Raw genomic sequence first — 226357 nt, forward strand, 5'->3', positions numbered from 1 at the left:
CGTCGAGGTGCGGGAACAGCGAGTACGCCTGGAATACCATGCCGAGGTCGCGGTGGTTGGTGGGTACCCGCGAGACATCCGTCCCCCCGATGCGCACCGTGCCGCCGTCGGCGCGCTCGAGCCCGGCGAGCACCCGCAGCGCCGTGGTCTTGCCGCAGCCCGACGGGCCGAGGAGCGAGACGAACTCGCCCGGCTCGATCACGAGGTCGACGCCGTGCAGCACGCGGGTGGCGCCGTAGTCCTTCACGACGCCCTCGAACGAGACGGCGGTGCCGTCGCCGCGCGCGGCGAGGATCGAGTTGTCGGCGGTGGCGAGCGTGGCGGAGTCGGCGGTCACGAGCGGCCTTCCTTCCTGGAGCGGTGAGCGGCGCGGCCGGGTGTTCGGCGGCCCGCGCGGCCGATGGCGACGAGCAGCACGAACGCGAAGGCGAGCGCGAGGAGCGAGAGGATCACGGACGCGTACGGGTCCTGCTTGCCCACGACGACGAGCGCGGTCTGCAGGTTCTGGCGGTTCAGGAGCGATGCGATCGTGAACTCCCCGAGCACCACCGCGACCGAGATGAGGGATGCCGCGATGAGCCCGGTTCGCAGGTTGGGGGCGAGCACGCGCAGCAGCACGGTCGGCCAGCTCGCGCCGAGCGAGCGCGCCGCCTCCGAGAGCGTGCGCACGTCGGTCGCATCCATCGACGCCTGGATCGACCGGTACGCGAACGGCAGCACGGTGATGCCGTACGCGAACGCGAGTGCCCAGACGCCCGTGCCGAACGTGCGCCCGATCACGAGGTAGATCGGGGCGAGGCCGACCACGAGCACGATCGCCGGGATCGTGATGGGCAGCAGCACCAGGAACTCGAAAGGGCGGCGGAGCCGCGGGAAGCGGAGCGCCACGAGCACCATGGTGGGTGCGAGCAGGAGCAGCACGATCGCGACGGTGACGAGCGCGAGCACCAGCGAGTTGCCGAGGCCGATCCAGATCGGCCGGTACTTCGCGGCGTTCGCCGGATCGACGAGGGCCGCCCAGTGCACGAGCGAGTGTCCGTCGACATCGCGCAGCGTGTACTCGGCCATCGAGACGATGGGGATGGCGAAGAGGCCCACGATCACGAGGCCGATGACCCAGCGGGTGAGCGGATGCGGAGCCAACCCCTGCCCGTTCATCGCTGCCACCTGGCCGCACGACGCTGCACGACCGAGTAGAGCCACATGGTCGCGGCCATGACGAGGATCATGCCGAGTGCGAGCGCACCCGCCAGGTTCTCGCGCCCGAGCATGGTCTCGCTCGTGAGCGCCGTGCGGATCTGGAGCGGCACGATCTGCGACCCCTGGCTCGCGAGCGCGGCCGCGGTGGCGTACGACGAGAACGCATTCGCGAACAGCAGCAGCAGGCTCGCGAAGAACGAGGGAGCGAGCACGGGCAGGCCGACGTGCAGCCAGAACCCCCGCCGGGTCCCGCCGAGCGTGAGGTTCGCCTCGGCCCACTGCGGCTTCAGCGCGCCCATCGCCGGCATGAACGTGATGATCATGAGCGGCACCTGGAAGTAGATGTAGGGCAGGATCAGCCCGGGCAGCCCGTAGATCCACGCGCCCTCGGCGAAGATGTCGATGCCGAACGTGTCGCGCAGCCACAGGGTGACGAGGCCCTGGAGTCCGATCGTGGCGATGAAGGCGAACGCGAGCATGACGCCGCCGAACTGGGCGAGCACGCCGCTCGCCGCGTCGACGAGGCTGCGCACCCGGCCGTGCTCGAGGCCGATGAGGGCGTAGCAGGCGAGCGCGCCGATCACGGCGCCGATCACGGCGGTGAGCGCCGAGAGCCACGCCGAGTTCGCGAAGGTCTGCAGGATGACGGGGTCGCCGAGCGCGGCGACGTTCGCGAGCGTGAACGAGCCGTCGTCGTCGAAGAACCCGCTCGCGACGGCCAGGAGCGTGGGCAGGGCGAGGAAGCACAGCACGTACGCGGCGAACGGCACGAGGCCGAGCGCCGCGGGAATGCCGGGGCGGCCGCCCGACCGCCGGGACGGGGTCGGGGCATCCGACTCCGTCCCGGCGGCGGCAGGCGCCGCCGGAGCGACGACGGTCATCAACCGACCGCCGCGGCCCACTTCTCGCCGAGCAGCGTGCCGGCGTTCGTGCTCTGCTCCTCGGTGGGAACGACCGTGTCGTCGGGCGCGGCCGGGAGGTTCGAGAAGAGTTCCTCGTCGATCGTGCCGGCCTCGGCCATGGCGTCGGCGCGCACCGGGCGCGCGCCGCCCTTCAGCCACAGGTTCTGCGCCTCGTCGCTGTAGAGGAACTCCTGCCACAGGCGAGCGGCGGCCGGGTGCGGGGCATCCTTGTTGATGGCCTGGTTGTAGTAGCCGGCGTAGCCGGTGCCGGGGAGGATGACGACCTCCCAGTCGGGGTTGGCCTCGCGGTGCCCCGCGTTGAGGTAGTCCCAGTCGAAGACGACGGGGGTCTCGCCCGAGGTGACGGTTGCGGTGGTGACGTCGACCTTCAGCAGGTTGCCGGCCGCGTTCAGGTCGGCGAAGAAGTCGATGCCGGCCTGGAAGTCGTCGAGCGTGCCGCCCGACTGCACCGTCGCGAGGCCCACCGCGGCGAACGCCGCGCCCGCCTGCGTCGGGTCGCCGTTGATCGCGACCGAGCCCTTGTAGTCGGCGCCGAGCAGGTCCTCGAGCGATTCGGGGGCCGGGAACTTCGACGAGTCGTAGCCGACCGACATGTACCCGCCGTAGTCGCCGACGAAGAGGCCGCTCGGCTCCTTCAGTGCGTCGGGGATCTCGTCCCACGTCGCCACCTGGTAGGGCGCGAAGCGGTCGGTGTTCTGCAGGGCGACCGTGAGGCCGAGGTCGAACACGTCGGGGGCGGTGTCGAGGCCCTCGTTCGTCTCGGCGGCCTGGATCTCCTCGGCGCTCGACGCGTCGGGCGAGGCCTCGTTGATGGTGATCTCGGGATACTTCTCGGCGAACAGGTCGAGGACCTCGCCGTAGTTCGCCCAGTCGCGCGGCAGCGCGATGACGTTGAGCTGGCCCTCCGCCTTCGCCGCCTCCTCGAGCGCCGCGAGGTCGCCGAAGTCGGCGAGGCTCGTCGCGGTCGCGGCGTCCGTGCCCCCTTCGCCTGCGTCGGCAGCGCCCGCGCACCCGGTGAGCCCGAGCGCGACGGCGGTCGACAGCCCGACCGCGGCGAGCGTGAATCGCTTCTTCAACACATGTCCTCCGTTTGGCGTCACCCGGCCGCCCGCGCTGTGGGGCGGGCGTTTCGAACCGGGGAGCCGGGGACACGTTAGGTCGGGCATTCGTCGGCATGGGGCCGGCGGGGTGAACCGCGGATGAACCGCCGTCGACCGTTCGGATTCCGCGCACGGAAAAGCGGGCGGTGGCCCATTCCTGGTCCACCGCCCGCCGGTGAGGAGGTCGGCCCATCCCCCGATAGGGCGATCATCGACTCACACTGTGATGCCTGAAGTTTCGGGCTCCATTGCACCGATATCATGCTCGCACCTCGCAAGGGGCGATTCCGGGTCTTTGGTCCTACGGATTCGAGATTCTCTCGAATCCCCCGTCGACGAGCGAGCGGATGCCGCGGACGGTCGCCGTGCTCGCGACGTCGGCGGCCTTCGCTCGCGGTGGCGGCCCGAACTCGGCCCGCCACCGCGAGGATGCGCCGCCGAGCTCAGCCGTGCACGCGGAGGTCGACCCACACGAGCCGGTGGTCGCTCGACGGGAACGGGAACACCCCGGTGAGCGCCGACAGCGGGTCGCCCAGCACGGGCCAGAACACCCCGGCGTCGGTGACCCGGAGGTCGCGCGAGGGCAGCACGTAGTCGGCACGGAGGTTGCCCGGCGCCGGGTTGTCGTTGAAGTCGGCCGTGTCGTACGCCGGGTCGCCCTCGTGCGCGAGGTTGGCTCCGCCCTGCAGCACGGATGCCTCGACGGCGCCCTCGGAGGTCGGCAGCGGGTCGGTGATGCGCGGGTGGTCGAGGAACTGCAGGATCGCGTCGGCGGTGGAGTCGCCGTCGAGCGGGTCGGCGTTCTGGTCGCCCAGGATCACGAACGATTCGCCGGGCTTCAGGCCGCCCGTCTCGCCGGCATCGTCGGAGATGTACCTGGAGGCCATACCGGGCGTGACGTAGTCGGCCCAGAACCGGATCTCGTCGTGGTTGCGCGTGCCGTTGCGGTCCTCGGCGCCGTCGAACGTCGGCGGGGTCGGGTGCGAGGCGAGCACGTGCACGGTGTGGCCGCCGACCTCGACGGGAACGTCCCAGTGCGACTTGCTCGAGAGCCGGAACACCTCGAGCTCCTCGGCCGAGTACCAGTCGGCCGGCTCGGGCGTCGCCGGGTCGTCGGGCAGCAGCGCGCCCGGCATGTCCTTCCAGAGGAAGTGCTGGAAGGTGCGCACGTCGTCGGTGGCGATCGGGTACTTGGAGAGCACCGCCATGCCGTACTGGCCTTCGAAGAGGCCGAAGCCGAAGGCGTCGTCGCCTCCGCCGATCACGCCGTTGTTGTTGAGGTCGAATCCGCTCGGCACGCCCGTGTTCGAGGGAGCGACGAAGGCGTAGGGGTACTCGGCCGGGTCGGCGCCGTTCTGCGAGACCTCGAGGTAGTTGTCGCGGAAGAGGTCGACGGCGACGCCGCCCTCGACGTAGTCGAACTCGTTGAGCAGCACGATGTCGGGGTTCGCGCGCTGGATGATCTCGGCGACCGTCTTGGCCTGCGCGTTCGTGCCTGTCGTGAGGTCGTCGACGAGCTGGCCGGGGGCGTTGCGGTTGAGCGAGAGGTTGTAGGTCGCGACGCGGAGGTCGACGGGAGCGTTCGCCCACTCGGGCGGTGATGCGGCGGCCGGGCCGGTGGCCAGGGTCGTGGCCGCGAGCGCCCCGAGGGCGGTGGCGGCGAGGGTTGCGGTCAGGCGACGTCGCGTGGACATGCGCACTCCTTCATCGGCGGTCATCGGCGGTGCTTGCGGATGCGTCCACGTTAGGCCCGTCGGGTGACGACCGGAAGAACCGGAGGTGACGGATGTCCCCGCACGGTACGGGCAGCGACGGCAGCCGGTCGGCCGTTCGCGGCGCGCAGGTATCGCTCGGCGAAGGTCCGCAGGATCTGGCGGAGCTCGGCGGGCGACTCGACGGTGAAGTCCATTCCGAGCATGCCGATGTACGCCGCGATCGTGTCGAGGCTGTCGGCACCGGTGACGAGCACCGATTCGTCCTCCGAGATCGACTCCACGACGCCCACGGTCGGGTTGATCCGCTCGAGCACGGCGTCGGCCGGAGCCGCGATGCGGAGCCTGGCATGCACGTTCCAGCCGCTCGCGGCGATCGAGCGCATCGCGAAGGCGGTGTAATCGCCGTCAGGGAGGGGTGTGGGGGAGAAGCGGCGGCGCGTCGGCATGCGCGGCTCGATCCAGTCGACTCGGAAGACGCCCCAGTCGCCCGTCGCGGGGTCGCGGCCGACGAGATACCAGCGACGCTGCCAGCTGAGCAGGCGGTACGGCTCCACGAGCCGCGGCGTGCCGCGGTCGTCGAAGCGGAACCACTCGACGTCGCGGATGGCGGCGGCGATCGCGGCGAGCACGGCCGGATCCACTTCGGGATCGGGGGCATCCGTTCCCGTGTTCTCGGGCGCCCGATCGACGACCGACGAGACCGCCGCCACCATGGGTCGCAGTCGCGACGGCAGCACCTGCTCGAGCTTCGTCAGGGCGCGGGCGCTCGACTCGGCGATCCCTGCGATCCCGGTCGCGGCACGCAGCCCGACGGCGACGGCCACCGCCTCCTCGTCGTCGAGGAGCAGGGGCGGCAGCTTGCCGCCGGCGCCGAGCCGGTAGCCGCCCGCGGCGCCCCGCGTCGCATCCACGGGGTAGTCGAGTTCGCGGAGGCGGTCGATGTCGTTGCGCACCGTCCGCGTCGACACGCCGAGGCGCGACGCGAGCTCGGTGCCGTTCCATTCGGGCCTGGTCTGGAGCAGCGAGAGGAGCGCGAGCAACCGCGCGGCGGTGTCGGACATGTCTCGACCTTCGTCGACTATTAGGAACGAAATGTGCCTATATGCACCGTACCGTCGGAGACATGAACACCACCACCTCCACCATCGACATCCGCCCCTTCCGCGTCGAGGTCTCGCAGGCCGAGCTCGACGACCTCATGGAGCGCCTCGCGCGCACCCGCCTCCCGCAGCCCGCTCCCGTCGACGACTGGGACGCCGGTACGCCCAACTCGTACCTGCGCGAGGCGATCGACGCGTGGCGCACCACGTTCGACTGGCGCGCAGAGGAAGCGCGCATCAACGCGTTCCCGCACTTCACGACCGAGATCGACGGCCAGGCGATCCACTTCATCCACGTACGCTCGCCGCACGCGGACGCGACGCCGCTCCTGCTCGCGCACACCTACCCCGGGTCATCCGTCGACTACCTCGACCTGATCGACGAGCTCGTGGACCCGGTCGCCCACGGCGGCCGCGCCGAGGACGCGTTCGATGTCGTGATCCCGGATGCCCCGGGCTACGGCTTCTCGAACCCCGTCGTCGAGTCGGGCTGGACCACGGCGCGCGTCGCCCGGGCCTACGACACGCTCATGCGCGGCCTCGGCTACGAGCGGTACGGCATCCACGGCTCCGACAACGGTGCCCTCGTCGCCCGCGAGCTGGGTCTCCTCAACCCCGAGGGGTTCCTCGGCCTGCACGTGCTGCAGCTCTTCTCGTTCCCGTCGGGCGACCCCGCGGAGTTCGAGCGCCTGGAGCCGCAGGACTACGCCGGCCTCGAGCACATGCAGTGGTTCCAGTCCGTGGGCGGCTACAACACGATGAACGCGAGCCGCCCGCAGACGATCGCGGCCGGACTCAGCGACTCGCCCGTGGGCCTGCTCGCCTACAGCGAGCTGTTCAACTCCTTCGGCAACGGCACCTCGCTCGTGCCGCTCGAGAAGATCCTCACCGAGGTCACGGTCAACTGGTTCGCGAACGCCGCGGCCGGGATGAGCCGCAGCTACCTCGAGAACGCGCGAGCGGATGCCGCGGGCGCCGAGCCGCGGGTGAACGCCGCGCGCACCGGGGTCGCCGTCTTCAAGGACGACTTCCAGACCATCCGCGTCTTCGCCGAGCGCGACAACTCGAACATCGTGCACTGGAGCCGGTTCGACGAGGGCGGCCACTTCGCGGCGCTCGAGGTGCCCTCGGTCGTCGTGGGCGACATCCGGGCGTTCTTCGCACCGGTGCGCGACTGAGCGTCACCCGGATGCCGCGGCCGCGGCAGATCGGTCGCCCCCTCGTCCGCTCAGGCCGGCGCGGGGGCGGTTGCCGCGTCCGGGGACGTTCCAGACCGGTCGCGCCACACCACGACCATGACGAGCACCACCACTGCCAGCGCCGCCGTCGTGGACGCGAGCAGCAGCCAGTCGACGGGCCCCGTGCCCCCGGCGAACGAGACGCCCACGACCACGGTCGAGCCGATGCAACCGAGCGACCGCGCGGTCTGGAACAGTCCGGCCGCCTCGCCGACCTGGTCGGGCGGCGCGGCGACGTAGAGCGACTGCGTGATCGAGATGAGTACCACCACGTAGGGGATGCCGATGGCGGCCGCCACGAGGAGCACGACCCACGGGGCGGTCGAGGCGGCGAGCAGCAGCAGTGCGAGGGTCGCCACCGCGAGCCCCGAGGTGCCGAGCACCAGGGTCGACCGGAGCCCGCGACGGTCGATCAGACGTTCCACCACCGGGGTGATGAACACGTTGAACGCCGCGAGCGGGATGAGCAGCGCGCCGACCGTCGCGGTGTGGAAGCCCGCGTGGTCCTCGAGGTACTGGGGAATGCCGAAGAGGGCGCTGTAGAACACGAGGGTCGCCAGGATGAACGTCACGTAGACCCGGATGAGCGGCAGGTTCGAGCCGAGCATCCGCAGGTCGACGAAGGGCTTCGCGCAGCGGAGCTCGCGCCAGGCGAACAGCGCGGCCCCGCCGACGGCCGCGGCGAGGAGCAGCCAGTTCGGGTCGCTCGTCAGGTCGAGCAGGAAGATGAGGAGCGCCACGACGGTGGCGCTGAACGCGAGGATGCCCGGGAGATCGGAATCGGCGATCGTCGTGCGGAGCGGCACGTGGTCGCGCGGCTCGTCGCGCGGCGCCAGCAGCAGCGCGGCGACGAACGCGATGGCGGCGAGCGGGATGTTGATCCAGAAGACCGCCTCCCAGCCCGCGAGCGCGAGCAGCGCGCCGCCGACCACCGGTCCGATCGCCGCGGTGCTCGTGTCGATGAGCTGGATGCGGGCGATGAGCTTCTTCGGGGAGCCGCCGGACACTGCCGAGATGGACCGGACCATGGCCGCGGCGGCCGGGAAGGCCGTGGCCGTGCCGACGGCGAGGAGGACCCGCACGGCGCAGAGCCACGCCAGCGACGGCGCGAACGGCCCGAGCGCGCCGGCGAGCATGATGACGATCATGCCGGTCGTGAAGACGCGCCGCGGACCGTACCGATCGGCGAAGCGGCCCATGAGCGGCTGCAGCACGGCGGACGTGAGGTAGAAGACCGAGATCACCCAGGTCACGGTGGCGACGTCCACCGCGAACTCGCGTCGCAGGGTGCTGAGCGACACCGCGATCATGCCGGAGTTCAGCGCGCTCAGGACCGTGCCGGTGCAGAGCGCCGCGATCGTCCAGTTCTCCCGGGCTCGGGATGCCCGCGCGGCCGCGGGGCCCTCCTGCCGCGGCATCCGGTGCCTCCCCTCGCGAGGTTCGCGGTGACGGGCGTCTCGGAGCGAGCATCGCGCCGACGACCCGAGGTGTCAAGCGTCGTCGGTCGGAGGCACGCCGTCGCTCAGCCCTGCCGGCGCGCCTCGCTCAGCTCATCTGCGATGAGCTGCCGGATGTCGATCGGCTGCGTGATCGGAAGATCGATCGCCCTCTGATCGAGCTGCGATGAACCGTCTGGGAGATCCATGATCTCCTCCTCTCATTCGTCGGCTCGTGCCGGACGAGGTGATGCGGGGGTGGGTGGCTGTGCCGAAGCCCGATGTGCTTCGTCGACGTCGAGGCTGCAGTGCACCGCGCCGCCGTCCGATGCGGCGGCCGGCTCGAGTTCCCCCGATCGAGCCGGCGACCCACCGGGATGCAAGGATCCTTCACGTTCCTGCATCGAACCCCAAGATCGCAGTCCGAGCCCGCCGCCATCGGGCCATAGGTCCCTTCGGCATGATCGTGCACCCACCGATCGGCGGCTCTCGTCAAGTCCGCCGAAGAGGGGACTGGCGGTGCCGACTCGTTTCAGGCGAGGATCGATCCGAAATCGAGGACGGTGGCATTGCACCGCCGCCGTCCTCGTCCAATGCTTCCGGACCCGACCGGCTACTTCTTGCGGTGCGTGGCGTCGGTGACGTCGTTGCCCGCGCGGTTCGCGACCTTCGCCTTCTTGTCGGCGCGCTTCTCCTTGAGCGACTTCGCAGCGGGGGTCTTGCCGGACGACTTCTTCGGTGACTTATCTGACACGGTGACGTCCTCTGATCGGGAGCCCGGACGGCCCCGTGGTGGCAACCCTAGTGCCGCCCGCCGTGAATCGATCGGGTCGCCCCGTTGCGAGTGGACTTCGCGCTCCCGGCCACCGGCGATATCGTCGAGGCATCCGCAATCCACCGCTGCGGCCGTCGAGTGCCTCCCGCGCCGTCGGTCGGACGGATGCCCCGGCCCGCCGCCGGAGAAGGAATCGCCTCCGAGATGACCGTGACCTCGCCGAAGTCCGCTCGCGCCGCCGAATGGTGGAGGGCGAAGCGCAAGCAGGTGCTCTGGACCACCGTCATCGCGGTCGTGGTGGTCGTGCTCGGCGTGCTCGTGGCGCGCTGGCTGCGCGGGATGCCCGCGGTGGCGGACTTCGTCGAGGCGTATCCCGGCATCGTGCCGCCGCCCGAGGGCACCCCGGTCGGGATCCCGGCGTGGCTCGGCTGGCAGCACTTCCTCAACTCGCTCTTCCTGCTGCTCCTCGTGCGCACGGGCTACCAGCTCCACTCGAAGAAGCGTCCGCCCGGGTTCTGGACGCGCGACAACACGCGGTGGCCGCGCACGAAGCGGGCGCCGCGGCGCATGGGCATCCACCTCTGGTTCCACCTCTGGCTCGACGTGCTGTGGATCGCCAACGGCGTGGTGTACGTCGTCGTGCTGTTCGCCACCGGCCAGTGGCTGCGCCTCGTGCCGACCGACTGGGCCGTGATGCCGAACGCCCTGTCGGCCGCGCTGCAGTACGCCTCGCTCGACTGGCCGACCGAGGACTCCTGGGTCGTGTACAACTCGCTGCAACAGCTCACGTACTTCGCGATCGTGTTCGTCGCCGCCCCGCTCGCAATCCTCTCGGGGCTGCGGCTCTCGTCGGTGTGGCCGCTGGAGGGGCCGCTCGTCCGCGTCATCCCCGAGAAGCTCGCCCGCGCGGTGCACTATCCCGTGATGCTGGTGTTCCTCGTCTTCACGTTCGTGCACGTGGTGCTCGTGTTCACGACCGGGATGCTCCGAAAGCTCAACCAGATGTACGCGTCCCGCGACGCCGACGACTGGGTGGGCTTCGCCGTGTTCGCGGCATCCGTCGTGGTCATGGCCGTCGTCTGGGTGCTCGCGAAGCCGCCGCTCCTCAAGCGCATCGCCGCGACATCCGGACGCGTGCAGGGCTGACGTCGGCGCGAAGGCGCGCTAGCGTGCGAGGGTGACCGTGCCGCCCATCCCGCTCATCGACGACGACGAGCTCGACGACCTCGAGCGCGAGTTCGTCGCGCGGGTGCGCGGACGGGTGCTCGAGATCGGTGCGGGCGACGGCGAGAACTTCGGCGCCTTCGATCCCGGGGTGGAGTGGGTCGGCCTCGAACCCCACGCGCCGCGCCGCGCCGAACTCGCGACCCGCGCCCGGGAGTGGCGGCACGCCGCCGAGCCGCTCGACGCGGTCGCGGAGTCGATTCCGCTGCCGGATGCCTCGGTCGACGCGGTCGTGGGAACGTACGTGCTCTGCTCCGTCACCGATCCGTCCGCTGCGCTCGCCGAGATCCGGCGCGTGCTCGTGCCCGGCGGCCGCGTGGTCTTCGTCGATCACGTCCTGGCCCCGCCGCGCTCGCTGAAGCGGGCGGTGCAGCGGGTCGCGACCCCCTTCTCGAAGCGGTTCTGCCACGGCTGCCACTGGGACCGCGACACCGAGGCGGCCCTCGTCGCGGCGGGCTTCGTGGGCACCGACGTGCGGCGGCTGCGGGTGCGGTCCATGCCGTTCGGTCCCGTGCCGATGCTGCTCTTCGACGGACGCGCCCCGAGCGCCTGACCGTCAGGGCCGGACGGCGGGCGGCGTCGGGCCCGGGGTGGTGACGGCGGCGCCGGCGCTCGCGGCCGCCGCGGCCGCGTCCAGCGCCGACCGCGCGAGCAGCGTCGACCCGGCCACCGCGGCCGGCATCGCGAACACCGCGCCGAAGGGGATCATGAAGCACAGTTGGGTCGCGACGCCGAAGCCGAGCAGCTGGGCCCGGTGCCCGCGCAGGATCGCGCGGCGGGCGGAACCGGCGATGCCCCGCGCCTCGAACGCCCGGGAGCTCAGCTCCATCGCGAGCAGCCGACCCGACAGGATCACGCCGAGGGTGGGAGCGAGCACGGCGCCGACGACGGGCACGAAGCCCGAGAGGGCCACCGCGATCGCGGCGACCAGCCCGAGGCCGATGAGCTTCAGCGAGTCGCGCACCGATCGCCAGAAGCCGAGGCCGTGATCGGGCACCGAGCCGCCGACCTCGAGTTCGACCGCGTGCCAGATCCGCTCGTAGAACGGGTCGCCCACCGCGAGCGTGAGCGCCGTGAAGGTGACCGCGGCCAGCACGATGGCCGCAGCGAACAGGATCGCGCCCACGGCGGCGCGGAGGATGCCCGGCCACGGGTCGTCCCACCCGTCGGCGAACGGCGTGAGCCAGTCGGTCAGGGTCGGCATGCCGAACCCGAGGGCCACGAGGGCGCCGACGATGACGGCGAACACGATCGCCGCCGGGATGAGGCCGAGCAGCATGATGCCCGGCCGCCTCGCCCAGAAGCCGAAGCCGCGCAGCAGCATGCCGACGCCGGTGAAGAACCGGCCCAGCACCCCGGCCACGCGTGTCACCCGCCCAGCCTAGAGTGGGCAGCGCGGCGGAGGATCGGGCTTGACGACGGGAGACCGGACATGGTGGACGCGCGCGACGTGAGACTCGAGAATGGCCGGGTGCTGCGGGCCTACGACACGGGGACGCACTCCGGGCCGGGGGCCGCGTCGAGCCTCACGCTCGTCTGGCACCACGGGTCGCCGCAGACCGGCGCCCCGCTCGAGCCGGTGCTCGCCGCGGCGGCGGCTCGCGGCATCCGTCTCATCTCCTATGCCCGCCCGAGCTACGGTGGCTCCTCGCCGCGGCCGGGACGTGATGTGGCGTCCGCGGCGGCGGATGTCGCGGCGGTCGCCGACGCCTTCGGGGTCGAGCGGTTCGCCGCCATGGGCGCCTCGGGCGGCGCGCCCCATGCGCTGGCGGGTGCGGCGCTCGAGCCGCGCCGGGTGACGGCGGTCGTCTCGATCGCGGGCATCGCGCCGTACACCGAGGCGTTCGACTGGTTCGCCGGCATGCGTTCGCCGGGTGCGCTCCGCGCAGCGCTCGACGGACGCGAGGCCCGTGCGCGTTTCGCCGAGACGGACGAGTTCGACCCCGAGCAGTTCCTCCCGGCCGACTACGCCGCGCTCGAGGGGGAGTGGGCATCGCTCGGCGCCGACGTCGGCCGTTCCGACGCGTTCGGCCCCGACGGCCTCATCGACGACGACGTCGCCTTCGCCTCGCCGTGGGGCTTCGAGCTCGAGCAGGTCGCCGCGCCCGTGCTGCTCGTACAGGGCGAGGGCGACCGGGTCGTGCCACGCACGCACGCGGCGTGGATGCTGAGCCGGCTGCCGAACGCGCAGCTCTGGATGCGCCTCGACGACGGGCACGTCTCGGTGCTCGGCACGGTGCCCGACGCGATGGACTGGTTGCTCGAACGGGCACGGTGACGGGTCGGCCTCCTCGAGGGCCGTTCGGTCGCGGAGCTCAGGCGAGCGAGTCGAGGGCGGTCACGAGATCCCGGTGCAGGTCGTCGACGTGCTCGAGCCCGACCGAGAGGCGCACGAGGCCCTCGGGGATCGTCGGCGCCTCCGCGGGCCACCGGCGACGACGCTCGAACGTCGACTCGACCCCGCCGAGGCTCGTGGCGTGCACCCACAGCGATGTGCGCTCGACGAGGGCGTCGGCGGGGTCGGCGCCCCCGCGCACGACGATCGACACGATGGCGCCGAACCCCGGGTAGCGCACCTCCTCGAGCGCCGGGTGGCCGGTGAGGCGGCGCACGAGCTCCTGCGCGTTCGACTGCGCACGCTCGAGGCGCACGGGCAGCGTGCGCAGGCCCCGCAGGGCCAGGAACACCTCGAGCGGGCCGGGGATCGCCCCGAACAGCGAGCGGTGCCGCACGATGGCGGCGGCCAGGTCGTCGGATGCCGCGATCACGGCGCCCATGACCACGTCGCTGTGACCCGAGATGTACTTGGTGGCCGAGTGCACGACCAGGTCGGCGCCGTGCCCGAGCGGACGTTGCAGCAGCGGTGTCGCGAAGGTGTTGTCCACCGCCACGAGAGCACCGTGCTCGTGTGCGCCGCGCGTGATCGCGGGCAGGTCGGCGACCTCGAGCGCGGGGTTCGTGGGCGACTCGAACCACAGCATCGCGGCACCCGCGCAGGCGTCCGTCACCGCCGCCGCCGTGTCGGTGATGTCGACGAACACCGCGCGAAGGCGGCCCTTCGACTCGAGCTCCCCGAGCAGTCCCACGGTGCCCGTGTACGAGTGGCGCGGCGCCACGACGGTGCCGCCGGGCTCCACCAGGTCGATGACGGCGGCGATGGCGGCGATCCCCGAGGCGAAGGCGACGCACCGCCCACCTTCGAGCGCGCCGAGGGCGTGCTCGAAGGCGGTCCACGAGGGGTTGCCGTACCGCCCGTACTCGAGGTCGCCGCCCGCGCCGTAGGTCGAGGTGAGGTGCACGGGCACGTTCATCGGCGCGTCCACGCCATGCGGCGGGCGGCCTGCGGTGATGGCCAACGTCTCGGGGTGCAGCACGTCGGTTCCTGTCGTGTTCGCGTCGTGCACGTCGTACCTCCGTCGAGTCGAGGGTGAGCGGATGTCGCGGCCGCGGCGGCGCGCCATCGCCAGCGTATCGCCGGCGGTCGTCCGACTCAGTCCGCGCGAGCGTCGTCGCCCCCGACGCGTGCACCCGCACCGTCCCGGAAGTATCGCTCGGCTGCGGCATCCTGCGGGGAGAACAGCTCGACCCGGAGCTCGTCGAGCGTGACCTCGCTGACCAGATCGAAGCGGGCCACCATGGCGATGGTGCGCACCACGGCGTCGTCGATGCGGAACCAGGGACACACGGCCGCGGCGGCCGGTCGCGCGCCCGAGAGGCCGGGGATCCCGGTGACGGCGAGCTCGGCCTCGGCGAGGAGCGCCGCGAGCTCGCCGTCGAACGGAGCGCGGTCGCTCTCGTGGCGCAGCCGGTCGAGGGTGGCACCCGCGACGTCGGGCCGGTTGACGATCGAGGTCCTGGCCGTGGTGCCGAGCACGAAGCGCCGCACCACGTTGCTGCCGACCGCATCCGCGCCGAACAGCCGAACGGCGCCGTCGTTGGCCGAGACGACGTTCCAGTGCGAGTCCACGAGCAGGGCGGGATACGGCTCGTGTGCGCGCATCAGGCGCTGCGCCAGGCGCGGAGGCGCTCGCCGAAGGCGCTCGACGCGGTGGCCGTCTCGGACATGGCCGAAGTCTCGCACGCCGGGGGCGTGGTTTCCATTCCCTGATCGGGAATCGATTCGGCTCCTTCCGGACCGTGGCGTCGTTGCCCATGAACGCCAGCCTGCCGGCGCATCGCGCCCGCCTCTCAACCCTCGCCGTCGACCGCGGCCGCATCGCCTACCTCCACCTCGGCCCGCGCGACGGCCAGCCGGTCGTGCTCGTGCACGGCATGCCGACCTCCTCGTATCTCTACCGACGCATCGCCGATCGGCTCGCCGACGCCGGGCTTCGCGTGATCGTTCCCGACCTGCTCGGGTTCGGCGCGAGCGACAAGCCGCGCGATACGGCGGCCCACACGGCCGAGGCCCAGTCCCACCGCATCACGGCGCTCCTCGACCACCCTGGGCGTCGAGCGGGCGACCTTCGTGGCGCTCGACCCGACCTCGGCGGTCCCTGGGTGTTCGAGATCGCCGACCGGGAACCGCAACGCGTCGCAGCGCTCGTCGTGCTCAACACCTCGGCCTACGCCGAACTCATGACGCCGCCGCGCGAGGCGCTGCTCGTGGACGGACCAATCGGCGCACCGCTCGCACGACTCATGGGTTCGCGGCTGGGGCGGCGGATGATCGCGGACTTTCTCGGCAGGTTCACGCACGCCGGTCGAGGATTGGCCCCCGAGGTGGTCGAGGCGCAGTGGACACCCCTGCACGAGGGCAGTTGGCGGGCGTTCCGCGCCTTCGCGGCCGGGCTCGATGCCGCGATGGCGGAGTTCTCCCGGTACGCCGCCGCGCTGCGTCGACTCGAGGTTCCGGCAACCGTGATCTGGGGCGGCGAGGACTCCGTGCTCGACGCGGCGCGCCTGGTGCCGGCGTTCGTCGCGGACCTCGGCGTCGACCCGGCCGACGTGCATGTGCTCGACGCCGCGAGCCACTTCCTGCAGGAGGATCGGCCCGACGACCTCGCGGCGATCATCGCCGCGTTCGTGCGGCGCTGACGGCCCTGCCGGCGCTGACGGCCCTGCCGGCGCTGATGACCCCGCCGGCGCTGATGACCCTGCCGGCGCTGATGGCGCTGCCGGCTCGGTGGCGCGGCCGGCGCTGATGGCGCTGCGGGCTCGGCCGGCTCGCGGCATCCGTCGTCGATCTCGGCTCACCCGGTGGGGAGGACGGATGGCCTCGTCGGCTAGCCTCGAGGTATGAGCCGTACCGTCTGGACCGTCATCGGCGTGATCGCCGCCGTGCTCATCGCGTGGTTCATCGTCGATGTGGTCTTCAGCGTGCTGTGGTTCATCGTCAAGCTCGCGATCGTCGCGGTGGTCGCCGTCGTGGTGTTCTTCGTGCTGCGCGCACTCTTCCGCTCGTCGGATTGAGATCGATCGAACCTGCATTTGGAAGTTCGGCCATCGAGTTTCCCACAGGACTCGAATACATGTTCGAGTTCCGGTAGGATCGGGACATGCCCAATCGGAGTTCGAATGGCTGGTCAGCCAAGAGTTCCGAGCGCTTCGACCTGCCGTCCGGTGAGGTCCGTTCGCCGTATGCGATGGCGCAAGACGGTCTGGCCGAGCTGATCGACGCGGCCGTGCAGGCGCAACGGGTCGAGGCGATGAACGCGGCGATGCGGGTCGACCTGATCTTCCTCGCCGTGAGCTATGCGCTGCGCAGCGAGGAGGCGTTCGTGGCGCCGACGCTGTCGCCGCAGCGTCGGCACGAGCTCGCTCGGCGCAGCGTGACCGCCGAGCTCGCGACGGCGCTGCGAGTGCCCGAACGCACGATGGAACGCCAGATCGCCGAGGCGTGGGCGCTGTCCACGGGCCTGCCGGCCACGCTCGGCGCGATGCGCGAGGGCTTCATCAGTGCCCGGCATGCGGCGGTGATCGTCGAGGAGACCGCCGACCTCGGCGGTGAGCCGGCACTGCGCACCCGGCTCGACGAGCGACTCGCCGTCGTCGCCGCGAGCACGACGGCGGCAACGCTGCGCCGCCGGGCCCGGGCCCTGCGGGAGGAACTCCTGTCCGAGTCGATCGCCGAGCGGCACCGCGCGGCACGCGCGGAACGCCGCGTGGAGCTCGAGCCCGCCCCTGAGGGCATGGCCTGGCTGCACGCCCTGCTGCCCGCGGCCGACGCGATGTCGATCAAGGATCGGCTCGATCGCGTCGCCCGCGCCGTCGGCGGCGGCGGAGGCCGCTCCGACCCGAGGCTCGTCGACCAGGTGCGGGCCGACGCGGCGCGCGACCTGCTGCTCCACGGCAGGTTGCCGGCCGACTCCGAGTTCGCCGAGGCGGCCGCGACGGTCCGTCCGACGGTACACGTGACCGTGCCGGTGATGACGCTCCTCGGTGCGTCCGCGGAGCCGGCAACGCTCGGCGGGTACGGGCCGATCGACGCAGACACCGCTCGCCGGCTCGCTGCGCACGCGCCGTCGTTCATCCGGCTGCTCACCCATCCGGTCTCCGGCACGGTGCTCGATGTCGACCGAACCAGCTACCGACCGCCGGCGGACCTGAAGCGGTGGCTCGAGGTTCGCGACGAAACGTGCCGATTCCCCGGCTGCAACCGTCGTGCGGTCCGATGCGACGTCGACCACACCGACGATTGGGACCACGGCGGCTGCACCGCGTTCGACAACCTCGCGCACCTGTGTCCGCTCCACCACCACCTCAAACACGAGACCTCCTGGTCGGTGCGGCACCTGGCCGGGGGCGTGCTCGAGTGGACGTCGCCGGCCGGCCGCCGCCACATCACCCACCCACGACGCCGCATCCCGAGCGGTGCCGACACCACCGGGCCGCCGGAGCGGCGAGAGCCAGAGCATCGGCTGCGACATGCGACGACGGCTGACGAGTCGCCACCGTTCTGAGCGGTGATCGACCGATACGTTCACGACCCTCGCCGTTCGGGGCTGCGCTCGCGAGCGCTGCGGGGCCGTGGGGGCCGAGTGACCGCGAGCGCCGAGTGGCGTTATCACTGCGCCCGAGACGAGGATGGTGCCCATGGCGAACGAGACCGGCGAGCTCGTCCTGAGCATGCAGGAGCTCCGTGAGGTCGCACGGTACGCCGCCGAGAGCGCACAGGGAGTCCTCGGGATCTTCGAACGCGAACACCCGGCCGACTCCCGTCCTCGCGCCGCGATCGACGCCGCATGGGCCTTCGCTCGAGGCGGGGAACGCGGCAAGACACTACGCGACACCGCCTGGGCTGCGCTCAAGGCGGCCCGTGTTGCGGGCACCACGGCCGCAGGCGACGCCGCACGGGCAGCGATGGCCGCGGCGGGCGCCGCGTACCTGCATCCGCTGGCCGACGCACACCAGGTGAAGCACATCCTGGGGGCCGCGGCCCACGCCGCGCGAGCGGCCGAACTGATGGCGGGCGGTGACCACGCCGTCGGCGCCGATCACCTCGAGCAGGCGCGCCGGCGCGCGACGCCGATCATCATCGACGTGCTCGGGCGCTACCCCACAGCGCCGCCCGGTGGAGGGCGCGTCGGTCAACTGCTTCGGGAACTGGACGACGCCCTTCGCGCCGCGACCTGATGCCGCGGTCGACGTGCTGCTCAGCGCGATCGCCGCACCCGCCCCCACGGCTTGAACACCGAGAGCGTCATCGCGACGATCACGACCGTCGACGACACGACGGGAGGGAACACGAGCGTTGCGCCGACCACGGGCGTATCGCCCGACTCGAGTGCCGCACGCCCGGCCTCCCCGATCGCGGTCATGCCGGGCCAGAGCACGAGCACCACGAGCGTGACGAGTACCAGGTTGATGGCGAGCTTCGCGAGCACCCACCAGTAGCGCACGAGTCCGTACTTGCTGCCGAGTCCGAGCAGCACCCCCGAGACGAGCGTCACGACGCCCACGATCACGAGCGGCCACGTCGCCACCGCGGCGAGGCTCGCGGCGGCGGCGGCGGCAGCGGTCGGGTCGGCGCCGAGCGCCGTCAGCACGAGGATGCCGAGCACCAGGTCGAGCCCGAGCCAGACGCCCGCCGCAGCGAGATGCACGAGCAGGACGAGCTTGCGCACCCGGGCCGGAAGGTGCAGCCGGATGACGCGGGCATCGGCCGGTGCGCGGCCGGCCGCGATCGTGGGGGTGGTCGTGGTGACGTTCATGACGTCCACGATGCCGACGGCGCGTGGCGGCGGCATCCGCTCGTCGGAGTCATCCCGGATACGTCCGCCGGCGTACCCGTGGAGCCGTGCGCACACGGTTCAATGGAGGCATGCGACTCGTCGTGCTCACCGGTGCCGGGATCTCCGCCGAGAGCGGCGTGCCCACCTTCCGCGACGCGGGCGGGCTCTGGGAGGGGCACCGCGTCGAGGACGTGGCGACGCCCGAGGCGTTCGAGCGCGACCCCGACACCGTGCACCGCTTCTACGACTCGCGCCGCCACGCCGTCGCGCAGGTCGAGCCGAATCCCGCGCACGACGCGCTCGCCCGCCTCGAGCGCGAGCTCGGCGACGACCTGCTCGTGGTCACCCAGAACGTCGACGACCTGCACGAGCGCGCCGGGTCGCGCCGGGTGCTGCACATGCACGGCGACCTGCTCACGGCGCGCTGCACGGCGTGCGAGTCGCGCTCGCCGATCGTCGCCGACCTCATCGGGCGGCCCTCGTGCCCGGAATGCGGCGAGCGGATGCTCCGCCCCGACGTCGTGTGGTTCGGCGAGATGCCGTACCGTCTCGACGAGATCGACGAGGCGCTCCTCGCGTGCGACGTGTTCGCCGCGATCGGCACCTCGGGCGCGGTCTACCCGGCCGCCGGCTTCGTGATGACGGCGGCCGAGTTCGGCGCCCGAACGATCGAGCTGAATCTCGCCGCGAGCGAGATCACGCCGCTGTTCGAGGAGGTGCGGCACGGGCCCGCGAGCGTCGTGGTGCCGACGTGGGTCGACGAGGTGCTCGCGGCTCGCGACTGAGCGCGGGCCTCGGGGCGTGCGCGGCCCCCGGGGCCTGCGCGTGCCCCGGGCCCCATCCCTGTCTTACGGCTCGACGTCGACCCCGCCATTGCGGAGCGCGCCACGCAACCCGTGGAGATCCGTGTAGTGATGCGTCGGCATGCCGAGCGCCGCCGCTCCCACGAGCTTCGCGGGGGAGTCGTCGGTGAAGAACACGTGCCGTCCGGTCACGCCGAGGGCGTCGAGCACGTGCCGGAACGCCCGCTCGTCCGGCTTCGCGTATCCGATCGTCGCCGAGTTGAAGATGTCGTCGAAGTGGGCGTGGAGGCCGAGTGCCTTCGCCTCGGCGGGAATGGTGTCGGTGCCGTTGGTGAGGATCGCCGTCATGAGTCCCATCGCGCGGAGCTCATCTGCGAGCGCGAGAACGCCGAGGTCCGCACGAAAGGGTTGGCGACCCCACTCCTCGGCAGCGTCGCGATTGCCGACGAGGTCGCCGACCTGCGCGATCCAATCCCGGCGGGTCATGCGTCCCGTGGTGACCATCTCGATCATCGGGCTGCTGAACGCGAAGCCCTCGATCGTGCCCGGCGCGATGCCGTGCCGGACCTCGATGGCGGCGACGTTCCGCTGGTCGAAATGACGCACGACCCCGTCGAGGTCGAAGAGGACGGCACGGATCACTCCTCGACTCTACCGAGCACGCGCTCGAGGACCTTCCGGGAGCCGGTTCCACGGACCCCACCGTGCGGTCGCGGGACCCTAACGGATCGGCGGCGCGCCCGCGAGGGGGCGCACGACCGGCCCGAAGATTCGTAGTGTGGCGGCATGCGGATGCCACGACGACGCGAGAAGCCCTCCGCCGAGCGGCCGGGCGCATCACGATCACCGTCCGGCGAGGTCGGCGACGCGCCACGGAGTTCCAACCTCGGCTCGATCTGGAACGACCGCCTCGGCCGCTGGGCCATCCGGAGCCTCCAGGTGCTCATCGTCGTGGCGCTCGCCGCGCTCGCGATCTGGGCGCTCGTGCAGGTCAAGGTGCTCCTCATCGCCGTCCTCGTCGCGCTCATCCTCGCCGCGGCGGCGGCGCCGCTGGTCGGATGGCTCCGGCGGCACCGGGTCTCGCCCATGCTCGCCGCGTGGATCACGCTGCTCGGCGGCATCCTCGTGCTCGGCGGCATCATCACCGCCATCGTGTTCGCCGTGCGAAGCCAATGGGCGGACCTCGCGGACTCGGCCGCGCAGGGCTTCGAGGATCTGCTCGATTGGATTCAGACGCTGCCGATCCCGATCGACCAGCAGCAGATCGATGACGCGCGCGACGCGATCGTCGACTTCGTGACGAGCGCCGAGTTCAGCCAGGGCGCACTCCTGGGCGTCTCGCGGGCGACCGAGTTCATCACCGGGCTGCTGCTCATGGTCGTCGTGCTCTTCTTCTTCCTCAAGGACGGCGACCGCATCTGGGCGTTCTTCATGCGACCGCTCGACGGGGTGCGCCTCGAGCGCGGGCGCCGCATCGGCGTCACGGGCGTCAAGGTGCTGGGCGGCTATGTCCGGGGCACCGCGATCGTGGCGTTCGTCGACGCGTTCTTCATCGGTCTGGGCCTCGCGATCCTCCAGGTGCCGCTCGCATTGCCGCTGGCGGTGATCGTGTTCCTCACGGCGTTCATCCCGCTCGTCGGAGCCACCGTCGCGGGCATCCTCGCTGCACTCGTCGCGCTGGTCGCGAACGGACCGATCGTCGCCCTCATCGTCGTCGCGATCGTCATCCTGGTGAACCAGCTCGAGGGCGACCTCCTGCAGCCGGTCGTGATGGCGCAGTCGCTCAAGCTGCATCCGCTCGTCATACTGATCGCCCTGACCGCGGGCACCATCCTCGGCGGCATCGCGGGCGCCGTGCTGGCGGTGCCGCTCACCGCGGTCGGCTGGGCGATCGTCAAGGTCTGGGACGCGCCCGACCCCTCTCTCGACGAACGCAGGACGTACCATCTCAGGCGGCGTCGGCGCCCCGACGCCGGCGCGTCGCCCGCGCGCGGATGATGCGCAGGTAGCGGAACGGCGGCAGCTCACGCGGCCAGTGCTTCACGAACGTGTGCACCGCCATCGCGACGTACCGCCGGAGCTTCGCCGCGTCGCGGAACGGACGCGAGGAGACCCCGACCGACAGGTGCCGGTCGCGGATCACGCGCGTGCCCGGCGGCAGGTGCACGCTGAGGTCGAGGTCGTCGTGCACCCGCTGGTCGCCGCGACAGAACCGCGTCCGGGCCACGCTCCAGACGTGTCGGCGGACGAGCATCGACGATCCCCACAGCGGGCGATGGCCGAGCCCGATGCCCGCAGCCAGCGTGTATCCGCCGAGGTAGGCGGCGACGCCGAGCCGCGACACGCGGCGCGGGGCGTTCGGCATCCATGCCCAGCCCGTGACCGCCTCGACCGCGGGATCGGCGAACCGTTCCCGCGCGGCGTGCACCCACCGCGGCGGCAGCACCGAGTCGGCATCGATGCGCGCGAGCACCTCGGCGGATGCCGCGTCGAAGCCGGTCGCCGTCGCCGCCGGGATGCCGACCACGGGCTCCGCCACGATGCGGAACCGGAAGCGCGCGGCGAGCTCGCCCAGGTCGCCGTTCTCGCCGTTGTCGACGATGATGAGCTCGTCGGGCGGCACCGATTGCGCCTCGATCGAACGGAGGCATCGTGCGAGGTAGCCGCGGTCGTTCCGCACCGGGATGACGATCGCGACGGTGGGCCAGCCGGCGCTCGGCGCACGGATGGACGCCGCCGGCGTGCGTGCACGGTCGTCGTCGTTCGCGCGATCGTCCCCACCGCCTGCGCTGCTCACGTCGCCCACGCTAGGGCGGGGTCGCCGCTGCGGGCCAGGGGTTGCGCGGCGTGCGCGGGCGGTGCGCGTCGGCGGTGCGCGCGGCGGTGCGTCACATCTCGAGGACGACCTTGGCGCCCGCGAGCCCCCGGTCGACGCGCTCGTGCGCCGCGCGGGCGTCGGCGAACGGCACGAGCTCGACGGACGGCGCCCGGAGCTCGCCGCTCGCGACGCGATCGAGTTCGCCGGCGAGGAGCGATCGCGCGCGGGCCGGGCGGGTCGCGACGAAGGCGGGCACCGACACCAGTCGCTCACGCGGTCGAGCGGCTGCCCGCGACAACGTCGCGAGGCTCCCCGTGACGGTGTCACGTCGTTCCCGGCCGGGTCGGCCGACGAACGACAGGCGCACCACGGTGCCGCCGGATGCCACGGCCGCACGCACCCCGTTCGAGCCGGTGTGGTCGACGGCCGCGGCGATGCCCCCCGTCGTCGCTGTTCGCACGCGTGCCACCAGCTCGGGGTCGCGGTAGTCGAGCCAGGTGGCGCCGAGCGCCTCGACGGTGCGGCGATTGGCCGCCGATGCCGTGCCGAGGACCGGATGGCCCGCCGCGACGGCCCGCTGCGTGATGAGGGAGCCGACCGCCCCGCTCGCGCCCTGCACGAGGAGGCGATCACCGGGGCGGAGGCGTGCGAGTCGGAGGGCGAGTTCCGCGGAGAGGGCGTCGAGGGGGAGTGCGGCTGCGATCTCGGACGGCAGGGCGTCGGGCACGGGCACGAGCAGTCGTGGCGGCACGAGGATCGACGTGGCATGCGAACCCATGCGCGGCAGGCACGCCGCGACCCGGGTGCCGACGGCGAGCCCGCGGGCCGCGGCATCCGACGTCGTCGTCTCGAGCACTCCGACGAAGTCGTAGCCGGGCGTGAAGCCGGGGAAGGGCTGCAGCAGGTAGCGGCCGCGACGGGCGAGCACGTCGGTCGATCCGACCGAGGCGTGCGTCACCCGGACGCGCACGCGGCCCCGGCCCGCCACCCGGGCGGAGGCGGGCACGAGGTCGATCACCTCGGGCCCGCCGAATCGGTTCACGAGGATGCGTTCCATGGGCTGCTCGATTCTGTGACATGTCACGTAATTGATGTCGTCTAAGATACATGACATGTCACAGGCTGCAAGCCCCTCGTCCGCCGCGATCGAATTCGCCTACGAGGTGAAGGCGCTCGTGCCGGCGCTCAACGCCGCCCTGGCGGAGGCGTTCCACCCGATCGGGCTGTCGTGCGTGCAGGCGGACGCGCTCATGGCGCTCGAGGAGCGCCAGCCTGTGACGCTGAGCGGGCTCGCGCAACATCTCGTGGCGGAGTCGGGGCATCCGAGCCGGCTGGTCTCGCGATTGGAGGCCATGGGGCTCGTGCGCCGCGAGAGCTCGCCGCACGATGGTCGAGCGTCGCTCCTCACCCTCACCGACGACGGAGCGGCGAAGGCCGCCGCCGCGCGTCGGGCGCGGGAGCCGCTCGCGAGCGGCCTGGCCGCACGGCACGGCGAGGCGCTCCGGCGCATCACCGCCGAGCTGCGGCAGCTTCGCGAAGAGCTGGACGGGTCGCGCGAGGCGCGACCCCCGGTCAGCGCGGCGCCTTGATCAGGGACCAGAGTGCAGCCAGTCCCAGTACGCCGACGACGACGGCGGTCACGCCGAGGATCGACCAGATGACGGCTTCGATGGTCATCGTGCACCTCCAGGGGTCTTGGGCCCATTCTGGCCTGCGCGGCGGCGCGCCCTCTAGTGCTGATCGGCGAGGCGCTCGCTCGGGTACCGAGCGGGCCACCGAGTCGGCCGCCGAGTCAAGCCGCCGAGTCAAGCCGTTGACGGATGCCGCAGTCCCGCCGGACGCTCGTGGGAGAAGCCGCGAGTGAGGAGCATCCGATGAGCGATCCCGATCAGCCGGGCCCCGACCGCCCCGACCGGCAGCAGGGCTCCGGCGAGCCCGACGACACGGGTGTCGGGCTCGCCGCCGAGGCCGAGACGACGCCGCACGCCGAGACGACGCCGCACGCCGAGAAGACGCCGCACGCCGAGAAGACGCCGCACAAGGGGCCCGACGTCAACGACCTCCAAGCCGACAACGCGGTCGAGGAGGAGACGATCGAGTCGGTCGACCCCGACAACGCCCCGGCGTAGGGCCCGGCGAGCGCCTACGCGGCCTGCGCGAGCGAAGCGGCCTCGCGCACCGAGCGAAGGGCGGCGGCCCACGGCACGAGCTGGTCGAGCTGGGCGGCGAGCATGCCCGCGTGATACCCGGCCGGCGTGAACCTCGTGTAGGCCTCGAAGTCGGTCGCCAGCGAGAACGAGACCTGTTGGCGCACGTCGGCGACCTGCAGCTCGCCGAGGATGAGACGGAGGTGCTCCGCTGCTCGCGTGCCGCCGGCGCCGCCGTAGCTCACGAGCCCCGCGGCCTTGTTGTTCCACTCGGCGTAGACGAAGTCGATCGCGTTCTTCAGCGCCCCCGAAGTGGAGTGGTTGTACTCGGGCGTCACGAAGATGTAGCCGTCGAACGAACCGACCTTGGCGGCCCACGCCTTGGTGTGGTCGTTGGCGTACTGCCCGAGGGCCGCCGGCGCCGCCTCGTCGAGATGCGGGAGGGCGAAGTCGGCGAGGTCGACGAGCTCGAACTCTGCGTCGCTGCGTGCCGCGGCGTGTTCGAGCACCCAGCGCGCGACCTGGTCGCCGACCCGGCCGGGGCGGGTGCTGCCGATGATGACGCCGATCCTGACTGCGGACATTGAATTCCTTTCGAGAAGTAGTTGACGTGTCATCATAACCCGGGAAGATGACGTGTCAACAACTTAGGGATATGATCGGATCATGTCCGAGGTGTCCGAGATCGACGCGGCCGAGTGGGCCATGTGGGCCGACTTCGTGCGCGTCCAGCACGAACTCGCCCGCGAGCTCGATCGGCGCCTCCAGCGCGACGCCGGCATCTCGCAGGGCGACTACGGCGTGATGCTCGCGCTGTTCCAGGCGCCCGAGCGCCGGCTTCGCCCGAGCGCGCTCGGCGACGCGATCGGCTGGGAGAAGAGCCGACTCTCGCACCAGCTCACCCGCATGGTCGCCCGCGGCCTCGTCGAACGCGAGGAGTGCGACACCGACGGGCGTGGTTCCTGGGTCGTGCTCACGCGCGAGGGCCGGCGGGCGCTGCTGCGTGCGATGCGCGATCACGCCCGCGACATCCGCTCGCTCTTCCTCGATCTGCTCGAGCCCGATGAGAAGCGGGCCATCGCGGAGGCCTCGACGCGCGTGCTCGCCCGGCTCGTCGCTCCGTCGGAGTCCGGCGCCGACTGACCGCACCCGCGCCGCGCACGTCGCACGGGCCTCGTCGCGCCCGCGCGTGGCCGTCGCGATCGCGCTCGTGTCAGCGCGACGACAGCACGAGCAGGGAGCTCGACGCCGTCGCGACGAGATTGCCCTCGGCGTCGACGACCCCGCCCTCGGCGAAGACCACGCGTCGGCCCTCCTTCACGACGGTTCCCGTGGCGGTGAGGGAGCCGGTGTCGAGCGTGACCGGCCGGAGATAGCTGACCTTGAGCTCGATCGACGTGTAGCCGGTGCCCTGCTCGAGGGTCGTGTGCGTCGCGCATCCGATGACCGTGTCGAGCAGCGTGCAGAGCAGCCCGCCGTGCACGATGCCGAGCGGGTTGTAGTGCTCCTCACCGGGTGCGCAGGTCATCACGACGCGGCCGTGCTCGGCCTCTACCATCTCGAGGCTCATCAGCACGCCCATGGGCGGCCACGGGGCGGTGCCGTCGCGGACCGCGTGCATGTACTCCAGGCCGCTCATGCCCATCACCTGGTCGGCCGTCGCAAGCGGGTCCACCCACTCGAAGGTCTTGCTCCTGCGCGCCGTGACGTCGGTCATGTCACCGCTCCCTCCGGACCGGGGCGGATCGCCCGTTCGTTCGTCCACCCCAGCGTGCTCCCACCGAGGTGTCGCCGTAAAGAGCGGATTCTGCTCTGAGCGGATCGCCCTGTCGACGGCCGCGATGGGCGATTAGCCTCTCGACATGGGCAGCGTCATCGAGTTCACGCGAGGTACCGGATCGCACGCGCCGAAGCCGCTCTGGAGGCACGTGCTCGGCGAGGTGCTGCGCGGCGAGCGGCTCGACCAGGAGCGGATCCTCACCGAGGTCGCCGCGACCGCGGGCGTCTCGCCGCAGTACCTCTCCGAGATCGAGCGCGGACGCAAGGAGCCGTCGAGCGAGATCCTCGGGTCCGTCGCCGATGCGCTCGGGCTGGAACTGTTCGACGTCGTGCGCCGCGTGGGCGACCGGCTCGGTGCCCGACTCGACGAGGAGCGGCGCGAGGCGGAGCGGCGCGAGAGGCTGCTCCTCGAGGCGTCGCTGGCATTCCGGGCCGACGCGCTGCCGGGGCATCCGCCCAGCGCAGTCGCCGACGTGTTCCTGCTCGCGGCCTGACGCACCTCGCGGGTCGGTGCGCCGCTCCGCCAGCCGCCCCGCCGGCCGCGCCTGGCGGGGCGCGTCAGCCCGCGAGCACGCGGTCGGCGAGCCCGTAGTCGACGGCGGCCTGCGCGGGCAGGATGAGGTCGCGGTCGGTGTCGTGACGCAGCTTCGCGACATCCTGGCCGGTGTCGGCCGCGAGCGCCGTCTCCAGGTCGGCCCGCACCCGCAGTACCTCGTCGGCATGCAGGATCAGGTCGGGCACCGTCCCCCGCCCCTGCGACGCGGGCTGGTGCAGCGTCACCTTGCCGTGCGGGAGGATCGCCCGCAGGCCCTTCGCGCCACCCGCGAGGAGCACCGCCGCGGGCCCGCCCGCCTGGCCGACGCACGTCGTCGCGACATCCGGCCGGATGTGCTGCATGGTGTCGTAGACCGCGAGCGCCGCGCCCGGCGAGCCGCCCGGCGAGTTGAGGTAGAGGCTGATCGGCGTCTCGCTCGACTCCGACGCGAGGTGCAGCAGCTGTGCGATGAGCACGTTCGCGACGCCGTCGTCGATCTCGGTGCCGAGGTAGACGATGCGTTCCGACAGCAGGCGGCTGTAGACGTCGAGCGAGCGCTCCGTGTTGCCGCGCTTCTCGATGACGTAGGGGATCGTGTAGGTACTCATGCCGACACCCCCAAGCCGGTCATCACGCCCCGGCCGGGGATCGGCATCAGCTCCTCGACCTCGTGGGCGACGCGGTCGATGAAGCCGTAGTCGACTGCCTGGTCGGCCGTGAACCACCGGTCGCGCAGCGAGTCCTGCGCGATGCGCTCGATCGGCTGGCCGGTGAGCTCGGCGGTGATGCCGAGCACGGTGTCGCGCGTGTAGCGGAGGTCCTCGGCCTGCAGCTCGATGTCGACCGCGGTGCCGCCGATGCCGGCCGACCCCTGGTGCATGAGGATGCGCGCGTGCGGCAGCGCGAACCGCTTTCCCGGGGTGCCCGCCGTGAGCAGGAACTGTCCGGCGCTCGCCGCCCAGCCGACGGCGATGGTCGCGACGTCGTTCGGGATGGCGCGCATCACGTCCATGATGGCGAGCATCGCCGGCACCGAGCCGCCGGGGGAGTTGATCCAGAACCGGATGTCGCGGCGAGGGTCGTCGGCCGACAGGGTGAGCAACTGGGCGATGAGGCGGTTGCCGCCCGCCTGGTCGAGCTCCTCGCCGAGGACGATGATGCGCTCGTGGTAGAGCCGCCGCGTGAGTTCGGCGTCGATCGGCTGGATGGGTGTGGACTGGTCTTCGCTCATGCGTCCAGCGTGCGTCGTGAACGGATGCCGCGGGGCGGGTGCTGCCCACGGCAGTGCTGCCGTGGGCAGTGCTGCCCACGGCAGCGGCGCGGTCGGCGGCAGCGGCGCGGTCGGCGGCGCAAAGGTCGCAGTCGTGCAGGCTTCGGAGCCGCGGAGGTCGCACGACTGCGACTTCGATCGCGCGACCCGGAGCCGCGTCAGCCCGCGCGCGCGACCGCCGGGCCCTCGCTGAACTGGCACGACGTGGCCGTGAGCCGCCCGTCGGGATCGAGCCGCGCGAGCACCGCGCCCGCGATCGCGTAGAGCTGCTCGAGCTGCTCGGGCGTGAGCACGTCGAGCACGCTGGCGCGCACCGTCTCGACATGGCCCGGCGCGGCATCGGCGATGAGCTGCAGACCGGCTTCGGTGATCGTCGCGTTCGTGGCGCGCCGGTCGGTCGGGCACGGGAACCGGCGGATCAGCCCGCGCTCCTCGAGGCGGCGCGCGACGTGCGAGAGGCGGGGGAGCGTGGCGTTGGTGCGAGAGGCGAGTTCGGTCATGCGCATCGTGCGGTCGGGTGCCTCCGCGAGTGCCATGAGCGCGACGTACTCGAAGTGCGTGAGCCCCGCGTCTCGCAGCAGCTGCGCGTCGAGCGCGCCGGGGAGCAATTCGGCGAGCGCGACGAGGCGCACCCAGGCCGCGGATTCCTCGGTGCTCAACCATCTCGTGTCGGCGCTCATGTCGCCAGTCTATCGCATTGGTTGACGCGACAACTGAATTGGGGTTATGGTGTTTGTTGTACCCACAAGTAATCGCGCCGGACGGCGCGGAGAGGACGACATGACCACCGTCAGCATCATCGGAAACGGCAACATGGGCAGCGCCATCGGCGGCGTCGTCGCGGCAGGCGGCAACACCGTCGAGTACGTCACGCGCGACACCGACACCATCACGGGCGACATCGTGGTGCTCGCCGTGCCGCACACCGCGCTCGACGACATCGTCGCCCGGCGCGGCGCCCAGCTCGCGGGCAGGATCGTCGTCGACATCACGAACCCGCTGGACTTCGAGACCTTCGACTCGCTCGTCGTCCCCGCCGACAGCTCGCGGGCCGCCCAGCTCGCCGAGGCCCTGCCCGCGTCGACCGTGCTCAAGGCGTTCAACACGAACTTCGCCGCGACGCTCGCGTCGAAGACCGTCGGCGGCCGGCCGACCACCGTGCTCATCGCGGGTGACGACGCCGACGCCAAGCAGGCGCTCTCCGACGTCGTGCGCGCCGGCGACCTCGACGCCGTCGACGCAGGCAGCCTCAAGCGGGCCCGCGAGCTCGAGGCCATCGGCTTCCTGCAGATCACGCTCGCCGCCGCCGAGAAGATCAACTGGACGGGCGGCCTCGCCGTCGCGGCGTGACGCCTACGCGGTGCCCCTGAGGTACCGCAGCTGCGCTCGAACGGATGCCTCGGCTGCACCTCGCACCGAGGCATCCGTGTCGGCGTACACGAGATCGGTCACCTGCTCGGCCGATGCGTCGGCACCGAGCCGGTCGAGGGCGGCGCGGATCTGGTCGAGCCGCTCGGTGCGATGCGCGAGGTACGCGTCGCAGACCGCCGCGAGATCGGGGAGCACCGGCCCGTGACCCGGCAGCACGGTCACGTCCCCGGTCGCGCCGAGTGCTCGGAGCCGCCCCAGCGAGTTCAGGTACGGCCCGAGCGCACCATCGGGGTCGGCGATGATCGTCGTGCCGCGGCCGAGCACCGTGTCGCCCGTGAGCACCGCGCCGTGCGCGCCGTCGTCGGGGAGCACGAAGCACACCGAGTCGGCCGTGTGGCCGGGGGTCGCGATCACGTGCAGCGCGAGTCCCGCCGCCTCGATGCGTTCGCTGTCGACGAGCGGATCGGCGCCGATGCAGAACGCCGGATCGATCGCGCGCGCCGGGGCATCCGCCATGGCCGCGAACTCCGCGAGCGCCTCGCTGTGGTCGACGTGGTGGTGCGTGAGCAGCACCAGTTCGACGCGGCCCGCATCGGCGAGGCGGCGCAGGTGCGCGGCATCCGACGGCCCTGGATCGACCACGACCACTCCCTGCGAGCCCGGTGCGCGCAGCACGTACGAGTTCGTGCCGTCGAGCGTCATGGGTCCGGGGTTGGGCGCCCGAACGAGCGTCGCGAATCGGGAGACGGCGTCGCCGCCGACGGATGCCTCAGCCATGTCGGCAGTGTAGCCGCGCCGTTTCGCCGCGGGCGCGCCGTACCCGTGCGCGAGTGGCTCGACGCGCCTAGTCTGAGTCCATGGACAGCGACCTTGAATCACTCACCAACGACGAGGTTCCTGGCTCGGCCGCGACCGTCGTGATGCTTCGCGACGGGGAACGCGGCCTCGAAGTGCTCCTCGCCGAGCGACCGCGCGACCGCGGCTCGTTCGCCGGGGCGTGGGTCTTCCCCGGCGGCGCCGTCGACGAGGAGGACGCCGCGGGCGGCCCGGTCGACACCGAGGAGGCCGCGCGCCGCGCGGCCGTACGCGAGACGCGCGAGGAGCTCGGACTCGAGCTCGACGCCGACGAGCTCGTGGCGTTCTCGCGGTGGACACCGCCGCCGACCACCACCCAGAAGCGACTCAGCACCACGTTCTTCGCCGTACGCGTGCCCGACGGCGAGATCCGTCCCGATCCCGACGAGGTGATGGCCGTCGAGTGGATCCGGCCCATCGACGCCATCGATCGCCACAGCGCCGGCTCGATGTCGCTGTGGCCGCCGACGTGGGTGACGCTGCACGGGCTGAAGGACGCGGCATCCGTCGACGAGGCCCTCGCGGAGCTGCGCTCGGGCGACGTCCGCCCGTACGTCTCGCGATTCAGCGACGACGGCACCATGATCCTCTGGCAGGAGGACGACGAGTACGAGGCCGAACGGGAACGGCAGGAGCTCGACCCCGACGTGCCCGACGACGCTCCCGACGCCGAGGGCAACCGCCACCGGCTCATGATGGACCGCCTGCCGTGGGTCTACCTGAACTCCTTCTGAGCCGGGCCCTGATCGCGTGATCGACGTCACGGTCGTGGGGAGCGGGCCCAACGGGCTCGTCGCCGCGGTCGTGGCCGCGCGCGCGGGACTCTCGGTGCGCGTGCTCGAGGGCGCCCCGACGATCGGCGGCGGGGTGCGAACGGCCGAACTCACCCTGCCCGGGTTCCGGCACGACGTGTGCTCGGCGGTGCATCCGGCGGCGCTCGCCTCGCCCGTGTTCCGGCGGCTCGGCCTCCTCGACCGGATCGACTGGATCGTGCCCGAGGTCTCGTACGCGCATCCGCTCGACGGTGGTCGTGCTGGAGTGGCCTGGCGAGACCTCGACCGCACGGTCGACGCCCTGGGTGCCGACGGCCCGGCGTGGCGCCGGCTCATCGGCCCCCTCCTCGCGCGGCGGCGGGGCGTCGTGTCGTTCACGGGGTCGCAGCTGCTGCGCGTGCCGCGCGACCCGATCGCCGCGGTGCGCTTCGGCCTGCGCGCGCTCGAGCAGGGTACGTCGGCGTGGAACCTTCGGTTCGATGGGGATGTCGCGCCCGCGCTCTTCACCGGGGTCGTCGCACATGCCGCCGGCGGCATGCCCTCGCTGCCGTCGGCAGGCGCCGGACTCCTCCTCGCGATGCACGCGCACGGCGCAGGTTGGGGATTCCCCGCCGGTGGATCGCAAGCCATCGCCGACGCGCTCGCCGACGAATTGCGCGCGCTGGGCGGGGAGATCGTGACGGATGCCCCGGTGTCGCGCCTCTCGGAGGTGTCCGATTCCCGGGCTGTCCTGCTCGACACCGCACCCGACCTGCTGTTCACGGCCGACCTGCCGGCGCGGTACGCCCGGGCGCTGCGCCGCTACCGATACGGGTCCGGCGTCGCGAAGGTCGACTTCGCGCTCGATGGGCCGGTGCCCTGGGCGAATCCCGACGTGCGACTCGCGCCGACCGTGCACGTCGGCGGATCGCGGGCCGAGATGGCGGCGGCCGAGAACGCCGTGCGGCGTGGCTACCAACCCGGAGCGGACGGCGCGCCGGCGCGGCATCCGTACGTGCTCGTGACGCAGCCGAGCGTCGCCGACCCGACCCGGGCGCCGGCGGGCAAGCACGTGCTGTGGGCGTACACGCACGTGCCGGCGGGCTCGACGCTCGATGCCACCGAGCTGATCACGGCGGAGATCGAGCGGTTCGCGCCCGGGTTCCGGGACACGATCCTCGCGTCGGCGTCGAGCACGGCGACCCAGATCGCCGAGCACAACCCCAACTACGTCGGCGGTGACATCTACGCCGGTGAACTGACGATGGCGCAGCTCGTGAAACGGCCCGTGGTGTCGCCCGCGCCGTGGCGCACGCCGGTGCCCGGCGTCTACCTCTGCTCGAGCGCGACCCCGCCCGGGCCGGCCGTGCACGGCATGAACGGCTGGTGGGCGGCGCGCCTCGCGCTGCGCGAGCGGTTCGGGATCGGCTTCCCGGGGTAGGCCGCGGACGCGCCTCCTCAAACTGCGGGGTTCGCGGTAGCGTGAGGGCGTGGACTGGCTCGACTGGTTCGACGCGCATGACTACGAGATCGCCCGCCAGGTGCTGCAGCGAGGGGTCGCGGCGCTCGCGTTCGTCGCGTTCCTCTCCACGCTGAACCAGTTCCGTCCCCTCCTCGGCGAGCACGGACTGCTGCCGGTGCCCGAGCTCCTCCGGATCGCGTCGAGACTCCGAGGCCCGAGCCTGTTCCGCTGGGGCTACACCGACCGCCGCCTCGTCGCGGTCGCCGTCACCGGGCTCGTGCTCGCGGCATCCGTCGTCGTGGGACTCCCGCAGCTGGGGCCGCCATGGGTGCCCATGCTCGTGTTCGGTGCGCTCTGGATCCTCTACCTCTCGATCGTGAACGTCGGCCAGACGTTCTACGGCTTCGGTTGGGAGATGCTCCTCTGCGAGGCGCTGTTCATCATGGCGTTCCTCGGCTCGAACGACCAGCCGCCGTCGATCCTGATCCTCGTCGCGGTGTGGTGGCTCGTCTTCCGGCTCGAGTTCGGAGCCGGCATGATCAAGATCCGCGGCGGCAGCGAATGGCGCGACCTCACGGCGCTCATGTACCACCACGAGACGCAGCCGATGCCCGGCCCACTGAGCCGACAGGCGCACCTGCTGCCGACGTGGTTCCACAAGGGCGAGGTGCTCGGCAACCACTTCGCGCAGCTCGTCGTGCCGTTCCTCCTCTTCGTGCCCGGGCCGATCGGCTCCGCCGCGGCCGCGGTCATCGTGCTCACCCAGCTCTGGCTCATCGTGACCGGCAACTTCGCGTGGCTGAACTGGATCACGGTGGTGCTCGGGGCATCCGCCATCTCGGACTCGGTGTGGCACTGGCTGATCCCTGCGATCCCGACCGACCTGGGCACGGATGCCGCGACCACGCCGCTGTGGTGGTTCATCATCGTCGCCGCGGTGACCGTGCTGCTCCTCGTGCTCAGCGTGAGACCCGTGCAGAACCTGCTCTCGCGGCGGCAACTGATGAACGCGAGCTTCAACCGCTGGATGCTCGTGAACGCCTACGGCGCGTTCGGCACCGTGACGAAGCGGCGCATCGAGTTCATCGTCGAGGGCACGCTCGCCGACGCGCCCGATGAGGACTCGGAGTGGCGCGAATACCACTTCAAGGGCAAGCCCGGCGACGTGCGCGCCATCCCGCGGCAGTGGGCGCCGTACCACCTGCGGCTCGACTGGCTCATGTGGTTCCTGCCGCTCGGGCGCATGTGGGAGCCCTGGTTCGAGATGTTCCTCGCGCGCCTGCTCGAAGCGGATGCCCCGACGCTGCGCCTGCTCGCGGTCGATCCGTTCGACGGGGCGCCGCCGCGGTGGGTGCGGGCGCGCGCCTACCACTACCGGTTCTCGACGCGGGCGGAGTTCCGCGAGACGGGCGACCGGTGGGTGCGCACGTTCGAGCGCGAGGTCATCGGGCCCGCTGGGCTGCGCTGAGCGGGGCTCGGGAACCGTTCTCCGTTTCGACCCCGAGTGGTCGTCGGTCGCACGCCGAGTGTTCACCCGCGCTGGCCAGCGTGACATCCGGGAGCGCCCTGCCGCGACGGCGGGGCTCGGACGACAGCAGGAGGGTCACCGGCATGCGCTGGAGGAACGAACGAGGCGGCGGCGGCGAGCCGGTCGCCGGGATGCTCGCGGTGGCGGTCACCGCGGTGCTCGGACTGGGGTTGGCGGTCGCGCCCGTGCAGACGGCCTCCGCGGCATCCCTCGCCGGTCCGCTGCCGGCGACGAAGCCGACGCCCGCCGAGCTCGTGCCGCCGCTCGTCGTCCCGGCCGACGGCAGCTGGCTCGAGGGCACGACGACCATCGCGGCGACTCCCGTGGTGGCCGACGATGACGTCACATCGCTCACGCTCGACGGCGCGGAGCTCGACGCGACGCCGACCGTCGGCGTCTCGCACCTGCGCTTCGACGTGGGCACGAACTCCATCGAGCAGCGCTACGGCAACCACGTGCTCGTCAACGGCGAGCACCGCATCGACCTCGGCGACCTGGTGAACGAGCGCGTCGATCTCGAGGTGCCGAACGAGGTGCTCGTGCAGGGCGAGAACACCATCACCTTCGTCACCGGCACCATCAACACGTCCTGCGGAGTGAACCACGACGACTTCGTGGTCTCGAACGTCGGCCTCGAACTGCTCGGCGAGGTCGCCGACGGCGAGGAGAACGAGTACAGCTTCAACCTCGGCGACGGCAACTGCGGTTCGAACAGTTCGAAGCTCCTCGACGCCGAGCTGTCGTTCTTCGTCCTCGGCGATCCGCAGCGCACGACCGGGCTCTCGACCGACCTCGACACGACGACGGTAGCCAACGGCTCGCACACGATCGTGGCCACCACCGCGTCGGGCGCGACCGCCACCCGCACGGTCACCGTGAAGAACGCCCCGGTCGGGGCACCGTACGTCACGCCGGCCGACGGCACCATCGCCACGGGCGTGCAGCCGGTCTTCGCCACCCAGCGGGTCGACGCCGACGGTGGCGTCGCCTCGCTCTCCGTCGACGGCGCGGACGCCGGCGCGGCTCCCGTGCTCGGGGCGGGCGATGCGGTGCTGAGCTTCAACGTCGCGTCGAACTCCATCGAGGCGAGGTACCACAGCTACGTGGTCGTGAACGGCATGGAGCTCGACCTCGGCGGCGACCATGCGAACCGGCGCGTCGACGTGGTGTTCCCGAACGAGTGGCTGCGCCCCGGTTCGAACACCATCGACTTCGTCACCGGCACCTTCCAGACCTCGTGCGGCGCCAACCGCGACGACTACGTCGTCTCGGCGTTCGCGCTCACGCCGGCCGCCGGCACCGCCGTCGGCGTGGGCCTCGCCGGCTCCTACCGCATGGGCGACGGCAACTGCGGCAGCAACGCCACCCTGCTGCGCGAGGCGAGGCTGGAGTTCACGGTCGAGGCACCCGCACAGGGCCTGCGAGCCGATGTCGACACCACCGTGCTCGCCGACGGCGAGCACGAGATCGCCGCCGCCTCGACCACGGGCGAGGTCGCCACGCGCCTGCTCATCACCGACAACTCGGGCCCGGCCGTGGCCTCGAGCGTGCCGGCGGCGGGCGCGGTCATCACGCAGGCCGTGCCGCTCGACCTGCAGTTGGAGGATGCCTCGGGCATCCTCTCGGGCCCCGAGATCACCCTCGACGGGCAGACCGTCGCGCCGGGCGACCTCGTCGGCCCGGGTCTTGGCGCGGGTGAGCACACGATCGCCGTGACGGCCGTCGACGGCCTCGGCAACGGTGCGACCCGCGAGATCGTGTTCACGTCGGCGGGCATCCCCGACGTGCCCGCCGAGCTCGCACCGGCATCCGGCTCGACGGATGTCACCGACCCGGCCCTGCTCGCGGCGAGGGTCGCAGAGCCCGACGGTGGCGACGTGACGGCGACGTTCTCGCAGGCCGAGATCCTCACGCCCAACCAGGTCTGGCAGGGCACGTCGCAGGGCATCCCCACCACCCTGCGCGTGGAGGGTGAGCAGGTCGTGGCCGGTGCGCCGGCGCTTCTGCCAGGTGACGGCATCACGCTCGACACCGACGCGTCCCGTGACGTCGCGTTCCAGCGCTTCGACGTGATGGTCAAGGGCCACGTGCAGGCACCCGTGCTCCGCTGGGCGGGCACGATCGACCCCGACCGCGTCGCCACCCTTCGTGCCTGGAACCTCGAGACCTCCACGTGGGACGCGCTCGCCAGCAGCCGCGGTGCGGCCGAAGGACCGACCGAGCTCACGGCCGAGGTGGACGACCGCTATCTCGACCAGCAGCAGGTGCACGTCATGGTGACCGGCGAGGATCCCTTCGCCGACGACCTGCAGGCGGAGGCCGGCGACGGGTTCGCCGACCCAGCCGAGTACGACTTCTCCATCGCGCACTTCACCGACACCCAGTACCTCTCGGAAGGTGCCGTCGAACAGGAGACGCCCGAGGAGCGTGCGATCTGGGAGTCGGCGTACGCCGGCGTCACCGAGTGGATCGCGGCGAACGCCGAGTCCCGCAGGATCGCCTACGTCGCGCACACGGGCGACCTCATCGAGAACAACATCCGGACGCCCGCCAGCGACGCGATGCAGGAGCAGGTCGTCGGCGAGTTCGAGGTGTCCTCCGACGCGCACGCGACCCTCGACGACGCCGGCGTGCCGAACGGCGTGATCGCGGGCAACCACGACAACCGGTCGGGCACCGAGAACGGACCGGAGGCGATCTACAACCGCTACTTCGGACCCGACCGCTACCGGGCGGCCGCGGGAGCGTGGCAGCAGGCGGAGTACGGCGGCTCGTGGCGGGAGGGCGACAATCAGAACCACTACGACCTGTTCTCGGCAGGCGGGCTGGACTTCGTCGTGGTCGGCCTCTCGTACGGTGTGACGCGCGAGGAGGCCGAGTGGGCCGACGGCGTGTTCAAGCAGTTCTCCGACCGCAACGGCATCCTGCTCTCGCACGACTACCTCGCGCCGAGCACGCAGCCCGACGGCCGGAACGCGCGGTTCACCGCACCCGACGGGGCGATGCTCTACGACCGGGTGGTCGCCGACAACCCCAACGTGTTCCTGATCCTCGCGGGCCACGAGCACGGCGTGGGCACCAACGTGAAGCCGAACGTCGGTGAGATCGACCACGGCGTGGTCGAGCTCCTCGCGGACTACCAGTTCTACACGGTGTCGGCCGACCGCCTCGGCCTGACGGAGATCGGCGGGTACGCGCCCGATGCCCAGCTGCGGTTCGGTGCGAGCTTCTTCCGGATGCTGCAGATCGACGTCGAACGGTCGATCATGCACGTCGACACGTACTCGCCGCTCCTCGACGAGTTCGGGGCGACCGAGTACGACGACCGGCACCGCTACGACGGCAGCGAGGACGACCTGGTGCTGCCGATCGACCTCACCAGCCGCATGACGAGCTTCAGCACCGACGCCGTGGCGCTCTACGTGCCGACCGCCGTCATCGGCGAGGCGACCGTCGCGTCGGGCGAGGTCGCCTCCGTCGAGTGGACGAAGCTGAAGGCCGGCACCGCGTATGCCTGGATCGTCACAGCCCGGTCGGTCGGCGGCGGCACGAGCACGTCGGAGCCGTCGGTCCTCATTACGAGGGATGCCGCGGGCCGGCCCGGCACGCCGGACGCGGGTTCCGAGCTCCTGCCGTTCTTCGGGCAGGACGCGGCCGGCACCCGGTGATCGTCGCGAGACCCCGCCGCCGCGGTCCGGTGCTCCGGGCCGCGGCGGCGTTCGCCGTCGTGCTGGGTTCGCTGCTGCTGCCTGCCGCGCCGGCGTGGGGACACGACTCCACCTCCGACGCCTACGCCACCGTCGAACGCGACGACACTCGCGTCACGGTCGAGCTCGAGCTGGAGTACGACCTGCTGATGAAGTCGGCGTGGCTCTACGCCGAGGCGTACGAGGCGACCGATCGGGTCGAGCAGCTGCGCCAGCTCGCCCTGAACGCCGAGGCCGTCGACACCTACGTCGGCGACCGGTTCGCGCTCGACGCGGAGGGGGAGCGATGCACTCCGCACCGGGTCGGAGCCTGGGACATCCGCGATCGCAACGATCGGGCCTTCGCCCTGGTGCACTACGCCTTCGACTGCCGGGGGCTCGAGTCGGGTGCCCTCTCGGTGTCGAGCGCGCTCTTCCCCGACGCCGAGGGGTTCGTGCACAGCACCGAGACCATCGTGCAGTGGGATCTCGACGGCGGCGTGCAGGGCAGCGCGGTGCTCGTCGCCGCGGCGCCGACGGTCGTGCTCGACGACCACGGGCTCGCGTTCGGCGAGTTCTTACTGCTGGGGGCCGAGCATCTGCTCCTCGGCCTCGACCACGTACTCTTCCTCGTTGCGATCCTCCTCGGCGCGCGCACCCTGCGCGGCATCGTGATCACGGCGACGACCTTCACGGTCGCGCACAGTGTCACGTTCCTCCTCGCCGGCATGGGCCTCGTGCACCTTCCGGCAGCGATCGTCGAACCGGTCATCGCGCTGTCGATCGTCGCCGCGGCCGCCGCCGCGCTCTCGCGCCGCGAACCGTCGGCGCGCTGGCGCCTGCCCGTCGTCTTCGCCTTCGGGCTGCTGCACGGTCTCGGTTTCGCCGGCGCGCTCGGCATCGACGGGGAATGGTCGTGGGGTCTGCTGTGGTCGCTCCTCGCCTTCAACCTCGGCATCGAGGTCGTGCAGCTCGCCCTCATCGCCGTGGCGTTCCCGCTGCTGGTGCTGCTCCGGCGTACGGCGGGCGGACGTCCCGCGACGCTCGTGGCGGGAGCCGCCGTGGGCGCGGCCGGGCTGTTCTGGTTCGTCGAGCGCTTGATCGCGGGCGCGGGCTGAGGGGCCGCCTTGTCGCGGCGCGGAAGGTTCGTCAGCCGGCGACGTTGCCGTCGGCGGTGGCGCCGTCTGCGGTCGAATCACCGGGGGTGGCGTCGCCGAGCGGGCGATGCTCGATGTCGTCCACGTGGCTCCGCGGCATCGCGAGGGCGCCGATGACCGTCGCCGCCGCCGCGATCAGGACGCCCGTGAACACAGCGGTGGACGCCGCCTGGATCGCCGCCGGCGAGTGCTCGCCGAGTCCCGACCCGGCGATCACGCCGTTCGCCACGGCGCCGAAGATCGCGACGCCGACCGCGCTGCCCATGGAGCGGAGGAACATGTTGGCCCCCGTCACGACGCCCCGCTCGGTCCACGGCACCGACGACTGCGCCGCGATCAGCGCGGGCGACGCGACGAGGCCGAGACCGAGGCCCACGACGAAGCACGCGAGGGCGGTCGTCCACGGATTCGGTGCCGCCGTCGCGGCGACGAGCCCGGCAGCCCCGAGCACGAGGACGACGAGTCCGATGAGCGCCGTCGCGCGGAAGCCGATGCGAAGGTACAGGCGGCCCGACTGCGAGGCGGACAGCGGCCACCCCAGCGTGAGCGCGGCGACCGCGAGGCCGGAGACGAGCGGCGTCGCACCGGCCGTGACCTCGAGGAACGTCGGCACGTACGACGTGAGGCCGATGAGGACCGCACCGATGCCGAACGACATGAGCGAGGTGGTGAGGATGAGGCGCCGCGAGAAGATGCCGAGCGGCAGCACGGGTTCCGCCGCACGCCGCTCGATCAGCACGAACGCGACGAACAGTGCGGCGGCGAGGCCGAACGAGCCGAGGCTCTGCCACGACAGCCAGGCCCACCCCTGGCCGCCCTCGAGCACCGCGAGGATCAGGAGGCTGAGCCCCACCGTGAGCACGAGAGCACCCGCGACGTCGATGCGGTGGCGCCGGCGTTCCACGGTCTCGTGGTAGTTCCTGACGAGCATCCACACGGCGACGGCGCCGAGCGGGAGGTTCACGAAGAAGATCCACCGCCAGCTGAGGAACTCCGCGAACAGGCCTCCGAGCGAGGGTCCGATGACGGATGACGCGGCCCAGACGCTCGCGATGTAGCCCTGCACGCGCGCCCGCTCGCGTATCGAGTAGAGGTCGCCCGTGATGGTGACCGCGAGGGGGAGCACGGCGCCCGCGCCGAGCCCCTGGACCGCCCGGAACACGATGAGCGAGGTCATGTCCCACGCCAGGCCGCCGAGGACCGACCCGAGGAGGAAGAACCCGATCCCGGTGAGGATGATGGGCTTGCGACCCACGGTGTCGGCGAGCTTCGAGTACACGGGCACCGAGACGGCCTGGGCGAGCAGGAAGATCGAGAAGAGCCACGGGAACTGGGCGAAGCCGCCGATGTCGGCCACGATGGTGGGCACCGCCGTCGCCAGGATGGTCGCCTCGATGGCGACGAGCCCCGTCGAGAGCATGAGGGCGATGAGGATCGGCCCGCGCTCGGAACGGAAGCCCACCGCGGCGGCGTCGGACATGCTGCTCCTCGGATCCGGGCGTGAACTGACGGCCCCCACCCATCATGGGGCACGGCGCGGATCACCGAGACATGGCCGGTGGAGGCATCCGGGAGCCGATCTGTCAAGGCCCTTGGTGCGATGCGGTGCGTGGATAGCCTTGAGGTACACATGGGATGAGTCTCAGGCTTGCGCCACGCGCTCGAGACGTACGGAAAGCAGGGAGCAGACCATGACCGACCCACATGTGGCGGCAAGCCCGCCCGGGCATCCGCCGCGGCTCCGCTACGAGTTCCGTGAGCACCTCGGGTCGGGCGGCATGGCCGACGTATACCTCGCGCGTGACACCGAACTCGGTCGCGATGTCGCCATCAAGGTGTTTCGCGACGACACCGGCACGGTCGCAGACCTCACCCGCCGCGAGCGAGAGATCAACCTGCTCAGCGGGATGAGTCACCCCGGCCTCGTCGGCGTCCACGATGCCGGCACGCTCCTGCACGACGGCACCCCGCGCCGCTACGTCGTCATGGAACTCGTCGAGGGCCGGTCGCTGGCGCACCGGCTCGCCAGCGGTCCGCTGACCGAACGGCAGGCCGCCGACCTCGGTGCGCAGATGGCCGATGCGCTGAGCTACGTACACGGTCGAGCGGTCGTGCATCGCGACGTGAAGCCCGAGAACATCCTCCTTGCCGAGACACCCGCGCTCGGCTACACGTTCGTCGCGAAGCTCGCCGACTTCGGTGTCGCGCAATTCGTCGACGGCGCCCGGATGACGAGCGACGGTGCCATCATGGGCACCGCGGCCTACATCTCGCCCGAGCAGGCGCGAGGCGAGGAGGTCGGACCGCCGAGCGACGTCTACTCGCTCGGCCTCGTGCTGCTCGAGGGCCTGCGCGGGGAACGAGAATACACGGGCTCGGCGATCGAGGCCGCCCTCGCCCGCCTGCACCGACCGCCCGCCATCCCCGAGGAGCTCTCCGAGGAGTGGCGCGCCCTGCTGGCCGCGATGACGCACGACGATCCCGCGCAGCGCCCCACGGCGCACGATGTCGCGGCCACCCTTCGCGACGTGATCCGCTCCATGATCCATGAGGGGCGCGGCAAGCGCGGCCGCGGGTGCTCGCGCGGACGTACCGCGCCGCGCGCCCGCGAGAACGGGGCCGGCGTTCGCGCGGCGGCCGCGGTGAGCTCGGTCGTCGGCGCGAGCGTCGTCGCCACCGTCGCGGTCGTGACGGTGCTCACCGGTGGAGGATTCTGAACCGCGTCGGTGCCCGAGCCGGGCTCGGCGCGGCGCGCGCGTCGGTCGTCGTGAGCGCGTAGCGTCACTCGCATGTGGACATGGAGACGACGTGTCGCGCCCCTCGACGGGCCTCCGGCGACCGAGGTCACGGGAAACGCCGAGTCACGCGGGCCGGAGATCCGGATCCGCGCGTTCCGGATCGGATTCGTCGGTGCGCTCGGCGTGCTCGTCGCGCTGCTGCTCGGCGGCATCGTCGGGCAACTCGGCACCGTCATCCTGTACGTGGCGCTGGCGCTCTTCCTCGCGCTCGGACTCGACCCGGTGGTGAGCTGGCTGCAGCGTCGTGACCTGCCGCGCTGGCTCGCCATCCTGCTCGTCGTCGTAGTCGTCATCGGCCTGTTCGTCGGTCTCGTCGCCACGCTCGTGCCGATCGTGATCGAGCAGACGAAGATCCTCATCGAGGACTGGGACGCCATCGTCGAAGGCGTCAGGGACAGCGACCTGGTCGGCTGGTTGAACTCGCTCGTGGGTGGCGACGCCATCCAGCAGGCGATCACCGCGGGCGGCGACTGGCTCGCCGATCCCGACAACCTCGGCAGCCTCACGGGCGGGCTGCTCGCCGTGGGCGCCGGCATCCTCGGCGGCTTCACCGGCGCAACGATCGTGCTGATCCTCATGCTCTATTTCCTCGCGTCGCTCGCTTCGATGAAGCGATACGCGGCGCGCTTCGTGCCGGCGAGCTCGCGGCCCGGCTTCCGCTCGGTCTCCGAGGAGATCACGGGTTCCGTCGGGCGCTACGTCATCGGGCAGCTGAGCCTCGGCGGGCTGAACGGCGTGCTCAGCCTCATCTACCTGTCGATCATCGGCGCGCCGGCCCCGATCCTGCTCGCGTTCATCGCGTTCCTCGCCTCGCTCGTGCCGCTCGTGGGCACGCTCACGGGCGCGATCATCATCACCCTCGTGTGCCTCGCCGCGTCGCCCGCGACCGCCCTCGCCGCGGCGATCTACTACCTCGTCTACATGCAGGTCGAGGCCTATGTGCTGAGCCCTCGCATCATGAGCCGCGCCGTCGCCGTGCCGGGAGCGCTCGTGGTGATCGCCGCGATCGCCGGCGGAACGCTCGGCGGAGTGCTCGGCGCGCTCGTCGCGATTCCCGTTGCGGCGTCGCTCATCATCATCGTGGAGAAGGTGGTGTTCCCCCGCCAGGACGTGCTGTGAGTCGAGGTTCGAGGCGCGCGGCGGATTCCAGCATCACGCCGACGACAGTTCCTTCGAACAGGAGGCGGCACCGCGGCACCGCGGCACTCCGGCACTTCGGCACTCCGGCCCTCCGGTACCGCGGCACTTCGGCACCGCGGCACTTCGGCACCTAGGTACCGCGGCACTTCGGCACTTCGGGACTTCGGGACTTCGGCACCGCGGCACCGCGGCACTTCGGTACCGCGGCACTTCGGCACCTAGGTACCGCGGCACTTCGGCACCGCGGCACTTCGGCACCGCGGCACTTCGGCACCTAGGTACCGCGGCACTTCGGGACTTCCGGACTTCGGCAGTTCGGGACTTCGGGACTTCGGGACTTCGGGACTTCGGGACTTCGGCACCACCCTGTCGGAGGGAACAGTGCCTCCGACGCGGACCGCGCGCCGCCCGGCACGCCGAACATGGCACGCTGTCAGGTCCGAAGGATCGAGCCGCCCGCGCGAACCCGGGACACCGCGTCCACGGTCGCCGCGAGGATGAGGACGCCGCCCGTGACCACGAGGTTGACGCCCGCAGGGAGGTTGAGCAGCCCGAGGCCGTTCGTGATCACGGCGATCACGAGGGCGCCGATCGCCGCGTGCAGGAGGCGGCCTCGTCCACCGAAGAGGCTCACGCCGCCGACGACCGCGGCCGCGACGCCCGAGAGCACGATCTCGCGACCCGCCGCCGCGTCGACCGCGCCGACCTTGCTGATCGAGAACAGGCCCGAGACGACCGCGAGCGACGAGCAGACGATGAACGCACTCCACCGCACCAGCATCACCTTGACGCCCGAGCGGCGTGCCGCCTCGGCGTTGCCGCCGATCGCGTAGAGGTACCGGCCGAACTTGGTCCGGTCGAGCACGAACGTGCCGATCCAGAGGATCACGAGCACGATCGGGACGACGATCGGCACGCCCTCGACGGCGCCGACCGACTGGCCGCGGTTGCGGCTCAGGATGGCGACGACGGCGCCGCCGATGACCGCGATGACGCCGAGCTTGATCCAGACGAGCGCGATCGTGCGGTTCGGCACGCCGGCGCGCCTGCGTCGTGACCGGTCCCAGAAGGAGGTCGCGGCCGAGACGGCGAGGATGACGCCGAGCATCACCCAACCCGCCCAGACCGGCATGTTCGAGTTCTGGATGGCCCTGATCTCGGGGATCTGCACCCGGTAGAGCCCGCCGGCGCCGATGATCATGAGGGTCAGGCCCTGGTACCCGAGGAACAGGCCGAGGGTCACGACGAACGACGGGATGCCGACTCTCGCGACGAAGAAGCCGATGAACGTGCCGGTGAGGATGCCGGCGGCGAAGGCGATGACCAGCGCGAGCATCCAGTTCACGGCGTGCACGTTGACGAGCACGATGAACAGCGCCATCGTCATGCCGCTCGTCACGCCGGCCGAGAGGTCGATCTCGCCGAGGAGCAGCACGAACACGAGCGCCATGCCGAGCATGACGAGCGTGGCAGCCTGGGTGAGGAGGTTGGCGAAGTTCCGCTCGGTGAGGAAGAACGGACTGAGGAAGCTGAACAGGATGGTCAGCACCACGAAACCGCCGACCGCCGGCAGGGCGCCCATGTCGCCGCTTCGCAGGCGTTGCAGGTACGCGCGGACCTGATCGGCGATCGTGCCCTCCTGGCCGCTGCCGATGAGGTCCGACGCGACGTCGGTGACCGAGGTGTCGGGCGCGACCGTGCCCGGGGCCGGTGTCTGCGAGGTCATGCGGTGGCTCCCTGCTGCACCTTCGTGCCCGTGATGTAGCCGACGACGTCGTCGCGGGAGGTCTCGGCCGCCTCGAGCGAGGCGACCATCTGCCCGAGGTAGAGCACGCTGATGTGATCGGCGACCGCGAAGACGTCGGCGAGGTTGTGGCTGATGATGATGACCGCGACGCCCTGTTCGGCGAGGCGCTTCACGAGGTGCAGCACCTGCTCGGTCTGCGCGACGCCCAGCGCGGCGGTCGGCTCGTCGAGGATGACGACGCGGGCCTTCTTCAGCACCGCGCGGGCGATCGCGACCGTCTGCCGCTGACCGCCCGAGAGGCTGGCGACCTTCTGCCGCACCGACTTCACGGTGCGCACCGAGAGCGAACGGAGGGTGTCGGATGCCTCGCGCTCCATACGTCCCTCGTCGAACGTGCCGAACTCGGTCTCCTCTCGGCCGAGGAACATGTTCTGCACGATGTCGAGGTTGTCGCAGAGGGCGAGGTCCTGGTACACGACCTCGATGCCGAGGCGCGCGGCATCGCGCGGCGTGTGCAGCTCGACCTCCTGGCCGTCGAAACGCACCGAGCCCGCGTCGTAGGGCTGCACGCCCGCGAGGCCCTTGATGAGGGTCGACTTGCCGGCCCCGTTGTCGCCGACCAGTGCGGTGACCTTGCCGGGGTATGCCCTGAGGTCCACCCCCTTGAGCACGCTCACGGGGCCGAAGCTCTTGACGACCCCCTGCAGTTCGATGATCGGCGCGCCCGCGTTCAGGCTCGCATCCATGCCGGTTCCTTTCGACGACGCTGTCTCGGCTCTCAGTGTGGCACCCGGCGGCCGAGGCCGGGAGGTGGGATCGGGGCCCCGGGGCGGCGCGTCGCGCGCCCCGGGGCCCCTTCGATCGTGCGACTACTCGATGCCGTACTCAGCGCACTTGGCCTGCACCTCGCCCTGGCAGAGCTCGGCGGGGTCGGCGTCGCCGGCCTCGACGACCTGCACGACCTCCTCGGGACCGACGAGGATCGGCGTGACCGCGATGTACGGCGTGCCGTCTTCGAGCTCCTGGTCGGCCGTGGGGGTCTCGCCCTCGAGGAGCGCGACGGCGAGCTCGACCGCGGCATCCGCCTCGAGCTTGATCGGCTTGTAGACCGTGGCGGTCTGCTTGCCGAGCAGCACGTTCTGCAGGCCCGCGATCGACGCGTCCTGGCCGGAGACCGGCACGGTCAGGCCGTTCTTGTCGAGGATCGTGATGACGCCGGCCGCGTTCGTGTCGTTGGCCACCCAGACCGCGTCGACCTGGCCGCCGAGCGACGTGAGCGCCTGTTCGAAGTTCGTCGCGGACTTCTCGCCATCCCACACGCCAGGGGGCTCGGCGGCCGGCGAGATTCCGGCGGCCTCCATGACCTCGACGGCACCGTCGTGGAACATCTTCGCGTTGCCATCGGCCGGGTCGCCGCCCATGTAGACGACCGTCGCGGTGGCGGGGTCCTTGCCCGCGGCCTCGAGGCCCTCGACGACCGATTGGCCCTCGAGGCGCCCGACCTCGAGGTTGTCGAACGAGACGTAGTAGTCGGCGCCCTCGATGGGGCGGTCGTAGGCGATCACGGGGATGCCCTCGGCCTTCGCCTTCTCGGCGACCGCGGCACCCGCACCGTTGTAGTCGACGAGCAGCATCACGCCGCAGCCCTTGCTGAGCTGCTGGTCGGCGATCGTGGCGTACTTGTTCGTGTCGCCCTGGGCATTCTGGATGTCCGTCTCGAACCCCGCGGCTTCGAGGCCGTCTTCGAGGTACGGACGGTCGTTGTTCTCCCAACGCGGCGATGACGCGGCGTCGGGAAGGATGACGCAGGCGCGCGTCGCTGCCGCGTCGCCCCCGCCGTCTCCGTCTCCGGCGCCGCCCGAACAACCTGCCAGCAGCAGCGCGGATACTCCCGCGAGTGCGACGGCAGAGACCAATGAAGCTGACTTCATTGCGCTCTCCTTCTGTGACGTGAGGTCGACCCCTCGTGGTGCCGTCGTCGTCCTCGGCGGCGGCACAGGCCATGATGCCGCAATTGTGGACGGGCCGAACAAATCGGTTGATAACACTTGGGTAACCTCACCGACCGGTCGGTCGGCGGATACCCGAAGTCCGGCAGGCTGCCCGGGGAGCGCTCTCACGATGACCCCCGAAAGGGGGCGATTTCCGACGTCGAGACCGACCCGGGATCCTCAGAACCAGATGCTGAGGTGGGGCGTGCGTTCGGCCGCGAACATGCGGTCGGCGAGCGTGAGCGAGCCCGCCGGGGCCGTGATCCGCGTGGCGCGCGCGAGCACCGACGGTCGAACGCCGCCGAGGTAGATCGCGCCGAGCTCCTGCACGCCGAGCTTCAGGGCATGCCGCGCCGGTGCCGCCGTGTCGGCGAGGCGTTCCACCTCGGCCCGGCCGCGTTCGCCGACGACGAGCCGGAATCGGCCGTTCGCGTACTGCAGCGGGTCGTCGATCTCGAGGTCGAGCGTTCCCGCGATTCCGTACCGGCGGGCGGTGAGCGCTTCGACGGGATCGAGGATGCGCACCCACAGGTGGTCGACGACGTCGGTCAGCGTGACGGCTCGCGGATCCTCGAGGAGCCAGGGCAACGGCTCGTCGACCGAACGCAGCCGGCCGCGGACCCCCGTGACGAAGTCCTGTTCGACGAGGAAGCGCCAGAGCGCCCGTTCGGCGTCGTCGGTCGCGGCGACGAGGAAGTCGAACTCGACGAAGCCGGGCTCGTTCGGCTCGCGCGTGATGTGGTAGGTGACGAAGCCCTGGGCCTGGCCGTGCTCGTCGTCGTAGCGCACGGCACGCAGGCGCCTGGCGGCGTCTCCGTCGGGGTCGACGAGGCCGAGTGCCCGATCGAGGAGGCCCGGCCACCGGTCGACCTCGCCGGGCGTGCGTGCGACGGCGCGGCGGGTGATCGCGGCCGCGGTGTCGCGGAGGGCGGTGGGCTCGACGAAGTGCACGCGGCCCGGAGCATCCGGCCCGATCCAGTGCGTGCGTCGACGATCGACCGTGACCGTCGCGGCCTTCGCCGCCGGGGCGTAGCCGTAACGCCCGTAGATCGTGGCCTCGGTGACGGTGAGCATGGCGACGGCGGCGCCGGCGTTGCGGGCGTTGGCGAGCTCGCCCTCCATGAGCGCCCGGGCGATACCCCGCCGGCGGTGCGTCGCCGCGACCGTGACAGCGCTCACGGCCCAGGCGTCGACGCTGCGCCCGCCCGGCACGCTCAGGCCCGTCGGCCAGCCGTCGACCGTGGCGACGGGCACGGCCGGGTCGGCGGCCTGCGGATCGTAGACGCCGTGCACGCGGCGCTCGGTGGCCACCGCGAGCGCGAAGTCACGATCGAGGTCGCGCAGCCGAGCGTGGTGGAAGCCGCGATGCTCGGCATCGATCCAGGCGCGCATCGCGTCGTGGTCGTCGGGATCGAGCAGTCGGTATTCGAGTCCGCGGCGGGCAAGCGCCGCCGAAGCGGCGGGGTCGACCGGGATGCTGCGCGGATCGAACGACATCGAACCAGCGTAGCGAGCGAGCCTGAGTGGAGCGCCGGTGGACTCCATCACGTCAGGCGCTCAGCCGCACTCGCGGGCTCCCGCCGCCGCGTCTCGCTCGAACGGCGGCGCGCCCGCTAGCCTGTGAGCAGTGCCCGGCGCACCGACCGATGCCGGGACCGGGGGAGGGGTCGCATGGATTGGACCGAGCGTCATCTGGTCGACGCGTACGTGTTCGGCTATCCGCTCGTGTACAACGTGTCGTCGTTGCAGGCGATCGCCGAGCACGGCATGGGGGCGCTGCCCGCGGCCGGGTTCAACGCGTTCGCGCACAGCCCGTCGCTTGCGACACCCGACGAGCCGTTCGTGAGCGTCAACAACGACACGATCTACTCGATCGCGCAGCTCGACCTGTCGGGCGGGCCGCTCCTGCTGCACGTGCCCGACACGGGCGGTGCGTACTCCGTGCTGCAGTTCGTCGACGCGTGGACGAACAACTTCGCCTACGTCGGACGGCGCGCCACCGGCACGGCGGAGGCCGCCTTCCTCATCACGCCGCCCGGATGGTCGGGTGACGTGCCCGAGGGCGCGCGGGTGATCGAATCGCCCACCGACATCGCGACGATCGTGGGTCGCCTCGCCGTCGACGGCGATGGCGACATGCCGCGCGTGCGTTCCCTGCAGGAGCAGTTGACGCTCACCCCGATGGACGGCAACGGTCCGTTGCGCGGCATCCCGCACGCGGCATCCGGCATCACCGAGCACCTGCGCTTCTGGGACCTGCTGCGGCGGTGGAGCCAGGCGTTCCCGCCGTCGGCGGCCGATCGCGACTACCTCGCGAGGTTCGCGCAGTACGGTCTCACCGACCCCGGCAACCCGTACGGCGTCGTGTCCCGTGAACTCGACGAGCACCTCGAGCACGCCTTCGCGGCGGGCCGCAGCCGAGTCGAGGAGCTCGCGCGCGAGAGCGCCGGTGACGTCGTGAACGGATGGCAGGGCATGCCGCACGCCTTCGACTACAACATCGACCACCTCGGGCTCGGCACGATCGACGCGCCCGAGTGGAAGATCGGCGACCGCGAGACCGGCTACCAGGTGCGCGCCGCCTCGGCGCGCAACGGGCTCTGGGGCAACCACGGCTACGAGGCGTACTACGCGGGCGTCTACGTCGACGCCGACGGCGAGCAGCTGGGCGGATCGCGCGCCTACGAGCTGCGGCTCGCCGAACTGCCGCCCGCCGACGCGTTCTGGTCGATCACCATGTACTCGATGCCCGAGTACCACCTCGTCGCGAACCCCATCGCCCGGTACTCGATCGGCGACCGCACCCCCGGCCTCGTCACCGGCGACGACGGCTCGCTCGTCATCCGGATGCAGCACGAGCGCCCCGACGACGAGGCCGCCGCCGCGAACTGGCTGCCGACGCCCGAGGGCGACTTCCGGCCGATGCTGCGCGTGTACCAGCCTCGCGACGCGATGCTCGACGGCTCCTACGTCATGCCGCCCATCACGCGCGTCGCCTGAGGCCGCGCCCGCGCGCGAGGGCCTGCGATCAGGCGGTGACGGATGCCGCGAGGTGCGGGCCGACCGCGGCGTCGAACGCCTCGGCGGTGCGGGCCACCACCTCGGGCCACGGGGCATCCCAGATCTCCTGGTTGAAGATCTCCACCTCGATGTCGCCCGTGTACCCGGCCGCCTCGACGGCGCGGGTGAGCGCCGCGATGTCGATGATGCCGTCGCCCGGCTGGTGCCGGCCGAGCAGCACGTCGGCGGGCAGCGGCGTCTTCCAGTCGCACACCTGATAGGTCGCGATGCGGCCGGATGCCCCGGCGCGCTCGATCTGCGGCAGCACCTCGGGATCCCACCAGACGTGGAACGTGTCGACCGCGACGCCGACGACCGCGGGGTCGAACGGCTCGGCGAGGTCGAGTGCCTGCTTCAGCGTGGACACCACCGCACGATCTGACGCGTACATCGGGTGCAGCGGCTCGATCGCGAGGGTCACTCCGGCCGACCGAGCCTCTGGCGCCAGTTCCGCGATGGCATCGGCGGTGCGGGTGCGCGCGCCGACCAGGTCGGTGGTGCCCTCGGGGATGCCGCCCGCCACGAGCACGAACACGGCCCGCGAGCCGGGCGCGCCTGCCGCGGCGAGGGTCGCCGTCTCCTCGATCGCGCGGCGGTTGTCGTCCATCGCGGCGCGACGCTCGCGGCCCTCGGGCATCGTGAAGAAGCCGCCGCGGCACAGGGTCGAAAGGCGCAGACCCGAATCGCCGAACCGGCGCGCCGCCTCGGCGAGGCCGACCTCCTGCACGGGCTCGCGCCACAGCCCGATGGACTCGTAGCCTCCGGCTCGCACCAGCCGCAGGGCGTCGTCGAGCGAGGCGGTCCTGATGGTCGCCTGGTTCATCGACAGGCGCGGGTTGGTCCCTGAGCTGGTCGAAGGGGCGGTCATGCGAGTACCTCCATGTCGTCGTCGGCCGGATCGGATGAGGCGGATGTCGCGGCCGGGGATGCCGCGCCCGGGGCGTCGGCGGACGCGGGTGCCGCGGCCAGGCGGCCCGTCACGTCGATGCCGTTGATGGTGAGCAGCGAGTGCCAGCGGGCGGCGGCGAGCTCGGGACGCTCGAGCGCACCCGACGCGTTCGCGAGCTCGACGATGCGCGAGAGGTGCGGCAGGCTGCGCGCGGCATGCAGGCCGCTCACCATCTGGAACGCGGGCTGATGTCCGTTCAGCCATGCCAGGAACGCGACGCCCGTCTTGTAGTAGTAGGTCGGCGCGGCGAACACCTGCTGCGAGAGCGCTTCGGTGGGACCGAGGATGTCGCGGTAGGCGGCCGTGTCGTCGCGGTCGAGGGCCTGGATCGCCGCCGACGCATTCGGCGCGAGCGCCGCGAACGCGCCGAGCAGCGCATCGGAGTGGCCGAGCCCGTCGCCCTCGATGAGGCCGACGTAGTGGTAGTCGTCGCCCGTGAACATGCGTGCCGACTCTGGCAGCTTCCGGCGCACGGCGATCTCGGCATCGGCGTCGAGCAGGCTCATCTTCACGCCCTGTACCGCGTCGCGGTTGTACTCGATGATCTGCAGCAGGGTCGCCGCCGCGGCATCCGTGTCGTGCGAGCCGAAGTACCCGGCGAGCGCCGGATCGAACGCCGGGCCGAGCCAGTGCAGGATGACCGGCGCCCCGGCCGCCGCGAGCACCTCGCGGTACACGCGTCGGTAGTCGTCGGCCGTTCGCGCGGCACGGGCCAGGTGCCGGCTCGCCATGAGCACGACGCCGGCGCCGGCGTCCTCGGCGTGGTGCAGCTGCTCCTTGTAGGCATCGACGACCTGCTCGAGCGAGATGGTCTCGTCGTCGACATGGTCGGTGTTCACCCCGACGACGAGGTTCGCGCCCGCGGACGCCGCCTCGGCGGCACTGCGGGCGATGAGCTCGCGCGTCGCCGGGGCGTCGAGGCCCATGTTGCGCTGCGCCGTGTCCATCGCGTCGGCGACACCGAGCCCCCACGACCACACGTGGTGGCGGAACGCGAGCGTCGCGTCCCAGTCGATGTCGGCCGGCTGTCCCGGCGTGTTGTCGGCGTGCGCCCTGGGCACGACGTGCGCGGCCGCGTACGCGACGCGACTGGTGAGCGGATGCCGCGGCTTCGCGAACGCCGGCGGCTCGTGGAGCTGCATCGAGCGCACGGCGCCGGCCGCGTCGATGAGGGTGAGGTCGGTCATGTCAGCGGGCCCCGGTCAGCTCGGAGGAGGTCTCGGCTGCGGCATCCGTGGTGCTCGCGGCATCCGTTGCCAGGGTGACCTCGGGCAGGTCGATGCGGCGACCCTCGCGGCTGGACGCGAGTCCCAGCTCGGCGAGGAGCACGCCGCGGGCGCCGGCGAGGAAGTCGTAGCGGTTCGGGGCGTCCTCGACGACGTGTCGGATGAACTCCTCCCACTGCGTCTTGAAGCCGTTCTCGAAGTCGCGGTTGCCGGGAGACTCGATCCAGTCGCCCTCGTAGTCGTGCTCGTCGGCGAGGTCGGGGTTCCAGACCGGCTTCGGCGTGGCGTTGCGCGGCTGGATCTTGCAGCCGAACAGGCCCACGACGGCCGAGCCGTGCGTGCCGTCGACCTGGAACTCGACGAGCTCGTCGCGGTTCACGCGCGTGGTCCAGCTCGAGTTGAGCTGGGCGACGATGCCGCCCTCGAGCTCGAAGATCGCGTAGGCGGCGTCGTCGGCGGTGGCCGCGAACGCGCGACCCTGCTCGTCGACCCGCTCGGGGATCTCGGTCACCGCCCTCGCGTACACCGACTCGACGCGGCCGAAGAGGTTCTCGAGCACGTAGTTCCAGTGCGGGAACATGTCGACGATGATGCCGCCGCCGTCCTCGGCGCGGTAGTTCCAGCTCGGGCGCTGGGCGGGCTGCCAGTCGCCCTCGAAGACCCAGTAGCCGAACTCGCCGCGCACGCTCAGGATGCGGCCGAAGAAGCCCGAGTCGATGAGGCGCTTCAGCTTCTGGAGGCCCGGCAGGTACAGCTTGTCGTGCACGACACCGTTCTTCACGCCCGCCTCGCTCGCGAGGCGTGCGAGTTCGAGCGCCTCCTCGAAGCTCTCGGCCGTCGGCTTCTCGGTGTAGATCGCCTTGCCGGCCGCGATGGCCCTGCGGATCGCGGCGGCCCGTGCCTTCGTCACGAGGAAGTCGGCGTAGACCTGCCAGCGATCGTCGGCGAGCGCCTCGTCGAGGTTCGTCGTGTAGTGCTCGAGGCCGTGCTTCGCGGCGAGCTCGGCGAGCTTCTGCTCGTTGCGGCCGACGAGGATCGGCTCGACCTGCACGCGCGTGCCGTCGGAGAGCTCGACGCCGCCCTGCTCGCGGATCGTGAGGATCGAGCGCACCAGGTGCTGCCGATATCCCATGCGCCCGGAGACGCCGTTCATGATGATGCCGATGGTCTTCGGTGTCGTCGCGTCTGCCACGTGATGTTCCTCTTCGAGCATGGGGCGTGCGACGGGCTGAGCGGCCGTCGCACGACTATGGGAAAGCGTTTACCCGAGTGTAGGACACGGGGATGCCTCGCGCAACCGGCCGCGAGGCATCTGCTTGTCGGCCGGCCAGCCGTCCATTTCGGCGGATATACGATCGGGCGCGCCGGCCCGGGCGAGGATCTCGCGGCGCGGCGGATCGTATATCCGCAGGATCGTGCAGGAAATGGTTGGGCGGATGCCGCGGGGGCGGGTTTCGGGGGTGCCGCGGGCGGCCTCTCAACCCGCGGATTGGCGGATGCCGCGAGGGCGGCCCCGCCCCGCGGTGCGGCTCAGCGCGAGATGCCGGGCGTGGACTCGCGCAGCACGACCTCGGTCTGCACAGGCCCCTCGGCGTCGGCGTCCGTGTCCGCCAGCGCGAGGCGCAGCGCCCGGTGCCCGAGCTCCTCGAGCGGCACGCGCACGGTCGTGAGCGCCGGCGTGATGTCGCGCACCGTGGGGATGTCGTCGAATCCCGCGACCGCGACATCCGTTCCGGGCGCGAGACCGGAATCCCGGATCGCCGAGAGCGCACCGACGGCCATGACGTCGTTGGCGGCGAAGACGAGCTCGACGCCCTCGAGGCCGCGTTCGAGGAGCGCGCGCATGCCGCTGTAGCCGCCGTCGCGCGTGAACGCGTCGCGGATCACGTCTGCGTCGCGCAACTCGCCCCCGGTCGCGGCGAGCCCGTCGCGGAATCCGTCGACGCGATCGGCGGCCGTCCGCAGGCCCTCGGCGCCCGTGATGACGGCGAACCGACGATAACCGATGCCGACCAGCTCCCGGGCGAGCGCCTCGGCTCCGCGCCGGTTGTCGACCAGCACCGTGCGCAGGGCGAGCTCGTTGCGGCTGATCAGCACGACGCGACCGCCGGAGCGTTCGTACGCGCGAAGTTCCTCGACGAGTGCACCGCCGGTGGGGTCGGTCGTCGGCCGGGAGCCCGCGAGGATCATGACGCGAGGCCGCTGTCCGCGGAGGGTGCGCACCAGCTCGAGCTCTCGCTCGGGGTCGCGTTCGGTCGCGGCCATCGTGACGATGAGGTGCGCCGTGTCGGCCTCGGCGACGACGCCGGCCGCGATCGACGAGAAGTACGGGTCGGCGATGTCGGCCACCAGCAATGCGACCGTGGTGGTCGTGCCGCGCGCGACGGCCTGGGCCGAGAGGTTGGGGGAGTAGTCGAGACGCGCCGCGGCCTCCAGCACGCGCTTGCGATACTCGTCCTTCACCCGTCGTGTGCTGCCGTTCAGCGTGCGGGACGCGGTCGCGAGCGACACGCCGGCCTCGCGCGCGACGTCGTGCAGGGTCGCCGGCGCGTTCCGGCTCGTGTCGATGTCGATGTCGATGCCGATGCCGCTGTCGGTCATCCGTCCTCCTGCGTTCCACGCCGCTCGGGCCGCATCCACGCCGCCCCCGGGCGCCTCGACTCTAGCGCGCGCGTCGCCGTTCGACCTGAGAGGTTTGGCCGTGGGCCCATCGTGCTGGTAGAAATGAGTCCGATCCGAGATAGCGCTTTCTCAGTCGATTCCCGACCAGTCTCGCACATTGCGAGCAAGTTGTGGGAAGCGCTTTCTCGACGACGACGAACACGAGTGGAGCAACGCGATGGCGCAGCAGGAACGATACGGACTCATCGGCACGGGCAGTCGTGCCGGCATGTACGTGGAGGCGTTGTCGGGCCCGCACGCGGACGTCGCGCAGCTCGTGGCATGGAGCGACGTCAACCCGGGACGCCTCGACGTGTACGAGCGGGACGTGGTCGTGGCGGGGCATCCGGTGCCCGTGCGCTACCTCCCGGAGGACCTCGAGCGCATGATCGCCGAGCAGCGCCTCGACCGCGTGATCGTGACGACCCCCGACTTCACGCACGCCGACTTCGTCGTGCGGTCGCTGCGGGCGGGCGCCGACGTCGTCGTCGAGAAGCCGCTCACGATCGACGCCGAGAGCGTGCGTCGTATCGGCGAGGCCGTCGCCGAGACCGGTCGCGAGGTCATCACCACGTTCAATTACCGGTACAGCCCGCGCAACTCGACGCTCCGCCGGGTCATCGCCGAGGGCCGCATCGGCACGATCACGAGCGTGCACTTCGAGTGGGCGCTCGACACGGTGCACGGCGCGGACTACTTCCGCCGGTGGCACCGCGACAAGTCGAAGTCGGGGGGCCTGTTCATCCACAAGGCGTCGCACCACTTCGACCTGGTGAACTGGTGGATCCAGGCGACCCCCGTGCGGGTGTTCGCGAGCGGCGGCCTGCGCTTCTACGGGGCCGAGAACGCCGCGGCGCGGGGTCTCGGAGCGCGCCCCGAGCGCGGCACCGGGGCCGTCGGCGACCCGTTCGCCCTCGACCTGGCCGCGGAGCCGCGCATGAAGGAGCTCTACCTCGACCAGGAGCACCACGACGGGTACCTGCGCGACCGCGACGTGTTCGACCCGGGCATCACGATCGAGGACAACCTCGCCGCGCTCGTCGACTACGACACGGGCGTCACCATGAGCTACTCGCTCAACGCGCACGCGCCGTGGGAGGGCTACCGCGTCACGATCAACGGCACCGAGGGCCGCGCCGAGCTCGAGGTCGTCGAGCGCGGCGCCGTGCTCATCGGCGACGACGGGCGCGTCGTGGTCGACCCGAGCATGCACCCCGATCACTCGCCCGTCGACGAGGTGCGGCCCGACTCCGAGCGGCTCGTGCTGCAGCGGCACTGGGAGGGTGCGCAGGTCGTCGAGATACCCGACGGCATCGGCAGCCACGGCGGCGGCGACGCGTACCTGATCGAGCACCTCTTCCACCGGGTGACGGATGACGCGCCGCTCGACCGCGTGGCCGGCTACGCCGACGGCGTGAAGGCCGTGGCGGTGGGCATCGCGGGCAACCGGTCGCTCGAGACCGGCCTCCCGGTGCTCATCGCCGACCTCGAGCTCGGCATCTGAGGGCGGCCCGGGTCGCCGCAGCATCCGCACACGCTGTGCTCGCGGCATCCCGCGCGTGCTCGCAATAGCGGAGATACGATCCGCCTCGCCGGGCGCTCACCACGAGCGCCGGCGTGTCGGATCGTATATCCGCAGGAATGGGCGTGAGTGGATGCCGCGACGCGCGCGGTGCTCAACGGCCGCGGGCTCCGTCGACCGCGGTGTCACCCGGTACCGGAGCGCACCGGGATCACGGAACGGTCAGCACGCCGTCGATGCGACGCGGGATGCCGAGCACGTTCTCGTCGCGGAGTTCGGGCGGCAGCGCGGCATCCGGTGCGTCCTGGTAGGCCACCGGCCGTAGGAACCGGCGCATCGCCGTGACGCCGACGGACGTGTGGATCGAGGTGGTCGACGGCCATGGCCCGCCGTGCTGCTGCGCCCAGCTCACGGCGACGCCCGTGGGCCATCCCGCGAAGAGCACGCGCCCCGCGACCTCGGTGAGCACGGCGACGATGTCGCCGAGCTCCTCGCCGGGTTCGGCGTGCACGGTGGCGGTGAGGCTGCCGCCGACGGCGCGCACGGCGGCGAGGGCCGACTCGACGTCGGCGTACTCGACGATGAGGGTCGACGGGCCGAAGCACTCGGCCAGGAGCGCCGACGGGTCGGCGATGACGGCGTCGGTCGTGGTGGCGAGCACGACCGCCGAGCCCGTGCCCGGTTGCTGCGTGGTCTCGCCCGCGACGACCGTGACGCCGTCGTGGGCGGTAAGTCCCGCGAGCCCCTCCGCGAAGGCGGCGGCGATGCCGTCGGTGAGCATGGGTACGGGCGCCGACGAGCCCACTGCGGCCGCGACACGCTCGGCGAAGTCCACACCGGCGGGCACGAGCACGACGCCGGGGTTGGTGCAGAACTGGCCGGCGCCGAGCGTGAACGAGCCGGCGAGTCCTGCGGCGAGCTCGTCGGCGCGCGCGTCGAGCGCCGCCCGAGTGATGAGCACGGGGTTCACGGCGCTGAGCTCGCCGTAGAACGGGATCGGGTCGGGTCGACCCTGGGCGAGGTCGAACAGGGCACGGCCGCCGTGCAGCGATCCCGTGAAGCCCACGGCGCGGATCTCGGGATGCTGCACGAGCGCCACGCCCCGCTCCCGGCCGGTCACGTGCCCGAAGACGCCCTCGGGTGCGCCGGCCCCGGCGAGGGCCGTGGCTACGACCTCGGCCGTGCGCGCCGAGAGGCGCGGATGCGCCGAGTGCCCCTTCACGATCACGGGGCAGCCGGCCGCGAGCGCCGATGCGGTGTCGCCGCCCGCGACCGAGAACGCGAACGGGAAGTTCGAGGCGCTGAACACGGCGACGGGGCCGAGGGGCCGGAGCATCCGTCGCAGGTCGGGCCGGGGCGGCGTGGCCTGCGGGTCGGGGTGGTCGATGGTCGCCTCGAGGTGGGAGCCCTCGACCACGGCCGACGCGAAGAGCCGCAGCTGCGCGGTCGTGCGGGCGAGCTCGCCCGTGAGGCGCGGGGTGCCGAGGCGGGTCTCGTCGTCGGCGAGCGCGATGAGTTCCGTGGCACTCGCGTCGAGCGCGTCGGCGACGGCGCCGAGCCAGGTCGCGCGCTCGGCCGCGGTGGACGCGACCGTGACCGCGAAGGCGCGGCGCGCGGCGGCCGCGACCGCCGCGACGGCGTCGAGGTCCGTGCGGGCGACGGCGGTGCGGTTCTCGGTGTCGATGGCGGTCATGATTCCTCCGTGTGGATGACGGATGCCGCGGCATCCGTTCGGTCGTCGGCGAAGCGGATGCCGAGCCCGGGCTGTCCGGTCGTGCGCACGCGGGCAGCGTCGACGGCGACGGGCGACGGTGCGGCGAGCGCCCCGAGCGCCTCGAACGACGCGTCCTCGACGGCCTCGACGAGGTGATGTCCAGGCAGGGTCAGCGCGAGTTGCGCCGAGAGCTCGAGCAGCAGGTGCGGGGCGATGTCGATGCCGCGCTCGGCGGCGAGGCCCGCGATGGCGCGGAACGGCGTGATGCCGCCGACGCGCACGATGTTGGGCTGCACGAGGTCGACGGCGCCGGCGTCGATGAACTCGGCGAAGCGGTAGCGCGTGTACAGGTTCTCGCCGAGGGCGATGGGCACCTCGATGCGGCGGCGGAGTTCGGCGTGACCGGCGAGGTCGTCGGCGCGCAGCGGCTCCTCGATCCAGGCGAGGTCGAACGGCGCCAGCTCGCCGATGGCGCGCTCGGCCTGCTCGAGGCTCCAGCGCTGGTTCGCGTCGACCATGAGCCGGCGGTCGGGCCCGATGACGCGCCGCACGGCGGCGATGCGCTCGACGTCGCGCGCGACATCCTGGCTGCCGACCTTCACCTTCACCGCGTCGAAGCCCGCGGCGACCCAGCGCTCGGCCTGCGCCACGAGCTCGGCGAGCGGGTAGTGCAGGTTCACGCCGCTGCCGTAGACCTCGGCGGTCTCGTGCGCGCGCCCGAGGTGGTCGGTGATGCCGACGCCGGCACGCCGGGCGGCGAGGTCCCAGAGCGCGAGGTCGAGGCCCGCCATCGCGATGGTCGTGATGCCGCCGCCGCCGCCCTCGTGCAGGTGCTCCCACAGCGGCTGCCAGAGGGCGGATGCCTCGGCCGCGCGTCCGACGGCGAACGCGCGGATGTCGTGGTCGAGGTGCGCGCGCACCGCGGCGGCGCCGATCTGCGGCGTCCACGAGAAGCCGTACCCCGTGGCGCCCTCGGAGTCCTCGACCACGACCTCGACGAGCGACAGGTCGCGCACGTCGGGGCCCCACGGCCGGCGCAGCGGCACGCGGATGCCGCGCGTCGCGAGGCGCCGGATCGTCGGGGTGGTCGTCATCGTGCCGTCGCGTCCGCTGCGGCTGCCGGCGCGAGCCGCTCGGCCAGCGCGAGCCCGGTCTCGAGGATCGCCCCGAGCCGCGACTCCTGCTCGGGCGTGGGGTCGACGAGGGGTGGCCGCACCGATCCGACGTCGAGGCCGCGCAGCCGCAGGCCCGCCTTGATGAGCGAGACGCCGAAGCCCGGGGTCTCGTCGCGGAGCCGCACGAGCGGCGTGTAGAACTCGCGCAGGAGCGACATCCGCGTGGCCTCGTCGCCGTCGACGTAGGCGCGGTAATGCAGGGCCGCGAGCTCGGGGATCATCGCGAACGCCGCCGACGAGTACAGCGGGATGCCGATGCCGCGGTAGGCGCCCTGGCTCAGCTCGGCGGTGAGCAGGCCGTTGAAGAACTGCAGGTCGCGGCCCGTCGCCTCGGCGGCGAGCACGATCTCCTGCGCGAGGCCGATGTCGCCCGTGCCGTCCTTGAAGCCGACGACCTTCGGGTTCTCGGCGAGGCGCGTGACGGCGTCGGCCGTGTATCGCGCCGTGCCGCGGTGGTAGACGATGACGGGCAGGTCGGATGCCGCGGCCACGGCCTCGACCCACGCGACGAGCCCCGCCGGGGTGCCCGACACGAGGTAGGGCGGCAGGAGCAGGAGGCCGTCGGCGCCGGCCTCGGACGCGCCGCGGGCCAGCTCGACCGCGTGGCCGAGCGGCCCGCCGGCACCGGCGATCACCGGGACCCGGCCGTCGACGGCCTGCACCGTGGTGCGCACCACGTCGAGCGCCTCGCCCGCCGAGAGCGCATGGAACTCGCCCGTTCCGCACGCCGGGAACACCCCGCCGGGCGCGAACGGCAGGCGGCTCGCGACGTGTTCGGCGAGCACGTCGAGGTGCACGGCGCCGCCCACGGTGAACGGCGTGACGGGAAAGAAGAGCACGCCGTCGAAGGCGGGTGCGGATGTCGTCATGGGAGCCTCGATTCGGTGGCGGCGGGTCGGGGTCGTTCGGCGTCGGCGGGGATGGCGGCGGCCGCAGCGGCGAGCTCGGTGCGCCAGGTTCGCTCCGGGCGCCAGCCGAGGCGCGCGGCGGCCTTGTCGGTGGAGAAGACCGGCTCCGTTCCGATGAGCCGGTCGGCGTCCGGGCCGAGGCCGGGCGCCAGCTCGCGCCAGAGCTCGGCGACCGGCCGGCGTGCGAGTGCGTCGGCGGCCCCGACGAAGAACCCCTCCCCGTCGACGACGTCGGCCGGAGCGGCGAGCCAGGCGTCGGCGAATGCGGCGGCGTCGCGGGCGTCGACGTAGTTGAACAGGCTCACGGCCGCGAGTGCCGGATCGTCGAGACGCTCGAGCATGGTGTGCCCCTGCTGGGTGGGCGCGCCCGCCCACTCCTCGGGGGAGACGACGTAGCAGGGCCGGAAGTATCCGTACGCCCCGGCGGCGGTGCGCGAGAACGTGCGCACCGTCTCCTCGATCAGGAGCTTCGAGAGCGCGTAGGCGTTCGACGGCTCGCGGGGGTGCGTCTCGTCGATCGGCACCGTGCTCGCGCGCCAGCCCGGCGTGCCGTAGCCGATGACGGTCGGGCTGCTCGCCGCGAGCACGCGTCCGACGCCGGCGCCCGCGGCCGCCGCGAGCACCGAGTGCGCGAGCGAGGCGTTGGTCACGAGGATCTGCAGCTCGGGGGCGCTGAACGGCACGGCGATGCCGGCCAGGTGCACGACCGCGTCGGGGCGCACGTCGTCGATGAGCAGCTGGGCCGCCCGCTCGTCGAGCAGGTCGACCTCGCGCTCCGCCACGCCCGGCAGGCCGACCGCCGCACGGTCGGCGCCGACGACGGTGTGCCCGGATGCCGCGAGCCCCATGCTCAGGGTGCGGCCGAGCCGGCCCGACGACCCCGTGACGACGACCCGCATCCATGCTCCTTGCCTGCCGGTGGCGCTTGCCTCGCGCGGCACTCATCCGCGAACGGGTGAGAAACCGCTTTCTCGGATGCAGCCTAGGCGATGCCCGAGGTCGCGGGCAACTCGGCGGCTAGACTGAGGAACCGGTTTCCCGATCGCACGGAGAACGCCGGCATCCGAACCGGCACGACGACCGGCCGCCAACGATGGCGGCGGAGAGGGGTTGGCATGGGGGAGCGCAGTCGCGGCGTGACCATCGCCGACGTCGCCGCGCACGCGGGGGTCTCGCAGGCGTCGGTGTCGCGCGTCCTGAACGGCAAGCAGACCGTCGACCCCGGCATCGTGCGCCGCGTGCAGGCGTCCATCGCGGCCCTCGGCTACGCCCCGAGTGCGGCCGCGCGCAGCCTCGTGCATGGTCGCAACGACACCATTGCCATGGTGGTGCCCGATCTCGGGAACCCGCTCTTCCAAGGCATCCTGCAGGGCCTCAGCCTCGCGGCGGCCGCCGACGGCTACCGCGTGCTCGTCGCCGACACGGCGGAACGCGTCGACGAGGAGGAGGCGACCGCCCTCGAGGCGCGCCACCGGTGCGACGCCCTCGTGCTCTGCGCACCGCGCATGCCCGAGACACGGCTGCGGCGCGTGGTCGACCGCGTCGCGCCCGTGGTGGTCGTGAACCGGCACCTGCCCGGCGCCGACGTGCCCATCGTCGGGGTCGACTACGTTCGCGGCATCCGCGACCTCGTCGAGCACCTGCACGGTCTCGGACATCGGCACCTCGCCTACCTCGGCGGGCCGCCCTCGAGCGCGTCCAACGCCGAACGGCTGCGCGGTGTCGAGGAGGCCGTCGCCGCGCATCCCGAGATGCGGATCGACGTGCATCCCGGCGGGTCGCGGCTCGACGACGGCTACGAGGCCGCCGAGACCGTGCTCGGCGCGCGCGAACGCGGCGTCACGGCGGTCATGGCGTACAACGACCTCGTCGCGCTCGGCCTCATGACCCGCCTCCGCGAGCTCGGCGTCGACGTGCCCGGCGACCTTTCGGTGGCGGGATTCGACGACGTGCCCATGGCCCGGTTCGCGCTGCCGCGGCTCACGAGTCTCTCGGTGCCGCGCGGCGAGCTCGGTGCCCAGGTGTGGGCGCGCCTGCGCACGCTCATCGCTGGTGGTCCCGTCGAGCACACCGTGCTCTACCGTCCGCGGCTCGAACCTCGGGAGAGCACCGCTCCGCCGCCCGCCACCGCCACCGCTGCCGCCGCAGGGAAGGACCGCGCATGACGCCGACCGCCTCCGAGTCGACGGCCGTGCCGGGGCCGGTCGCGGCCGATCGCGCCGTCAAGCGCGAACGGATGCTCGAGCTCCTCGGCCGCTTCGGCGCCGAGTCCATCGTGCTCCGCTCGCACACCGCCGTCGCGTGGTACCTCGACGGGGCGCGCACGCACGTCTCGCTCGCGGCCGACCCGGTCGCCGCGGTCGTGGTGCGCCGTGACCGTGACGAGGTGCGCGTGTTCGCGAACGAGGCCGAGCGCCTCCTCGCCGAGGAGCTCGGCGAGGCATCCGGATTCGATCTCGTGCAGGTGCCGTGGCACGACCCGCTCACGCCGCCGGGCCTCGCCGAACTCGACGAGGCGGATGCCGCGGCCGACCTGCGCGCGGCACGCGCCTCGTTGCTCCCCGGCGAACTCGCACGCTACCGGGCGCTCTGCCGCGAGGTCGCCGAGGTGCTGACGGATGCCGCGACCTCAGCCGATCCGCACGACTCCGAGCGCGACGTGGCGGCACGCATCGCGGCCGACCTCGTGGCGCGGGGCATCGACCCGCTGGTGACGCTCGTCGCCGGACGATCGAGGCTCGGCTTCCGACATCCGCTGCCGACCGGCGCCGCGCTCGGCGACCGCGCCATGCTCGTGGCGTGCGGGCGTCGGCACGGCCTCATCGCCAACGCCACGAGGTGGGTGCGGTGGGGCGGCGACGTCGACCGCGAGGCGGAGCGACGCATCCACCAGGTCGAGGCGGAGTTCTTCGCGGGCACGCGCATCGGCGGCACCATCGGCGAGGCGTTCGCCGCCGGCATCGGCGGCTACGGCGCGCACGGCTTCGATCCCGAGGAATGGCGACGGCATCACCAGGGCGGCGCGGCGGGCTACGCGGGACGCGACCCGCGCGGCACCGCGCAGGTCGCCGACCGCGTGCAGGCCGACCAGGCATTCGCGTGGAATCCCACGGCGCCCGGCGTCAAGGTCGAGGACACGGTGCTCGTGCGCACGTCGGGCATCGAGGTGCTGACGGTGGATCGGCGCTGGCCGACGGCGCAGGTGAACGGGATCGATCGACCGATCGAGCTCCACCGTGTAGGCTCGGGATAACGCTTTCCCATGTTCCACGCGGGTCGAGGGGGCCGCTCAGCGGCCTTCGCGAAGCCCCGCTGCGCAGAGATCCGAGGAGCCCGCGATGGCAGCGATCCGCTTCGACGAACAGGGCGACCGGTTGCGCATCCGGGTGGACGAGCTCGTGCTCGCCGAGTACGTGCACCGGCCCGCCGACGCGCGGCTCGAGTCACCCCGCCCCTACTTCGACCCGGTCCGCACACTCGGCGGCGAGCTCGTGTCGCTGTTCCGCCCGCACGACCACGTGTGGCACAAGGGCATCTCCTGGTCGCTGCCCGTGGTCGGCGACGAGAACTTCTGGGGCGGCCCCACGTTCGTGCGCGGCGAGGGCTACGTGCAACTGCCGAACAACGGCGAGCAGCGGCACGTGTCGTTCGAGACGACGGATGCCGCGGCGCCGGGCACGGCCGGGGTCGTCGAGATGCTCGACTGGGTCACCGAGGCGGGCGAGGCGATCTTCGACGAGCAGCGCACGATCGCGGCATCCGTCATCGCCGACGACGCGTGGCTCCTCGTGTTCGAGACCCGCATGCGGAACGTGTCGGTTCGCGAGATCGCCATCGGGTCGCCCACCACGCGGGGCCGGGAGAACGCCGGCTACGGGGGGCTCTTCTGGCGCGGGCCGCGCTCGTTCACGGGCGGCCGCGTGCTCGCGCCTGGCGTGACGGGCGGTGACGAACTGCGCGGCATCCGGGCGCCGTGGATGGGCTTCAGCGGCCGCCACGACGGCGGCGGCGGGGCATCCACCGTCGTCGTGGTCGACGACCCGGGCAACCTGCAGCACCCGCCGCGGTGGTTCGCGCGCACCGAGGAGTTCGCGTGCCTCTGCCCGGCACCATTCTTCAGCGAGGAGCACACGGTCTCCCCGGGCGCCACCCTCGCGCTGCGCTACGGCGTCGTGATCGCCGACGGCGCGAGCGATCCCGCGCGCGCCTGGCGCTTGGCCGACGCCGGCGCCGCACGGCTCGCGTCGCCGGCGGTGGCGTCGTGAGCGCGGCACCCGTCTTCCCCGGCGCCACCTCGGTCATCGACGCGTTCGACGCCGGCCGCGACCCGGGACTCGCGGCCGCGCGCGTCGCCGCCGTCTCCGCCGCGCCCGACTTCGGCATGTGCGGGCGCCTCCACCGCTACGACACGAGGGCGGTCGCCGCGACCGCCACCGAGGGAGACGAATGACCGAGACCGCTCCGCTCCGCGCCGCCATCGTGGGCACCGGTGCGATCGCGCACGCGCACGCGCACGGCATCGCGACCAGCCGCGATGCCGAGCTGGTCGCCGTCGTCGACCGCGACGCCGGCCACGCCCGCGCATTCGCCGGGCACTGGCACGTGCCGAACGTCGCGGAATCGCTCGAGGTGCTCCTCGCGAGCGGCGCGATCGACGTGCTGCATGTCTGCACGCCCCCTGGCGTGCACGCCGGACAGGCGATCGCCGCGCTCGACGCGGGCGTGCACGTGGTCTGCGAGAAGCCGGCGGCGCTCTCGCTCGACGAGCTCGATGCGATGACCGATGCCGCGACTCGCAACGATCGCCGGCTCGCGGTCGTCTTCCAGCAGCGCACCGGCTCGGCCGCCGCGCACGTCCGCCGCCTCCTCGAGTCGGGTGCGCTCGGACGACCCCTCGTCGCCACCTGCCAGACCCTCTGGTACCGCGACCCCGAATACTTCGCCGTGCCGTGGCGCGGCAAGTGGGCCACCGAGGGCGGCGGGCCGACGCTCGGCCACGGCATCCACCAGATCGACCTGCTCGCCTGGCTCCTCGGTGACTGGGCGACCGTGCAGGGGCAGCTCTGGCGCCTCGGGCGGGAGACCGAGACGGAGGATGCCTCGACGGCGGTCGTGACCTTCGCGGGCGGCGCCGTGGCATCTGTCATCACCAGTGCGCTCTCGCCGCGCGAGACGAGCTCGATCCGCATCGACACCGAACTGGCGACCGTGACGGTCGACCATCTCTACGGGCACGGCCACGAGCACTGGCGCATCACCCCGGCGCCGAACGTCGATGCCGGCGTGGTCGCGAGCTGGGCGCTGCCCGAGGTGGAGGAGTCGAGCGGGCACGATCCGCTCATCCGCGACATCTACGCCGCGCTCCGATCGGGCGAACCGCTGCCGTCGACGGCGGCGGATGCCGCGCGCTCGTTCGAGATCGTCACGGCCATCTACTCGTCGGCCGCGACCGGCAGGGTGGTGACGCCCGACACGCTCCGGGAGGACGTGGACCGGCGACGGAGCCTGGCGAGCCCCGTCACCGACCTGCGCCGGAGTTGACGGGAACCGGTCGCCCACGCGCGACGACGCGAGGGCACGCGCCCGGCATCGGAGGCGACTTCGCGCTCCGGCGGCCCGAGGCATCCCAGCACGGATTGAAACGATTTTTCCGCACTGGTTGACCGTTTCAATACGCTCCATTACATTGGGGTAAACGCTTTCCCACGCGTGATCCAGCACCGAGCAGACACAGACGTTCCGGGAGGACAACGATGTTCGACTTTCGCAGGCGCCGCATGGCGATCGCCGCTGCGGCGCTCACCGCGAGCGCAGCCCTCGCACTCACGGGATGCGCCGGCGGCGGAGACGCCGATGCAGAGACCTACGACCCCGACGAGGAGGTCACGCTGAACCTCGCGTTCTGGGGCAACGACGTGCGGGCGGCCCTCTACGACGAGGCCATCGCCGCATTCAACGAGGAGTACCCGAACATCACGGTGAACTCGTCGTTCCTCGGCTTCCCCGAGTTCTGGGAGAAGCGCCAGACCGAGGCCGCGGGCGGCGGCCTCCCCGACGTCATGCAGTTCGACTACTCGTACCTGCGCCAGTATTCGGAGAACGGCCTGCTCCTCGATCTCGAGCCCTACCTCGGCAGCATCATCGACACCGAGCCGCTCAGCGACAACATCCTGCAGATCGGCGTCGTCGACGGCGAGACCACCGGCATCCCGACCTCCACCAATGCGTGGGGGTTGTTCACGAACCCCAAGCTGCTCGACCAGGTCGGCGTGGCGGAGTTCGAGGGCGGCAGCTGGGAGGACTACTCCGACTGGATCGGCGAGGTCACCGCCGCCGGCGCCGGCGCGATCTGGGGCGGCACCGACTACACCGGCCGCATCCAGAACTTCGAGATCCAGCAGCGTGCCACGGGCAAGGACCTCTTCACCGACGACGGCGAGCCGAACTTCACCGAGGAGGACCTCGCCGCGTTCTGGGAGCAGGGCGACGAGGTTCGCGTCGTCACCATCCCGCAGCAGCGACTCGAGGAGATCTACCCGGTCTCGGGCTTCGACGCTGCGCTCACCGCGAGCGAGCTGACCTGGGACAACTTCGGTGCCGGCTACCTCGGCAACCTCGGCGAGGAGTACACCGAGCTGGGCCTGATCGCCCCGCCGGTCACCGAAGAGGGCGCGAAGGACCTCTACCTGAAGCCGTCGATGCTGCACTCGATCGCGGCGTCGACCGACCACCCCGAGGCGGCGGCGACGCTCGTGAACTTCCTCGTGAACAGCCCCGAGGCCGGCGCGATCTTCGGCACCAATCGCGGCCTCCCCGCGTCGGAGACCATGCTCGAGGGGGCCGAGCTCGACCCTCTCGGCCAGCAGATCCGCGACTACGAGGCATCCATCGCCGACCGGCTCGGCGACGCCCCGCCCGTGCCGATCGTCGGCTACGGCACCCTCGAGGAGAAGTTCCGCCAGCTCGGCCAGGAGCTCGGCTTCGGCACCATCACCGTCGACGAGGCGGTGGAGCAGTTCTTCAACGAGATGGACGTCGTCCTCGACCAGTAGGGCCGCGCAGTCACCCCGGGCCCGGTGCACCCTGCCGGGCGCGGGTACTGTACTCGCAGGAAACCGGAGAACCAGGTGAGCACGGAAACCGAATCGATCGTGACGGCCGAGGCCCGATCGAGCAGCGTACGGCGGATGTCGCGTCGGCTGCGACGCGACGAGAGCCCCGACCCGGTGCCGACCAGCCCGGGCAAGCGCGCGGCGAACCGCCGCGAGACGCTGGCAGGCTACGGCTTCCTGGTGCCGTGGCTGATCGGGTTCGTCGGGCTCACCGTGGGACCGATGATCTACTCCCTGTACCTCGCGTTCACGAAGTACAACCTCTTCAAAGAGCCCGAGTGGATCGGGCTCGACAACTTCGTGCGCATGTTCACGCAGGATCCGAACTACCTGCAGTCGGTGCAGATCACCCTCGTCTACGTGCTCGTCGGCACCCCGATCAAGCTCGCCGCCGCGCTCGCCGTGGCGATGCTCCTCAACTACCGCAACCGCGGCAGCGGCTTCTTCCGCTCATCGTTCTACGCCCCTTCGCTCATCGGCGCCTCGGTGTCGGTTGCGATCGTGTGGCGCGCGATGTTCTCGACCGATGGCCCGGTCGACACCACACTGAGAGTCTTCGGTATCGAGGTCGGCGGCTGGGTGGGAAATGTGCAACTCGTCATCCCCATGATGATCCTGCTGGCGGTGTGGCAATTCGGCGCCCCGATGGTGATCTTCCTCGCGGGGCTCAAGCAGATCCCGCAGGAGCTCTACGAGGCGGCCGAGGTCGACGGTGCAGGACCGGTGCGGAAGTTCCGATCGGTGACGATCCCGATGCTCTCGAGCGTCATCTTCTTCAACCTGCTGCTCGAGACCATCAACGCCTTCCAGGTGTTCGCCTCGGCCTACATCATCTCCAACGGCTCGGGCGGCCCGGCCGGCATGACGAACTTCTACACCGTCTACCTCTACAAGCGCGGATTCGCCGACCTCCAGATGGGCTACGCCTCGGCCATGGCCTGGGTGCTCGTCATCGTGGTGGCGCTGATCGCCTTCGTGCTGTTCAAGACCCAGAAGTCCTGGGTGCACTACGCGGGAGAGAACCGATGAGCACCGCCACGATCGAGACGCCGCGCCCCGAGTTCCTCGAGGTCGAGCTCCAGCCCGCCCCGCCCCGGCGGCGCCGTCGCATGAAGCGCAAGACCGTCAACACGATCATCTGGTTCGTGGCGCTCCTCGCGCTCACGGCCGTCGTGCTGTACCCGCTGGTCTGGCTGGTGTTCTCGACGTTCAAGCCGTCGAGCGAGTTCGGGCAGAACCCCGGCCTCATCCCCGCCAACCCCACGATCGACAACTACGTGAAGGTCGTGGAGGGCATCGGCGGCACGCCGCTCTGGCGCTTCTTCGCGAACAGCCTCTTCATCGCCGTGATGGCCGTGATCGGCACGCTGGTCTCGTCGGCGCTCGCCGCGTACGCGTTCGCGCGCATCCGGTTCCGCGGCGCGGCCGTGCTGTTCGCGGCGATGATCGGCACGCTGCTCCTGCCGTTCCACGTGATCATCATCCCGCAGTACATCATCTTCAACAGGCTCGAACTGGTCGACACGTACTGGCCGCTCATCCTGCCGAAGTTCCTCGCCACCGAGGCGTTCTTCGTCTTCCTCATCGTGCAGTTCATCCGCAACATTCCCCGCGACATGGACGAGGCGGCGCGCATCGACGGGGCCGGGCACCTTCGCATCTTCGTCTCGATCATCCTGCCGCTCATCAAGCCGGCCCTCATCACGAGTGCGATCTTCACGTTCATCTGGACCTGGAACGACTTCCTCGGCCCGCTGCTGTACGTGAACAGTCCCGAGAAGTACCCGCTGCCGATCGCCCTGCGCCTCTACAACGACGCGACCTCGACCTCCGACTACGGGGCCACCGTCGCGGTGTCGTTCCTCGCGCTGCTGCCGATCCTCATCTTCTTCATCGTGTTCCAGAGGTTCCTCGTCGACGGGGTCGCGACCCAGGGACTGAAGGGCTAGGTCCCGGATGTCCCGCGCCGCCGATCGATCCGCCCGCCGCGTCGCCCGTCGCGCCGCCCTCTCGGGAAGCGGCCCGACCGGCGACGACGCTGACTCGGTCGCGCGCTTCCCTGGGGCGCGCAGCGGCTTCGGCCTCCTCGGCGAGGTGCTGCTCGTCGGGATCCTCGTGAGCCTCGTGTCGCTGCCGGTGATCACGCTTCCCGCCGCGCTCGCGGCCGGCGTGCGTCACCTCCGCAGGTACCTGAGGGCCGAGGACTCGGCGCTCGGCTGGTTCTGGCGCGACGTGCGGGCGTCGCTCGTCGGCGGGATCGCTGTCGGTGCGGCATCCCCCCTGCTCGCGGCCGTGCTGGTGCTCGACATCGACCTCGCGTCGACAGGCGTGCTGCCGGGCGGACCGGTGGTCGCCGTCGTCGGCTGCGCCGGACTCGCGGCGCTCGTGCTCGTGCTGTTCACGGCCGCCGGCCTGTGGACGCCGCACCTCGGCTGGGTCGGTGCACTGCGCGGGGCGCCGCGGGCGATCCGCGACGATCCCGTCGGTGCCGCCTACCTGCTCGCGACGGGCGTCTTCGCGGTCGTGGTGACCTGGCAGCTCGCGCCGCTCGTGGTGCCCGCGCTCGGCTGCGTGGCGCTCGCCATCGTCGCTGCTCCCGAGCGGCCGCGCCGGGGGTCGTAGCCGACGCCTGCCCGCGGTCACGCGTCGGCGGCATCCGCGCCATCCGCGCCATCCCACGCGACGGCGCCGTCGCTTCGCAGGCGCGCCCCGTCCGCCGGCTCGTGCGGCCGCAGCCGACCGTCGTGCATGAGGTGCTCGACCGGCTCGCCCAGCTGCAGCACGACCACGTCGGCGACCAGTCGCCGGTGACAGCGCCACCAGACGCTCTCGCTGCACATCATCGCGGTGCGCGTGAGCGCGGCCTGCCGCATGAGCTCGGCGAGCGCCACCTGGAACTCGGCGGTGCGGGTGTGGGCCGCGTAGGCGGCGAACTGCTCCACCTGCCACCAGGGATCGTCTCGAGGATCCCCGGGTGCGAGGCGACGGCGCCCGCCGAGACGCGGCTCCGAGCGATACGCGATGCCCGAGGCGGGAAGCCACTCGGCCATCGCCTCCTCGGTGACGTCGGGGTTCCGCCGACTGCCGGGGTAGCGCCGGATATCGACGATCGCCTCGACGCCCGCACCGTGCAGCAGGTCGGCGAACGCGACGCGCTGCAGGCGGCCGTGCCCGACGGAGATGAGCATGGCGCCGATTCTCGCCGATCGCGCCGCGACGTGCAGGTCGGACGAGAGGCATTGACGGATGAAACGTGTCAGGCTAGTGTGCGGGAATGCGCTTTCCCGGATGTTTGGGAAGCGCGCCCCCTGCCCACAGCACGACGACGTCCTGGAGGAATCCGATGTTCACCACCCGAGCGCGGCAGCGCATGCTCGCCGCGGCAGCCCTCACCGGTGCGGCGGCCCTCGCCCTCACCGGCTGCGCCGGCGATCCCGCCCCGGCATCCGCCTACGATCCCGACGAGGAGGTCACGCTCGTCTTCACCTGGTGGGGCAACGACGACCGGGCCCAGCGGTACCAGGACCTCATCGACGCCTTCGAGGAGGAGCACCCGAACATCACCATCGAGGGCAACTTCACCGACTTCCCGTCGTACTGGGAGAAGCGCAAGACCGAGGCGGCCGGGGGCGGACTCCCCGACGTGTGGCAGTTCTCCGACTCCTACCTGCGCGAGTATGCCGAACCCGGGCTCCTCCTCGATCTCGAGACGGTGTCGGAGTACATCGACTTCGACGCGTTCGACGACGGGCTCAGGCAGACCGGCCAGCTCGAGGGCACCCAGTACTCGCTGCCCACCGGCTACAGCGCCTGGGCGATCTTCCTCAACGACGCCCTCATCGAGCAGGCGGGCGTCGAACCGTACGAAGGCGGCACCTCCTACGAGGAGTTCGACGAGTGGATGGCGTCGGTCACCGAGTCGACGGGTGGCGCGGTGTACGGCGGCACCGACATGACCCAGCGCATCCAGACGTTCGAGAACGTGCTGCGTGCCCAGGGCGAGAACCTCTACACCGAGGAAGGCGAGCTCGGCTTCACCGAGGACCAGCTGCGCGAGTTCTGGGAGTCGGGCGAAGCCGCCCGCGACGGCGTGGCGATCCCGCAGCAGAAGCTCGAGGAACTCACGCCGAAGTCGGGCTTCGGTGCCAACCTCACGGCGAGCGAGGGAAGCTGGAGCAACTTCCTCGGCGGCTACCTCGCCGACTCCGGAGCAGCGTCGATCACGCTGGTCGCACCCCCGACCGATGAGCCCGATGGCAAGGATCTCTACCGCCAGGCCGGCCTCCAGATGGCGATCTCGAAGACCACCGAACACCCCGAGGCCGCCGCGATGTGGCTCGACTTCGTCGTGAACAGCGAGGAGGCGGGCGAGATCTTCGGCACCACGCTCGGCTTCCCGGCCTCGGAGACGAAGCTCGCGGGCACCACGCTGGAGGGGGTCGACGCGCAGGTCGCCGACTACCTCGAGTCGGTCGCCGATCGCATCGGCGACGCCCCGCCCGTGCCCGTCGTGGGCTACGGATCGCTCGAGCAGACCTTCTGGGATCTCGGCAAGTCGATCGGCCTCGGTGCGATCACGGTTGATGATGCGGTGGAGCAGTTCTTCACCGAGGCGGGCGTCATCCTGGGCTGACCCACCGCTGAGCCCGCATCGAGTGGGCGGACTTGGTGCAGGTCCGACACGGAGACCCGCCGAGTTCGCCCGCTCGTTGTCGTTCCGCCGCGCACCACGACCAGATGGAGATCCGATGCACTACGGCGCCGACTACAACCCCGAGCAGTGGCCCGAGGAGCTCTGGCCGGAGGATGTGGCGCGCATGCGCGAGGCCGGCGTCACCATGGTGAGCCTCGGCATCTTCGCGTGGTCGCGCATCCAGCCGCGTGAGGGCGGGTTCGACTTCGGCTGGCTCGACCGGGCGATCGACCTGCTGCACGAGGGCGGCATCGCGGTCGACCTCGCCACCGCGACCGCCTCACCGCCGCCGTGGGCGACGGCCGCGTATCCCGAGATGCTGCCGCAGGACGAGAACGGCGCCACGTACTGGCCGGGCAGTCGTCAGCAGTTCGCGCCGTCGTCGCCCGTGTACCGGCGCCTGGCCGGCGAACTCGTCACCGCGATCGCCGAGCGATACGCGGCGCACCCGGCCGTCGTCATGTGGCACGTCAACAACGAGTACGGCTGCCACGTGAACATGGACTTCTCGGATGCCGCGCGCGACGCGTTCCGCCGCTGGCTCGCCGACCGCTACGCCGACGTCGACGCGCTCAACGCCGCGTGGGGGACCGACTTCTGGTCGCAGCGCTACGGGTCGTTCGACGAGGTGTTCCCGCCACGGAAGGCGCCGTACAGCGTGAACCCCGGCCAGATGCTCGACTTCCGCCGGTTCACGAGCGACATGCTGCTCGAGTGCTACCTCATGGAGCGCGAGCTCATCCGCGCGGCCGGCGCGACGCAGCCGATCACGACGAACGTCATGGGCGCGTTCAAGCCCGCGAACTACGCGCAGTGGGCCGAGCACCTGGACGTCATCAGCGATGATGCGTATCCCGATCCGAACGATCCCGAGTCGTTCCGGGCAGCGGCGTTCCAGCGCGACCTGGTGCGGTCGCTGAAGCCCGACGTGCCATGGCTCCTCATGGAGCAGTCGACGAACGCCCTGAACTGGCGGCGGTCGAACGCGCCGAAGGCACCCGGGCAGATGGCTGCGCTGAGTGCCCAGGCGATCGGGCGCGGCGCCGACGGCATCCTCTTCTTCCAGTGGCGCCAGTCGAAGGCGGGCGCCGAGAAGTTCCACTCCGCGATGCTGCCGCACGCCGGCACCGACACGCGCACCTGGCGGGAGGTCACCGCGCTCGGCGCGCAGCTCGCGGCGCTGCCCGCGCTCCCGCAGGCCGCGCCGGGCACCAGCGACGCACGGGTCGCGCTCGTGTTCGACTGGGAGAACTGGTGGGCGGTGGAGGCATCCGATCACCCGCAGAACGGGCTCGACTACCTCGCAGTCGTGCAGCGCTGGTACCGCGCGCTGCACCGACGGCACGTGCAGGTCGACATCGTGCCGCCATCGCGCGTCGACGGCCGGTACGCGCTCGCGATCGCGCCGCTCCTCTACCTGCTGCGCGAGACGGATGCCGCGGCGCTCACGTCGTTCGTCGAGGGCGGCGGTCACCTGCTCGCCGGCCCGTTCACCGACGTGGTCGACGAGCACGACCGGTTCCGCGACGGCGGGTTCCTGACTCAGCTCGGCGCACTCTGCGGCATCCGCCTCGAGGACTTCGGCGCGCTCGTCGCGCCGGATGCCGCAGCCGACGCGCCGGGCGAGCGCGAGGCGCGGTTCGCGGGCGAGTACGTGCCCGAGCAGGCCGGCACGCTGCTCGCGGAGGAGATCGAGGCGACGGATGCCACGGTCGAGGCCGTATTCACGAGCGGCCGTCGCGCGGGGCATCCGGCCCTCACCGCGCGCACTGCGGGACGCGGCGTCGCCCGCTACCTCGCGACCATTCCCGACGAGACGGGCGCGCTCGCCGTGCTCGACCACGCGCTCGCGGACGCGAGCGTCTGGCCGGTCGTCGAGGGCCTTCCCGCGCATGTCGAGGTCGCCCGCCGCGGCGAGCTCGTGACTCTCGTGAACCACGGCGGCGACGACGTCGAGGTGTCGATCACGGGGATCGACGCCGTGACCGGCGCGCGGGTCGACGCGGTGCGGCTCGGTCCGTTCGGCTGGGCCCTCGTGCTCGAGTCGGTCCCGGGTGACGAGCGCCGCATCTAGCCGGTACCCATCGCCGTGCCTCGGCCCGCTCGCGCGGCGACGTGGCTCATCGCCGCGAGGCGTGGCGCGCGAGATCGTCGAGCAGCCCGCGCACGAACGCGCGGTGTCCGGGGGCGATCGCCGCCCACACCGGGCGCCCGGTCCACCGGCGGTACGCGACGACCATGGTGTGCACGACGCGGCCGGGAGTGGATGCCAGCACGAGCCGCGCGCTCAGGGTCCTGGAGTCGACGGCGAGCACCACGGCGCGGTCGTCGCTGCGCTCGACCCGCCAGCCCAGCACGTGGCCGTCGGTTCCGGGCGGGGCCAGGTCGAGACCGAGACGCCGCCATGCGGAGAGCATCCTGGCCTGCTTGCGCGGCGTGGCGCCCTCGAGCATCAGCCTGGCCCAGTCCTCGGGGGTCCGGTCGCCTTCGACCCGGATGGCGAACGCCTCGCGATAGTGGATCGGGAACTCGCCCACGAGCGCTTGGATGTCGCGGGCCTCGGAGTCGGGGACGGATTCCACCGTCGATGCGTCGTTCGAGGCCATGTGTGCTCCTGAGTGCCGTCCGTGACCGAATGGTCGGGCCCCACGATAGGCCCTGATGCGCCGGCGGAACAGGTTCGCGCGGGCGACCCGGCGGGCCGGTAGCATGGGAATACGCTTTCCAATACGCGCACGGGGACGGAGCTGTTCGAGCGATGACGATCACCACCATGGCAGGTTACGATCGAGCCGAGAGCGGAGGAGTGCAGATGCGCGCGGTGGTCCTGAGCGGCTCGGGTCGCTACGCGGATCCCTGGCACGCGTTCGCCGAGACCAGCGCCGCACTGGCCGGGATCGTCGCGGGCGCCGGATACCGGGTCGACGTGAGCGACGACCTCCTCGGCGGACTCGCGAACCTCGGCGACGCCGACCTGCTCGTCGTGAACGCCGGCAACCCGAACACTCCGCTGCCCGAGGGGGCGAGCGACCCCGGTCCGGCTCGCGACGACGAGATCGCCGCGGCATCCGCCGGCCTCGACGCCGCCCTCGAGCGCGGCATCGGCATCCTCGCCGTGCACGCCGCGGCAGCCACCCTGCCAGAGATCCCCGCCTTCGTGCACGCCCTCGGCGCGCGTTGGATCGAGGACGTTTCGTGGCATCCGCCGATCGGCGAGACGCTCGTGCACGTCGTCGGTTCGCACCCGATCGCCGACGACCTCGACGACTTCACCGTGTACGACGAGCGCTACTCGGGCCTGCGCCTCGACGACGTGATCGAGCCCATCGCCGAGCACGAGGAGGGCGGCATGCGTCACCCCCTGGTCTGGGCTCGTGAGCTCGGCCACTCCCGGCTCGTCTACGACGCCCTCGGGCACGACGTGCGCTCCTACGATTCGACCGGCCATCGCGAACTCCTCACGCGTGCGCTCGACTGGCTCTCGCACGTGCCGGCACCGACGTTCGACGCGTCGTGACGCGCGTCCTGCGGGTCGTCATCGCTCCCGACTCGTTCAAGGGCACGGCGAGCGCCGCGGATGCCGCTGCCGCCCTCTCGGCCGGGTGGCGCGCGGTGCGGCCCGACGACGAACTGACGCAGCGCCCTATGGCCGACGGCGGCGAGGGCACGCTCGACGCGCTCGAGTCGGCGGTGCCGGGCGCTCGGCGCGTGCCGGTCACGGTGCGCGGGCCCGGGGCCGCGGCAGCGCCCGTCGCGACGCACTGGCTGCGGCTGCCCGACGGCACGGGCGTCGTCGAGCTCGCCGCCACGTCGGGCATCACGCTGCTCGACCCGCTCGCGCCGCTCGACGCGCACACCGCCGGGTTCGGCGAGGCGATCGCCGCGGCGCTCGACGCGGGTGCGACGCGCCTGCTGCTCGGGCTCGGCGGCAGCGCCTCGACCGACGGCGGCGCCGGCGCGCTCGCCGTGCTCGGGGCGCGGTTCGCGGATGCCACGGGCGAACCGGTCGCGCTCGGCAACCGCGGCCTCGGCGCACTCGCGCACGTGGACCTCTCCGGGCTTCGGCCCCTGCCGTCGCGCGGCGCGCTGATCCTCGGCGATGTCACGAACCCGCTGCTCGGCGAGCACGGGGCGGCCGCCGTGTTCGGGCCGCAGAAGGGGGCGGATGCCGCGGCCGTCGAGATGCTCGAGCGGCACCTCGATCGGCTCGCGAGCCTCGTGCCCGAGGACGTGCGACCGCTCGCCGCCGCGCCCGGCGCCGGCGCCGCGGGCGGCACCGGGTTCGGATTGCTCGCCTGGGGTGCCGAGATGGGCGGCGGAGCCGAGCTCGTCGCGGCAGCGGTCGGGCTACCTGCGGCCGTGGCGGGCGCCGACCTCGTGATCACGGGGGAGGGGCGCTTCGACGGGCAGTCCGAGGCGGGCAAGGCGCCCACGGTGGTGGCGTCGCTCGCGCACGCCGCCGGCGTGCCGACCGCGTTGGTGGCCGGCGCGATCACGGCCGAGCCACGCGGATTCGGGGCATCCCTCGCCCTCGCCGACCTCGCCGACAGCGGTGCCGCCGCGATCGCGGAGCCGCTGCGGTGGCTCCACGCCGCGGGTGCCGAGCTCGCGCGCACGGTCGGCTGACGCGGCGCCGACGCTACTCGGCGTACCGCTCGGGTTCGCGCTCGGGTCGCAGCAGATCGTCCGATCGGAACTGCACGAACGAGCCCCCTCGGGCGAGCCCGCTGTCGGCGGCGATGCGGTCGGCGATGTCGTTCAGCGCGCGCGGCAGCGCGACATCTTCCCAGCGACCGGTGTCGAGGCGCTCCTGCAGGGCGGTGACCAGGGCGGCGATCTCCGCGCCGGCGTAGGCGCAGTGCCCCGGTCGATCCACGAAGGCCTGCCGGAGCAACGGTGCATCGCCGTTCCCGCGCACCCGATCGGCGTAGGTCCCCGCCTGCTGCACCACGGGGGCCGAGTCACCCGACTCGTGCAGCGACAGCACCGGCCCGTCGATGTCGCCCACGGGCGTGGCGTTGCGCTGCATGTAGGCGACGGCATCCGGGTCGGCGGCGATCCGCTCCCCGGCGTTCAGCACCTCGAGATCGTCGGCGAGCGAGAGCCCCGCCTCGCGATACAGCTCGCGCACGAGCCGCGCCTCGCCCGAATCGCGGAGCGCCGCGGCGTAGTCCACGTCGGTGTTCCAGGAGAAGTTGCCGCCCGCACGCTGTTCCAGGGGCTGGCGCGGGGAGACGACCCCCCACATGAAGATGCGGTAGAGCTGCTCCTGTCGGGCCGCGATGTCGCGCGGCTCGGGACGCTCCGTTCCGACCTGCGACCACGTGGGCATCTGCGCGAGCGTGGCGGCGAGCGCGATGCGCGCGCGGCCCTCCGGCGTCTGCTGCGCCGTGTCGAGCACCTCCCGGAACGCCGCCTGGCGGGCGCGTTCGTCGGTGATGTCCACGAGCTCGAGGCGGGAGTCGTCCGGCGCGAGGAGCAGCTTCAGCGCGTACGTCCCGTCGAGCGAGCCGTTCAGCATCGGGATGGCGCCGGCGATCGACCCGCACAGCGGGAGGGCCGCGTCGAAGACATCCGGATTCTGCTCCATGAGCGCCACCGCCACTTGTCCGCCCATCGATGCGCCCCACGCGACGACGTGCTCCGGCTCGCCCAGCTCCGCGGTGGCGGCCTCGACGACCTGCGGTTGCGCGGCGAGGAGATCTTCGACGGCCCAGCCGGAACCGGCCGCGGCACCGGCGAGCGCGTACCCCTGGTCGATGAGCCAGCCCACGGTCTCCTCGGAGGGTCCGCCGGTGGGCACGCCACCGCCGCCGCCGTATCCGGGACTCCAGGTGAGCAGGGTGCCGTTCCAGGACTCCGGCTCGAAGAGGACGTAGCGGCCTCCGCCGGGGAGGTCGCCCCGTGTCTCGGTCACGGTCGTCTCGGCGGCAGCGGCCGCCGACACCGCCGAGACGACCAGCACGAGCGAGGCCACGGTCGCGAGCGCAGCCGAGATCGGTCGAGATGACATGTCGTCCTTCCCGCGACGCGGCTCGCCGTGGCAGCCAGGGCGCTCCTCGATGAGCGCGTCGCGCATCCGTGAAAGCAAGCGACACTTCATTCGGCGATCGCTTGCAGAACTGTTGCGCTGCACTCTGGCATCACTCCGATGGTGCTGTCAATCGGTCGTTGCCGTGGCAAAGGTCAACTGTTGACAATCTCAAAGATATATGGTCTTCTCGATACGCAACACTTCCCCCGACGGACGTTGCTCAATGCGCTGGCCCGCGACGATGCGGTCGGGCGCGGCGGACACCGAGGTCCTATCGAAAGGTTCAAGGATGAACAAGACGCTCCTGAGCACGGCGACGTTCCTCGCCGCCGCCATGATCCTCACCGGGTGCGGTGCGAGTCCCAACGCTCGCGGCGGTGACGACGACAGCGCCTCCGGCGCACCGTCCGAGCTGGTGTTCGCCGTCGTCCCGACCGACGACAGCGAGGAGCTCGAGAACTCGTTCCGCCCCATCGTCGCCGCCATCGAAGAGGTCACCGGCATCCCCACCCGCATCGAGGCGGTCAGCAGCAATGCGGGTGTCATCGAGGCGCAGGTCGCCGAACGCGTCGACATCGCCACGTACGGCGCGTTCTCCTACTACCTGGCCTCGGATGTCGCGGAGGTGACGCCCATCGCGAAGGATCAGCGCACCCCCGAGCCCGGTTCGGGCGCGGTGCTCTCGCTCGGCGTGGTCGCGCCGGGCTCCGACATCGCGTCCATCGAGGACGTCCGCGGGAAGAACGTGTGCTTCACCGACCCGGCATCGACGACGGGATACCTGACCGCCGCGGTGGCGATGAACGAGGCCGGAATCGACCCGGAGAACGACATCAACCCCCTCTTCGTCGGCTCGCACGACGTGGCGGTCACCCAGATGCTCGCCGGCGACTGCGACGTCGCGTTCGTGGCAGAGCCCTTCGTCACGTCGATCCTTCCCGCGCGCGGGATCATCGCCGAAGGAGACACCGAGACGGCGTGGACGTCGGACCCGATCCCCGGCACCCCGATCGTGGTCGGGGACTGGCTGAGCGAGGAACTGCGCGCCCAGATCGTCGAGGCCGTCACCGGCTACGACGCCGTCACCGCGTACGAGGCCGGGTTCTGCGACGAGCACAACCGCGAAGCACCCGAGCAGTGGGGCGCCGAGTACGCCGGTGAGACGGCGTGCATGTGGGGCGGGACCGGGGCGTTCGCCTTCGAAGCGGCCGAGGCGGCCGACTACGACCTCATCGGGGAGATCTGCGAGGCGCTCGACACCGACGTGTGCCGCAGCGAGGGGTGACCACATCGCCATGACACTCATCCAGGGAGCGACCGGCATGGCTGCAACAGGGAAGGCCGACGACACGGGAGCGAGCGTCGTCCTCCGCGAGGTCGGCATGCGCTTCGGCGAGAATGTCGTGCTCGACCGCGTGAACCTCACCGTCACGCCCGGCCAGTTCGTCGCCCTCGTCGGACCATCAGGCGCCGGGAAGTCGACGCTCCTGCGACTGATGAACGGCAGCCACCGGCCGACCGCGGGCTCCCTGTCGGTGCTCGGCGTGAACCCGGCGACCTGCAGCCGCCCTGAGCTCCGCCGGCTTCGCAGACGCACGGGCTTCGTCTTCCAGCAGTTCGGGCTCGTGGGGCGTCTCAGCGCCATGGAGAACGTGCTCATGGGGGCGCTGGGATCGTTGCGGATGCCGTGCTACGGCATCGCGACCTACCCGCGCCCCCTGCGCGAGCGAGCGCTCGCGAACCTCGAGCGGGTCGGTCTCGTCGACCAGCGCCACCAGCGCTGCGACACCCTCTCGGGCGGGCAACAGCAGCGCGTGGCCATCGCCCGCACGCTCATGCAGGAGGCCGAGCTCGTCCTCGCCGACGAACCCGTGGCCTCGCTCGATCCGAACGCGAGCATCTCGGTGCTGCAGACCCTGCGCAAGCTCAGTGCGGAAGACGGGTTCACCGTCATCTGCTCGCTCCACCAGGTCGAGCTCGCGCTCGAGGTCTCCGACCGCGTGGTCGCCGTCCGCGACGGCGCGTTCGTTCTCGACGCGTCCACCAGTCGTACGAGCCAGGAGGACATCCGGGCGGTCTACGCGCAAGCGAAGCAGGGCTGATGCCGCAGACGCTCGAACGACCCCCGGCGACGCAGCCGACGAGACGCGCTCCCGGGCGGCCTCGGCCGTCCGTCGCGACGATCGGCATCCCCCTCGCCTACGTCGCGGTGACCGTCTTCGCCCTGTGGTGGCTGGACATCCGCCCGGCGGCCCTCCTCGCCGGGTTCGAGGACATCGCTCGACTGGTGCAGCGCATGGTGCCGCCGACGACGGGAGATCCCGGCAGCCTGGTGTCGCTCGCGATCGAAACACTGTGGATCGCGATCGCGGGGACCGGCATCGCGACCATCCTGTCGGTGCCGCTCGCGGCGGCGGCCTCCCGCCACTTCGCCGGGCCACGCGTCATCGGGTGGTTGGCTCGCGGGACCATCGTCGTCACGAGGGCGATCCCCTCTCTCGTGTTCGCGCTCATCCTCGTGCGGATCGTCGGACTCGGTCCCCTCGCGGGGGGCCTCGCGATCGCCTTCCACTCGGTCGGCATGATCGGGAAGATGTTCGCCGACGTGTTCGAGGAACTCGAACCGTCACCGCGAGAAGCCGTCCGTGCCGTCGGTGCGACGCGAGCGCAGAACTTCGTCGCGACGACGCTGAGCCGCGCGCTGCCCAGCCTCACCTCGATCGTCCTCTACCGACTCGACATCAACATCCGTGCCTCGGCCGTGCTCGGACTCGTCGGCGCGGGCGGCATCGGCCTGGCACTGCAGACGGCGATCGGCTCGCTCGACTACCGGCGGGCGCTCGGCATCATCCTGGTCATCGTCATCATGCTGCTGGCGCTCGAACTGGTGGCCTACCTCGCCCAGCGCGCCCTCTCCGAGCACGCCGAGGAGCACAGTGCCGCCCAGCTCTACGGAGAAGGGCGCGCCGCGGCATCCCCGGGCTGGAACCGCTCGCGCATCCTGCGCGTGGGGTCGGGCCTCGCCGCGCTGGTCGTCTTCGCCGTCTCGCTGGCGCAGGTGCTGGCCGATCCGCCCTCGTTCGGACGGCTCTGGGCGAACACCGCGCGAGTGCTGTCGGGGTTCTTCCCGCCGGTCTTCTCTCCCGACATCGCCTACGGCATCTTCGAGAGCGTCGTCATGGCGCTCTCGGCCACGACGTTCGGCGTCGTGTTCGGTCTCGTGATCGCCGTGTTGTCGACGCGGCATCTCGTGCGCTTCGAGCCGCTCTCGCTGGCGCTCCGGGGCCTCATGGTGCTGCTCCGGGGGGTACCCGACATCATCTTCGCGCTCCTCTTCGTGGCGGCGCTCGGACTCGGTCCCTTCGCCGGATTCCTGGCGCTGGCGATCTCGTGCACGGCCCTGGCGGCGAAGTTCTTCACGGACTCCCTCGTGCGCGTCGACCCCGCTCCGCTGCGAGCGCTCGAAGCGACCGGCGCCGGTCGGATGCAGGTGTTCGTGAGCGGGGTCTGGCCGCAGTTCGTGCCGAGCTTCATCGGCAACAGCCTCTTCACGTCCGACCTCGCCCTCCGTGAGTCGGCGGTGCTCGGCATCGTCGGCGCGGGCGGTATCGGCTTCCTCCTCGAGGAGTCGATCGCCACCCTCCACTACGACACCACGGCGGGCATCCTCATCGCACTGGTCGTGGTCGTGGTGGCCCTCGAGGCCGTCGCGCGCTGGGCACGCAGAAAGGTGATCTGAGATGGGCGGATGCCCCTACACGCGGGCGACCGCGTCCGCGGCCGCCGGCGACGCCGACACCCGCACGCGCGACCAGCGCACCGGCGAATGGTCGCCGGCGCTCGAGGAGGAGTTCGGCACCGCCCACTCCCAGTACGCCGAGTTGCGGCAGACGAACCCGTTCCCCTGGAGCGAGGACTTCGGCGGCTTCTGGGCGGCGACGACGTACGACGACGTGGTGCGCGTCACCCAGGACGAGCGGTTCATCACCTCGGTGCAGAACGTGGTGCCGCACGTTCCCCGCTCGTCTCGACGTCCGCCCCTGCACTTCGACCCGCCCGAGCACACCGCCTACCGGGAGGCGATCGATCCGGTGATGCGGCGAGGCGTGGTGAGAACCCACGAGGCGGCGTTCCGCGCGAGCGCCGAGGAGCACGTCGGCGCGATGCTGAATCGTGGCGGCGGCGACGGAATCGCCGACTTCGCCGCCCCCTTCGTCGTCGACTGCTTCGCGGCGTACCTCGGAGTGCCGGCGGAGCTGACCCGACGAGTTCGCGAGATCGGCGTGCGCTACGGCTTCGCCATCCAGGACATGGACGACCCGGTGATCGCCGAGTGCAGTGCGCAGCTGTACGAGATCGCGGAGCGGCTGTACCACGCCCGCCTCGCGCAGGAACCCGACCCGAGCCTCGATCTCGTGGCGAGCCTGCACGCCGCCGCCCAGGATCCCTCGAACCACATCACGGAGCGGACGGCCATCGCCACCATCCGACAGATGATCGTCGCCGGCATGGCCGCCCCGCAGGCGGTCCTCGGAAGCTGCGTCGTCCACCTCGCGGGCGACCCGGAACTGCAGGCCCGCCTCCGCGCGAAGCCCGAGGACCTGCCCGCCGCCATCGAGGAGTTCCTTCGCCTGCACGCCCCGTACCGGGTCTTCGCCCGCACGCCGCGCGAGGACGTGGTCGTGCACGGTCGACTCGTGCGCGAACGGGAGCCGATCGCGCTCATCTACCCCTCGGCCAATCGCGACCCGGAGGTGTTCCACGATCCTGACGAGTTCGTGCTGCACCGGAGGAACAACTCGCATCTGGCGTTCGGACGGGGCGCTCACCGGTGTCCCGCGGCGACGATGGGACGCGTGGAGTTGCTCATCGCCCTCGAGACGCTGCTGGCGCGAACGAGGTCGTTCGAGCTCGACGGCGCGGTCCGGATGATGAACTGGCTCGAGTACGGGCCGCGTACGGTACCCCTGCGGATCGATGCCGCGTAAGCCGGTGCACTCCGGGGGCGTGCCGACGCACGTACCGCCCATCGGTGCCGCGGCTGGCACAATCTGGGTATGACCGACCGGCTGCTCCCACGTCACCAGCAGGGAGCACGGTCGCAGCAGCTCCTCACCGTTCTCCTCGGCGACTATTGGCACCTGCGCGACGAACCCCTTCCCTCGGCGGCGCTCGTCGCGCTGCTGGGCCGGTTCGGTGTCACACCCGCCGGAGCTCGGGCGGCGGTGCAGCGGCTCGCACGCCGCGGCTTCCTCGTGCCCGTGAGGTCGGGCCGGACGACCCTCTACGCCGTTCCTCCGATGAGCCGGGAGCGGGTCGACGCCCATGTGCGCATCCTGTTCCGAACCGACCCGGGGCAGGAGTGGGACGGCACCTGGACCCTGGTGAGCTACTCCCTCTCGGAAGATCAGCGCAGCACGAGGAATGCGCTTCGCGAGCAGCTTCGCCAGGCGCGGTTCGGGTCCGTCCACGACGGTCTCTGGGTGCGGCCCGGCGACGCCAGACCGGTGGTCGACGAGATCCTGGGCGCCATGGGGGAGTCACCCTCGGGCGGTCAGCTCGCCATCTTCGTCGGCGCGCGCCTTCCGCACGGCGACCAGGTGGAGTTCTCCAGTCAGGCCTTCGGACTCGACGGCGTCGCCGCCGACTACCGCCGGTTCATCTCACGGTGGCAGGAGGTCGCCGCCCGGGTGGGTGAGGGGATCGACGACGCACACGAAGCGCTCCAGCTGCGAACGTCGATCATGCGCGACTGGCGTGAGCTTCGGCACGAGGACCCCATGCTCCCCCCTGAGCTCCTCGGTGGGGGATTCCCCTTCGACGAGGCGCTCGACGTGTGCTCCACGGTGTACGACCGCACCGGTCCGGCTGCCGAAGAGGCCTTCCGCGGCATCCTCCGCACCCACGCCCCCGAGCTGGCCGACTTCGTCTCGCACCACACCTTCGCCGCCTACCGGTCCGACGACTCGATGAGGCGGGTCAGGTAGCGAGCGTCGCCGCGAGCGGCTCCGTCGCGCCGGGGGCCAGCGTGAATCCCGCCGCCGCCCCGTCCACCCGCACCTCGTAGCCGCCCGCGAATCCGGCCACGGACACGCGGCCCGAGGCATCCGTTCGCAGTGTCGTGGGCGGCAGCCACCACTCGCCCTTCACCAGCTCGTGCAGGGCGTCGTACGACGGCTTGCGGGATCCGTCGGCGCGCAGTAGCCCGATGGGCGCGCCGAGCCACGCTCCGCGGTCGGTGATGCCCCAGTAGGTGATGGCCTCCACCGCGGGGTGACCCACGAGCGACCGGTAGTGGCGCACGAGCTCGTCGGCCTGGCGGGACTCGCCCTCGGGCGTCGACGGCCACGATTCGACCTGCCAGTCGTTGAGGTCGACGATCTCGGGCGGCATGAGGTCGCCCGAGACGAGCGACGTCTCGGTGAGGTGCAACGGCAGCCCGTAGCGGGCGAAGCGGTCGACGATCGCGAGCACGGCCTCCTCGCCGCGGTAGCCCTGGTGCATGTGCGTCTGCAGCCCGATGGCGTCGATGCGGATGCCCGCCTCGAGCACGCCCTCGATGAGGCATTCGTACGCGCTCGAGAGGTCGAAGTCGTTGAGGAGCAGCGTCGCCTTCGGGTTCGCGGCGCGGGCCTCCTCGAACGCGAGCCGGATGGTCGGGATGCGTCCGCGCTCCCGCGCAAGCCGGGTCAGCCCATTCTCCTCCTTGTCGAACACGGGCATGATCACGACCTCGTTGATCGCGTCCCACGTGTCGATGAGCCCCGCGAACTCGGTCACCTCGCGACGGATGCGCGCGCGCAGCGCCGCCTCCACCTCGTCGGTCGTGAGCGGCAGCAGCCAGTCGGGCGCGAGGGTGTGCCAGGCGAGCGGATGCCCCTTCAGCGCGACGCCCCGCGCGGCGAACCACTCGGCGGCCCGGCGCAGGCGCTCGGTGTGCGCCCGGCCCCGCTCGGGCTCGAACTCGGCCCAGTAGAACGGCAGCGTCGCGGTGTTGAAGAGCGCGAGCCAGTCGGCGGCGAGCTGCTCGTCGCCGGGCCGTCCCTCGTCGTTCGCGAGCGCGATGAGGTCGAAGCCGATGTTGCCGAACGCGAACGCGTGGCGGGTCTGCTCGATGGTGACGTCGGTGTCGGCGAGCGGCCGTCCATCGGCGCCCGTGAACGTGATCGTCGACTCGACGAGGCGATGGGCGGGGGCGGATGCCACGGCGGCGCGTTCGGGCATGTTGTGGTCCTCGCTCAGGCGCCCGCGGCGCCCGCGGCGGACCGCGCGCGCTCGGCGTACTGGTGCCGGATCTCGGGCCGCGTGTCGGGCGCGACCTCCTCGGCGATCTCGACGGGCCAGCCCGGCCGTTCGCCCGAGAGCACCCACGCGGCCTGGCGCGCGGCGCCGTCGGCGACGTATTCGCCCGGGGCCGGCACGACGACGGGCACGTCGAACACCTGCGCGGCGATGCGTCGCACGGCCGGGTTCTGGGCGGCGCCGCCGATGAGCAGCACGCGCTCGGCCGCGACGCCCTGGCCGCGCACGGCGTCGAGTCCGTCGGCGAGCCCGCACAGCATGCCCTCGATCGCGGCGCGGGCCACCGCCGGGCGCGTGGTGTTCGCGAGCGTGAGACCGGTCAGCGACGCCGTGGCGCCCGGCAGGTTCGGCGTGCGCTCGCCTTCGAAGTACGGCACGAGCACGGCGCCGGATGCCCCGGGCCCCGCCTCGAGCGCGAGGCGTCCGAGCTCGGCGTGGTCGACCGCGAGGAGGCGCGCGGTGGCGTCCAGGACGCGGGCGGCATTCAGCGTCGCGATGAGCGGCAGGTACCGTCCCGTCGCGTCGGCGAAGCCCGCCACGGTGCCCGAGGCGTCGGCGACGGGGGCATCCGTCACCGCGAACACCGTGCCGCTCGTGCCGATCGAGACGACGACGTCGCCGGATGCCGCGTCCAGGCCGAGTGCGGCGGCCGCGTTGTCGCCCGCGCCCGGGCCGACGAGGATGCCGTCGGGTGTGCGGCCGGCGGCCTCGCCGGGGCCGAGCACGCGGGGGAGGATCGCGTCGTGCCCGAGCGCCCGCACGAGGAGGTCGCGGTCGTAGCCGCCCGAACCCCAGTACGCCGTGCCGCTCGCGTCGGAGCGGTCGGTGGTGAGCTCGTCGAGCACCGGCCCGAGCGCCGACTCACCCTCGGGCCCGAAGCCACGGAGGCGCCAGGTCAGCCAGTCGTGGGGGAGTGCGACCGCGGCGACCCGGGCGGCATGCTCGGGCTCGGCGTCGCGGAGCCAGCGCAGCTTCGTGGCCGTGAACGACGCGACGGGCACGACGCCCGTGCGACGTGCGTACTCGTCGGCGCCGACCTCGTCGATGAGGTCGCGCGCGGCCTGTGCCGACCGGGTGTCGTTCCAGAGCAGGGCGTCGCGGATGACCCGTCCCTCGGCATCGAGCACGACCATGCCGTGCTGCTGCCCGCCGATCGAGACGGCCTCGACGCCCTCGAACCCGCCCGCGTCGGCGAAGGCGGTGAGCAGCGCGCCCCACCAGGCGGCGGGGTCGACCTCGGTGCCGTCGGGATGCGCGGCGCGGCCGGAACGCACGAGGGTCCCGGTCGCGGCATCCCGGATCACGACCTTGCAGGACTGCGTCGACGAGTCGACGCCGGCGACGAGGGTCATGGGTGGTCGACTCCGATCGTGAATTTCTCGAGGGTTAACGTTGCCCGCCGAGTGTTACCGATTGTTCCGGGCCGTGCGCGGCCAACGTGAACAGTCGGCGGGTTGAGGGGGGAGAGGGCGGGGGAGCGGACGGGAGGATCAGCCGCGGGCGCCGAGCAGGTGCTCGGTGGCGAGCTGCTGCAGGCGCACGAACCCGAAGCCCCTGCCGCCGAGGTAGGCCGACGGGTCGAAGTCCTCGTAGGCCGAGCGGTCGGCGAGCAGGTCGTCGTACGACTCGCCGTCGTTCAGCGTCGGCTTCGCGAGCTCGGTCACCTTCGCGGCCTCGAGCGCCGCCTGCACCTCGGGGTCGGCGCGGAAGGCCGCGGCGCGCTCCTTGAGCAGGAGGTAGGTGCGCATGTTCGCGGCGGCCGAGTCCCAGACGCCGGACTCGTCCTCGGTGCGGCTCGGCTTGTAGTCGAAGTGACGGGGGCCCGTGTAGGCCGGGCTGCCGCCGGGGCCGCCGTTCTCGAGCAGGTCGACGAGCGCGAACGCGTTGTGCAGGTCGCCGTGGCCGAACACGAGGTCCTGGTCGTACTTGATGCCGCGCTGGCCGTTGAGGTCGATGTGGAAGAGCTTGCCGTGGTACAGCGCCTGCGCGATGCCGGCGGCGAAGTTGAGGCCGGCCATCTGCTCGTGACCCACCTCTGGGTTGAGGCCGACCAGCTCGGGGCGCTCGAGCGAGTCGATGAAGGCAAGCGCGTGCCCGACCGTGGGCAGCAGGATGTCGCCGCGCGGCTCGTTCGGCTTCGGCTCGATGGCGAAGCGGATGTCGTAGCCCTTGTCGGTGACGTACTGGCCGAGCAGGTCGACCGCTTCGCGGTAGCGCTCGAGAGCCGATCGCACGTCTTTCGCGGCGTCGTACTCGGCGCCCTCGCGGCCGCCCCACATGACGAACGTCTTCGCGCCGAGCTCGGCGGCGAGGTCGAGGTTGCGGAGCACCTTGCGGAGCGCGAAGCGGCGCACCTGGCGGTCGTTCGACGTGAACCCGCCGTCCTTGAAGACGGGGGCGCTGAAGAGGTTCGTCGTGATCATCGGCACGATGATGCCGGTGGCCTCGAGGGCACCCTTCAGCCGGTCGATCTGCTTCTGCCGTTCGGCGTCGGAGGAGCCGAACGCGAACAGGTCGTCGTCGTGGAAGGTGAGGCCGTAGGCGCCGAGCTCGTCGAGCTTCTCGACGACGTGCACCACGTCGAGCGGATGCCGCGTGGGGCCGCCGAACGGGTCGGTGCCGTTGTAGCCGACCGTCCACAGGCCGAAGGAGAACTTGTCGTCACGGGTCGGGGCGCTGGCCATGATCCGCCTCTCAGCGTCGTCGATGAATTTGTTGGCGTAGAAAACATAACCCGTCGGATGGCGCGGCGCAAGCCGACGGGCGCCATTTGTTCCTCAATTCCACAAACAGCTTGCGAAGCGCTTCGACGACGGCGTAGAGTCGCGTCCCAGTTCAATCGAAGCGTTTCTACGATGGAGTCGACATGGCGAAGATCCACGAGGTGGCCAGGGCCGCCGGCGTGTCCATCAGCACCGTGTCGTACGCGCTGAGCGGCAAGCGCCCGATCGCCCCCGAGACCCGGCGGCGCATCGAGGAGGCGGCCCGCGAGCTCGACTACCAGCCCAACGCCGGGGCCCGCATGCTCGCCGGGCGTCGCACGCAGATCTTCGCGCTCACCGAGCCGTTCCGGGCCGACACCCATGCGCCCGCCCACATGGCCTTCGTGCTCGCGACCTCCATCGCCGCGCGGAAGTACGAGTACGACATCCTGCTCCTCACCGAGGAGGAGGCGTCGGCGGGCATGCGCCGGGTCGCGTCCAGCGGGCTCGCCGACGGCGTCCTCGTGCTCGACGTCGCGCCCGACGACGAGCGCGTCGCCCTGGCGCGGCGGATCGCGCTGCCCTGCGTGTTCATCGGCGTGCCCGACGACCACGAGGGGCTCGTCTGCGTCGACCTCGACTTCGAAGCGGCCGCCGCGCTCGCCGTGGACCGACTGGCCGACCTCGGGCACCGTTCGATCGGCCTCATCGGGCACCCGCCCGCCTCGTACGTCCGCTCGAACTTCCCGCCGCGGGTGCGACGGGGGCTCGAAGGGCGGGCGGCCGAACTCGGCGTCGACTGCGCCGTCGTCCTGCCCGAGGCCGACGGACCGCGCCGCACCCCCGTGCGCGCGGCGGTTCGGGAACTCGTCGAGGGCGGCGCCACCGCCCTCGTGCTGCATTGCGACGACACCAGCCATGCCGTCGCGCTCGACGAGCTCGCGGCGCTCGGCCGCCGCGTGCCCGACGACGTGTCGGTCGTCTCCGTGGGGGCGACCTTCGACACGTCCGCCTTCCATCCGCCGATCGACTCGGTCCCGCTCGTGCCGAGCGCGTCGTGCGAGCTCGCCGTCGAGCTCGCCATGCGAATGGTCGACGGCGGCGACGTCCCGGCGGCCGTCCACCTGATCGCCCCCGAGTACCGGGCGCACGGTTCGACCGCGCCGCCCCCGAGCGCGTCCGCCTGAAACGAGCGCGCCGCCACGCGGCATCCGTTCGTCCGTGATCGAAGCGCTTCGACCGCTCGACAACTGAACACTCCGCACACACCACGCACACACCACCCACACCAGGAGAGGTAGCAATGAAGCACACCAGAACCCTCGCCACGGCCGCGTCGCTCGCGGCGGCGGCGCTCATCCTCAGCGGATGCTCCGGCGGCGACGCCGGCGGCGACGAGAACACCCTCCGGCTCTGGCACTACGAGGGCGCGGACTCGGCCATGGGCATCGCCTGGGAGCGCGCCATCGAGATCTTCGAGGACGAGACCGGCGCCACGGTCGAGTTCGAGGAGAAGAGCTTCGAGCAGATCCGCTCGACCGCCAGCCAGGTGCTGAATTCTGACGAGGCACCCGACATCCTCGAGTACAACAAGGGCAACGCGACCGCGGGCCTCCTCTCGAGCGAGGGCCTCCTGACCCCGCTCGACGACGTCGTCGACGAGTACGGCTGGGGCGACCTCCTCGCGCCGTCGCTGCAGACCACGGCCAGGTACGACGAGAACGGCATCATGGGCTCGGGCAGCTGGTTCGGCGTGCCCAACTACGGCGAGTTCGTGCAGGTCTACTACAACAAGGACGCGTTCGCCGCCGCCGGCCTCGAGGTGCCCACCACCTTCGCCGAGTTCGAGGACGTGCTGCAGGCGTTCGTCGACCAGGGCGTGACGCCGCTCGCGACCTCGGCCGCCGAGTACCCGCTCGGCCAGCTCTGGTACCAGCTCGCGCTCACCGAGGCCGACCGCCAGTTCGTGAACGACTACCAGCTCTACGAGAACCCGGTCGACTGGGAGGGCGACGAGATCGGCTACGCAACCGAGACCGTGAAGGACTGGGTCGACGCCGGCTACATCTCAACGGATGCCTCGGGCCTCAAGGCCGAGGACGCCGGCGTGAGCTTCATCAGCGGCGACGCCCCGATCTTCTACTCGGGCAGCTGGTGGTACGGCCGGTTCACGAACGAGATCACCGACTTCGAGTGGGGCACGTTCCTGTTCCCCGAGGCCGAGCTGTCGCCGGGATCGGCGGGCAACATGTGGGTCGTCCCCGAGCGGGCGAAGAACAAGGAGCTCGCGTACGAGTTCATCGACATCACCATGCGTCCTGAGATCCAGGCGCTGCTCGGCAACAACGGCGGCGTGCCCGTCGCGGCCGACGAAGCCGACATCACCGACGAGAAGTCGCAGGAGCTCATCGCGAACTTCAACGCGCTGAACGACATGGACGGCATCTCGTTCTACCCCGACTGGCCCACGCCGACGTTCTACGACGAGCTCAACGCGGGCCTGCAGGAGCTCGTGAACGGCACGAAGTCGCCGGCCGAGGTGCAGCAGCAGCTCGGCGAGCAGTACCAGTCGGGCGTCGACGACATCGTCGGCTGAGACCCGGACGCCGCGGCGCGTGCGTGCGCCGCGGCATCCGCCCTCGGGGCTACCGGTCCCACCCACCGATGCCGGACCACCGGAAGGAACCACCATGTCAGCCCTCGACGCCAGGGCCGCGACGACGATCGAGGTGACGGATGCCGCGGGCGGGCGACGCGGACGCGCGCGACGCAACCCCGGAGGCCCCGAGGAGGGCCTGATCCCCGGCGCCCGTCGCGGCACCTACTGGCTCTACCTCGTGCCCGGGCTCGCGCTGCTCGCCGTCATCGTGGTGGTGCCGCTGTTCTGGAACATCTACCTGACGTTCACCTCGTACCGAGGCATCCGCCCGCCCGAGTGGATCGGCCTCGACAACTGGGTCGAGCTCATGGGCGACCGGGTGTTCTGGACGAGCTTCGGCAACTCGATCGCGATGATCCTCGCGATGGTGATCGTGCCGACGCTGCTCGGCCTGCTGCTCGCGGCGATGCTGTTCGACCTGATCGGGCGCAAGTTCGGCGGGAGGCTCGCGAGCTTCCTGCGGGCGACGTACTACCTGCCGCAGATCCTGCCCGCGGTGATCGCGGCGATCGTGATCGGCTGGATCCTCCGCCCCCAGAACGGCGCGCTGAACCAGGTGCTCGAGGGCATCGGCCTCGGCGACCTCACCCGCAACTGGCTCGGTAGCCCCGACACCGCACTGCCGAGCCTCATGGTGATCATGATCTGGGTGCAGCTCGGCTACCCGATCGTGATCTTCATGGCGGCCCTGCAGCGGGTCGACCCCGAGCTGTACGAGGCCGCCGAGCTCGACGGCGCGAACTGGATCCAGCGGTTCCGGGCGATCACGGTCGGCATGATACGGCCGGAGATCTTCGTCGTCACCCTCACCTGCACGATCGCGGCGCTCAAGGTGTTCGGCCCGGTCTACGCCCTCACCGGCGGCGGACCCGGCACGTCGACCATCGTGCCCGCGTACTACGCGTACAGCGAGTTCTTCCAGTCGCAGCAGGTCGGCTACGGCGCGACCATCGCGACCGCGCTCACGGTCGTGATCGCCGCGGTCAGCGTGCTGTTCATCCTGGCCCAGCACCGCATGGAGCGGAAGGAGGAGGGCCGATGACCGCCATCGCCCGCGAGCTCGACCCCGAGCGGCGTGACGTCGATGTGTCGACGGATGCCTCGACCGCGCGCCGACCCGGCCGCGACCTCCGTGGCCCCGGCCGTTCGCCCCGCCGCAGCGGCTACGCCAAGCGAACCCCGGGCGACTGGGTGGTGCTCGTCGTCGCAGTCCTGCTCGGCTTCTTCATCGCCGTGCCGTTCCTGCTGATCCTGGTCAACTCGTTCAAGTCGCCCGCCGACTACAACACGTCGGGCCCGCTGACGCTGCCCACCGAGTTCTACGTCGACGGCATCGTCGCGTTCTGGGAGCGGGTCGACTTCCCCGAGAAGCTGTGGAACAGCGTGTTCATCTCGGGACTCGTCGCCGTCTTCGCCGTGCTCATCTCGATGCTCAACGCGTTCGCGCTCGGCATCGGCCGGGTGAAGGGCCGGCTCTGGATCGTCGTGGTGATCCTGCTCGCGAACATGCTGCCGCAGGAGGTGCTGCTCTACCCGCTGTACTTCATGTTCAAGCAGGTCGGCCTGTACGACAGCCAGTGGGCGGTCATCATCATCTTCACCGTCATCCAGTCGGCCTTCGGCACGTACCTGCTCGCATCGGTCTACTCGACGTTCCCGAAGGAGCTGCTCGAGGCGGCGTCGCTCGACGGGGCGAGCCGCTGGCAGATCCTCTGGCGCGTGGTCTACCCGATCTCGCGGCCGACGCTCTCGGTGCTGCTGATCTTCTTCTTCATCTGGACGTGGAACGAGTTCCTCATCCCGCTGACCTTCCTCGTGTCGAACGGGACCCAGACGGTGCCCGTGGCGATCACGGTGCTGCAGGGCGACCGGCTGATGGATGTCACGACCACGAGTGCGTCGGCGCTGCTCGGCCTCATCCCGACGCTCGTCTTCTTCCTCATCTTCCAGCGCACCCTCACCAGGGGCATCACGGCAGGAGCAGTCAAGTAATGAAGTTCACCGACGGGTTCTGGCACGCACGGCCGGGTGTCGAGGCGCTGTACGCGCAGGAGGTGCGCGACCTCGCGGTCGAGACCGGGAGCGACGGCGACGAGCTCGTGGCGTGGGCGCCGACGCGGGTCGTCGCAGGGCGCGGCGACACGCTGAACCGGCCGATGCTCACCGTCTCGCTCGCGAGCCCGGCCGAGGGCGTCATCCGGGTGCGGGTCGAGCACCATCGCGGCACCCCGCGCGACGTCGGCTTCGAGATCCAGGCGGATGCCGCGCACCGCGCCTCGATCTCGGTCGGCGACGACGGCGGCGTGGTCGACGCCGGCTCGCTGCGCGCCCGCCTCCGCCGCGGCGCCCCGTGGGAGCTCACGTTCGAGGACGCCGATGGCGGCCAGGTCACGACGAGCGGACACAAGTCGGTCGGCTACATGAAGCTCGCGCCCGGGGCGCCGGTCGCCGCCGAGCCGGCGGGCATCGCCGGCATCACGACGACCGGCCTCGCCGAGGCATCCGCGTACCTGCACACCCAGCTCTCGCTGGGGGTCGGCGAGCTCGTCTACGGGCTCGGCGAGCGATTCGGCCCGCTCGTGAAGAACGGCCAGACCGTCGACATCTGGAACGCCGACGGCGGCACGTCGAGCGAGCAGTCGTACAAGAACGTGCCGTTCTACCTGACGAACCGCGGCTACGGCGTGCTCGTGAACCACGCCGGGCACGTGTCGTTCGAGGTCGGGTCGGAGGCGGTCGAGCAGGTGCAGTTCTCGGTCGCGGGGGAGTGTCTCGAGTTCCTCGTGATCGCCGGCCCCACGCCTGCCGAGGTGCTCGACCGGTACACGCGGCTCACCGGCCGGCCGGCGCGCGTGCCCGATTGGTCGTACGGCCTGTGGCTCTCGACGAGCTTCACGACCGAATACGACGAGGCGACGGTGGGCGCCTTCATCGACGGGATGGCCGAGCGCGACATCCCACTCGAGGTGTTCCACTTCGACTGCTTCTGGATGCGCGAGTTCCACTGGACCGACTTCCAGTGGGACCCGGCGGTCTTCCCCGACCCGGAGGGCATGCTCGCGCGGCTGCACGACCGCGGGCTGCGCGTGAGTGCGTGGCTGAACCCGTACATCGCGCAGCGGTCGCGGCTCTTCCGCGAGGGACTCGAGCGCGGGTACCTGGTGCGGCGGCCGGGCGGCTCGGTCTGGCAGTGGGACCTCTGGCAGGCGGGCATGGCGCTCGTCGACTTCACCAACCCCGAGGCGACGCGCTGGTTCCAGGAGCACCTGCGCGGGCTCGTCGCGCAGGGCGTCGACGCGATCAAGACCGACTTCGGCGAGCGGATCCCGATCGACGTGGTCTGGCACGACGGCAGCGACCCCGAGGCGATGCACCACCGGTACACCCAGCTCTACAACCGGGCGGTGTTCGAGGTGCTCGAGGAGTCGCGCGGCGAGGGCGAGGCCGTGCTGTTCGCGCGGTCGGCGACCGCGGGCGGCCAGTCGATGCCCGTGCACTGGGGCGGCGACAACTCGTCGACGTTCACGTCGATGGCCGAGAGCCTGCGCGGCGGCCTGTCGCTCGCGATGAGCGGCTTCGGCTACTGGAGCCACGACATCGGCGGCTTCGAGGGCGACCCCGACCCGGCCGTGTTCAAGCGCTGGCTCGCGTTCGGGCTGCTCTCGAGCCACTCGCGCCTGCACGGCTCGACGAGCTACCGCGTGCCGTGGGCGTTCGACACGGGCGACGAGGCGCCGGGGCAGTCGGCCGTCGAGGTCGCGCGCACCTTCGCGAAGCTCAAGGCGTCGCTGCGGCCGTACCTCGTGGCCGCGGGCGAGGAGGCGCACCGCACCGGCACGCCCGTGATGCGGCCCATGCAGCTGGCGTTCCCTTCGGACGCTGCGGTCGCCCACCTGGACCGGCAGTACCTGCTGGGACCAGACCTGCTCGTCGCGCCGGTGTTCTCGGCGTCGGGCGACGTGGAGTACTACCTGCCTGAGGGGCGCTGGACGAACTGGTTCACGCGCGAGACCGTCGAGGGCGGCGCCTGGCGCCGTGAGCGCCATGGGTTCGACACCGTGCCGCTGTGGATCCGGGGCGGAGCGCTGATCCCGGTCGTCGACGCCGCCGGCGTCGCGGGCGAGGTGCGTGGCTGACCGATGAGCACCGACGCAACCCCCGACTCCCGCAACACCCTCGCGACGGCGATCTCGCCGCGATCCGCCAGCCGCTCGACGTCTGGGCGTCGACGACTTCTCCACCGTGACGGTGCGCCGGTGCCTCGCCGAGCTCATCCGCTCCCGACGCATCCCCGTCGGGAGTTTCGGCGCTAGCATCGAAACATGGAAACGGATGCCGCACCCGAGCGCGTGACGCTCGCACTCGTCGCCGAGGAGGCGGGCGTCTCGCTCTCCACGATCTCGAAGGTGCTGAACGGCCGGGCGGATGTCGCGGCGGCGACCCGCGCACGCGTCGAGGGGCTCCTGCAGCATCACGGGTACGAGCGGCGCGGCGCCCGTGCCCAGCCGAAGGCGGAGCTCATCGAACTCGTCTTCCACGAACTCGACAGCGTGTGGTCGATGGAGGTCATCGCGGGCGTCGAGGCCGTCGCGAAGGAGCACGGACTCAGCGTGGTGCTGACGGTCAGCGGCAGCCGGCACGCGCCCGATCCCGATTGGATCGAGGCGGTCATGCGCCGACGTCCCGTCGGCGTCGTGCTGGTCTTCTCCGACCTCGCGCCCGAGTACCGCGAGCGGCTGCGCTCCCGGGCCATCCCGTTCGTCATCGTCGACCCCGCGGGCGACCCGTCGCCCGACGCTCCGTCGGTCGGCTCCGCCAACTGGTCGGGCGGGCTCATGGCCACCCGCCACCTCATCGAGCTCGGGCACCGGCGCATCGCCGCGATCACGGGTCCCGAGGACATGATGTGCTCCCTCGCCCGCCTCGACGGGCTGCGCTCGGCGATGAACTCCGCCGGGCTCGAGATCCGGCCCGACTGGATCCGCTTCGGCGACTTCCACATGAGCGGCGGGCGCGACCACGCGCGCGAGCTCCTCTCCTCGCCCGACCGCCCGACCGCGATCTTCGCGGGCAGCGACCTCCAGGCGCTCGGCGTCATCGAGGCGGCGCGGACGCTCGGCCTCCGGGTGCCCGAGGATGTCTCGATCGTCGGCTACGACGACATTCCGCTGGCGCAGTGGATGACGCCGCGGCTCACGACCGTGCACCAGCCGCTCCGGCGCATGGGCGAGGAGGCGACCCGGCTCGCCATCCGGATGAGCGAGGGATCGGTGGGTGCGACACCGCGCATGGACCTCGCGACGAGCCTCGTCGTGCGCGACAGCACGGCGCCGCCCCCGACCGACTCCTGACCGACGGTGACCGGCCCGCACCGCCGCCGCCGACGACCGAACCCCGGCCGCCCATGTTCGAGCCCCGATCGGGGATATTGACGCCGACCACAGGGGGAGGGATGCTGAGGCGTCCCGCAACGACGGGCATTCGGGAGGCGATCGACATGGCCATGTCCGCACGAGCCGTCGCGGCGAAGGGGTCGGTCGACACGGTCACGACGTTCTTCTCGAGCATCCAGGACGCGGCGGGCGACCCCGACGCGCTCGATTTCACGTTCGGCAACCCGCACGAGATGGCACTCCCGGGGCTCACGAACGCGATGCGCGCGCAGCTCGAGCCGCGGTCGGTCGACTGGTTCGCCTACAAGACCAACGAGCGACCCGCCCAGGAGGCCGTTTCCGCCGGCCTGCGCACCGAACTCGCCCTCGACTTCGAACCCGACGACATCGCGATGACGCAGGGCGCCTTCGGCGCGATCTCCCTCGCGCTCGCGATGCTCGCGGACGCCGGCGACGAGGTCGTCATTCCCGTGCCGGGCTGGTTCTGCTACGCGCCCATGCTCCACGCGGTGAACCTCGTGCCCGTCGGGGCCGCACTCGACCCCGTCGACTTCTCCCTCGACCTCGACGCGATCGCCCGTTCGCTCACCCCGCGCACCCGGGTGGTCATCGTGAACTCGCCGGCCAATCCCACGGGACGCGTCTATCCGAAGGAGACGTGGGACGCGCTCGCCGAACTCCTCGACGAGACATCCAGGCGACACGGGCGGCGCATCTGGATCCTCTCGGACGAGCCGTACCGCCGCATCCGATTCGACGGCATCGGCTTCACGACACCCGCGGCCTCCTACCCGTGGACGGTCATCGACTACAGCTACGGCAAGGTCCTGCTGGCCCCCGGGCAGCGCCTCGGATACCTCGCCCTCTCGCCACTGCTCCCGAGCGCGGAGCGCGCAGAACTCAGGGCCGCCCTCATGCCGCTGCAGCTCGCGATCGGCTGGGGATTCCCGGATGCGCTCATGCAGTACTCCGTCCCCGCCCTCGAGGGCGTGTCCATCGACGTGGCGGAACTCACCCGCCGGCGGGATCGCCTCTACGGCGCGCTGCGGGACGCCGGATACACGCTCACCCGGCCCGAGGGCACGTTCTACCTCTGGGGCCGGGCGCCCGGGGGCGACGGCGCGGCGTTCTGCGCGGCGCTCGCCGCCCGCGGCGTGTACCTCATGCCGGGCACGCTGTTCGACCAGCCCGAGCACTTCCGCATCTCGCTCACCCCGACGATGGACATGATCGAGCGCGCCCTCCCGACCCTCGTCGAGGCCGGCGAGCCGGGTTAGTCCACGGACACGATCGCGACGTCGGGGTGCAGCCGCCGGGTGTGATCCACCCTGCGCGTCGCGCCGACCAGCCGCACCGTGTGCGCGAACGGCAGGTCGCCGCTCGAGCGGCCGGCGCTCAGCACGATCTCGCCGGGCTCCACGATCCGCTCGCCCGAGCGTCCCGTGAACGACGCGAGTTCGGCCGGAACCGTGAAGCGCACCTCGGCCTCCTCGCCGGGCCCGAGCTCGACCCTCGTGTAGCCGATGAGACGTTGCACGGGTCGCACGACCGACGCCACCGGGTCGTGCAGGTAGAGCTGCACGACCTCGGTGCCGGCACGGTCGCCCGAGTTTCGCAGCCGCAGGCGCACGTTCGCCTCGCCGTCGACGCCGATCTCATCCTCGTCGCCAGTGAACGACTCCCACTCGAACGCCGAGTAGCCGAGGCCGTGGCCGAACGGGAAGGCCGGCGTCGGGTCCACGTTCGACACGCCGTTCGCCCGCGCGAGCGGCGCCGCGAGGTAGGTGGTGGGCTGCGAGCCCGGCGTCGCGGGGATCGACACCGGCAGGCGACCGCTCGGGTTCACGCGTCCGCTCAGGACGCCCGCGATCGCCGGTGCGCCCTCCTCGCCGGCGAAGAACGCCTGCACGATGGCCGCGGCATCCGTCACGGCGCGACCGAGGGCGTACGGCCGCCCGGTGAGCAGCGTCACGACGGTCGGGGTTCCCGTCGCAAGCACGGCGTCGACGAGCTCCTGCTGCGCGCCGGGCAGGTCGAGTGCCTCCGCGTCGCAGCCCTCGCCGCTCGTGCCGCGGCCGAAGAGGCCGGCGCGGTCGCCGAGTGCGAGGATCACGACGTCGGCGGATGCCGCGAGCGCCGCGGCATCCGCGATGCCCTCGGTCTCACCGCCGTCGACCGACGTGCCCGTGGCGTGACGGATGTCACTGCCCGGGAACTCCGCCCGGAGCGCCTCGAGCAGCGTCGGGATCTCGATGCCCATGGCGACGCCGGGGTGCTGCACGACGACGTGCGCGGGGAACGAGTAGCAGCCGAGCATGGCGTACGGGTCGTCGGCGTTCGGGCCGATGACCGCGATCGTGCGAGGAGAAGATGGCGCGATCGGCAGCGTGCCGTCGTTCTTCGCGAGCACCACCGCCTCCTCGGCGAGCCGCGCCGCCAGCGCGCGGTTCTCCGGGGAGTCGAGGTCGATGCGGCCGCGGAGCGCGTCGGCGTCCGTGACCCCGACGCCCTCGAGGGCGCTCGGCACCGGCGACCAGTCGGCATCGAGCATGCCGAGTTCCGCCTTCTGGCGGAGCACCCGGCGCAGCGCCGTGTCGATGGTCGACTCCGCCACGGCGCCGGCCTCGACCGCTCGGCGCAGCGGCTCGCCGAACGTCTTCACCGTCGGCAGCTCGACATCGATGCCCGCCTCGAGCGCCGCCCCCGCGGCATCCGCCCACGACTCGGCCGTGCCGTGCAGGAGCTTCAGGAACGCGATCGTGAAGTAGTCGGCGACGACCGTGCCCTCGAAGCCCCACGTGTCGCGGAGGAGCTCCGTGAGCAGGGTGCGGTCGGCGGCCGTGGGCACGCCGTCGAGGTCGGTGTACGCGTTCATGACGCTGCGCGGGCCGCCCTCGCGCACGGCCATCTCGAACGGCGGCAGCAGCACGTCGGCGAGTTCGCGCGGTCCGACCGACACGGGCGCGAGGTTGCGTCCGCCCTTCGAGGCCGAGTAGCCGACGAAGTGCTTCAGCGTCGCGATGACCCCGGATGCCTCGAGCCCGCGCACGTACGCGGTGCCGATCGTGCCGACCAGGTACGGGTCCTCGCCGATGGTCTCCTCGGTGCGGCCCCACCGGGCGTCGCGCACGACGTCGAGCACGGGGGCGAGGCCCTGGTGCACGCCCACCGATCGCATGTCGGCGCCGATGCGCCGTGACATCCGCTCGACGAGCTCGGGGTCGAACGTCGCCCCCCACGACAGGGGGACCGGGTAGGCGGTCGCGCCCCAGGCGGCGAAGCCCGCGAGGCACTCCTCGTGCGCGAGGGCCGGAATGCCGAAGCGGTTCGCCGCGACGATGCGCTCCTGGGTGCGCACGAGGGAGAGCGCGCCGGAGGCGGCATCGATGGGTGCCGTGCCGAACTGGCGCGTGAGCTGACCGAGGCCCGAGGGGAGCAGCCCGTCGAGGTCGATGTGATCGTCCATCTCGTGCTGGTGCGGCGCGACGTCGGCGCCGCCGTCGTCGGATGCCCCGACCCACACGCCGTAGAGCTGGGCGAGCTTCTCGTCGAGGGTCATCTCGGCCACGAGCGCGTCGACGCGCTCGTCGACCGGCCGGGCGGCGTCTTGCCAGGGCCGGATGTCGCGTGCGGCAGCGAGTTCCTGCGTCATCCCTTCACCGCCCCGGTCAGGCCGCCGACGATCCGGCGCTCGAACACGCTGAAGAAGATGAGCGCTGGGATCATCGACAGCGAGGTGAACGCGAGCACCTTCGCCGTGTCGACGGAGTACTCGGAGGAGAACGCCTGCACGCCGAGCGGCAACGTGAAGGCCGCCTGGTCGTTGAGGATGAACAGCGGGAGCAGATAGCTGTTCCAGCTTCCGACGAACGCGAGGATGCCGACGGTCACCACGCCCGGGATCGAGAGCGGGAGCACCATTCGCCAGAAGAAGCCAAGTCGGCTGCAGCCGTCGATCGCGGCCGCCTCCTGGATCTCCTCGGGGATCGCGCGCAGGAACGGCACCAGGATGATGATCGTCACGGGGAGCGCGAACGCGATCTGCGGGAGGATGACGCCGCCGAGCGAGTTCATGAGGCCGAGCGAGCGCACCACGATGTACAGGGGCGTGATCGCCACCGTGAGCGGGAACATCAGGCCGGCGGCGAAGAGGGCGTACAGCGCCCCGCGCCCGGCGAAGCGGTAGCGCGCCAGGACGAAGCTCGCCATCAGGCCGAGCACGATGACACCGAACGTGGTGGCGAGGCCGACGATGGTGGAGTTCAGCACCTCGCGCCAGAACACGTCGCCGGTCAGCACGTCGAGGTAGTTCACGGAGACCCAGGGGTCGGGCATCCCCGACGGGTCCACGGTGATCTGCGAGTTCGTGCGGAAGCCGCCGATGATGATGTACGCGATCGGCACGAGCATCACGCCGATCACGAGCACGGCGACGAGGTAGACGATCGGGCTCGCGGCCCGGAGGCGCGGCGACGTCGATCGCCGGCCGCGTCCGTCGACGGGGAGCACCGCGGCCGCGGTCTCGGGGTAGGCGGTCATCGCTGGAACCGGCCCTTCTTCTGGTCTCCGGTGATCGCGCCTTCGGTGTCGCGTCGGAGGACGAATCGCTGGTAGACGAGTGCCACCACGAGCGAGATGACGAACAGGACGACGGCGACGGCGTTGCCGTAGCCGAAGTTGCCGGCATTCCTGCCCTCGGACACCATGTATGTCGCCATGGTGGAGGTGCCGGCCGTCGAGGCGACGTACTGGCCCCAGATGATGTACACGAGGTCGAACAGCTGGAGCGATCCGATGATCGACAGGAAGGCCCAGATCCGGAGCGTCGGGCCCATCAGCGGAAGCGTGATGTGGCGCTGGATCTGCCAGAACGTCGCGCCGTCGATCGCGGCGGCCTCGTTGAGTTCGTCCGGGATGCCCTGCAGGCCCGCGAGGAAGAGGATCACGGCGAAGCCGATGTACTTCCAGGTGATGATGCCCATGAGCGTCCAGATGGCGAGGTCGGGATTGCTCAGCCAGTCCTGGGCCAGGAAGCCGAGGCCCATCTTCTCGAGCAGGTCGTTGACCGCGCCGTTGGTCTGGAGCATGAGGCTCCAGCCGGTGCCGACCACGACCTCGGCGATCACGTAGGGGACGAAGATGAGGACTCGGATGATCGACTGGCCGCGCATCCGGCGATTGAGGAGCAGTGCCAGCAGGAACGCCGCGGGCCCCTGGAGGATCAGGGAGAGCACGACGATCGTGAAGTTGTGCAGGACCGCCTCCTGGAAGGCCGGGTCCTGGAGGATCGTGACGTAGTTCCGGAATCCGATGAAGTCGGTGGGCGGTCCGTAGCCCTTCCAACTGAAGAAGCCGTAGTAGGCGGCCATCACGACCGGGAAGATCACCAGGCCGAGAAACACGATCAGGGCGGGGCCGACGAGGAGCGCGATCTCGAGCCTGGCGCCCCAACCGGTGCCGCGACGGCGCCGGGGGGAGGGGGGCGTCGCCTGGGCGACGCCCCCGTCGTGGTGCGCGGGCCCTGCCGGCACGTCGATCTCCGTCGCAGAGTCCACGCGAGCGGTCATCGCCGGATCACTCCTTGGCGGCGGCCGCGTCGACGGCCTCGATGATCTGCTCGGGCGAGCCACTGCCCGCGAGCATGTCGACGACCGCGACGTTCAGCGCGTTGCCGACGTTCTGCCCGTAGACCGTGTCGAGCCACTGCGACGCGTACGGTGCGGCGTTGTACGCCTCGAGGATCTGCTGGAGGTAGGGCTCGGTGACCGCCTCCTGCGCGACCGTGTTCACGGGCGGCGCGTTGAACGCCTTGTAGTAGGCCTCCTGCACGGCGGCGGTGCCGATGTAGTTCAGGAAGTCCACGCAGGCGTCGGGGGCGTCCACCGAGCACGAGTAGCCGTCGACGCCGCCCATCATCGAGCCGGGCTCGCCCTCGCCGCCGTCGACCTCGGGGAAGGGGAACCACGCCAGGTCGGGCAGCGGCTTCTGGTCGGGGGTGAGCGAGGCGATCACGCCCGGGTCCCACGCGCCCATGAGCTCCATCGCGGCCTGGTGGTTCGCGACGAGGCCGGCCGAGCTGCCCGCGCCCTGCTGGGCGGAGGTGGTGAGGAAGCCATCGTTGAAGGGCTCGGTTGCGGCGAAGTCCTGCAGATCCTCGCCCGCGCGGATCCAGCACTCGTCACTGAAGTCGCGCTCGTCGGCGGCCTTCGCGAGCGTGTCGGGGCTGCACTCGCGGAGGGCGAACCAGTAGTACCAGTGCGCAGCGGGCCAGGCGTCCTTGGCGCCGAGCGCGACCGGGGCGACGCCCGAGTCCTTCAGCTTCGCGACGGCGTCGTCGAACTCGTCGATCGTGGTCGGGTTCTCCGTGATGCCGGCCGCGTCGAACAGGTCCTGGCTGTAGAACATGCCGCCGGGCAGCACCGCGATCGGCATCGCGTAGATCTTGCCGTCGAGGGTGTTCGCCGAGTAGGCGGCGTCCGGGATTTCCTCCGCGGCCGGGCCGGCGATGCCGTCGGTGAGGTCCTTGACCTGGCCGGCCTCGACCATGGCGGCCATCTTGCCGCCGCCGCGCTGGAGGAAGATGTCCGGTGCGTCGCCCGCGTTGAGTGCCGTCTGGAGCTTGCCGTCGAGGTCCTCGTTCTGGATCGACTGGATGTCGATGGTGACCCCGGGGTTCTCGGCCTCGAAGTCGGCGACCGTCGACTCCCAGAATTCCTTGCCGGGACCCGTCGAGGCGTTGTGCCAGAACGTCAGTTCGACGTCTCCGCCGTCCTGCGAGTCTCCGGCACTGCACCCCGCCAGGGCGCCGGCTGCCAGGAGTGCGCTGGCTCCGACCACCGCGATCCTGCCGATGCTGCGTCTGTTCATCATTGAACCTCTCGAAAGTTTCGACGCTGATGTCGAAAGTGATCTGGACGTCTCGAATATACGACGGTTCCGATATGCGGTCAAGCGCAACAAATTCGGCGTGGCGTCGCTCCGGGCCCGCGGACGCACGCCTAGAGTGGACGCGTGAATGACCGGGGCGGGACGTTCGACGGGGTGCATCGTCGAAACCTCTCGAAAGTGCTGCGTCTCGTGCACCTCGAGGGAGCGATGTCACGTGCGCGCCTCACCGGGCTCACCGGACTGAATCGCTCGACCGTGGCGACACTCGTCGCCGAGCTGGTCGAGCTGGGGCTCACGGTCGAGCAGCCGCCGGACCCCACCAACCGCGTCGGGCGCCCGTCGCCGGTGGTGGCCGCCGACCCGCACGTGCTCGCGCTCGCCGTGAACCCCGAGGTCGACGCGATCACCATGGCCGCCGTCGGCCTGGACGGCCGCATCCCGATCCGCGAGCGCATCGAGGTCGATCGCCTGCCGAGCCCCGAGGAGACTGCCGACCTCGTCGCCGCGACTCGCGACCGCTGGATGGCCGGCGAACTGCGTCGGGCCCGCCTCATCGGGGTCGGGCTCGCCGTGCCCGGGCTCGTCCGTGCGTCGGACGGCCTCGTGCGCTGGGCGCCGCACCTCGAGTGGACGGATGCCCCGCTCCGCGCGCTCGTCGAGGAGGCCACCGGGCTGCCCGCCGCCGTCGGCAACGACGCGAGCTTCGGCGCGCACGCCGAGCACCTGTTCGGCGCCGGGCGCGGCGTCGACGACCTCGTCTACCTCAACGGCGGCGCGAGCGGCATCGGCGGCGGACTCGTCGTGCACGGCCGGCTCGTGGGCGGCACGGGCGGCTACGCGGGGGAGTTCGGGCAGAACCGGCCGGGCATCGCGGACCCCGCCGATCGTCGCGCCGACGGCGGCGTGCTCGAAGACGAGGTCAGCCGCGCCCGCCTGCTCGAGGTCGCCGGACTCGCGAGCGCCGACGAGCCGTCGCTCGCGGCCGCGCTCGCCGCATCGAAGGCGCCCGAGGCGGCGGCGGAGCTCGCCAGGCAGCGACGGATCCTCGCGACCGCCCTCGGGAACGCCATCAACGTGCTGAACCCGTCGCTCGTCGTGCTCGGCGGCTTCCTCGCAACGGTCGCCGAGAGCGATCCGGCCGATCTCGAGCAGGCGGTCGGCGCGCAGACCGTGGCGGCCGCATTCGAGGAGGTCTCGATCCGCGTCGCGGCGCTCGGTGAGGACCGGCTCATGATCGGAGCGGCCGAGGCCGCACTCTCGCCGCTGCTCGCCGACCCGCTGTCGGCAACGCGCGACTGAGCGCCGGTCGCCGACGTTCGACGCCGACGGGCCCTGGTCGCCGACCTGGACTTGATTCCGCACGGGGTGCTGCCGATAGACTGAACGGCAGTCGAATCGATTCGAGGCCCCTCGGCCGAGATCACTCCACGACGGCGTCCGCACTGGCGCCGTCGTTTCCGTCTCCCGGCGCCCGATGATGCGCGTCGCCACCCCCCAGCACGCCCGGGAACACGCATGTCCTCCACCACCTCCATCCCCATCATCAGGCCCGACGACCACACGACGTCGGCATCCGCGCACCCCGGCGACCTCCTCACACGCCGCCAGCGCCTCGTCTACGTGCTCGTGCTCGGCGCGCTCACGGCGCTCGGGCCGTTCACGGTCGACCTCTACCTGCCCGCGTTCCCCGTGCTGCAGGACGAGCTCGGCGTCTCGGCCGCCGCCGTGCAGCTCACGCTCACGGGCACCATGGTCGGCTTCGGCTTCGGCCAGCTCATCGTGGGCCCCTGGAGCGACAAGGTCGGGCGCAGGCTCCCGCTCATCCTGGCCACGGTGCTGCACATCGCGGCATCCATCGGTGCGGCGCTGGCGCCCGACATCGTCTGGCTGAGCGCGTTCCGCCTGCTGCAGGGCTTCGGCGCCGCCGCCGGCGGCGTGGTCGCGATGGCGATGGTGCGCGACCTGTTCGGCGGCAAGCCGCTCGTGCGCATGCTCTCGCGGCTCGCGCTCGTCAACGGCCTCGCGCCGGTGCTCGCGCCCGTCATCGGCTCGCAACTGCTCGCCGTCATGGACTGGCGCGGCGTGTTCTGGGTGCTCGGCGCCTACGCCGTCGTCGTGGTCACCGCCGTCGCGTTCCTCATCGTCGAGACACTGCCCGAGTCGCGCCGGCACGTCGCCGGGCACTCGACCCTGCGCGACCGTTACGGCGCGCTCTTCCGCGACCGCGTCTACCTCGGCGCCGCGGTCATCGGCGGCATGACGTTCACGGGCCTGTTCGGCTACCTCTCGACGTCCTCGTTCCTCTTCCAGGAGTTGTACGCCTTCACGGCACAGGAGTACGGACTGCTGTTCGCGGTGAACTCGATCGGCGTCATCGTCGGCGTGCAGACGAGCGCCCGGCTCATGCGCGGTCCCGTGCCCCCGCAGTGGATCCTCGCCGCGACGACGTTCGTGCACCTCGCCATGGCGGTGTCCATCATGGTGCTCGACTCGAACGGCGCCGGCTTCTGGGGCACCGCGATCCCGCTCTGGATCTACATCCTCGCGTGCGGGTTCTCGTTCCCGGCGGTGCAGGTGCTCGCGCTCGCGCACCACGGCGCGGAGGCCGGCACGGCCGCCTCGCTCCTCGGTGCGCTGAACTTCGGGCTCGCGGGCCTCATCTCGCCGCTCATCGGCCTGCTCGGCGTGGGCAGCGCCGTGCCCATGGCATTCGTGATGCTGCTCGCCGCGATCGTCGCCATCGCCGCGCTCTGGGCGCTCGTACGCCCCATGACCGTGCCGCCGCTCAGCGACTGACGGCGCGCGGCGTGGCCGGGCGGATGCCTCGAGCCGGGCGGATGCCGCGTGGTGCGTGCCGCGGCATCCACGTGCACATTCCTGCGGATATACGATCCGGCATGCCGCGCGATCGGCGACATTCGCGGCGCGTCCGATCGTATATCCGCCATGTCGTGCAGGTGAGGTGGATGCCTCGAGCCGGGCGGATGCCGCGTGGCGCGTGCCGCGGCATCCGCTCGCGTCCGTTGGCTAACGTGGTGGGATGACGGAACGCGACGAACCGGCGACGCCGCCCGCCGAGGCGCCGGACACCGCGCAGGAGGCGACGGGCCACGACCTCACGCCGACGGTGTCCGATGACCTGCGTCCCGAGCAGCGCGAGGCCAAGGCGCAGCGCCTGGGGCGGCGCATCCCCGTCGTGAGCGGGATCTCGGCCGTCATCGCGGCGGCGCTGCTCGGACTCCTCGTCACGGTCAGATCGGGTGAGCTCGCCTTCGAGTTCGACGAGGAGTGGGCCGAGGACGTCCTCGAGTTCCGCGGGCCCATCGGCGACGTGTTCTCGTTCTTCATGAACGGACTCGGGGGAGGGATCGTCGGGGTCTTCGTCGTGCCGATCGCGGTCGCGTCGGCGTTGCTCATCGCACGGCGACCGTGGGCGGCCCTGTACTTCGTCGCGGCGTCGGCGGTGAGCGCGGGCGTCGTGCAGCTCCTCAAGAACCTGTTCGGACGGGCCCGACCCGAGGACATCATCGTGCTCAGCGACTTCGGATCATTCCCGTCGGGGCATGTGGCGAATGCGGCGACCATCGCGGTGACCATCGGCATCATCGTGCCCTACACCTGGGTGTGGGTGCTCGGGGGCGCCTACACGCTGCTGATGGCCGTCAGCCGCACCTATCTCGGCGCGCACTGGCTCTCGGACACGATCGGCGGGATCCTCGTCGGCGTGGCGGCCGCGCTGCTCATGTGGGCCGCCTTCGCGGCGCCGCTCGAGCGCGAGCGCCTGCAGCGGTTGACGGAGGTGTCGGCGCGCAACGCCGCGCGCGCGCAGGCGCACGTGACGCCGCCGGCGCGGTCGCGCGACACGGGGGAGTGAATGGTCGCTCGCGGCGATCGGCCAGTACAACGTTGTAGACTCGGCGCAACCACTGGGAGGGTGCATGGCGTCGACACTGCATGACGTGGCGAGGCTCGCCGGGGTCTCGATCAAGACCGTGTCGAACGTGATCAACGACTACCCGCACGTGCGACCCGCGACGAGGGAGCGCGTGGAGCAGGCGATCGCCGAGCTCGGGTACACCCCGAACCTCACCGCGCGCAGCCTCAGGTCCGGTCGCACCGGGGCGATCGCGCTGGCGGTGCCCGAACTCGGGCTCAGCTACTTCGCCGAGCTCGCGGCATCCGTCATCGAGGCGGCCGAGGAGGCGGGCGTCGTGGTGCTCGTCGAGCAGACCGGCGGCGACCGGGACCGTGAGCTGGAGCTCCTGCGCAGTCCTCGACTGAAGATGACCGACGGGCTCATCTTCAGTCCGCTCGGCATGGGGCAGGACGACGTCGATCGACTGGACGTGCCGTACCCGCTCGTGGTCCTCGGCGAGCGCATCTTCGACGGCCCGGCCGATCACGTGACCATGCGCAACATCGAGGCGGCGCGTGCCGCCACCGAGTTCCTGCTGCGTACGGGTCGTCGTCGCATCGCCATCGTCGGGGCGCACGAGGGCGAAGTGATCGGTTCCGCCGGGCTGCGCCTGCGCGGCTACCGCGAGGCGCTCGACGCGGCCGGCGTTCCCTTCGACGAGTCGATCATCGGCTACACCACCCTCTGGCATCGTTCCAACGGTGCACGATGCATGCGCGAACTCCTCGATCGCGGCGCGGAGTTCGACGCCGTCTTCGGGCTGAACGACACGCTCGCGCTCGGTGCCATGCGCGTGCTGCAGGAGGCCGGGCTGCGGGTGCCCGGCGACGTGGCCGTCGTCGGGTTCGACGATCTCGACGAGGCACGCTATTCGATCCCGTCGCTGACGACCATCGACCCGGGCCGCGAGTGGATTGCGGCGACGGCCGTGCGCACGCTCCTGGAGCGCATCGAGCACCCCGACGCCGAGCAACCTGCACGTCTCCTGCTCGCGGATTTCCGCATCGCGGAGCGCGAGTCGGCGGGCGCCGCCCTCGATTCGGCGAGCGCAGCCCTCGAGTCGGCGGGCGCGATCCTCCATCAGGGCGCCGGTGCGGACGCCTGACGCGATCTGCCGGCCGTGAGTCCGAACTTCGGCTTGACAGGTCGCCGCAGTCGCGCCAACATGTCTTTACAACGTTTACTTTACAACGTTGTACAGACTCGGAACTCGCCGCGGAGTCCCCCTCGTGGCGGCCCTCGAGCCCATTGCCAGAGACAACGGTGTCCAACACCGCGAGAGGAAGCACACAGCTATGAAGTCGAAGCTCTTGGCCGCGTCCGGCGTCGTCGCCGTCGCCGCGGCCGCGCTGACCGGCTGCTCCGCCGGTTCGTCAGAGGAAACCTGCACCAACGAGATCGTGAATCCCGACGCGACGCAAGTGAGCGTCTGGGCGTGGTACCCCGCCTTCGAGGACGTCGTCGACCTCTTCAACGAGACGCACGACGAGATCCAGGTCTGCTGGACAAACGCCGGGCAGGGCAACGACGAATACACGAAGTTCTCCACCGCCATCGAGTCGGGCTCGGGCGCTCCCGACGTCATCATGCTCGAGGCCGAGGTGCTCTCGAGCTTCTCGATCCGCGACGCGCTCGTCGACCTGACCGAATACGGCGCCGACGAGGTGAAGGGCGACTACTCCGAGGGCGCGTGGAAGGACGTCTCGAGCGGCGACGCGGTCTACGCGATTCCCGTCGACGGCGGCCCCATGGGCATGCTCTACCGCCAGGACATCCTCGACCAGTACGGCATCGCCGTGCCCACCACGTGGGACGAGTTCGCGGCGGCGGCACAGGCCCTGAAGGACGCGGGTGCCCCCGGAGTCATTGCCGACTTCCCGACCAACGGCCGCGCGTACAACCAGGCGCTCTTCGCCCAGGCCGGCTCGGTGCCGTTCGACTACGACAATGCGAAGCCCACCGAGATCGGCATCGAGGTGAACGACGAGGGCTCCAAGCGGGTGCTGGCGTACTGGAACGATCTGGTCGCCCGCGGCCTCGTGGCCACCGACGACGCGTTCACGGCCGACTACAACACGAAGCTCGTCGACGGCAGCTACGCCATCTACGTGGCCGCCGCGTGGGGCCCGGGGTACCTCGGCGGGCTGTCGGACGCCGACGCCGACGCCGAGTGGAAGGCGGCGCCGGTTCCGCAGTGGGACGCCGCGAACCCCGTGCAGATCAACTGGGGCGGCTCCACGTTCGCCGTGACGAGCCAGGCGAAGGACCCGGAGGCCGCCGCCGTCGTCGCCAAGGAGATCTTCGGCACCGAGGAGGCATGGAAGCTCGGCATCGAGAAGGCGGCGCTGTTCCCGCTCTGGAAGCCGATCCTCGAGTCCGACTACTTCCGTGACCTCGAGTACCCGTTCTTCGGAGGCCAGCAGATCAACAAGGACGTCTTCCTCGAGGCGGCCGCGGGCTACACGGGCTTCACCTTCAGCCCCTTCCAGAACTACGCCTACGACCAGCTGACCGAGCAGCTCTACGCCATGGTGCAGGGCGAGAAGGCCTCCGACCAGGCCCTCGACGACCTGCAGGCCTCCCTCGAGCAGTACGCCACCGAGCAGGGCTTCAGCCTGAAGTGAGCGGATGCCGCGTCCCGGCCTCTCCGCCGGGGCGCGGCATCCCCGATGCCCGACCCGACCGGCCCGTCCGACCTAGGAATCGACGCCAATGACCATGCAGACCACACTGCCGGCGCAGCCGGCGCCCGCAGCGCCCGCGCGGGGGAACCGCCCGTCGGGCGGGTCGAGCCTCGAGCGCCGACGGCAACGCTGGGGCTGGCTTTTCGTGACCCCGTTCCTCGTCGTGTTCGCGCTCTTCCTCGTCTTCCCCCTGTTCTACGCCTTCGGCATGAGCCTGTTCACCTCGACGCTGGCCACCGGCACCCGGTTCACGGGCGCGGAGAACTACGTCAAGGCGTTCACCGATCCGCTCTTCCTCGAAGGGCTCCTTCGGGTGGCCGCCTATGCGATCGTCATGATCCCCGTGCAGCTCATCGTGGCGACGGCTGCGGCGCTCGTGCTCGACACGCTCGCGACGCGGCTCGCGAAGGCCTCGCGCCTGTTGATCTTCGCGCCGTATGCCATCCCCGTGGTCATCGGTGCCCTCATGTGGAGCTTCCTCTACAGCCCGCGATTCGGGCCGAGCGCCACGCTCTTCGACGTCGTCGGGTTGCCCTCACCCGACTTCCTCGCCGCAGACACGGTGTTCGGCAGCCTCGTCAATGTGGTCACGTGGCAGTGGTCGGGCTACTACATGGTCGTCATCTACGCCGCACTGCGCTCGATCGACCCGGCGATCTACGAGGCCGCCCGCATCGACGGCGCGAACGGCTGGCAGACGGCCCTGCGCATCAAGGTGCCCCTCATCTCGTCGTCGATGGTGATGGCCATCACGTTCGCGCTCATCGGCACGCTGCAGTTCTTCACGGAGCCCGTCGTGCTCCGCAACATCGCCCAGGGTGCCATCGACGCCGCCTACACGCCGAACATGTACGCGTACTCGCTGGCGTTCTCCTACAGCCAGTTCAACTACGCCTCGGCGATCGCGTTCTCGCTCGGCATCCTCGTGTTCGCCGGCTCCTACGTCTTCCTGTTCCTGACTCGCAAGCAGAGCGGATTGAAGTGATGAGCGTCTTCGCACCCCGTACCGACCTGCGCGACGAGCCGGCCACGACCGCGACCGGCGTGCCCTCCCACGCCGACCGCAGCGCGGGCGACCGCCGCCGCCGCGGCGGCCGTCGCATCGGCTCGCACGCGTTCCTCGTGATCCTCGCGATCTACTTCGTCATCCCGATCTGGTGGCTCGTCGTCGCGGCGACGAAGAACACCTCGGGGCTGTTCGGCAGCCCGGCGTTCTGGTTCGACGACCATTTCGCCCTGTTCGAGAACATCGCCGGGCTCTTCACACACCAGGGCGGCATCTACTGGCGGTGGCTCGGCAATTCGTTCCTGTACGCGTTCGCCGGCGGCCTCGGCGCCACCGCGCTCGCGATCCTCGCGGGCTACGGCTTCGCGAAGTACCGGTTCCGAGGCCGCGGCGCGGTGTTCACGGTCATCCTCGGTTCGGTCATGGTGCCGCTCACGGCACTCGTCATCCCGACGTTCATGCTGCTCAGCCAGTACGGCATCATCAACACGCCGTGGGCCGTCATCCTGCCCAGCCTGCTGAGTCCCTTCGGCGTCTACCTCATGCGCGTCTACACGCAGGACGCCGTGCCCGACGAAATGCTCGAAGCCGCCCGCATCGACGGCGCCGGCGAGCTGCGCACCTTCTTCCAGGTCGCGCTTCCGTTGCTGAAGCCCGCCATCGTCACCGTGCTACTGCTCTCGGTGGTGGGCACGTGGAACAACTTCTTCCTCCCGCTCGCGGTGCTCACCGACCCTCAGCTGCTCCCCGTCACGGTCGGGCTCAATCGCTGGACGGCACTCTCCAACGCCGGCGCGGGCGGCGAGCAGGTCTGGAACCTGATCACGTCGGGCGCCTTCGTCTCGGTGCTTCCGCTGATCCTCTCCTTCCTCTTCCTCCAGCGTTACTGGCAGGGCGGCCTCTCGATCGGCAGCATCAAGTAGCCCTGCACCCGACTCCACGACCGCCGGATGCCTCGCCCGGGGCATCCGTCACCACACCGCACACCGAAACAGAAAGCAGTACATGCCCACCGCACGCCTGACCATCGACCCGCACTTCAGGATCGGGCCGGTTCACCGGCGCGTGTTCGGCGGATTCGTCGAGCACCTCGGCCGTCACGTCTACGACGGCATCTACGAGCCCGGACATCCCACCGCCGACGCCGACGGGTTCCGCGCCGACGTCATCGAGCTCGTGAAGGAGCTCGGGGTCTCGACGATCCGCTATCCAGGCGGCAACTTCGTCTCGGGGTTCCGCTGGGAGGACAGCGTCGGCCCACGCGCCGAGCGACCGCGCCGCCTCGACCTCGCGTGGCACTCGACCGAGACGAACGAGGTTGGCCTGCACGAGTTCGCCGACTGGCTCGACAAGGTCGGCAGCGACCTCATGCTCGCGGTGAATCTCGGCACGCGGGGTACGCTCGAGGCGCTCGATCTGCTCGAGTACGCGAACATCACGGGTGGCACGGCGCTCTCGCAGCGTCGCATCGACAACGGCCGCACCGATGCCTTCGGCGTGAAGATGTGGTGCCTCGGCAACGAGATGGACGGACCGTGGCAGCTCGGCCATCGGTCGGCCGACGACTACGGCAAGCTCGCGTCGCGAACCGCCAAGGCCATGCGACAACTGGATCCCTCGGTCGAACTCGTGGCGTGCGGCTCGTCGAGCGCGCACATGCCGACGTTCGGCGAGTGGGAGCGCGTCGTGCTGTCGCACACCTACGACGACGTCGACTACATCTCGTGCCACGCCTACTACGAGGAGAAGGACGGAGACCTCGGCAGCTTCCTCGCGTCGGCGGTCGACATGGACCGCTTCATCGAGACGGTCGTCGCCACCGCCGACCATGTCAAGGCGGTGCTCGGCAGCGAGAAGAACGTGAACATCTCGTTCGACGAGTGGAATGTCTGGTACATCTCGCGGTTCCAGAACGTCGACAAGATCGAGGGAATCGACAACTGGCCGGTCGCTCCGCGCCTCCTCGAAGACGTCTACTCGGTCGCCGACGCCGTGGTGTTCGGCAACCTCCTGATCTCGCTCATCAAGCACGCCGACCGGGTGACGAGCGCCTCGCTCGCGCAACTCGTGAATGTCATCGCGCCCATCATGACCGAGCCCGGCGGCCCGGCGTGGCGCCAGGCCACGTTCTTCCCGTTCTCGATCACGTCGCGCCTCGCGCAGGGCGAGGCGCTCGAACTGAAGCTGGACGCCCCCACATACACGACCAGGGAGTACGGCGAGGTGCCGATCGTCGATGCCGTGGCAACGCACGACCCCGAGACCGACCGCACGGCCGTCTTCCTCGTGAATCGCAGCCAGGACGAGGCCGTGACGCTCACCGTGGACATCGCGACGCTCGGGGCGCGCACGGTGCTGGAGTCGCACACGCTCGCCGACGACGACGTGTACGCGAAGAACACCCTCGAAGAGCCCGAGCGCGTCGCCCCGAAGCCGAACGACTCCGTTCGCGTCGAGGACAGCGAGCTCACGATCACCCTGCCGCCGGTCTCGTGGACCGCGCTGTCGCTCGGGTGACGCCCGGTGCGGCGCGGCGGTCGTCCATGCCGCCGCGCCGCATCGGTCGGATGCCGCGGCGCGGACGCCCGGCCGCGGTCGCCGCGGCCGTGGCATCCGTCGCCGCCCTGCTCCTGGCGGGATGCGCGCCGCCCGGCGTGTGGGACCTCACCGGCGATCTCTCAACGCACGATCCGGCGATCGCGAAGGACGACGGCACCTGGTACGTCTACTCCACCGGAAACGGCACTGTCGCCGACGGGAACATCCAGGTGCGCTCCTCCAGCGACGGGCGGGCCTGGCGTTACGAAGGCGAGGTGTGGGACGAGAAGCCCGAGTGGATCGGCGAGACCGTGCGCGGCGTCGACAACCTGTGGGCGCCCGAGCTCGTCGAGCACGACGGCACATGGTACCTCTACTATTCGGCGTCGACGTTCGGCAAGAACACCTCGGTCATCGCGCTCGCGACGAACACCACCCTCGATCCCGACGACCCGGCCTACGACTGGGTCGACCGGGGACCCGTGATCGCATCGGAGCCGGGCGACGACTTCAACGCCATCGACCCCGGTGTCGCGACCGACGACGAGGGCACGCCATGGCTCGCGTTCGGCTCGTTCTGGAGCGGCATCCGCATGGTCGAGCTCCAGTGGCCGAGCGGGCTCCGCGCCGACGCCGCCGAGCCGCTGCGGCTCGCCGACCGCGGCGCGCCGCCGAACGCGATCGAGGCGCCGTACCTCGTCGAGCACGACGGCGACTGGTTCCTCTTCGTCTCGCGCGACAGCTGCTGCCAGGGAGCCGACAGCACCTACAAGATCGCGGTCGGGCGAGCGGATGCTCCGACCGGCCCGTTCGTCGACCGCGACGGCGTTCCCCTCCTCGACGACGGCGGCACCGTGCTGCTCGAGACCGAGGGGTCGCGCGTCGGGCCCGGCGGCCAGTCGATCGCCGATGGGATGATGGCGCTGCACTACTACGACCGGGATCTCAACGGGCAGTTCCGGCTCGCGCTCGTGCCGATCGACTGGGACGGCGACGGATGGCCCGTGCTGCATTGGTGAGAGGAGACACGTGACCGAGCCCGTGGGGCCCATTCCGGTGCGGCTGTTCGCCGACCACGCGTCGAGCCCGATCTGGCTCGGGTACGACCCCGTGCCGTTCGACCACACCCGACTTTCGCCGGGCCTCGTCGCCGACCTGACGGCGTGGGCACGGGAGGTCGAGGATCGGGCGCTCGCCGACGACCGGCCGGCGGTCGCGTCAACGGCGGAATCCGACGATCGGGTCGGCCTCGACGATCGCGGCGCGCGGCTGGCCCGCCGGCTCGCGACCGAGCTCGGCGCGGACTTCGAGGTCGAGACGAGTCGGCGGCCGGTACGCGAGCGTTTGCGTTCCGACGAAATCGCCACCAACCGCGCCGCCGCCGATGCGTTCAGGGTGCTTGCTGCGGGCGGCGTTCCGGGACCCGCCGAACCCGGCGACGCAGCCGACCGCCGCAACTGGGCCGGCAACCTCGCATACCGTGCAGCCCGAGTGGTGCACCCGACGTCGATCGGGGAGCTGCGGCGCATCCTCGCCGAGGGCGGGCCGATCCGCTACCTCGGCACCCGCCACACCTTCAACGACCTCGCCGACACCGACGGCACGCTCATCGCGACCGATCGGCTGCCGACGCACGTCGACACGGGCAGCGCCGAGGGCGTGGTGCGACTGACCGGCGGGCTCCGCTACGGCGACCTCGCGCCGCGGCTGCACGAACGCGGGCTCGCGCTCGCCAACCTCGCCTCACTGCCGCACATCTCGGCCGCCGGGGCCATCGCCACCGGAACGCACGGCTCGGGCGATCGCATCGGCTCGCTCGCGACCGCGGTGCGGGCGATCGGGTTCCTGACGCCTGACGGAGAACACCGCCTCCTGCAGCGCGGCGACGACGACTTCGCCGGCGCCGTCGTGCACCTCGGCGCGTTCGGACTCGTCACCGCCCTCGAGCTCGAGGTGGAGCCGACCTACGACGTGGCGCAGACGGTGTTCGAGGGGCCCGGATGGGACGCGATCCTCGATGACCTCGACGCGGTCACGTCGCTCGGCACGAGCGTCAGCATCTTCACGACGTGGGCACGCACCGACGTCGCCGACCAGCTCTGGGTGAAGCAGCGGCTTCCGATCGACGGGGATGCCGCGGCGCAGCGCCGCGCGGTCGTCGCGCGTCTCGGCGCCCGCGCGGCGACGGTGCCGAGGCATCCGATCATCGGCCTTCCCGCCGACGCCTGCACGACCCAACTCGGCGCACCAGGACCGTGGCACGAGCGCCTGCCGCACTTCCGGCTCGAGTTCACGCCGTCGGCGGGGGAGGAGCTGCAGTCGGAGTACCTCGTGCCGCGGGTCGATGCGGTCGCCGCGATCGAGGCGGTGCGGAGCCTCGCCGGTCGCATCGCGCCGCTGCTGCAGGTGTGCGAGGTGCGCACGGTGCGCGCCGACGACCTCCGGCTGAGCCCGGCGTACGGCACCGACGTCGTGGCCGTGCACTTCACGTGGAAGCCCGACCAGCCCGCGGTCATGGCCCTGCTGCCCGACCTCGAAGCCGCGTTGCCCGTGACGGCTCGCCCGCACTGGGGCAAGCTCTTCACGCTGCCCGGCGAGGAACTGCGCCGCCGCTACCCGCGCTTCGACGATTTCGCCGCCCTGCGCGCACGGTTCGACCCCGAGGGCCGGCTGCGCAACGCGTTCCTCACGCGGCTGGGCCTCTGACCGCCGCCGACTCCTCGATGAGCTGCAGTATGCGCGCCGCCACGCTCACCGCGATCGCGGCCGGGTCCTTCGAGCGGATGCCCGGAATCCCGATCGGCGTGGTCACCCGTGCCAGCGCCGCGTCGTCGTGACCCGCCTCGCGGAGCTGCTGCTGGAATCGCGCCCACTTCGACCGCGAGCCGATGAGCCCGATCGACGCGAGGCCGTCGGTGCGCAGCGCGGTGTCGCAGATGGCGAGGTCCTCGACGTGGTCGTGGGTCATGATGAGCACGTGCGCGCCCGGCGGCAGGTCGGCGAGCGCCGACTCCGGCACCGGCAGGTGATGTACCTGCACGTCGGCCACGGCGTCGGCGAGGATGCCGCGCTCGCCCGGCACGCCGAGGCGATCGGGCGCCAGCATCTCCGATCTCGAGTCGATCAGGTCGAGCCGCAGCGGCTGCCGGCTCAGGATGCGCGCGAGCTCCAGCCCGACGTGCCCGAGGCCGAAGATCGCGACCGTCGGCACGACGCGCACGGGTTCCAGCAGCATGGTGACCTCTCCTCCGCAGCACTGCACGCCGTACTCGGTCGTGGTCTTGTCGCTGAGCGTCAGCGTCAGCAGTTCGGGTTCGGATGCCCCGTCGACGAGCAGCTCGCGCGCGCGGGCGATCGCGGTGGCCTCGAGATTGCCGCCGCCGACCGTGCCGAAGAGCCCGTCGGCCGAGACGACCATCTTGGCGCCGCCGTTGCGGGGCGCGTGTCCGCGCACCATGGCGAGCGTGACGAGCACCGACGGCGTGCGCTCCGTCCGAAGGCGCTGCAGGGCGTCGACCCAGTCCACGGCGAGTCTCCCGTCAGCGGTCGAAGGGCACGAGCGGGCGTTCGGCGTCGGCCGCAGTCCCGCGCCCCGAGGCATCCGCTCGCTCGTCGTCGCCGCCATCGCCATCGCGGCCGCCCGCCGTCGCCGCACGGCGCGACGCCTCGATCGCCCAGAACACCGCTTCGGGCGTCGCGGGCGAGGCGAGCTCGACGCTGTGCCCGGCCGGGCCGAACGCCGCGACGGCCTCGCGGATCGACTCGCGCACGCTGAACGCGAGCATGAGCGGGGGTTCGCCGACGGCCTTCGAGCCGTAGACGACGCCGTCCTCGGTGGCCCGCTCGAAGAAGTGCACGTTGAACTCCTCGGGCATCTCCGAGAAGCTGGGCAGCTTGTAGGTGCTCGCCGACTGGGTGAGGAGGCGCCCGCGCCCGGGTCCGTCGCTCTCGTCCCAGCGCAGGTCCTCGAGCGTCAGCCACCCGGCGCCCTGCACGAAGCCGCCCTCGACCTGGCCGAGGTCGACGACGGGCGAGAGCGAGTCGCCCACGTCGTGCACGATGTCGACCCGGCGGATGCGGTACATGCCGGTGAACCCGTCGACCTCGACCTCGCACGCGGCGGCGCCATAGGCGAAGTACTTGAACGGCGAGCCCTGCATGGCCTCGGTGTCCCAGTGCAGTCCCTCGGTGCGGTAGTACCCGGCGGCGAAGAGCTGCACGCGCTGCTCGTAGGCGGCCCGGACGACCTCGGCGAACGGCACCGAGGGGCCCGTGGTGCCGATGCCCGACACCCGGCCCCGGGAGAAGCGCACGTCGCGCGCGTCGATGCCGAGCAGGCGCCCGGCGACCGCGGCCATCCGCTCGCGGATCTGCTCGCACGCGTGCTTGACCGCGCCGCCGTTGAGATCGGCGCCCGATGACGCGGCCGTCGCCGAGGTGTTCGGCACCTTGTCGGTGCGCGTCGGCGCGAGGCGAACCGTCTCGAGGGGGACGCCGAGGGCGGTGGCCGCGACCTGCAGCATCTTCGTGTGCAGGCCCTGCCCCATCTCGGTGCCGCCGTGGTTGATGAGCACGGAGCCGTCCTGATAGACGTGCACGAGTGCGCCGGCCTGGTTGTAGGCGGTGAGCGTGAACGAGATGCCGAACTTCACCGGCGTGATGGCGAGCGCACGCTTCGTGTCGGGATGCCGGGCGTTGAACGCCGCGATCCGCACGCGACGCTCGTCGAACGCGCTCTCGTGTCGCACGCGGGCCCACACCTCGTGCAGGCGCTCGGCGTGGCGCACCGGCTGTCCGTAAGGCGTCGTCTGGCCCGCCACGTAGAAGTTGTGCTCGCGGAGCGCGGCCGCGTCGATCCCGAGGATCGGCGCCACCCGCCCCAGGATGTCCTCGATCACGAGCATGCCCTGGGGACCGCCGAATCCACGGAACGCCGTCTGCGACGTCGTGTTCGTCTTCGCGATGCGACCCTGGATGACGACGTCGGGGATCCAGTACGCGTTGTCGACGTGCATGAGCGCGCGGGCCGTGACGGGCTCCGAGAGGTCGAGGCACCAGCCGCCGTCGGAGGTGAGGGTCGTCGCGAGGGCCAGGATGCGCCCGTCGTCGTCGAACCCGGCCTTCCATTCCACATGGAACGGATGCCGCTTGCCGGTCATCGTGAGGTCCTGCGTGCGGGTGAGTCGCACGCGCACCGGTCGGCCCGTGAGCGTCGCCCCGAGGGCGGCGATCGCGGCGAATCCGTGCGGCTGCACCTCCTTGCCGCCGAACCCGCCGCCCATGCGGAGCGACTGCACCGTGACGCGGTTGCTCGGCACGCCGAGCACGTGCGCCACGATGTGCTGCGCCTCACTGGGGTTCTGCGTGCTGCAGTCGACGAACACCTGCCCCTCGGAGTCGACGTGCGCCAGCGAGGCGTGCGTCTCGAGGTAGAAGTGCTCCTGCCCACCGATGAGCGTGGTGCCCTCGAACACGTGCGGTGCGGCGGCGAGCGCACGCTCGGGATCGCCACGGCGGATCGTGCGGGGGATGCCCTGGAACGAGCCCGCCTCGATCGCCTCGGCCGCGGTCACGATCGACGGGAGCGGGTCGTACGCCACCTTCACCGCCGCCGCGCCCAGCCGAGCGGACTCGGCGTCCTCGGCAAGCACCCACGCGAGTGCGTGCCCGTGGAACATCGCCTCGCTCGGGAACAGCGGCTCGTCGCCCGAACTGCCGGCGTCGTTGGCACCGGGCACGTCGGCGGCGGTGAGCACCCGCACGACGCCGGGAACGGTGAGGGCGTCGCGCACGTCGAGGGACACGAGGGCATGCGCGTGCTCGGACTGCACGGGCCACGCCGTGAGCACGTCGCGCCGCCGGATGGCGAGGTCGTCGGTGTACGCGGCGGCACCCGTGGCGTGCAGCGCCGCGCTCTCGTGCGGAAGCGGCTGCCCGACGGCGGGATGCGCCGGGCGTGCGGCGAGTTCGCTCATGCCGGCACCTCCATACGGGCTCCCGAGCCGGCGCGGTACAGCTTCTCGATCGCGGTGCCCAGCATGCGCGACCGGTACTGCGCGCTCGCCCGGTGATCCGACATGGGGCTGCCCTCCGAGGCGAGCACGGATGCCGCCTCCTGCACGGTGTCGAGGTCCCACGGGCGTCCCGCCAGCACCGCCTCGGTCGCGCGGGCGCGAAGCGGGGTCGCGGCCACGCCGCCGAGGCCGATGCGCGCCGAGGCGACGATCCCGTCGTCGAGGTCGAGGGCGAACCCCACGGCGACGCTCGAGATGTCGTCGAAGCGCCGCTTCGCGATCTTGTGGAAGGCGGTGAACGGCGCGAGCGGCAGCGGGATGCGCACCGCTCGGATGAGTTCGCCGTCGCGCCGGAGCGTCTGACGGTACCCGGTGAAGAACTCCGCGAGGTCGACCTCGCGCTCGCCCTCGCCCGTGACGAGCACGACGCGCGCCTCGAGTGCGAGGAGCGCGGGAGCCAGGTCGCCGATGGGCGAAGCGGTGCCGAGGTTGCCGCCGATCGTGGCGCGGTTGCGGATGAGGGGCGATGCGAACTGCGGGAAGAGGTCGGCGAGCAGCGGCACCCGGCCGTCCAGGCGGCGTTCGACGTCGGTCAGCGGCAGCGCGGCGCCGATCTCGACCGAGGCGTCGCCGAAGGTGACGGCGCGCAGCTCGGGGAGGTGGTCGATCGCCAGCGTGAGGGGTGCGCGCCGCCCGCGGAGGTTCACCTCGACGCCCCAGTCGGTCGAGCCCGCGACGACGACGGCCTCCGGCTCCTCGGCGAGCACCCGCAGCGCCTCGTCGAGCGAGGAGGCGCGGATGAACCGTTCTCCGTCGAACTCGAGGAGCGTCGTGCTCGGCTCGGGTGCGGGCCGGGCACGTCGCTCGGCGAGGGGGTCGCCGGCCTCGGGGGCGCCGAGCGCGAACGCGGCGTCCCGGATGGGACGGTAGCCCGTGCACCGGCACAGGTTGCCGCTGAGGGCGTGCAGGTCGAACCCGTTCGGCCCGTGCGCGGCGTCGGCTGCGGCATCCGTCTCGCCGGCGACATCCTGCCCACCCGTGGCATCCGTCGTGCCCGTGGCATCCGTCGTGCCCCTGGGTACCCGATCCGCGCGGTAGAACTCGGCCGCCATGCTGCACGCGAACCCCGGTGTGCAGTAGCCGCACTGCGATCCGCCCGCCTCCGCGAGCCGGGCCTGCACGGGGTGGAGGTGCTCGGGGGTGCCGAGGCCCTCCGCCGTGACGACCTCCTGGCCGTCGAGGGCGGCGGCCGGCACGAGGCACGCGTTGACCGCCGTCCACCGCGTGCCGCCCTGTTCGTCGGGCGTCGCGAGCAGCACGGCGCAGGCACCGCACTCGCCCTCGGCGCACCCCTCCTTCGACCCGGTGAGCCCCTGCTCGCGCAGCCAGTCGAGCGCCGTCGTGTGCGCGGAGACACCTCGCAACGGGCGGCGCTGCCCGTTGACCGTCACGGCGATGTGATCCATGGTCGAACTCCCCTTGTCTCGCGAGTCTACGCCGCGATGCACAGCATGTTCCGGTTACGCCGCGTGCGCATCTGCGCGAAGATGAGGCTGAGCGTGTGGACCCACAGCCCGGAGGGGAGCGGCAGACCGCATGACCATCGAGATCGCCCGTGCCACCGACGTCGCGGGCGGCGAGGAGATCCTCACCGCCGCCGCACTCGCGTTCGTCGAGGAACTGCATGCCCGCTTCGACGCCCGGCGCCGCGAGCTGCTCACCGCACGAGTCGCCCGCCGCGACCGCATCGCGCGTGGCGAGGAGCGCCTCGACTTCCTCCCCGAGACCCGGCACATCCGCGAGGGCGACTGGTACGTGCCGCCCGCGCCCGAGGCGCTCACCGACCGCCGGGTCGAGATCACCGGTCCGGCGAACCCCGCGAAGATGGCGATCAACGCCCTGAACTCCGGCGCGCGGGTGTGGCTCGCCGACCTCGAGGACGCGTCGAGTCCCACGTGGGACAACGTCGTGGGGAGCATCCGCAACCTCCGCGACGCCGCGCGCGGCACGCTCGCCTACACGTCCCCCGAGGGCAAGGCGTACGCGCTCCGCGGCGACATCCGACGCCCCACCGTGGTCGCCAGGCCCCGCGGCTGGCACCTGCCCGAGAAGCACGTGCTCGTCGACGGGGTCAGGGCCTCGGGCTCGCTCGTCGACTTCGGGTTGCACGTGTTCCACACCGCCGAGCAGCTCCTCGCGAACGGCCACGGGCCGTACTACTACCTGCCCAAGCTCGAGAGCCACCTCGAGGCGCGACTCTGGAACGACGTGTTCACGTACGCCGAGGACCGCCTCGGGCTCCCGGCCGGCAGCATCCGCGCCACCGTGCTCATCGAGACCATCCCCGCGGCCTTCGAGATGCACGAGATCCTGCACGAACTGCGCGACCACGCCTCGGGTCTCAACGCCGGCCGCTGGGACTACCTGTTCAGCCTCATCAAGGTGTTCCGCGACGCCGGCCCCGAGTTCGTCGTGCCCGATCGCGCGTCGGTCTCGATGACCGCACCGTTCATGCGCGCGTACACCGAGCTCCTCGTCGCGACCTGCCACCGGCGCGGGGCCGCGGCGATGGGCGGCATGGCGGCGTTCGTGCCGAACCGAGCCGACCCCGAGGTCACCGCGGCCGCCATCGAGAAGGTGCGCGCCGACAAGGAGCGCGAGGCGCGCGACGGGTTCGACGGGTCGTGGGTCGCGCACCCCGACCTCGTCCCCGTGTGCCGCGAGGTGTTCGACGCGGTCCTCGGCGACCGGCCGAACCAGTTCGACCGGCAGCGGCCCGAGGTCGACGTGACGGCGGACGAGCTCCTCGACGTCGCCTCCGCGGCCGGCTCGGTCACCGAGGCGGGGCTGCGGCTGAATGTCTCGGTGGCCGTCGCCTACCTGGCCGCCTGGCTGTCGGGCGACGGCGCGGTCGCGCTCCACAACCTGATGGAGGATGCCGCGACGGCGGAGATCTCGCGCTCGCAGGTGTGGCAGCACCTCCGGCATCGCGTCGTGCTCGCCGACACCGGACGCACGGTCACCCCCGAACTCGTGCGCCGGGCGCTCGACGAGGAGGTCGAGCGGTTGCGTGCGGAGGTTCCGCCCGACCGGTTCTCCGCCCACGTCGAGCCGGCGGCACGGCTCATCGCCGAGATCTGCCTCTCGGAGGAGTACGTCGACTTCCTCACCCTCCCCGCCTACGAGCTGCTGGAGTGAGCATGCGCACCGCGCTCACGCCCCGTGACGTCGCCGCCGTCGACGTGCGCCTCGCCGAGACCGACGAGCTGCTCGCGCGCGCCTACCCCGGCGACGACGGTTCCCGCCAACCCGTGCACACCGTCTACGTGCCCGCCGACCGGTACGCGCCCGAGCTCCCCGCGGTGTGGGGTCGCGCCGCGCTCGCCGCGGTCGACGCGGCCGGCGGCGTCGAGGCGGTCGCCGTCGCCGCGGGGCTCGACGACGGGCTCGCGGCCGCCGTCGCGCCCCGCGTGCGGGACAAGCTCGCACGCGAGCCCATCGAGGACCTGCGCATCGACTTCGAGGACGGGTACGGCGACCGCGGCGACGACCTGGAGGATGTCGACGCCGTCCGCGCCGCCAAGCGCGTCGCCGCCGCGGCCGGCGCGGGGTTCGCGCCGCCGTTCATCGGCATCCGGTTCAAGTCGTTCGAGGCCGCGACCCGGGCTCGGGGCATCCGCACCCTCGACCTGTTCGTCACCGCCCTGCTCGAGCACGGCGGCCTGCCCGACGGGCTCGCACTCACCCTGCCGAAGGTCTCGACGGTCGCCCAGGTCGAGGCGATGGCGGACGTCGCCGCAGCTCTCGAGCGCGCGCACGGACTGCCCGACGGTCGGCTCAGGTTCGAGGTGCAGGTCGAGACCCCGCAGCTCATCCTCGGCGCCGACGGCACCTCGCCGGTCGCCCGGCTCCCGCTCGCCGCGCCCGGTCGGATCAGCGGGTTGCACTACGGCACCTACGACTACAGTGCGGCGCTCCAGATCGCGGGGCCCTACCAGTCGATGGAGCACCCCGCCGCCGACCTCGCGAAGGGCGTCATGCAGGTCGCGGTGGCGGGCACCGGCATCCGCCTCTCCGACGGATCGACGAACGTCCTGCCGATCGGCGAGCACGCCCCCGAGGCGTGGCGACTGCACGCGCGCCTCGTGCGCCGATCGCTCGAACGCGGCTTCACCCAGGGCTGGGACCTGCACGCCAACCAGCTGCCCACGCGCTTCATCGCGACCTATGCGTTCTACCGCGAGGGATACCCCGAGGCATCCGCGCGCCTGCACGACCACGTCGCCGGGACATCCGGTGCCGTCCTCGACGAGCCGGCCACCGTGCGCGCGCTCGCCGGGTTCGTGCTGCGGGGCGTGCGGTGCGGCGCCATCTCCCGCGACGAGGTGGCCGCCGACACCGGACTCGACGAGCGCGTGCTCGCCGTGCTCGCCCGTCCGAGACTCGCCGAGGAGACGAGATGAGCTACTTCACGCCGCAGGGGGGCCTCCCCGACCAGACCGAGCTCGTCTCCGGCCGGGCCATCGTGACCGAGGCCTACACGGTCATCCCGAAGGGGGTGCTCCGCGACATCGTCACGAGCAAGCTGCCGGGCTTCACGAACACCCGGTCGTGGATCCTCGCCCGGCCGATCTCGGGGTTCGCGACGACGTTCTCGCAGCTCATCGTCGAGATCGGGCCCGGCGGCGGCGCCGAGCGACCCGAGCAGGAGCTCGGGGTCGAGGGCGTCGTGTTCGTCACGGCGGGCGAGCTCACCCTCACGATCGAGGGTGCGACGCACGTGCTCGGGCCGGGCGGCTACGCGTACCTCGCGCCCGGAGCGCCCTGGTCGGTCGCGAACGAGGGCGCGGAGTTCGCGAGCTTCCACTGGATCCGCAAGGCGTACGAGCCCGTCGACGGGGTCGGGCTGCCCGCCTCGTTCGTCACGAGCGACGTTGACATGGAACCGCAGCCGATGCCCGACACCGAGGGCGCCTGGGCCACCACGCGGTTCGTGGATCCCGACGACCTCGCGCACGACATGCATGTGAACATCGTGACGTTCCAGCCGGGCGGCAAGATCTCGTTCGCCGAGACGCACGTGATGGAACACGGGATCTTCGTGCTCGAGGGCACGGGCGTGTACCGGCTGAACGGCGACTGGGTCGAGGTCGAGGCGGGCGACTTCATGTGGCTTCGCGCGTTCTGCCCGCAGGCGTGCTACGCGGGCGGACCCGGGCCGTTCCGCTACCTCCTCTACAAGGACGTGAACCGCCAGGTTCGGCTCACCGGCCGGGACGCGATCCGATGACGGATGCCTCGGGCGTCGACCTCGTGGAGTACGACCTCGTGATCCGCGGCGACCGGGTGCTCGTCGACGGCGCGTTCGTGCCCGCCGAGATCGGGGTGCGCGGCGGCGTCATCGTGCGCGTCGCGCCGCCCGGCGCCGGGCTCGAGGGTGCGCGCGTCGAGGGACTCGGCGGCGACGAGGTGCTCATCCCGGGACTCGTCGACACGCACGTGCACGTGAACGAGCCCGGACGCACCGAATGGGAGGGTTTCGAGACCGCGACCCGGGCGGCCGCGGCGGGCGGGGTCACGACCATCGTCGACATGCCGCTCAACAGCATCCCGCCGACGACCACCGTCGCCGCGCTCGACGAGAAGCGCCGCGCCGCCGAGGGCCGGGTGTTCGTCGACGTCGGATTCTGGGGCGGCGTGGTGCCCGGCAACCTCGCCGAGCTCGAGCCGCTCGCCGAGGCCGGCGTGTTCGGCTTCAAGTGCTTCCTCGTGCACTCGGGCGTCGACGAGTTCCCGCCCGTGACAGCCGACGAGCTGGAGCAGGCGATGGGCGTGCTCGCGGGCAGCGGCGACTCGCTCATGGTCGTGCACGCCGAGGACGCCGCCCTCATCGACGGCGCGCCGCATCCGCACAGCCGCGACTACGCCGACTTCCTCGCCTCCCGCCCGCGCGAGGCGGAGGGCGTCGCCGTCGGCGTCGTCATCGAGCGCGCCGCGCGCACCGGCGTTCGGGCGCACATCCTGCACCTGAGCTCCGCCGACGCCCTCGACCGCATCGCCGCCGCGAAGCGGCACGGCGTCCGGCTCACCGTCGAGACGTGTCCGCACTACCTCACGCTCTGCGCGGAGGACGTGCCGTCGGGGGCGACCGCGTTCAAGTGCTGCCCGCCGATCCGCGAGGCCGGCAACCGCGACGCGCTCTGGCGCGGGCTGGAGTCGGGCGTCATCGACTTCATCGTCTCCGACCACTCGCCGGCTCCCGCCGAGCTCAAGACGGCGGGCGGCGGCGACTTCGCCGCGGCGTGGGGAGGCATCGCGTCACTCCAGCTCGGGCTGCCGCTCGTCTGGACCGAGGCGCGGGCTCGGGGCATCCGGCTCGAACAGGTCGTCGAGTGGATGTCGGCGGCGCCCGCGCGGCGCGTCGGACTCACCTCGAAGGGGCGCATCGCCGAGGGCGCCGCGGCCGACCTCGTGGTCGTCGCCCCCGACGAGACGTTCACCGTCGACGCCACGGCGCTCGAGCACCGGCATCCGATCTGCGTGTACGACGGCCGCGAACTGGCCGGCGTCGTGCGCACCACATACCTGGCCGGCATCCCCGTCGAACGGACGATCCCGCGCGGGCGGCTCCTCCGCCGCGCCGCACCGAACGGACGTGCCGCCGCATGACGAGTTCCCGGATCACGACGCAGGTGCTCGAGGCCGCCACGGGCGTTCCCGCCGAGGGCATGCACGTCGTGCTCTCGATCCGAGACGGGGCCGCCTGGCGGGTGCTCGCCGACGGCACCACCGACGCCGACGGCCGGATCATCCGGCTCGGCGGCGACGAGCTGCCCGCGGGGGAGTACCGCATCCGCTTCGACACCGGCGCGTGGTACCGCGCCCGCAACGTCGCGACGACCTACCCCGAAGCCGTCGTCACCTTCATCGTCACCGACGACGGGCGGCACGTGCACGTGCCGCTCCTCCTGAGCCCGTTCTCGTATTCCAGCCATCGAGGGAGTTCAACATGACCGAGCCCGCCATCGTCCTCGGGGCGAACCAGTACGGCAAGGCCGAGGTGCGCGTGGTCAAGGTGACCCGCGACACCGCGCGGCACGAGATCGAGGACCTGGGCGTCACCTCGCAGCTGCGGGGCGACTTCGCGGCGGCGCACCTCGCGGGCGACAACGCGCACGTGGTGCCCACCGACACCCAGAAGAACACGATCTTCGCGTTCGCGCGCGACGGCGTCGGCTCGCCCGAGGCGTTCCTGCTGCGGCTCGCCGACCACTTCACGGGCTCCTTCGAGTGGGTGACGGGCGGACGCTGGGCGGCCGAGCAGTTCGCATGGCAGCGCATCCCGGTGGGCGGCGCCGAACACGACCACGCGTTCGTGCGCACCGGCCAGGAGGTGCGCACCGCGGTCGTCGTCGCCGACGGCTCCGACCGCCACGTGATCGCCGGGCTGAGGGAGCTCACGGTGCTGAAGACCACCCTGTCGGGCTTCGAGGGGTACCCGAAGGACCGGTACACGACGCTGCCCGAGACATCCGACCGCATCCTGGCCACGGATGTCGCCGCCAGATGGCGGTACGGCACGCTCGACGTCGACTACAACGACGCGTACGCGAGCGTGCAGGCACTGCTCCTCGAGGCGTTCGCGGCGAAGTACTCGGCGGCGTTGCAAACCACGCTCTTCGACATGGGACGCGCGGTGCTCGAGGCGCACCCCGAGATCGCCGAGATCCGCTTCTCGATGCCGAACAAGCACCACTTCGTCGTCGACCTCGCGCCGTTCGGCCTCGACAACCCGAACGAGGTCTTCTTCGCGGCCGACCGTCCGTACGGGCTCATCGAGGCGTCGGTCGAGCGCGACGGGGTCACCGCTCCGGCCGTCGCCTGGGAGGGCGTCGCCGGCTTCTGCTGAGCGGATGCCGCGGCCGCTCGCCGCTCGCGTCGGTGGCGCGGTGGGCTCCTCCCATCCGCGCCGTGGGTTCCTCTCACCCCCGCTGCGGGCTCCTCCCATCCCCGCCGTGGGCTCCTCCCATTCGCGCTGCGGGCTCCTCTCACCCCCGCCGAGAGTGCACTTCGCGCCCTCGTTCGGGCGGCGAGTGCACTCTCGAGGTCGCGTCCCGGGCGCCGCGCGCCCGTCGCGCGGACGCCAGCGTTGCCTTCGCCGCCAAGAGTGCACCTCGCGCCCTCCTTCGGGCGGCGAGTGCACTCTCGATGAGAGCGGGCTCGCCCTCGGAGCGCGCCGCCGCTCGGCGCTCTGGCCCAAAGCACGCACTCGTCCTCAACATCCGGGATCCCAGAGGAGCCGTGACAGGTTCCGCGAGGACGGATCCACCGAATCTCGCAGCCGGGAGACTCTGCGCATGAGTCCCCGCACCCCGCTCCCGCTCGACTTCGCACTCGCCCCGTTCACCACGCACGACGCCCGTGCGCGGGGTCTCACCGTCAAGCGCCTTCGCGGGTCGGATCTCGTGATCCCGGTGCGCGGCGTGCGGCTCCCGCGCGCGGAGGAGGCGTCGCTCACGGCGCGCTGCCATGCCCTGCAGCTGCACGTGACCCATGCGGACTGGGCCTTCAGCCACGTCACGGCGGCCGCCCTCTGGGGTCTTCCTCTTCCATGGCGTCTGGAGTCGTCCACGACGCTCCACGTCACGGTGTGGGGCGGGAAGTATCCGCCGCGCGTGCGGAATGTCGCCGGACACCGAGCCGTCGAAGCGCCGCCGACGCGCCGGCATCGAGCGCTCCGGCTCGTCGCAGCGAGCGACGTCTGGTGCCAGCTGTCCCCGGTCCTGCTCGAACTCGAACTCATCGAGGCGGGTGATCGGCTGCTCGGCCGCCCGGCACCTCTCGCCACCGTCGACGAGATCGACGAGGCGATCGAGCGCTACGGGAAGCGCCGCGGATGCCGCGGGCTGCGAGCCGCGCGTGAGCATCTCGATGTCGGTTCCGAGTCGCCGAAGGAGACCGAACTGCGACTCCGGGTGATCGAAGCGGGATTCCCCGAGCCCGAGTCGAACGGCGTCATCGAGCTGCGATCCGGCCGTTCCACGCACGGAGATCTCGTCTTCCGCCGCTGGAAGGTGCTGCTCGAATACGACGGCGAGCATCATCGCGAAGACGGGCAGTGGGCGAAGGACGTCGACCGGTTGAACGAACTCGCGGGCAACGGCTGGTTGGTCATTCGGGTCAACAGGCATTCGGATTTCGAGGTGATCGCGCGTCAGCTCGCGGATGCGCTCGAACTGCGTGGCTGGGCGCGCGCGTAAGCCGGTGGAGCCGTTCGCGAGCGTGCAGTCGTCGCCCGTGCGAGGGCGGAGAGTGCGCGTTCGAGCGATGTCGGGGCGGCGGGCGGATGCCGCGAGCTCGGCGCCTCTCGCGAGCGTGCAGTCGTCGCCCACGCGGGGGCAGGGAGTGCACGCTCGGCGGATGTCGCGGGGCGGGCCGATGCCGCGGGGCAAGCGCATGCCGCGAGCGCGCGGCCCGCCGACACTCCGTGCGGAATCCGCCCGACGCCGCGACACCCACCCGTCGACTCGGCGCCGCGTGCCGCGATAGCGTCGTGGGATGCGGATCCTCCTCGTCGGCGCCGGTGGCGTCGGAGACGCCATCGCGAAGATCGCGGCGCGTCGTGACTTCTTCGAACTCCTCGTCGTGAGCGATTACGACCCGTCCCGGGCCGAGCGCACGGTCGACTGGATCAGGGCCAGGCACGGCGACGACGTCGCCGCCCGGTTCGCCACGGCGCAGATCGATGCGAGCGATCCCGAGGTCGTGGCATCCGTCGCCCGCGACCACGGGGCGACCCACGTCATGAACGCCGTCGAGCCGAAGTTCGTGCCGTCGATCTTCGCCGGCGCGCTCGCCGCCGGGGCCGACTACCTCGACATGGCCATGAGCCTCTCGGAGCCGCATCCGACCGATCCGTACGCGCAGACCGGCGTGAAGCTCGGCGACGACCAGTTCGCGCAGACCACCGACTGGGATGCCGCCGGGCGCCTCGCGCTCGTCGGCATGGGGGTCGAGCCCGGGCTCAGCGACGTGTTCGCCCGCTTCGCCGCCGACCACCTGTTCAGCGAGATCGACGAGCTCGGCGTGCGCGACGGCGCGAACCTCGTCGTGCGCGACGAGGCCGGCAACGAGATCTTCGCACCGTCGTTCTCGATCTGGACCACCATCGAGGAGTGCCTGAACCCGCCCGTCGTGTGGGAGGAGGAGCGCGGCTGGTACACGACGCCGCCGTTCTCCGAGCCCGAGGTGTTCGTCTTCCCCGAGGGGATCGGCCCGGTGGAGTGCGTGAACGTCGAGCACGAGGAGGTGCTCCTCATGCCGCGCTGGGTCGACGCGAAGCGCGTGACCTTCAAGTACGGCCTCGGCGAGGAGTTCATCAACGTGCTGCGCACGCTGCACCTGCTCGGCCTCGACTCGACGACGCCGATCCGCGTGCGCAGCGAGGACGGGCCCGTGCACGTCGCCCCCCGCGACGTCGTGGCCGCGGCATTGCCCGACCCCGCCACGATCGGCCCGCGGATGACCGGCAAGACGTGCGCCGGCCTCTGGGTCACCGGCACCGGCACCGACGGCACGCCGCGCGAGTCGTATCTCTACCACGTGTCCGACAACGAGTGGACGATGGCCGAGTACGAGTCGCAGTGCGTCGTGTGGCAGACGGCCCTGAACCCCGTGATCGCGCTCGAGCTGCTTGCGACGGGCGTCTGGGAGGGCCGTGGCGTGCTCGGCCCCGAGGCGTTCGACGCGGCGCCGTTCCTCGAGCTCATGGCGCGGCCCGTCGCCGACGGCGGATACGGGCAGCCGTGGCACGTGGAGGACCGGTCGGCGTGACGGTGCCGGCGGGCGGCGTGCCGGCGTCGGTCGTCGCCGACGCGGAGCAGGCAGCGGATGCCGCGGACGCGCGTGCCGGGATCCGCACGCGCCCGGCGCATCCCGATGAGCTCGACGGCGTGCTCGCCCGGTTCGAGGCGACCTGGGGAGCCGGTCGCGGCCCCGACCGGGCGATGGTGCAGGCGCTCGACCACGCGGGCAACACCGTGCTCGTGGCGGTCCCGGCAGCCGAGCCGGCCGACGCGGTTGCGGGCCCGCAACGGCACCCTTCGACGGGCTCAGCGACCGGGCGCCCGCTCGGCGCGACCCTCGGATTCCTCGGCTGGTCGGACGGGCTCCACCTGCACTCGCACATGAACGCGGTCGATCCCGCCGCACGCGGTCGGGGTGTCGGCGTCGCCCTGAAGCTGCGGCAACGGGCCGTGTGCCTCGCGCACGACGTCACCGAGATGCGCTGGACCTACGACCCCCTCATCCGGCGGAACGCGCGGATGAACCTGGTGCGCCTCGGCGCGGAGATCATGGCGTTTCTCCCCGACTTCTACGGCGAGCTCGGCGACGCCATCACGGGCGCCGATCGCAGCGACCGGTTCGAGGTGCGCTGGCGGCTCGACTCGCCGCGCACCGCCCGAGCGCTCGCGCGCGGTCCGGTGCCGAGCTGGAGGGCGGAGGGCCGGCTGCCGCTCGTGGCCGACTACGAGCGGGTACGTGCGGAGGATCCGCGCGTGGCCGCGCGACTGCGGGACGCGTCCCGGGACGCGTTCGCCGTGCTCGCGCGCGACACCGGCCTGCGCGTCGAGCTCGACGCCGATGGCGACTACGTGTTCACGCGCGACGAGGCCGATCGGTCGCCCTGACTCGCGCGGCCTCCCAGCCCCGGTTCGTCCGCGTTACCATACAGGCATGTCTGAGGCGGCAGAGCTCGACGACGCTCGGCTCGCCTACGCGAACCGGCAGTGGCGGGCCGCGATATCCGGCTTCGAGCGCGCTCGCGCCACCGAGCCGCTGAGCCCCGACGACCTCGTGCTCTGGAGCAGGAGCGCATGGTGGCTCGGCCTTCCCGCGCAGAGTGTCGCGCTGGCGGAGGAGGCGTTCGCCGGGTTCCGGGATGTCGGCCGCACCGCCGACGCGGCGGGGACGGCGCTTCGCATCTCGCTCCTCCGGCTGACCGGGGGCGAGGTGACGCTCGGCACCGCCTGGATGCGACGTGCGCGCTCGCTGCTCAGCGACCAGCCCGACCATGTGCTGCAGGCCTACCTGATCTACCTCGAGACGTCGGCGGGGCTGCTGCCCGACGGCAGCGGCGCCTGGTCCCCCGAGAGCGCCGCGCGCCTCCGCGACCTCGCCCAGCGCGTGCCCGACCAGTCGGTCGCCGCGCTGAGTCTCGTGGTGTCGGGCATGGCCGACCTGCGCACCGGTGAGACCGGCCGAGGGTTCGCCCAACTCGATGAGGCGATGCTCGGGGTCCTCGCCGACGAGATCGAACCCGAGTGGGGCGGCGACATCTTCTGCACGACGATCCACGCGTGCCACGAGCTGGCCGACTACCAGCGCATGGCCGACTGGACGCGGGCGACCGAGGAGTGGGTCGGCCGGTTCGGCAGCGACGCGATCTACGCCGGCGTCTGCCGTGTGCACCGTCTCGAACTGCGCTCGGCGGCCGGTGACTGGGACTCGGTCGAGGATGCGCTCACCGATGTCTGCAGCTCGCTCGCCGCGGGCAACCGCTGGGTCGCGGGCGAAGGCTGGTACCAGCTCGGCGAGTTGCGTCGGCTCCGCGGCGACGCGACGGGGGCCCGTGACGCGTTTGCGCTCGCGCGCGAGTCGGGCATCGACCCCGTGCCCGGAGAGGCCATGCTCGAGTTGCAGGAGGGCGCGCCCGCACGGGCGTGGAACCTCATGACGACGGCCCTCGACGGTCGCGATCGCCTCGCCCGCACCCGCCTGCTCCGGACCGCCGTCGAGATCGCGCTGGCGACCGATCGTCGCGACGCGGCGGTCGCGTTCCGCGACGAGCTGCGCGCCGTCGCCCGCGACTTCGACAGCCCGGGATTCCGCGCGTGGGCCGATCATGCCGACGGCATGCTCGCCCTCTCGAACGGGCAGGTGACCGCCTCGATCGTGGCGCTGCGGTCGGCGCTCGACTACTTCCGCAGGCACCGGCTGAGGTGCGAGCACGCCCGCGTGCTCGCCTGGCTGGCGGCCGCGTTCGAGCAGTCCGGTGACGCCGCGCAGGCCGAACACCTCCGGGCCGAGGCATCCGCCATCTTCGAGGGGATGGGCGCTCGCGCGCACCTGGAGGTCGTGGGGAGCCGTGCGGAGGAGGAGAGCGGCCCGCTCACGCCGCGCGAGCGCGAGGTGCTCGAGCAGGTCGCCCGCGGAGCGAGCAATCGCGAGATCGCCGACCGCCTGTTCATCAGCGAGAAGACGGTCGGGCGCCACCTCGCGAACGTCTACCTCAAGCTCGGCGTGGGATCGCGCACGGCGGCCGCGGCGTGGTGGCGCGACGAGCGGCCCGCGGTGCGCTGACGGCCTGTGGCGCGACGAGCGGCCCGCGGTGCGCTGACGGCCTGTGGCGCGACGAGCGGCCCGCGGTGCGCCGACTGCATGGATTGATGCAGACGCGATCGCGAGATTGCATGCTTCCGCCGACGCGGACCTGCACCGCGGCTACGTAGCGTCGGGTCGTACCCCGACCGGAAGGAAGTTCCATGTCAGACTCCGCAGTCCTCACGCCGCCCGCTCCCGCCACCCAGAGCGCCGACGCGTTCGCTGAACGCGTGCTCGAATCTTCCCTCGGCTGGATCGAGACCATGTCGATCCACCTCGGCACCCAGCTCGGCTGGTACGACGCGCTCGTCGCGGAGGGACCGCTCACCGCCCCCGAGCTCGCCCGATACACCTCGACGGCGCCTCGCTATGCGCGCGAGTGGCTCGAGCAGCAGGCCGCGTTCGGCATCGTCGACGTGGTCGGCGCAGTGGACGCGGCGGCCGACGACCGCCGATACGAGCTTCCGGCCGGCGCGGCCGAGGTGCTCGCCGACCGGTCGAGCCTCGCGTATGCGGCTCCGCTGGCCCGCATCCTCGCCGCCGCGGGCGCACAGATGCCGGAGCTCCTCGCGGCATACCGCACGGGCGGCGGCGTGAGTTGGGAACAGCTCGGCGTGCACGCACGGGAGGCCCAGGCCGACATGAACCGCCCGTGGCTCGAGACGGCGCCGTCGGTGTTCGCACGGCACCCGCACGTGCACGAGCGGCTCAGCCGGCCCGGCGCCCGCGTGGCCGACATCGGCATGGGCGAGGGCTGGTCGTCGATCGCGCTCGCGAAGGCCTACCCGGGGCTCCGGGTCGAGGGATTCGACGTGGATGCCCCGTCGGTGCAGGCCGCCCGCGCGCACGCGGCGGAGGCCGGCGTCGGCGATCGGGTGCGCTTCCACGTCGAGGATGCCGCGAACCTCGCAGCTCACGGACGCTTCGACGCCGTGGTCGGCTTCGAGTTCCTGCACGACCTGCCGCACCCGCAGGCCGTGCTGACCGCGATGAACGACGCGACCGGCGACGACGGGGTCGTCGTGATCATGGACGAGGCCGTCGGCGACGAGTTCACGCCGAACACCGAGGGCATCGATCGCATGATGTACGGCTTCAGCCTCTTCGTCTGCCTGCCCGACGGTCTCTCGCACGAGCCGAGCGCCGGGACCGGCACGGTCATGCGCCCGTCGACGCTGCGACGCTACGCCGGTGAGGCGGGCTTCGCGGGCGTCGAGGTGCTCGAGGACGACTTCGGCTTCTGGCGGTTCTACGAGCTCGTGCGTTCCTGACGCGGGGACGTCGGCGAGGCGCGCCGCCCGCCGCCCGCCGCCCGCCGCCCGCCGCCCGCCGCTCGGCGCGGCAGCGGGGAACGCCGGGCTACGCCAGACTGGAGTCGTCGACGACCCCGACCGAGAGGCCACGATGACCCCGACCCCGACCCCGACCCTCGAACGCATCGAGCTGCACCGGCTCGAGGTGCCGCTCGTGCGGCCCTTCGAGACCTCGTTCGGACGTGAGACGGTGCGCGAGGTGCTCCTCGTCCGCGCCGTCACCGACGCGGGCGACGGCTGGGGCGAATGCGTCGCCGGCCGTGACCCGTTCTACTCGTCGGAGTACGTCGACGGCGCGGCATCCGTCATCGAACGCTACCTCGCGCCCGCGCTGCTGCGCCGCCACGCGGCGTCGGTCGAGGACGACGGCCACATGTCGGGCGTGCTCATCGACGACCCGTCGCGCTCGGCGGGCGTCTGGGTCGACGACCGGGAGCAGCGCGCGTCCGGCGACGCCGCGGTCGCAGCCCAGGAGGGCGGGGCGGCGGCGTCGATCGCGAGCGTTCCGCTCGCGGCATCCGTCGCGGCGGACCTGTCGTTCGTCGCCGGCCATCGCATGGCGAAGGCCGCACTCGAAGCGGCCGTGCTCGACGCCGAGCTGCGCGCACAGGGCCGGTCGATGGCGGAGTGCTTCGGTGCGGTGCGCGATTGGGTCGACTGCGGCGTCTCGGTGGGCATCGCCCCCACGCTCGAGGAACTGCTCGACGAGGTCACCGGATACCTCGAGCAGGGCTATCGTCGCATCAAGCTGAAGATCAAGCCCGGCTGGGATCTCGTGCCCGTCGGTGCGGTGCGCGAACTCATGGGACGCGACGGCCTCCTGCAGGTGGATGCGAACACGGCCTACACGCCCGACGACATCCCGTTGCTCGCGAGTCTCGACGCGTTCGGGCTGCTGCTCATCGAGCAGCCGTTCGCCGAGGAGGACCTCGCCACGCACGTGCGTCTCGCGGAGGCGTGCGAGACGCCCGTGTGCCTCGACGAGTCCATCCTCGACGTCACGACCGCCGTGGATGCCATCGACCGCCGTGCGACGAGCATCGTGAACATCAAGCCCGGCCGCATGGGCGGGTACCTCGAGGCGCTTCGCGTGCACGACGCGTGCCGCACGCTCGACGTGCCCGTCTGGTGCGGCGGCATGCTCGAGACCGGAGTCGGTCGGGCGGCCAACGTCGCGCTCGCCGCGCTCCCCGGATTCACCCTGCCCGGCGACACGTCGGCCTCGTCGCGGTACTTCGCCGAGGACCTCACGGAACCGTTCGTGCTCGGCGAGGGCGAGCATCGCGGGCAGCTTCGGGTGCCGGATGCCGCGGGCTCCGGTGTCACCGTGCGCGCCGATCTCGTGCGCGAGTGGGCGAGCGCCGAGGCCGTGGTCATCAGTCGTTGACCCTGTCGAAGCGAACTGCGTCCGAGCCTGCCAGAATCGGCGACGTGGGATACTTCGAACGCGCTCGCGCCCGGTATCCGGGCGGCCGGCCCAACGAGGAGGCGCGGGAGATCCAGCGCCGGTTCATGCGCATCGTGGAGCGTGGGCTCGCTCCGTTCTCGGTGGTGCTCGAGACGCGAGGCCGCACGAGCGGGCAGCCCAGGCGCGTGCCGCTCGTGATGGTGCGGCGACGGGGCATCCGCTACCTCGTGTCCATGCTGGGGCCTGACGTCGGCTGGGTGCGCAACGCGCGCGCGGCCGGCGGGCGCGCGGCGATCATCCGCCGCCGGCGCGAGGAGGTCGTGCTGACCGAGGTCCCGACCGCCGAGCGCGCCCCCATCCTGCGCCGGTACCTGCTCCTCGCGCTCGGCGCGCGGCCGCACATGTCGGTGCGGTGGAACTCGCCGTTGCGCGAGTTCGAGCGGGTCGCGGGGGAGTACCCGGTGTTCCGCGTGGATCGCGCCACCGACTGAGGTCCGGGGGCGTCAGGGGTCGCCGGTCGCCGCGAGCGAGGTCACTCCACCAGGCCGAGCGCGAGCTCGCCGATCGCCGCGGCGGACTCCGCATGCGCCGGGTCGTCGTCGAGCGCGAACCAGGTCGACGAGAGGGCGCACCAGGAGACGAGCCACCGGGCGAGGCGTCCGCGCTCGAGTCCGGCCTCGGCGACGACGATGCCGAGCTGGTGCTCCAGGCGCCCGGGTGCGAGGGCACGCTCGTGCGACGGGTTGCAGAGCAGGTTGCAGTAGTCGAACGCGCGTTCGCCGAGCAGGCCCTTCGGATCGATCGCGAGCCAGCCGCGGTCGCCGAAGTCGAGCACGTTGCCGTGGTGCAGGTCGCCGTGCAGCACGACCTCGTCGCGCGCGTCGTCGAGGAGCACCGCCGCGAACTCGGCACCGCGCCGGTGCAGCGGGGTGAGCTCGTCGGCGTGGGCGAACAGGTGCCGGTACCAGGTGCGCAGCTCGATGAGCAGGGGCGGATCGTCGCCGTCGAGGACGTGCGCGGATGCCGCGTGGAAGCCCGCCGCCGCAGCGCAGAGGATGTGCGTGGCCTCATCGTCCCGCCCCGACCGCACCAGGTCGACGAGGTTCGCGGGCCCGGTGGCGCGCTCGATGAGCGACGCCTCGCCATCGCGCCGGAGCATCCGCGCCGCACCGTGACCGTCGAGGGCCGCGAGGAGGTCGGCGCCGCGTGCCTCCTCCTCGGTGCGCGCGATCTTCAGCATCGCGGGCGCGCCGTCGTCGGTGACGACCGCGATGAGCGTGCTCGACGCCGTGGTGTGGGGGTCGCCGACCTGGCGCAGCCGCCAGCGGCGGAGCCATGCGGCGTCGGCCGCGTGTCCGGGGTCGACGGGTCCGAGGTCGCTCACGACTGCGGTCGCTCCGGATGCTCGGGATGCCCCGCCCGCTCGGCCTCGCGGTACGCCGCCCACGGGTCGTAGTCCACCTCGAGCTCGGCCTGCGCGGGCCGCTGCGACTCGGGCACGTGCTGCAGGTTCACCCGGATGCGGTACCACAGCGAGCTCGAGCCGCGCATGCCGTCGACGAGCACGTCGGCCGGCTGGAGCAGCGGCACGACGTCGGGATGCCTCGCCTTCCAGCGCTCGAGCCCCTCGAGCGCCTCGGGCTTGGTCTTCGCGCGCGCGATCTCGATGAGCGGCATCGTGGACCGCCGGCGCCCGCTGCCGTCGGAGGACTTCGGGGGCTTCTCGGCGGGGCCGAGCTCCTCCGCGAGCCGGAGCAGCCCGTCGAGGCTGCCGACCGCATCGTCGATGCCCGCCGCGATGTCGCCGCGCTCGGCGAAGCGCTGCAGCATGGTCGGCACCGTGAACTGCTCGGGTCGGCTGCCGCGCACCTCGGCCCATTCGAGCGGCGTGGAGACCCTCGCGTCGGGGAGCGGCCGCACCGAGTAGGCGGAGGCGACGGTGCGGTCCTTGGCGTTCTGGTTGAAGTCGACGAACACGCTCTCGCCGCGCTCCTCCTTCCACCAGCGCGCCGTCGCGAGGCCGGGAGCGCGCCGTTCCACCTCGCGGGCGAGGGTCTCCGCCGCGAGGCGAACCTCGCGGTAGGTCCAGCGCGGTTCGATGCGCGCGTAGATGTGCATGCCGCGCGATCCGGAGGTCTTCGGCCAGCCGACGAGTCCGTGGTCGGTGAGCACGTCGCGCACGACCATGGCGACGTCGACGATCTGCGCCCAGTCGACGCCCGGCATGGGATCGAGGTCGACCCTGATCTCGTCGGGGTGGTCGAGGTCCTCGGCGCGCACGGGGTGCGGGTTCAGGTCGAGGCATCCGAGGTTCACGACCCAGGCGAGCCCCGCGGCATCCCGAACCACCGCCTCCTCGGCCGACGTGCCCGACGCGTAGTGCAGCGTCGCGGTCTCGAGCCACTCGGGACGGTTCTCGGGTACCCGCTTCTGGAAGAACGCCTCGGCCGCGATGCCCTTCACGAACCGCTTCAGCACCATCGGCCGACCGGCCACGTGCCGCACGGCGCCGTCGGAGACGGCGAGGTAGTACCGCACGAGGTCGAGCTTCGTGATCCCCGGCTCGGGGAACACGACCTTGTCGGGGCTCGAGATCCGCACCTCGCGGCCGTCGACCTCCAGCATCGTGGCCTTGCTCGTCGTGGGGCTCACGCCTTTCACCCTAGGACGGCCGGTGCGGATTCGGGACCCCTTGCGCCCGCGCGGCGCGCGTATCGGCGGGGTGTCTCGCCGATGACCGCGCGGAACTCGCGGCCCAGGTGCGCCTGGTCGGCGAAGCCGAGCGACGCGGCGAGTTCGGCGAGCGGCGGCGGGTCGGATTCGGCGAGCGCGGCCGCGGCCTCCTGCATGCGGTACCGGCGGATGAGCCATTTCGGCGTGAGTCCGAGCTCGTCGCGCACGAGCCGCTGCAGCGACCGCAGCCCTAGGCCGCTCGCTCGTGCCAGGTCGTCGGCGCGGAGGATCGACCGGTCGGACTCGGCGAGCTCGACCACCTCCCGCACGAGCGCGGCATCGGCGTCGAGCACGATCTCCTGCGCACCGATCCACTGCTCGAGGTAGGTGACGGCGGATGCCTCGTCGCCGATCTCCATGGCCCGACGCACGTCGGCGGCGAACGGGGCGGCGCCGTGCGCCCGAAGCTCGTGCAGGTGCACGAGGCTGCCGACGATCGATCGCATCGGAACCCCGGCGAGCCGCCGCGCGACGCCGGGCTGCAGCAGGGCGCCGAACGCCCACCCCGAGCCCTCGAGGCGCTCGTCGCTGCGACCGGGCGCCGGTCCATACAGGCCGGCGGCGTGCGCCTCGACGACGAGGTTCGCCGACGGATACTCGAGCACGCCCTGCTCGACGACGACGCCCGGCGGGAGCCGCCAGCGCGGCACCCACACGTGCCGCACCAGATGGGCGACCGCCGGGCCGACGGGGAGCCTGGAGAGGCGGACCGGCGCGTCGCCGGAGGCCGCCTGCAGGTCGGCCGCCGCGGCGTGTGGGGCGATCCCGGGTGCGCCCGGCTCGGGCGCCAGGATCCCCTTCGAGGCGGGGAGGGCCGCGCGGGCGCGCCAGTGCTCGGTGGAGGTCGGCATGCGATCAGTATCGTGGGCACCACCGATGTCGCGTTTCTCCAAGACGCGCAGCACGCGGCATCCGTAGGTTCGACGCATGGAGAAGGAGACGAACATGCAGGACTTCGTGATGACCATCTACATCAAGGCCGACCCGCAGGTCGTGTGGGATGCGATCACCGGCGACGAGGGCAACCGCGCCGTGATGTGGGGATCGGTGCTGCGCGGCGATCTCGTGCCGGGCGGCCACTTCGAGTACGTCGGGCCGGGCATCGGCGGCGACGAGACCGTGCACGTCTACGGCGACGTGGTGCAGGCCGACCCCGGCGACATCCTGCGGCTCATCGAGCATCCCGGTCCGCTCTATCGCGAGAACCACGCCGAGCTCTCGAGCCGCATGACCTGGCGCCTCGAGCAGGCCGCGATCGGTCTCACCAAGCTCACGTTCACGAACGACCAGTGGAGCCCGGGGCATCCGTCGCATGCCGACACCGTGGAGAGCTGGCCGATGGTGCTCTCGAGCCTGAAGTCGTGGATCGAGACGGGAGAGGCCATCCCGCCCATCGATCCCTCGTAGGTCAGGCGAACTCCCCGCGGCGCAGCCGGAGCTCGCGGAGGGCGCCGTTCAACGGTGAACCCTCGAAGCCGACCCCGGCGAGGTCGACGGATGCCGCCGCGTTCAGCGCCACCGCCTCGGCCGAGCGGGCCGCACGTTCGGGCAGGCCGATGGCCGCGGCGAAGGCGTGCCAGTGCCGTGCGCGGAGGTTGCGGGTGCGGCCGTCGATGGGCAGGGCCATCGACGTGTCGCCGTACACCAGGGTGCAGAGCACGTCGTAGATCGGCGCCACCGCCCAGGTGCCCGGCCGGGTCTCGAGCACCGAGAGGTTCTTCGCGTGCAGGTCGCCGTTGCCGGTGAGCCAGGCGAACAGGAACTGCAGGTAGAGGTTGCGGGTCGCGACGAGCGGCGCCGAGGCGACGGATGCCAGTGACCGCACGACCTCCTCGGCGGGGATCGCGTACTTCGAGGCCGGCGGTACCGCGAGCACCTGGGTCGCGTCCTCGAGTGCGAGCCGATCCCACGAGCCGTCGGAGCGCGGAACCCGGTCGAAGCGTTCGACGAGCAGGCCCGTGACCTCGTTCCGGTCGTGGACCAGCGTGGAACGCTCGACCGGCACCTTCAGCGTCTTCGCCGCCCGGAGGTGGGCCGCCTCGTTCTGCACCAGCAGGGGGTACTCCGGTGGCGACACCTTGAGGATGAATCGGCCCGCGCGGGTGGCGAGCGGCGTGCTGATCATCGACGCGCTGGCCTTGCGCTGCACGCCGGGGATCGCATGCCGGTCGATGCCCTCGACGAGCTCGGCGAAGTCCATGGCGTCGGGTGCGGTGGCGCCGATCAGGGGCGCCGGGTCGGCCGGGGCCGTGCCCGCGACGACGACCTGCACGTCGCCGGGCACGTCCTGGCCGACGGCGAGCAGCAGGCTGAGTTCGTCGCTGGCGCTCGTCTTCACCGCGCGCTGCAGCACCGACAGGCGATGGCCCTCGGGCAGCAGCCCGGCGAAGAACGGCGGCAGGGCGCCGGCGGGCGTGACGACCTCGCGGTCGTCGACGGGGAGCGAGGTCGCGATCGGTCGCGGGTGCTCGTCGTCGCGCGCACGGTTCAGGTACTCGGGCAGGTAGCGGAACAGCGTCGACCCGTCGTCGCTCCGCTCGATGCGTGCGGCGAGGACGCCCGCCTTGTAGACGTCGGCGGCTCGGGTGAACCGCAGCCGCTCGAGGTCGTCGGTCATCCGTCGGCCACCAGCCGCAGCCCGACGACCTCCGCCACGCGGGCGACGATGCCGAGGCTCGTCGTGCCCGTGCCCTTCTCGATGTCGCGCACCGTGCGCGTCGAGGTGCCGGCGAGTTCGGCGAGTTGTTCCTGGGTGAGACCAGCCGACTTCCGCGCCTCGCGGATGCGCGCGCCGATGGTGCGCGATGCCTCTTCCATTCGCGCCTCCATTCGGCGGTATCCTGCCGAATCACCGTGGGACTGCATCCCACCGGCGCTCGCGCCATGTATTTCGGCAGGATACTGCCGATTTCGAATGCCGGCAAGAGCAGGCCATCCGTTCGCGCGCATATTCGGCAGTATCCTGCCGACACAGTCCGCGGTGGTTGCACCCCGGCGCGAGCGAAAGCAGGAACATGCGGCGCATCTTGGACCTCCGGATCATCCGGTGGGAGTTGAAGCTGCTCTACGTCATCGGCGCCCTGTTCGTCGGCTGGTTCGTCGTCGGAGCGGGGATGCGGGCGATCGGGATTCCGGACGTGGCGGTGAGTATCGTCGGCACGATCATCGAGGTGGCTGCGCTCCTCCTCGGCGCGCGGATCTTCCGCGGTCGAGGCGAGCCGATCGCCCCGCCACGTGCGTGGTGGCGGATGACGGCGCGGCCGGCACTCAGCCGACGGCTCGGCGTGCTCTTCCTCGTGCCGGCGGTGGTCGGTCTCTTCGGCGTCGCAGCCTTTCCGCTCGAGTGGTCGCCCGGTGAGCTGGCGTCCGCGATCATGTCGGTCATCGAGTTCTCCGTGGTCGCCGCTCTCTATCTCAACTCGGCCGTCCGCCTGGGGCGGCTGCCGATGCCGCCGAAGGAGCCGAAGTTTCGACCGAAGGTGCGCCTGAAGCCGTAGCGGTGTTGTCGACGGATGCCGCCGCGTCCGTCGCTAGGATCGGCTCATGTCCGACGACGCGGTGAAGCAAGCACAGGAGGCGGCCGCTGCAGCGGCCGCGGCGGCGGAAGCGCTGCAGGCGCAGGCCCAGGAGGCGATCCGCAAGGCGGAGGAGGCGGCGGCGCTCGCGCAGGCGGCACTCGACGCGCAGCAGCGGGCCGCAGAGGAGGTCGCTGAGCCTGTCGAAGCAGGCGAGACCGACGCATCCGCCCCTTCGGCGAGCTCTGGGAACGGAAGCACGGCCACCGCCGCCGGCGCTCGGCCCGCGACATCCGGCCCGCTCGACGATGCCCAGGTCTCCGCGATCCGCGACGGCTACGCGTTCGAGGCCGCGGCCCTCGAGATGGGCGCGCTCGTGAACGGCGAGGCCATGCCGGATGTCCCGGTGCGCATCCCGATCGCGATGACGAACCGGCACGGGCTCGTCGCGGGCGCCACCGGCACGGGCAAGACGCGCACGCTCCAGCTGCTCGCCGAGCAGCTCGCTGCGCACGGCGTCGCGGTGTTCGCGGCCGACATCAAGGGAGACCTCTCGGGCCTCGCGACTCCGGGTGCGGCGAGCGACAAGCTGCTGCAACGCACCGACAGCATCGGACAGGCGTGGGGCGCGGCATCCTTCCCGGTCGAGTTCTTCTCCCTCGGCGGCATCGGTCGCGGCGTGCCGATCAGGGCGACGATCTCGGGCTTCGGCCCGCTGCTGCTCAGCAAGGTGCTCGGCCTCAACGACACGCAGGAGTCGAGCCTCGCGCTCGTCTTCCACTGGGCCGAGGACGCCGGCATGGCGCTCCTCGACCTCGAGGACCTCCGCGCCGTGCTGCAGTACCTCGTGAGCGACGAGGGCAAGGCCGAACTCGAGCACCTCGGCGGGCTCTCGAAGGCGACCGTCGGTGTCATCCTCCGCGAGCTCGTCGCGTTCGCCGAGGCCGGCGCCGACGTCTTCTTCGGCGAACTCGAGATCGACACCGCGGAGTTCCTGCGCGTGGCGTCCGACGGCCGTGGCATCGTGAGCCTGCTCGAGGTGCCGGGCGTCGCCGACCGGCCCGCGCTGTACTCGACGTTCCTCATGTGGTTGCTCGCCGACCTCTTCAACGACCTGCCCGAGGTCGGCGACCTCGACAAGCCCAAGCTCGTGTTCTTCTTCGACGAGGCGCACCTGCTCTTCAAGGACGCCTCGAAGGACTTCCTCGCGCAGGTCGTGCAGACCGTGCGGCTCATCCGCTCGAAGGGCGTCGGCGTCTTCTTCGTCACCCAGACCCCGAAGGACGTGCCCGGCGACGTGCTCGCGCAGCTCGGCTCGCGCGTGCAGCACCAACTGCGCGCGTTCACGCCCGACGACGCGAAGGCGCTGCGCGCCACCGTCTCGACGTACCCGAAGTCGGGCTACGACCTCGAGGAGACGCTCACCATGCTCGGCACGGGCGAGGCCATCATCACGGTCATGAACGAGAAGGGCGCACCCAGCCCCGTCGCCTGGACCCGGATGCGGGCACCGCAGGCGTCGATGTCGCCGAGCCCGGATGCCACGATCGAGGCTGCCGTGGCGGCATCCCCCCTGCAGGCGAAGTACGGCACGCCGATCGACCGTGAGTCGGCGCACGAACTCCTCACGGCGAAGATGAACGCCGCCGCGGCGGCCGAGAGGGCCGCTGAGGATGCCGCCGCCAAGGCGAAGGCCGATGCCGAGTTCGCGAAGCAGCAGGCCGCGATCGAGAAGCAGCGCGAGAAGGAGCGGAAGGCCGCGCAGGCCGAGTACGAGCGGCTCATGAAACGCACCTCGGGCTCGTCGCGGTCGCGGTCGCGCAGCACGTCGACCCGTCGCGAGAAGTCGGCGCTCGAGGAGGTGCTCGGCTCTCGCACGACCCAGAAGGTGCTGACCGGGGTCCTGGAGGGCATCTTCGGCACGCGGCGCCGCCGATGAGCGCGCCGTTCATCCGCCCCTACCGGCCGGCCGATCGCGACGACGTGTTCGAGATCTGCCTGCGCACGGCCGCCGGCGGCGGGGACGCGACCGGGGTCTACTCCGACGACGCGCTCATGCCCGAGGTGTTCGCGCTGCCGTACCTCGAGTACGCACCCGACCTCGCGTTCGTGGTCGACGACCCTTCGACGGGCTCAGGGCCGCGCGGCAGCGGCCGGCGGGTGCTCGGCTACGTGATCGGCGTGGCAGACACGCGCGCCTTCGCCGAGTGGTGGAATCGCGAATGGGGCCCGGGCTTCCGCGAGCGGCATCCGCATCCGGGCCCGCCCACCGGGCGCAACCCGGGGTTCACCGAGGCGCAGCTGCTCGACGCCGGCGTCCACCCCGAACGCATGCTCATCGCCGAGGTCGACGAGTATCCGGCGCACCTGCACATCGACCTGCTGCCCGAGTTGCAGGGGCAGGGCTTCGGACGGCGGCTCATCGACACGTTGCGTGCTGCACTCGCCGAGCGCGGCGTGACGGCCGTGCATCTCGGCATGGACGCGGCGAACACCGGTGCCCGGGCGTTCTACGACCGGCTGGGATTCCACGAGCTCCCGTCGAGCCGGCCCGACGCGCCGCTGCTCGGGATCGCCACGCGCTGACGTCGCTCCGATCCCTGAGCGGGCGTGCCGCAGCGCGCCCGGCAGCTCAGCGGCTGAGCGACCGCCGCTCGAACCAGTAGAGGAGCTTCGGGTCGGTGCGGCGCAGCTCGGCGAGCGTGACCGGATCCGGTCGTACGATCTCCTCCACGCCGAGGATGCCGGCGACGCGGTCCATCGTCTCCGTGTCCCAGAACCGTCCGCGCATGCGGAAGACGCCCCGCCCCGCGCGATTCACCACGAAGAGCTCCTGGCTCGTGTCCAGGCTGTTGCCGCGGTAGAGCTGGATGCGCAGCACACCCGCGATGTCGCGCGCCGGGACGGTGTAGGTGCCGCCGAAGAATCCGCGTTCCACGATGCCGTAGCCGCTCAACTCCGCCTGGGTGCGCTGGTACGAGATCCATGCGGCGGCGATGAGCGCCGCCATGACGACGGCCGTCGAGGCGACGATGGGCCAACCACCGCGTGGATCGAGCAGCCACAGTTCCACCGCGAGCAGCGGGAGCACGAGCGCCACGACCGGCAGGCCGATGCTCCAGCCGAGGGTGCGACGCGGCCTCAGGGTGATGACCCTGAGGCCGGCGCCCCTTGCTGCCGTCGGCCCGGGGGAGGAGTCCCCTGCGTCCCCGCTCCTCGTGTCCATCGGTGCCGTTGACATCTCTCATATCTTCCGCGCCCGCTCTCGGTATGCGCTATTCGGCATTAATGAGGACATGGGGGCGGATGCCGCGGGATGCCCCGCGGTTCCGCGTGGGCGCCGCAGCCCCGACGTGGGCCCGGAGTAGCGTGGTTCGCAGCCGCGATGCCACGCCGATCCGGCGCGGCGCCGGAACGCGTGAGGAGTCGGCCCGATGCCAGAGCCCACACGAGTCGCACTGGCGCTCGGCTCCGGCGGCGCCCGCGGGTACGCGCACATCGGCGTCATCCAGGTGCTCGAGGAGCGCGGTTACGAGATCGTCGCGGTTGCGGGGAGCTCGATGGGTGCGGCGGTGGGCGGGCTGTACGCGGCGGGCGCACTCGCGGAGTACACCGACTGGGTCCGCACGCTGACGCAGCGGGACGTGCTGCGGCTGCTCGACCCGAGGCTCAAGGCCCCCGGGGCGATCCAGGCGGAGAAGATCATGTCACGCGTGAGCGACCTGCTCGGCGGCGCCCGCATCGAGGATCTGCCCATCGCGTTCACGGCGGTCGCCACCGACCTGATCGCCCGCCGGGAGGTGTGGTTCCAGCGCGGACCGGTCGACGTCGCGATCCGGGCTTCGATCGCCCTCCCGAGTTTCATCACGCCGGTCATGCTGAACGGCCGACTGCTCGCCGACGGCGGACTGCTCAATCCGGTGCCGGTGGCCCCCACCGCCGCGGCGCGAGCCGACCTCACGATCGCCGTGGTGCTGTCGGGCGAGGCCGCGACCGGCTCGGTGGTGCCGCAACGCGAGTCGGCCGAGCCGCAGCCGTTCGAGGACTGGTTCGATCGCTTCCGGCGCACGGCGGCCGGCGTGCTCGATCGGGACATCGTGCGGATGGTGACGAAGCGATTCTCCGGGGGAAAGGCCTCCGCGCCGCCCGCCGCCGAGCAGGGTGTCGAGGACGTGTTCGGCGAACTTCCCGCCGGGCTGCGCATGTTCGACGTCATGCAGCTGAGCATCGAGGCGATGCAGGCGATCGTCGGCAACTACCGACTCGCGGGATATCCCGCGGACCTGTACGTGACCGTGCCGAAGAACTTGGCCCGCGTGCTCGACTTCCACCGCGCCGACGAGCTCATCGCGCAGGGTCGCGAGTTGGCCATCGCCGCGCTCGACGGCCTGGCAGCGCGGGGCAACGGCGAGCCGGCACCGACGTTCGACGAGCGCTGACGGCTGGGATGGGAACGGCTGTGCCCGCGGTTCCGCGGGCTCAGTCGTTCACAATGTGCTGAGACATCACATGGCGGAGGATGGGGGATTCGAACCCCCGAGGGCTTTCACCCAACACGCTTTCCAAGCGTGCGCCATAGGCCACTAGGCGAATCCTCCGTGGGCGCGGCATCCGGGAACGCGCGCGACCTCATGAAATCGTACCCGACTTCCGGGGTGCCCATGTTCGCCCTGCTCCGAGCGACGGCGCTCCCGGGGTGCGCGGGCACCGTGCCGAGCGGGTAGACTTGACGACGGCTCCTCACGTGGCGCCATCCAGGCCAACTCCCCCAGGGCGGAAACGCAGCAAGGGTAACCGGGCTCTGGCGGGTGCGTGAGGGGTCTTTCTTGTTTCCGGCAGCGGGAGAGGTCCGTTGGATGCCGGCGGTCGGCCGCTCAGGCCGAGTGCAGCGTGCAGGGATGCGGGGTGGGGCCGATGCTCGCGCAGCCAGTTCTCGGTCTGCACGACGTGGGATGCCACGGCCGTCGCGGCGGCGGCAGGATCACATGCGACAAGGGCGTCGAGGATCTCGGTGGCTGCGGTCGCTCTGCGCCGTGATCGGGGGTCCGGCCGGAAGGTCGAAGAGCTGGTACGAGCGGGATCGTGATCGGAAGACGCGCAGCAACTCGGTGAGTGCGTCGTTCTCGCCGCTCATCGAGCGGCGCCGTCGCGAACGGCGTCGCTGAGCGGCCGGCATCCCGCTCCGCCCGACGTCGCGCCGGACGGTGCGGATGTCGCGGGGCGTCGAGTGTACGGTTGGCGCCCCATGCAGGGCGGCGAGTGCACGCTCGACGCGGATCGAGCGGGCGGTGCGGATGTCGCGGGGCGTCGAGTGTGCGGTTGGCGCCCCGTGCAGGGCGGGGAGTGCACGCTCGACGCGGATCGAGCGGGCGTCGCGTCGGCGACGCCCCCTCAGCGGCCGGCGCGCACCGCCAGGTACGCGTCGAACGCCTCGCGACTCGTCTTGGCCGGCGTGTACCCGAGCACCCGCTTCAGGCGCGTGTTGTCGAGCACGGGCCGGTAGCGCAGGAACCCCACGCGCTCGGGGCCGTGCACCGTGAGCCGCAGCGCATGGCCGACGCCGAGCACCGCCGTGAGCAGCCCGGACGGCACCGTGATGGCGCGTTTGCCCAGCGCCGCCGCGATCTCGGTCACCGTCACCCGGCCGTCGCCCGCGACGTTGAACGCGCCCGTCACGTCGCCCGTCGCGCCGCGCACGATCGCACCCACGACGTCGTCGACCCACACGAAGACGAACGGGCTCTCCGAGCCCGAGATCCGCAGGATGCGCGGTCCGTCCCAGAGGGCCGTGATCTGGTTGGCGACGGTCGGTCCGAGGATGGTTCCGATCCGCAGCACCACCTGTCCGAGCGACGGATGGTCCGTGCGATACGTCGCGAGCACCTCCTCGACGAGCCGCTTGTGCCGCGAGTAGCTGAACTCCTCGTTGCCGCGGATCGCGTCATCCTCCGTGAGCCACTCGGGGTTGTCGGCGTGGTAGCCGTATGCCGCACCCGACGAGGACACGACGATGCGCGTGACGCCGCCCGCCACCGCGGCATCGAGCACGTTTCTCGTGCCCTCCACGTCGACGCGGTACTCGACGTCCTCGCTCAGCCCGCCGGGATTCACGATGGCGGCGAGGTGCACGATCGTGTCGATCGCGTGGCGCTCGACCACCGAGGCGACGGCCGCGGCATCCGTCACGTCGCACGCCTCCACGACGACCCCGTCGGGCACGGATGTCGCGGGCGGCCGCACATCGCCCGACACGACGAGCCCGACCCCAGGATGCGCCGCGAGCGCGCGCACGGCGTTCGAGCCGAGGAACCCGCTGCCGCCGGTGACGAGGACGCGCCTCACGAGGCGACCCCGGACGCGGCCGCCGGGTCGCCGGGCGCGCCCGGTCCGGAGGAGCGCGCGGCTGCGGCATCCGCTCGCCTCGTGCGCCGCGCCCACAGGGTCGCGAGCGTGAGGCCCGCGATGATGTCCCAGATGCCCCACCAGCCGGCGACGATCGCCATGCCGCCGAGTCCGCCGAAGAACGAGAAGACGAGCCCGAGCCCGAGGCCGGCGTTGCGGATGCCGACCTCGAACGTGATCGCCTTGCGGTCGCGCACGTCGAGCCCGCCGACGCGTGCGCTCACGTAGCCGAGGCCGAGGGCCACGGCGTCGTGCAGGAACACGGCGAGCAGCACGATGCCGATGTAGGCCATGAAGATCGCCCAGTTGCCGGCGAGCGCCGCGACGATGAAGCCGACGAGGCCGATGAGGCTCACCCACCGCGCGTAGGGCTGCACCCGCGCGGCGAACCTCGGCCACAGCGCGCGGATGCCGAGGCCGGCGAGGAACGGCAGGCCGATGATGAGGAAGATGTCGAGGAGCATCTGCCAGCCGTCGAGGCTCACGGCGCGCACGAGCTCGCTCGCGGTCGGGTGGAGGCTGCCCCAGAACGCGAGGCTCAGCGGGAGCAGGAAGATGTAGATGACGTTCGCCACGGCCGTCATCGACACCGAGAGGGCGACGTTGCCGCGCGCTCGGTAGGTGAGCACCTGCGAGATGTTGCCGGGCGGGCAGCACGCCACGAGGATCATGCCGAGCGCGATCGATCCCTGCACGTTCAAGAGCAGCGTGAGCCCGAACGTGACCGCGGGCAGCAGCACGATCTGCGCGAGCAGGGCGATGATCATCGCCTTCGGCGCGCGCGCCACCGCCTTGAAGTCCGAGGGCGACGTGTCGAGCGCGATGCCGAACATGATGAGCCCGAGCACGATGTTCAGCGCGATCAGCGAGCCCGGCGTGAAGTTGAGGATGACGTCGTCGATGTTCATGAGCGGGTCCCCGCGGTCGAGGCGGACTGGTCGGATGCCGCGGGGCGACCACCGGATGCCGCGGGGCGACCACCGGATGCCGCGGGGCGGTCGGATGCCGCGGCGGCACCCGTCGCCGCGGGCAGCGTGCGGAGCATCCGCTTCATCGTGCGCCGGTAGGCGTCCTTGTTCACGTAGTACGACATGCGATCGAGCCCGAGGTACCGGTAGCCGCCCGTGAGGTCGGGCCACGGGGCATCCGCCGCCGTACGGAACCGGGCCGCCGCCTGGGGAGCCCGGCGCTCGGCCGCGAGGTAGGCCGCGATGAGCTCTGCCTGCTCGTAGCGGCCCTGCCAGCCGATGCCCGACGCCTCGATCATGCCGAGCACGAAGAGCCCGTTGAACGACGGCGGGAAGATGTTGAGGAACAGCTTCGGGGCCGCGGCGGTCCAGTCGAGGTGGGCGCGGTCGACGAACGGGTAGTCGAGCTTGTAGCCCGTGGCGAGCACCACGAGGTCGTAGTCGCCCGAGGTGCCGTCCGTGAAGTGCACGGTCTGCCCGTCGAAGCGGTCGATATCGGGCACGACCCGCAGGTCGCCCTGCCCGAGGTGATTGAGGATGAGCGTGTTCACGATGGGGTGCGACTCGTAGATGCGGTAGTCGGGCTTCGGGAAGCCGAACCGCACCGGATCGCCCGTGAACGCCCGCAGCACGCGCGTGTCGATGAACTGCTTGAGCCGTGCGGGCAGCGGCCGGCCCTGGTTGAGCGTGTCGGACGGGCGGCCGAACAGGTACCGGGGCACGAAGTAGTAGCCGCGCCGCACCGAGAGGTCGACGGATGCCGCGTGGTGCACCGCGTCGACGGCGATGTCGCAGCCCGAATTGCCGGCGCCGATGACGAGCACCCGTTTGCCGTCGAAGACCTTCGCCGACTTGTAGGCGCTCGTGTGCATGAGTTCACCCGCGAACTCGCCGCGGAAGGCCGGCACGTTCGGCTCGGCGAGCGTGCCGTTGGCGAGGATGACGCTCGAGTACTCGCCCGTGACGGTCTCGCCGTCGGCGGTCTCGGCCGTGACGCGCCAGCCGCTCGCCCCGCTCGCGTCGCCGTCGATCGGCTCGACCGCGGTCACGCGCGTGTCGAGGCGGAAGTGCTCGCGCAGCCCGTAGGCGTCGGCGTACGCCCGGAAGTAGTCGAGCAGCTCGCGATGGCCCGGGTAGTCGGCGGTCGAGGCCATCGGGAACTCGGCGAACTCGGTCGTGGTGCGCGACGAGATGAGGTGCGCCGACTCGTACATCGTCGAACGCGGGTTGTCGATGTTCCAGAGGCCGCCGACGTCGGGGCCGGCTTCGAACCCGTGGAAGGGGATGCCGGCGCGGGAGAGGGCGCGGGCGCCGGCGAGTCCGGACGGGCCCGCTCCGATGAGGGCGATGGGGTTCACGGTGGTTCCTGGGTCGGGTTCACGCCGTGAGGGATCGGCACGGCGATGTGCCCGATCAGCATAGGCGAACCGCGCACGGGATTCCGCACGGGGCATCCGACGTCGGCGTCGAGCGTGCAGTCAGCGCCCGGCGAGGGGCGTCGAGTGCACGTTCGGAGGGTGGCGCCGAGGCGGCTCGATAGGCTGGGCGCGTGGCGCACCGCATCTACATCTGCTCCGCCGAGGGCAACACGGGCAAGTCCACCGTCGCGCTCGGCACGCTCGACACCCTCGCGAGGCGGGCCACGCGCGTCGGCGTGTTCCGGCCGATCTCCCGCTCCACCGAGGAGCGCGACTACGTGCTCGACCTGCTCCTCGCCCACGACGGTGTCGTGCCGCTCGACTACGAGGACGCGATCGGCGTGGGCTACGACGACGTGCACGCCGACCCCGACGGGGCGCTCGCCACGATCGTGCGGCGGTTCAAGGCCGTCGAGGACCGCTGCGACGCCGTCGTCATCATCGGCTCCGATTACACGGATGTCGGGAGTCCGACCGAGCTCGGCTACAACGCGCGCATCGCCGCGAACCTCGGCGCACCCGTGCTGCTCGTGCTCGGCGGCCGGGTGAGCCAGGGGAGCGGCCGGTCCGAGCGTCTCGGCTACTCCGACGCCCGCACGCCCGAGGAACTCGCGCAGATCACCGAGCTGGCGCTGGAGGAGCTCGACCGCGAGCATGCGACGCTCCTCGGCATCGTCGTGAACCGTGCCGACCCCGACCGGCTCGACGAGATCGTCGAGCGTGTCGACGCCGCGTCGGCGGATGGGGCGGGGACGGCCGCACGAGGGGGCGCGTCCGCCGAGGCATCCCCTCGACAGGCTCACGACGGCGCTGCCGCCGTCTGGGCGATCCCCGAGGACCCGTTCCTCGTCGCCCCGTCGATGCGCACCGTCATGCAGGCCGTCGACGGCGAGCTGTATGCCGGCGATCCCGACCTGCTGAGCCGCGAGGCGCTCGGCGTCGTCATCGCGGCGATGTCGATGGAGAACGTGCTCACGCGGCTCATCGAGGGATCGGTCGTGGTCGTGCCGGGCGATCGCAGCGAGGTGCTGCTCGGCGTGCTCACGGCGCACGCGGCGGCGACGTTCCCCTCGATCTCGGGCATCGTGCTCAACGGCGGGTTCCCCCTGTCGGAGGCCATCGAACGACTCGTCGACGGGCTCAAGGCCGACCTCCCGATCATCCGCACCGAGCTCGGCAGCTACGACACGGCGCTGGCGATCACCCGGACCCGCGGACGACTGGCGGCCGAGTCGCAGCGCAAGCGCGACACGGCCCTCGCGCTCTTCGAGCGGCACGTCGACGGGCACGCGCTGCTCGACCTCCTCGACGTGGCCCGCGCCGAGGTCGTCACCCCGCTCATGTTCGAGTACGGGCTGCTCGAGCGTGCCAGGCGGGAGCGCAAGCACATCGTGCTGCCCGAGGGCTACGACGACCGCATCCTGCGCGCCGCGGCCACGCTGCTCGCGCGCGACGTCGCCGACCTCACGATCCTCGGCGAGGAGATCGAGATCCGCGCCCGCGCGATCGGGCTCGGCCTCGACATCTCGCGCGCGACCGTGCTCTCCAACCACGACCACGTGCTCGTCTACCGGTTCGCCGACGAGTACCAGCGCCGGCGGGCGCACAAGGGCGTCACGCTCGAGCAGGCGCGCGAGACGGTGCAGGACGTGTCGTACTTCGGCACCATGATGGTCGCGCTCGGGCTCGCCGACGGCATGGTGTCGGGGGCGATGCACACGACCGCGCACACCATCCGGCCCGCATTCGAGGTCATCAAGACCAAGCCCGGCGTCGACGTCGTGTCGAGCGTGTTCCTGATGGCGCTCGCCGACCGCGTGCTCGTCTACGGCGACTGCGCCATCGTTCCCGACCCCACCGCCGAGCAGCTCGCCGACATCGCCATCTCGTCGGCGCATACGGCGGCGCAGTTCGGCATCGAGCCGCGCATCGCGATGCTCTCGTACTCGACCGGCGAGTCGGGCACCGGTGCCGACGTCGACAAGGTTCGCCGCGCCACGGAGCTCGTGCGCGAGCGAGCGCCCGAGCTGCCGGTCGAGGGCCCGATCCAGTACGACGCCGCGGCCGACGTCGCGGTCGCCCGCACGAAGCTGCCGGAGTCGACGGTCGCCGGTCGCGCGACGGTGTTCATCTTCCCCGACCTGAACACCGGCAACAACACGTACAAGGCGGTGCAGCGATCGTCGGGCGCCGTCGCGATCGGCCCCGTGCTGCAGGGGCTCAACAAGCCCATCAACGACCTCTCCCGGGGTGCGCTCGTGCAGGACATCGTGAACACCGTCGCGATCACGGCGATCCAGGCGGCGGATGCCTCGGGGGGCGCGCTCCCCGAGGGTCGAGGAGGCCCGGAGGGCCGTCTCGAGACCCGAGCGGATGCCTCGTGAGCGTCATCCTCGTCATCAACTCGGGCTCGTCATCGCTGAAGTACCGGCTCATCGACGTGGCTGCGGGCGAGACACTCGCGTCGGGACTGATCGAGCGCATCGGCGAGGGGACCGGGCGCGCTGCGCACACCGCTGCGTCCCCTGGGCCGGTCGACGGGAGCGAACTCGCTTCGACGGGCCCAGCGAGCTCATCCGAATCGACGCGCGAGCTCCCGATCCGCGACCACACGGCGGCGTTCCAGGTGATGCTCGAGGCGTTCGCCGAGCACGGCCCGTCGCTCGAGGAGCATCCGCCCGTCGCGATCGGCCACCGGGTCGTGCACGGCGGCAAGCGGTTCTTCGAGCCGACGATCATCACCGACCTCGTGAAGATCAACATCGACGACCTCTCCGAGCTCGCCCCGCTGCACAATCCCGCCAACCTGCAGGGCATCGAGGCCGCCCAGACGATGTTCCCCGGCGTGCCGCACGTGGCCGTGTTCGACACGGCGTTCCATCAGACGCTCCCGCCGGCCGCCTACACCTACGCCATCGACGCCGACGTGGCCGAGAAGTACCGCGTGCGGCGCTACGGATTCCACGGAATCTCGCACAAGTACGTGTCCGAGCAGGCCGCCGAGTTCATCGGCAGGCCGCTCGCGGCGGTGAAGCAGCTCGTGCTGCACCTCGGCAACGGCGCGTCGATCACGGCGGTCGACGGCGGTCGTTCGGTCGAGACCTCGATGGGGCTCACGCCGCTCGAGGGGCTCGTGATGGGCAGCCGATCGGGCGACCTCGACCCCGCGGTGCTGTTCCACCTCCACCGCAAGGCCGGCCTCTCGTTCGACGAGCTGGACACGCTGCTCAACTCGCGCAGCGGACTGGTCGGCCTGTCGGGCACCCGGGACATGCGCGACGTGCTCGAGCGCCGCGGCCGGGGCGACGAGGCGGCGACCCTCGCCTTCGACGTGTACGTGCATCGCCTGAAGGGCTACGTCGGCGCGTACTACGCGCAGCTGGGCCGGGTCGATGTCATCTCCTTCACGGCGGGCGTCGGCGAGAACGCGGCGCCGGTTCGCGCCGCCGCGCTCGCGGGGCTCGAGCGACTCGGCATCGAGATCGACGCCGAACGCAACGCCGAACGGTCGGACGGGATCCGGAGGATCTCGACGGATGCCTCGGAGGTGACCGTGCTCGTCGTGCCCACCGACGAGGAGCTCGAGATCGCGCGCGAGACGCTCGCCGTCGTCGAGGCCGGCCCGCCGGGAGCCGGCAGCTGACGAGCGGCGTGCGTCGTACGGTGCGGGCGGCCCCCCGACATGTCCACTCCAGCGGATATACGATCCGCCGCGCCGCGGCGCGGCGGTGCCGCCCGGGGTGGCGGATCATATATCCGCAGAATCGTTCGCGGCTGCAGCGCGGTCACGCCGTGAGCGACGCCGAGGCGCGGGCGTGCGCCAGTTCGGCCACCATCGCGGCATCCGCCCCCACGCCGTCGATGAGGCTCGAGCGGCGCGTGCGCTGGAAGCGGAGGCCGAGGGCCATGAGCCCGGGCAGCTCGGTCACGCCGTAGCGGTGCCGGAGCTCGCCGTGCGCGTCGAGGACGCCCGGCGGCAGCCAGCGGTAGTCGCGGCGATAGCCCGAGGCCCAGATGACGGTGCGGATGCCGCCGCCGACGAGGTCCACGGATGCGGGCGCCTCGGGCGGGATGAACGGCACCGGACGAGAAGCGGCGGCGACGTCGAGCCGGTCGCGATCGATGACGCGGTCGATCCGGTCGAGCGTTCGATGCATGCGGCGGTCGGCGGCCGCCACCCGATCGCGGAGGCCCGCGTCGAAGTGGGCGGCACGCCCGTCGGCGCCGACGAAGCGACCGACGAGCTCGACGCCGTGGGCCGCGAGGGAGGGCAGGTCGATCGTGCGCAGCTCGCCGCCGACGAGTTGCATGGACGGCTCGCGCAGTGCCGCGACCGGATCCGGCATGTCGTCGATGCGACGGTCGAGTGAGCCCATCAAATCGAGCCACTCCATGATGTCGGCGCCCCGGTAACGGCGCGGCAGGCGCAGGTGGCCGCCGACGGCCAGGACCACGCGGCGGCCGGCGCGTCGCAGTTCGTCGGCGAGCTGCACGCCCGTCGCGGACGCGCCCACCACGAGCACTCCGCCCGCGGGAAGCGACGCCGGGTTGCGATACCGGTCGGGCGTGATGGAGTGGATCGACGGATGCAGGCGCGTCGCCTCGGCCGGACGCGCCGGCACGTCGCACCATCCGGTCGCGATGATCACGTTGCGAGCCCGCCGGAGACCGGATGTGCTCGAGACCTCGAGCCATCCTCCGCGGAACCGCAGCGCCTCGACCGTGACCCCGGATTCGACGGGGGCGGCGAAGCCACGGGCGTAGTCCCGCAGCAGCGTGGCGAACTCGGCCGTGGACATGAACCGGTCGGGATGGGGGCCCGCGTACCGGTGACCCGGCAGTCGCGTCATCCAATTCGGCGTCAAGAGCGTCTGGGAGTCCCAGCGGCGACCCAGCCAACGCTCGCCGACCGCGCTGCGCTCGAGCACGACGTGCTCGTGGCCGCGGCGGGTCAGTTCGTGGCTCGCGGCGAGGCCGGCCTGGCCGGCCCCGATGATGACGGTGTCGATGTGTCGCATGGCAGTGGCTCCTCTTCGGATTCCGCGGGATCGAGGAGCGGCCCGAGAGGCCGCTCCTCGATCCGTGCGGCCGACTCAGTCGGTGACGACGTCGATGCTGATGGGCACGCCGTTGGTGAGCACGTCGTACACCGCCGAGCGGCGCACGGACTGCTCGAGCACGGAACGCAGCTTCTCGGGCTCGTCGCCCTTCATCGTGAAGGTGAGGCGCAGGCCCGAGTAGCCGTTGCGCACGTCGTTGTCGAGGCCGAGGAGCCCCAGCACGTTGATGTCGCCCTCGACCGTCGACGAGACCTCGGTGAGGTTCACGCGCCGGGCGGCGGCGATGTTCGCGATACCCGCGGTGAGGCAGGCCGCGATCGCGTGCAGCAGGTACTCGACCGGGGTCGGGGCGTTGTCGGCGCCGACGAGCACCGTCGGGTGGTCGGCCTCGAGGACCGTCGGCCGGCGGTGCTCCATCTCCTGCTTGGCGCCGTAGAAGCCGTGGATGACCGAGCGGTTGTGGGTCCCCTTGAGCCAGGTGTTCTCGGCGCGGAACTGGAACTGGGCGATCTCCGGGTCGCTCTTCACGACGTCCAGCGTCGCGAAGAGTGCCGTCGTGTCGACGCCGTTGCGGACGCCCGACTGCGGCGCGGTCGCCTCGGCGGTGTCCACGGTCTCGGTGGTGATGGTGTCGGTGGTCATGGTGTTCTCCTCGGTTCGGTGTGTTGTTCGGTGGTAGGTGTTCGGTGGTGCGGTCGGCCGGCAGGCGCCGCGGCGGCCGTGACGAGGTCCGTCACGGCATCCGCATGCGGTCGACGGGCATCCGGCGGAATCCGTCGGTGGCGACCGCGCGCACGGTGGCGCCGATCGCGGCGAGGGCCAGGAGGCCCACGATGGTCTCTGCGATGAACATGTCGACGACGGTACGGATGCCGCATTCCCGCGCCCTTCCCGGCGGAGGGAAGGATCGGGGAAGGATCCGTGACGCCGCGCGACCGCCCGGGCTATCGCTCCGCGGCCGTGGAGACGATAATTCCTCACAGGCGGACGACCCGATCGCCGTGGAGGTCGATGAGCCGTGCCCGACGTCAGGATCGAGCTGTTGGGACGTTTCGACGTACTCATCGACGGCACGGTCACCGCGGCCGGCACCATGGGGCGCCGCCACGCCTCCGCCCTGCTCAAGCTGCTCGCCCTCGCGCCCGGTCACGCCATGCACCGCGAACGCCTGCTCGATGTGCTGTGGCCCGAGGACGACCCCGAGACGGCCCTCCCCAAGCTCCACAAGGCGGCCCACTTCGCGCGGCGGGCGTGCGATCACCTCGATGCCGTGGTCTTCCGCGGCGACCTGGTGCAGCTGTTCCCCGGCATCGAGGTCGTCGTGGATGCGGAGCGGTTCGAGGGCCTCGCGCGCCGCGCCCTCGAGTTGCACGACTCGGCGTCGGCTCGCATGGCGCTCACGATCTACCGCGGCGAGCTCCTCCCCGAAGAGCGCTACGAGGAATGGGCCGAGTCCGACCGCGGCCGACTCGCCGACCTGCACCTGCAACTCCTGCGACTCGCCGAGCGCTGGGAGGAACTCGTCGCGCTCGACCCGAGCGACGAGCTCGCCCACATCGAGGTCATGCGGCGGCATCTGGCCGCGGGCGACCGGCACGCGGCGTTGCGTCAGTTCGAACGCCTCGATCGGGCGCTCCGGCGCGAACTCGGCGTGGCGCCGAGTGACGAGGCGATGCGGCTGCGTGCCCGGGCCCTCGCCGATGAGATGGTCGCGCCTGCCCGGCGCGTCGACGCCGAGGCGCCGTTCCTCGGTCGTGAGCAGCATGTGGCGCTCATCGACGAGCTCCTCGGCGACGCCGAGGCCGGTCGCGAGCGCGTCGCGATCGTGACCGGGGCGCCGGGGGTCGGCAAGTCGACACTGCTCGCGACATGGCGCCGGACGGCGGAGGAGCGCGGCTTCCGCATCGCGGCCGGCAGCGCCGTGCCGGCCGAGGGCTCGTGGCCGTACGCGCCCGTGACCGAGGCGATCGCCGACCTCTGCCGGCGGAATCCGTCGCTCGTCGAGCGCCTCGACGCGCCGTTCCGCGAGGAGATCGAGCGGGTCATGGCGTCGCTGCCGTCGCCGTGGTCGGGCGCCGACGCGCACCAGCGCCTGCTCGTGGCCGCTGCAGCGCTCTTCCGGCTCGCGGCATCCGATGGCGGCGTGTTCCTGGTCATCGACGACCTCCACGACGCCGACGAGGCGAGCCTGCGCCTCGTGCGCTACCTGGTCAGGGTCCTGCACGGCGAGCGCGCGGTGCTCGCGTTCGGCGTGAAGGCACCGCCCCTGCCGGCGGAGGTCGTCGAACTCTGCCACAGCCTGCGCACGCGGTTCGGGGCGGTGTCGGTGGAGCTCGGTCCCCTCGGGCGCGCCGCCGTCGAGGCGATCGTGCGCGCTCGACTTCCCGACGCCGACGACGAGACGGTGGACCGCATCGCCGAGGTCTCGCTGGGGATCCCGTACGCGGTGGCGGAGCTGACGCGTCGCGCGGCCGAGGACCCCGACTGGGAACGGCACACCGACGAGGACGCCGTCGCGAGCATCCCGCCGGCGACGCTCGCCGCGCTGCAGCGGCTCGCAGTGCTCGGCGCGGCCTTCGACACCGACGACGTCGTCGCGGCCGGCGGTGGCGACGAAGCGGCGGCGTACGGGCTCCTCGATGACGCCCTCGCCTCCGGCGTGATCGAGCGCACCGAATCCGGATACCGGTTCCGTCACGCCATGGTGCGCGAGGCCGTGCTGGCGGGCCTGCCGGCGCACCGGCTGCGGCCGGTGCATCGCGAGATCGGCGAGAACCTCGCTGCTGCCGGCGCCTCGCCCGCACGGGTCGGTCACCATCTGCTCGAAGCGGGGGATGCGGCGCGAGCCGTGCCCTACCTCCTCGACGCGGCGGAGGCCGAGGCTGCGATCGGCGCCTATCGCGACGCGCTCGCGCTGATCGAGCGCATTCGCGACGCCGCCGTCGGCGACGATCGGCAGCGCCTGCTGCGACTGCGCGCCGACCTGCTGCAGGCGATCGGCGACGTCCGGGCCGTGGCGGCATACCGGGAGGCGCTCGAGAAGGCCACCCCGGCCGACGCGCGCATCCTGCGCGCCCGGATGTCGCGCGCCGCGCTCACCGCCGGCGACCTCGAGACGGCGGCTGCGGCGATCCGGGGCCTCGAGGCGACGGACCGGCCCGAGGACGACGAGATCCTCCTCGCACAGGCGAACGTGGCGTTCTTCGGGGGCGACGTGGACGGCGCCTGGGCGATCGCCCAGAGGGCGCAGGAGCGCGTGCTCGCCGGCGAGCGCTCCTGGCGCGTGCTCGACCTCATCGCGCTGCAGGGACTGCTCGCGCACAATCGCGGCGAGTGGTTCGACCGCATCCGCACCGAGCTGCGCAACCTGCGGTCGAGCCCCGAGGTGGCGAACGCGGTGTTCGACGGCTACCTGTGCGCGGCGGAGTACCTGCTGTACGGGCCGACGCCGTACCGCGACGTCATCGAGCTGGCGGCGGGTCTCCGCGAGACCGCGGAGAAGGCGGGCGCACTGCGCGCGGTCGCGTTCGCCCGGACGCTCACCGGCGAGGCCGCGCTCCTCTCGGGCGACCTGCCGCTCGCTCGGCAGGAGCTCACCGAATCAGCCGAACTCCACCATGAACTGGGCGCGAACGCCGGCGAGGCCCATTGCCTGGAACGCCTCGCCGAGATCGAGCTGTACGAGGGGAATCGCGCGGAGGCTGCGTCTGCTCGACCGGGCGCTGCCGCTGGCTCGCTGGTCGGTCATCGCCTTGCACCTGCTCCAGCGGGTGTACGGGTCTATGGTGCTCGCCGCCGAGAACGACGAGGAAGCGGCCGACGTCATCGATCGTGCCGAGGCGACCATGGGCGCCGATGACCAGTGCAGCTTCTGCACGGTGATGTTCGCGGTTCCCGCCATGATCGGGCTCGCCCGTGCCGGCGACCTCGATCGGGCGCGACGTTACCGCGAGATCGCCGATGCGTCGTCGCAACTCTGGAACGGCACGGCATGGCAGGCGGCGTTCGACGAGGCGAAGGCGCACCTCGCCCGCGCCGAGGGCGACGCGGCGGCGGAGCGGCTCGCGGCTCGTGCGGCCCGCGCCTTCGATCGGTCGGGTCAACCGCTGGATGCCGCTCGGTGTCGGGCGCTCGCCGACGAACTCGCGGCGGAGGCGGCGCTCCTTCCCTGATCCGCTCCTTCCCTGATCCTTCCCCGGCCGGGTCATCGGGAGGGAAGGATGCGTCGGCAGCATGTCGTCTCGAGGGCGCACCGCCCGAGACGAAAGGACTGTCATGAACGACGCACTGGGGATGTACCTGGTCATCAAGGCCGAGCACGAGGCTGTGTTGGCCGAGTTCGCCGAGCGGAGGCGCAGGCGGGGTCTGCCCCGTGCAGCCAGCCGTACGCGGGAAGGTTCGGCCGCCGCGAACTGGCTGCGTCGACTGTGGCGATCCGGGCATCCGGATGCCGCGCCGACCACGAGCTGAGCTCCGGAGTCGGTTCTACAAGAACTGTTGTGCAAGAAATGTTGCAGAGCTACGATGACGGCATGGCCGAACACCGGAACTCCATCGACCTGCACGACCCGGGGCCTATGCGCGCCCTCGCGCACCCGCTGCGCCTCAAGATCCTCGGCCTGCTCCGGGTCGAGGGGCCGCAATCGGTGAGCATGCTCGCCGAGGCGACGGGCGCGGCATCCGGGTCCATCAGCTATCACGTCTCGACCCTGGCGAAGCACGGGTTCGTCCTCCCTGCTCCCGAGCGCGAGCGCGACGGCCGCGAACGCTGGTGGCGTGCGGCGCACGAGATCACCCGCACGAGCGCCGTGGAGTTCCTCGACGATCCCGAACGGCGCGAGGCATCCGATGCCATGCGCCGTGCCGTGATCGACGCGTACCACCGCGAACTGCTCGATGCCCTCGAAGCCGAACACGACCTCGACCCCGAGTGGGTCTCGGCATCCGACTCCAGCGACGGTGCCGCCCAGCTCACGCTCGACGAGTTCCGCGAGCTCACCGCCGACCTCGAGGCCATACACGAGAAGTGGTGGGCACGCGGCCGCGAGCCGCGACCGGGCACCCGATCCGTGCGATGGATCACCCACAGCTTCCCGAGGCCCGGGCGATGAGCGCCGAGGCCGTCGATATCCCGGGCTCGCTCGCCGAGTCCGTCGAGGCGGACCCACGCCCGCGCCGGCGTTTGCCGATCCTCGCGCTCTTCGCGGCGCAGTTCTTCTCGCTCTCGGGCAACGCCATCGCCCTCGTGGCCATCCCGATCATCGCGCTCATGGAGACCGGATCGGCGCTCGCCGCGGGCGTCGCTGGAATGTTCGCGACCGTGCCGCTCGTCGTCGGCGGCGCGCTCGGCGGCGTGCTCGTCGACCGATTCGGCTACCGCACGTCGAGCATCGTGGCGGATGTCGCGAGCGCCATCACGGTGCTCGCCATCCCGGCGCTCGCCGCGACCGTCGGCCTGTCGTTCGGCGCCCTGCTGGCGCTCGTCTTCCTCGGGGGACTCCTCGACGCACCAGGCGACACCGCGAAGACCGTGCTCATGCCCGACCTCGCCGCCCTCGCACGGATGCCGCTCGCCCGCGCTGCGGGCGCGCAGTCGACCGTGCAGCGCACGGCGACGATGATCGGCGGGGGAGCCGCAGGCGCGCTCGTCGCCATCGCCGGGCCGATGCCCGCCCTCGTCGTCGATGCGGCCGGGTTCGCGCTGTCGGCACTGCTCGTCACGGTGCTGGTGCCGCGCCGCTCGTCGTCGCGCGTTCCCGACGGGTCGTCGCACGAGTCCGAGCCGATGCGCGGCGGCTTTGTGGCCGGCATCCGCTTCATCGCGCGCACGCCCCTGCTCGGTGCGATCGTCCTGCTCGTGACCCTGACGAACGCGATCGACGCGGCGGGCATCATGGTGCTGAAGCCCGTGTACGCGGCGCGCGTGCTCGGCGACCCGGCAGTGCTCGGGTTCATGGTCGGATGCTTCGCCGGCGGCGCCCTCGTCGGCTCCGCGCTCTTCGGCCTGATCGCGCACCGCTGGTCGGGGCGGGTGATGTTCGCGACGTGCTTCGTGCTCGCCGGGACCCCGCCCTACCTCTCGATGGCGCTCGGTGCCCCCCTGTCCGTGCTGCTGCCGGTGCTCGTGCTCTCCGGCCTGGCGGCCGGTGCGCTCAATCCGATGATGTCGACGGCCATGTACGGGCAGGTTCCCGACGGCATGCGCGCCCGCGTGTTCGGTGCCACCACCGCGGGCGTCGCCGCCGCGATGCCGGTCGGCGCGTTGGCCGGCGGATTCGCGGTCGAGCAGTTCGGACTCCTGCCGACCCTCGCGGTGTGCGGACTGCTCTACGCCATGCTCGGGGCGAGTCCGTTCCTGATCCGCGCATTCTCCGGGCTGACGGCGGCGCGCACGCACGGCTCTGGAGGCGCACAGAAGACGCCGGCCGCGGCGTCCGGCCCGCTCGCCGACACCACCGCGTGAACGGTCAGCCCACGAGCCTCGCGCAGTCGATGCAGAGGGTGGCGGTCGGACGCGCGTCGAGCCGGGCGACGGCGATGCGCTTGCCGCACCGTGCGCAGACGCCGTAGCTGCCGTCGGCGATGCGGGAGAGTGCGCGGTCGACCTCGGCGAGCTCGGCCTTCACGTCGGCGAGCACGGCCGTGCGCTGCGACCACTCCTGGGTCATGGTCGGGCCCTCGGGGTCGTGCTCATCGTCGGCCGTGGCATCCGATCTCGCGGTGCGCACCTCGGCCATCGCGTCGTCGAACTCGGCCAGCCGCTCCTCGGCGTCGGCGCGCTCCGCGCGGAGTCGTGCCTCGAACCGTGCGAGCTGCGTCGGGGTCATCGTCGCCGTCATCTCGCCCCCCCTTCCGGTTCAGAGCATGTTACGCCAGTGGCATCCGGACGCCATGTCACACGCGGGAACTACGATTGATGCGTGGTCACCGCCCTGTATCGCCGCTACCGGCCTGAGACGTTCGCCGAGATGATCGGCCAGTCGCAGGTGACCGAGCCGCTCATGACCGCGCTTCGCACCGATCGGGTGAATCACGCCTACCTGTTCAGCGGGCCGCGCGGCTGCGGCAAGACCACCTCGGCGCGCATCCTCGCGCGCTGTCTGAACTGCGTCGAGGGCCCCACCGACACGCCGTGCGGCGTGTGCCCGAGCTGCGTCGAACTCTCCCGCGGCGGCGGCGGCTCGCTCGACGTCGTCGAGATCGACGCCGCCAGCCACAACGGCGTCGACGACGCCCGCGACCTGCGCGAGCGCGCCGTGTTCGCACCCGCCCGCGACCGCTACAAGATCTTCATCCTCGACGAGGCGCACATGGTGACGCCCCAGGGATTCAACGCGCTGCTGAAGCTGGTGGAAGAGCCGCCCGAGCACGTGAAGTTCGTCTTCGCCACGACCGAGCCCGACAAGGTGCTCGGCACCATTCGCTCGCGCACGCACCATTACCCGTTCCGGCTGGTGCCGCCCGGCCCGATGCTCGAGTACGTGCAGAAGCTCTGCACCGAGGAGGGCGTCGAGGTGGCGCCCGGCGTGCTTCCGCTCGTGGTCCGGGCGGGCGGCGGCTCGCCGCGTGACACGCTCTCGCTGCTCGACCAGCTGATCGCCGGTTCCGAGGGGTCGACGATCGACTACGAGCGGGCTGTCGCGCTGCTCGGGTACACGCACGGCGCGCTGCTCGACGAGGTCGTCGACGCGATCGGCGCGAAGGACGCGGCCGAGGCGTTCGCCGCCGCCGACCGCGTGGTGCAGACCGGGCAGGATCCACGCCGCTTCGTCGAAGACCTGCTCGAGCGGCTGCGCGACCTCATCGTCGTGGCTGCCTCCTCGCCCGAGGCCGCGGCCGCGGTGCTCCGCGGCATCCCCGACGACGAGCTCGCCCGCATGGCCACGCAGGCCGCGGCCTTCGGGCCGGCCGAACTGTCGCGTGTCGCCGACCTCGTGAACCAGACGCTCACCGAGATGACCGGGGCGACCTCGCCGCGGCTGCACCTCGAGCTCATGCTCGCGCGCGTGCTCGTGCCCTCGAGCGACGACTCCGAGCGCGGCGCGCTCGCCCGCGTGGAGCGGCTCGAGCGCCGCATCGGGGTCACGGATGCCGCGGGCGAGCAGTCCTCCGCCGGTCGAGGAGCGGCGCAGTCGCGTCTGGAGACCCCTCCGCCGATGCCCGCCGCCGGTCGAGGAGCGACGGAGTCGCGTCTGGAGACCCCTCCGCCGGTGCCCGCACGCTCGGCGGGTCGGGGAGCGACCGAGTCGCGTCTCGATGCCGGCGCGCCGTCCACTCCCGCCACGCCGAAGCCCGTCGGCCCGGTCACCTTGCAACTCATCCGCGACGCGTGGCCCGAGATCCTCGGCGTCCTCGAGCGCACGAAGCGCACCGCCTGGATGGCGGCGATGACCGCCAAGGTCATCGACTTCCGCACCGACGACGACGTGCTCGTGCTCGGCTTCCCCAGCCAGAACGACGTGAACGACCTGCGCGGCGGAACCGGCGTGCAGAGTCCGGCCGAATTGCTGCGTCGTGCCATCGCCGACGTGCTCGGGGTGCAGGTCAAGTTCCTCCCGCGCGTCATCGGCTCGCAAGCTGCTGCGGCACCCGTGGCGGTGCCTGCCGCTTCGCCCGAGCCCGGGCGCCCGGCGGGCGCCGATGCGGCGCTCGCGACGCCCGCGCCCGATGTCCGCGCCGGTGCCGGCTCGGGTGCCGGCTCGGACTCGGTCGCCGCGCCCGCGCCGTCTGCTGCTGCGCCGGCCTCGCCCGCTCGGTCGGCACCCGGGAATTCCGCGTCCGCACCCGTCGACACGTGGGCCACGGTCGCCATCCCGAACGACGAGCCCGGGCCTTCGACGGCACCGGCAGAGTCCGTCCCGTCCGGCGGCTCGCGCACCGGCACCGCGCAGCGCCGCGCGCCGAGCGCCACGGCGACCGCCATCGCCGAGCCGTCGGCTGCGGCATCCGACGACCTCGCCGCCGTGCCCGACGACGCCGAGGCGCCCCCTGAAGACATCGAGCCGCCGTTCGAGCCGGGTCCGCCGCCCGAGATCGTCGTCGACGCCACCCCGGCGCCCGCCCAGGGCGGCATCCAGCGGTACGGTGAGGCGGTCGTGCGCGAGGTGCTCGGGGCGACCTTCCTCGAGGAGGTCGAGGCGCCGGCACGCCCCGGCTTCGGGGAGCGTGGCTAGTCCGTGTACGAAGGCATCGTCCAGGAACTCATCGACGAACTCGGCCGCCTGCCCGGCATCGGACCGAAGTCGGCGCAGCGTATCGCGTTCCACATCGTGCAGACCGAGCACTTCGACGTCAGCCGGCTGGCCGAGATCCTCATGGAGGTCCGCGAGAAGGTGCGCTTCTGCGAGATCTGCGGCAACGTCGCGGAGCAGTCGACGTGCTCGATCTGCCGCGACCCACGACGCGACCCCACGCTCATCTGCGTCGTCGAGGAGGCGAAGGACGTCGTCGCCATCGAGCGCACGCGCGAGTTCCGGGGCCTCTACCACGTGCTCGGCGGCGCGATCAGCCCCATCGACGGCATCGGTCCTGATGAGCTCCGCATCCGCCAACTCATGCAGCGCCTCGCCGACGGCACGGTCTCCGAGGTCATCATCGCGACCGATCCGAACCTCGAGGGCGAGGCCACGGCCACGTATCTCAGCCGGCTCCTCACGACGCTCGAGATCCGGGTGACGCGTCTCGCATCGGGCCTGCCCGTCGGCGGCGACCTCGAATACGCCGACGAGGTCACGCTCGGCCGGGCGTTCGAGGGGCGCCGCGTCGTCGGGTGACCGGTTGACGCTGTCGGTGCGCGCGCGTAGAACGGAGCCATGACGAGCGCAGGCGCCCGCTGGGTCGAGGGATACGTGCAGGCCTGGGAATCGAACGACCCCGAGCAGGTCCGGGCGTTGTTCGCGGAGGATGCGGTCTACCTGACCGCACCCGACCACGAGCCCCGCCGCGGGCACGACCAGATCGTCGAGGGATGGCTCGAGGACCGCGACGAGCCAGGTGAATGGTCGTTCGACTGGAACATCCTCCATGAGGACGACGGCTTCGTGCTCGTGCAGGGACGCACCCAGTACCCGGCCGAGAAGGACTACCTGAACCTCTGGGTCGTCCGGCTCGACGCCGGCGGGCGAGCGACCGAGTTCACCGAGTGGTACATGCCGCGCAAGCATCGGGGCTGACGGTGCATCCGCTCGGCCGCCGCCGATCCGGCGGACGGACGCACAGCGCTACCGCAGCACCTCGACGAGCATGACCCACGCCATGACGATCGCGGCGATGACGGCGAGCAGCGAGCCCAGGGCCACCGCGACGAGGCCGGCCGCTCCGGTGCCGACGAGGATGAGCACGCCGCCCACGAGGAACGCGGCGATCGGTATCACGCCGAGAATGCTCTTGCCGAATCGGTCCGCCGCCGAGACGCGGTCCTCGCGGGCGATCACGCGCATGGCGTGCAGGTGGAACGCCGCAGCGACGGCGCCGGCCAGGAGGATCTCGAGACCGTAGGTCACGTCGGTCTGGCCGGGCATGAGCCCGAGCGCGCCCGCGACGATCGCGAGCACGAGCGCCGCGATCGCCGACGCCGCACGTGCCGGCAGCGTGGCCGACGACATGATCGTCGAGATGTTCACCGACATGGCGACGATGAGGAGGCCGGCGAGGGCGGCGGTCGCGCCGACCATCGCCACGTTGAAGTCGGACCAACCTTCGAGCGCCTCGGACATGACCGAACTCTATCGTCGAGCGCGCCGCCTGCCGTGCGATCCCGATCGCCACGTCCCGAGCACGGAGGGGTCCCGGGTCATGCCGACCTGGGACCCCTCGTCACTCATGCGGGGAGTGGGAAACCGGTCACTCCGTGACGCACTGGTACGAGCTCGCCTGGTCGAGGGAGCCATACCCCTGGTACAACGGCCACGACGGATACTCGCACATCGGACGGGTGCGGTCGGCGCCCGGGTTGCCGTCACGTGCGACGAGGCCCGACGGCGCGACATCCTGCTCGACCCAGTTCACGATCGCGTCCAGGCCGTCGTACTGCGCGACGAAGCGCCCCTGCCCGTGACCCCAGCCCGGCACCATGTAGAACTTCAGGAACGAGTCGAGCCGCGGACCGAACTCGTCCTGCAGCGCCGCGTAGTACTGCAGCGTGTTGTGCGGGGTGATGAAGTCGTCGATCGTGCCATGGGTGAGGATGACCTTTCCGCCGTATGCGCGGAACCTGTTGAGCGAGACATCCGTCACATCCATGATCTCGCCCACTTCCTGCACGCGCTCGGCGTAGTCGAGCGGGTCGACGGTGTAGCCGTTCCAATCGGGCGGGTTGCCAGCGACGCCGTACTGCATCGTCGCGTTGAACACCTGGAACTGCAGGCCTTGCGACAGCGGTCCCGAGCCGAAGCCCGCGAAGCCCTGGTACAACGCCCCCTCGAACAACGCGCTCTTCGCGAAGACCGAATTGCCCTCGATCTCGATGCCGAGGTCGTAGTCGGTCGTGATCTTCAGAGCGGCTGCGATCTCCATCTCCGAGAGGCAGGTATCGACCGTCGCCGGGTCGACGCCCGCAGGACAGGCGAGCGACTGCACGTCGAACACCTCGTTGCACGCGCCGACATTGCTGACGATACCGTCGGGCGCGCCGTCGAGCGTGTCGCAGGTCGCGTAGACGGCGTTCGTGATGCTCGCAGTCTCGGCGGCGTTGAGATGCCCTGCGCCGCCGTCGAGCAGGAGCGCGTCGCGGAAGTTCACCGCGCCGACGTGCATCATCGTCACGTTGTACGCCGGATAGTTGGCGATGATCCCGTCGTAATCCTTCGGATAGCGCGCAGCCGCGTCGAGGGCCTCATGACCGCCCTGCGACCCGCCGATGAAGTACGACCACTGCGGCACGACGCCATAGGCGGCATCGATGACGGCGTACGCCGCGTCGTGCGCCTTCTTCACCGACCACTGGCCGTAGTTGAGGAAGAGTTCCTCATCGAGCTGGAACGTCCCGTCGAAGCCCGGCCCGCCCTGGTGTCCGCCGTCGGAGCCGAGCGTGACCCAGCCCTGCGAGAGCGCGGTCGGAGAACCTGCCGGCTGCGCCGTGTAGTTGCCGGTCGCCGTGACGAGCGAGCCGTCGAAGCCACCCCCGCCGAACTGCAGCGTGCGACCGTTCCACGCGGCAGGGAGGTTGACGCGGAACTGCATGTCCTGCGGTGCCGAGACGGCGCGGATCCAGCCGGTGACGGCGCAGTAGTTCCCTGCCGCGTCCCAGACGGCCGTCTCGATGTCGGCCCCGCTCGTCGGCAGTCCGATGTCGCTCGCCGAAATCGTGAGCCCCGTGAGCGGCGTACAGTCCGCTTCGGTGAGGAGAGGCGGCTCGCCATGCTTGCCGCCGGGAGCCGCAGCGGCCGATGTGGCACCGACGGCGATGAGGAACGCGGCGGTGATGCCCATCGACACCGCCGTCGCTCGCTTGAACACTGGAATCATCCGACGCTCCCTTGCGTACTGATGCACAGCGACGGTGCCCGCGGCACCGTTGCCGCATTGTGCGTGTCATCCGCGGCGGGGCCCGCCGACGGCGAGGCCCACGCTAGCCACGCCGCTCCCGAGTCGGAAGGGGACGTTCGTTCAGTGGAAATCGAGTTGCATCCGTGACCCCGACGGGGATAAGCCCGTCAGCCCCCGAGGCGTGCGCCACCGACCGTCACATTGCCGGGCGCGTATGCGGGCCGCCGTATGATGGACCTTCCGGCGACCGGACGTGCATCCCGGCGCCTGTGACCACCCGGGAGACCACGTGAGCTTGATCGTGCAGAAGTTCGGCGGGTCCTCCGTCGCCGACGCGGAGAGCATCAAGCGAGTCGCGAAGCGCATCGTCGAGACACGCAAGGCCGGCAACGACGTCGTCGTCGCCGTCTCCGCGATGGGCGACAGCACCGACGAACTGCTCGACCTCGCGCACGAGGTCACGCCGATCCCGGCGCCCCGCGAGCTCGACATGCTGCTCTCCGCGGGCGAGCGGATCTCGATGGCACTGCTCGCCATGGCCATCAAGAGCATGGGCCACGAGGCGCTCTCGTTCACGGGCAGCCAGGCCGGCATGATCACGGATGCCAGGCACGGCGCCGCCCGCATCGTCGACGTCACCCCGGTGCGCCTCCGCGAGGCGCTCGACGAGGGCGCGATCGTCATCGTCGCCGGGTTCCAGGGCTTCAACCGCGACACGCGCGACATCACCACGCTCGGGCGCGGCGGCAGCGACACGACGGCGGTCGCCCTCGCGGCGGCGCTCGAGGCCGACGTGTGCGAGATCTACACCGACGTCGACGGCGTGTTCACGTCCGATCCGCGCATCGTGTCGAAGGCCCGCAAGCTGTCGAAGATCACGAGCGAGGAGATGCTCGAGCTCGCGGCATCCGGAGCCAAGGTCCTGCACATCAGGGCGGTCGAGTTCGCCCGTCGCCACGGCGTCACCCTGCACGTGCGTTCGTCGTTCAACAACAACGAGGGGACGATCGTCTACGACCCCTCGCGCCTTCCCGAAGGAGCCGAAGTGGAAGAGTCCGTCATCGCCGGAGTCGCGGTCGACCTGACCGAGGCGAAGATCACGGTCGTCGGCGTTCCCGACGTGCCGGGGGTCGCGGCGAAGATCTTCAAGATCGTCGCGAACACGAACGCGAACGTCGACATGATCGTGCAGAACGTCTCGGCTGCATCGACCGGGCGCACCGACATCTCGTTCACGCTGCCGAAGTCCGACGGCGAGCGAGCGCTCACCGCGTTGTCGCACTCGCAGGAGGCGGTCGGATTCACGTCGCTGCAGTACGACGACCAGATCGGGAAGCTCTCGCTCGTCGGCAACGCCATGCGCTCGGCCACGGGCGTTTCGGCGCGCCTGTTCGAGGCGCTCTACGACGCCGGCATCAACATCGAGATGATCTCGACGAGCGAGATCCGCATCTCGGTCGTCACACGCGCCGACAGCGTGCATGCCGCGGCGCGGGCCGTGCACACGGCGTTCGAGCTCGACGCCGAGGAGGACGCGGTCGTCCACGCCGGCACGGGCCGCTAGGTTCCGGATGCCGCGGGGCCCGGGGAAACCCTCGCCCGGCAGTCGGGGCCGTACCGACGATATGCAGCGGATTCCTGCCGTCGGAGTCGCGGAACGACGTCCGCGACATGATCACCTGCAGAATCCGTCAGACTGGAACGTGACGTGCGGGCCGGCAGCGCCCGAGAAGTGAGGAACAGCACATGGCACACGCAGTGAACATCGGCGTCGTCGGCGCCACCGGACAGGTCGGTGCGGTCGTGCGGCGCCTGCTCGACGAGCGCGACTTCCCGGTTGCGAGCATCCGCTACTTCGCGTCGGCCCGTTCGGCGGGCACGACGCTGCCGTGGAAGGGCGAGGACATCGTCGTCGAGGATGCCGCGACCGCCGACCCGACGGGCCTCGACATCGCGATCTTCTCCGCGGGCGCGACCCTCTCGAAGGCGCAGGCGCCGCGGTTCGCCGCCGCCGGCGTCACGGTCATCGACAACTCGAGCGGCTGGCGCATGGACCCCGACGTGCCGCTCGTGGTGAGCGAGGTGAACCCGCACGCCATCGACGAGGCGAAGAAGGGCATCATCGCGAACCCGAACTGCACCACCATGGCCGCGATGCCCGTGCTCAAGGTGCTGCACGACGAGGCCGGACTCGAGCGTCTCATGGTCTCGACGTACCAGGCCGTCTCGGGAGCGGGTCTCGCCGGCGGCGAGGAGCTGCTCGAGCAGGCGAAGGCCGCGGTCGAGCAGGACGCGATCGGCCTCGTGCACGACGGCTCCGCCGTCACGTTCCCCGAGCCCCAGAAGTTCGTGCGTCCCATCGCGTTCGACGTGATCCCGCTCGCGGGCTCGATCGTCGACGACGGCGACAATGAGACCGACGAGGAGAAGAAGCTCCGCAACGAGAGCCGCAAGATCCTCGAGCTGCCGGGCCTGCGGGTCGCGGGCACCTGCGTGCGCGTGCCGGTGTTCACCGGACACTCGCTCTCGATCCACGCCGAGTTCGCGAACCCGATCACGCCCGAGCGGGCCACCGAGTTGCTGTCGGATGCCCCGGGCGTCGCGCTCTCCGACGTGCCCACGCCGCTGCAGGCCGCCGGTTCCGACCCGAGCTTCGTCGGCCGCATCCGCCAGGACCAGTCGGCGCCCGACGGGAAGGGCCTCGTGCTGTTCGTCTCGAACGACAACCTGCGCAAGGGCGCGGCGCTCAACGCGGTGCAGATCGCGGAGCTCGTCGCGGCGAAGCTGCCCGCCGGGGTCTGACGGGCTGGGTGAGGGATGCCCCCAACGGGGGATATGACGGGACGACGGTACTCCGCTAGCGTTTGCTGACGATCCTTCATGATGAAGCGGCGGCCACCATACCGCCGCTCTCTCATGCCCCGGCCCGAGTTCGGCCAGGGATCAGCCAGCCCACCATCCCGTCCCGCATCCTCTGAGGAGCCCTCACCCGATGAAGCCAATCCGCACCATCACCGCAGCCCTGGTGCTCGCCGCCGGCGCCGCCGTATTCGCCGCCGCGCCCGCCTACGCCGAGGACTCTGTTCTGGTTCCCATCCCACTGCCCGACGGGTTCTCGGACCAGAAATGCGAGGAACTCGACTCAGGGAAGAGCGAAGAAGGCGGTCTCGGAGAGACGGAGGACATCTCCGCTCCCGCAGGCCAGGTCATCACGATGGTCTGCGTGAAGGCCGGTGATGAGAACAGCGACGCCGGGGTTGAGTACTACATGGTCGAGCCTCCGACCAACACAGTGACCATCACCCACTCGACTGGCAAGGACATCAGCCACTACTCGTTCTCGTACGAGCCGGAGCCGACGACCCCGCCGACCACGCCCCCCGCCACCACCCCGCCCGTGACGACGCCGCCCGTCGAGACCACCCCGCCCGCCGGTGGTGGCGGTGACGGCGGAGTCACGCTCGCCGAGACCGGCTTCGAGAACGGCTGGCTCGCCTTCGTGGGCATCGGCGCGCTCGCGGTCGGCGCCGCGATCGCCGTGCCGCGCATGGTGGCCAAGCGCCGCTGAGTCGACCGACGACGCCGAGCGGCCCGTTCCGATCCGATCGGAACGGGCCGTTCCGCGTCCGGCGCTCCGTGCGCCGGGCCTACAATCGCGGCATGCGGGGGCGTGATTCACGCGGGGGCACCGTCATCACGGCGGGGGCGATCGCTGCGGTGACGGCAGCCGTGGCGTGCAGTGCGCTCGCCGGATGCGCCGCGGCATCCGACCGCCCTGACGGCTCGCCGACGCCGGGTGCCACCGTCGCCGCGTTCTACGGCGACTCCTACACCCGAGGCACGGGCGCCGACGAGCCGGAGCGGCGCTGGTCGTCGATCGGCGACGACCTGGAGCGATTCCGCGAGGAGCTGGCGGACGCCCGCCTCGTGGTGGTCGAGCCGTTCTGGTACACCGCCGAGCGGCCCGACTCGCTGGAGCGCATCATCGAGTGGGTCGAGGAGGCCGCCGAGCGCGTCGGCGCCGATCACGTCGACGGCGCCTCGAGGTGGCTCGAGGGGCATCCGGAATGGATCGCCGCCGACGGCATCCATCCGAACGACGAGGGCCATGCCGAGATCGCCCGGCGCATGGACGAGGAGCTGGAGCGACTCGTCCGGTGAGCCCGGTCGTGCCGTGGCGGGCATCCGCTCAGCCGAGCTCACTCGAGATGCGATCGGCGGTCTCCCGCAGGGCGGGAAGGTGCTTCTTCAGCCTGTCGAGGTCGGCGACCACGCGGATCGCGGTGACGGAGACGGCGCCGACCACGCCGAGCGGACTCTCGACGGGCACGGCGATGCAGTTGACGTACGCCTCGAACTCGCGGTCGTCGGCGGCCCAGCCGCGGGCGGCCACGCGTGCCAGCTCCTCGTCGAGCTGCTCACGGGTGGCGAGCGTGCGGTCGGTGAAGCGGTGCCACGTGAGATCGTCGAGCACCGCGTCGCGCCCCGCGGTATCGAGCTCGGCGAGGATCGCCTTGCCGACCGCCGAGCAGTAGGGGATGACCTCGCGGCCGATGCGCGAGTACATGCGCACGCCCGAGGCATCCTCGGCCTTGTCGACGTAGACGATCGAGCGGTCCATGAGTGCGGCGAGGTGCACGGTGTTGCCGATCCGGCGCTGGAGGCGCCGCACATGCACGGAACCCGCCTCGCGGAGGTCGAGCGAGTCGAGGGCGTCCTTCGCGAGGCCGGCCAGCCGCCCGCCCAGCGTGTACCGCCCGGAGCTGCTCCGGCGCACCCATCCGACTTCCTCGAGCGATCGCAGCTCGCGGAACATGGTCGAGCGGTGCAGGCCGAACGCCTCGGCGAGCTCGGTGACCGTGCGTGGGTCGGCGGCGATCGCATCGATGATGCGGGCGGCGCGGGTGACGCTCTGCGACATGGATGCCTCCTCGGTGATGCTCCCGGAAACGGACGTTGCATCTGCTGCAACACAGTTGCATCGCATGTGCAACACGGTCAGCATAAGGGCGTGACCTTGCAACCCGAAGTGCTCGCCGTCGGCGAGACGATGATGCTTGTCGCGCCGGCGTTCGCCGAACCGCTCGAGTCGGCCGCCGACTTCCGCCTCGACCCGGGCGGCGCGGAGGCGAACGTGGCCTCGCATCTCGCCGCACTCGGACGGCCCGCCGCGTGGGCCGGGCTCGTCGGCGACGACGCGCTCGGTCGTCGCCTGCTGCGGCAACTCGCCGAGCGCGGCGTCGACACGCGCTGGGTGCGCACCGACCCCGACGCTCCGACGGGCGTCTACTTCAAGGATCCCGGTCGCGCCGTGCAGTACTTCCGCCGGGGCTCTGCGGCGTCGCGCATGGACGCCGGCTACGCGGCGACGCTGCCCGTCGAACGGGTCCGCCTCCTGCACCTCTCGGGCATCACCCCGGCGCTCTCCGATGCGTGCGACGCCATGGTCGACGCGCTCTTCGCCCGAGCGAAGGCGGCGGGCGTGCCGGTCAGCTTCGACGTCAATCATCGGGCGGCGCTGTGGCCGTCGACGGATGTCGCGGCGCGTCGGCTCCGTGAGCTCGCCGCCCGTGCCGACCTCGTGTTCGTCGGCCTCGACGAGGCGGCCGCGCTGTGGGGCTCGACGCTCGGCGTCGCGGTCCGCACGCCCGACGACGTTCGCGCGCTCCTCCCCGAACCAATCGTGCTCGTGGTGAAGGACGGCGCGGTGGGCGCGACCGAGTACAGCGTGGCAGGCGTCGCGCACGTGGCCGCTCTCGAGGTGGAACTCGTCGAGGCGGTCGGCGCGGGCGACGCATTCGCCGCCGGATACCTCGTCGCCCGGCTCGACGGTGCTCCGCCGCACGCGCGACTCCGGGCCGGGCACGAGCGCGCCGCGCTCGTGCTCGCCGACACCGCCGACTTCCCACGGCGGACCCCCGACTCCACGACGCACCCGAGAGGCTGACGCATGACCGAGCTCACCAACTCGCAGTTCGACGACCTCTTCGCCGGGCGCCCGCTCATGGCGATCTTCCGCGGCCTCGGGGTCGCGCGCAGCCTCGAGCTCGCCCGTCGCGCCTGGGACCTCGGCATCGACGTCGTCGAGCTGCCGATCCAGTCCGACGCCGACGTCGAGGCCCTCGCCGCCGTCGTCGAGGCGGGGCGCGCCGAGGGGCGCCTCGTGGGCGCGGGCACCGTCGTGGCCGCGCGGCACGTCGAGCTCGCGGCATCCGCCGGCGCTGCGTTCACGGTGAGCCCCGGGTTCGACGCCGACATCGTGCGAGCATCGGTCGCGGCGGGGCTGCCACCCCTGCCCGGCGTCGCGACCGCGACCGAGGTGCAGGCGGCGATGACGCTCGGCCTCACCTGGTTGAAGGCGTTTCCGGCCTCGCTGCTCGGAACCGCGTGGTTCCGCGTGATGTCGGGACCGTTCCCCGAGGCCCGGTTCGTCGCCACGGGCGGAATGGATGCCGCGAATGCCGGGGGTTTCCTCGCCGCGGGCGTGCGCACGGTCGCGGTCGGATCGGCCCTCGAGGACCCGTCGCAACTGCCCGCGCTCGCCGCCCTGCTCGAGCGGGTTCCGGTGGTCGAGTAGGTCGCGACGCGATCGTATCGAGACCCGATCGCCGTCAGCCGCCGAGATCCCGTCGCGCCGCCACGTCCTGGTGAGCGAGGCGCCGCAGCGCGAGGATCACCGGCTCGTAGAGGGCGGTGCCGAGCACCGTGTACTCGACGGCGGCGTGCGGCTCTCGTGGCATCCGCTCGAGGTCGAACGCGGCGATGTCGCGCAACCGGCGACCGTACGCGAGCAGGCGCTCGTCGCTGATGGGCATGCCCGCCGCCTCGCTCGCGGCGAGCGCCGACTCGAGCTGCGCAACGGCGGCGAAGCCGGGGTCGTACACCTGTCCCAGCGCCTCGAGGGCGGCACGCGCGCGGGGGTACGGGTCGGGGTCGTCGGCGGATGCCTCGGCCACCGTCGGCGGAAGGGCGCTCACGGCGCGACCGAGGGTGGCATAGAGGTCGTCGCCCGGATCATCGACGAGCGCGAGGATCGTACGCGCCTGCTGCACGCTGAGCCCGACCGCGCCGGTGAGCGCGCGGATGAGGCGCAGTCGTCGCAGGTGGGAAGTGTCGTAGGTCGCCTGCGTCGCCGACGTGGCGACGCCGGGATGCAGCAGGCCCTCGCGCAGGTAGTACTTCACCGTGGCGAGGGGGAGCCCTGCGGCGTCGGCGAGGGCGGAGATGCGCATACGGACTCCTTGCATTGGATATCGATACTCTCTAATATTGGAGAGTCTCACTATCTAATCATGCTTCACGAACCGGAAGGACCGGCCATGCCGTCCCCCAACGACCTCATCCTCATCGGCATCCTGCTGCTCGCGCTCGTCACGGTGGAGAGCGGCGGGTACTTCCTCACCCGCGTGGTGCGTGGGCACGTTCCCGTGAACCGGCTGCAGCAGAGCTTCTTCCGAGCCGGCCACGCCCACGCCGCCGTGCTCCTCGTGTTGTCGATCGCGATCCTCGCGGTGATCTCGCATGCCGCGCTCGACGGGTTCTGGCTCTGGCTCGCCCGCACGGGCGTGCCGATCGCGGCAATCCTGATGCCGGCCGGATTCTTCCTGTCGGTACTCGGAAAGGAGCCCGAGCGTCCCAACCGGCTGATCGCGCTGCTCTGGCTCGGGGTCGTCTCGCTGACCGCGGCGCTCATCACGGCGGGCATCGGGCTCATCGCGGGCGGCGTCGCCGCGCTCTGAGCCACGGTCCCGAGCCCCGCCGGTCCCTGAGCTCGTCGAAGGGTCGCTTCGACAGGCTCGGCGACCGGCCACGTGTCGGCAGATCGCAGTACCGTCGCACCATGGCCATCCCGCAGCGCTTCACCCTCGTGACCCTCGGCGTCGCCGACGTCGACGCCGCCACCGCGTTCTACCGCCGACTCGGCTGGCGGCAGTCGACGCACTCCGTCGAGGGAACGACGTTCTTCTCCACACCGGGCCCGATCATCGCCCTCTGGACGAGCCCCGAGCTCGCCGTCGACGCCGGGCTCGCGAGCGACACGCATGCCGCGCCATCCGCGCCCGGGTTCCGAGGCGTCGCGCTCGCCGTCAACTTCGACTCCCGCGCCGAGGTCGATGCCGCGCTCGCCGAATGGCAGGCGGCCGGCGGCAGGGTCACCAAGCCCGCGGTCGAGACCGAGTGGGGCGGCTACAGCGGGTACGGCGCCGACCCCGACGGCAACCTGTGGGAGTTCGCCCACAACCCGTTCTGGCCGCTCGACGAACGCGGCATGCCGCACCTCGACGGCGGCGACGTGGAGTGAGGGCGCCGCTTCGACGAGCCCAGCGACCAGATCCGCCCGGACCCTGAGCCCGTCGAAGGGCCGGTGGGCCGCTGCATGATACGCGGTCAGGGGCACCATCTCAACGCACCTACACTGGAAATCGTGACTTCAGAGGAATCCGTCGACGTCGTGCTCATCGGCGGGGGCATCATGAGCGCGACGCTCGGCTCCCTGATCTCCCAACTGGAGCCCGATTGGAGCATCCGCGTCTACGAACGACTCGGCGAGGTCGCCCAAGAGTCGTCGAACGCGTGGAACAACGCCGGCACCGGCCACGCCGCACTCTGCGAGCTGAACTACATGCCCGAGGCATCCGACGGCACGGTCGACGCCGCGAAGGCCGTCTCGATCAATGAGCAGTTCCAGGTGAGTCGGCAGTACTGGGCGCACCTCGTCTCCACCGGTGCGCTGCCCGAGCCGCACAACTTCATCAACTCGACGCCGCACATGACCTTCGTCAAGGGCGAGGCGAACATCGAGTACCTGCGCAAGCGCGTCGCCGCACTGAAGGACCAGCCGCTCTTCGCCGACCTGGAGTACACCGAGGACCTCGAGCGCATCGCCGAGTGGACGCCGATGCTCGCGAAGAAACGAAACCCCAAGCAGAAGGTCGCCGCGACCCGCATCGAGTCCGGCACCGACGTCGACTTCGGCGCGCTCACGCGCTACCTCTTCGAGGACATGTCCCGTCGTGGGGCATCCATTCGAACCAACCACCAGGTGACCTGGCTCAAGCGCCGTCGCGACGGGCGGTGGAAGCTCCGCGTGCGCCAGTTGGTGGGGCAGTACCCATCGACCGTCAACGCGCGGTTCGTCTTCGTCGGGGCGGGCGGCGGAGCGCTCGCGCTGCTCCAGCACTCGGGCATCCCCGAGATCAAGGGGTTCGGCGGGTTCCCGATCTCGGGTCAGTTCCTGCGCACGACCAACCCCAAGATCGTCGCCCAGCACCAGGCCAAGGTCTACGGCAAAGCCGCCGTGGGCGCGCCGCCCATGTCGGTGCCGCACCTCGACACGCGCGTCGTCGACGGCGAGAAGGCGCTGCTCTTCGGCCCGTATGCAGGCTTCACGCCGAAGTTCCTGAAGACGAGCACCTGGTTCGACCTGCCGTTCTCCATCCGGCTGCACAACATCGTGCCGATGCTGCAGGTCGGGCTGAAGAACTTCGACCTCGTGAAGTACCTCGTGTCCGAGCTGCTCGCCTCGCGCGCTGAGAAGATGGCTGCCCTGCGCGAGTTCATGCCCACCGCGAAGGATCGCGACTGGGAGCTCATCACGGCCGGGCAGCGCGTGCAGGTCATGAAGAAGGACCCCGAGAAGGGCGGCGTGCTGCAGTTCGGCACCGAGGTCATCACGGGTGCCGACGGCACCATCGCGGGCCTCCTCGGTGCTTCGCCGGGCGCGTCGACCGCCGCGCCCATCATGCTCGACGTGCTCGCGCGGTGCTTCCCCGACCGGTTCCCGGCGTGGGAGCCGAAGCTGCGCGAGATGATCCCGAGCTACGGAACGACGCTCTCGGAGGATCCCACCGCCGCGGCGGCGTCGCTCGCCGAGACGGCGCGCGTGCTGCGGCTCGGCGCGTAGCGGCGGCATCCGCTGGGCGGGCGCCCCTCGAACGGTGTTTCGTGTCGAGACCGCAAGAAGCGCGATTCTTTCAGTGACCGATTACTGAATCGCCGCGCGCTCTCCGCGTAGGGTCGAATCATGACGAGATCTTCTCGCCGCGGCGCGCGTGATGACGGGTGCGCCGTCAACGACGGGTTCGGCGCATGATCGACCCCGACGTCCCGATCGCCACGGGCGCGGTCCCCATCCAGACCGCGCAGCGGTACGCGTACTTCGTGTCCGACAGCACCGGCATCACCGCGGAGACCCTCGGCAGCGCGCTCCTGGCGAACTTCCCGACGATCAGGTTCGTACGTCAGACGATCCCATTCGTCGACACGGTCGAGGGCGCACGCAACGTCGTCGCCGAGATCGACCGCGCCCGCGTCGACGGGGGGCGCCCGCTCGTCTTCACCACCATCAAGGCGGCCGAGGTGCGCGCCGTGATCGGCGGCGCGAATGCGGTGATCATCGACCTGCTCGCGGGGCACCTCGTCGAACTGGAGCGCGCGCTCGACACCACCGCGTCGGCGCAGCTCGGCCAGTACCACGCGGTCGGCGATGCCGAGCGGTACTTCGCGCGCATGCGCGCCGTCGAGTACGCCATCGAGCACGACGACGGCCAGAGCCGCCGCGCGCTCGACATCGCCGACGTCGTGCTCATCGCGCCGAGTCGCTGCGGCAAGACCCCGACCACGATGTACCTGGCGCTCCAGTACGGTCTCCTCGTCGCGAACTATCCGCTCACCGACGACGACTTTCCGACCGATGGGCTGCCCCGCGCCGTCGCCAGGTACGCCGACCGCTGCTTCGGGTTGACGACGACGCCGCTGCGGCTCAGCCAGGTGCGGCACGAGCGGCGCCCGAACTCCCGCTACGCGAGTCTCGAGCAGTGCACGCTCGAGCTGCGGCGCGCCGAAGACCTCTACCGACGCAACCGCGTCCCCTTCCTGAACTCCTCCACGAAGAGCGTCGAGGAGATGTCGGCGGTCATCATGCAGACCATGCACCTGCGCGTATGACCCATCGAGTGAGGTACACGAAATGAGCAACATCCTCTGGTTCGACGAGATCGGCATGACCGAGCTCCCGCAGGTCGGCGGCAAGAACGCCTCACTCGGCGAGATGGTGTCGCAGCTCTCCGATGCCGGCGTCCGAGTGCCCGGCGGCTTCGCGACGACGGCCGACGCGTACCGCTCGTTCCTCAGTGCCGACGGCCTCTACGACCGCATCAAGTCCACCGTCGAGCGACTCGACATCGACGACGTGGCCGAGCTCGCCCGGGTGGGCTCGTCGGTGCGGTCGTGGATCGAGGCGCAGCCGTTCCCCGACGACCTCGAGCGCGACATCCGCTCGGCGTTCGCGACGCTGCTCGAGAACGACCCCGATCCCGATGCCGTGACGTGGGCCGTCCGCTCGAGCGCGACCGCCGAGGACCTTCCCGACGCGAGCTTCGCCGGCCAGCAGGAGACGTTCCTCAACATCGGCGGCATCGACAACATCCTCGCCGCCGTCCGCAGCGTCTTCGCGTCGCTCTACAACGACCGCGCGATCGCCTACCGCGTGCACCACGGCTTCGAGCACCACGACGTCGCGCTCTCCGCGGGCGTGCAGCGCATGGTGCGGTCGGATGTCGGCGCCTCCGGCGTCATGTTCACCGTCGACACCGAGTCGGGCTTCGACCGCGCCGTGTTCATCACGAGCTCATACGGACTCGGCGAGGCGGTCGTGCAGGGGGCCGTGAACCCCGACGAGTTCTACGTGTACAAGCCTGCATTGAAGGCCGGTCGCCCCGCGATCCTCAAGCGATCGGTCGGCGAGAAGGCGGTCGCGATGCGCTACACCGACGGCACCCACGTCGGCGGCAGCACGGTGTTCCGGGATGTGCCGCTCGAAGACCGCGTGCGGCTCAGCATCACCGACGAGGACGTCGAGGAGCTCGGACGTCAGGCGCTCACCATCGAGGAGCACTACGGGCGTGCGATGGACATCGAGTGGGGCAAGGACGGGGTCGACGGCCGGCTCTACATCCTTCAGGCCCGCCCCGAGACGGTCGTGTCGCGCGCCGACGGCAACGTCATGCGCAGGTACGTGCTCGGGGAGCGCGGCGAGGTGCTCGCGGTCGGCAGGGCGATCGGGCAGAAGATCGGCGCCGGCCCGGTGCGGGTGCTCACGACCCTCGCCGGCATGGAGCAGTTCCAGGTCGGCGACGTGCTCGTCGCCGACATGACCGACCCCGACTGGGAGCCGATCATGAAGCGCGCCTCCGCGATCATCACGAACCGCGGGGGACGCACCTGCCACGCCGCGATCATCGCGCGCGAACTCGGCATCCCCGCGGTCGTCGGCACGGGAGATGCCACGAGCGTGCTCGTCGACGGCACCGACGTTACGGTCTCCTGCGCCGAGGGCGACGAGGGCTTCGTCTACGCCGGTCGGCTCGCGTACGAGGAACTCGAGACGGCGCTCGATCGGATGCCGCAGGCCCCCGTGAAGATCATGATGAACGTCGGCACGCCCGACCAGGCCTTCTCCTTCGCGAAGCTCCCGAACAAGGGCGTCGGGCTCGCGCGCCTCGAGTTCCTCATCAACCGGCAGATCGGCATCCATCCGCGCGCGCTGCTCGAGTTCGACACCCTCGCGCCCGACCTCAAGGCGGAGGTGGCGAAGCGCATCGCCGCCTACCCATCGCCGCGCGACTACTTCGTGAAGCGCGTCGCCGAGGGCGTATCCATGATCGCCGCGGCCTTCGCGCCCGAGCCGGTGATCGTGCGGCTCAGCGACTTCAAGTCCAACGAGTACGCGAACCTCATCGGCGGTGAGCAGTACGAGCCGCACGAGGAGAACCCGATGCTCGGATATCGCGGGGCGTCGCGGTACATCTCCGAGGACTTCCGCGAATGCTTCGACATGGAGTGCGAGGCGCTGCGTTACGTGCGCGACGAGATGGGCCTCACGAACGTGCAGATCATGGTGCCGTTCGTGCGCACCGTCGGCGAGGGGAAGGCGGTCGTCGACCTGCTCGCCGAGAACGGGCTGCGTCGCGGCGAGAACGGACTGAAGGTCATCATGATGTGCGAGGTGCCGTCGAACGCGCTGATGGCCGACGAGTTCCTCGAGCACTTCGACGGGTTCTCGATCGGGTCCAACGACATGACGCAACTCACGCTCGGTCTCGACCGTGACTCGTCGCTCGTCGCCGACGCCTTCGACGAGCGCGACCCCGCCGTGCTCAAGATCCTCGCGATGGCGATCGAGGCCTGCCGGCGCAACGGCAAGTACGCCGGCATCTGCGGCCAGGGTCCGAGCGACCACCCCGACCTGGCCGACTGGCTCGTCGAACAGGGTATCGAGTCGATGTCGCTCAACCCCGACACCGTCGTCGAGACGTGGCTGCGGCTCGCGAAGCTCGCCCCCGCGCCGGCCTGAGCGGGTCGGATGCCGCGGCGCGCTGTCGTGGCATCCACTCGCCCGCGGCGAATGCTTGCCCTCTCGCACGAGCCTCTGCTACTGTCGACCCCGCTATGAAGTGAGCACATCCCATGGTCCCGCGCCTGAGGCGCCGTTGACACCGGGTGTGCACTTCCACTGATCGCGACAGTGTCGCGCGCACCCGTTTCGTGACGGCGAATGCCCGGCGGGACTCATCCATCCGCTCCCGGGTCGCCGACCGCGCCGCCGTGCCGCGTGCGCGCCGTTCGGTGCATCGTTCGCGCCCGCACGCCGTCGCCGGCGACGGTCTGCGGCCCGGGGGCACTCGCGAACGGACGTTCCCGCATGGCTGTACACGTTTCCCATTCCCTTCACCTCCGCGCCGACGGACTCTCGGCCGCCTATCCCGACCGGCGCATCTTCACCGACCTGTCGTTCACCGTGGCACCCGGCCAGCGGGTCGGACTCATCGGCGAGAACGGCGTCGGCAAGTCGACGCTGCTCCGGCTCCTCGCGGGCACGATCGGTGGTGCGGATGCCGCGTCCGCACCGCTCGGCGACGCCATCGTCGAGGGGCGGCTCACCCGGCCCGCCCGCACCGGCCTGCTCGCCCAGGAACTGCCGTTCCACCCGCAGGAGCGGGTCGGTGACATCCTCGAGCATGCGCTCGCCGGCGTGCGGGCCATCGAGCGCGAGCTCGACGCGGCATCCGCTGCCCTCGCTCTCGTCGACGGCGATCGTGAGGTCGAGGCGGCACACGCCCGCTATGCCGAGGCACTCGATGCCGCCGAGCGCGCCGACGTGTGGTCGGCGCAGGCGCGCCGCGACGAGCTGCTCGAGGGCCTGGGTGTCGCCGGGCTCGGGCTCGACCGACGCATCGGAGAGATCTCGGGCGGGCAACGCAGTCGGTTCGCGCTGGCGGCGCTGCTGCTGCGCGCGCCCGATGCGCTGCTCCTCGACGAGCCCACGAACCACCTCGACGACGATGCGGCCGCGTTCCTCGAGGCGCGGCTGCGCGCCTGGCGCGGACCCGTGCTGTTCGCGAGCCACGACCGCGAGTTCCTCGATCGGGTCGCCACGGGGCTCCTCGACCTCGACCCCGCACGTGCGGGTGCGATCGCGGCCGCGGGTTCGGGTGCAGGCGAGGGCTCGACGCGCGACGAGGTGCTCGCGGCATCCGGTGGCACCGTCTTCGGCGGCGGCTTCAGCGAGTTCCTCGTTCTCAAGGCGGCGGAGCACGAGCGCTGGCAGCGTCAGTACGACGACGAGCAGGAGGAGCTCAAGCGCCTGCGCGAGAGCGTCGGCGGCGTGGCGCGGCGCGTGGCGCACGGCCGGGCGGCCACCGACAACGACAAGTTCCTGAAGCACTTCAAGGGCGGCAGGGTCGAGCAGGCGGTCTCCCGGCGGGTGCGCAACGCCGAGCAGCGCCTCGCGACGCTCGAGCGCGAGCAGGTGGGCAAGCCCCCGGCGCCACTCGACTTCCAGGGCATCCCGCCGGGTTCGCACGCGCTCGAGGAGGCATCCGGTCTGCTGCTGAAGCTGACGGATGTCGCGGTCGACGGCCGCCTCGCGCTCGATGAGCTGGCCGTGGCGCCGCTCACGCGGTTGCTCGTGACGGGCGCGAACGGTGCCGGCAAGTCCACGCTGCTCGGCGTGCTGGCGAGGGCGCTCACGGTCGACCGGGGCGTCGTGCACCGGCGTCGCGGGCTGCGGGTGCAACTGCTGGAGCAGGACGTGCGGTTCGCCGACCCGGATGCCTCGCCGCGACGCCTGTACGAGCGTGTGCTGGGCGAGCGACGCGCCGAGCAGGTCCCGCTGTCGAGCCTCGGGCTCATCGCGCCGCGTGACGAGACGCGCCCCGTGGGTTCGCTCTCGGTGGGGCAGCAGCGGCGGCTCGCCCTCGCGCTCGTGATCGCGCGGCCGCCGCACGTGTTCCTGCTCGACGAACCGACCAACCACCTCTCGCTCACGCTCGCGACCGACCTCGAGGAGGCGCTCGGCACGTATCCGGGTGCCGTGGTCATCGCGAGCCATGACCGGTGGCTGCGGCGGCGCTGGACGGGGGAGCGGCTCGAGCTCCACGCGGGGCGGCGGGTCGGTGCGCCGGCGCCGAGAGTGCGGGTGTGAGCGGCAGCGGTGGAGTGGCGGCTGTTCCGGTTATGCGTCGCGCAGGGCGCATCGGATGCCGCGACGACGCGCCGCGGCATCCGCTTGCCTCACATTCGAACATGTGTTCGAATGGGCAGATGCGATGGAGTGGACAGGAGTTGGGCGTCGAGCAGTCCGATGCGTTGCCCGGGCTCGCGAAGCTCAACAACCTCGTGCGCTCGGTGCAGACGCCCGAGTTCGCCGGCGTCACGTTCCACGAGGTGCTCGCGAAGTCGGCGCTCAACAAGGTGCCGGGCCAGTCGATGGTGCCGTTCGGCTGGACGATCAACCCCTACCGGGGCTGCAGTCACGCGTGCGTGTACTGCTTCGCCCGCCCGACGCACACGTACCTCGACCTCGACGCGGGCGACGACTTCGACCGGCAGATCATCGTGAAGGTGAACGTGGCCGACGTGCTGCGCACCGAGCTCTCGAAGCCGGCCTGGCGGCACGAGCACGTGGCGCTCGGCACGAACACCGACCCCTACCAGCGCGCCGAGGGCCGCTACTCGCTCATGCCGGGCATCATCGACGCGCTCACGACGAGCGGAACGCCGTTCAGCATCCTCACCAAAGGCACGCTCCTGCGCCGCGACCTGCCGCAACTGGCAGATGCCGCGACCCGTGTGCCGGTCGACCTCGCGATGTCGATCGCGGTGTACGACCACGAGCTGCAGCAGTCGGTCGAGCCGGGAACGCCGAGCACCAGGGCGCGCCTCGCCACGGTGACGGCCGTGCGCGAGGCCGGCCTCGACTGCGCGGTGTTCCTCATGCCGATCCTGCCGTACCTGACGGATACGAGAGCGCACCTCGACGAAGCGCTGCGTCAGGCCAAGGCGGCCGGAGCGACGAGCGTGCTCTACACGGCGCTGCACCTCAAGCCGGGGGTGAAGCCGTGGTTCATGCAGTGGCTCGAACGCGAGCACCCCGAGCTCGTGCCGAAGTACCGCTCGATGTACTACGGCAACAACACCTACGCGCCCAAGGAGTACCGCCGCTGGCTCGGGCAACGCATGCGGCCTCTCATCCGGGCGCACGGACTGGAGCAGGGGCGTGAGGATCCCGTGACGGGCGGGGTGCGGTCGTCGGCAGTCGCGCCGGCGCGTCACGCCTCGGGGTCGCTGCCCGACCTGTTCGGCCGGCCGCCCGACCCGTCGGCCCTGTTCTGAACATCGTCGCACCGGCGTCGCCCGACATGTCGCGGCGGGGAACTGCGATAATCCGCAGAGGGCCGAGGGTGCACCCGAGCACCGCCGGCCTCGCGAGTGGAGGACCACGATGACCCTGGGGTTGCCGGGACACCTCGCGCGAGATTCCCTGAGCCGGGCGCTCGCGTTCGGTGGTCACTGTGCCGCGTGGGTGTGCCTCGGCATCGCCGTGTTCATCGGCCTCATGGGCGCGACCGAGGAGGCGGATCCCGTCGGATGGACCACGGCGGCGCTGTCGGCGCTGCTCGGCGGCATCCTGGTGCTCGTCGCCAGGTTTCCGACGGTGACGCTCACCCTCGTCTACCTCGTCGCCGGGACGGGTACGGTGCTCGCCCTCACCGTGATCGTGATGGACCCGGCCTACGGGCTGCGCTCGACCGACAACGTGGTGCTCGCACTGCCGCGCATCGCGCTCATCCTCGTCGGCGGCGCCGGCTCCGGATCGCTGGTCGCCATCACGTGGGGCGTGCTCGGTTGGGCGCTGGGGGAGGCCGCCACGTTCCTCGGCGTCGCCCTGGCAGGCGGTGTGTGGACGCCCAACATCGCCGCGGCGACCGCCCTGGCCATCCTCATCCTCGTGCGCGCGTTCGACGGGCTCGGTCGCCGCACCGACGCCCGCCGTGAGACGGGACTGCACCGCGCCAGCCAGCACACCCGCGAACTCGCCATCCGCCATGACTACGAACTCCGGGCGACCGCGAGGCTGCACGACACCGCGCTCAGCCATCTCGTGGCGATCGCCGCCGCCGGATCCGGTCCGGTCGACGAGCGGCTGCGGCTCGGAATCCGGGAGGACCTCAGCCTCATCGTCGGCCGCGACTGGGCGATCGACCACGCGTCCAGCGACGCCGGTGAGCGCGCCCTCCGGCAGCCCGACGTCCCTGCCGGACTCGCTTGCGCAGCACCCGACGCCGGGGCGCCGACCCTCGAGACCGCGTTCGCCGCTGCGGCCAACGTGGGGCTCGAGGTGCGGATGAGCGGCGATCTCGCGGTGCTCGGCGTGCTGGGGCCGGGCCGGGCCGCCGCACTCGACGCCGCCGTCGCCCAGTGTCTCGTCAATGTCGCGAGGCATGCGGGCGTCCGGGAAGCGGAGGTGGCGATCGGACTCAGTGGCGGGGAGGTCACCGTCGCCGTCATGGACAGCGGCGTCGGATTCGACGAGGGCGAGGTGCCCGAGGACCGCATCGGGCTCCGCACCTCGATCCGCGCCCGCATCGAGCAGGAGGACGGGACCGTGCGCGTCTGGTCGACGAAGGGTGTCGGCACGACCGTCGTCATGGCCGTGCCAGAGGGCGGTGAATGAGCAGGATGCGCCTCACCCAGCAGGAGGCCGACCCGCTCGGCGGCATCACGGCGGCGCCGCTCGTCGCGATCGGGGCGGCGCTGGCGTTCGGATTCTCGATCGTGCTCACCATCGTGCACTGGAGTGACGTCGGGAGGCCGCTCGCCGCCGTCATCGCGATCGGGCTCGTGGGTGCGGCCGGGGTCGTCGCGGCGGTCTCCACGACGCCATCGCGTGCGCCGTTCGCCTCCGAGCGACTGTGGCTCATCGTGGCGCTCGCGGTGGCCGGGGCGATCGCCGAGTACCTCAGCACGATCGGTGCCAACAGCTCCGTCTACGACGATTTCGGCTCGATCGTCGTGGGCACGCTCATCCTCAGCGTCGCGCCGTACTGCACCTGGATCTCACTGCTGCTCGCCGGCGTGATCTCTGCGGCCGTGCTCTCCTTCCTCGTCGTCGGGTCCGCCTCGGCCATCGCGGTGGACGTTCCCATCGCCTCGCTCATCGCGCTCAACTCGGTTGCGGTGCTCGCGCTGGCCGCCGCGGCGGCCGGGTACTCCGCCGCGGTCGTCGACGAGACGCTCGCCTGGCAACGGGAGGCGAACCGCGCCGCGCTGCAGCGCGACGCCGAGCTCCGGGCGGGGATCGCCCGATCGGTGCAGCAGAGCCGAGTCTCGGTGCTCGGACGCGAGGTGCTGCCGTTCCTCGCGGGCGTCATGACCGCCGATCGCATCTCGGTCGCGGACGCCGACCGCGCGCGTGAGCTCGCCGAGACCCTGCGGCACGCGCTCAAGGCGGGCATCGAGTCGACGTGGCTCGACGAGCTCGCGGCGGACCTGCAGCCCTCCGGCGGCGTTCCCATCGTGATCGACGACGCCACCGGCGCAGCCGACGACCTCAACGACGACCAGCGTTCGGCCCTCACCGCGCTGCTCGTGTGGCTGGGCGACGGGGGCCGATCGGCGGAGATCAGGGTGACCTTCCGCACCGACCCCGATCGCAGCGGGATCTCGATCGTGGCCGGACACGGCTCATCGCCGCCGACCCGTCGCGAGCTCGATCGCTTCACCGCGGTGGCGCGTGCCGTGGCGATGGGCGCGGAGGCCACGCTCGCAGGGGAGAATGTCAAGGTGGAGTTGCGTCATGTCGCCGAGTGAAGCGCCGATCCCGGCGGCGCCGTCGGATGCGCCGGTCGACGAGCGGGTACGCCTCGCGCTGCTCGACGATCACGGGCTCATCGTCGACAGCCTCGCGACCTGGTTCGCCGATCACGCCCCCGATTTCGAGGTCGCCGTACGCGCCACCACCTGGATGGATCTCATCCGGAACCCCGCCTTCCCCGTCGACCTCGTGCTGATGGATCTCCAGCTCGGCGACGGCGTCTCGATCGAGTCCCGCATCCGCGCCTGCCGGGCGGCGGGGGCGAAGGTGCTCGTCGTGAGCGCACTGGACGACGAGGGATCCCGGGCCCGGTGCCTCGCCGCAGGCGCGGCGGGCTTCGTCTCCAAGACGCTGCCGGCGGGCGAACTCGTCGACCTGGCACGGCGCGCCGCGCGCGGGGAGCGGCTACGGCGGCATCCGTCGACCGGCAGCGCCCGCCGCGACAGCGGCGCTGCCGCGGCCGGGGCGGCGCTCGGCTCGGCGCACCTCAGCGCCGCGGAGGAGCGAGCCCTGCGCCTGTACGCCCAGGGTCATTCGACGGCCGAGGTGGCCGATCGCATGGACGTGGGCTACGAGACCGCGAAGACCTACCTGCGCCGGGTGCGGGAGAAGTACGCACGAGTCGGCCGGCCGGCCAGCCGGAAGGCCGAACTGATCCGCCGGGCGGCGGAGGACGGATTCCTCGAATAGATGGCGAAGCTGTACTTCCGCTACGGCGCGATGAACTCCGGCAAGTCGACGGCGCTGCTGCAGGCGGCCTTCAACTACGAGGAGCGCGGGCACCAGGTGCTGCTCGCGAAGCCCGCGGTCGACACGAAGGGCGACCTCAGCATCGTGTCGCGGCTCGGCATGGCGCGCGATGTCGATTTCATGATCGAGCACGGGTCGAACGCGCTGGAACGCTTCCAGCACTATCGATCTCGGGTCATCGAGGTTTCGGGGCGCGACGTGAGCTGCCTGCTCATCGACGAGGCGCAGTTCCTCACGTCCGAACAGGTCGACGACTTGCTCCGCATCGCCCTCATGGACGACATCCCCGTACTCGCATACGGCATCCGCACCGACTTCCAGACGGCCGCGTTCCCCGGCAGCCGGCGACTGCTCGAGATCGCGCACAGCATCGAGGAGTTGAAGACCATCTGCCGCTGCGGACGCAAGGCCATCTTCAACGGCCGTCTCATCGACGGCCGGTTCGTCTTCGACGGCGACCAGGTCGCGATCGACGGCGAGCAGGTCACCTACGAATCCCTGTGCGGGGTCTGCTACCTCGAGGAGAGCGGCGGCGTGCTGAACGGCCGACACTGACGGGTGCCCTGCGCGGGCTGCCGCCGTTCACGATGCCGCCGCACCGGATGCCGCTGCGCATCGCAGCCGTCGAGGTGCGAGCATTGGCAGCATGACGGTCGACGCGCAGCGGATGCCACGCCGCGTCGAGGGCGTCGACGCCGCCCGCGGATTGGCGCTCATCGGCATGTTCGTCGCACACGTGACTCCGGCCGTCGCGACGCCGCAGGTGGCCGAACTCATCGCCATCGCCGACGAACGCCCCCGCCTGCTCTTCGCCCTGACCGCCGGAATCGGGCTCGGGCTGATGTCGGGCGGCGCTCGCCCGATCGCCGACGGACGCTCCGCGCTCCGCCGCCAGATCGCCGTACGCGCGGTCATCCTCATCGCGCTCGGCATGCTGATCTGGGCCACGCTCGACCCGCTGGTGTTCATCATCCTCGACGTGTACGGCGTCGCGTTCCTCGTGCTGCTGCCGCTGCTGTTCCTGCCGTTGAGGGTGATGCTCTGGCTCGGTGTCGCCCTCCTCGCGGTCACGCCGGCGCTCACGGAGCTGGGGGCGCGCACCGAGTTCGTCGACGCGGTGCGCCAGACCCCGTTGAAGTTCCTCTCCGACTGGATCGTCGGCGGCGCGTATCCCGTGATCGTCTGGGTCGCCGTGATGCTCATCGGGCTGGCCCTCGCGCGCACGGACCTGGAGTCGCCGCGCGTGATCGCGTCGACCGCGCTCGCGGGCGCTGCGGCGGCATCCGTGTTCCTGCCCCTCGCCGCGCAGCTCCCACCGCCCGAGCTCGTGAGCGAGGCAGGCTGGTCGGTGCCGCTGCGCGCGTCGATCGAGGCGCTCGGCAACGTGGGCGTCGGCGCGCTCGTGGTGGCCGCGATGCTCACGCTCACCGCGCTCGCCCGCCCCGCGGTGCGACGGATCGCCTCGACGATGCTCTCGCCGATCATCGCCATGGGGGCGATGCCGCTCAGCATCTACACGCTCCACCTCGTCGTGATCGCGCTCGCGATCCGAGAGGAGAACGGCTTCGCCACGGATGACTCGTGGCCGCTGCTCATCGGGCTGGTCGCCGGGTCGATGACGTTCGCCTGGCTCTGGCGGCGCCACCTCGGACGCGGGCCACTGGAGCGATTGCTCCGGTGGGCGAGCGGCCGTGATCGCGTGGATGCGGCGGCGCACTGAGGCGCCGGGGCCCCGGAGCGCCCCGCATCAACAACTGAGGCGACCTCAGGACCCCACTTCGGGGGACACTTCGCATCGAGGCCTCGGGCGCCCCGGCAGAGCGGGGTAGCCTATCGCATGACCCGCTGCCCGAACGGCGGGGTTCGTGCGTCCGCCCACCCGATGCGGACTGCCTGGGGAGGTGCCATGACCCTGACGCGACAGTCGTCCGTCGACTCGCCGTCTGCGGTCGTCGCCGCATGGCAGCGAGCGTACGCCTCGCGCCTGCTCGTCACCGACCTCGTCGTGATCGTCGTCGCCGTCTACGGGTCGCAGTTCATCCGCTTCGGCACGAGCGGGGCGAGGCTGCGCATCCCCGGCACCAGCGACGATGTGTACGAACTGAGCTACGTCCTCGTCTCGGCGGTCCTCGCCGCCGGCTGGTTCCTCGCGCTCTCCCTCTTCGGCACCCGCGACCGCACCGTCATCGGCGCGGGGACGACCGAGTACAAGCGCATCACGGATGCCACGATCCGCGTGTTCGTGGTGCTCGCCCTCGTCGCCTTCCTGCTGCAGTCCGAGGTCGGCCGCGGTTACCTCCTCGTCGCCCTGCCGCTCGGGCTCGCCCTGCTGCTCGCCTCGCGCTGGATGTGGCGCAAGTGGCTCCTGCGCAAGCGGGCATCGGGCGCGTACAGCCATCGCGCGATCCTCATGGGCGAGCGCGTGAAATCCGTGCACGTCGCCGAGCAGATGCTGCGCGACGGCGCCTCGGGCATCAAGATCGTGGGCGCGGTCACCGAGGGTGGCGCCGGCGAACCCGACATCCTCCCCGGCATCCCGGTGCTCGGCGACCACCGGAGCGTGACCAAGGTGCTCGAGGATGCGCGTGCCGACACCGTCGTGTTCACGGGCGCCGACACGATCGACCCCCCCGCGATGCGCCAGCTCGGCTGGGAGCTCGAGGCCACGTCGACGACCCTCATCGTCGCGCCGGCGCTGACGGATGTCGCGGGCCCGCGCATCCACGCACGCCCCGTCGCCGGGCTCCCGCTCATCCAGGTGGACTATCCCGTGTTCACGGGCCGCAGGTACGCGCTCAAACGCGCATTCGACATCGTGACCTCGCTCCTCGCGCTCGTGGTGCTGAGCCCGGTGTTCCTGGTCATCGCCATGCTGGTGCGTCGCGACACCCCAGGGCCCGCGCTGTTCACGCAGGAGCGCGTGGGGCTCAACGGCGAGCGGTTCCACATGCTGAAGTTCCGGTCGATGGTGGTCGACGCCGAGACGCAACTGCCGACGCTCCTCGACCGATCCGACGGCAACGGCGTGCTGTTCAAGCTGAAGTCCGATCCGCGCGTCACCCGCGTCGGCGCCGTGCTGCGCCGCTACAGCCTCGACGAGCTGCCGCAACTCGTCAACGTGCTGGCGGGCGAGATGTCACTCGTCGGACCGCGTCCGCCGCTGGCGTCGGAGGTCGAGCAGTACGACGAGTGGACACGCCGCCGCCTGCTCGTGCGGCCCGGCATCACGGGCCTCTGGCAGACGCAGGGCCGCTCCGACCTCTCGTGGGAGGACAGCGTGCGGCTCGACCTCTACTACGTCGAGAACTGGTCGCTCACGGGCGACATCATCATCCTGTATCGCACGATCCGAGCGGTCGTGCGAGCGCATGGCGCCTATTGACTGCGCGCCGTGTCCGTGACGAGCACTCCGGCCGACGGCACACGGGATCCACGACGACCCGGTCACCCCGATCGACGCACTCCGGCTCGCTCGTCGGGCCCTGAGTCGCGCTCAGTCTTTGCCACTACGATGACCGAGACGGACGGAGGAACATGAGTCGAGCGGAGAAGCCGCGGAAGCCGTTGCTGCGGAGCGCGAGGCTGTGGGTGCCCGTGGGCGTGCTCGTCGTGCTCGTGGGGCTCGGCCTGTTCGGTGCCTCCGCAGTGAGCAAGGCGTTCGATGCCAAGGACGCCCTTGAGGACGTGGTGCCGATGGCGTCGCAGCTGCAGAAGCAGGTGCTCGCCAGCGACTTCGACGCCGCGGAGGCGACGCTCGTCGAGATCTCCGCCGCGACCGCGGAGGCCGACTCGATCGTGAACGACCCGGTGTGGCGGGTGAGCGAGTTCGTCCCGGTCGTCGGCCCGAACTTCTCCGCCGTGCGGGAGATGGTGACCGCCGCCGAGGCGATGGTCGACGATGGGATCCCGCATCTGCTCACGAGTGCCCAGGTGCTCGCGCCCGAGCGGATCGTCCTCAGCGGCAGCGGCATCGACCCGCAGCCGTTCAAGGACGCTGCGACCGATGTGGCGGCGGCGAACGACGCCTTCCAACGGGCCCACGACATCGTCTCGGGGATCGACGTATCCGGCCTCATCCCACAGGTGAGCGACGCCAAGCTCGAACTCGAACAGCGCATCACCGAAGTGGCCGCACCGCTCGAGGCGCTCGACTCGGTCGTGTCGCTGCTGCCCGGCGTGCTCGGCGCCGACGCACCGCGAACCTACGTGCTGCTGTTCCAGAACCCCGCCGAGATGCGGCCGCTCGGCGGACTTCCCGGCCGGATCGCGGAGGTGGCGGTCGTGAACGGCAGCCCCTCGCTCGTGCGCCAGACGAACTCGTCGGCGGCGTACATCCGCTCCGACGCCACGTCGATGCTCGAGGTCTCTCCCGAGAAGATGGCGCTCTACGGCGACTTCTACGGCCGCTCGATGACACTGGCCACGAACACCCCGCATTGGGATGACGCGGCGATCACCGCCAAGGGGCTGTGGGACCGCCAGTTCGGGACCTCGGTCGACGGCGTCATCTCGCTCGACACCGTCGCGCTCGGGTACATCCTCGAGGCCACCGGGCCGATCGCCCTCCCCGACGGCTCGCAGATCGATTCCAAGAACGCGGTCGACGTGCTGCTCAACCGTGTCTATCTCGAGTTCGACGATCCCGACATGCAGGATGCGATCTACGCGGCGCTCGTCGACGTGACGTTCGCCAAGATCGCGAGCGGGCAGTTCGACATGAAGGTCATGCTGGATGCCGTCGTGCGGGGTTGGGAAGAGTCGAGGGTGCTGTTCTGGAGTGCCGACGAAGCAGTGCAATCGCAGCTCGAACTCGCCGGCGCCTACGTCGGACCGCCGCGGACCGATGACGCCACGGCGGGTGTCGGGATCTATCTCAGCGACAACCAGGGCTCGAAGATGGACTACTACCTGCGTCAGTCCGCCGATGTGGCGCACGCGGTGTGCGCGGCCGGCGAGTCCGAGCGGGCACGTGTCTCCCTCGCGGTGAACAACAACCTTCCGGCCGATGCGGTCGGGGACCTGCCCGGGTCCATCTTCGGCATGTCGGATCGCGAAGGAGTGCCGATCGGCGACATCCGTGCGTGGACCTACGTCTACCTGCCCACCGGCAGCACCGTCACCGGTGTCACGGTCAACGGCGAGCCCGTCGAGCACGAGGTCATCCCCGACGGCGAGAATCCCGTGGTCAAGGTGCGCGTGCAGCTGGCTCCGCAGGAGACCAAGACCCTCGTTGTCGACCTGCAGATGCCCGAGGCGGGCGAACGTGAATGGGAGCTGCACGTCGGCCCACTCGTGACGCCGACGAAGGTCACCGAGTCGGAACTCGACTGCGCCGCATAGCACTGTCGGTCGGCGTCGCCGCCCAGAAGCCGACCACGGCACCGGCGATCGCCCCGATCACGTTGAGCGCCAGGTCGGCAGATGAGGGATCGTGGTCGACCATCCACCACGATGGCGCCGCCTCGACGAGTGCGCAGGCGCCCAGCAGGAGGATGACGGCGAGCCACGCCATCCGCCGGCCGAACGCCACCACCGCCAGGATTGCGAGCGGCGCGAACAGCACGGCATGCGAGGCGTACTCGACGAGGTCGTAGTCGATCCAACCGGCGAGGCCGTGCCGGCGTAGGAAGGAGAGCACACCGCGCAGCCATGGCGTGAGCCCCTCGTCGATCGGCCGCGGTACCAGCGCGACGATCGCGCCGAACGTCGCATACACGCCGAGGACGAGCATCGCCCAGCGGCGGCCTCGATCGGGGGGAGTCACTCCATCAGCCTAGGAGCGGCGGGTGCGGCAGAATGTACGGAGTGTCCGAACGAAGGATTTCGATGCGCATCTCAGTGATCGGCTGCGGTTACCTCGGCGCCGTCCATGCCTCGGCGATGGCCGAACTCGGCCACGAGGTCATCGGCATCGACGTCGACGAACGCAAGATCGCCGCACTGGCGGCGGGGCGTCCGCCGTTCTACGAGCCGGGACTTCCCGAGATCCTCACCTCCGCAACGGCGAGCGGTCGGCTGCGGTTCAGCACCGACATCGCGGATGCCGCGGGCGCCGAGGTGCATTTCCTCGCCGTGGGCACCCCGCAGGTCGCCGGAAGCGGCGCCGCCGACCTCGGCTATGTGGATGCCGCGTTCGAATCGCTCCTCCCGTATCTCGCCGACGGCGCGCTCATCGTCGGCAAGAGCACGGTGCCGGTCGGCACGGCGGGGCGGCTGGCGGAGCGTCTCGCAGCGGGTGCCCCGCACGCGAGCCTCGCCTGGAACCCCGAGTTCCTGCGTGAGGGGTTCGCCGTGAAGGACACGCTCGAGCCCGACCGGCTCGTGTACGGTGTCGTCGACGACCACGCGGCATCCGTGCTCGACCAGATCTACCGCGCTGCGATCGAGGCGGGCACACCTCGCATCGTCACCGACTACGCCACCGCCGAGCTCGTGAAGGTCGCCGCGAACTCGTTCCTTGCCACGAAGATCAGCTTCATCAACGCCATGAGCGAGATCGCGGATGCCACGGGCGCGGATGTCACGGCGCTCGCCGACGCCATCGGACACGATGCCCGAATCGGTCGGCGCTTCCTCAACGCCGGCGTGGGATTCGGCGGCGGCTGCCTCCCGAAGGATATCCGCGCGTTCACCGCACGTGCCGAGGAGCTCGGCCGCGGGGATGCGCTCGGGTTCCTGAAGGAGGTCGACGCGATCAATCTCAGGCAGCGGCAGCGCGTCGTGGACCTCGCGATCGAGGTGCTCGGCGGCTCGGTGTTCCAGAGGAAGGTCGCCGTGCTCGGCGTGACGTTCAAGCCCGAATCCGACGACGTGCGCGACTCCCCGGCGCTCGACGTGGCCGTGCAGCTCAAGGGGCTCGGTGCCGAGGTCGTCGCCACCGACCCAGAGGGCCTCGACAACGCGCGGCTGCGGCATCCGCAGCTCGACTACACCTCGTCGACCCACGAGGCGCTCCGCGACGCCGAACTCGTGGTGCTCGTCACCGAGTGGCGCGAGTATCGCGCGCTCGATCCCTCGCGCGTCGGGGGACTCGTCGCGGGGCGTCGCATCATCGACGGGCGCAACGTGCTCGACCCGGTCGCGTGGCGTTCGGCAGGCTGGCAGTATCGAGGGCTCGGGCGGCCCTGAGGGTCGCCTCGGGAGTTCAGGTGGTGTCGGTCGGGAAGACGAGTGGCGGGGCGCCCAGCGCCTCGAACAGCCGCGAGCTGCGGTTCATCTCAGCCGCGAGCGCGGCCAGGATCACGATCTCCTGCTCGGAGAAGGCCGCCGTCAGCTCGGCGACGAAGTCCGGGAAGTCCAGCGGGGTGGAGGAGACGAGCCGTGCGTATCTGGTCGCCAATCGCTCCCTCGGCGAGAAGCTGGAGATCTCGGACACATCGGCCACGGTACGAATCGCGTCGAGCTCCACGTCCGACTGACCCGTGGGCTGGCTTTCCCGGCGTCGGCGATGCAGCACGGCGAGTTCACCGTGTAGGCGGCGGTGATCGCGACCAGGTTCTGGACCCGGTCCCCCAAGCGCTTGCGCGTCTTGCCTGCAGGGAAGAGCCAGTACAACGAACCGGCCACCCACGAGAAGGCCGTCCTGGCGTCTCATGCCATGAGGCGGCCGGGCACGAAGCGCTGCCCCATCTCCCGGTCGATCATGGCGTTCCACGGCCGCAGGAGCAGGTTGAACCGGCGTGGTTCGGCGATGAACGCCTTCCCGTGAGGGCTTGACGTCGCCTGCCTTGCGGCCATCGTCGACACATCCTCTCGAAGGACTGGTACCGCCGAGTCGGCCCGTGGCCTGTAGGCCAGCGTATGCCCGTCAGTGCGAAACAGCGAGGGCCGACACGTCTCGCGAAAGGGGACTGCCGACCAGTCTGCACGCGACGCAGCTGCGGTTCGTCGCCCGTGCTGTCGGCCACGACTTCGCCGCCGTGAGCCCGGCTGGAACGAAGAGGGCCCCCTCCATACGGAGGGGGCCTTCACGGTGGTCGGGGTGACAGGATTTGAACCTGCGACCTCTTCGTCCCGAACGAAGCGCGCTACCAAGCTGCGCCACACCCCGGTGGCCCTCACGGGCCTCCACAAGGATAGCCGAAAAAACGCGACCGGCCGACCACGCGGGTGGCTGCGGCATCCGGTCGACCGCTACTGCGTCGGTATCAGCGTGAGCAGTGTCGCCTCGGGCGGGCACGCGAAGCGCACGGGGGCGTAGATCGACGTGCCGAGACCCGCCGAGACGTGGAGGTAGGCCGACCGCAGCCCGTGCTGCCACGTGCTGAGGCCCTTCACCTGCCGGCGCGGGATGTCGCAGTTGGTGACGAGGGCACCGTAGCCCGGCAGGCACACCTGGCCGCCGTGGGTGTGCCCGGCGAGCACGAGTTGCGCCCCGTGGTTCACGAACGAGTTCAGCACGCGCTGGTAGGGCGCGTGCGTGACACCCACCGTGACCGTCGGGCGACGAGGGGCGACGGATGCCGCGTCGGGCCAGTGCTCGTCGCCGAGCGGGTCCTCGGCGCGCAGTTCGTCGATCGCCGCGGTGATGAGGTCGAGCCGGTCGTAGCCCTTGTGCGGGTCATCGACGCCGAAGAACTCGAAGTGCGTGCCGCGGAGGTCGAGGCTCGCGGCGGTGTTGTCGAGGTCGTGCCAGCCGAGCTCGGCGAAGTAGGCGTGCAGCGCGTGGATATCGAGGCGCTTCGCGCGACGCAGCTGCCCGGAGGGGCCGCCGAAGTACATGAAGGGGTTCTTCGGTGCCGGGCCGAAGTAGTCGTTCGAGCCGTTGACGAACACCCCGGGCACACCGCGGAACGCGTCGAAGGCGCGCCGGACGCCCTCGAGACCTCGCTCGTGCCCGAGGTTGTCACCGGTGTCGACGACGAGGTCGGGCTCCAGCTCGGCGAGCGAGCGCACCCACTCCTGCTTGTCGCGCTGCCAGGGCGCCATGTGCAGGTCGGAGAGATGCAGCACGCGCACCGGCGCGGCCCCCGGCGGCAGTACGGGAACGTCGACCCGCCGGAGCGTCCAGCGCGTGCGCTCGACGAGGATGCCCCATGCGAGCGCGGCAGCGCCTGCCGCGCCGATCGCCAGGGCGATCCGCGCGGCAGGCGAGCGTGCGTCGCGCGTCAACCGTCGCCCGGCGCGTTGTTGCCGTCGCCGGTCGGGAGACCGAGCTTCCCGACGGTGATCGTCACCCGGTCGCCGGGCTTCGCCGGGCTGCCGGCCGACGGGTCCTGGGCGATCACGACGCCGTCCTGCCCAGGTTCGATCACGTTCTGCTCCTTGCGCTGCACCCGGAAGCCGGCGGATTTCAGTGCGTTCTCGGCGTCGGACGCGGACAGCCCCATCACGTCGGGAACGCCGGTGAGATTGCCGCGACTGATCTGGAGCGAGATCACCGCACCACGACCGGCGGAGCCGGACGGGTTCTGCGCACCGATCGTGCCCTTCGGCTGCGACGAGTCGACCTCGCCGTCCATCGACCATCCGAAGCCCGCGGCCTCGAGTGCCTGCTGGGCCGCCTCGGGCGCGAGCCCGAGCACGTCGGGAACCACGGCCTGAGGCGCGTTCAGGTACGAACCCTGCGGGTCGGGGAACGCCTCGCCGCCGTACTTGGCGTTCGCGACGTTCATGACGTCGGGCCACAGCTGGTGGCGGATGACGGCGGCCTCCGTGCCGTTGAAGGACGTGTTGCGGAGGTTCACGAAGCCGCTCGCGTTGTAGACGCCCGCCACCGTGGCGACCCGCGAGCTCGCGCCGCTCATCCAAGTGGCGTAGGCCTCGTCGGTCGTTCCGGTCTTGCCGATCATCGGAACCCAGTTGTCGATTCGGCCGGCCGAGGACCTGCCGGTGCCGTCGGACATGACTCGCTGGAGCGCGTAGGCGTCGGCAGCGGCGACCTGGGCGTCGATGACCTGCTCGCACGTCGACGGCGGGGGCGGGACCTCGTTGCCCTCGGCGTCGACGATGCGGTCGATGGCGATCGGGGTGCAGCGCAGCCCGCCGCCCGCGATCGTCGCGAACGCCGTCGCCATCGAGAGTGGGGCGACCTCCTCGGTGCCGAGCACCGCCGCGGGCTTGAAGCCGGTGTCGACGATCTCACCGGCCTCATTCACCCGGTCGCCGAGTTCGAGGCCGTCGGCGCGCTTCGCACCCATCATGGCCTCGGCGGTCTGCTGGATGCCGCAGAGGTCGAGTTGCTTCGCCATCGCGACGAAGCCGGTGTTCTCGGAGTTGATGGTGTTGAAGAGCGCCGTCCAGTAGCCGCCGTTGCCGCCCTCGTCGTTGCGGGGATTCCAGTCACCCGCCGGCATCGGGCCGTCGCAGCTGTTGTTGAACGTGCCCCAGTCGGACTTGCGTCGGGCGTCGACTCCCTCGTTGAGGGCGTGCCCCTCCTTCAGCCACTCGGTGAGGGTGAAGATCTTGAACGTCGAGCCGGGCTGGAACCCGCTCGAGCCGCCGTAGTCGCGATCGGTGTTGAAGTTCACCGCGGAATAGGTGGGATCGGCCGCGAGGACGTCGGGGTCGGGACTGTATTTCTTGTTCTGCGCCATCGCGAGCACGCGACCGGTGCCGACCTCGATGCTCACGATGGACCCGCCGATGTCCATCCCGTCGACGTATTGGGGAACGTTGTTGTTGAGCGACTGCACCGCGGCGTACTGGAGGTCCAGGTCGAGCGTCGTGTAGATGTCGAGCCCGCCCTGCTCGAGCATCTGCTGACCCTCGTTGACGTCGGGGGTCTCGGCGACGTCCATCTGGTTGCGGATGATGTTCACGACGTAGTCGCAGAAGAACCCGTCTGCACCCTGGCCTGCGGTCTGGCAGCCGGTGCTCGACTCGGTGATCTTCGGCTCGATCGGTGTCGCAACGGCTTCGTCGTACTGCTCCTGGGTGATCTTCTTCTCGTTGAGCATCTGCCGCAGGATGTAGTCGCGGCGGTCCTTGGTGAGCGCGTAGGGGGTCAGTTCCCCGTTCTTGTCGACCGTGTTGGCGCCGTTCGTCTCGCTGTCGGGCTGGTCGAGGCGGAACTTCTCGGGGTGGTTCACGATCGCGATGAGGGCGGCGGCCTGCGCCACGGTGAGCTCCGCGTTCGTGTTCACGCCGAAGTAGTACTTGGCCGCGGCCTCGATGCCGTAGACACGTCCGCCGAAGGAGGCGATGTTGAGGTACCCGAGCAGGATCTCGTCCTTGGGGTACTTCTTCTCGATGGTGATCGCGTACCGCATCTCCTTGAGCTTGCGTGAGATGCCGGCGTTCCCGTCGCTCACCGTCGCCGTCTCGAGGGCCGCTTCGCGATCCTCCTGCGTCTTCGCGTCGCGCACGAGGTTGTTGATGATCACGTTCTTGACGTACTGCTGGGTGATCGAGGATCCACCCTGGGTATTGCCGCCGATGTACGTCTCGAGCGCACCGCGGACCGTTCCCTGGATGTCCACCCCGCCGTGCTCGTAGAAGCGGGGGTCCTCACCCGCGACGGCGGCGTCCTTGACGAACTGGCTGACGTCGTCCCACTTGACGTTCTCGCGGTTGTCGTCGTAGAAGGAGGCCATCAGCCGCGGCTCGTCCTCGTGCACGGCATAGATGTTCGACTTCTGGGCGAACGGCTTGATCTCGAGGTAGCCGGGGAGGTTCTCGAAGATGGTGATGCCGTTCGACGCGGTCATTCCGGTCACCGCGATCGCCGGGGTCACAGCGGCCGTCACGAGCAGTCCGGCCAGAGCGCTCATGCCGACGAAACCCAGGATTCCGGTGCCGACGTCGCTCAGCGTACGTTTTTGGGCAGACATATAGTGGAGCCTAACGGAAGAAGGCTGGCAAAACCCGCTATGCGGGGGCGCTGCGAGCACGCGCCGCACGGCCGATCCCCGCCGGACGGATGCCGCGATAATCCGACATTTCGGGCACAGAGTCCGCCACATCAGAGTCCGCCGATCAGAGACGAGGAACCGCATGCCGGCCTGGGAGTACATCACCACCCCGCTGCTCATCCACAACACCGCCGCCATTCTCAACAACTGGGGCTCGGAGGGCTGGGAGCTCGTGCAGGTCGTGCAGGGCCCCGAGGGCGGCCTCGTCGCGTACCTGAAGCGGCCGAAGGACGGCGAGTCGTCGGCCGCGGCATCCGCGGGCGCTGCGGCGGCGGCACAGGCCGCCAAGCAGTTCGAGGGGGAGCAGTGATGCCCGCCTACGAAGATCGCCTCGCCGAGCTCGGCATCGAGCTTCCGGAGGTCGCGCCGCCGGTGGCCGCCTATGTGCCGGCCGTCGTGACCGGCTCGTACGTGTACACGTCGGGCCAGCTCCCGTTCGTGGCGGGCTCGCTGCCCGACACCGGCAAGGTCGGCGACGGACCCGGGCTCGTGCCCGCCGACGACGCGAAGGGCCACGCCCGCACGTGCGTGCTCAACGCCCTCGCCGCCGTTCGCGCCGAACTCGGATCGCTCGATCGCGTGACGCGCATCGTGAAGGTCGTGGGCTTCGTGGCATCCGACCCGTCGTTCACCGGCCAGCCGGGCGTCGTGAACGGCGCCTCCGAACTGCTCGGCGAGATCTTCGGCGAGGCCGGGCGGCACGCGCGCTCGGCGGTCGGCGTCGCGGTGCTGCCGCTCGACGCGCCCGTCGAGGTCGAGCTCGTCGTCGAGTTCGCGTAGCCGCGCCGCGAACGACGGATGCCGCGGCGGGAAGACTCCCGGCCGCGGCATCCGTCGTTCGACAGCGCGCTATCGCACCTGCGAGCTGATCACCTGCATGATCGAGGTGTCGGCGAGCGTCGTCGTGTCGCCGACCTCGCGGCCCTCGGCGAGGTCGCGGAGCAGGCGTCGCATGATCTTGCCCGAGCGCGTCTTCGGGAGTTCGTTGACGACGAACACCTGGCGCGGGCGGGCGATCGCGCCGATCTGCATGGCCACGTGCCGGCGCAGTACCTCGCTCACGTCCTCGATCGTCGAGACCGCGTCGGCGTGGCTCTGCTTGAGGATGACGAACGCGACCACCGCCTGGCCGGTGGTTTCGTCCGCTGCGCCGACGACGGCGGCCTCCGCCGTCCACGGGTGCGCGACGAGCGACGACTCGATCTCGGCCGTGGAGAGCCGGTGGCCCGACACGTTCATGACGTCGTCGACCCGGCCGAGCAGCCAGATGTCGCCGTCCTCGTCGCGGCGGGCGCCGTCGCCGGCGAAGTACTTGTCGCCGAACTTCTCCCAGTAGGTCTCCTTGAACCGCTCGGGGTCGCCCCAGATGCCACGGAGCATCGACGGCCACGGCTCGGTGACCACGAGGAGCCCGCCGTTCTCGCCGTCGACGGGGTCGCCGTCGTCGGTGAGGATGTCGATGGAGACGCCCGGAACCGGCACTTGCGCGCTGCCGGGCTTCAGGTCGGTGATGCCGGGCAGCGCCGAGATCATGATCGCGCCGGTCTCGGTCTGCCACCAGGTGTCGACCACGGGGACGGAGCCGCCGCCGATGACGTGGCGGTACCAGATCCACGCCTCGGGGTTGATCGGCTCGCCGACGGAGCCGAGCAGGCGCAGCGATCGCAGGTTGAAGGCGTGCGGGATCTGCCGGCCCATCTTCATGAAGGAGCGGATGGCGGTGGGCGCCGTGTAGAGGATCGAGACCTTGTAGCGCTCGACGATCTCCCACCAGCGGCCGGGGTGGGGCGTGTCGGGCGTGCCCTCGTACAGCACCTGGGTCGCGGCGTTCGCGAGCGGACCGTAGACCACGTAGGAGTGCCCGGTGATCCAGCCCACGTCGGCGGTGCACCAGTACACGTCGCGCTCGGGGTGCAGGTCGAACACGTTCTTGTGCGTGGACGCCACCTGCGTGAGGTAGCCGCCCGTCGTGTGCAGGATGCCCTTCGGCTTTCCGGTGGTGCCGGAGGTGTACAGGATGAACAGCGGATGCTCCGCGTCGAAGCCCTTCGCGACGTGCTCGTTCGAGGCGTTCGCCACGGTCTCGTGCCACCAGAGGTCGCGATCGGCGTTCCAGCCGATCTCGTTCTCGCCGCGGCGCACCACGAGCACGTTGCGCACGGTTCCGCCGTCGGCCTTCGCCAGCGCCTCGTCGACGACCGGCTTCAGCGGGAACACCTTGCCCTTGCGCCATCCACCGTCGGCGGTGATGACGAGGGATGCCTCGGCGTCGTCGATGCGGGAGGCGAGACTGTCGGCGCTGAACCCGCCGAACACCACCGAGTGGATGGCGCCGATGCGCGCGCAGGCGAGCATCGCGACGACCGCCTCGGGGATCATCGGGAGGTAGATGGCGACGCGGTCCTGTTCGCCGATGCCCAGCTCGGTCAGCACGTTCGCGGCGCGCTTGACCTCATCGGTGAGCTCGGCGTAGGTGATGTCCCGGCGGTCGCCGGGCTCGCCCTCCCAGTGCAGGGCGATGCGGTCGCCGAGGCCGGCCTCGACGTGGCGGTCGAGGCAGTTCACGGCGACGTTGAGCTCGCCGTCGTCGAACCATTTCGCGAACGGGGGGTTGGACCAGTCGAGGGTGCGCGTGAACGGCTTCTCCCACTGGAGGAGCTCGCGGGCCTGGTCGGCCCAGAATCCGAGGCGGTCGGTGCGTGCCGCCTCGTAGAGGTGCTCGTCGGCGACGGCTTGGGCGGCGAACTCGGGGCTCGGGCGGAAGCGCCTGATCTCCTCGAGCGCGTGATCGATCTGAACGGTCATGATTGTCCGGTCGCTCCTTCGCGATTGAATCATCGGTTGGGTCGCCTGCCCCACCCAGCACCATACCTCGGCGCCGGGACCTGCTCGTAACCGTCGGGTCACGCTCCGTCGCATTCGATTTCGGGAGCCACGCCGGGTGCCGCTGGTGACCCGTCGCGGGACGCGCTACTGTGCCTTTGCGCAGAGAAATCTGTGTGTCGGCACAAATGAGGACAAAAAGTGCTTGCGCATTGTTCCTCAGGCAATACACTGAGTACCGCCCGAACACTCGTTTCGAGGCCTGCAGCGCTCGTGATTCCCCCCAATCCTTGCGCTGCCGAGGCGGCACCTGTTCCCCCCAATGGGTGCCGCCCCCTTTCGTTAACAGGCACCGCCACGGCGGAGCCCGCGGGTCGAGTCCTCCTCCACAACGGGGTGGGGGAGGCTCATTCCCCACCTTCACGCGAACGGATGCCGCGGCCGCGTGCCTGCGGCCTACCGTCGCAGCATGACCATCCCCTTCGTCGCCACCCCGTCGTGGGAACGCGAGCCGCGCCGAGTCGCCGCCACGCCCGGCCCGGCCGCGGCCGACGCGGCTGAACGCCTCGTACCCGAGATCGACGAGGCCGCCGGCCTCGGGGCGGCGTCGAGGTCGGTTCCCGCCCCCACGGCCGACGACGCACTCGCGGTGCTCGGACCGCTCGCGCCGTTCGCGGCATCCGGACCGGTCACCGACCTCTTCGTGAACGGGCCGGGCGGCCTGTGGATCGATCGCGGCGCGGGTCCCGAGCCCGAGCCGTCGTGGACGGCCGACGAGGCCGAGGTGCGTGCGCTCGCCGTGAGGCTCATCGCGAGAGGTGGTCGCCACATCGACGAGGCGACGCCGGCGGTCGACGTGCGGCTCGGTCGGGGCATCCGCGTGCACGCCGTGCTCCCGCCGGTCTCGACCCGAGGCACGCTGCTGTCGGTTCGCGTGCCGCGTGCCTCGGGTTTCCCACTCGCGGCGCTCGCCCGCGCGGGCATGGTGGACGCGGCGCAGGAGGCGATGCTCCGAGAGGCGGTCACGGCGCGGAAGAACCTGCTCGTGACCGGCGCGGGCGGCGCCGGCAAGACGACGTTCCTCGCGGCGCTCCTCGGCGAGGCATCCGAGCGCGAACGCATCGTGCTCATCGAGGACGTCGCCGAGCTCACCGTCGACCATCCGCACGTGGTCTCGCTCGAGGCGCGGCAGGCGAACCTCGAGGGCGCGGGCCGGCTCGGGCTCGACGCGCTGCTCCGCGAGGCGCTGCGCATGCGGCCCGACCGGCTCGTCGTGGGGGAGTGCCGCGGGGCGGAGCTGCGCGAGCTCCTCGCCGCCCTGAACACCGGCCACGACGGCGGCGCCGGCACGCTGCACGCGAACTCCCTCGACGACGTGCCGGCCAGGCTCGAGGCGCTCGGCTCGACGGCGGGCCTGTCGCCCGACGCCGTGGCGCGGCAGACGGTGAGCGCGTTCGACCTCGTGCTGCACGTCGAACGCGTCGACGGGCGGCGACGGCTCGCGCAGGTCGGCCGGTTCCGGCTGCAGGGCGACCGGCTGGCGGTGGAGGCCGCGTGACCGGGCGGATGTCGCAGCCGCTCGCCCGGCTCATGGCGCGCGTCGGCGCGCTCCGCGATCGTCCCGATCCAGCCGGCGACATCGATGCCGTCGCGGCCGTCACCGAGCGACTCGCCGTGCTGCTCTCGGCGGGCGTGCCCGCGCCGACCGCGTGGGGGCACGTCGGCGACGAGCCCGAGACGGCGCTCCGCGGCGAGGCCGCCCGCGGCATCGGGCGTCCGGAGGGTGCTGGCGCCCGCACCCGGCGAGCGGTGCTCGGGGCGGCAGCACGGGCGGCGGCCGACGGCGGGTCCGTCTCCGGGGCGATCGCCGGCTCCGTGGCCGACGACCCCGCGTCCGCGGGTGCATGGTCGGTGCTCGCCGCGGCCTGGGCGGTCGCGGCGGAATCGGGCGCCCCGCTCGCCACGAGTCTCCGCGACCTCGCGGCATCGCTGCGCGACGAGGCGCAACTGCGTCGCGAGGTGCGCACGGCGCTCGCCGGTCCCGTCGCCAGCGCGCGCCTAGTGCTGGCCCTGCCGCTCATCGCGGTCGCGTTCGGCGCGCTGCTCGGCTTCGACACCGTCGCGATCCTGTTCGGCAACCCCGTCGGCCTGGCATGCGTCGTGCTCGGCGGGCTCCTCCTCTGGGCGGGGCGACGTTGGAGCGCCCGACTCGCGTCCCGCGCCTCGGCATCGCGCGCCGACGCGGGACTCGAGCTCGAGCTGCTCGCCATCGCGATGTCGGGCGGCGCCTCGATCGAACGCGCACGCGGCATCGTGGGCGACGCGCTGTCGTCGAACGGCATCGCGACGCACGATCGCGGGGCGTCGGATGCCGTGATCGCGCTGGCCGCTCGCGCGGGTGCGCCGGTCTCCGACCTCCTCCGCGCCGAGGCGTTCCGGCTCCGCAGGGTCGCCCGTGCCGACGGCGCCGCGCGCGCCGCGGCGCTCGGCGTGCGGCTCATGCTGCCGCTCGGGGCCTGCGTGCTCCCCGCGTTCGTGCTCCTCGGCGTCGTGCCGCTCCTCGTCTCCGTCGTCTCGGCCACCCTCGGCGGTGGCTCGTGACGCCAGCAGGCTCGTGCCGCCCACCCGCCGGGAGACCGGCAGAACAGGAAGGAACACCACCATGCACCACCAGACCGCGCCGCTCGAGCCCGAGCGCGCCGCACCGGCCGAGCGGGCGGATCCGCACTCGGCGACCCGCCGCGCGTTCCGCGCCGCCGTCCGACGCGTCGCCGGAGAGCGGGGCGCCGCGACCGCGGAGTACGCCGTCGCCACCATGGCGGCGGTCGGGTTCGCCGGGCTCCTCGTCGTCATCCTGCGGGGCGATGAGGTTCGCGGCATCCTCACCGACCTCGTGCGGAATGCGCTCACGGTCGGCTGATCGGGATCGGGGCAGCGTGACGGCGGAGTTCGCCGTCGCGCTGCCCGCGATCGCGCTCGTGCTCGCCGCGTGCCTCGCATCGGTCCAGCTGGTCGGGCAGCACGTGCGCCTCACGGATGCCGCGGCCGATGCGGCCCGGGCGCTCGGCCGCGGCGAGTCGGCGGCCGAGGCGGGCGCGATCGCCGACCGGGTCTCGGGCGGAGCGTCGCTCGTCGTGAGCGAGGATGGCGAGTTCGTGTGCGCCACGCTGCAGGCGCCGGGCCGGGGGCTTCTCGCCGCCGTGGTCCTGCGGGCCGAGTCGTGCGCCGTGTCGGGAGGTCGGTGATGGGCTGGTGGGCGTTGGTGCGTTGGCGCTGCGCCGCCGCCCGCGACCGGGGCGCGGCATCCGTCCTGGCGGTCGGCATCGTCGGCGCGGTGGTGGCGCTCACCGCGATGGTGGTCCCGGTCGCGTCCGCATTCGTGGCGTCGCAGCGTGCGGCGAACGCAGCCGACGCCGCCGCGCTCGCCGCCGCCGACGCCGTCTCGGGCGCGGTGGCGGGCATCCCGTGCGAGTTGGCGGCCGAAGCGGCGGCGCGCAACGGGGCGACGCTGACGACGTGCCGGATCGAAGGCGCCGTGGCCACCGTCGGCGCCGCGCTCGACTCACTGGGAACGACCCTCACCGCCTCCGCGCGGGCCGGGCCGCCCGGCTCGCACTGACGACCCGACGGAGGTCGCGCCACCTGAAGCCCGTGCAGGACAGCTTGTGCAGGGGAAGTGTCCCGATGCCTGTCCCGCACGCAGGAAGCAGCGATTTCTCCTGCAGGGGCCAAGGTGCTTCGGAGATCATCCCGCGCGCGCGGCGAAGTAGTCGACGAGGCGCTGCACGGTGATCAGGTCGGCGTAGTCGTCCTCGGGAGTGCTGACGCCGGTCGACTGCGCGAGCACCTCGAGCAGCCGCAGGAAGTCGAGCGAGTCGAGTTCGAGGTCCTGGCGCAGCCGAGACGACGCGTCCAGTCCTTCGGTGTCGACGTCGGGCGCGACCTCGTTGATCGCGTCCAGCACTGCGGCGCGGGCATCCTGTTCGTTCACAGCTCCTCCGGTTTCTGCAGCAGCTCGTCGACGAGGGCGAGGAAGCGACCCCCGCGCAGGCCGTCACTGGCGCGGTGGTCGGCCGACAGCGTCGCGGTGACCGTCGGGCGTACGCCGATCATGCCGTTCACCGCGCGGGGCTGCTCCACCACGCGGCCGAAGCCCACGAGGGCGACCTGCGGCGGGTAGATGACGCCGAAGACCGTCTCCACGCCGAGGTCGCCGAGGTTCGTCACCGTGATGGTCGGATCGGCCATCTCGGCGCGCTGGAGCCGCCCGGCCCGGGCGCGGGCGACGAGATCGCGCAACCGCTCCATGAGCTCGTCGAGCGCGAGCGCATCGGCGTCGTGGATCGCCGGCGCGACGAGTCCGCCGCCGCGCAGCGCCACGGCGACCCCGAGGTGCACGGCCGGACTCGGCTGGAATGCGCCGTCGACGAAGAACCCGTTGACGTCGGGGACCTCCTTGGCGGCCTTCGCGGAGGCCGCGAGGAGCAGCGCTGCGGTCACCAGCCGTGTCGCGATCGGTCGGTCGGCGTTCGCGCGCTGCATCCAGTCCATCGCTGCACCGAGGTCGATCGTGGTGCTCAGGTAGTAGTGCGGGACCTCGCGCTTCGAGCGAGCCATCAGGGCGCCCACGGCCCGGCGCAGGTTCGCGACGCGTTCGGCCGCCACGGCGGGCGTCGTCGTACGGCGTTCGGTCGGCGGTACCGCAGGCACGGCCTCCGCCGCGGCTGCGGGGGCCGCCCCGGGCGCGGCCTCTTCGCGCGGGGGTTCTTCGGGCGGTGTTTCGGGCTGCGGGTTGCATCGCCGCGATCTCGCCGTACGGGGGCGCTTCGGCGATGAGGGCGCCGAGGTCGAGGGTGCCGCGTTCCGGTTCGCCGTCGGCGTCGACGAGGAGCACGTGGCGCAGGGCGGGGAGGTCGTCGCGCAGGGCTGCGACCTTCCTGCGGTAGAGCGCCCTGGTCGTGACCAGCACGCTGCCCGAGCCGAGCTCGAGTCGCTGTCGCACCGGCTCCGGGCCGAACGCCGAGAACAGGGGACAGAACACGGCGCCGTGCTTCAGCGTGCCGAGCACCGCCGTGTAGAGCGCGGGCGACCGGCCGAGGAGCGAGAACACGCGCTCGCCGCGCTGCACGCCGAGCGTGCGCAGCAGGCTGGCGAACCGATCGGTCTCGTCGGCCAGGGCCGCATAGCTGAGCGAGCGGATGCTGCCGTCCGCACGCACGAACCGCAGGGCGTCACGTTCCGCGAGCGCGCCGGTCGCATGCCGGTCGACCGCCTCGTGGGCGATGTTCACGCCCCCGGGCAGCCCGGTCAGCGCGCGTCGGGCGTCGTCCCAGCTGAAGGATGCGCGGGTCTCGTCGTAGTCGAGGAGGTTGGGCGTCACCGTCAGGGACGCGACGTCCTTGGCGATCGGGGGCCAGCGGGTGGACGCAGGCGTCGTTGCGGGCGTTGTTGCCTCCATGGCGCGAGGCTACGCCGGCCGCAGGGGCGTGGCGCGGGCCCTTCGTCCCGTCGGATGCCCGCAGCATCCGGTTCGGGGCATCCGGCCCGCGGCATCTGAGGACTTCCGGCTGATCGAGGTCGTTCTCGCCCGGGACCTCCGCAGTCGCGGGGATCTCCTCAGAACCAAGGGCGAGGGGAGCTGCGGGCTGGATGCCTGGGCCGCCTGGGGCATCCGGGGCATTCTGCTGCACGTCATGTATACACACGCGTCCACTGGAAGATGAGAGAGGTGCGGGAAATTCAGGGACAATGGAGCGGACTTGCCGCTCGAAGTCGCGACGTGTATACATGAAGCCGAACGCCGAGGCGACGGGAGGGATACGATGCGAGCTGGTGACCGCGCCTATCGCACGCTCCGCACCGAGATCCTCGACGGTGTGCTGGGGCCCGGCACCGTGCTGCAGGAGGTCGAGCAGTCCACTCGCCTCGGGGTGAGCCGAACCCCCGTGCGCGAGGCCCTGCGCCAACTCGCCGCCGACGGACTCGTCGACGCGTCCGGCCGGGGAGCCGTCGTCACCGCGGTGTCGCGCGACGACATCGTCTCGCTGTACGAGCTCCGCGAGGCGCTCGAGGCGAAGGCGGCGGCGCTCGCCGCACAGCGGGGTGAGGCGGTTCCGTTCCTCCTCATCCGTGATCGGCTGCTCGGAGCGCCGCGGCTCCTCGCACAGGGCGAGCCGGGGCTCGCCCCGTACTTCGCGATCGTCGACGACCTCGACGACGCGATCGAGGAGGCCGCCGCCAACCCCTTCCTCGCCACCGCGCTGCGCAGCGTGCAACTGCACTCCGCCCGCATCCGCCGCCTCTCGCGGCACAACCCCGAGCGGCTGCGTGCGGCCGCCGGCGAGCACCTGCTCATCGTCGAGGCGATCCTGGCGCGCGACGCCGAGCTCGCCTCCCACGCCACCCACGTGCACCTGCACATGAGCCTCACCAACGCCCTCGCCACGGCGCCCGCCGGCGCCGAACCCGCGGCGCCCTCGACGCCCGCGGCGCCCTCCACGCCCGCGGCGTCCGCGGCCCCAGACGTCCCGCGCGGGCCGCGCGTGGCCTGAGGCATCCGACCCCACCGACCGACACGACACCGACTCCACCGAAAGGCTCCACCGTGCAGCTCCACCATGTTCGCGTCCACCGCAGCGACGAGAACCTCGCTCGCGACGGCCAGCTGGCCTGGAAGATCGCCGAGGTCGCAGCCGACCCCGTCGAGGTGACCGAGGAGGTCGCCGAGATGGTGATCAACCGCGTCATCGACAACGCGGCGGTCGCGGCGGCATCCCTCAACCGCGAGCCCGTCGTGGCCGCGCGGTCGCAGGCGACGTCGCATCCGGTGTCGATCCACGGGGAGGGCGCGACCGTCTTCGGCCTCGACGCCGCGCGCCGCACGAGCCCCGAGTGGGCGGCGTGGGCGAACGGGGTCGCCGTGCGCGAGCTCGACTACCACGACACGTTCCTCGCGGCGGAGTACTCGCACCCGGGTGACAACATCCCGCCGATCGTGGCCGTCGCGCAGCACCTCGCCGCGGGTCGCGGCCTCACCGGCCGCGACCTGGTGCGCGGCCTGGCGACGGGGTATGAGATCCAGATCGACCTGGTGAAGGCGATCTCGCTGCACCGGCACAAGATCGACCATGTCGCCCACCTCGGGCCGTCGGCGGCGGCCGGCATCGGCACGCTGCTCGGACTCGACGCCACCACGATCTTCCAGTCGATCGGCCAGGCGCTGCACACGACCACTGCCACGCGGCAGTCGCGCAAGGGGGAGATCTCCAGCTGGAAGGCGCACGCCCCCGCGTTCGCGGGCAAGATGGCCGTCGAGGCGGTCGATCGTGCGATGCGCGGCCAGACGAGCCCGACCCCGATCTACGAGGGCGAGGACGGCGTCATCGCGTGGCTCCTCGACGGCCCCGAGGCCAACTACGACGTGCCGCTGCCCGAGGAGGGCGAGGCCAAGCGTGCCATCCTCGACTCGTACACGAAGGAGCACTCGGCCGAGTACCAGGCCCAGGCGTGGATCGACCTCGCCCGCAAGCTCCACCGCGAGCACCCCGAACTCGTCGCCGACCCGTCGAAGATCGCGAGCGTCGTCATCCACACGTCGCATCACACGCATTACGTCATCGGCTCGGGCGCGAACGACCCGCAGAAGTACGACCCCGCGGCCTCGCGCGAGACGCTCGACCACTCCATCCCGTACATCTTCACCGTCGCCCTGCAGGACGGCACCTGGCACCACGTCGACTCGTATGCTCCCGAGCGCGCCGGCCGGCCCGACACCGTCGAGCTGTGGCGCAAGGTCACCACGGTCGAGGACCCCGAGTGGACGCGCCGCTACCACTCGCTCGACATCGCCGAGAAGGCGTTCGGCGGGCGGGTCGTGATCACCCTCGCCGACGGCGGCGAGATCGTCGACGAGATCGCCGTCGCCGACGCGCACCCGCTCGGCGCCCGTCCGTTCGGACGCGAGCAGTACGTGCAGAAGTTCCGCACCCTCGCGGCCGACGTGCTCGAGGCCGCCGAGATCGAGCGATTCCTCGACGTCGCCCAGCGCCTTCCGGAGCTGGGTCCCGAGGAGCTCGCCCAGCTCACCATCGTCGCCGCACCCGGCGTGCTCGCACAGGTCGACACACCCGTCGGCATCTTCTAGGAGGTCACCATGCTGTACGCACAGACACCAGCCCACGAGAAGCGCCGCCGATTCCGGGAGCGCCTCGCCACCGGCGAGATCCTGCGGTTCCCGGGCGCGTTCAACCCGCTCTCGGCGCGGCTGATCGAGCGAAAGGGCTTCGACGGCGTCTACATCTCGGGCGCCGTGCTGTCGGCCGACCTGGGCCTGCCCGACATCGGCCTGACCACGCTCAGCGAGGTGGCGGGCCGCGGGAGGCAGATCACCCGGATGACCGAGCTGCCCGCGATCATCGACGCCGACACGGGATTCGGCGAGCCCATGAACGTGGCCCGCACCGTGCAGGAGATGGAGGATGCCGGCCTCGCCGGCCTGCACATCGAGGACCAGGTGAACCCCAAGCGCTGCGGGCACCTCGACGGCAAGCAGGTGGTCGACGAGTCGACCGCGCTGCAGCGGATCCGCGCGGCCGTCGATTCCCGTCGCGACGAGAACTTCCTGATCATGGCGCGCACCGACATCCGGGCCGTCGACGGCCTCGACGCCGCGGTGGACCGTGCGAAGAAGCTCGTCGACGCGGGCGCCGACGCGATCTTCCCCGAGGCGATGGCCTCGCTCGAGGAGTTCGCGGCGATCCGCGCGGCGGTCGACGTGCCGCTGCTCGCGAACATGACCGAGTTCGGCAAGAGCGAGCTCTTCACCGTGGAGCAGCTCGCGAACGTCGGCATGAACATCGTCATCTGGCCGGTGTCGCTGCTGCGGCTCGCGATGGGCGCCGCCGAGCGCGGCCTCGACGAGCTCGACACGACCGGCACGCTCAACGGCATGCTCGGCCGCATGCAGCATCGTGCCGACCTCTACGAGCTCCTCGACTACGAGGGCTACAACCGCTTCGACACCTCGATCTTCAACTTCACCGTCGCGCGGGAGGAGCAGGCATGACCGACCAGGTGATCTTCAAGGGGCTCGCTGGGGTGGCCGTCGACCACACGGCCGTCTCGAAGGTGAATCCCGAGACGAACTCGCTGCTGTACCGCGGGTATCCCGTGCAGGAGCTCGCGGCATCCGTGTCCTTCGAAGAGGTCGCGTACCTTCTCTGGCACGGTGAACTCCCCGAGGCCGCGCAGCTGGCGGAGTTCCGCGCCGCCGAGCGCGCCGGGCGGACGCTGCAACCGAACGTGAAGGCTGCGATCGACCTGCTGCCGACGACGGCGCACCCGATGGACGTGGTGCGCACGGCCGTGAGCGTGATCGGGGCATCCGACCCGGCCGCCGACGATGCGAGTCCCGAGGCGAACCTGGCCAAGGCGAAGGCGCTCTTCGCGGCGCTCCCCGCCGTGGTCGCGTACGACCAGCGGCGCCGTCGCGGCCAGGAGCTCGTCGAGCCGCGCGACGACCTCGGCTACTCCGCCAACTTCCTGTACATGAGCTTCGGAGAGGTGCCCGACGAGGTCGTCGTCGACGCGTTCGACGTGTCGATGATCCTCTACGCCGAGCACTCCTTCAATGCGTCCACGTTCACCGCCCGGGTGATCACATCGACGCTCTCCGACCTGTACTCGGCGGTCGTCGGCGCGATCGGCGCGCTCAAGGGACCGCTGCACGGCGGTGCCAACGAGGCCGTCATGCACATCTTCGACGAGATCGGCACCGCCGCGAACGTGGTGCCGTGGCTCGACGAGGCACTCGCTGAGAAGCGCAAGATCATGGGGTTCGGGCACCGCGTGTACAAGAACGGCGACTCCCGGGTTCCCACGATGAAGACGGCGCTCGACACCCTGATCGCGTACTACGACCGGCCGGATGTCGCGGAGCTCTACGACACGCTCTCGGCCGAGTTCGTGGCCCGCAAGGGCATCCATCCGAACCTCGACTATCCGTCGGGGCCCGCGTACCACCTCATGGGCTTCGACACCGAGATCTTCACGCCGCTGTTCGTGGCGAGCCGGGTCACGGGCTGGACGGCGCATATCATCGAGCAGGCCGCGGCCAATGCGCTCATCCGCCCGCTCTCGGTCTACAGCGGTGTCGAGGAGCGGCACGTGCCGGTCCCGGTCGCCTGACCGGTTCCGTCGGCACCGATTCGAAGAGGAGTGATCGATGCGCAGTGAGAAGGTCGTGATCGTCGCAGGGGCTCGCACCCCGATCGGCACGTTCGGTGGGGCGTTCCGCGGCACGCCGGCGCACGAACTGGGCGCCGCCGCGGCAACGGAGGCGCTCGCTCGCGCCGGAGTCGGCGGCGACGAGGTCGGCGAGGTGGTGATGGGCTGCATCGGCCAGGTCGCCGGCGACGCGTACAACGCGCGGCGGGTCGCCCTCGCGGCGGGGCTGCCCGTGCGGGTGCCCGCCTTCACGGTCAACCGGCTGTGCGGCTCGGGCCTGCAGGCGATCTGGTCGGGTGCCCAGGAGTTGCTCTGGGGCGGCGTCGACGTGGTGCTCGCCGGCGGCGACGAGAACATGAGCCGCATGCCGTTCTACGACTTCGACGCCCGCTTCAACGATCGGCTGGGGGACCGCACCCTCGTCGACGGCACGGTGGCGATGCTCACCGACCCGTTCACCGGGTCGCACATGGGCGTCACGGCCGAGAACGTCGCGGCGCGCTACGGCGTCTCCCGCGTCGAGCAGGACGAGTTCGCCGTCGAGAGCCAGCGCCGGGCGGCGACGGATGCCGCGCGGGCGGCCTTCGCCGAGGAGATCGTGCCGTTCACCACCGGCGGGCGGAAGCCAGTCGAGGTCGTCGCCGACGAGCATCCGCGCCCCGGCACGACGCTCGAGGCGCTCGCCGGCCTCCGCCCCGCCTTCCAGCAGGGCGGCTCGGTGACGGCCGGCAACTCCTCGGGAATCAACGACGGCGCGGGCGCCGTCGTGCTCATGCGCGAGGCCGACGTGCGCGATCGCGGCGTGGGCGGCCTCGCCACGATCGAGGCGGTGGCGACCGCCGGCATCGAGCCCGAGCTCATGGGGTACGCGCCCGTCATCGCCCTGGCCCGGCTGTTCGAGCAGACCGGCCTGACCCCGGCCGACATCGGCACGATCGAGCTGAACGAGGCCTTCGCGGCGCAGGCCGTCGCCGTGATCCGCGACGCGGGACTCGACCCCGAACGCACCAACCCCTACGGCGGAGCGATCGCGCTCGGACACCCCGTCGGCGCGACCGGCGCGATCCTCACCGTGCGCGCCGCCCTCGACCTGCACCGGCGCGACCTGGAGTACGGGATCGTGACGATGTGCATCGGCGGCGGCCAGGCACTGGCGGCGCTCATCCGGCGCTGGGACGGCTGAGGGCGGCCCGCCCGCTCGCCCGTGCGACTCAGTCGAAGACGGTCTCGATGAAGCGGTACTCGACCGCCGTCGGACGGTCGTCGTCGTCGCCGGCGAACTCCAGTCCGGAGCCCCGGGTGTAGATGTAGCGCTTGCCCTGCTCGGCGTTCAGCTCGAGTCTCGGGCGCGGGTCGCCTGACTCGAGGAAGGCGGTCGCGACCGTCTTCCCCTCGAGCGGACCGTCGATCAGCTTGGCGGTGTACGAGCTCGCGGAAGAGGTGTCCATGCCGCCATTCTCCTCCGCGACCGGCGATGTGCAAGGGGGTGGCGCGAGGCGTTTCCCCGCCCCATCGCGGGACCGAGTGAGTGCACTCACGGTGAGTATGTGTATGGTGTGGCTGACGGCGGCTCCGTACCGCCGATCGACGGCACACCGCTCGGGGGGCGAGCTCGGACTGTGCGATCCCCCCTATTCAGGAGTAAGAGGAGTCTGGTGGCAGGCGCGAAGAAGTTGGTCATCGTTGAGTCGCCGACCAAGATGAAGTCGATCGCCCAGTATCTCGGCGACGGCTACGAGGTGCTCTCATCGGTCGGCCACATCCGCGACCTCATCGAGCCGAAGAACCTGCCCGCCGAGCTCAAGAAGGGGTCGCTCGGCAAGTTCTCCGTCGACGTCGAGAACGGCTTCGAGCCGTACTACGTGGTGTCCGACGCGAAGAAGAAGACGGTCGCCGATCTGAAGCGCGCCCTGAAGAACGCCGACGAACTCCTGCTCGCCACCGATGAGGACCGCGAGGGCGAGGCCATCGCGTGGCATCTCCTGCAGGAGCTGAAGCCCAAGGTCCCCGTGCGGCGCATGGTGTTCCACGAGATCACGAAAGACGCGATCGAGAAGGCGAAGGACAACACGCGCGATCTCGACACCGCGCTCGTCGACGCGCAGGAGACCCGCCGCATCCTCGACCGGCTCTACGGGTACGAGGTCTCGCCGGTGCTCTGGCGCAAGGTGGGCCCCGGTCTCTCCGCGGGTCGCGTGCAGTCGGCCGCGACCCGACTCGTCGTCGACCGTGAGCGCGAGCGGTTGGCGTTCGTGGCGGCGGGCTACTGGGACCTCATCGGCCGGTTCACGGGGGCGACGGATGCCTCGGACGGCCCTGCATTCGAGGCCCGGCTCGTGCGGCTCGGCGGCGAGCGGGTGGCCACGGGTCGCGATTTCGACGACGCGGGCAAGCTGAAGTCGAAGGCCGTCGTGCTCGACGAGGCGGTCGCCGAGGCCCTCGTCGAGGCGCTGCGGGCCGATGGGGTCGCCCGCAGGGTCGCGAAGGTGGAGTCGAAGCCCTACTCGCGCCGTCCCGCGGCGCCGTTCACCACCTCCACGCTGCAGCAGGAGTCGGCCCGGAAGCTCCGGCTCTCGGCACGTGACACCATGCGCGTCGCGCAGTCGCTCTACGAGAACGGCTACATCACCTATATGCGCACCGACTCGACCGCGTTGTCGCAGCAGGCGATCACGGCCGCGCGAAAGCAGGCGGCCGCGCTCTACGGCGCCGACTCCATTCCCGACGCGCCGCGAGTCTACGCGAGCAAGTCGAAGAACGCGCAGGAGGCGCACGAGGCGATCCGTCCGTCGGGCGACGTGTTCCGCACGCCGGCCGAGTTGCAGAACGTGCTGCGCGGCAGCGAGTTCAAGCTCTACGACCTCATCTGGAAGCGCACCGTCGCATCGCAGATGGCCGATGCGAAGGGCCAGACCGCGACCGTCACGATCGAGGTCGGGCCGACCGCGGCCGAGGCTGCGACGCCGTCCGGGGCATCCGTCGCAGTCGGCGGCACCATCGCCGAGTTCACGGCCAGCGGCACGGTGATCACCTTCCGCGGCTTCCTCGCCGCCTACGAGGAGGGCCGCGACGAGGAGCGGAACGCCGACGACGCCCCCGGTGACGCCAAGCTGCCGCCGCTGCAGGAGGGTCAGTCGCTCGGGCTCGCCGATCTGGAGGCGAAGGGTCACGAGACCAGTCCGCCGCCGCGCTACACCGAGGCCAGCCTCGTCAAGCGCCTGGAGGAGCTCGGCATCGGACGCCCGTCGACCTTCGCGTCGATCATCTCGACGATCCTCGACCGCGGCTACGTCACGCAGCGCGGGCAGGCGCTCGTGCCCAGCTGGGTGGCGTTCTCCGTCGTGCGCCTGCTCGAGGAGCACTTCGGCGACCTCGTCGAGTACGACTTCACCGCCGAGATGGAAGACGACCTCGACCACATCGCCGCGGGCGAGGCCGATCGCGTCGACTGGCTCTCGAGCTTCTACTTCGGCTCCGACCGGCACCGCGGGCTCCGGCAGGTCGTCGACAACCTCGGCGACATCGACGCCCGCGAGATCAACTCGGTCCGCATCGCGCCCGACATCACCCTGCGCATCGGCAAGTACGGACCTTACCTCGAGACGGTCGACCCCGATGCCGCACCCGACGCCCCGCCGCGACGCGTGAACCTGCCGGAGGGCCTCGCGCCCGACGAGCTCACCGAGGCGAAGGCCCGCGAGCTCATCGAGGCGCCCGTGCAGGGCGACCGGGTGCTCGGTGTCAACCCGGCGAACGGCAAGCAGGTCGTCGTGAAGGACGGCCGGTTCGGCCCGTACGTGACCGAGGTCGAGCCCGAGCCCGAAGCGGCCGTCGATGCGGCCACCGGCGAGGTCGTCGAAGCACCCAAGCCCAAGCGCGGCGCGAAGAAGGCCGCCGCGCCGAAGCCGCGCACGGCGTCGCTCTTCAAGAGCATGCAGATCGAGGAGGTCGACCTCGACACGGCCCTGAAGCTGCTCGACCTGCCGCGCGTCGTGGGCGTCGACCCCGAGTCGGGCGACGAGATCACGGCGCAGAACGGCCGGTATGGTCCGTACCTCAAGAAGGGCACGGACACCCGCACGCTGCCGAGCGAGGACGCGATCTTCGAGATCGACCTCGCGGGTGCGCAGGAGTTGTTCGCGCAGCCGAAGTACGGTGCGCGCCGGGCGTCGAGCGCGCTCAAGGAGTTCGACGCCGATCCGGTGAGCGGCAAGCCCATCAAGGTGAAGGACGGCCGGTTCGGACCGTACGTCACCGACGGCACCACGAACGCGACGATCCCGCGTGCGGAGTCGGTCGAGGACATCACGTTCGAGCGTGCGGTGGAATTGCTCCAGCAGAAGCGCGACAAGGGCCCCGTCGCGCCGCGCGCCAAGCGCACGACCCGTACGACGGCCGCGAAGAAGGCACCCGCGAAGAAGGCGCCGGCCAAGAAGAGCACCACGTGACCCGCGGCCTCTTCATCACGCTCGAGGGCGGCGACGGCTCGGGCAAGACGACGCAGGCGGAGCTCCTCGAGGGGTGGCTCGAGGGGCACGGGCGCACGGTCGTGCGCACGCGCGAGCCGGGTGGGACCGAGGTCGGCATCGAGGTGCGCGAGATCGTGCTGCACCACCGCGGCGACATCGCGCCGCGGGCCGAGGCGCTTCTGTACGCCGCCGACCGCGCGCACCACGTGGCGACCGTCGTGCGTCCCGCCCTCGAACGCGGCGACATCGTGATCCAGGACCGCTACATCGACTCGTCGGTCGCGTACCAGGGCGCCGGGCGCGTGCTCGACCCCGAAGAGGTGCGGTACGTCTCCGAATGGGCGACCGAGGGACTTCGCCCCGACCTCACGATCCTCCTCGACCTGGACGCGGCGGCGGCACGCGCCCGGCTCGACCGGGCGCGAACGCGGTACGACCGGCTCGAGGCCGAGGCATCCGAGTTCCACGACCGCGTGCGCACGGCCTACCTCGAGCTCGCGGCCGCCGAGCCCGGCCGGTTCCTCGTCGTCGACGGGAGTCTCCCCGCCGACGACATCGCCGCGACCATCCGCGACCGCGTCGCCGGCCTCGTCTGAGCCCGCGCGGATCCACGGTCGGCGGCGGAAGGTAGCGTGGTCTCGTGAGCGTGTGGAGCGACCTGACCGGGCAGGAACAGGCGATCGCCGTGTTCCGGTCGGCGGCCGAGGCCGCCGACGCCTCGTCGGCCGCATCGCAGCAGATGACGCACTCGTGGCTCATCACGGGTCCGCCCGGCTCGGGGCGGTCGAACCTCGCCTACGCGTTCGCGACGGCGCTCATCTCGGGCCGGCCCGACGGCGACGAGGCGACCCGCATCCAGGTCGAGGCGCGCAGCCATCCCGACCTGCAGGTGCTCGCCACCGAGGGCGTCATCATCAAGCGCGACGACGTGCGCGAGATCGTGCGACGCTCGCACTACTCCCCGTCGGTCGGGCGGCACCGGGTCATCATCGTCGAGGACGCCGACCGCATGACCGAGCAGACCTCGAACTTCCTGCTGAAGGAGCTCGAGGAGCCGCCCGAGCGCACGGTCTGGATCCTCTGCGCACCGAGCGAGGCCGACCTCATCCCCACCATCCGCTCGCGCGTGCGCACCGTGCGGCTTCAGATGCCCTCGGTGGCCGAGGTGGCCGCGCTCCTGGAGCGCCGCGACGGTATCGAACCCGTGCTCGCCGAGCGCTCGGCACGCGAGGCGCAGTGCCACATCGGCATGGCGCACCGGCTTGCGACGAGCGAGGAGGCGAGACTCCGTCGCGCCGAGACCCTACGGCTCGCCCTCACGGTGCGGTCGGCGGCGACGGCCGTCATGACCGCGGCGCGGTTCCTCGAGATCGCCGGCGACGACGCGAAGGCGATCACCGAGCTTCGTGACGCGGAGGAGCGTGCGCACGCGCTGCACTCGCTCGGCCTCGCCCCGGGGCAGCCGGTTCCGGCGGCGCTCCGGCCCCAGCTGAAGGCCCTCGAAGACGACCAGAAGCGCCGCGCCACGAGGAGCCTGCGCGACGGCATCGACCGCATCCTCGTCGACCTCGCCTCGCTCTACCGCGACATCCTGCTGATCCAGCTCGACGCCCGGGTCGACCTCGTCAACCGCGAGATCGAATCCGAGATGCGTCGGGCCGCGGCATCCGCTGCGCCCGCGACGACGCTCGCGACGCTCGACGCCATCCAGGTCGCGCGCGAGCGCATCGACGGCAACGTGCAACCCGCGCTCGCCCTCGAGGCGATGCTCGTGAGCGCGATCCGCACCACCACGACCGAACGGGGAGCCGCATGACCGGGCCGAAGCACACCACGACGACCGGGCGGATGTCGCGGCGGGCACGTCTCGGCGCCGTCGCCGGCGTGCTCGTGGCGATGTTCGCGCTCGCGGGGTGCGTGCCGTTGCCCTCGCTTCTCGACGTCGAGAAGCCGCGCTCGACCCCGACCGGCGAGGACGTCGCGGAGGCGCTGCGACCGTTCTACACGCAGGTGCTCGAATGGGAGCGCTGCGGCGACGGGCTCGGTTGCGCGACCGCGACCGCGCCGCTCGACTGGGACGACCCCGAACGCGGCGAGATCGAGCTCGCACTCGTGCGCCAGGTCGCCGGTGGCGACCGGATCGGCTCGCTGCTCGTGAACCCGGGCGGTCCCGGCGGATCGGGGTATGAGTTCATCGCCGAGTCGCTCGCCTACGCGGTCGGCGAGCCGCTGCAGGAGCGGTTCGATGTCGTGGGCTTCGACCCGCGCGGAGTCGGCCGGTCGTCGGCGGTGGCGTGCTACGACGCCGAGCAGATGGACGAGTACCTCTACGGCATCGTGCCCGCCGAGCGCGGCAGCGACGAGTGGGTCGAGGCGGTCGGCACGGCCTCGGCGGAGTTCGGACAGGCCTGCGCCGAGCGAACGGGCGACCTCCTCGGCGAGGTCGACACCGTGAGCGCGGCGCGCGACCTCGACCTGCTGCGGGCGATCCTCGGCGACGAGCAGCTCAACTACCTCGGCTACTCGTACGGCACGTTCCTCGGAGCGACCTACGCGGAGCTCTACCCCGACAAGGTCGGCCGCCTCGTGCTCGACGGCGCGATCGACCCGTCGGCGAGCGACGCCGAGGTCACCGAGGCGCAGGCGATCGGCTTCGAGCAGGCGCTGCATGCCTACCTCGAGGACTGCCTGACGGGAACGGAGTGCCCGTTCGACGGCACGGCCGACGAAGGCATGGCCGAGGTCGGCCGCCTGCTCGCCTCGGTCGACGCGAGCCCACTGCGCGGCTCCGACGGCCGCATGGTCGGCGCCGACACGCTGCTGACCGCCATCATCTACCCGCTCTACAGCGCCGACTCGTGGCCGTACCTGAGCCAGATGCTCGAGTCCGTCATGTTCGGCGAGGCCGACTACGCGCTCTCGTTCGCCGACGGATACAACGGACGCAACGAGGACGGCACCTATCGCGACAACTCGACCGAATCGTTCCGGGCGATCAACTGCCTCGATTACACGTACCAGTCCGACGTCGGCGTCATGCGCCAGAAGGCCGCCTCGGTCGCGGCTGCGGCGCCGACCATCGGACCGTACTTCGGCTTCGGCGACCTCGCGTGCGTGAACTGGCCGCATCGAAGTGAGCGCGAGCGCGAGCCGATCCACGCCGAGGGTGCGGCGCCGATCCTCGTGATCGGCACCACGGGCGACCCGGCCACGCCCTACGACTGGGCGGTGGAACTCGCCGACCAGCTCGAGAGCGGGGTGCTCGTGAGCTATGACGGCGAGGGCCACACGGCCTATAACAAGTCCAACGCCTGCGTCGACGACACCGTCGAGGCGTTCCTCATCGACGGCACCGTGCCCGCGAGCGATCCCCGCTGCTGAGGGTGGTCAACGGCCGCCGTCAGATCCGCTAACATGGACTCTCGTGCCAGCCGGATCGCACGGCGATGCGCTGGTCACGCCGCCTTAGCTCAGTCGGCAGAGCGATTCACTCGTAATGAATAGGTCGTGGGTTCGATTCCCACAGGCGGCTCCATCACGTTTCACCGCGGCTCCTGTCGTGCGCCACTTCTGCGCGCTCCGCGCCACCTCGACTGGCGCGGAGGACGCACGTATGGCGCGGGCGGTGGGTCGGCGAGATTCTCGCCGCGTCAGGTCTCGACCGGGAGCCCGGCCAGGCGCCACTCCAGAACGCCGTCGGCGGCCCGTCGGGCGTGGAGCCCGTGGGCATCGAGCAGTCGCACGGCGTCGTAGGCGAGGACGCAGTACCGCCCGCGGCAGTACGCGACGATCTCGCGGTCGCGGGGCAATTCCGACAACCGGTCGGCGAGCTCCTCGAGGGGGATGTGCGTGGCACCCGGGAGGTGCCCGCCGGCGTACTCCGGCCCCGGCCGGACATCCAGGATGACCGCGTCACCCTCGTCGAGGCGGCGGAGCAGCTCGTCGGTGTCGATGGCGTCGGTGTCCTCGGGGCCGAGGTAGGCGCGACGGGCGAGTTCGGTGTGCGGGCGATGTGCCTGGGCGACCCGGCGCAGGTGCTCCCACAGGGCGGCGACGTCGTCACCGGTCAGCGAGTAGTAGATCCGCTTCCCCTCGCGGCGGGCGTCGATCAGTCCTGCTTCCCGCAGGCTCTGCAGGTGCGCCGAACAGGTGCTCATGCCGATGGATGCCTCGGCGGCGAGTTCCTCGACGCTGCGGGCCCCCTGACCGAGGAGGTCGAGGAGCTCGAGCCGCTTGGGATTGCCGAGGACCTTGCCGACCGCGGCGAACTCGGCGAACAGCGCCTCCTTGCGGGATCGGTCACCCATGGTCGGCTCCCTCAGCGGTCGTGTCGGTGGGACGGTGATGGGTCTCGTACATCCTCACGGCGACGACGAGTGCGGAGACGACGCTGACCGCCGCGGCCACCCAGACGGCCGCGCGCAGGCTCCACAGGTCGGCGACGACGCCGCCCATGAGCGCGCCGACCGCGTAGCCGAGGTCGCGCCAGACCCGGTAGATGCCCACCGCTCGCCCCCGCCAGGCCGGGTGCGCCACGTCTCCGATCACGGCGAGCAGTGTCGGGTAGACCATCGCCGTGCCCGCGCCGAGCAGCATGGTCCCGGCCACCCAGGGCCCGAAGCCGTCGGCCGCGGCGATCACGGCGAGGGCGGCCGCCTGGGTGAACATGCCGGTCGCGATGAGCGGCTTTCGACCCCAGCGGTCCGACAGGGCCCCGGTGAAGAGCTGGCCGACGCCCCAGACCGCCGGATAGAGCGCGAAGAGCAGCCCGATCTGCCCGACGGGAAGGCCCGAACTCGCGAACAGCAATGGGAACAGTCCCCACGACAGTCCGAAGTTGAGGTTGTTGACGAGCCCCGCCTGACTCGCCGAGGAGAGCGCCGGCTCGCGGAAGCTGGTCTGGGTGAACACCTCGCGGCTGCCGAGCCCACCGTGCAAGTGGTCGTGCCGGCCGTCGGAACGAGGTACGTGAGCGGATGCCTCGACCTCGGCGTGACCTCGCGTCTCCCTGACCGCCAGCGTGGACAACCCCAGCGCGATCGCGGTGTAGGTCAGGCCGAGCAGGAACGGCGCGGGCCGCAGGCCGAACTCCGCGGCCAGGTAGCCGGCCGCCATCGAGGTGACGGCGACGGCACCATAGCCGGCGGCCTCGTTCAGGCCCATCGCCAGGCCCCGCTGCTTCGGTCCGACCAGGTCGATCTTCATGATCACCGTGGTCGACCAGGTCAGCCCCTGGTTGACGCCGAGAAGCACGTTGGCCGCCACCACCCAGCCCCAGTCGGGGGCCCAGATCAGCAGCAGCGGCACCGGCACCGCGAACAGCCAGCCCGCGATGAGGACCGGCTTGCGGCCGTACCGGTCCGACCAGGTGCCCGCGAAGTAGTTCGCGATGGCCTTGCTGATGCCGAAGGCGATCACGTAGGTGAACATGAACGTGTAGCCGGTGAGGCCGAACTCGCTCTCGGCGAGGAGCGGCAGCACCGTCTGCTGCTGGCCGACCATGCCACCGACCAGCGCGTTGATCGCGACCAGCATCGTGAACTGCGCTGCATTGGCACGCAGGCCCAGCCGGATCGGGGGCCGTGGAGTGGGCTCGCTCGAGTTCATGCGTCCTCCTCCTGGTTGTCGCGGCCGTGCCCCGGCCGTCGGACGTGCACGCCGGATACGGTACATCATTCCATGAAATGTCGGAATGAGCGGGAGGTGAGCGCGGTCGGGGGACGGGCCGCTGCCGGGACGCGAGCGGGACGCACCAGTCTCTCCTCGCGACATGCGCTGGCCCGCATTGTGTTCATGACGCACGCAGAGCGTGCAAATTCGACCTGGCGTGGGTTACCCTGAGCGAGGTGGAACGACGCGAGGGGCCGAGTTGGCGAAAGGGACGGCAGGGCCAGCCGCGACGACGTTGATCACACGCCTGCGCGGTGGCGTCCTTCACCGCCGACCTTCGGCGGCGACATCCATCGACAAGGACATCCACCACGGAGACGATCACGAGACAGGAGCTCGCCATGTTCCTCACCGACGAGGAGAAGCGGATGCGCGACGGCGCCGAGGGCGAGGCGGTCGCGGCGGCCATGGACCTGCTGGTCCGATACGGCGACGCCCTCGGCGCCGATCGCCTCGTCGAGACGCGCAACGTGGCGGGGACCATGACGCAGCCGTCGCCGGCGAAGCAGCGGCTGTTCGAGGAAGGCGGCTGGGCGAGGGCCTACGCCGTCATCAACCTCGACTGCGACCGCGACATCGAGATCCCGCGCATGAAGGTGCCCACCTGCCAGTTGCAGCACGGATTCGGTGAGGATGCCGCGGGGCTGACCGCGTACTCGCCGCAATCGATCGAGCTGCAGGGCAGTGCCGAGTCGTACTACAGCGAGCGCGGCGTCAACATCCTCGCGACGTGCACGCCGTACCAGGTGGGAAATCTGCCGGTGCGCGGCGAGCACGTCGCGTGGATGGAGTCGTCGGCCGTCGTGTATGCCAACTCGGTGCTCGGCGCCCGCACGAACTGCGAGGGCGGGGCATCCACCGGTGCCGCGAGCCTCACCGGCAGGATCCCGTACTGGGGCAACCACCTGCCGGAGAACCGTTTCGCGACGCATCTCGTGGAGGCCGAGGTGCCGGTCGACGGCTTCCAGGAGTGGGGGATGTTCGGGTACTTCGTCGGCGGCGAGGTGGAGGAGGCCCGGCCGGCCGTCGTCGGCGACCTCGGGCAGCCCGACCTCGCCGACCTCAAGCACTTCGGCGCGGCGACGGCCACCTCCGGCGGCGTGGAGCTCTACCACATCCCGGGCGTCACGCCCGTGGCGCCGAACCTCGACGCGGCCTTCGGCGGTCGCGCCGCGCCCGAGCCGATCCGCTACGGTCGCCGCGAACGCGAATGGGTCTACGAGACCCTCAACGCGCAGGGCTCGAGCACCGACGTCGACTTCGTGCTGCTGGGGTGCCCGCACGCGTCTCTCGATCAGATCGCGCGCATCGCGTACCTGCTCGAGGATCGCCGGTTGCACGCCGGCACCGAACTCTGGGTGATGACCCCGCGGGCGCTGCGCACGATGGCCGATCGCAACGGCTACACCCGCACGATCACGCGCGCGGGCGGCCGCGTGCTCACCGACTCCTGCCCGGCGATGTCGAAGGCGGCGCCGCCCGGAACGCGCGTGTTCGCCACCGACTCGGCGAAGCAGGCGCACTACCTGCCCGCGATCCTCGGGATCGAGGCATGGTTCGGCGCCCTCGACGAGTGCATCGACGCCGCGGTCACGGGCACCTGGCGCGGAGGGCTGCGGTGAGCGTGGGGGAGCCAGGGCGGGCAGCGGCAGCCGTCCTCGAGCTGCGCGGCCGAGGCATCGTGCCGGGCGTCGTCGAGGCCGAGGCGCTCGTCACCCACGACTCGATCTCGGGCTTCGGCGGCATCGACGTGGCGACGGGCACGGTGATCGAGCCGCGGCACGAGCTGTTCGGGCAGTGCTTCACCGGGAGAGTGCTCGTGTTCCCGGGGGCGAAGGGTTCGTCGGGATGGTCGGGCTTCTTCCAGAGCACCCGCCTCATGGGCACGGCGCCGGCGGCCATGGTGTTCAACGTGCTCACCACGAAGGCCGTGCTCGGCGCGATCGTCACGCGCGTGCCGACGGTGGTCGAGGTCGCGCCCGATCCACTCGAGGCGATCCGCACGGGCGACCTCGTGCGCGTCGACGGCGATGCCGGCATCGTGACGATCCTGCGCCGTGCGACGTCGGCGACTGCCTCCGCGTCGGCATAGGATGGGGAGGTCCTGAACGCAGTGCGTACAAGTGGGGGTGGCGGTGGCGACAGAGCGGTCGCGCGACCGGATTCAGAGCATCGAACGAGGCGTGGAGGTGCTTCGCGCGTTCGGTGAACGCGACGCGACCCTGAGCGTCGCCGAGATCGCGACGCGGGTGAACCTCTCGCGCCCCGTCGTGCGCCGCATCCTGCTCACGTTCGAGCACCTGGGATACGCGGTCGCGCAGAGCGGCCAATGGCGGCTCACGCCCCGCATCCTCGAGCTCGGCGCCGGCTACTTCCAGCGCTCGTCGCTGCCCGAGGTCGCGTACCCCTACATGGCCGACGTCGTGGAGACGACCGGCGAGACGTGCAGCGCGGGGGTGCTCGACGGCACCGAGGTCATCCACGTCGCGCGCGTCGAGGACCGCCGCCCGCTTCCCGACGCCATCCGCATCGGCACCCGCCTGCCCGCCCATGCCACGGCCGTCGGTAAGGTGCTGCTCGCCGACCTCGCCGAGCGGGATCTGAAGCGCTACCTCAAGAAGGCGCGGCTCGAGCAGCACACCCCGCACACCATCACCGATCCGGAGGTGCTGGGTGAGCGGCTCACCCTCGTGCGGGAGCGCGGCTACGACGTGTCGATGGAGGAACTGCACCCGGGCCAGGTGGCGGTCGCGGTGCCCATCGTGGTCGATGGTCGCGCCGTCGGCGGACTGACGGCGTCGTCGACCACCGTGCGCGAGTCCGAGTCGTCCCTGCGTGAGACGGTCATGCCCGTGCTGCAGCGCGCGGCGGAGGGCATCGCGGGCGCCTACCGCAACGCGAACCCGCAGATCTTCCGATCGCGCTGACCGGGATTCGAGAGGGCCGCGGGCGAGCCTCCTCAACCCGCGAGGCGGTCAGCCGACGGCGATCTCCATGCCCTCCGGGGTCCTGGTGCCGAGGTACGCGCCGTCGGCCTCGAGCCGGCGCTGCAGCGTGGGCACGTCGACGTTCGCGGCCGTTCCGTCGCCCGAAAGGGCGAGGTCGGCGGCCGTGCCGGCGGCCTGGCCCATGGCGAAGCAGGGGCCGGTGACCCGGCCCGACGACTGGCCGCCCTGCGTCATCGAGGCGCAGCGGCCGGCGACGAGCAGGTTGTCCACGAGTTGTGGCACCAGCATCCGGTACGGCAGGTGGTTGAAGCCGCGGGAGTCCGCCGGCGCGAATCGGAACTCCACGTCGCCCACGACATGCGCCTCCACCGGCCAGCCGTTGACGCCGATGGTGTCGTCGAAGTCGGCGCATCCGAGCACGTCCTGCTCCGTGAGCTGGTACTGCCCGATGATGCGCCGCGTCTCGCGGATGCCGATGGACGGGGCGATGTCGACGATGTATGAGTCCTGGAAGCCGGGCGTGACCTGCTTGATGAAGGCGAACGCGTCCTTCACCTGCTGCCGGCCCTGGATCTCGCCGCGGGTCAGCTGGAATACGTCGGTGCCGTCGATCGCCGAGCCGTCCTCGTTCGAGAGCTGGGTGAGATTGGAGCGCCACTCCAGCGGATTGCGCTGCGGCCGCACGATCGGCTTCTTGCGCGGGAACCGATGCGTGCCGGCCGCCTCGGCCTCCTCCATGAGGCGGCGCACCGTCTTCCACGCCGGGCCGGCTTCGTCGGGGTGCACGCCGTTGATGCGGAACATGAGCGACGGGTACATGAGGTGCTCGGAGCGCTCGTACGGTGCACCCGACCACGCCGCGAGGTCGCCGTCGCCCGTGCCGTCGATGAAGAACCGGC

At 71.3% G+C, this 226357-nt stretch carries 203 protein-coding genes, 3 tRNA genes, 1 other RNA gene and 1 pseudogene (2 of these 208 cut by a window edge); 129 read left to right on the top strand and 79 right to left on the bottom strand.

Annotated elements, in window-relative coordinates:
* The 6 genes from EZM51_RS01395 to EZM51_RS01420 all read right to left on the bottom strand — a co-directional run.
* Positions 1–337: the 5' portion of an ABC transporter ATP-binding protein gene (locus EZM51_RS01395; RefSeq protein ID WP_136706320.1), read on the bottom strand. Its footprint begins 746 nt before the window's first position; only the first 337 of its 1083 coding nucleotides appear in the window; the start codon lies at positions 335–337; the stop codon falls past the left edge of the window.
* Complete coding sequence (locus tag EZM51_RS01400) at positions 334–1158, bottom strand: ABC transporter permease subunit (protein WP_136706322.1); 825 nt, start codon at positions 1156–1158, stop codon at positions 334–336. Before EZM51_RS01400 ends, EZM51_RS01395 begins: the two co-directional genes overlap by 4 nt.
* Positions 1155–2081 (bottom strand): ABC transporter permease subunit, encoded by a 927-nt coding sequence (locus EZM51_RS01405; protein ID WP_211195781.1) that lies wholly within the window; start codon positions 2079–2081, stop codon positions 1155–1157. Before EZM51_RS01405 ends, EZM51_RS01400 begins: the two co-directional genes overlap by 4 nt.
* Positions 2081–3202 carry an extracellular solute-binding protein gene (locus tag EZM51_RS01410; RefSeq protein ID WP_248305403.1) on the bottom strand — a complete coding sequence of 374 codons (1122 nt, stop codon included), beginning with the start codon at positions 3200–3202 and terminating at the stop codon, positions 2081–2083. Before EZM51_RS01410 ends, EZM51_RS01405 begins: the two co-directional genes overlap by 1 nt.
* 464 nt (positions 3203–3666) lie before the next feature.
* Positions 3667–4917: an endonuclease/exonuclease/phosphatase family protein gene (locus EZM51_RS01415; RefSeq protein ID WP_136706327.1), complete on the bottom strand. Its 1251-nt coding sequence runs from the start codon at positions 4915–4917 to the stop codon at positions 3667–3669.
* 50 nt (positions 4918–4967) lie between these two features.
* A complete protein-coding gene (locus tag EZM51_RS01420; protein ID WP_136706329.1) occupies positions 4968–5999 on the bottom strand; it encodes a WYL domain-containing protein in 1032 nt (343 codons plus the stop codon).
* A 62-nt stretch (positions 6000–6061) separates the two neighbouring features.
* Here EZM51_RS01420 and EZM51_RS01425 point away from each other — a divergent pair, with 62 nt between their 5' ends.
* Complete coding sequence (locus tag EZM51_RS01425) at positions 6062–7216, top strand: epoxide hydrolase (protein WP_136706331.1); 1155 nt, start codon at positions 6062–6064, stop codon at positions 7214–7216.
* A 50-nt stretch (positions 7217–7266) separates the two neighbouring features.
* Here EZM51_RS01425 and EZM51_RS01430 read toward each other — a convergent pair whose 3' ends face one another.
* The 3 genes from EZM51_RS01430 to EZM51_RS20415 form a co-directional block, all read right to left on the bottom strand.
* On the bottom strand, positions 7267–8694 hold the full coding sequence (locus EZM51_RS01430; protein WP_136706333.1) for an MFS transporter: 1428 nt from the start codon (positions 8692–8694) through the stop codon (positions 7267–7269).
* Between the two features lie 104 nt (positions 8695–8798).
* A complete protein-coding gene (locus EZM51_RS21190) occupies positions 8799–8921 on the bottom strand; it encodes a hypothetical protein (RefSeq protein WP_282568121.1) in 123 nt (40 codons plus the stop codon).
* A 404-nt stretch (positions 8922–9325) separates the two neighbouring features.
* The gene (locus EZM51_RS20415) at positions 9326–9466 is read right to left on the bottom strand and encodes a hypothetical protein (protein WP_169053741.1); all 141 of its coding nucleotides are present in this window, start codon (positions 9464–9466) and stop codon (positions 9326–9328) included.
* 225 nt (positions 9467–9691) lie between these two features.
* Between EZM51_RS20415 and EZM51_RS01435 the strand changes: the two genes are divergently transcribed.
* A complete protein-coding gene (locus tag EZM51_RS01435) occupies positions 9692–10633 on the top strand; it encodes a cytochrome b/b6 domain-containing protein (protein ID WP_136706335.1) in 942 nt (313 codons plus the stop codon).
* A 31-nt stretch (positions 10634–10664) separates the two neighbouring features.
* Positions 10665–11264, top strand: a complete 600-nt coding sequence (locus EZM51_RS01440) for a class I SAM-dependent methyltransferase (RefSeq protein WP_136706337.1) — start codon at positions 10665–10667, stop codon at positions 11262–11264.
* Positions 11265–11267: 3 nt separating this feature from the next.
* On the opposite strand, the gene EZM51_RS01445 is transcribed toward EZM51_RS01440, so the two are convergent.
* Positions 11268–12083 (bottom strand): EI24 domain-containing protein, encoded by an 816-nt coding sequence (locus EZM51_RS01445; RefSeq protein ID WP_248305404.1) that lies wholly within the window; start codon positions 12081–12083, stop codon positions 11268–11270.
* 78 nt (positions 12084–12161) lie between these two features.
* Here EZM51_RS01445 and EZM51_RS01450 point away from each other — a divergent pair, with 78 nt between their 5' ends.
* Positions 12162–12989, top strand: coding sequence for an alpha/beta hydrolase (locus tag EZM51_RS01450; RefSeq protein ID WP_248305405.1), 828 nt, complete (start codon positions 12162–12164; stop codon positions 12987–12989).
* A gap of 37 nt (positions 12990–13026) precedes the next feature.
* Here the strand turns inward: EZM51_RS01450 and EZM51_RS01455 are convergent, their stop codons facing one another.
* Entirely contained in the window at positions 13027–14115 is a 1089-nt protein-coding gene (locus EZM51_RS01455) for a PLP-dependent aspartate aminotransferase family protein (RefSeq protein ID WP_248305406.1), read from the bottom strand.
* 86 nt (positions 14116–14201) lie between these two features.
* Positions 14202–14711: a hypothetical protein gene (locus EZM51_RS01460; protein ID WP_136706342.1), complete on the bottom strand. Its 510-nt coding sequence runs from the start codon at positions 14709–14711 to the stop codon at positions 14202–14204.
* Between the two features lie 152 nt (positions 14712–14863).
* Here EZM51_RS01460 and EZM51_RS01465 point away from each other — a divergent pair, with 152 nt between their 5' ends.
* The 4 genes from EZM51_RS01465 (at position 14864) to EZM51_RS01475 (ending at position 18286) form a co-directional block, all read left to right on the top strand.
* A complete protein-coding gene (locus EZM51_RS01465; RefSeq protein ID WP_136706344.1) occupies positions 14864–15748 on the top strand; it encodes an alpha/beta fold hydrolase in 885 nt (294 codons plus the stop codon).
* 201 nt (positions 15749–15949) lie between these two features.
* Positions 15950–16123 carry a hypothetical protein gene (locus tag EZM51_RS20420; protein ID WP_169053742.1) on the top strand — a complete coding sequence of 58 codons (174 nt, stop codon included), beginning with the start codon at positions 15950–15952 and terminating at the stop codon, positions 16121–16123.
* An 86-nt stretch (positions 16124–16209) separates the two neighbouring features.
* Positions 16210–17613, top strand: coding sequence for an HNH endonuclease signature motif containing protein (locus tag EZM51_RS01470; RefSeq protein WP_136706346.1), 1404 nt, complete (start codon positions 16210–16212; stop codon positions 17611–17613).
* Positions 17614–17746: 133 nt separating this feature from the next.
* The gene (locus tag EZM51_RS01475; protein ID WP_136706348.1) at positions 17747–18286 is read left to right on the top strand and encodes a putative immunity protein; all 540 of its coding nucleotides are present in this window, start codon (positions 17747–17749) and stop codon (positions 18284–18286) included.
* Between the two features lie 20 nt (positions 18287–18306).
* Here EZM51_RS01475 and EZM51_RS01480 read toward each other — a convergent pair whose 3' ends face one another.
* Positions 18307–18960: a hypothetical protein gene (locus EZM51_RS01480; RefSeq protein WP_211195782.1), complete on the bottom strand. Its 654-nt coding sequence runs from the start codon at positions 18958–18960 to the stop codon at positions 18307–18309.
* Positions 18961–18974: 14 nt separating this feature from the next.
* Here EZM51_RS01480 and EZM51_RS01485 point away from each other — a divergent pair, with 14 nt between their 5' ends.
* Positions 18975–19670 (top strand): NAD-dependent deacylase, encoded by a 696-nt coding sequence (locus tag EZM51_RS01485; protein ID WP_136706350.1) that lies wholly within the window; start codon positions 18975–18977, stop codon positions 19668–19670.
* Between the two features lie 63 nt (positions 19671–19733).
* Here the strand turns inward: EZM51_RS01485 and EZM51_RS01490 are convergent, their stop codons facing one another.
* A complete protein-coding gene (locus EZM51_RS01490) occupies positions 19734–20330 on the bottom strand; it encodes an HAD family phosphatase (RefSeq protein WP_136706352.1) in 597 nt (198 codons plus the stop codon).
* Positions 20331–20474: 144 nt separating this feature from the next.
* On the opposite strand from EZM51_RS01490, the gene EZM51_RS01495 reads away from it, so the two are divergent.
* Entirely contained in the window at positions 20475–21686 is a 1212-nt protein-coding gene (locus tag EZM51_RS01495) for an AI-2E family transporter (RefSeq protein WP_136706354.1), read from the top strand.
* Here the strand turns inward: EZM51_RS01495 and EZM51_RS01500 are convergent.
* Positions 21637–22485, bottom strand: coding sequence for a glycosyltransferase family 2 protein (locus tag EZM51_RS01500; RefSeq protein ID WP_169053743.1), 849 nt, complete (start codon positions 22483–22485; stop codon positions 21637–21639). The two genes, EZM51_RS01495 and EZM51_RS01500, sit on opposite strands and share 50 nt — an antisense overlap.
* A gap of 91 nt (positions 22486–22576) precedes the next feature.
* Entirely contained in the window at positions 22577–23563 is a 987-nt protein-coding gene (locus EZM51_RS01505) for a zinc-binding dehydrogenase (protein WP_169053744.1), read from the bottom strand.
* Positions 23564–23618: 55 nt separating this feature from the next.
* On the opposite strand from EZM51_RS01505, the gene EZM51_RS01510 reads away from it, so the two are divergent.
* Both EZM51_RS01510 and EZM51_RS01515 read left to right on the top strand, forming a co-directional pair.
* Positions 23619–24095 carry a MarR family transcriptional regulator gene (locus EZM51_RS01510; RefSeq protein ID WP_136706358.1) on the top strand — a complete coding sequence of 159 codons (477 nt, stop codon included), beginning with the start codon at positions 23619–23621 and terminating at the stop codon, positions 24093–24095.
* A 285-nt stretch (positions 24096–24380) separates the two neighbouring features.
* Positions 24381–24635 (top strand): hypothetical protein, encoded by a 255-nt coding sequence (locus EZM51_RS01515; protein ID WP_136706360.1) that lies wholly within the window; start codon positions 24381–24383, stop codon positions 24633–24635.
* Between the two features lie 14 nt (positions 24636–24649).
* Here EZM51_RS01515 and EZM51_RS01520 read toward each other — a convergent pair whose 3' ends face one another.
* Positions 24650–25237, bottom strand: a complete 588-nt coding sequence (locus EZM51_RS01520) for an NAD(P)H-dependent oxidoreductase (RefSeq protein WP_136706362.1) — start codon at positions 25235–25237, stop codon at positions 24650–24652.
* A gap of 82 nt (positions 25238–25319) precedes the next feature.
* Here EZM51_RS01520 and EZM51_RS01525 point away from each other — a divergent pair, with 82 nt between their 5' ends.
* On the top strand, positions 25320–25796 hold the full coding sequence (locus tag EZM51_RS01525; RefSeq protein ID WP_136706364.1) for a MarR family transcriptional regulator: 477 nt from the start codon (positions 25320–25322) through the stop codon (positions 25794–25796).
* A gap of 70 nt (positions 25797–25866) precedes the next feature.
* On the opposite strand, the gene EZM51_RS01530 is transcribed toward EZM51_RS01525, so the two are convergent.
* Positions 25867–26370 carry a PaaI family thioesterase gene (locus EZM51_RS01530; RefSeq protein ID WP_136706366.1) on the bottom strand — a complete coding sequence of 168 codons (504 nt, stop codon included), beginning with the start codon at positions 26368–26370 and terminating at the stop codon, positions 25867–25869.
* Positions 26371–26515: 145 nt separating this feature from the next.
* Between EZM51_RS01530 and EZM51_RS01535 the strand changes: the two genes are divergently transcribed.
* Complete coding sequence (locus tag EZM51_RS01535) at positions 26516–26926, top strand: helix-turn-helix transcriptional regulator (protein WP_136706368.1); 411 nt, start codon at positions 26516–26518, stop codon at positions 26924–26926.
* Positions 26927–26990: 64 nt separating this feature from the next.
* On the opposite strand, the gene EZM51_RS01540 is transcribed toward EZM51_RS01535, so the two are convergent.
* From EZM51_RS01540 to EZM51_RS01555, 3 genes are all read right to left on the bottom strand, one after another.
* Positions 26991–27575 carry an ATP-dependent Clp protease proteolytic subunit gene (locus EZM51_RS01540; RefSeq protein ID WP_136706370.1) on the bottom strand — a complete coding sequence of 195 codons (585 nt, stop codon included), beginning with the start codon at positions 27573–27575 and terminating at the stop codon, positions 26991–26993.
* Positions 27572–28198 carry an ATP-dependent Clp protease proteolytic subunit gene (locus EZM51_RS01545; RefSeq protein WP_136706372.1) on the bottom strand — a complete coding sequence of 209 codons (627 nt, stop codon included), beginning with the start codon at positions 28196–28198 and terminating at the stop codon, positions 27572–27574. Before EZM51_RS01545 ends, EZM51_RS01540 begins: the two co-directional genes overlap by 4 nt.
* Positions 28199–28395: 197 nt before the next feature.
* Complete coding sequence (locus EZM51_RS01555) at positions 28396–28917, bottom strand: MarR family transcriptional regulator (protein ID WP_136706375.1); 522 nt, start codon at positions 28915–28917, stop codon at positions 28396–28398.
* A 100-nt stretch (positions 28918–29017) separates the two neighbouring features.
* On the opposite strand from EZM51_RS01555, the gene EZM51_RS01560 reads away from it, so the two are divergent.
* Entirely contained in the window at positions 29018–29587 is a 570-nt protein-coding gene (locus EZM51_RS01560) for an NAD(P)-binding domain-containing protein (RefSeq protein ID WP_136706377.1), read from the top strand.
* Between the two features lie 3 nt (positions 29588–29590).
* Here EZM51_RS01560 and EZM51_RS01565 read toward each other — a convergent pair whose 3' ends face one another.
* Positions 29591–30385, bottom strand: coding sequence for an MBL fold metallo-hydrolase (locus tag EZM51_RS01565; protein WP_136706379.1), 795 nt, complete (start codon positions 30383–30385; stop codon positions 29591–29593).
* An 80-nt stretch (positions 30386–30465) separates the two neighbouring features.
* Here EZM51_RS01565 and EZM51_RS01570 point away from each other — a divergent pair, with 80 nt between their 5' ends.
* The 5 genes from EZM51_RS01570 to EZM51_RS01590 all read left to right on the top strand — a co-directional run bounded on the left by EZM51_RS01570 (position 30466) and on the right by EZM51_RS01590 (position 39009).
* Positions 30466–31197: an NUDIX domain-containing protein gene (locus EZM51_RS01570; RefSeq protein ID WP_136706381.1), complete on the top strand. Its 732-nt coding sequence runs from the start codon at positions 30466–30468 to the stop codon at positions 31195–31197.
* A gap of 16 nt (positions 31198–31213) precedes the next feature.
* Positions 31214–32656, top strand: a complete 1443-nt coding sequence (locus EZM51_RS01575) for an NAD(P)/FAD-dependent oxidoreductase (RefSeq protein WP_136706383.1) — start codon at positions 31214–31216, stop codon at positions 32654–32656.
* 49 nt (positions 32657–32705) lie between these two features.
* On the top strand, positions 32706–34145 hold the full coding sequence (locus EZM51_RS01580; RefSeq protein WP_136706385.1) for a lipase maturation factor family protein: 1440 nt from the start codon (positions 32706–32708) through the stop codon (positions 34143–34145).
* A 143-nt stretch (positions 34146–34288) separates the two neighbouring features.
* Positions 34289–37873 (top strand): metallophosphoesterase, encoded by a 3585-nt coding sequence (locus tag EZM51_RS01585; protein ID WP_136706386.1) that lies wholly within the window; start codon positions 34289–34291, stop codon positions 37871–37873.
* Complete coding sequence (locus EZM51_RS01590) at positions 37870–39009, top strand: HupE/UreJ family protein (protein ID WP_248305407.1); 1140 nt, start codon at positions 37870–37872, stop codon at positions 39007–39009. Before EZM51_RS01585 ends, EZM51_RS01590 begins: the two co-directional genes overlap by 4 nt.
* 31 nt (positions 39010–39040) lie before the next feature.
* On the opposite strand, the gene EZM51_RS01595 is transcribed toward EZM51_RS01590, so the two are convergent.
* The gene (locus EZM51_RS01595; RefSeq protein WP_136706388.1) at positions 39041–40528 is read right to left on the bottom strand and encodes an MDR family MFS transporter; all 1488 of its coding nucleotides are present in this window, start codon (positions 40526–40528) and stop codon (positions 39041–39043) included.
* A gap of 211 nt (positions 40529–40739) precedes the next feature.
* On the opposite strand from EZM51_RS01595, the gene EZM51_RS01600 reads away from it, so the two are divergent.
* Positions 40740–41765: a serine/threonine-protein kinase gene (locus EZM51_RS01600; protein WP_169053745.1), complete on the top strand. Its 1026-nt coding sequence runs from the start codon at positions 40740–40742 to the stop codon at positions 41763–41765.
* A 72-nt stretch (positions 41766–41837) separates the two neighbouring features.
* Positions 41838–42965, top strand: a complete 1128-nt coding sequence (locus EZM51_RS01605) for an AI-2E family transporter (RefSeq protein ID WP_211195783.1) — start codon at positions 41838–41840, stop codon at positions 42963–42965.
* Positions 42966–43419: 454 nt separating this feature from the next.
* Here EZM51_RS01605 and EZM51_RS01620 read toward each other — a convergent pair whose 3' ends face one another.
* The 4 genes from EZM51_RS01620 to EZM51_RS01635 form a co-directional block, all read right to left on the bottom strand.
* The gene (locus tag EZM51_RS01620; protein ID WP_136706393.1) at positions 43420–44712 is read right to left on the bottom strand and encodes an ABC transporter permease; all 1293 of its coding nucleotides are present in this window, start codon (positions 44710–44712) and stop codon (positions 43420–43422) included.
* On the bottom strand, positions 44709–45479 hold the full coding sequence (locus tag EZM51_RS01625; RefSeq protein ID WP_136706395.1) for an ATP-binding cassette domain-containing protein: 771 nt from the start codon (positions 45477–45479) through the stop codon (positions 44709–44711). The genes EZM51_RS01620 and EZM51_RS01625 overlap by 4 nt, the downstream gene beginning before the upstream one ends.
* 123 nt (positions 45480–45602) lie before the next feature.
* Positions 45603–46664 carry a substrate-binding domain-containing protein gene (locus tag EZM51_RS01630; protein ID WP_136706397.1) on the bottom strand — a complete coding sequence of 354 codons (1062 nt, stop codon included), beginning with the start codon at positions 46662–46664 and terminating at the stop codon, positions 45603–45605.
* Positions 46665–46904: 240 nt separating this feature from the next.
* A complete protein-coding gene (locus EZM51_RS01635) occupies positions 46905–48221 on the bottom strand; it encodes a GNAT family N-acetyltransferase (RefSeq protein WP_169053746.1) in 1317 nt (438 codons plus the stop codon).
* Positions 48222–48395: 174 nt separating this feature from the next.
* Here EZM51_RS01635 and EZM51_RS01640 point away from each other — a divergent pair, with 174 nt between their 5' ends.
* The gene (locus EZM51_RS01640; protein ID WP_136706401.1) at positions 48396–49724 is read left to right on the top strand and encodes a DUF1254 domain-containing protein; all 1329 of its coding nucleotides are present in this window, start codon (positions 48396–48398) and stop codon (positions 49722–49724) included.
* A 28-nt stretch (positions 49725–49752) separates the two neighbouring features.
* Here the strand turns inward: EZM51_RS01640 and EZM51_RS01645 are convergent, their stop codons facing one another.
* The 4 genes from EZM51_RS01645 to EZM51_RS01660 form a co-directional block, all read right to left on the bottom strand.
* Positions 49753–50652, bottom strand: a complete 900-nt coding sequence (locus EZM51_RS01645) for a sugar phosphate isomerase/epimerase family protein (RefSeq protein ID WP_136706403.1) — start codon at positions 50650–50652, stop codon at positions 49753–49755.
* Positions 50649–51920, bottom strand: a complete 1272-nt coding sequence (locus EZM51_RS01650) for a DUF993 family protein (RefSeq protein WP_136706405.1) — start codon at positions 51918–51920, stop codon at positions 50649–50651. The genes EZM51_RS01645 and EZM51_RS01650 overlap by 4 nt, the downstream gene beginning before the upstream one ends.
* A gap of 1 nt (position 51921) precedes the next feature.
* Positions 51922–53112, bottom strand: coding sequence for a Gfo/Idh/MocA family oxidoreductase (locus tag EZM51_RS01655; RefSeq protein ID WP_248305441.1), 1191 nt, complete (start codon positions 53110–53112; stop codon positions 51922–51924).
* A gap of 377 nt (positions 53113–53489) precedes the next feature.
* Entirely contained in the window at positions 53490–54560 is a 1071-nt protein-coding gene (locus tag EZM51_RS01660; RefSeq protein ID WP_136706409.1) for a LacI family DNA-binding transcriptional regulator, read from the bottom strand.
* Positions 54561–54798: 238 nt separating this feature from the next.
* Between EZM51_RS01660 and EZM51_RS01665 the strand changes: the two genes are divergently transcribed.
* Entirely contained in the window at positions 54799–56124 is a 1326-nt protein-coding gene (locus tag EZM51_RS01665) for a Gfo/Idh/MocA family oxidoreductase (protein ID WP_136706411.1), read from the top strand.
* Between the two features lie 229 nt (positions 56125–56353).
* Here the strand turns inward: EZM51_RS01665 and EZM51_RS01670 are convergent, their stop codons facing one another.
* The 4 genes from EZM51_RS01670 to EZM51_RS01685 are packed head-to-tail and all read right to left on the bottom strand — an operon-like array spanning position 56354 to position 60838.
* Complete coding sequence (locus EZM51_RS01670) at positions 56354–57835, bottom strand: aldehyde dehydrogenase (NADP(+)) (protein ID WP_136706413.1); 1482 nt, start codon at positions 57833–57835, stop codon at positions 56354–56356.
* On the bottom strand, positions 57832–58950 hold the full coding sequence (locus EZM51_RS01675; protein WP_136706415.1) for a mandelate racemase/muconate lactonizing enzyme family protein: 1119 nt from the start codon (positions 58948–58950) through the stop codon (positions 57832–57834). The genes EZM51_RS01670 and EZM51_RS01675 overlap by 4 nt, the downstream gene beginning before the upstream one ends.
* Positions 58947–59900 carry a 5-dehydro-4-deoxyglucarate dehydratase gene (locus tag EZM51_RS01680; protein WP_136706417.1) on the bottom strand — a complete coding sequence of 318 codons (954 nt, stop codon included), beginning with the start codon at positions 59898–59900 and terminating at the stop codon, positions 58947–58949. The genes EZM51_RS01675 and EZM51_RS01680 overlap by 4 nt, the downstream gene beginning before the upstream one ends.
* Positions 59897–60838 (bottom strand): NAD(P)-dependent oxidoreductase, encoded by a 942-nt coding sequence (locus tag EZM51_RS01685; protein WP_136706419.1) that lies wholly within the window; start codon positions 60836–60838, stop codon positions 59897–59899. Before EZM51_RS01685 ends, EZM51_RS01680 begins: the two co-directional genes overlap by 4 nt.
* A gap of 216 nt (positions 60839–61054) precedes the next feature.
* On the opposite strand from EZM51_RS01685, the gene EZM51_RS01690 reads away from it, so the two are divergent.
* The 9 genes from EZM51_RS01690 (at position 61055) to EZM51_RS01730 (ending at position 69673) form a co-directional block, all read left to right on the top strand.
* Complete coding sequence (locus EZM51_RS01690) at positions 61055–62104, top strand: LacI family DNA-binding transcriptional regulator (RefSeq protein ID WP_136706421.1); 1050 nt, start codon at positions 61055–61057, stop codon at positions 62102–62104.
* The gene (locus tag EZM51_RS01695; RefSeq protein ID WP_248305408.1) at positions 62101–63192 is read left to right on the top strand and encodes a M24 family metallopeptidase; all 1092 of its coding nucleotides are present in this window, start codon (positions 62101–62103) and stop codon (positions 63190–63192) included. The genes EZM51_RS01690 and EZM51_RS01695 overlap by 4 nt, the downstream gene beginning before the upstream one ends.
* Positions 63193–63277: 85 nt before the next feature.
* Positions 63278–64204 carry a PmoA family protein gene (locus tag EZM51_RS01700; RefSeq protein ID WP_136706423.1) on the top strand — a complete coding sequence of 309 codons (927 nt, stop codon included), beginning with the start codon at positions 63278–63280 and terminating at the stop codon, positions 64202–64204.
* Positions 64201–64389 (top strand): hypothetical protein, encoded by a 189-nt coding sequence (locus EZM51_RS01705; protein WP_136706425.1) that lies wholly within the window; start codon positions 64201–64203, stop codon positions 64387–64389. Before EZM51_RS01700 ends, EZM51_RS01705 begins: the two co-directional genes overlap by 4 nt.
* Positions 64386–65480, top strand: coding sequence for a Gfo/Idh/MocA family oxidoreductase (locus tag EZM51_RS01710; protein WP_136706427.1), 1095 nt, complete (start codon positions 64386–64388; stop codon positions 65478–65480). The genes EZM51_RS01705 and EZM51_RS01710 overlap by 4 nt, the downstream gene beginning before the upstream one ends.
* 236 nt (positions 65481–65716) lie before the next feature.
* Positions 65717–66991, top strand: a complete 1275-nt coding sequence (locus EZM51_RS01715; RefSeq protein WP_248305409.1) for an extracellular solute-binding protein — start codon at positions 65717–65719, stop codon at positions 66989–66991.
* A 135-nt stretch (positions 66992–67126) separates the two neighbouring features.
* Positions 67127–68080, top strand: coding sequence for a sugar ABC transporter permease (locus EZM51_RS01720; RefSeq protein ID WP_136706802.1), 954 nt, complete (start codon positions 67127–67129; stop codon positions 68078–68080).
* On the top strand, positions 68077–69000 hold the full coding sequence (locus EZM51_RS01725; RefSeq protein ID WP_136706431.1) for a carbohydrate ABC transporter permease: 924 nt from the start codon (positions 68077–68079) through the stop codon (positions 68998–69000). The genes EZM51_RS01720 and EZM51_RS01725 overlap by 4 nt, the downstream gene beginning before the upstream one ends.
* A gap of 7 nt (positions 69001–69007) precedes the next feature.
* Complete coding sequence (locus EZM51_RS01730) at positions 69008–69673, top strand: hypothetical protein (protein ID WP_136706433.1); 666 nt, start codon at positions 69008–69010, stop codon at positions 69671–69673.
* 17 nt (positions 69674–69690) lie between these two features.
* Here the strand turns inward: EZM51_RS01730 and EZM51_RS01735 are convergent, their stop codons facing one another.
* Positions 69691–70239 (bottom strand): DUF488 domain-containing protein, encoded by a 549-nt coding sequence (locus EZM51_RS01735; protein WP_136706435.1) that lies wholly within the window; start codon positions 70237–70239, stop codon positions 69691–69693.
* Positions 70240–70394: 155 nt separating this feature from the next.
* On the opposite strand from EZM51_RS01735, the gene EZM51_RS01740 reads away from it, so the two are divergent.
* Both EZM51_RS01740 and EZM51_RS01745 read left to right on the top strand, forming a co-directional pair.
* Positions 70395–71684 (top strand): extracellular solute-binding protein, encoded by a 1290-nt coding sequence (locus tag EZM51_RS01740; RefSeq protein WP_136706437.1) that lies wholly within the window; start codon positions 70395–70397, stop codon positions 71682–71684.
* Between the two features lie 115 nt (positions 71685–71799).
* Positions 71800–73818, top strand: coding sequence for a beta-galactosidase (locus EZM51_RS01745; protein ID WP_136706438.1), 2019 nt, complete (start codon positions 71800–71802; stop codon positions 73816–73818).
* A gap of 46 nt (positions 73819–73864) precedes the next feature.
* On the opposite strand, the gene EZM51_RS01750 is transcribed toward EZM51_RS01745, so the two are convergent.
* Positions 73865–74350, bottom strand: a complete 486-nt coding sequence (locus tag EZM51_RS01750; protein WP_169053747.1) for a DUF2867 domain-containing protein — start codon at positions 74348–74350, stop codon at positions 73865–73867.
* Between the two features lie 206 nt (positions 74351–74556).
* Between EZM51_RS01750 and EZM51_RS01755 the strand changes: the two genes are divergently transcribed.
* Both EZM51_RS01755 and EZM51_RS01760 read left to right on the top strand, forming a co-directional pair.
* Positions 74557–75261 carry a ThuA domain-containing protein gene (locus EZM51_RS01755; protein WP_169053748.1) on the top strand — a complete coding sequence of 235 codons (705 nt, stop codon included), beginning with the start codon at positions 74557–74559 and terminating at the stop codon, positions 75259–75261.
* Positions 75258–76370 (top strand): glycerate kinase, encoded by a 1113-nt coding sequence (locus EZM51_RS01760; RefSeq protein ID WP_248305410.1) that lies wholly within the window; start codon positions 75258–75260, stop codon positions 76368–76370. Before EZM51_RS01755 ends, EZM51_RS01760 begins: the two co-directional genes overlap by 4 nt.
* A 13-nt stretch (positions 76371–76383) precedes the next feature.
* On the opposite strand, the gene EZM51_RS01765 is transcribed toward EZM51_RS01760, so the two are convergent.
* On the bottom strand, positions 76384–77757 hold the full coding sequence (locus EZM51_RS01765; protein ID WP_136706444.1) for a prolyl oligopeptidase family serine peptidase: 1374 nt from the start codon (positions 77755–77757) through the stop codon (positions 76384–76386).
* A gap of 310 nt (positions 77758–78067) precedes the next feature.
* Here EZM51_RS01765 and phnD point away from each other — a divergent pair, with 310 nt between their 5' ends.
* The 5 genes from phnD to EZM51_RS01790 all read left to right on the top strand — a co-directional run bounded on the left by phnD (position 78068) and on the right by EZM51_RS01790 (position 83765).
* Positions 78068–79063 (top strand): phosphate/phosphite/phosphonate ABC transporter substrate-binding protein, encoded by a 996-nt coding sequence (phnD, locus tag EZM51_RS01770; protein WP_169053749.1) that lies wholly within the window; start codon positions 78068–78070, stop codon positions 79061–79063.
* A gap of 37 nt (positions 79064–79100) precedes the next feature.
* Complete coding sequence (locus EZM51_RS01775) at positions 79101–79880, top strand: ATP-binding cassette domain-containing protein (RefSeq protein ID WP_248305411.1); 780 nt, start codon at positions 79101–79103, stop codon at positions 79878–79880.
* Complete coding sequence (phnE, locus tag EZM51_RS01780; RefSeq protein WP_136706449.1) at positions 79880–81517, top strand: phosphonate ABC transporter, permease protein PhnE; 1638 nt, start codon at positions 79880–79882, stop codon at positions 81515–81517. Before EZM51_RS01775 ends, phnE begins: the two co-directional genes overlap by 1 nt.
* A gap of 1 nt (position 81518) precedes the next feature.
* Positions 81519–82766, top strand: coding sequence for a cytochrome P450 (locus EZM51_RS01785; RefSeq protein ID WP_136706451.1), 1248 nt, complete (start codon positions 81519–81521; stop codon positions 82764–82766).
* Positions 82767–82835: 69 nt separating this feature from the next.
* Positions 82836–83765 carry a PaaX family transcriptional regulator C-terminal domain-containing protein gene (locus EZM51_RS01790; RefSeq protein ID WP_136706453.1) on the top strand — a complete coding sequence of 310 codons (930 nt, stop codon included), beginning with the start codon at positions 82836–82838 and terminating at the stop codon, positions 83763–83765.
* Here the strand turns inward: EZM51_RS01790 and EZM51_RS01795 are convergent.
* The 3 genes from EZM51_RS01795 to xylA all read right to left on the bottom strand — a co-directional run bounded on the left by EZM51_RS01795 (position 83758) and on the right by xylA (position 87764).
* A complete protein-coding gene (locus tag EZM51_RS01795) occupies positions 83758–85002 on the bottom strand; it encodes an endo-1,4-beta-xylanase (protein WP_136706455.1) in 1245 nt (414 codons plus the stop codon). The two genes, EZM51_RS01790 and EZM51_RS01795, sit on opposite strands and share 8 nt — an antisense overlap.
* A gap of 14 nt (positions 85003–85016) precedes the next feature.
* Positions 85017–86432, bottom strand: a complete 1416-nt coding sequence (gene xylB / locus EZM51_RS01800) for a xylulokinase (protein ID WP_136706457.1) — start codon at positions 86430–86432, stop codon at positions 85017–85019.
* A gap of 138 nt (positions 86433–86570) precedes the next feature.
* Complete coding sequence (xylA, locus tag EZM51_RS01805; protein WP_136706459.1) at positions 86571–87764, bottom strand: xylose isomerase; 1194 nt, start codon at positions 87762–87764, stop codon at positions 86571–86573.
* 182 nt (positions 87765–87946) lie between these two features.
* Here xylA and EZM51_RS01810 point away from each other — a divergent pair, with 182 nt between their 5' ends.
* The 7 genes from EZM51_RS01810 (at position 87947) to EZM51_RS01840 (ending at position 97111) form a co-directional block, all read left to right on the top strand.
* Positions 87947–88969, top strand: a complete 1023-nt coding sequence (locus EZM51_RS01810; RefSeq protein ID WP_136706461.1) for a LacI family DNA-binding transcriptional regulator — start codon at positions 87947–87949, stop codon at positions 88967–88969.
* Positions 88970–89085: 116 nt separating this feature from the next.
* Positions 89086–90378, top strand: a complete 1293-nt coding sequence (locus tag EZM51_RS01815; RefSeq protein WP_136706463.1) for an extracellular solute-binding protein — start codon at positions 89086–89088, stop codon at positions 90376–90378.
* A 94-nt stretch (positions 90379–90472) separates the two neighbouring features.
* Positions 90473–91483: a sugar ABC transporter permease gene (locus EZM51_RS01820; RefSeq protein ID WP_136706465.1), complete on the top strand. Its 1011-nt coding sequence runs from the start codon at positions 90473–90475 to the stop codon at positions 91481–91483.
* Positions 91480–92433, top strand: coding sequence for a carbohydrate ABC transporter permease (locus EZM51_RS01825; RefSeq protein WP_136706467.1), 954 nt, complete (start codon positions 91480–91482; stop codon positions 92431–92433). The genes EZM51_RS01820 and EZM51_RS01825 overlap by 4 nt, the downstream gene beginning before the upstream one ends.
* Positions 92433–94577 carry an alpha-xylosidase gene (gene yicI / locus EZM51_RS01830; protein ID WP_136706469.1) on the top strand — a complete coding sequence of 715 codons (2145 nt, stop codon included), beginning with the start codon at positions 92433–92435 and terminating at the stop codon, positions 94575–94577. Before EZM51_RS01825 ends, yicI begins: the two co-directional genes overlap by 1 nt.
* 186 nt (positions 94578–94763) lie before the next feature.
* Positions 94764–95792, top strand: coding sequence for a LacI family DNA-binding transcriptional regulator (locus EZM51_RS01835; RefSeq protein WP_136706471.1), 1029 nt, complete (start codon positions 94764–94766; stop codon positions 95790–95792).
* Between the two features lie 146 nt (positions 95793–95938).
* Positions 95939–97111 carry an aminotransferase class I/II-fold pyridoxal phosphate-dependent enzyme gene (locus tag EZM51_RS01840; RefSeq protein ID WP_136706473.1) on the top strand — a complete coding sequence of 391 codons (1173 nt, stop codon included), beginning with the start codon at positions 95939–95941 and terminating at the stop codon, positions 97109–97111.
* Here the strand turns inward: EZM51_RS01840 and EZM51_RS01845 are convergent.
* The 4 genes from EZM51_RS01845 to EZM51_RS01860 are packed head-to-tail and all read right to left on the bottom strand — an operon-like array spanning position 97108 to position 102701.
* Entirely contained in the window at positions 97108–99486 is a 2379-nt protein-coding gene (locus EZM51_RS01845; RefSeq protein ID WP_136706474.1) for a glycoside hydrolase family 3 N-terminal domain-containing protein, read from the bottom strand. The two genes, EZM51_RS01840 and EZM51_RS01845, sit on opposite strands and share 4 nt — an antisense overlap.
* On the bottom strand, positions 99483–100373 hold the full coding sequence (locus tag EZM51_RS01850) for a carbohydrate ABC transporter permease (protein WP_136706475.1): 891 nt from the start codon (positions 100371–100373) through the stop codon (positions 99483–99485). Before EZM51_RS01850 ends, EZM51_RS01845 begins: the two co-directional genes overlap by 4 nt.
* The gene (locus EZM51_RS01855; RefSeq protein WP_136706476.1) at positions 100370–101401 is read right to left on the bottom strand and encodes a sugar ABC transporter permease; all 1032 of its coding nucleotides are present in this window, start codon (positions 101399–101401) and stop codon (positions 100370–100372) included. The genes EZM51_RS01850 and EZM51_RS01855 overlap by 4 nt, the downstream gene beginning before the upstream one ends.
* A 7-nt stretch (positions 101402–101408) precedes the next feature.
* Positions 101409–102701: an extracellular solute-binding protein gene (locus tag EZM51_RS01860; RefSeq protein WP_136706478.1), complete on the bottom strand. Its 1293-nt coding sequence runs from the start codon at positions 102699–102701 to the stop codon at positions 101409–101411.
* A gap of 144 nt (positions 102702–102845) precedes the next feature.
* Here EZM51_RS01860 and EZM51_RS01865 point away from each other — a divergent pair, with 144 nt between their 5' ends.
* The 10 genes from EZM51_RS01865 to EZM51_RS01910 all read left to right on the top strand — a co-directional run bounded on the left by EZM51_RS01865 (position 102846) and on the right by EZM51_RS01910 (position 115572).
* Positions 102846–104021: an ROK family protein gene (locus EZM51_RS01865; RefSeq protein ID WP_248305412.1), complete on the top strand. Its 1176-nt coding sequence runs from the start codon at positions 102846–102848 to the stop codon at positions 104019–104021.
* Positions 104022–104237: 216 nt separating this feature from the next.
* Entirely contained in the window at positions 104238–105518 is a 1281-nt protein-coding gene (locus EZM51_RS01870; RefSeq protein WP_136706480.1) for a multidrug effflux MFS transporter, read from the top strand.
* Between the two features lie 244 nt (positions 105519–105762).
* The gene (locus EZM51_RS01875; RefSeq protein WP_136706482.1) at positions 105763–106596 is read left to right on the top strand and encodes a phosphatase PAP2 family protein; all 834 of its coding nucleotides are present in this window, start codon (positions 105763–105765) and stop codon (positions 106594–106596) included.
* A gap of 64 nt (positions 106597–106660) precedes the next feature.
* Positions 106661–107743 (top strand): LacI family DNA-binding transcriptional regulator, encoded by a 1083-nt coding sequence (locus EZM51_RS01880; RefSeq protein ID WP_136706483.1) that lies wholly within the window; start codon positions 106661–106663, stop codon positions 107741–107743.
* 190 nt (positions 107744–107933) lie between these two features.
* The gene (locus EZM51_RS01885; RefSeq protein ID WP_136706485.1) at positions 107934–109262 is read left to right on the top strand and encodes an extracellular solute-binding protein; all 1329 of its coding nucleotides are present in this window, start codon (positions 107934–107936) and stop codon (positions 109260–109262) included.
* Positions 109263–109350: 88 nt separating this feature from the next.
* Positions 109351–110307, top strand: coding sequence for a sugar ABC transporter permease (locus tag EZM51_RS01890; protein ID WP_248305413.1), 957 nt, complete (start codon positions 109351–109353; stop codon positions 110305–110307).
* Positions 110307–111251, top strand: coding sequence for a carbohydrate ABC transporter permease (locus EZM51_RS01895; RefSeq protein WP_136706487.1), 945 nt, complete (start codon positions 110307–110309; stop codon positions 111249–111251). Before EZM51_RS01890 ends, EZM51_RS01895 begins: the two co-directional genes overlap by 1 nt.
* 82 nt (positions 111252–111333) lie before the next feature.
* Entirely contained in the window at positions 111334–112845 is a 1512-nt protein-coding gene (locus EZM51_RS01900; RefSeq protein WP_136706488.1) for an alpha-N-arabinofuranosidase, read from the top strand.
* Between the two features lie 50 nt (positions 112846–112895).
* A complete protein-coding gene (locus EZM51_RS01905; protein WP_136706490.1) occupies positions 112896–113885 on the top strand; it encodes an arabinan endo-1,5-alpha-L-arabinosidase in 990 nt (329 codons plus the stop codon).
* Positions 113886–113895: 10 nt separating this feature from the next.
* Complete coding sequence (locus tag EZM51_RS01910; protein ID WP_349236052.1) at positions 113896–115572, top strand: D-arabinono-1,4-lactone oxidase; 1677 nt, start codon at positions 113896–113898, stop codon at positions 115570–115572.
* On the opposite strand, the gene xdhC is transcribed toward EZM51_RS01910, so the two are convergent.
* From xdhC to EZM51_RS01925, 3 genes are read right to left on the bottom strand one after another with little or no spacing between them, the layout of a single operon-like run.
* The gene (gene xdhC, locus EZM51_RS01915) at positions 115553–116392 is read right to left on the bottom strand and encodes a xanthine dehydrogenase accessory protein XdhC (protein ID WP_136706492.1); all 840 of its coding nucleotides are present in this window, start codon (positions 116390–116392) and stop codon (positions 115553–115555) included. The genes EZM51_RS01910 and xdhC overlap by 20 nt on opposite strands.
* A 13-nt stretch (positions 116393–116405) precedes the next feature.
* Entirely contained in the window at positions 116406–118841 is a 2436-nt protein-coding gene (xdhB, locus tag EZM51_RS01920) for a xanthine dehydrogenase molybdopterin binding subunit (protein WP_136706494.1), read from the bottom strand.
* Positions 118838–120346: an FAD binding domain-containing protein gene (locus tag EZM51_RS01925; protein WP_136706496.1), complete on the bottom strand. Its 1509-nt coding sequence runs from the start codon at positions 120344–120346 to the stop codon at positions 118838–118840. Before EZM51_RS01925 ends, xdhB begins: the two co-directional genes overlap by 4 nt.
* A gap of 130 nt (positions 120347–120476) precedes the next feature.
* On the opposite strand from EZM51_RS01925, the gene aceB reads away from it, so the two are divergent.
* From aceB to EZM51_RS01995, 13 genes are all read left to right on the top strand, one after another.
* Positions 120477–122078 carry a malate synthase A gene (gene aceB, locus EZM51_RS01930; RefSeq protein WP_136706498.1) on the top strand — a complete coding sequence of 534 codons (1602 nt, stop codon included), beginning with the start codon at positions 120477–120479 and terminating at the stop codon, positions 122076–122078.
* Positions 122079–122080: 2 nt separating this feature from the next.
* A complete protein-coding gene (locus tag EZM51_RS01935) occupies positions 122081–123343 on the top strand; it encodes an aldolase (RefSeq protein WP_136706807.1) in 1263 nt (420 codons plus the stop codon).
* Entirely contained in the window at positions 123340–124170 is an 831-nt protein-coding gene (locus EZM51_RS01940; protein ID WP_136706500.1) for a bifunctional allantoicase/(S)-ureidoglycine aminohydrolase, read from the top strand. The genes EZM51_RS01935 and EZM51_RS01940 overlap by 4 nt, the downstream gene beginning before the upstream one ends.
* Entirely contained in the window at positions 124167–125549 is a 1383-nt protein-coding gene (gene allB / locus EZM51_RS01945; RefSeq protein WP_136706501.1) for an allantoinase AllB, read from the top strand. The genes EZM51_RS01940 and allB overlap by 4 nt, the downstream gene beginning before the upstream one ends.
* Positions 125546–125893, top strand: a complete 348-nt coding sequence (uraH, locus tag EZM51_RS01950) for a hydroxyisourate hydrolase (RefSeq protein ID WP_136706502.1) — start codon at positions 125546–125548, stop codon at positions 125891–125893. Before allB ends, uraH begins: the two co-directional genes overlap by 4 nt.
* Positions 125890–126789, top strand: a complete 900-nt coding sequence (pucL, locus tag EZM51_RS01955) for a factor-independent urate hydroxylase (RefSeq protein WP_136706504.1) — start codon at positions 125890–125892, stop codon at positions 126787–126789. Before uraH ends, pucL begins: the two co-directional genes overlap by 4 nt.
* Before the next feature lie 448 nt (positions 126790–127237).
* Complete coding sequence (locus tag EZM51_RS01960) at positions 127238–128140, top strand: hypothetical protein (RefSeq protein ID WP_136706506.1); 903 nt, start codon at positions 127238–127240, stop codon at positions 128138–128140.
* A 298-nt stretch (positions 128141–128438) separates the two neighbouring features.
* Positions 128439–129713, top strand: a complete 1275-nt coding sequence (locus tag EZM51_RS01965; protein ID WP_136706508.1) for a saccharopine dehydrogenase C-terminal domain-containing protein — start codon at positions 128439–128441, stop codon at positions 129711–129713.
* The gene (locus EZM51_RS01970; RefSeq protein WP_136706510.1) at positions 129686–130570 is read left to right on the top strand and encodes a hypothetical protein; all 885 of its coding nucleotides are present in this window, start codon (positions 129686–129688) and stop codon (positions 130568–130570) included. The genes EZM51_RS01965 and EZM51_RS01970 overlap by 28 nt, the downstream gene beginning before the upstream one ends.
* Positions 130571–130616: 46 nt before the next feature.
* On the top strand, positions 130617–132242 hold the full coding sequence (locus EZM51_RS20985) for a LuxR C-terminal-related transcriptional regulator (protein ID WP_248305414.1): 1626 nt from the start codon (positions 130617–130619) through the stop codon (positions 132240–132242).
* Between the two features lie 182 nt (positions 132243–132424).
* Positions 132425–133534 (top strand): class I SAM-dependent methyltransferase, encoded by a 1110-nt coding sequence (locus EZM51_RS01980; protein ID WP_136706512.1) that lies wholly within the window; start codon positions 132425–132427, stop codon positions 133532–133534.
* 133 nt (positions 133535–133667) lie between these two features.
* Complete coding sequence (menC, locus tag EZM51_RS01990) at positions 133668–134963, top strand: o-succinylbenzoate synthase (RefSeq protein ID WP_248305415.1); 1296 nt, start codon at positions 133668–133670, stop codon at positions 134961–134963.
* Between the two features lie 44 nt (positions 134964–135007).
* Positions 135008–135475: a nitroreductase/quinone reductase family protein gene (locus EZM51_RS01995; protein ID WP_211195785.1), complete on the top strand. Its 468-nt coding sequence runs from the start codon at positions 135008–135010 to the stop codon at positions 135473–135475.
* A 41-nt stretch (positions 135476–135516) separates the two neighbouring features.
* Here EZM51_RS01995 and EZM51_RS02000 read toward each other — a convergent pair whose 3' ends face one another.
* Genes EZM51_RS02000 through EZM51_RS20765 form a run of 3 tightly spaced genes read right to left on the bottom strand, consistent with a single transcriptional unit; the run spans position 135517 to position 138568 of the window.
* Complete coding sequence (locus EZM51_RS02000; protein WP_136706514.1) at positions 135517–136368, bottom strand: aminoglycoside phosphotransferase family protein; 852 nt, start codon at positions 136366–136368, stop codon at positions 135517–135519.
* Positions 136365–137636, bottom strand: a complete 1272-nt coding sequence (ligD, locus tag EZM51_RS02005) for a non-homologous end-joining DNA ligase (protein WP_136706516.1) — start codon at positions 137634–137636, stop codon at positions 136365–136367. The genes EZM51_RS02000 and ligD overlap by 4 nt, the downstream gene beginning before the upstream one ends.
* 5 nt (positions 137637–137641) lie before the next feature.
* On the bottom strand, positions 137642–138568 hold the full coding sequence (locus tag EZM51_RS20765) for a helix-turn-helix domain-containing protein (RefSeq protein WP_211195786.1): 927 nt from the start codon (positions 138566–138568) through the stop codon (positions 137642–137644).
* Positions 138569–138644: 76 nt separating this feature from the next.
* Between EZM51_RS20765 and EZM51_RS02015 the strand changes: the two genes are divergently transcribed.
* A complete protein-coding gene (locus EZM51_RS02015) occupies positions 138645–139124 on the top strand; it encodes an SRPBCC domain-containing protein (RefSeq protein WP_211195787.1) in 480 nt (159 codons plus the stop codon).
* 1 nt (position 139125) lies between these two features.
* Here EZM51_RS02015 and EZM51_RS02020 read toward each other — a convergent pair whose 3' ends face one another.
* Both EZM51_RS02020 and EZM51_RS02025 read right to left on the bottom strand, forming a co-directional pair.
* Positions 139126–140334 (bottom strand): HipA domain-containing protein, encoded by a 1209-nt coding sequence (locus EZM51_RS02020; RefSeq protein ID WP_136706522.1) that lies wholly within the window; start codon positions 140332–140334, stop codon positions 139126–139128.
* Positions 140331–140534: a helix-turn-helix domain-containing protein gene (locus EZM51_RS02025; protein WP_136706523.1), complete on the bottom strand. Its 204-nt coding sequence runs from the start codon at positions 140532–140534 to the stop codon at positions 140331–140333. Before EZM51_RS02025 ends, EZM51_RS02020 begins: the two co-directional genes overlap by 4 nt.
* Before the next feature lie 197 nt (positions 140535–140731).
* Between EZM51_RS02025 and EZM51_RS02030 the strand changes: the two genes are divergently transcribed.
* The 3 genes from EZM51_RS02030 to EZM51_RS02040 are packed head-to-tail and all read left to right on the top strand — an operon-like array spanning position 140732 to position 143818.
* Positions 140732–141214 (top strand): hypothetical protein, encoded by a 483-nt coding sequence (locus EZM51_RS02030; RefSeq protein ID WP_136706525.1) that lies wholly within the window; start codon positions 140732–140734, stop codon positions 141212–141214.
* A gap of 46 nt (positions 141215–141260) precedes the next feature.
* Positions 141261–143171: a helicase HerA-like domain-containing protein gene (locus tag EZM51_RS02035; protein ID WP_136706528.1), complete on the top strand. Its 1911-nt coding sequence runs from the start codon at positions 141261–141263 to the stop codon at positions 143169–143171.
* Entirely contained in the window at positions 143168–143818 is a 651-nt protein-coding gene (locus EZM51_RS02040; protein WP_136706530.1) for a GNAT family N-acetyltransferase, read from the top strand. The genes EZM51_RS02035 and EZM51_RS02040 overlap by 4 nt, the downstream gene beginning before the upstream one ends.
* A 46-nt stretch (positions 143819–143864) precedes the next feature.
* On the opposite strand, the gene EZM51_RS02045 is transcribed toward EZM51_RS02040, so the two are convergent.
* Positions 143865–144473 carry a hypothetical protein gene (locus tag EZM51_RS02045; RefSeq protein ID WP_136706532.1) on the bottom strand — a complete coding sequence of 203 codons (609 nt, stop codon included), beginning with the start codon at positions 144471–144473 and terminating at the stop codon, positions 143865–143867.
* Between the two features lie 193 nt (positions 144474–144666).
* Between EZM51_RS02045 and EZM51_RS02050 the strand changes: the two genes are divergently transcribed.
* Positions 144667–145671, top strand: coding sequence for a patatin-like phospholipase family protein (locus EZM51_RS02050; protein ID WP_136706534.1), 1005 nt, complete (start codon positions 144667–144669; stop codon positions 145669–145671).
* 71 nt (positions 145672–145742) lie between these two features.
* Here EZM51_RS02050 and EZM51_RS02055 read toward each other — a convergent pair.
* Positions 145743–145830: transfer RNA gene (locus EZM51_RS02055), tRNA-Ser, on the bottom strand.
* A 133-nt stretch (positions 145831–145963) separates the two neighbouring features.
* Here EZM51_RS02055 and ffs point away from each other — a divergent pair.
* An RNA gene (ffs, locus tag EZM51_RS02060) (signal recognition particle sRNA small type) lies at positions 145964–146060 on the top strand.
* 563 nt (positions 146061–146623) lie between these two features.
* Here ffs and EZM51_RS02065 read toward each other — a convergent pair.
* From EZM51_RS02065 to EZM51_RS02075, 3 genes are read right to left on the bottom strand one after another with little or no spacing between them, the layout of a single operon-like run.
* The gene (locus EZM51_RS02065) at positions 146624–147574 is read right to left on the bottom strand and encodes an NAD-dependent epimerase/dehydratase family protein (protein WP_136706536.1); all 951 of its coding nucleotides are present in this window, start codon (positions 147572–147574) and stop codon (positions 146624–146626) included.
* Positions 147571–148542 (bottom strand): bile acid:sodium symporter family protein, encoded by a 972-nt coding sequence (locus EZM51_RS02070; protein WP_136706538.1) that lies wholly within the window; start codon positions 148540–148542, stop codon positions 147571–147573. Before EZM51_RS02070 ends, EZM51_RS02065 begins: the two co-directional genes overlap by 4 nt.
* A complete protein-coding gene (locus EZM51_RS02075; RefSeq protein ID WP_211195788.1) occupies positions 148539–149960 on the bottom strand; it encodes an NAD(P)/FAD-dependent oxidoreductase in 1422 nt (473 codons plus the stop codon). Before EZM51_RS02075 ends, EZM51_RS02070 begins: the two co-directional genes overlap by 4 nt.
* Before the next feature lie 191 nt (positions 149961–150151).
* Between EZM51_RS02075 and pta the strand changes: the two genes are divergently transcribed.
* Together pta and EZM51_RS02085 are read left to right on the top strand one after the other, a co-directional pair.
* Positions 150152–152404 carry a phosphate acetyltransferase gene (gene pta / locus EZM51_RS02080; protein ID WP_136706542.1) on the top strand — a complete coding sequence of 751 codons (2253 nt, stop codon included), beginning with the start codon at positions 150152–150154 and terminating at the stop codon, positions 152402–152404.
* Positions 152401–153663, top strand: coding sequence for an acetate kinase (locus EZM51_RS02085; protein WP_136706543.1), 1263 nt, complete (start codon positions 152401–152403; stop codon positions 153661–153663). The genes pta and EZM51_RS02085 overlap by 4 nt, the downstream gene beginning before the upstream one ends.
* A gap of 142 nt (positions 153664–153805) precedes the next feature.
* Here EZM51_RS02085 and EZM51_RS02090 read toward each other — a convergent pair whose 3' ends face one another.
* Positions 153806–155038 carry an NAD(P)-binding domain-containing protein gene (locus EZM51_RS02090; protein WP_136706545.1) on the bottom strand — a complete coding sequence of 411 codons (1233 nt, stop codon included), beginning with the start codon at positions 155036–155038 and terminating at the stop codon, positions 153806–153808.
* Positions 155039–155113: 75 nt separating this feature from the next.
* A complete protein-coding gene (locus EZM51_RS02095) occupies positions 155114–155722 on the bottom strand; it encodes an OsmC family protein (protein WP_136706547.1) in 609 nt (202 codons plus the stop codon).
* Positions 155723–156122: 400 nt separating this feature from the next.
* Between EZM51_RS02095 and EZM51_RS02100 the strand changes: the two genes are divergently transcribed.
* The 5 genes from EZM51_RS02100 (at position 156123) to EZM51_RS02120 (ending at position 161543) form a co-directional block, all read left to right on the top strand.
* Positions 156123–158939, top strand: a complete 2817-nt coding sequence (locus tag EZM51_RS02100) for an AAA family ATPase (protein ID WP_136706549.1) — start codon at positions 156123–156125, stop codon at positions 158937–158939.
* Positions 158926–159252, top strand: a complete 327-nt coding sequence (locus EZM51_RS02105) for a hypothetical protein (protein WP_136706551.1) — start codon at positions 158926–158928, stop codon at positions 159250–159252. Before EZM51_RS02100 ends, EZM51_RS02105 begins: the two co-directional genes overlap by 14 nt.
* A gap of 103 nt (positions 159253–159355) precedes the next feature.
* Complete coding sequence (locus EZM51_RS02110; RefSeq protein WP_136706552.1) at positions 159356–159550, top strand: hypothetical protein; 195 nt, start codon at positions 159356–159358, stop codon at positions 159548–159550.
* A 62-nt stretch (positions 159551–159612) separates the two neighbouring features.
* Positions 159613–160191 (top strand): metalloregulator ArsR/SmtB family transcription factor, encoded by a 579-nt coding sequence (locus EZM51_RS02115; protein WP_136706553.1) that lies wholly within the window; start codon positions 159613–159615, stop codon positions 160189–160191.
* Positions 160155–161543 carry an MFS transporter gene (locus tag EZM51_RS02120; RefSeq protein ID WP_136706554.1) on the top strand — a complete coding sequence of 463 codons (1389 nt, stop codon included), beginning with the start codon at positions 160155–160157 and terminating at the stop codon, positions 161541–161543. Before EZM51_RS02115 ends, EZM51_RS02120 begins: the two co-directional genes overlap by 37 nt.
* Before the next feature lie 4 nt (positions 161544–161547).
* Here the strand turns inward: EZM51_RS02120 and EZM51_RS02125 are convergent, their stop codons facing one another.
* On the bottom strand, positions 161548–161919 hold the full coding sequence (locus tag EZM51_RS02125) for a TraR/DksA C4-type zinc finger protein (protein WP_248305416.1): 372 nt from the start codon (positions 161917–161919) through the stop codon (positions 161548–161550).
* Between the two features lie 81 nt (positions 161920–162000).
* Here EZM51_RS02125 and EZM51_RS02130 point away from each other — a divergent pair, with 81 nt between their 5' ends.
* From EZM51_RS02130 to EZM51_RS02140, 3 genes are read left to right on the top strand one after another with little or no spacing between them, the layout of a single operon-like run.
* Positions 162001–164253: a DNA polymerase III subunit gamma and tau gene (locus tag EZM51_RS02130; protein WP_136706556.1), complete on the top strand. Its 2253-nt coding sequence runs from the start codon at positions 162001–162003 to the stop codon at positions 164251–164253.
* Between the two features lie 3 nt (positions 164254–164256).
* Complete coding sequence (gene recR / locus EZM51_RS02135; protein ID WP_136706558.1) at positions 164257–164853, top strand: recombination mediator RecR; 597 nt, start codon at positions 164257–164259, stop codon at positions 164851–164853.
* Between the two features lie 39 nt (positions 164854–164892).
* Positions 164893–165252 (top strand): nuclear transport factor 2 family protein, encoded by a 360-nt coding sequence (locus tag EZM51_RS02140; protein ID WP_136706560.1) that lies wholly within the window; start codon positions 164893–164895, stop codon positions 165250–165252.
* A 48-nt stretch (positions 165253–165300) separates the two neighbouring features.
* Here the strand turns inward: EZM51_RS02140 and EZM51_RS02145 are convergent, their stop codons facing one another.
* The gene (locus tag EZM51_RS02145) at positions 165301–165795 is read right to left on the bottom strand and encodes a hypothetical protein (protein ID WP_136706562.1); all 495 of its coding nucleotides are present in this window, start codon (positions 165793–165795) and stop codon (positions 165301–165303) included.
* A 127-nt stretch (positions 165796–165922) separates the two neighbouring features.
* Complete coding sequence (locus EZM51_RS02150) at positions 165923–167545, bottom strand: tannase/feruloyl esterase family alpha/beta hydrolase (protein ID WP_136706564.1); 1623 nt, start codon at positions 167543–167545, stop codon at positions 165923–165925.
* 310 nt (positions 167546–167855) lie between these two features.
* On the opposite strand from EZM51_RS02150, the gene EZM51_RS02155 reads away from it, so the two are divergent.
* From EZM51_RS02155 to EZM51_RS02170, 4 genes are all read left to right on the top strand, one after another.
* On the top strand, positions 167856–169130 hold the full coding sequence (locus tag EZM51_RS02155; RefSeq protein WP_136706566.1) for an aspartate kinase: 1275 nt from the start codon (positions 167856–167858) through the stop codon (positions 169128–169130).
* 182 nt (positions 169131–169312) lie between these two features.
* Complete coding sequence (locus EZM51_RS02160; protein ID WP_136706568.1) at positions 169313–170368, top strand: aspartate-semialdehyde dehydrogenase; 1056 nt, start codon at positions 169313–169315, stop codon at positions 170366–170368.
* 223 nt (positions 170369–170591) lie between these two features.
* The gene (locus tag EZM51_RS02165) at positions 170592–171134 is read left to right on the top strand and encodes a hypothetical protein (protein WP_136706570.1); all 543 of its coding nucleotides are present in this window, start codon (positions 170592–170594) and stop codon (positions 171132–171134) included.
* Positions 171135–171226: 92 nt separating this feature from the next.
* Positions 171227–171727 (top strand): hypothetical protein, encoded by a 501-nt coding sequence (locus tag EZM51_RS02170; protein WP_136706572.1) that lies wholly within the window; start codon positions 171227–171229, stop codon positions 171725–171727.
* 28 nt (positions 171728–171755) lie between these two features.
* On the opposite strand, the gene EZM51_RS02175 is transcribed toward EZM51_RS02170, so the two are convergent.
* On the bottom strand, positions 171756–172487 hold the full coding sequence (locus EZM51_RS02175; RefSeq protein ID WP_169053752.1) for an IclR family transcriptional regulator: 732 nt from the start codon (positions 172485–172487) through the stop codon (positions 171756–171758).
* 90 nt (positions 172488–172577) lie between these two features.
* On the opposite strand from EZM51_RS02175, the gene EZM51_RS02180 reads away from it, so the two are divergent.
* Both EZM51_RS02180 and EZM51_RS02185 read left to right on the top strand, forming a co-directional pair.
* Positions 172578–173513: a sugar kinase gene (locus EZM51_RS02180; protein WP_248305417.1), complete on the top strand. Its 936-nt coding sequence runs from the start codon at positions 172578–172580 to the stop codon at positions 173511–173513.
* 3 nt (positions 173514–173516) lie between these two features.
* Positions 173517–174143 (top strand): bifunctional 4-hydroxy-2-oxoglutarate aldolase/2-dehydro-3-deoxy-phosphogluconate aldolase, encoded by a 627-nt coding sequence (locus EZM51_RS02185; RefSeq protein WP_136706576.1) that lies wholly within the window; start codon positions 173517–173519, stop codon positions 174141–174143.
* 34 nt (positions 174144–174177) lie between these two features.
* On the opposite strand, the gene EZM51_RS02190 is transcribed toward EZM51_RS02185, so the two are convergent.
* Positions 174178–174798 (bottom strand): MerR family transcriptional regulator, encoded by a 621-nt coding sequence (locus EZM51_RS02190; protein WP_136706578.1) that lies wholly within the window; start codon positions 174796–174798, stop codon positions 174178–174180.
* An 87-nt stretch (positions 174799–174885) separates the two neighbouring features.
* Here EZM51_RS02190 and EZM51_RS02195 point away from each other — a divergent pair, with 87 nt between their 5' ends.
* The 14 genes from EZM51_RS02195 to EZM51_RS02260 all read left to right on the top strand — a co-directional run bounded on the left by EZM51_RS02195 (position 174886) and on the right by EZM51_RS02260 (position 192812).
* Positions 174886–175305 carry a hypothetical protein gene (locus EZM51_RS02195; protein ID WP_136706580.1) on the top strand — a complete coding sequence of 140 codons (420 nt, stop codon included), beginning with the start codon at positions 174886–174888 and terminating at the stop codon, positions 175303–175305.
* Positions 175306–175406: 101 nt separating this feature from the next.
* Positions 175407–175868, top strand: a complete 462-nt coding sequence (locus EZM51_RS02200) for a VOC family protein (protein WP_248305418.1) — start codon at positions 175407–175409, stop codon at positions 175866–175868.
* A 75-nt stretch (positions 175869–175943) separates the two neighbouring features.
* Positions 175944–177470, top strand: a complete 1527-nt coding sequence (locus tag EZM51_RS02205; RefSeq protein ID WP_136706581.1) for a malate:quinone oxidoreductase — start codon at positions 175944–175946, stop codon at positions 177468–177470.
* Between the two features lie 185 nt (positions 177471–177655).
* Positions 177656–178513, top strand: a complete 858-nt coding sequence (locus EZM51_RS02210) for a pyruvate, water dikinase regulatory protein (protein WP_136706582.1) — start codon at positions 177656–177658, stop codon at positions 178511–178513.
* 22 nt (positions 178514–178535) lie between these two features.
* Complete coding sequence (gene ppsA / locus EZM51_RS02215) at positions 178536–180920, top strand: phosphoenolpyruvate synthase (RefSeq protein WP_136706583.1); 2385 nt, start codon at positions 178536–178538, stop codon at positions 180918–180920.
* Positions 180921–181268: 348 nt separating this feature from the next.
* Complete coding sequence (locus EZM51_RS02220) at positions 181269–183050, top strand: ATP-binding cassette domain-containing protein (RefSeq protein ID WP_136706584.1); 1782 nt, start codon at positions 181269–181271, stop codon at positions 183048–183050.
* A 119-nt stretch (positions 183051–183169) separates the two neighbouring features.
* A complete protein-coding gene (locus EZM51_RS02225; protein WP_136706585.1) occupies positions 183170–184240 on the top strand; it encodes an Rv2578c family radical SAM protein in 1071 nt (356 codons plus the stop codon).
* Positions 184241–184349: 109 nt separating this feature from the next.
* On the top strand, positions 184350–185582 hold the full coding sequence (locus EZM51_RS02230; RefSeq protein ID WP_136706586.1) for an ATP-binding protein: 1233 nt from the start codon (positions 184350–184352) through the stop codon (positions 185580–185582).
* On the top strand, positions 185579–186718 hold the full coding sequence (locus EZM51_RS02235) for an ATP-binding protein (protein WP_136706587.1): 1140 nt from the start codon (positions 185579–185581) through the stop codon (positions 186716–186718). Before EZM51_RS02230 ends, EZM51_RS02235 begins: the two co-directional genes overlap by 4 nt.
* Positions 186705–187412, top strand: coding sequence for a response regulator transcription factor (locus EZM51_RS02240; RefSeq protein ID WP_136706588.1), 708 nt, complete (start codon positions 186705–186707; stop codon positions 187410–187412). The genes EZM51_RS02235 and EZM51_RS02240 overlap by 14 nt, the downstream gene beginning before the upstream one ends.
* Positions 187413–188027 (top strand): thymidine kinase, encoded by a 615-nt coding sequence (locus EZM51_RS02245; protein WP_136706589.1) that lies wholly within the window; start codon positions 187413–187415, stop codon positions 188025–188027. It abuts the gene before it with no gap.
* Between the two features lie 91 nt (positions 188028–188118).
* A complete protein-coding gene (locus EZM51_RS02250) occupies positions 188119–189192 on the top strand; it encodes a heparan-alpha-glucosaminide N-acetyltransferase domain-containing protein (RefSeq protein ID WP_136706590.1) in 1074 nt (357 codons plus the stop codon).
* A 186-nt stretch (positions 189193–189378) separates the two neighbouring features.
* Positions 189379–190854 carry a sugar transferase gene (locus EZM51_RS02255; protein WP_136706591.1) on the top strand — a complete coding sequence of 492 codons (1476 nt, stop codon included), beginning with the start codon at positions 189379–189381 and terminating at the stop codon, positions 190852–190854.
* Between the two features lie 152 nt (positions 190855–191006).
* Complete coding sequence (locus EZM51_RS02260) at positions 191007–192812, top strand: DUF4012 domain-containing protein (protein WP_136706592.1); 1806 nt, start codon at positions 191007–191009, stop codon at positions 192810–192812.
* On the opposite strand, the gene EZM51_RS02265 is transcribed toward EZM51_RS02260, so the two are convergent.
* Positions 192781–193236 carry a hypothetical protein gene (locus tag EZM51_RS02265; RefSeq protein WP_136706593.1) on the bottom strand — a complete coding sequence of 152 codons (456 nt, stop codon included), beginning with the start codon at positions 193234–193236 and terminating at the stop codon, positions 192781–192783. The two genes, EZM51_RS02260 and EZM51_RS02265, sit on opposite strands and share 32 nt — an antisense overlap.
* Positions 193237–193298: 62 nt before the next feature.
* Between EZM51_RS02265 and EZM51_RS02270 the strand changes: the two genes are divergently transcribed.
* Complete coding sequence (locus EZM51_RS02270) at positions 193299–194600, top strand: UDP-glucose/GDP-mannose dehydrogenase family protein (RefSeq protein ID WP_136706594.1); 1302 nt, start codon at positions 193299–193301, stop codon at positions 194598–194600.
* A 16-nt stretch (positions 194601–194616) separates the two neighbouring features.
* Here EZM51_RS02270 and EZM51_RS02275 read toward each other — a convergent pair whose 3' ends face one another.
* The 5 genes from EZM51_RS02275 to EZM51_RS02290 all read right to left on the bottom strand — a co-directional run bounded on the left by EZM51_RS02275 (position 194617) and on the right by EZM51_RS02290 (position 199243).
* Positions 194617–194880: a hypothetical protein gene (locus EZM51_RS02275; RefSeq protein WP_136706595.1), complete on the bottom strand. Its 264-nt coding sequence runs from the start codon at positions 194878–194880 to the stop codon at positions 194617–194619.
* A gap of 182 nt (positions 194881–195062) precedes the next feature.
* The gene (locus tag EZM51_RS20430; protein WP_169053753.1) at positions 195063–195209 is read right to left on the bottom strand and encodes a hypothetical protein; all 147 of its coding nucleotides are present in this window, start codon (positions 195207–195209) and stop codon (positions 195063–195065) included.
* 236 nt (positions 195210–195445) lie between these two features.
* Positions 195446–195522 (bottom strand) — tRNA-Pro (locus EZM51_RS02280).
* An 83-nt stretch (positions 195523–195605) separates the two neighbouring features.
* Positions 195606–196583 (bottom strand): metallophosphoesterase, encoded by a 978-nt coding sequence (locus EZM51_RS02285; protein WP_136706596.1) that lies wholly within the window; start codon positions 196581–196583, stop codon positions 195606–195608.
* Positions 196580–199243 carry a transglycosylase domain-containing protein gene (locus tag EZM51_RS02290; protein ID WP_136706597.1) on the bottom strand — a complete coding sequence of 888 codons (2664 nt, stop codon included), beginning with the start codon at positions 199241–199243 and terminating at the stop codon, positions 196580–196582. Before EZM51_RS02290 ends, EZM51_RS02285 begins: the two co-directional genes overlap by 4 nt.
* Before the next feature lie 163 nt (positions 199244–199406).
* On the opposite strand from EZM51_RS02290, the gene EZM51_RS02295 reads away from it, so the two are divergent.
* Together EZM51_RS02295 and EZM51_RS02300 are read left to right on the top strand one after the other, a co-directional pair.
* On the top strand, positions 199407–199634 hold the full coding sequence (locus EZM51_RS02295; RefSeq protein WP_136706598.1) for a hypothetical protein: 228 nt from the start codon (positions 199407–199409) through the stop codon (positions 199632–199634).
* A complete protein-coding gene (locus EZM51_RS02300) occupies positions 199634–200104 on the top strand; it encodes a RidA family protein (RefSeq protein ID WP_136706599.1) in 471 nt (156 codons plus the stop codon). The genes EZM51_RS02295 and EZM51_RS02300 overlap by 1 nt, the downstream gene beginning before the upstream one ends.
* 69 nt (positions 200105–200173) lie before the next feature.
* Here EZM51_RS02300 and acs read toward each other — a convergent pair whose 3' ends face one another.
* The gene (gene acs / locus EZM51_RS02305; protein WP_136706600.1) at positions 200174–202129 is read right to left on the bottom strand and encodes an acetate--CoA ligase; all 1956 of its coding nucleotides are present in this window, start codon (positions 202127–202129) and stop codon (positions 200174–200176) included.
* Between the two features lie 487 nt (positions 202130–202616).
* Here acs and EZM51_RS02310 point away from each other — a divergent pair, with 487 nt between their 5' ends.
* From EZM51_RS02310 to EZM51_RS02330, 5 genes are all read left to right on the top strand, one after another.
* Entirely contained in the window at positions 202617–203705 is a 1089-nt protein-coding gene (locus EZM51_RS02310) for a TadA family conjugal transfer-associated ATPase (RefSeq protein ID WP_136706601.1), read from the top strand.
* Positions 203702–204748, top strand: coding sequence for a type II secretion system F family protein (locus tag EZM51_RS02315; RefSeq protein ID WP_248305419.1), 1047 nt, complete (start codon positions 203702–203704; stop codon positions 204746–204748). Before EZM51_RS02310 ends, EZM51_RS02315 begins: the two co-directional genes overlap by 4 nt.
* Positions 204749–204809: 61 nt before the next feature.
* Positions 204810–205067, top strand: coding sequence for a DUF4244 domain-containing protein (locus tag EZM51_RS02320; protein ID WP_136706602.1), 258 nt, complete (start codon positions 204810–204812; stop codon positions 205065–205067).
* A gap of 16 nt (positions 205068–205083) precedes the next feature.
* Positions 205084–205392: a TadE family type IV pilus minor pilin gene (locus EZM51_RS02325; RefSeq protein ID WP_248305420.1), complete on the top strand. Its 309-nt coding sequence runs from the start codon at positions 205084–205086 to the stop codon at positions 205390–205392.
* On the top strand, positions 205392–205766 hold the full coding sequence (locus tag EZM51_RS02330; protein ID WP_136706604.1) for an Rv3654c family TadE-like protein: 375 nt from the start codon (positions 205392–205394) through the stop codon (positions 205764–205766). Before EZM51_RS02325 ends, EZM51_RS02330 begins: the two co-directional genes overlap by 1 nt.
* A gap of 126 nt (positions 205767–205892) precedes the next feature.
* Here EZM51_RS02330 and EZM51_RS02335 read toward each other — a convergent pair whose 3' ends face one another.
* The 3 genes and pseudogenes from EZM51_RS02335 to EZM51_RS20995 all read right to left on the bottom strand — a co-directional run.
* Positions 205893–206138: an acyl carrier protein gene (locus tag EZM51_RS02335; RefSeq protein WP_136706605.1), complete on the bottom strand. Its 246-nt coding sequence runs from the start codon at positions 206136–206138 to the stop codon at positions 205893–205895.
* Entirely contained in the window at positions 206135–206857 is a 723-nt protein-coding gene (locus EZM51_RS20990) for a 2-oxo acid dehydrogenase subunit E2 (protein WP_136706606.1), read from the bottom strand. The genes EZM51_RS02335 and EZM51_RS20990 overlap by 4 nt, the downstream gene beginning before the upstream one ends.
* Positions 206858–206996: 139 nt before the next feature.
* A pseudogene (locus tag EZM51_RS20995) lies at positions 206997–207605 on the bottom strand (AMP-binding protein); the annotation flags it as partial.
* A 364-nt stretch (positions 207606–207969) separates the two neighbouring features.
* Between EZM51_RS20995 and EZM51_RS02350 the strand changes: the two are divergent.
* The 5 genes from EZM51_RS02350 to EZM51_RS02370 are packed head-to-tail and all read left to right on the top strand — an operon-like array spanning position 207970 to position 213554.
* The gene (locus EZM51_RS02350) at positions 207970–208698 is read left to right on the top strand and encodes a GntR family transcriptional regulator (protein ID WP_136706607.1); all 729 of its coding nucleotides are present in this window, start codon (positions 207970–207972) and stop codon (positions 208696–208698) included.
* Between the two features lie 53 nt (positions 208699–208751).
* The gene (locus EZM51_RS02355) at positions 208752–210290 is read left to right on the top strand and encodes an MmgE/PrpD family protein (RefSeq protein ID WP_136706608.1); all 1539 of its coding nucleotides are present in this window, start codon (positions 208752–208754) and stop codon (positions 210288–210290) included.
* Between the two features lie 9 nt (positions 210291–210299).
* Positions 210300–211211: a methylisocitrate lyase gene (gene prpB / locus EZM51_RS02360; protein WP_136706609.1), complete on the top strand. Its 912-nt coding sequence runs from the start codon at positions 210300–210302 to the stop codon at positions 211209–211211.
* A complete protein-coding gene (locus EZM51_RS02365) occupies positions 211208–212332 on the top strand; it encodes a bifunctional 2-methylcitrate synthase/citrate synthase (RefSeq protein WP_136706610.1) in 1125 nt (374 codons plus the stop codon). Before prpB ends, EZM51_RS02365 begins: the two co-directional genes overlap by 4 nt.
* A gap of 37 nt (positions 212333–212369) precedes the next feature.
* Positions 212370–213554, top strand: coding sequence for a thiolase family protein (locus EZM51_RS02370; protein ID WP_136706611.1), 1185 nt, complete (start codon positions 212370–212372; stop codon positions 213552–213554).
* A gap of 28 nt (positions 213555–213582) precedes the next feature.
* Here EZM51_RS02370 and EZM51_RS02375 read toward each other — a convergent pair whose 3' ends face one another.
* Positions 213583–213819, bottom strand: coding sequence for a hypothetical protein (locus EZM51_RS02375; protein WP_136706612.1), 237 nt, complete (start codon positions 213817–213819; stop codon positions 213583–213585).
* 207 nt (positions 213820–214026) lie between these two features.
* Here EZM51_RS02375 and topA point away from each other — a divergent pair, with 207 nt between their 5' ends.
* The 5 genes from topA (at position 214027) to EZM51_RS02400 (ending at position 220375) form a co-directional block, all read left to right on the top strand.
* The gene (topA, locus tag EZM51_RS02380; RefSeq protein ID WP_136706613.1) at positions 214027–216819 is read left to right on the top strand and encodes a type I DNA topoisomerase; all 2793 of its coding nucleotides are present in this window, start codon (positions 214027–214029) and stop codon (positions 216817–216819) included.
* Positions 216816–217436: a dTMP kinase gene (gene tmk / locus EZM51_RS02385; RefSeq protein ID WP_136706614.1), complete on the top strand. Its 621-nt coding sequence runs from the start codon at positions 216816–216818 to the stop codon at positions 217434–217436. The genes topA and tmk overlap by 4 nt, the downstream gene beginning before the upstream one ends.
* Positions 217437–217480: 44 nt before the next feature.
* Positions 217481–218656 (top strand): DNA polymerase III subunit delta', encoded by a 1176-nt coding sequence (locus EZM51_RS02390; RefSeq protein ID WP_136706615.1) that lies wholly within the window; start codon positions 217481–217483, stop codon positions 218654–218656.
* The gene (locus EZM51_RS02395; protein ID WP_211195789.1) at positions 218653–220221 is read left to right on the top strand and encodes an alpha/beta hydrolase; all 1569 of its coding nucleotides are present in this window, start codon (positions 218653–218655) and stop codon (positions 220219–220221) included. The genes EZM51_RS02390 and EZM51_RS02395 overlap by 4 nt, the downstream gene beginning before the upstream one ends.
* A 78-nt stretch (positions 220222–220299) precedes the next feature.
* A tRNA-Thr gene (locus EZM51_RS02400) sits at positions 220300–220375 on the top strand.
* 115 nt (positions 220376–220490) lie between these two features.
* Here EZM51_RS02400 and EZM51_RS02405 read toward each other — a convergent pair.
* Positions 220491–221147 carry a metalloregulator ArsR/SmtB family transcription factor gene (locus EZM51_RS02405; RefSeq protein WP_136706616.1) on the bottom strand — a complete coding sequence of 219 codons (657 nt, stop codon included), beginning with the start codon at positions 221145–221147 and terminating at the stop codon, positions 220491–220493.
* Positions 221140–222447: an MFS transporter gene (locus EZM51_RS02410; protein ID WP_136706617.1), complete on the bottom strand. Its 1308-nt coding sequence runs from the start codon at positions 222445–222447 to the stop codon at positions 221140–221142. Before EZM51_RS02410 ends, EZM51_RS02405 begins: the two co-directional genes overlap by 8 nt.
* 404 nt (positions 222448–222851) lie before the next feature.
* Here EZM51_RS02410 and EZM51_RS02415 point away from each other — a divergent pair, with 404 nt between their 5' ends.
* The 3 genes from EZM51_RS02415 to EZM51_RS02425 are packed head-to-tail and all read left to right on the top strand — an operon-like array spanning position 222852 to position 225437.
* Positions 222852–224132, top strand: coding sequence for an aconitase X catalytic domain-containing protein (locus EZM51_RS02415; RefSeq protein WP_136706618.1), 1281 nt, complete (start codon positions 222852–222854; stop codon positions 224130–224132).
* On the top strand, positions 224129–224602 hold the full coding sequence (locus EZM51_RS02420) for a DUF126 domain-containing protein (RefSeq protein WP_211195790.1): 474 nt from the start codon (positions 224129–224131) through the stop codon (positions 224600–224602). Before EZM51_RS02415 ends, EZM51_RS02420 begins: the two co-directional genes overlap by 4 nt.
* A 43-nt stretch (positions 224603–224645) precedes the next feature.
* The gene (locus tag EZM51_RS02425) at positions 224646–225437 is read left to right on the top strand and encodes an IclR family transcriptional regulator C-terminal domain-containing protein (RefSeq protein WP_282568122.1); all 792 of its coding nucleotides are present in this window, start codon (positions 224646–224648) and stop codon (positions 225435–225437) included.
* A 48-nt stretch (positions 225438–225485) separates the two neighbouring features.
* Here the strand turns inward: EZM51_RS02425 and EZM51_RS02430 are convergent, their stop codons facing one another.
* Positions 225486–226357, bottom strand: partial view of an FAD-dependent oxidoreductase gene (locus EZM51_RS02430; RefSeq protein ID WP_136706621.1) — the 3' portion only. Its footprint extends 496 nt past the window's final position; the window shows 872 of its 1368 coding nt (coding positions 497–1368); its start codon lies beyond the right edge, outside the window; the stop codon is at positions 225486–225488.

Origin of the sequence: Agromyces sp. H66 (assembly GCF_004959775.1) — a bacterium.
Taxonomy (GTDB): domain Bacteria; phylum Actinomycetota; class Actinomycetes; order Actinomycetales; family Microbacteriaceae; genus Agromyces.

Bases quoted from the DNA above. Each gene is read 5' to 3' on its own strand.
- EZM51_RS02295 (WP_136706598.1), top strand. From the start codon at position 199,407: ATGCCGGCCTGGGAGTACATCACCACCCCGCTGCTCATCCACAACACC.
- EZM51_RS01405 (WP_211195781.1), bottom strand. From the start codon at position 2,081: ATGACCGTCGTCGCTCCGGCGGCGCCTGCCGCCGCCGGGACGGAGTCG.
- EZM51_RS01840 (WP_136706473.1), top strand. From the start codon at position 95,939: ATGGCCATGTCCGCACGAGCCGTCGCGGCGAAGGGGTCGGTCGACACG.
- EZM51_RS01860 (WP_136706478.1), bottom strand. From the start codon at position 102,701: ATGAACAGACGCAGCATCGGCAGGATCGCGGTGGTCGGAGCCAGCGCA.
- EZM51_RS02095 (WP_136706547.1), bottom strand. From the start codon at position 155,722: ATGACCACCGACACCATCACCACCGAGACCGTGGACACCGCCGAGGCG.
- EZM51_RS02140 (WP_136706560.1), top strand. From the start codon at position 164,893: ATGACGAGCGCAGGCGCCCGCTGGGTCGAGGGATACGTGCAGGCCTGG.
- EZM51_RS01765 (WP_136706444.1), bottom strand. From the start codon at position 77,757: ATGTCATCTCGACCGATCTCGGCTGCGCTCGCGACCGTGGCCTCGCTC.
- EZM51_RS01425 (WP_136706331.1), top strand. From the start codon at position 6,062: ATGAACACCACCACCTCCACCATCGACATCCGCCCCTTCCGCGTCGAG.
- EZM51_RS20765 (WP_211195786.1), bottom strand. From the start codon at position 138,568: ATGCCGACCTCCACCGAGCACTGGCGCGCCCGCGCGGCCCTCCCCGCC.
- EZM51_RS02320 (WP_136706602.1), top strand. From the start codon at position 204,810: ATGCACCACCAGACCGCGCCGCTCGAGCCCGAGCGCGCCGCACCGGCC.
- EZM51_RS02350 (WP_136706607.1), top strand. From the start codon at position 207,970: ATGCGAGCTGGTGACCGCGCCTATCGCACGCTCCGCACCGAGATCCTC.
- EZM51_RS01640 (WP_136706401.1), top strand. From the start codon at position 48,396: ATGGATTGGACCGAGCGTCATCTGGTCGACGCGTACGTGTTCGGCTAT.
- EZM51_RS01465 (WP_136706344.1), top strand. From the start codon at position 14,864: ATGAACGCCAGCCTGCCGGCGCATCGCGCCCGCCTCTCAACCCTCGCC.
- phnD (WP_169053749.1), top strand. From the start codon at position 78,068: ATGAACAAGACGCTCCTGAGCACGGCGACGTTCCTCGCCGCCGCCATG.
- EZM51_RS01460 (WP_136706342.1), bottom strand. From the start codon at position 14,711: ATGCGCGCACACGAGCCGTATCCCGCCCTGCTCGTGGACTCGCACTGG.
- EZM51_RS01965 (WP_136706508.1), top strand. From the start codon at position 128,439: ATGCGGATCCTCCTCGTCGGCGCCGGTGGCGTCGGAGACGCCATCGCG.
- EZM51_RS01560 (WP_136706377.1), top strand. From the start codon at position 29,018: ATGACCACCGTCAGCATCATCGGAAACGGCAACATGGGCAGCGCCATC.
- EZM51_RS02110 (WP_136706552.1), top strand. From the start codon at position 159,356: ATGAACGACGCACTGGGGATGTACCTGGTCATCAAGGCCGAGCACGAG.
- EZM51_RS02145 (WP_136706562.1), bottom strand. From the start codon at position 165,795: ATGTCCGAGGCGCTCGAAGGTTGGTCCGACTTCAACGTGGCGATGGTC.
- EZM51_RS02150 (WP_136706564.1), bottom strand. From the start codon at position 167,545: ATGATTCCAGTGTTCAAGCGAGCGACGGCGGTGTCGATGGGCATCACC.
- EZM51_RS01710 (WP_136706427.1), top strand. From the start codon at position 64,386: ATGACCGAGACCGCTCCGCTCCGCGCCGCCATCGTGGGCACCGGTGCG.
- EZM51_RS01595 (WP_136706388.1), bottom strand. From the start codon at position 40,528: ATGTCCGACGCCGCCGCGGTGGGCTTCCGTTCCGAGCGCGGGCCGATC.
- EZM51_RS02020 (WP_136706522.1), bottom strand. From the start codon at position 140,334: ATGACCGACGACCTCGAGCGGCTGCGGTTCACCCGAGCCGCCGACGTC.
- EZM51_RS01650 (WP_136706405.1), bottom strand. From the start codon at position 51,920: ATGACCGACCTCACCCTCATCGACGCGGCCGGCGCCGTGCGCTCGATG.
- EZM51_RS01505 (WP_169053744.1), bottom strand. From the start codon at position 23,563: ATGGAACGCATCCTCGTGAACCGATTCGGCGGGCCCGAGGTGATCGAC.
- EZM51_RS01925 (WP_136706496.1), bottom strand. From the start codon at position 120,346: ATGGATCACATCGCCGTGACGGTCAACGGGCAGCGCCGCCCGTTGCGA.
- EZM51_RS01835 (WP_136706471.1), top strand. From the start codon at position 94,764: ATGGAAACGGATGCCGCACCCGAGCGCGTGACGCTCGCACTCGTCGCC.
- EZM51_RS01885 (WP_136706485.1), top strand. From the start codon at position 107,934: ATGAAGTCGAAGCTCTTGGCCGCGTCCGGCGTCGTCGCCGTCGCCGCG.
- EZM51_RS02235 (WP_136706587.1), top strand. From the start codon at position 185,579: ATGAGCAGGATGCGCCTCACCCAGCAGGAGGCCGACCCGCTCGGCGGC.
- EZM51_RS01735 (WP_136706435.1), bottom strand. From the start codon at position 70,239: ATGCTCATCTCCGTCGGGCACGGCCGCCTGCAGCGCGTCGCGTTCGCC.
- EZM51_RS01900 (WP_136706488.1), top strand. From the start codon at position 111,334: ATGCCCACCGCACGCCTGACCATCGACCCGCACTTCAGGATCGGGCCG.
- EZM51_RS20420 (WP_169053742.1), top strand. From the start codon at position 15,950: ATGAGCCGTACCGTCTGGACCGTCATCGGCGTGATCGCCGCCGTGCTC.
- EZM51_RS01635 (WP_169053746.1), bottom strand. From the start codon at position 48,221: ATGTCGTTCGATCCGCGCAGCATCCCGGTCGACCCCGCCGCTTCGGCG.
- EZM51_RS01400 (WP_136706322.1), bottom strand. From the start codon at position 1,158: ATGAACGGGCAGGGGTTGGCTCCGCATCCGCTCACCCGCTGGGTCATC.
- EZM51_RS01680 (WP_136706417.1), bottom strand. From the start codon at position 59,900: ATGACGACATCCGCACCCGCCTTCGACGGCGTGCTCTTCTTTCCCGTC.
- EZM51_RS01565 (WP_136706379.1), bottom strand. From the start codon at position 30,385: ATGGCTGAGGCATCCGTCGGCGGCGACGCCGTCTCCCGATTCGCGACG.
- EZM51_RS02255 (WP_136706591.1), top strand. From the start codon at position 189,379: ATGACCCTGACGCGACAGTCGTCCGTCGACTCGCCGTCTGCGGTCGTC.
- EZM51_RS01675 (WP_136706415.1), bottom strand. From the start codon at position 58,950: ATGACGACCACCCCGACGATCCGGCGCCTCGCGACGCGCGGCATCCGC.
- EZM51_RS01540 (WP_136706370.1), bottom strand. From the start codon at position 27,575: ATGAGTACCTACACGATCCCCTACGTCATCGAGAAGCGCGGCAACACG.
- EZM51_RS01730 (WP_136706433.1), top strand. From the start codon at position 69,008: ATGTCCCGCGCCGCCGATCGATCCGCCCGCCGCGTCGCCCGTCGCGCC.
- allB (WP_136706501.1), top strand. From the start codon at position 124,167: ATGACGGATGCCTCGGGCGTCGACCTCGTGGAGTACGACCTCGTGATC.
- xylB (WP_136706457.1), bottom strand. From the start codon at position 86,432: ATGACCCTCGTCGCCGGCGTCGACTCGTCGACGCAGTCCTGCAAGGTC.
- EZM51_RS01665 (WP_136706411.1), top strand. From the start codon at position 54,799: ATGGCGCAGCAGGAACGATACGGACTCATCGGCACGGGCAGTCGTGCC.
- EZM51_RS01485 (WP_136706350.1), top strand. From the start codon at position 18,975: ATGCGACTCGTCGTGCTCACCGGTGCCGGGATCTCCGCCGAGAGCGGC.
- EZM51_RS02210 (WP_136706582.1), top strand. From the start codon at position 177,656: ATGATCGACCCCGACGTCCCGATCGCCACGGGCGCGGTCCCCATCCAG.
- EZM51_RS02405 (WP_136706616.1), bottom strand. From the start codon at position 221,147: ATGGGTGACCGATCCCGCAAGGAGGCGCTGTTCGCCGAGTTCGCCGCG.
- EZM51_RS01720 (WP_136706802.1), top strand. From the start codon at position 67,127: ATGTCGCGTCGGCTGCGACGCGACGAGAGCCCCGACCCGGTGCCGACC.
- EZM51_RS01660 (WP_136706409.1), bottom strand. From the start codon at position 54,560: ATGACCGACAGCGGCATCGGCATCGACATCGACATCGACACGAGCCGG.
- EZM51_RS02170 (WP_136706572.1), top strand. From the start codon at position 171,227: ATGCGGGGGCGTGATTCACGCGGGGGCACCGTCATCACGGCGGGGGCG.
- EZM51_RS01715 (WP_248305409.1), top strand. From the start codon at position 65,717: ATGGCGATCGCCGCTGCGGCGCTCACCGCGAGCGCAGCCCTCGCACTC.
- EZM51_RS01670 (WP_136706413.1), bottom strand. From the start codon at position 57,835: ATGACCGCCATCGACACCGAGAACCGCACCGCCGTCGCCCGCACGGAC.
- EZM51_RS01625 (WP_136706395.1), bottom strand. From the start codon at position 45,479: ATGGATGCGAGCCTGAACGCGGGCGCGCCGATCATCGAACTGCAGGGG.
- EZM51_RS01495 (WP_136706354.1), top strand. From the start codon at position 20,475: ATGCGGATGCCACGACGACGCGAGAAGCCCTCCGCCGAGCGGCCGGGC.
- ppsA (WP_136706583.1), top strand. From the start codon at position 178,536: ATGAGCAACATCCTCTGGTTCGACGAGATCGGCATGACCGAGCTCCCG.
- EZM51_RS01855 (WP_136706476.1), bottom strand. From the start codon at position 101,401: ATGACCGCTCGCGTGGACTCTGCGACGGAGATCGACGTGCCGGCAGGG.
- EZM51_RS01890 (WP_248305413.1), top strand. From the start codon at position 109,351: ATGACCATGCAGACCACACTGCCGGCGCAGCCGGCGCCCGCAGCGCCC.
- EZM51_RS02185 (WP_136706576.1), top strand. From the start codon at position 173,517: ATGACCGAGCTCACCAACTCGCAGTTCGACGACCTCTTCGCCGGGCGC.
- EZM51_RS01620 (WP_136706393.1), bottom strand. From the start codon at position 44,712: ATGACCTCGCAGACACCGGCCCCGGGCACGGTCGCGCCCGACACCTCG.
- EZM51_RS01870 (WP_136706480.1), top strand. From the start codon at position 104,238: ATGTCCTCCACCACCTCCATCCCCATCATCAGGCCCGACGACCACACG.
- EZM51_RS01815 (WP_136706463.1), top strand. From the start codon at position 89,086: ATGAAGCACACCAGAACCCTCGCCACGGCCGCGTCGCTCGCGGCGGCG.
- EZM51_RS02300 (WP_136706599.1), top strand. From the start codon at position 199,634: ATGCCCGCCTACGAAGATCGCCTCGCCGAGCTCGGCATCGAGCTTCCG.
- EZM51_RS01510 (WP_136706358.1), top strand. From the start codon at position 23,619: ATGTCACAGGCTGCAAGCCCCTCGTCCGCCGCGATCGAATTCGCCTAC.
- EZM51_RS02035 (WP_136706528.1), top strand. From the start codon at position 141,261: ATGTCCGACGACGCGGTGAAGCAAGCACAGGAGGCGGCCGCTGCAGCG.
- EZM51_RS02410 (WP_136706617.1), bottom strand. From the start codon at position 222,447: ATGAACTCGAGCGAGCCCACTCCACGGCCCCCGATCCGGCTGGGCCTG.
- EZM51_RS01875 (WP_136706482.1), top strand. From the start codon at position 105,763: ATGACGGAACGCGACGAACCGGCGACGCCGCCCGCCGAGGCGCCGGAC.
- EZM51_RS01470 (WP_136706346.1), top strand. From the start codon at position 16,210: ATGCCCAATCGGAGTTCGAATGGCTGGTCAGCCAAGAGTTCCGAGCGC.
- EZM51_RS02395 (WP_211195789.1), top strand. From the start codon at position 218,653: ATGACCGGGCCGAAGCACACCACGACGACCGGGCGGATGTCGCGGCGG.
- menC (WP_248305415.1), top strand. From the start codon at position 133,668: ATGACCCCGACCCCGACCCCGACCCTCGAACGCATCGAGCTGCACCGG.
- EZM51_RS02120 (WP_136706554.1), top strand. From the start codon at position 160,155: ATGGATCACCCACAGCTTCCCGAGGCCCGGGCGATGAGCGCCGAGGCC.
- acs (WP_136706600.1), bottom strand. From the start codon at position 202,129: ATGACCGTTCAGATCGATCACGCGCTCGAGGAGATCAGGCGCTTCCGC.
- EZM51_RS02125 (WP_248305416.1), bottom strand. From the start codon at position 161,919: ATGACGGCGACGATGACCCCGACGCAGCTCGCACGGTTCGAGGCACGA.
- EZM51_RS01555 (WP_136706375.1), bottom strand. From the start codon at position 28,917: ATGAGCGCCGACACGAGATGGTTGAGCACCGAGGAATCCGCGGCCTGG.
- EZM51_RS02220 (WP_136706584.1), top strand. From the start codon at position 181,269: ATGGCTGTACACGTTTCCCATTCCCTTCACCTCCGCGCCGACGGACTC.
- EZM51_RS02330 (WP_136706604.1), top strand. From the start codon at position 205,392: ATGGGCTGGTGGGCGTTGGTGCGTTGGCGCTGCGCCGCCGCCCGCGAC.
- EZM51_RS02245 (WP_136706589.1), top strand. From the start codon at position 187,413: ATGGCGAAGCTGTACTTCCGCTACGGCGCGATGAACTCCGGCAAGTCG.
- EZM51_RS02370 (WP_136706611.1), top strand. From the start codon at position 212,370: ATGCGCAGTGAGAAGGTCGTGATCGTCGCAGGGGCTCGCACCCCGATC.
- EZM51_RS01850 (WP_136706475.1), bottom strand. From the start codon at position 100,373: ATGACCGCCTACCCCGAGACCGCGGCCGCGGTGCTCCCCGTCGACGGA.
- EZM51_RS02105 (WP_136706551.1), top strand. From the start codon at position 158,926: ATGGGCGCCGATGACCAGTGCAGCTTCTGCACGGTGATGTTCGCGGTT.
- yicI (WP_136706469.1), top strand. From the start codon at position 92,433: ATGAAGTTCACCGACGGGTTCTGGCACGCACGGCCGGGTGTCGAGGCG.
- EZM51_RS02045 (WP_136706532.1), bottom strand. From the start codon at position 144,473: ATGTCAACGGCACCGATGGACACGAGGAGCGGGGACGCAGGGGACTCC.
- EZM51_RS01960 (WP_136706506.1), top strand. From the start codon at position 127,238: ATGAGTCCCCGCACCCCGCTCCCGCTCGACTTCGCACTCGCCCCGTTC.
- EZM51_RS21190 (WP_282568121.1), bottom strand. From the start codon at position 8,921: ATGGATCTCCCAGACGGTTCATCGCAGCTCGATCAGAGGGCGATCGAT.
- EZM51_RS01570 (WP_136706381.1), top strand. From the start codon at position 30,466: ATGGACAGCGACCTTGAATCACTCACCAACGACGAGGTTCCTGGCTCG.
- EZM51_RS01790 (WP_136706453.1), top strand. From the start codon at position 82,836: ATGACCGACCGGCTGCTCCCACGTCACCAGCAGGGAGCACGGTCGCAG.
- xdhB (WP_136706494.1), bottom strand. From the start codon at position 118,841: ATGAGCGAACTCGCCGCACGCCCGGCGCATCCCGCCGTCGGGCAGCCG.
- EZM51_RS02310 (WP_136706601.1), top strand. From the start codon at position 202,617: ATGACCATCCCCTTCGTCGCCACCCCGTCGTGGGAACGCGAGCCGCGC.
- EZM51_RS01895 (WP_136706487.1), top strand. From the start codon at position 110,307: ATGAGCGTCTTCGCACCCCGTACCGACCTGCGCGACGAGCCGGCCACG.
- EZM51_RS01750 (WP_169053747.1), bottom strand. From the start codon at position 74,350: ATGGCCTCGAACGACGCATCGACGGTGGAATCCGTCCCCGACTCCGAG.
- EZM51_RS01545 (WP_136706372.1), bottom strand. From the start codon at position 28,198: ATGAGCGAAGACCAGTCCACACCCATCCAGCCGATCGACGCCGAACTC.
- EZM51_RS02050 (WP_136706534.1), top strand. From the start codon at position 144,667: ATGCCAGAGCCCACACGAGTCGCACTGGCGCTCGGCTCCGGCGGCGCC.
- EZM51_RS02225 (WP_136706585.1), top strand. From the start codon at position 183,170: ATGCGATGGAGTGGACAGGAGTTGGGCGTCGAGCAGTCCGATGCGTTG.
- EZM51_RS01685 (WP_136706419.1), bottom strand. From the start codon at position 60,838: ATGCGGGTCGTCGTCACGGGGTCGTCGGGCCGGCTCGGCCGCACCCTG.
- EZM51_RS02070 (WP_136706538.1), bottom strand. From the start codon at position 148,542: ATGAACATCGACGACGTCATCCTCAACTTCACGCCGGGCTCGCTGATC.
- EZM51_RS01940 (WP_136706500.1), top strand. From the start codon at position 123,340: ATGAGCTACTTCACGCCGCAGGGGGGCCTCCCCGACCAGACCGAGCTC.
- EZM51_RS02290 (WP_136706597.1), bottom strand. From the start codon at position 199,243: ATGTCTGCCCAAAAACGTACGCTGAGCGACGTCGGCACCGGAATCCTG.
- aceB (WP_136706498.1), top strand. From the start codon at position 120,477: ATGACCATCGAGATCGCCCGTGCCACCGACGTCGCGGGCGGCGAGGAG.
- pucL (WP_136706504.1), top strand. From the start codon at position 125,890: ATGACCGAGCCCGCCATCGTCCTCGGGGCGAACCAGTACGGCAAGGCC.
- EZM51_RS02260 (WP_136706592.1), top strand. From the start codon at position 191,007: ATGAGTCGAGCGGAGAAGCCGCGGAAGCCGTTGCTGCGGAGCGCGAGG.
- EZM51_RS01810 (WP_136706461.1), top strand. From the start codon at position 87,947: ATGGCGAAGATCCACGAGGTGGCCAGGGCCGCCGGCGTGTCCATCAGC.
- EZM51_RS01695 (WP_248305408.1), top strand. From the start codon at position 62,101: ATGACGCCGACCGCCTCCGAGTCGACGGCCGTGCCGGGGCCGGTCGCG.
- EZM51_RS02190 (WP_136706578.1), bottom strand. From the start codon at position 174,798: ATGCGCATCTCCGCCCTCGCCGACGCCGCAGGGCTCCCCCTCGCCACG.
- EZM51_RS01600 (WP_169053745.1), top strand. From the start codon at position 40,740: ATGACCGACCCACATGTGGCGGCAAGCCCGCCCGGGCATCCGCCGCGG.
- EZM51_RS02365 (WP_136706610.1), top strand. From the start codon at position 211,208: ATGACCGACCAGGTGATCTTCAAGGGGCTCGCTGGGGTGGCCGTCGAC.
- EZM51_RS01585 (WP_136706386.1), top strand. From the start codon at position 34,289: ATGCGCTGGAGGAACGAACGAGGCGGCGGCGGCGAGCCGGTCGCCGGG.
- EZM51_RS02200 (WP_248305418.1), top strand. From the start codon at position 175,407: ATGGCCATCCCGCAGCGCTTCACCCTCGTGACCCTCGGCGTCGCCGAC.
- EZM51_RS01530 (WP_136706366.1), bottom strand. From the start codon at position 26,370: ATGACCGACGTCACGGCGCGCAGGAGCAAGACCTTCGAGTGGGTGGAC.
- EZM51_RS01745 (WP_136706438.1), top strand. From the start codon at position 71,800: ATGCACTACGGCGCCGACTACAACCCCGAGCAGTGGCCCGAGGAGCTC.
- EZM51_RS01740 (WP_136706437.1), top strand. From the start codon at position 70,395: ATGTTCACCACCCGAGCGCGGCAGCGCATGCTCGCCGCGGCAGCCCTC.
- EZM51_RS01785 (WP_136706451.1), top strand. From the start codon at position 81,519: ATGGGCGGATGCCCCTACACGCGGGCGACCGCGTCCGCGGCCGCCGGC.
- EZM51_RS02270 (WP_136706594.1), top strand. From the start codon at position 193,299: ATGCGCATCTCAGTGATCGGCTGCGGTTACCTCGGCGCCGTCCATGCC.
- EZM51_RS01605 (WP_211195783.1), top strand. From the start codon at position 41,838: ATGTGGACATGGAGACGACGTGTCGCGCCCCTCGACGGGCCTCCGGCG.
- EZM51_RS01820 (WP_136706465.1), top strand. From the start codon at position 90,473: ATGTCAGCCCTCGACGCCAGGGCCGCGACGACGATCGAGGTGACGGAT.
- EZM51_RS01520 (WP_136706362.1), bottom strand. From the start codon at position 25,237: ATGTCCGCAGTCAGGATCGGCGTCATCATCGGCAGCACCCGCCCCGGC.
- EZM51_RS02160 (WP_136706568.1), top strand. From the start codon at position 169,313: ATGGCACACGCAGTGAACATCGGCGTCGTCGGCGCCACCGGACAGGTC.
- EZM51_RS01420 (WP_136706329.1), bottom strand. From the start codon at position 5,999: ATGTCCGACACCGCCGCGCGGTTGCTCGCGCTCCTCTCGCTGCTCCAG.
- EZM51_RS02195 (WP_136706580.1), top strand. From the start codon at position 174,886: ATGCCGTCCCCCAACGACCTCATCCTCATCGGCATCCTGCTGCTCGCG.
- EZM51_RS02375 (WP_136706612.1), bottom strand. From the start codon at position 213,819: ATGGACACCTCTTCCGCGAGCTCGTACACCGCCAAGCTGATCGACGGT.
- EZM51_RS02415 (WP_136706618.1), top strand. From the start codon at position 222,852: ATGTTCCTCACCGACGAGGAGAAGCGGATGCGCGACGGCGCCGAGGGC.
- EZM51_RS01905 (WP_136706490.1), top strand. From the start codon at position 112,896: ATGCCGCGGCGCGGACGCCCGGCCGCGGTCGCCGCGGCCGTGGCATCC.
- EZM51_RS01845 (WP_136706474.1), bottom strand. From the start codon at position 99,486: ATGACGCAGGAACTCGCTGCCGCACGCGACATCCGGCCCTGGCAAGAC.
- EZM51_RS20430 (WP_169053753.1), bottom strand. From the start codon at position 195,209: ATGGCCGCAAGGCAGGCGACGTCAAGCCCTCACGGGAAGGCGTTCATC.
- EZM51_RS02205 (WP_136706581.1), top strand. From the start codon at position 175,944: ATGATACGCGGTCAGGGGCACCATCTCAACGCACCTACACTGGAAATC.
- EZM51_RS02025 (WP_136706523.1), bottom strand. From the start codon at position 140,534: ATGGAAGAGGCATCGCGCACCATCGGCGCGCGCATCCGCGAGGCGCGG.
- EZM51_RS01515 (WP_136706360.1), top strand. From the start codon at position 24,381: ATGAGCGATCCCGATCAGCCGGGCCCCGACCGCCCCGACCGGCAGCAG.
- EZM51_RS01775 (WP_248305411.1), top strand. From the start codon at position 79,101: ATGGCTGCAACAGGGAAGGCCGACGACACGGGAGCGAGCGTCGTCCTC.
- EZM51_RS02175 (WP_169053752.1), bottom strand. From the start codon at position 172,487: ATGTCGCAGAGCGTCACCCGCGCCGCCCGCATCATCGATGCGATCGCC.
- EZM51_RS01880 (WP_136706483.1), top strand. From the start codon at position 106,661: ATGGCGTCGACACTGCATGACGTGGCGAGGCTCGCCGGGGTCTCGATC.
- prpB (WP_136706609.1), top strand. From the start codon at position 210,300: ATGCTGTACGCACAGACACCAGCCCACGAGAAGCGCCGCCGATTCCGG.
- EZM51_RS01430 (WP_136706333.1), bottom strand. From the start codon at position 8,694: ATGCCGCGGCAGGAGGGCCCCGCGGCCGCGCGGGCATCCCGAGCCCGG.
- xylA (WP_136706459.1), bottom strand. From the start codon at position 87,764: ATGGCCAGCGCCCCGACCCGTGACGACAAGTTCTCCTTCGGCCTGTGG.
- EZM51_RS02230 (WP_136706586.1), top strand. From the start codon at position 184,350: ATGACCCTGGGGTTGCCGGGACACCTCGCGCGAGATTCCCTGAGCCGG.
- EZM51_RS01525 (WP_136706364.1), top strand. From the start codon at position 25,320: ATGTCCGAGGTGTCCGAGATCGACGCGGCCGAGTGGGCCATGTGGGCC.
- EZM51_RS02250 (WP_136706590.1), top strand. From the start codon at position 188,119: ATGACGGTCGACGCGCAGCGGATGCCACGCCGCGTCGAGGGCGTCGAC.
- EZM51_RS01935 (WP_136706807.1), top strand. From the start codon at position 122,081: ATGCGCACCGCGCTCACGCCCCGTGACGTCGCCGCCGTCGACGTGCGC.
- EZM51_RS01630 (WP_136706397.1), bottom strand. From the start codon at position 46,664: ATGAAGTCAGCTTCATTGGTCTCTGCCGTCGCACTCGCGGGAGTATCC.
- EZM51_RS01980 (WP_136706512.1), top strand. From the start codon at position 132,425: ATGTCAGACTCCGCAGTCCTCACGCCGCCCGCTCCCGCCACCCAGAGC.
- EZM51_RS01415 (WP_136706327.1), bottom strand. From the start codon at position 4,917: ATGTCCACGCGACGTCGCCTGACCGCAACCCTCGCCGCCACCGCCCTC.
- EZM51_RS02015 (WP_211195787.1), top strand. From the start codon at position 138,645: ATGGAGAAGGAGACGAACATGCAGGACTTCGTGATGACCATCTACATC.
- uraH (WP_136706502.1), top strand. From the start codon at position 125,546: ATGACGAGTTCCCGGATCACGACGCAGGTGCTCGAGGCCGCCACGGGC.
- EZM51_RS01795 (WP_136706455.1), bottom strand. From the start codon at position 85,002: ATGCCCGAACGCGCCGCCGTGGCATCCGCCCCCGCCCATCGCCTCGTC.
- EZM51_RS01645 (WP_136706403.1), bottom strand. From the start codon at position 50,652: ATGACCGCCCCTTCGACCAGCTCAGGGACCAACCCGCGCCTGTCGATG.
- EZM51_RS02090 (WP_136706545.1), bottom strand. From the start codon at position 155,038: ATGCGACACATCGACACCGTCATCATCGGGGCCGGCCAGGCCGGCCTC.
- EZM51_RS01690 (WP_136706421.1), top strand. From the start codon at position 61,055: ATGGGGGAGCGCAGTCGCGGCGTGACCATCGCCGACGTCGCCGCGCAC.
- EZM51_RS01475 (WP_136706348.1), top strand. From the start codon at position 17,747: ATGGCGAACGAGACCGGCGAGCTCGTCCTGAGCATGCAGGAGCTCCGT.
- EZM51_RS20985 (WP_248305414.1), top strand. From the start codon at position 130,617: ATGTCTGAGGCGGCAGAGCTCGACGACGCTCGGCTCGCCTACGCGAAC.
- EZM51_RS01725 (WP_136706431.1), top strand. From the start codon at position 68,077: ATGAGCACCGCCACGATCGAGACGCCGCGCCCCGAGTTCCTCGAGGTC.
- EZM51_RS01700 (WP_136706423.1), top strand. From the start codon at position 63,278: ATGGCAGCGATCCGCTTCGACGAACAGGGCGACCGGTTGCGCATCCGG.
- EZM51_RS01435 (WP_136706335.1), top strand. From the start codon at position 9,692: ATGACCGTGACCTCGCCGAAGTCCGCTCGCGCCGCCGAATGGTGGAGG.
- phnE (WP_136706449.1), top strand. From the start codon at position 79,880: ATGCCGCAGACGCTCGAACGACCCCCGGCGACGCAGCCGACGAGACGC.
- EZM51_RS02040 (WP_136706530.1), top strand. From the start codon at position 143,168: ATGAGCGCGCCGTTCATCCGCCCCTACCGGCCGGCCGATCGCGACGAC.
- EZM51_RS02240 (WP_136706588.1), top strand. From the start codon at position 186,705: ATGTCGCCGAGTGAAGCGCCGATCCCGGCGGCGCCGTCGGATGCGCCG.
- EZM51_RS01655 (WP_248305441.1), bottom strand. From the start codon at position 53,112: ATGAACGGCGTCTCCGGGCGCATGGGATATCGGCAGCACCTGGTGCGC.
- EZM51_RS02115 (WP_136706553.1), top strand. From the start codon at position 159,613: ATGGCCGAACACCGGAACTCCATCGACCTGCACGACCCGGGGCCTATG.
- EZM51_RS01755 (WP_169053748.1), top strand. From the start codon at position 74,557: ATGCGCGCGGTGGTCCTGAGCGGCTCGGGTCGCTACGCGGATCCCTGG.
- EZM51_RS01825 (WP_136706467.1), top strand. From the start codon at position 91,480: ATGACCGCCATCGCCCGCGAGCTCGACCCCGAGCGGCGTGACGTCGAT.
- EZM51_RS02030 (WP_136706525.1), top strand. From the start codon at position 140,732: ATGCGGCGCATCTTGGACCTCCGGATCATCCGGTGGGAGTTGAAGCTG.
- EZM51_RS01535 (WP_136706368.1), top strand. From the start codon at position 26,516: ATGGGCAGCGTCATCGAGTTCACGCGAGGTACCGGATCGCACGCGCCG.